Raw genomic sequence first — 192,953 nt, 5'->3', positions numbered from 1 at the left:
ATTCCGTTTCCGGCCCCCTGTTGGAGCGGGGTTTGTTTCGCGCCTTCCGGCGTGATCACTACTTTAGCGGATTTCCCCGGTGACTCCTAATCGGAGTCCGAGGCCTTCACAGTCCGAATTTCGGCACGCCGAAATCCATCCTGTTCAGGGGCCGTGCAGTGGTGATTGCCGCCGGTGCGGCTCGAGTGGCCGTCTCGGAACCGTCATGGCTCCGTGACAACTCGGAGAACACTACTCATGCCCCAGGGGCGTGTCAAACGGTCTGGACCAGCCCCTGCCCGGCCCCTGCCCGGCCCCTGCCCGGCCCCCGTTCACCCCCACCCGGCCCCCTCGTCCGGCCCCTCAGTCGAGGTCGCTGAGCCGCCCGCCGGCGTCCGGCTGGGCGTCCTCCACCCTGCGCAGCAGGCGGGTCAGCATCTCGCCGAGCCGGCCACGCTCCTCGCCGGAGAGGTCCTGGAGGAGTTCCTCCTCGAAGACCGTGGCCATGCGCATGGCCTCCAGCCACTTGCTGCGGCCTTCCTCCGTAATGCCGACGATGACGCGGACGCGGTTGTTCTCGTCGCGCTCCCGGGTCACCAGGCCCTCCGCGACCATGCGGTCGATGCGGTGGGTCATGGCGGCAGGGGTGAGGCCGAGCCGCTTGGCGAGGTCGCCGGGGCCCAGGCGGTAGGGGTCGCCAGCCAGGACGAGGGCCTTGAGGACCTCCCACTCGGCGTTGCTGATGCCGAGCTCGGCGGTCTGGCGGCCGTAGGCGACGTGCATCCGCCGGTTGAGGCGGCTGAGTGCCGAGACGACCTTCTCGACCTGGGGGTCGAGGTCCTGGAACTCGCGCTGGTAGGCGGCGATCTGTTCGTCGAGGCTCGGCTCGGAGGCGCCGGGGCCGGGGGTGTCAGCCATGCCCGGCAGTATGACACGAACTGATTCGCGCTAAAGCCCTTCGCCATGTACTCTTTAGCTTCGAACTTTACTGTTGAAGTCTTCAGACCTAGACAGTCCCGCCCCTCAACCTCGACCTAGGAAGGTGAGTGTGACCACCGCGATGGGCGCAGCTCTGCGCCGGATCCAGCTGGGGAACGCCCTGAGTGCGTTCGGCAACGGCTTCACCGTCCCGTTCCTGTTCATCTATGTGTCTCAGGTACGGGATCTCGGTGCGGGCACCGCAGGCATGGTGCTGATGACGTTCGCCGTGTCCGCGCTCGTCGTGCTGCCCTTCGTCGGTCGTGTGATCGACCGGCGGGGTCCGCTGCCTGTTGCCGTCGTCGGTACGGTCTCCGCCGCCGTCGGGTCGATGGGGATGGGGCTGGCGTCGAGCGAGTCGCTGGTCTTCGCCGCTGCCGCGGCGCTGGGTGCCGGTATCGCGGTGATCCAGCCGACGCTGGCCACGATGATCGTCTGGTGCTCGACGCCGACGACCCGGTCGCGCGCCTTCGCCATGCAGTTCTTCCTGAACAACCTCGGCCTCGGCCTCGGCGGTCTGCTCGGCGGGCAGCTCGTGGACACCTCGGATCCGGGCAGCTTCGTGCGGCTCTTCGCGATCGAGTCGGTGATGTTCCTGGTGCTGGGTGCCGCCGTGGCGACGGTGCGGCTGCCGCAGGCCCCCAAGGTCGAGGACGCGGTCCCGACGGACGAGGGCGCGAAGGGCGGCTGGCGGACGCTGCTGGGCGACCGGGCCATGGTGCAGCTGTGCGTTCTGGGCTTCGTGATGTTCTTCGCCTGCTACGGACAGTTCGAGTCGGGTCTGGCGGCCTTCGCGGTCGAGGTCACCCGGATCTCGCCGGCGACGCTGGGCATCGCGCTCGCCGCGAACACCGCGGCCATCGTGCTGGCGCAGTTCGTCGTCCTCAAGCTGGTCGAGGGGCACCGGCGCAGCCGGGTCATGGCGCTCGTGGGTGTCATCTGGACCGTTGCGTGGGTGGCCGCGGGGGTCTCGGGTCTCATTCCGGGGGCGCACGGTGTGGCGACCGCGCTGCTGATCTCCACGTACGCGCTCTTCGGTATCGGCGAGTCGATGCTGTCGCCGACGGTCGCCCCGCTGGTGGCGGACCTGGCGCCGGCGCGGCTGGTCGGTCAGTACAACTCGGCGTTCGCGCTCGTGAAGCAGCTCGCGCTGGCGGTCGGGCCGGCCGTGGGCGGCCTGATGGCCGGTGGCGGTCTGTACGTGGCGTACATCGTCATGGTGATCGCGTGCTCCCTGGGGATCACCGCCCTGGCCCTGCGGCTGGGCCGCCGGCTCACCCCGGCGCAGGACAACCCGCTGCTGGCGAAGGCACAGCGCCGCGCCAAGGCGGCGGAGGAGCGTACGGCGGTCCACGCCTGAGCACGCGCCTCCTAATAAGAGGCGCATATAAGAGGAGAGGGAGGGCGCCTGTGGCGCCCTCCCTCTCTTTCGTCATCCCTGCGTCACCCGTGCCCCGCCGGCAGGGCGAATTCGCACCAGACGGCCTTGCCGCCGCCCGGTGTGCGCCGTGAGCCCCAGGAGGAGGCGATCGTGGCGATGATCGAGATGCCGCGTCCCGCCTCGTCGGCGGGCTCGGCGCGGCGGCGCCGCGGGAGGTGGTCGTCGCCGTCGGTGACCTCGATGATCAGCCGGCGGTCGGTGCGGCGCAGGCGCAGCCGCATGGGGGGCGTGCCGTGCTGGAGGGAATTGGCGACGAGCTCGCTGGCGGCCAGGACGCCCAGGTCGCGCAGCTCGGTCGGGAAGCGCCAGCTGACGAGGACGCCGGAGGCGAAGGCGCGGGCGCGGGGTGCTGCTTCGATGCCGCCGAGGAGCTCCAGGGCGGCGTTGTGGAAGAGCTCGGCGTCGTGGCCGGTGCGGGCGGGGTGCTGGAGGACGAGGACGGCGACGTCGTCGTCGTGGTCGGCGGTCACGCCGAGGGCGCGGATCAGGCGGTCGCACATGACCTGGGGCGAGCCGGTGGCGCCGGCGAAGGCGCGCTCCAGGGCGGCGACGCCCTCGTCGATGTCCTCGGTGCGGCGCTCGACGAGGCCGTCGGTGTAGAGGACGGCGCTGGAGCCGGGGCCGAGGGGGATGGTGCCGGAGGTGTGCATCCAGCCGCCGGTGCCGAGGGGCGGGCCGGTGGGCTCGGCGGCGCGGCGGACGGTGCCGTCGGGGTCGCGGACGAGGATCGGGAGGTGGCCTGCGGAGGCGTAGACCAGGCGGCCCTCGTTGGGGTCGTGGACGGCGTAGATGCAGGTGGCGATCTGTGTGGCGTCGATTTCGCTGGCGAGGCCGTCGAGGAGCTGGAGGACCTCGTGGGGTGGCAGGTCGAGGCGGGCGTAGGCGCGGACGGCGGTGCGGAGCTGGCCCATGACGGCGGCGGCTCGCACTCCGCGGCCCATGACGTCGCCGATGACGAGGGCGGTGCGGCCGGCGCCGAGGGTGATGACGTCGTACCAGTCGCCGCCGACGGCGGTGTCCTTGCCGCCGGGCTGGTAGGTGGCGGCGACGCGCAGGTCGTCTGGTTGTTCGAGCTCTTGGGGGAGGAGGCTGCGCTGGAGGGTGACGGCGGCCTCGCGCTGGCGGCGCTCGCTGGCGCGCAGCCGTTCGGCGGCTTCGATCTGGTCGGTGACGTCCGCGGCGAAGACGAGGACGCCGGGCTGTTTGGCTTCGGTGGCGCCGACTTCGATCGGGGAGCAGGTGAAGGTGTAGTAGCCGCTGCGGGGGCGGGTGTCGGGCTCGGTGGCGGGGGCGGTGCTCTGGTGGGGGACGTCGGCCGCGGGGGCGGTGTCGCTCGCGGCGGGGGTGGTGCCCGGGGCGGCGGCGAGGTTCATCGCGGCGTTGACGTCGGCGGTGACGCGGCGGGACTTGACCGTGCGGGGCCTGCCGCTGCGCAGGACCTGGTCCATGAGGGGGAGCAGGCCGAGCTCGGTGAGCTCGGGGAGGGCTTCGCGGGCGGGGGCTCCGGGGCTGCGGGCTCCGAAGAGGGCGGCGTAGGCGTCGTTGACGTAGGCGATGCGGTGCTCGGGGCCGTAGACGACGGCGACGAGGGCCGGGACCTTGCCGAGCGTGTCGTGGACGGAGAGCCCGTCGAGGGTGGGGACGGGGCCGTCCGGTGCGGGGGCGGGGGCCGGGGCGGCCTCCGCCCGGGCGGCGGGCACGGAGCCGCCCGCCGCGGGCGCGGGCTGTGCGGGGGCGGCGGTGCGGTCCTTGCGGTCGGCGCGCGCCGCGGCGCGGCGCTGTGTGCCGGGGAGCCGGGCGCTCCAGCGGGTGAAGTTCACTGAGGATTACCTCGCGGAGTCGTTCCGGACCAGCTCGGCGACGGGGTGTGGCCGTTCCGCGTGCCCGGCGCGGGGCCGCGGTCGTCGGTGCGGGGGACTGCCCCCGGGGGAATGCAGCAAACGTCCGAATCCTCGTAATTGTTACTCTTCGCAGGTACGAGCCCACCCATGGTCACACGACCAGTGTGGCCGACCGGACTGACATCCGTCAGACGTCGGCCTCTCCGGGGGAGTTCCCGGCTCCGCCACAGGGGCCATGACCTGCTTCAACTCGCTTCCGGGTGACGTCCGGTGTCTGCGGCGAGTTCGAATTCGGCCCGGGGGTTTTCGAGCGAGCCGAGGGAGACGATCTCGCGTTTGAAGAGCCCGGTGAGGGTCCACTCGGCGAGGACGCGGGCCTTGCGGTTGAAGGTGGGGATCCGGCTGAGGTGGTAGGCGCGGTGCATGAACCAGGCGGGGTAGCCCTTGAGTTTCCTGCCGTAGACGTGGGCGACGCCCTTGTGGAGGCCCAGGGAGGCCACGGAGCCGACGTACTTGTGCCGGTAGTCCTTGAGCGGCTCGCCGCGCAGTGAGGCGAGGACGTTGTGGGCGAGGACCTTGGCCTGGCGGACGGCGTGCTGGGCGTTGGGGGCGCAGACGGTGGTGGCGGGGTCGTCCGCGGTGAGGTCGGGGACGGCTGCCGCGTCGCCGGCGCCCCAGGCGTGTTCGACGCCGTCCACGGTGAGGGCGGGGGTGCACTTGAGGCGGCCGCGGCCGTTGAGGGGGAGGTCGGTGGCGGCGAGGATCGGGTGGGCCTTGACCCCCGCGGTCCAGACGAGCGTTCGAGTGGGGAAGCGGGAGCCGTCGCTGAGGACGGCGATGCGGTCCGCGCAGGAGTCGAGGCGGGTGTCGAGGCGGACGTCGATGTTGCGGCCGCGCAGCTCGCGCAGGGCGTAGGCGCCCATCTCCTCGCCGACCTCGGGGAGGATGCGCCCGGTGGCCTCGACCAGGACGAACTTCAGGTCGTCGGGTTCGAGGTTGTGGTAGTACCGCGCGGCGTAGCGGGCCATGTCCTCCAGTTCGGCGAGGGCTTCCACGCCCGCGTAGCCGCCGCCGACGAAGACGAAGGTGAGGGCCGCGTCGCGGACGGCGGGGTCGCGGGTGGAGGAGGCGATGTCCATCTGTTCGAGGACGTGGTTGCGCAGGCCGATGGCCTCCTCGACGGTCTTGAAGCCGATGCCGTAGTCGGCGAGGCCGGGGACGGGCAGCGTGCGGGAGACGGAGCCGGGCGCGAGGATCAGCTCGTCGTAGCGGATCTGCACGGCGCCGGTGCCCTCCTCGCGGGAGGCGAGGGTGGTGACGGCGGCGGTGCGCTTGGCGTGGTCGACGGACCTCACCTCGCCGATGACGACCTGGCACTTGTCCAGGGTGCGGCGCAGCGGGACGACGACGTGGCGGGGGGAGATGGAGCCGGCCGCGGCCTCGGGGAGGAAGGGCTGGTAGGTCATGTACGGCTCGGGGTCGACCACGATGACGGTCGCCTCGCCGCGCTTGAGCTTCCGCTGCAGCCGCAGGGCGGTGTACATCCCGACGTAGCCGCCGCCGACCACCAGAATGCGCGCCGGTTCCTTCGCCAAGGCCACTCCTCAGTCCTCGAGCACAGCTCCCTCCCCATGACGCACCCCCGGCAGGAGTTTGTCCACAGGCCGTGCGAAATGTATGACCGGGCGGCGGAGCTGATCCCTCCATGGTGGCGCGCCGGTTCGAAGGACAGGTGCGCAGGTCAGGGTGGCTGCGGTGGGGTTGCGGGGTGGTGCAGAATCATTGTGGAGGGGGCATGTACTCCAATCGGGGGTGTCCGGTGCGGAACTACCCCTTCTTTCTTGACCTGGGCTCAACTATGTTCGTACTCCGTCGGGGTGTCAGAGACGTGCCCCGGCAGTCAGGGCGGGGAGTCTCCGGGGGGAGACGTCATAACCGGGGGAACACATATGCATATTCAGGGCTCTCATTGGTCCACCGCTGTCGCGCCGTCGGAAGCGGGCGGTGGCCGCAGCACGCCTCTGCGCGTGGACGCCCAGCGCAATCTCGAGCACGTTCTGCGTGCGGCCCGCGAGGTCTTCGGCGAGCTGGGCTACGGGGCGCCGATGGAGGACGTGGCGCGCCGCGCCCGCGTCGGCGTGGGGACGGTCTACCGCCGCTTCCCCAGCAAGGACGTCCTCGTCCGGCGGATAGCCGAGGAGGAGACCGCCCGGCTCACCGAGCAGGCCCGCACCGCGCTGGGCCAGGAGGACGAGCCGTGGTCGGCGCTGTCGCGCTTCCTGCGCACGTCGGTGGCGTCGGGCGCGGGGCGGCTGCTGCCGCCGCAGGTGCTGCGGGTCGGCGTCGACGGGGAATCCGAGGAGATCGAGGCGCGGGTGCCGCAGCAGCGGCAGCCGGGCGCCACCGGTGGCCAGCTGCATGAGCTGCGGCTGGTCGAGCAGCGGACGGCCGCTCCCGCCGAGCGGCACGACGCGGGTGCGGCGGCGCTGCTCGAGGTCGTCGGCCGGCTCGTGGAGCGGGCGCGGGCGGCGGGTCAGCTGCGTCCGGACGTGACCGTGGCCGATGTGCTGCTGGTGATAGCGACGGCCGCGCCGTCGCTGCCGGATGCGGTGCAGCAGGCGGCGGCGTCCTCGCGACTGCTGGACATCCTGCTGGAGGGGCTGCGGTCCCGGCCCGCCGAGTAGGCCGTTGCCTGCTGCGCAGGCCCTGCCTGTCGCGCAGGCCCTGCCTGTCGCGCAGGTCTTCTCTATGACGGGTGCGCCCGGTCCGGCTTTCCCAGCGGGCCGGGCGCATCCGGAAGTTCCTCCCCGTTCGGGTGACATCCAGTGCGCCATGCAGCCGAAGTCACCCCGGACGGGTGGTTGATGCCCATGCCGAGCTGGTGACGGGCGCCACTGTGCCACGCTTTCGCGATGTTCGGGATTGCCGGCATGTACAGGGGCCTGCGCTATGGGTGTTGACGGGCAGGAAGATCCGAGCGGGAGCGAGAAGGCGGACAGACCGTCCTTGCCCCGGCCCTCCGACGAGGGCGGTTCCGCACCGGCCGGGGAGCCGGTCGGCGGCACCGGTCCGAGCGTGCCGCGGCAGCGCAGGCGCAAGCACCGGCGGACGGACGCCGCCGCCGATGCGCCCCTGACCGACACCCAGCTGGTGGCCCGGATGCGAGCCGGCGAGAGCGATGCCTACGAGGAGCTCTACCGCCGCCACGCCCCCGCGGTGCGCCGCTATGCGCGCACCTGCTGCCGCGACAACCACACCGCCGACGACCTCACCAACGAGGTCTTCGCGAGCACCCTGCAGGCCGTACGGGGCGGGGCCGGGCCCGATTCGTCGGTGCGCGCCTATCTGATGACCACGGTGCGGCGGGTCGCGGCCACCTGGGGGAAGAGCGCCAAACGCGAGCAGCTGGTCGAGGACTTCGCCGAGTTCGCCTCGTCGGCGGCGCGGCTGCCTGCCACGGAGGACGGGGAGGGGCTCGGGCCGGGCGCGGACGTCCTGGCCATGCAGGAGGCCGAGCACTCCCTCGCCGTGCAGGCGTTCCGCAGTCTGCCGCCGCGGTGGCAGACGGTGCTGTGGCACACCACGGTCGAGGAGGAGTCGCCGAGCGAGGTCGCGCCGCTGCTGGGGCTGACGGCCAATGCGACGGCGGTGCTGGCGCACCGGGCACGCGAGGGCCTCAAGCAGGCGTACCTGCAGGCGCACGTGAGCACGTCGCTGACGGCCGGCGGTGACTGCGCGCGCTTTGCGGACCGGCTCGGGGCGTACGCGCGGGGCGGGCTGCGGATGCGGGCCGAGCGGGGGCTGCGCAAGCACCTGGAGGACTGCGCCCGGTGCCGTACGGCGGCCATGGAGGTCGCCGACGTCAATGAGCGGCTGCGGGCGCTGCTGCCGGTGGCGGTCATCGGCTGGTTCGCCGCCGGGTTCTCGGCCAAGGCTGCCGCGGGCTTCGGGGCCGGTGCGGCCGGGGCGGGGACGGCCGCGGGCGCGGGGGTGGCCGCTGCGAGCGGAGGTTCGGCAGGGGCGGGGGCCGGTGCCGGCTCGGGAGCGAGCGCGGGAACCGGGGCGAGTGCGGGATCCGGGGCCGGGGCGGGCTCCAGCGCGGGCGCCGGGGCGGGCGGGGCTTCCGGTGGCGCGTCCGGAGGCGGTTCCGGTGGGGCCGCCGCGGGCGAGGGACTGGGGGCGCCCGCGAAGCTGGCCGTCGTCGGCGGCGTGGTGGCCGCGGCGGGTGCCGCCGTCGCGTACGCCCTGATGGGGCACTCCCCCGCGCCGGACCGGGCGCCGCAGGCCGAGGTCAGCGCCGCCCCGGTGACGCCCGCGCCCAGCGTGACGCCGGAGCCGACGCCGTCACCGCGTCACTCCCCCAGTCCTGCGCCGACGCCCTCGGCGAAGCCGACACCGACGCCGAGGGCGAAGGCGCCCGCATCGCCGCAGGCCGTCCGCGTCACCCCCGTGCCCGCTCGTCCCGTCCACGTCGCTGCGCCGAAGCCGCGCCCGAAGCCCTCGCCGCCGCCTTCCGCGCCCCCCGTCCTCAGGCCGTCGCCCTCGCCGTCCCCGTCGCCCTCCCCCTCTCCCACGCCTTCGCCTCCTCCCCTGCCGCCCCGCATCTACCAGCTGAACCAGCTCGTCTACGCGGGCTTGGGCGACGGCACCGGGCCGGAGGTCCGGCTGGACGTGCGCAGCTGGCTGTGGCAGCGGTACGGCCTGCGGGTCGGCGGGGTCCCGTACGGGCACGGCGTGAGCGTGCACGCGCCCTCGGCCGTGACCGTCGACCTCAACCGGCCCTGCACGGCCTTCGACGCCCTCGTGGGCGTCGACGACATGTCCATGGGGCTGGGAGCCGCGCGGTTCTCCGTCTACGGCGACGGGGTGCCCCTGTGGCGGTCCGGCACGGTGCAGGGCGGGGAGGCGGCGGTGCCGGTGCACGTGCCGCTGTCGGGATACCGCAGCGTCCGGCTGGTGGTGCATCCCCGGCAGGGCATGGGGATGGTGGCGGTGTCGGACTGGGCTCGGTCGCGGATCTCCTGCGGGTAGAGCGCGGGGTGTGGGGTGTGGGAGGCGAGTGGCGGGGCGCAGGGGGCGGGTAACGGGAAGCGGGTGACGGGGGGTAGGTGACGGCGCCGTCCGCCGGAGGCGCCAGGCGTCCCGTCCGCCGGAGGCGGCGCCGGCTCCCTCACAGCCCCGGCCCCCGTGCCACCCCTCCCGCCACCGCCCGCTGGCGCGGTGCCGCCGAACCCGTCCAGCACGTGCCACGGCGGGCCAGCAGCCGCCGCAGCCACACCTCGGTGGAGACGAGCTCCGCGAGGCCGTCCAGGGGCAGCGCGCGGCCGTTCGCGGCCCCGTGCAGCGCCGCTCTGACTACCCGGGCCTCGACGAGCCCGGCGTCGGCAAGGAGCGGCGCGTCGAAGAGCTCCAGCAGGGGGCCCGCGGAGACTCGTAGCCCCGCCCGTACGGCGGCGGCGTGGGCCGCGTGCGAGGTGGCGCCCCAGCCGGGCGGGAGTTCGCGGACGCCCGCCCCGGCGAGGACGGCGCGCAGCACCGAGGCGCGCGCCCCCGGCTGGACCCGGAGCGCCTCGGGCAGGGCGCGGCAGGCCCGTACGACCTGGTTGTCGAGGAAGGGGGCGTGGAGGCGCTGGCTGCGGACCTCGGCGGCCTGTTCGAAGACGCGGTGGTCGGCGGCGTGCCGGGCGAGGGCGGCGGCGGCGCGGCGTTCGCCGGGGCGCTGTACGAGCCCTTGGGGCCGGACGGCAGCGGCCTGCAGCCGGACCGACACCTCGGCCAGGGCTTCACCCGTGAGCCAGCGGGCGGCCGGGCCGGGCCGGCACCAGGTGAGCGCGGCGAGGGAGGCGTCGACGGCCCCGCCCACTCCGGCGGGGAGGGCCGGTCCCGGCATGTCGTCGACGACGGGGAAGGCCGTGGCCCGTAGCTGCCCGGCGGCCGCCTCCAGGCCCTCCCGGTAGGACGTGCGGGCCAGCCGGCGGGCCGCCCGGTAGACGGTGAAGGGGATGAAGAGGGCCTGCGCGGAGGTCCTGTCGGCGCGGGCGAGCGCGGAGACGGGGCGCAGCAGGTGGCGCCGGCGGCGGTCCATCAGGAGGTCGGCCAGGCGCGCCGGGTGGGCGTCGAGCACTTGGCGGGCGCCGTGCCCGACGAGGTGGTCCGCGCCGCCCACGGCCAGCCGGTGCCGGTGGCGCTCGGCGGTGACGAGCGCGGGGCCCGGCTCGTCGGTCAGGGGTCCGCCGGCCAGGTCCGCGTAGGGCAGGGCCTCCTCGCCCGCGGCGACGACGATGTGCCGCAGCCGGGGGTTGGCCGCGATGGCGTGGGCCCGTTCGAGCTCGGCCTCCCGGACGCGGTTGTCGTCGGTGACGAGGTCGTTGAAGGTGACGGCGAGCAGCCGTTCGCCGCCGCCGGTGCCGTGGCCCAGGGGCGTGCCGGGCATCCCGGGCAGGCCCGCGGCGAGCAGCGCCAGGGTGGCGGAGGCGCTGCCGCCGGAGAGGTCGGCGCCGATGCCGGGGGCGGGGCCGCCGCGGGCGGCGCGGCGGTGGGCGGGGCCCATGCCGGGCACGGGGCCGGGGTCGAGGCCGCCGAGGCCGTGCTCGGGGGCGTGCCGGGGGGCGGCGAGGCGGGTCCGTACGGCCTCGACGAGCGCGCTTCTTATGCCTTCGACGGCCTTCTCGGGCTGGAGCTGGGGGGCGGAGACGGCCAGCGACGCCGTGGGTTCGTAGCCGGTGATGTCGCGCGTGCCGTCGCGCAGCACGAGGGCGTGCCCGGGCGGCACGCGCCGTACGCCCTTGTAGGGCGTGCCGTCGCCGAGGGCCTCCGGGGAGTCGGGGCAGGCGAGGAGGGCGGCGAGGTGGCCGATGTCGAGCTGGGCCTCGATGAGGTCGGCGAGGGGCAGGGCGGCGGTGGCGTAGGCGGTGCCGCCGGCCCAGGCGGTGTGGAAGACGGGGCGGGCGCCCGCCAGGTCGCCGACGACCGTGGTGCGGCGGCCCACCTGGGCGACGGCGGTGTAGCTGCCGGGCCAGGCCGTGAGGTGCCGCAGGGCGCCTCCGCGGGCGGCGACGAGCCCGACGCGCAGCTGCTCGTCGCCGGCGCCGCAGCGGCCGAGGACGGCGAGGCGGGTGAGGGGGTCCAGCTGGACGACGCGGACCTCGTCGGGGCGCCAGTCGCCCACGGCCCACAGGGGGGCCGGGTCGCCCCAGAGGAGCTGGGCGCCGACGGGGTGAACGGTGGGGCCTTCGAAGCCGTCGCGGCCTCCGTAGCCGGGGCCGTTGGGGGCGTGACCCACGCCGTTGCCGCCGTAGCCGACGCCACTGCGGGGGTAACCGGCTTCGCTGCCGCCGTAGTTGCCATAGCTGTCGTAGCTGCCGTAGTTGTCGTGCGACGGGGCACGTTGCTGCCCGGTCCCCGCGGTGGTGCTGCTCCACCCCACCACCCAGCGCATTCCGCCTCCACAGGCTGTGGACAACCGACGTGGACAACCGACCGAGCACCAGCTGGACGGCCATCAAGCGCTGCCATCCGCAGTCATCATGCACAGGAGGTCGCCGGTTGCCACAACGAGACCACCACGAAAGAGGCAACCCATTGGTCGCGCCTTTCACCCCAACTTGCTTGATTGCGGGGCGAAGTGGCACGCCGTCCGGCCCTGCGCACGCAACCGCCATGCTGTCACGCACGGAGGCGGGAGACGCCCCACGCGCGCGTGCGGCGCGCCAAGTGACTGCCGCGGGGCGGCGGTCGGGCGCTACGGGACCGCCTGCGGGGCTACCCGCGGGACCGCCTGCGGGGCCGCCTGCGGGGCCGTCTGCAGGCCCTGCGGGACGACTGCCGGGCGACGGCGAGGCGACTTCCGGTGGTGGCGAGGCGACTTCCGGGTGGCTGCCCGAGGGCAGGATCCGGCCAAACTCGGGGCAGCGGCTGCACGGGGGCGCACTCGCCCAGTGCTTCGACCCGCACGTCGCGGTCCGGGAGGCGGTCAGCCGCCTCCCGGACCGGTCCGCCGCCCGCGGGGAATGAGGCGGCGGCTTCCCCCAGCCCACTGGATCCAGGCAGCGGGCCAACCCACGCGACTCCCATGGAAGCGCTCCCGGGATGGCGCGGACAGAGCGCACGGCGGGCGCACAGCCACACACAACCGGAGCACGTGCCCCTCGATGCACGTCCGCACGGGCCAGAATCTCGCCATCCGGGACACCGCCTCTTAACGGTCGGGATGCGGGGAACTACGCTGGGTTTACGAATGCCCCGCGCCTATGCCGGGGCGGGCGTCGCGTCGTCGAGGGGTGCGCATGTCCAGGGAGCCACGCGGGCCGAACGAGAAGCTCGGCACCGTCCTCGCCCTCGCCGGGATCAGCAACGCCGGTCTCGCGCGCAGGGTCAACGACCTCGGTGCGCAGCGCGGATTGACGCTTCGCTATGACAAGACGTCCGTCGCGCGCTGGGTCTCCAAGGGCATGGTGCCTCAGGGAGCGGCGCCCCATCTGATCGCCGCGGCCATCGCCGGCAAGCTCGGCCGGCCGGTCCCGCTGCACGAGATCGGCCTTGCGGACGCGGATCCGGCCCCGGAGGTGGGGCTCTCCTTTCCGCGCGATGTCGGCCAGGCCGTGCGGTCCGCGACGGAGCTGTACAGGCTGGATCTCGCCGGTCGGCGGGGAGGCGGCGGCATCTGGCAGAGCCTGGCCGGATCCTTCTCCGTCAGCGCCTACGCCACGCCCGCCTCCAGGTGGCTGATAACCCCCGCCGACAGCTCCGTGGCACGCGAGGCCCACACGGCGGCCGGGGAGGCCGAGAGCGCGGGCGGCCCGGACGGGGCCATACCGCAGCGCGTGGGCCACAGTGACGTCAGCAAGCTGCGGGAGGCCGCGGAGGACGCGCGCCGCTGGGACTCCAAGTACGGCGGGGGCGACTGGCGTTCGTCGATGGTCCCCGAGTGCCTGCGGGTCGACGCGGCGCCCCTGCTGCTCGGTTCGTACAGCGACGAGGTGGGCCGTTCGCTGTTCGGCGCCACCGCGGAGCTGACCCGGCTGGCCGGGTGGATGGCCTTCGACACCGGCCAGCAGGAGGCCGCGCAGCGCTACTACATCCAGGCCCTGCGGCTCGCCCGCGCGGCCGCGGACGTGCCCCTGGGCGGCTACGTGCTGGCCTCGATGAGCCTGCAGGCCACCTACCGCGGCTTCGCCGACGAGGGCGTCGACCTGGCGCAGGCCGCCCTCGAGCGCAACCGCGGCCTGGCCACCGCCCGCACCATGAGCTTCTTCCGCCTCGTCGAGGCGCGGGCCCAGGCGAAGGCCGGGGACGCACCGGCGTGCGGTGCCGCGCTGAAGGCCGCCGAGGGGTGGCTGGAGCGGGCGCGCACGGGCGATCCGGACCCGTCGTGGCTGGACTTCTACAGCCACGAGCGGTTCGCGGCCGATGCCGCCGAGTGCTACCGCGACCTGCGCATGCCTCGGCAGGTGCAGCGCTTCACCGAGCAGGCGCTGGCCCGCCCGACGGAGGAGTTCGTCCGCTCGCACGGGCTGCGGCTCGTGGTGTCCGCGGTCGCCGAGCTGGAGTCCGGCAACCTGGACGCGGCCTGCGCGGCCGGCACGCGGGCCGTGGAGGTGGCGGGCCGGATCTCCTCGGCGCGCACGACGGAGTACGTCCGCGACCTGCTGCACCGGCTGGAGCCGTACGGGGACGAGCCGCGGGTGATGGAGCTGCGGGAGCGGGCGCGGCCGCTGCTGGTGTCGCTGGCGTGAGGGGTGTCGCCGGCGTGAGGGGCTCGCCGGCTTGAGCCGTACCGTCGCCGTGAACGTGCACGATCCGTAAGCGCGTGATCACTTCCTTGGGCTCCCCTGCCTGACCTGGGTTTCGACCGGTTGTCAGTGGCGCAGGTCATGATGGGGGGCGTGGGTGAGGCGCCGAGGGGAACCGGCTGCCCGGTCGCGGGCACGCCGGCAGGCGCGGGGAGGTGACGTGGTGAGGGCGTACGACTGCGATGTGCTGGTGGTCGGCGGCGGCATCGTGGGCTTGTCGACGGCCTTTGCGATCACGCGCGCCCGGCCGGGTACGCGCGTCGTGGTGCTGGAGAAGGAGCCGGGTCCGGCGCTCCACCAGACCGGGCGCAACAGCGGAGTGATCCACAGCGGGATCTACTACCGCCCGGGTTCGCTCAAGGCGCGGTTCGCCGTGCGGGGCGCGGCGGAGATGGTGGAGTTCTGCGCCGAGAACGGCCTGCCGCACGAGATCACCGGCAAGCTGATCGTGGCCACGGACCACGCGGAGCTGCCCCGCCTGCACGCCCTGGTCCAGCGCGGCCGGGAGAACGGCGTGCCGGTGCGCGAGCTGGGCCCCGCCCAGATGGGCGAGTACGAGCCGCACGTGCGCGGCGCGGGGGCCATCCACGTCGGTTCGACGGGCGTGTGCGACTACGGCGCGGTGGCGCGCTGCCTGGCCCGTCTGGCGGAGGAGGCGGGGGCCTCCGTGCGGTACGGGGCGCAGGTGCGGGTGATCGGGCGGCGTGGTGCGGCGGTCGCGGTGCGCACGGGGCTGGGCGAGGTGCTGCGCGCCCGCGCGCTGGTCAATTGCGCGGGGCTGCACAGCGACCGCGTGGCGCGGCTGGCGGGCGATGATCCCGGCGTGCGGATCGTCCCGTTCCGCGGGGAGTACTTCGAGCTGGCCCCGGGGCGTACGGATCTGGTGCGCGGCCTGGTCTATCCGGTGCCGGACCCGGCCTTCCCGTTCCTGGGCGTCCATCTCACGCGCGGCATCGACGGCACGGTCCACCTGGGGCCGAATGCGGTCCCGGCTCTCGCCCGCGAGGGGTACGGCCGCATGACGCTGCGTCCCGGCGAGCTCGCCGGGACGGTGGCCTGGCCCGGCTCCTGGCAGCTCGCCCGGCGCCACTGGCGGTACGGGGCGGGGGAGGTCCGTCGCTCGCTGTCCAAGCGCGCCTTCACGGAGGCGGCCCGCCGGCTGCTGCCGGAGGTGACGGCGGAGGATCTGATACCGGCCCCGTCGGGCGTACGGGCGCAGGCGGTGCTGCGGGACGGCACGCTCGTGGACGACTTCCTGTTCGCGGAGTCGCCGCGGATGGTGCACGTGCTGAACGCGCCGTCCCCGGCGGCGACGGCGGCGCTGCCGATCGGGCGGGAGGTGGCCAGGAGGGCGCTGCGGGCAATGGAAGCGTCCTGACTGCCTGACCTGCGGAAACTCAGAACCCGGGGCTGGTTTCCGTACGCCCGTAGAATCGAGGGACTGTGTCCGAGAACCACGCTTCCCCCTCAGCCCCCGTGACCGCCGACGAGCAGGCCGGTGCTCCGGCCGCAGAAGCAGCCGTCGCTTCTGCGTCTGCCGCTCCTGCGGCCGTCGCCCCTGCGTCCGCCGCTTCTGCGGTCACTGCGTCTGCGGTCACTGCGCAGTCCGCGCGCGGCCGTCGCGAGCCGATGTTCCCCGACGGTCCGGCGCCGGATCCGGCGGGCTCGCACCACGAGCGGCGCATCCGCTCGTTCCAGCCGCGCCGCAGCCGGGTCACGACCGGCCAGGGCGAGGCCCTGCGCCGCCTGTGGCCCAAGTGGGGCCTGGACATCGACGGCCTGAGCAAGCTGGATCTCGGTGAGCTCTTCGGCGACCCCGAGCTGCCCGTCGTGCTGGAGATCGGCTTCGGCATGGGCGAGGCCACGGCCAAGATGGCGGCGGCCGACCCGGGCACCGGCATCCTCGCCTGCGACGTGCACACCCCCGGGCAGGGCAATCTGCTCGGCCTCGCCGAGCGGAACGGCCTGACCAACGTCCGGGTCGCCAACGGCGACGCGATCATCCTGCTGCGCGAGATGCTCGTTCCGGACTCCCTCGCCGGCCTGCGCGTGTACTTCCCGGACCCGTGGCCCAAGAAGCGGCACCACAAGCGCCGGCTGATCCAGCCGGAGTTCCTGGCGCTGGCGGCCACGCGTCTGGCCCCGGGCGCCCTCCTGCACTGCGCGACGGACTGGGAGCCGTACGCGGAGCAGATGCTGGAGGTGCTCTCCGCGGCACCGGACTTCGAGAACACCCAGGCCGACGGCGGTTTCGCGCCGCGGCCGGAGTTCCGTCCGCTGACGCGCTTCGAGGGCCAGGGCCTGGACAAGGGGCACGTGGTCCACGACCTGCTGTTCCGCCGCAAGGCGCACTGACCACGGACGCGCTGACGCACTGACGCACTGACGCACGCCGGCAGGTGAGGTGGGGGGGCACCGGCCCCCGGAATACCGGGGCTGTCCCGAAATACCGGAGCCGTCCCGAATACCGGAGCCGTCCCGACGTCCCTTGGTTAGGGTCATCGGGTGCATGAGTCCCCACCCCACCAGCAGCCGACGGCCGGGCCGGTGCCCGCCTACGCGCAGCAGCCGAACTTCTCCGCGATGCCCGCCCCGGCGGGCTGGCGCTACAAGCCGCGCCGCGCCCTGTGGGACAACAAGGCGGTGCGCGCCGGCGCACTGATCCTGCTCCTGGCCCTGTGCGGCCTGGTCATCCTCGCCCTGGTGCGGGAGCAGACGGGCACCGAGGGTTTCCTGGTGGGGCTCGGCCTCGCCGTGCTGCCCGTGCCCCTGCTGGTGGCGGCGTTCCGCTGGATGGACCGGGTCGAGCCCAAGCCCTGGCGGAACCTGGTCTTCGCCTTCGCGTGGGGCGCCTGCGCGGCCACCCTGTTGGCCATCATCGCGAACGGTTACGCCACGGAGTGGCTGGTCAGCTCCGTCGACCTCGCGCAGCGCTCGGAGGCCGACAAGTGGGGGGCGACGTTCGTCGCGCCCGTGGTGGAGGAGACCGGCAAGGCGGCCGCGGTCCTCCTGCTCTTCCTCTTCCGTCGCCGGGACTTCAACAACACCGTCGACGGCGTCGTCATCGCGGGCATCACGGCCACGGGCTTCGCGTTCACCGAGAACATCCTCTACCTGGGCAACGCCTTCGCCACGGACCAGAGCTTCGGCGACGACGGGGTGCCGGCGGCCACGGCGGCGACGTTCTTCATGCGGGTCCTGATGTCGCCGTTCGCGCACCCGCTGTTCACCACGATGACGGGCCTGGGCTTCGGCATCGCGGCGGCCCTCGCCCCGCGCCGCAAGGTCACCCGCATCCTCATCCCGTTCGCGGGCCTGCTCACGGCGATGGTCCTGCACGCGCTCTGGAACGGCTCGGCCAGCCTGTCGCCCCTGGCCTTCCTCGCCGTCTACGCCCTGTTCATGGTCCCCGTCTTCGGCGTCCTGACCTGGCTCGCGATCTGGTCCCGCCAGAACGAGCTGCGCACCATCCGCACCTTCCTCCCGGCCTACCAGGCCGCGGGCTGGCTCACCCCGCCCGAGCCCCTCGCCCTCTCCTCGATGCGCGCCCGCGGCATAGCCCGCGACGTAGCCCGCCGCACCGGCGGCCCGGCAGCGGCCCGCACCGTCGCCGAGTACATCTCCTTCGCCACGTCCCTGGCCTTCCTCCGCCAACGAGCCCACAGGGGCACGGCGGGCCCGGACTTCACCGCCAGAGAACAGGAACTCCTCCACCACCTCTGGCACCGCAAACACATAGCCCAACCGGCCCTGACCCAGGCCTCGGCGACCATTCCGCGGCCGTTCGTGGCCCCGCCCCAGATGTGGCCACCGTCCACGCCGGGGCCGGGGTGGCCACAGTTTCCAGGTCAGCAGCGCTGAACATACCTAGGAGCGTGAAGAGTGTCTGAAAGCGAGATCGGTTCCGGTTCCACTCCTAGCCTTTCAGAGGTGCTTGCTTCTCTGCGGGCTAAATGGGAGTTGGGGAAACAGAACGGGTCGGACGACGCCCGTCGCCATCTCGAGGCGATTGGCCGCGTAGCTACCCAACGCAGCACGGCTGACAACACCAGGGTCGGGCTCGAGAACACCCTCTACGAGCTCCTTGCGGCCAACGGTGTCGCCCGGGAGGTGACAGCACTCCTTGCTGAATACTTTCCGAACGACCCATGGGAGCCACTCCTCCTCGCTGCAGGCCTGCTGGAGAAGCCCTTCGACGGCTTCGGCCATCCGCCCTATGTTCCCGTAGGGATGGGATTCCCTAACCGTCGAGCCCTACGCGCCGCTGGGGTTCACGCGCACCTGCAAGGCGGCATTTGGGGGAAGGCAAGCGAAGAGGCGAAGTCCATCGTCGTTTCGGGCGGGTACGAGGACGACGAAGACTACGGTGACGAAATTATCTACACCGGGCAGGGCGGCCAAGATCAGGCCACCAAGCGCCAGGTCAAAGACCAAGTCCTGACACTCGGAAACGCAGCACTCGTCAACAGTATTGCCACAGGCAGGCCGGTCCGTGTCATCCGCGGATCCAGCGGTGACCGAGACCACTCACCATCAGAGGGGCTGCGGTACGACGGGCTCTACCGCGTCGAGAAACACTGGTCGCAGCGTGGAACGTCCGGGTTCTTGGTGTGGAGATATCAGCTACGCGCTGTTGCCTCCACTGACTCCATCGACCGTAACGCGGCCACAAACGCGGCAAAGCTCTCCCGTTCGCCCCGGAAGATACCCGCTGCTGCGCCCACCCTTGGATCCCAGCCCACCGGGAATGACACCCCAGACCGCAAGAAGGGCGAAACGCAGCGCATCATCAGAAGCACTGCCGTCGCCAACTGGGTGAAGAAGATACACAACCACACGTGCCAGGTCTGTGGAACTCGCATCGAGACCCCCACGGGCGCCTATGCGGAGGCCGCCCACGTACGCCCACTCGGCCGTCCGCACAACGGACCAGACACAACCGATAACGTGCTGTGTCTCTGCCCGAATCACCACGTGGAATTCGACTTTGGGATGATAACCATCAATGCAGATGGCACTGTCCTTGAGCGCGGATCGCGGCAGCATGGCTACAAGTTGCGTCAGCACTCCGAACACCCCATAAACGCCGAGCACCTCAAGCACCACCGCGATCACCACGAGTCGCAGAAGGCCGCGGGGACGGACTAATCGTCGGTGAGCCGCGCCCCTTGCACCGCCCCTGCTTCGTAGCGTGTCTGCGCGCGGTCCAGGGCCGTGTCCGGGTCGGCGCCATGGGCTCTGAGCCAGTGGAGGAGGTCGACGATGAGCTCGGTCGCGGCCTCCTCGGACGCGGCTCGGTGAAGCGGAGAATGGGCCCTTCCCCAGGCAGGCCCCCGACCGTAGAGCGTGAGGACGGCCTCGGCACCGACCACTCGAGGATCCGCCGGATGGGCCTCCGTGGCGGGAAGGCCCGTAGCAAGCTCGCACCAGGACGCCTTCCCGTGATCTTGAGAAGCCACGCCCCAGCGAACGGCCAGCTTCTCGGCAAGGCTCCGGCCACGCCGCTGCTCCTGTGGAGCGAGTCGGTGCGGGCCGGGGTCTCGGACTTCGATCCGGACACACGCCCCCTCCAGGGAGACCGTCACCCATGTCGGCGTTCCCACGCCGACATGGGTGATCACGTTGGTGACCAACTCCGTCATGCATAGCTGAGCAGGGCCCACAAGGTCCGACAGTCCCCAGAGCTTCAAGGGGCTTTGGAGAGTCCGGCAGAGCTGGTCGACCCTCTCCGGAACCGCCAGGAACGGCACCTGCCAGAGCTCCACCGGCCTACAGCGCTTGATGTCCATGCCTGGTCGCACCCCTCCTAGCCCTTCTGAACGGCGCCAAACCGCCACTGCTGAGACGAGGATGGCACTGTGCAGATCCCGCCATGCAATATGCAGCGCAGGATTCCCTCCATCGGGTGATTGGCCAGGTTGGGAGCTTCGGCTGGACTGAACACCCCTCAGGTCTCAGGAGGTTGAAGTGACAGGATCGCCAACCGCTCGCCGTCGCCGACTGGCCATCGAGCTCAAGAAGCTGCGCGAGGATCACGGACTGACGTGCAACGAAGTAGGTGCGGCTCTGCACTGGAGTGGCTCGAAGGTCAACCGGCTGGAGACTGGCAGCGGGAGGGTGCAGCCATCCGACATCGACGCCTTGTGCCGCTTCTACGGCACCACCGACGAACTGCGCGAGTTCCTCATGCAGCTGGCCAAGGACTCCAAACTCCGAGGCTGGTGGCACGCTCACGGCGCAGCGGTTCCACCATGGTTCTCCGTGTACATCGGGCTGGAACAGGGTGCATCAAGCTTGCGCCAGTACCAGTGCGAGTTCGTGCCTGGGCTCATGCAGACGCCCGCCTACACAGCCGAGCTACATCGGGCGTCTTCCCAGCTTGAGAGGGAAGAGCTCGAGCGCCACGTGAATGTCCGCATGGAGCGCCAAGCGATCCTCCACCGCGCGAACCCGCCGGACCTCTGGGCCATCGTGCACGAGAGCGTGCTACGCCACATCGTGGGCGACAAGGACCTGATGCGTGCGCAACTCGAATATATGCTCGCTACAAGCCAGCTGAAGAACGTGACGCTGCAGGTTCTGCCCTTCGATGCAGGGTCCTACCCTGCGACGGGAGCGTTCACGATCCTTGGCTTCCCTGAGCAGGCCGATCCAGATGTCGTCTACCGAGACGGATTGACCGACGCGTTCTACCTGGAATCTCCCGACGACGTCGGCCAGTACGTGAAGGCCTTCGACAGCATGCGGGCCATCGCTGCGAGCCCGCCGCAGTCAGCCGCACTGATCAAGCGCGCCTTAGAGGAGTACTCCTGATGAGCAGAACGCCACCTGCCATAGGCACCCAGACAGGTTGGTTCAAGAGCAGCTACAGCAACGGCACGGGGGGCGAGTGCCTGGAGGCCGCCTTCACCGCCGACGGGACAGCAGTCATCCGTGATTCGAAGCAGCCGGTGGGGGCAGTCCTCGCCTTCTCTTACGCCGCCTGGGGTGGATTTGTCGTGGGTATAAGGGGCGGCAAGCTCGACTGAGCACCAACCTGCGACCCGAAGCTCGGGACACGGCGGCGGTCCACGCCCGCCAGCCGACGGCACCAGGAGGTTCATACCCCCGAGATTCGGGAGTCGGGATCCGAGCGGTCCATGTGAGGAATGGGCGGTGGGGCTTACCCACCCTCCCGCCCAGTTCGCGCGGGCGGGCGCGTAAGCACACGTGTTGACTTTGCGCAACCGAGTCGCCACGCCTCGCTGTCGGCGTGTAGCGTGCGCCACAACGAACAACCCCGGCACCGGTGCTACCAACACCAGGCCGGGGTTTAACCACCAAGATCACAGGACTGATCCCGTGGCTGTCGCCAACCTTATCGCTCCCCCCATGGCCGCGTCCGGATACGGCAAGCGGACCGCACCCGATCAAGCCCCGCGCGGCCGGGACGACTTCGCACACCTCCCCGCTCGCGAGGCGTCCATCGCCGCTCACATCGACCGGCTTCCCGACGGGGCCGCTGTCGACATCAAGACGCTCGCCAAGGAGCTCCCCGCCTACGGGCAGCAGGCCGTGGCCTCCGCTCTCAAGGCCCTCTCCGCGGCCGGTCACCTGCGTCGTTTCAGGGAGGTCGTCGGCGAGGGCCGTACGCAGTGGGTGTCCCGCTCGTACTTCTCCCGGACCGCGCGGGACGACGCCTGGTGGGAGGCCTACCTCGCCCGTACGTCCGGGCAGGGCGCACCTTCGTCGGCCTCTTCCTCGCCCCCTGAGCCAGGGCGTGAGAAGGCGCGAAACGAGTGCTCTCCCGCGTACATCGCCCTGGCCACGCTCGGCTGCTCCGACCCCCGCCTGACGCTCTCCGCGGCCGAGTGTTCCGCCCTCGAAGGCCTCGCCGCCGAGTGGTTCGCGCGCGGCGTCACGCCGCTGGAGTTCGCGCGGATCCTCACGACCGGGCTTCCTGACGTCATCCATTGCCCGGGGGCATTCACCCGCAAGAGGCTCATCGACAGGTTGCCGCCGGAGCCCTTCCAGGTCCCGTACGGGACGGCCCCGGCGCCCCACCGCGTCATGGAGTGCACCGGCTGCGGCGTCCCCGGCCGCCCCGAAGCCCTGTCCGGCGGCCTCTGTCGCCCCTGCCGCGGTGACGTACCGGACTCAGGCCCGTTGGGCGAGGTACAGGCTGCCGTCCGCAGTCATGTCTCCCAGTTGCGCGCTCTGGCACGGACACGGCGCTGACTAGCGGCTACGCATGACGGTGCCGGTGGCGGGTACGACAGGCCGACGCCTCCCTTCAGGCACCAGCCATCACCGCGGCCAGTAGGCGCCTGCTGGTGATCCAGTCAGTGCGGCCTTCAGCAACGGCTTGTCTCACGGTGTCGATCGCGGCTGGCTCGGGTTCGGAGGGGCGGGCCATGTGTGCCCGCATGAAGTGTTTGAAGAGCTGGGGCAGCTGTGCGGGTCGGGTCCCGCTCTTTTCCTTGAGGGAGAAGAGCGGGAGGAACCATGTCTCGAACTTCTGCTGGACCACGCCGCTGGCTCGGTATGCCGAGTACAGGGTCCGGAGGTCTGCAGTGTGGGTGTACGGGAGATGACCGTGGAGGGCGTACTGGAGCCGGGTGCCATGGTGTTCGCGGAAGTGCTGCCCGTACGCGGCGATGTGGTTGGCGGCGTTGCGGGTGATCGTCATGACGGCCTGGTCCGCTCGGAGCCTGTGCGCGGCGGCGAGGACGGTGGCGTGAACGCCCACGCGCGGATCCAGGACAAGGCCTGGCAGGCCGAAGGGCGCGAGGTCAACACCGTGTTCGCGGGTGCGGGAGATGATCAGGCGGCTGCTGACATTGCCAGCCGTGTTCTGCAGATGCCTGGGCCAAGCGCGACGGCAGGAGTGGATGTCGGCGCGGTCGAGGACGGGACGGCCCTCGGCAAGCTCTGCGACCAGGTGCACCGCGGCGTGGTCACGGGTGTCCGTACTGCCGCAGGCATTGCAGGCGTGGCCGCCCGGGCCGGTCATGTGGCCGCAGGCCCGGCAGGTGGGAACGGTCTCGCGACTGATCACCACAGTGCCGGCTCGGAGATTGTTCTCGATCATCGTCAAGGCCAGGTCAGCGACCTCGGTGTCGGTATCTGTCATGGTCCCGGCTGCGGGTGACAGCTCAGGTGTGTACTTGGCGGCTATGAGGTGGGCTTCGAACGCCGAACGGGAGATCCAATCGCCGTCCGTCTCGCGGTGACGTAGGTCGCCGGCCAGGGTGGCGGTGTTCCACAGGTGGGGCACGGGCGGTGAGGCGAGGATGGCGTTGAGGGCTGCGGCGAGGCGGATACCTACGGCCTTGCCGGGGTTGGTCTGGAAAGTGAAAGGCCCGTTCTGTACCGGGCCATTGAGAAACAGGGGGCGCACTGGCTGCTCCTGACGAGGTGGGAGGGTGGCTCCCGTCCTGTGGAGACCCTGACGGCGACCCCGACGGAGTCCCCTCCGGCCGGGGCCCGCCCCTATCCGGCAAGGTTCGCGACGTAGGAGCCGCTGACGGACCAGGGCGTGAGCTCGATGCCGAAGCCACCGCGTTCACCGTCCTGGGTGTGAACGAGCTTGCCGGTCAGGTGCACGGTGTCTCCCGAACGGAAGGCGCCGGTATAGGCGCCGAGGTACGAGCGCATGTGGGTGATCCTGCGGGCGAAGGAGCCGGGCTCGTCGACGGTGGAGCTGAGGATGGTCTTGACCTTGATCTCGTAGACCGCCGAAGTGGTCAGGCCCTCGGCGTGGTCGGTGATCTCCGCCAGGAGGGAGATCTCGCCGATTTCCTTCGAGGAGACCAGCGAGAACGTCTTGTCGCGGTCGGCACGGATGGGCTCGCAGTTGATGTGCGCCCCGGCGCTGGCGGTCAGGCCCTGGAGCTTCCGGCGCTCCTGCTTGATGAGGGCGTCGAATGAACTGCCCTCCATGTACTTCGCCCGTCGGAGGTAGAGCCGGGTGAGGTCCTCGCCGTCGTACGGTCTGATCAGCTCGGTCTGTTTGAACAGCTCTCGGGCTGCCTCGTAGCCCTCGGGGCCGTAGCAGACGAGGTCGATGTCGGATCGCTCGTTGTAGCAGCCGACCAGGAAGGATCCGGTGATTCCGATGAGTCCTTGGATGCCGTTGGATGCGACCCACTGGGTGATGGCGAGGAGATCCTTGCCCACAGGGATGCCGGCGACCGGGCCCGGTTCTTCCTGGATGGCGAGGAGCGCGTGACGGCAGGAGTAGTGGACGGCGATGTCGTCGCGAGGGATACCTGTGATGACGCAGCCGAGGGTGTCGGAGTAGACGTAGCACTCCGGGCGGCAGGCGAGGATCCCGAAAGACTTCGACACCACGCTGTTCTGCCGGTACGTCCGACCGAACAGATGCCGGTCGCCCTTGTCGTCGGGATGGTATTTCACATAGCCGAGATAGTGACTGCCCGGATGGCTGTCGCCGATGACCTTGAAGACGACCCCGTGGTGATCCATCAGATAGTCGCGATCACGGACGGCGGGTACTGGCCTACCGGTACCCGGCTGCGAACGCTGCCAGGGTGGGGAAGGTGTCGGTGTCGATGGTGCCGGACGACTCATACTGATCAAGTCCCATCACGAAGAGGGCTCGGCGGTACTGCCACTTGATGTGCTTGTCGTGCCGTGCAGGGTCGGTGGGCCGCATGAGGGCGAGGAAGAAGAAGCACTTGACGAGCAGGAAGTCGCCGAGATGCCCGCTCACCCGCTTCCCGATCAGAGCGGTCGTGACCTCGTCCAGGGCATCGGTGTAGGCGGCGCGCTCTTCGGGGCTGATGCTGTAGCCCTTGCCGCCTCCCTTGAAGGCCACGATGTCGAGTGCTGGGTAGACGTCGTAACCGAGCGGGATGACACCGTGATGCTGCCAGTCGATCACACCCTTCGCCAGGACGTTGGGAAGCCCGTAGTCCAGGTGTCCGCGGACCATGGGCAACGCCGCCATCCGGTCGAGTGCGCGTTTCACGGCTCGGTGCACCCGCGGTGTATCGAGGTCCGGGTTCTCCTCGAAGACGTCGGCGACGAAAGCGGCCCTTTCGAACCACGGTGTGGCGGGCAGAGGGTGGCTTGCCTGGGCCTGCAGGAGTCTGGAGGCGACGGCTGCCGCCGTACTGACCACCTGGTCGCCGAGCCCGCCGTCCCGCTGGGCGTGGGCGAGGGCCTCGTCATGGAGCGAGGCGGCGCCGAGGGATCGCTCGATGACGAAGTAGCCCTCGTTCCCGGATCCGCTGCCGACGATCTCCGGAACGGGATAACCAAGGCCGACGGCGAGCTGCTGGAACTCAATCTCCTTCCGCAGGTCCTCTCCCCCGGTCCGCTTGTAGAGCAGGCCGTCTGCCGACCTCCACACCGCGCCCTGCGTGGCCGTCCTGTCCTTCACGAACTTCCAGTCGGTCATTCATCCGTCCTTCCGAAGGGCCGAGGGTGCGCGGCGCATGCACATCTACCTCAGCTGATGCCCTTGCAGACCCGCCTCGGCGGGATGGGCCTCAACCCAGGACCGGGGCGGATGGTGCTGCAAACGCTAGGGACGGGGGAAGGCCGGCATCAACGAGATTGCAGGCGATTGCAAGGCGATCACTCTTCGAGGACGCTGATGGCAGCTGTGACCAGTGCCCGGGCCTCACTTCCGTGGACCGCCATCTTGGAGAGTTCGGCGAACGCCCGTGCGTATGTGATGACATCGCTCGGTTGTGTGACGGTGACCTTGGCTGTCAGCAGCTCCACGTGGACCCGTTGATCATCGAACATGGTGAACGTTTCCTGCCCCCACATACGCCGAGGTGCCGTGCGCGGGATGATCCCCAACGAGACGGACGGCAACGGCATGACGGACAGCAGGTAGCCGAGCTGGGCGGACATGGCCCGGACGCCGCCGTAGCGGTAGTAGAGAACGTCCTCTTCCATGAGCAGAGCGAAGCTGTGGCCGCCCTCCCGGATCACGTGGGAGCGCGCGACGCGTGCTGACGCGGCCTCGGCTGAATCGTCCGGAAGCTGGCGGAATTCAGCGATCGTGGCAAGCAGGGCGCGGGCGTACTCCTCGGTCTGGAGCACGCCGGGGATGACCCTGGAGGAGTAGACGCGGAAGTGTCGTGTCCGTTCATACAGAGGGACGTACGACTCCTGGAGTCTGCGCAGCCCCGTGCGCTGGAGGCGTCGCCACTGGACGTACATGGACTCGGCGGTATGGCTCGCGGCGATCAGATCGGCTGCCTGGTCTTCCGCACCACAGGCACGGCACCACGCCCGGATGTCGTCGTCCGAGGGCCCGGTCTTCGCGTTCTCCAACCGGGAGGACTTGGCCGGGTGCCAATCGCACCGGGCGGCCACGTCGCGGCCTGTCAGCCCCGCGTCCAGGCGCAGCTCCCGCAGGCGCGCTGCCAGCGCTTCACGGGCCGCTTGGGCACTGGACGACGGGGATGAGGACATGAGCTGTGGTCCGGCGGATCGCCGATCAGACCTTGAAGCTGTCGTGCGGGACGCCGCGCGCCCACACTGTCTCGAATGCCGAGGTGCAGAGCCGCACCACTGCGGCGTCCTCGGCCACTTCGGGGCCGGCGGATGCGCCGTCACCGGTGAAGTGGTTGAACCGCACTACCCGCTCGTCAAACAGCCAGAAGTCGTTACCGGGCAAGGCGATATCCGACGCCTGCCGCCTGGGCAGCCAGCGGACCTCTTCGCCAGCCTCGATGTTCAGCCCAGTTCCCGCATGCTCGAAACGAATGTACTCGGAGACAGGTTCCGAGACGATTCGGGCACGGCGTACCACCACGCCTCGTCCGACCGTTTCCCTTACAAGGTCCAGCCAAGCGCGGCGTCGGCCCGTCCGGTCGTGTCGGCTGCTGTCGTCCCCGGCCTTCCATGCCTCGAACTCTGCCACCTCCGGTGCGATCCCATACGCGTCCCGCATCTCCAGATGAACGGCCGAGTGCTGGCAGTCGGCGATCATTTCAGCGAAGCTCGGTACGCTCTGCGGCATCGCACGCCTTCCGGATGAGCGGCACCATGCGTGCCGGGATACGGATAACAGCCTCGGTCTCCGGGATATGGCCGACCGTGAGGCACTCCTTCTCGGTCGTCTCATCGGCCTTCCACCCCTGAAATACAAGGTCTGCCGTCCGGTCGTCTACCCACACCGTGGGGCACTCGTCGCCATCGGTGTTGGGATCCTTGCCGAAGAAGACTAGGGACATGATCGCCTCCGCTGTCCAGTGGATTGCGCACCGCTGCAAGACGATTGACCTCATCAGTGATCACGTCAAGAGGGCCCCCACAGCCCCCGCCCAACCGGTCCCTACCGAGGCTCATGGCTTAGACGGCGGCAGGCGGGTGCGCCACTGCGCCCGGTTGTGAAGTTAGCTTTGGGCGAGGTGGTCGTCCTTTGATACGGAGGTGTGGGATGGCTCAGGTTCCTACGGCTGTTGTTGCTGCCAGTGGGCTTGTCGGTGGGTACGGCGTTGCTCGGTGGACCAAGAAGCGGCCGCTCGGTGGGGCCGCGCTTGCCGTGGCCGGTGGGGTGGCTGCTCGGCAGTGGGCCGGGAAGGTCGGGGCGCCCAAGGCCGCGGCGCTGACCGGGCTGTACGTTGCCGCGTTCGCCGGGTCGCATCCGCTGGCCAAGAAGGTCGGGGCCTGGCCGGCCGTGTTCGGGGTCGCCGGGGCCGTGGCGCTGGCCTCTTGGGTGGCCGAGAGTCGGGCTTGATCAGCAGCAGGGCGTCGAGCGGTGCTCTTCCGCTCGACGCCCTGCTTTGGCCTGCCTTGGCCTGCCTTGGCCTGCCTTGGCCTGCCTTGGCCTGCTTAGGCCGACGCCTCCGTCAGGCGCTTCAGTTCCGCATCCGTCAGCTTTACGTCCGCCACCGCCAGCAGTGGCTTGAGCTGCTGGACCGTGCGGGCGCTGGCCAGCGGGGTCGCCACGGTGGGCTGGGCCGCGAGCCAGGCCAGGGCGATCGTGGCGAGCTCGGCCTCGTGGGCCGCTGCCACCTCGTCCAGGGCCGTCAGGACGCGGCGGCCGCGCTCCGTTTGCAGGTACTCCGCGGCGCCCTCCGCTCGGGCGCTGTCCACCGTCGTGCCCGGGCGGTACTTGCCCGTGAGGAAACCCTTGGCCAGGGCGAAGTACGGGACGGCCGCCAGGCCGTGCTTCTCCGCCACCGCCGCCAGGTCGCCCTCGTAGGTGTCGCGCGAGACCAGGTTGTAGTGGGGCTGGATCGCCACGTACTTCGCCAGGCCGGCCGTCTCCGAGAACTCCAGCGACTCCTGCAGGCGCTCCGGCGTGATGTTCGAGGCCGCGATCTCGCGGACCTTGCCCTCCTTCACCAGCGCGTCGAGCGCGGTGATGAACTCCTCCACCGGCACCGACGGGTCGTCGTAATGCGTGTAGTAGAGGTCGATGTAGTCGGTGCGGAGCCGGCGGAGGGACTCCTCCACACCCGCCTTGATCACCGATGCGCGCAGGCCCCGCGGCTCCGGGACGCCCGCGCCGACCTTCGTCGCGAGGACGATGTCGGCACGGTTGCCGCGCGAGGCGAACCAATTGCCGATGACGGTCTCCGACTCGCCGCCCTCGTTGCCCGGGACCCAGGCCGAGTAGACGTCGGCGGTGTCGATGAAATTGCCGCCCGCCGCCGCGTACGCGTCGAGGACGGCGAAGGATTCCGCCTCGTCCGCTGTCCACCCGAAGACATTGCCGCCGAGAGCCAACGGGTGGACGGAGAGATTGCCGATCTTCTTGTGAATGTCAGCCATGTACTCCTGCAGCGTCCTTGCGGCAGCCGGTATTCCGCTACGGCTGCAGGCCCCTGCTCCTCAGCCACCCCAGCGGGTCGATCGGCGCGCCCCCGCCCGGCCGCACCTCCAGGTGCAGGTGCGGGCCCGTGACGTTGCCCGTCGCACCGACACGGCCTATGACCTGGCCCGGCGCGACCTTCCCCGACGTGACGACCATCGACGACAGGTGGCAGAACCACAGCTCCGTACCGTCGTCGAGCCTCAGGACGATGCGGTAGCCGTACGCCCCCGCCCAGCCGGCCTGAACGATCTTGCCGCCGCCGACCGCCCTCACCGGCGTGCCGGTCGGGGCTGCGAAGTCCTCCCCCGTGTGGTTCGCGGACCACATGTTCCCCGCCTGACCGAAGCCGGCCGTCAGGGTGTACGAGGCGAGGGGGAGCTTGAACCCGCCGGAGGTGGAGTGGCGAGCCGCCGGGGCGGGAGCCTGGGCGGCCGGAGCCTGGCGGGCGGATCGCTGCTTCTTCGGTGCCTGCTGCTGCGCCGTGTGGTGCTTCGGTGCCTGCTGCTTCGACGTCTGCTGCCTCGGCGCCTGCTGCTTCGACGTCTGCTGCTTCGACGTCTGCTGCTGCGACGTCTGCTGCTGCTCCGGTGCCGCCGGCCGCCCCTGCTCCCGCCCCAGCTCCCGTTCCTGCTCCGCCTCCGCCTCCGCCTCCGCCGCCTTCCGCTCCGCCGCCTTCTTCTGCGTCTTCGCGGCCTGCTTCACCTGGGCCGCCTGCGCCTCGGCCACGGCCACGCCCTGCTGGTGGTCGGCCTGCTCCAGGATTCTCGCCCGGAGCACCTCACCCGCAGCCGCCGCGCTCTCGGCCATCTCCACGGCGGCCGATGCGCTTTCCTCGCCGGCGAATTCGGCGGCGGCGGAATCGACCGAGCCCGCCGCGCTCCCCGCGAAGAACGAGCCCACTCCCGGCAGCTGGGCCAGGTCGGGCATGGATATGGACGTCGCCGGGCGCTCCTGGGCGTGCGCCATGCCGCCCGCGCCGACCGCCGCGATGACGCCGACACCGAGGACCGCGCCGCTGCGGGCCATCGTGCCGCCGCGCTGCTTCACCACGCGGTGGCGGCCGCGGCCCGTGCCGAAGGCGTTGTAGACGGAGGGACGGTAGGAAGCGGGGGTGTACGGCGACTCGGGGTCGTACGCGGTCTCCGCCTCGTGCCTCAGCTCCGGCCGGGGCTCGGGCTCCGGCTCGTACGGAGGTACGTACGCCGGGACCAGCGGCGGATCGTACGCGGCGGGCTCGTACCCGGCAGAGTCGTACTCGGCAGGCTCGTACGCGGCAGGCTCGTTGGATGCCACGAAGGCACTCCTTTCCTTCCTTCTCGCCTACCGGGTTAGCTGACGGGTTCGGAGCAGGAAGGTCTCCTACGGGCCGCTGCGCGGCCCGATTCACCCCAGGGTGGTGGTTCCCCGGTTCCCAGAACTTGCCGGTGTATCAGGTGGTGCTGTGCCCGCGGGATTCGGCGAAGGCGCACGGCGCAGCGCCTCTTGCGGCGTTGCGACAACCGCGCTCCGTTATCGAACGTTAATAGACATGCCGGGTGGATTCCAAGCCGAACGCCCGAACCCACCGATGCCCTCGGGCACGTCTTCACAGGATGTGCGCCCACGGAACCTGTCGATACTTTCCACGAAATGCTGTTCGATCCGCTCGCCGCGCCGGATCGCCAACAGCGCCATGTCGTCGGCGGCCTGACCCCCCGAATGGCGCGCGACGTCCGCGACCAGGGCGTCCAGCAGCGCATCCGGGTTCTTGAACCGACAGCCCGTCAGCCCGGCCCTGGGGTCGTAGAACGTACCGCCGGCGTCCCTCGCCTCGGTCACCCCGTCCGTCATCAGCAGCAGCATCGACCCCGCGGGGAACTCCCGCTCCTCCGCCCGGTCCGGCCACACCCCCAGCTCGCCCAGGCCGAGGGGCAGCGCGGGGACGGCGGGGTCGGCCACGCCGATGCGGCCGTCCGCGTGCAGCAGGAGCGGGGAGGGGTGGCCGCGGTTCAGCAGGCGGAAGACGGGCTCCCCCGGCGGCAGCTCCGCCAGTACGGCCGTGGTGAAGCCCTCGGTCCGGTCCACGGCGTCGGCGCGCAGGTTCGCCCGCCGTGCGCCCTCCCGCTGGAGCGCGTGCTCCAGCCGCCCCGCGAGCCCCTCCAGCGTGGGCTCCTGCTCGGCCGCCTCCCGGAAGGCGCCGATCACCACGGCGACCGCCTCGACCGCACCCAGGCCCTTGCCGCGGACGTCGCCGACGATGACGCGTACGCCGTACGGGGTGTCCTGGACCGCGTACAGATCGCCGCCGATCCGGGCGTCGGCCTGGGCGGCGACGTAGCGCGCGGCCACGCGGAGGCCGCCGATCCGGGACGGGGGCACGGGCAGGACGGCGCGCTGGGCCGCCTCCGCGATGCCCCGGGCGGAGGCGAGCTGCTGATCGCTGCGACGGGCGATGCGGTTGATGCCGAGCGCGACGAGGGAGACGGCACCGATGGCCGCGATCTCGGCCAGCGCCTCACCGGTGTCGGACGGCCGGTGGTAGACCACGAGCCCGACCGCGACCGCCACGGCGGCCAGCGCGGCCGTGACCGTGGCGCGGAGGGTGTGGAGCGGCGCCGCGACGAGGGGCGCGGCGGAGAGGAAGGGGGCGCACGTGTAGTGCGCGGGCGCCCCGAGGCCGAAGAGTGCGGCGCCGACGATCAGAACGGCCGGGAGCCTGCGGACGGCCCGGCGTACGGCCCGGCGTGCCGTACGACGGAAGGCACGGCGCCCGATGACGCCGCCGGACACACCACCGGACACACCGCCCGACGCACCACCGGACACACCGCCCGACGCACCGCCCAACGCGCCACTGGACGCATCACTGGAGGTGCCACTGCCCGTGCCACCTTCAGCACCACCTTCAGCGCCACCGCCGGCACGGCGGGCAGAACGGCTCTCTCGCTTGCCCACCGCACTCTCTCCTGACCGGCAGCCCTGCACGTCAACGACCTCCCACCCTTCCGGGCGGGAGGTCGGCAGGCGAACGGTGCTGGGCCAACCGGGGAGGGAGGCCCTGGGAGAACGGCCCGGCAAGCAGGCCAGCGAACAGGCGGGCGAACAAGCCGACGAGCAGGCCGGCCGGGCCGGGGCCTCGTACAGGCCGCCGGCGAGCAGCCCGGGCGAGCGGGTTACGAGGAGCGGATTACGAGGAGCGGCGCTCCCGTGCGCCCCCGGTGCCCCGGCCGGCGCCGTTCCTGCCGGCACCCCGGCCGGAAGCCGCACCGGAAGCCGCACCGGAGGCCCGGCCGGCACCCCGGCCCGAACCACCGGCACCGTAGGACGCCGAAGACCCGGCGGACGACGAGGACGAGGACGACGCCCCGGAAGACATCTCCGTACGCACCCGGCCACGACCGCCACGCCCGCCGCGCGAGCCACGGGTGCCCCGGGAGCCGCGCGACCCGGCAGCAGCCGCAGCCCCGCCGGCGGACCCGGCGCTCGCGCCGCTCCCGCCGGACCGCTTCCGCGGCGTCGACTGGGCCGGCACTGGCGGCGCGATGACCACGGGCACGCCGCTGGGCTGCTGGGCACCGGTGATGCGGACGAGCTCCTCGTCCTCCGGGCCGACCGTCACGACGTTCGGGGAGATCTTGGCGGTGACCATCATGCGGCTCATCTCGCGCCGCTGCTCGGGCAGCACGAGCGTGACGACCGTGCCGGACTCGCCCGCGCGGGCCGTACGGCCGCCGCGGTGCAGGTAGTCCTTGTGGTCCATGGGCGGGTCGACGTTCACGACGAGGTCGAGGCCGTCGATGTGGATGCCGCGCGCGGCCACGTTCGTGGCGATCAGCGCGGTGACCTCCTGCGTGCGGAAGAGGTCCAGGGTGCGGTTGCGCTGCGGCTGGCTCTTGCCGCCGTGCAGGGCGGCGGCGCGCACGCCCTCGGACAGCAGCTTCTTCACCAGGCGGTCGGCACCGCGCTTGGTGTCCACGAACATGATCACGCGGCCGTCGCGGGCGGCGATCCGGGTGACCGTGTCCTTCTTGTCCGTCTCGGTGACGTGCAGCAGGTGGTGGTCCATCGTGACGACCGCGCCCACCGACGCGTCGACGGAGTGCGTCACCGGGTCGGAGAGGAAGCGGCGGACGAGCCGGTCGACGTTGCGGTCGAGGGTCGCGGAGAACAGCATCCGCTGCCCCTCGGGGTCGACCTGGTCCAGCAGCTTGGTGACCTGCGGCAGGAAGCCCATGTCGGCCATCTGGTCGGCCTCGTCCAGGACCGTGATCCGCACGTCGCCGAGCTTGCAGTCGCCTCGCTGGATCAGGTCCGCGAGCCGCCCGGGGGTGGCGACGAGCACCTCGGCGCCGCGCGCGAGCGTCTGGGCCTGCCGGCCGATGGACATACCGCCGACGACCGTGGCCGTCCGCAGGTTCACGGCGGTGGCGTACGGGGCGAGCGAGTCGGTGACCTGCTGCGCGAGCTCGCGGGTGGGGACGAGCACGAGGGCGAGCGGGCGGCCGGGCTCGGCGCGGCGGCCGGCCGTACGGGCCAGCATGGCCAGGCCGAACGCGAGGGTCTTGCCGGAGCCGGTGCGGCCGCGGCCGAGGACGTCACGGCCGGTGAGCGAGTTGGGCAGCGTCGCGGCCTGGATCGGGAACGGCTCGGTGACGCCCTCGCGGGTCAGCGTGGAGAGCAGGCCGGCCGGCATGTCCAGGTCGGCGAAGGACGCCACCGGCGGCAGCGCCGGGGTGGTGCTGACCGGGGTCTCGAAGTCGCCCTGGGGGGCGGCGGGCCTGCGGCGCGACGACTGGGCGCCGACGCGGCCGCCCTGCTGGGAGCTGCGGTTCTGCTGGGCACCACGGTTCTGCTGGGGTCCGCGGGGGCGGGCGGGGCGGGCGGAGCGAGTCATACGGGTGGGACCTTCCCTCAATGGGGGTGGCACGCCCGAAAGGGAGACTTCGCATCGCGAGACCGTCCGGAACGAGAACGGTCGGACGGCGGAAAAGCCTGGGCGCGCTGGTGCGGGACGACGGCCGGCACGCGGGCGCCGGCCGGCGCAGGGGCAGCAATGGGGCCCGCACCCCGAGGTGCGGGCCCCATTGCCTGGTGCTTCATTGCTTCATGCAGAGCCCGGGGCCGTCGTCAGACGGACCGGGCGGGCATCATCGTCAGGCAGCGACGATGTTCTCGGCCTGCAGGCCCTTCTGGCCCTGCGTGACGTCGAAGGAAACCTTCTGGCCCTCGAACAGCTCACGGAAGCCGTTGGAGGCGATGTTCGAGTAGTGGGCGAAGACGTCGGGGCCGCCGCCGTCCTGCTCGATGAAGCCGAAGCCCTTTTCCGAGTTGAACCACTTCACGGTGCCAGTAGCCATGTCTATCTCCTTAGTGGATGCAAATGGGCCCCACACCGGACAAAGACCGGCAAAAACAAAAATGCGCCCTCGGTTCACATAACCGTCAGGCGCACACGAGTTCATGGGTACCACAACTGAAACGTCAGTTAAGCGTAGCACACGTCGGCGGCCCCCGTTTCACCCGCCCGCCGACGGTGCGCAGCCCCGCGGCAGCCCGGTGCCGCTACAGCTCCCCCATCACAGCCCTACTACAGCCCGCTACGGCCCACTACAGCTCCACGCCCTGGGAACGGGCGTGGCGGTCCGCCGCCACCTCGGCCTCCGCCTCGTCCAGATAGACCTCGCAGACCAGGCGGCCGTCGGTGTTCATGTTGTGCTCCAGCTCCCACAGGCTGAGCTCGCCGCCGCCCTCCAGCAGGAAGGCGTGCTCGTAGAAGCGGCACCAGGTGGCGTCGCGCCCGGGGCCCCGGCGGCGCGGCTTGGTGATCAGCGCGATGTGGTGGCCGAGCGCCCCCTGGAGCAGCTCGCGCACCACCTCGCCGGGCCCGTCCTCGTTCTCCGCGCGCCGCAGCAGCCGCCGGGCGTGGTCGGGCGAGGCGTCGGAGACGTACTCCCGGCGGGGCTGCACCGGCCCCATGGCCAGCAGCAGCTCCTCCGCCAGCCAGGCCGGCAGCTCCTCGGTCTCGCTGCCGGGGCCGATGCCGCCGCCGATCCGGTCGTGCACGCGCCGCTCCGCCCGGTCGAGGACGCCCTCGTCCGCGTACAGCTCGTAGAGGAAGACGTCCTCCGGACCGGTGTTGTGCTCCAGCTCGAACAGAAGCAGGCTGCTGCCGTCCGCCAGGAGGAACACGTGGCGGTACGAATTGCAGCGGAGAGGCCGCCGGTCGTCATTGCGCTGGCGGTACGAGCGGAGCTCGGCCTGATGCATCAGCGCCGTCCGCAGCCGGCCGAGCATCCGCTCGTCGATCTCGAAGCCGTTCTGCGCCCGCCCCAGCAGCGCCTCCACGTGCTCGATGGGCGTGCTCTCGGCTCCCGCCGGGCCGCCCGGTCCCTGGCCGTGCTCTGTGCGCCCCCTGTGCGCCCTGTACGCCGGGCTCTGGTTCCCCCACTCTTCTCGCTCGCTTCCGCTGCCGTTCTCACCCGCTCGCGAGTTCTCCATGCCTCCGACCTCCCGGACCTCGCCGCGCCCACCCCGCGCACTTACCGTAGCGGCGCGAACACGGGACGGGGGCGGGGTTTCGGTGAACTGGGTGCGCAGAGGTCCGGGCACGCGGGGGGCGTCCAGCGGTGGCTCGGGGGGTGGGGCGTGCGCGTGCTGTGCGCCCCCCCTGGCCCGGCGGACGTCCGGCGGAGCCGGAACGCTACTCCGCGGGCTTCTCCTCCCCGGGCCGCGCCACGTCCACCGGCCGCGGCGTCACGATCGGGAACACCGGGTCCGGATAGGTCAGATAGCCGAGGACGGTGTCCGCCGCGGCCTGGTCGTCCACCTCGATGCCGTTCCCGACCGCCGCGTCGAAGTTCTTCTTGAAGTCGACGCCCTGCGTCAGCACCTCGTCGAGCACCGCGCGCGAGAGCGTGATGGTCGCCTGCGGCTTGCCCGCGAAGAGGTCCTCCCCGTCGACGTACACGAGCACGCCGTTGCGCAGGGTCGTGGTCGTGGTGCGCGGCCGGCCGGTTCCGTTGAACACCCAGCGCAGCACGATCGGCGACCGCTGCTCCGCGGCGGCCCGCGGCCCGTCCACGCTCTTGGCCATCGCCGAGAAGATCTGCTCCAGCGACATGCTCTTCACGAGGTCCGAAGCGCCGTGCGGCGTGGGCTTCTCCGGTCCGCTGCGGAGCTCCTTGGCGCCGGTGAGGTAGAAGTTGCGCCAGGTGCCGTTCTCCGCGCCGTAGCCCAGCTGGGTCATGGCATCGGCCTGCAGGGCCTTGGCCTCGGCCAGGACCCCGGCCGGGACGAGGGACGGATCCGCGGGGTCCGCGGAGGCGAAGATGACGTGGTTGAGCAGCTCCAGGACCCAGCGGTACTGCGGCTGCTCCGCCTCGTACGCCTGCCGCGCGGCCCGTACGACCTCCTGCGCGCCGCCCATCGCCCGTACGTACCGGGCGCCGGCCTCGACCGGGGGCAGCTCCCAGAGGTGGGCGGGATTGCCGTCGAACCAGCCCATGTAGCGCTGGTAGACCGCCTTGAGGTTGTGGCTGAGCGAGCCGTAGTAGCCCCGGTCGTACCAGTGGTCGCCCAGCCCTGGCGGCAGCTCCTTGAGCTTCTCCGCGATCTCTGTCCCGGTGTAGCCGTCATTGAGCAGGCGCAGGGTCTGGTCGTTGAGATAGCCGTACATGTCCCGCTGGTTCGCGAGGAATTCGAGGATGTTCTCCTTGCCCCAGCGCGGCCAGTGGTGGGAGGCGAATTCCACGTCGGTGTGCTCGCCGAAGGTCTGGATGGCCTGGGTGAGGTACTTCGACCACGCGTGGGCGTCCCGGACCTGGGCGCCGCGCAGGCTGAGGATGTTGTGCATGGTGTGCGTCGAATTCTCGGCCATGCACAGCGCGCGCAGCTCGGGGAAGTAGAAGTTCATCTCCGCCGGGGCCTCGGTGCCCGGGGTGAGCTGGCAGATGATCCGGACGCCGTCCACGTGCAGCCGGTACAGGCCCGGCCGCCAGGGGATGACGTCCTCGGGGCGCCACTTGTCCTCCGGGACGGGCTGGTGCTGCGGGCCGCCCACGTAGTCGGTCGGCGGGATGAGCGTGACCTCGCCGGTGGAGATCGTCAGCCCGAGGCCGGAGCCCACCTGCCCGTCGGGGCCCTTGTCCAGGCCGACCGCGTACATGTAGCCCGCGCGGCGGCTCATGGCCGGGCCCGCGTAGACGTTCTCGCTGACGGCGTGTTCCAGGAAGCCCTCGGGCGCGTAGACCTTCAGGTCGGGCGCGATGACGTCCCTGCTGTCGTTGAACAGGCCGCGGGAGCCGCCGAAGTGGTCGACGTGGCTGTGGGTGTAGATGACGGCGCTGACGGGCCGGTTGTCGTTGCAGGTCTCACGGTAGAGCCGCAGCGCGTGCTGCGCGGTCTCGTAACAGGCGAGCGGGTCGATGACGATGATGCCCCGGTCGCCCGTCACGATCGTCATGTTGGACAGGTCGTAGCCGCGGACCTGGTAGATGGCCCGGCCGTTCGAGGCGGTGACGTGGAACAGGCCGGCGACGGCGGTGAGCCGGCCCTGCCGCCACAGGCTCGCGTTGACGGACGGCGGCGGTACGTCCTCGCCGTCCTCGAGGAAGTCGTAGCCGGTGAAGTCCCACACGACGCGCTTGGTGTCGCGGGAGAGGATGACGGGAAGGTCGCGCGGCGGCGGGGCCAGCAGACCGCGCATGGCGTCGGCGAAGTCCCCGCTGCTGGGCAGGATGGTCTCGGTGATCCCGCGGTTCGCCTCCACGACGGCCGCGGACGGCTCGACGGGCCGGGTGGGCTCCTGCGACCGGGCGTTCTCAGGCATACGACGTTCCTCCTTGGGACATGCGGAAGCTCCGCGTGTGCGACGGAAGAGTGGTGCGTGTGGTGCCGTACGGGTGCAAGGTGCGACATCGACGCTATGAAGCGGTGGAACGTTGCACAAGGAACACGATCAAGCCAGGAAGACGGGCCCGGAACCGGGACGTAAGACGGACCGAAGACGGTCCGGAAGCCGCGCCGGAATGCGGAAGCGCCCCGCCCGGAAGAACCGGGCGGGGCGCTCGTCCGCAGGTCAGAGGGGTTTCCCTCGCCCGCATCGCGTAGGCCGTGTGGGACTCGAACCCACAACCAATGGATTAAAAGTCCACTGCTCTGCCAATTGAGCTAACGGCCCGCACCCCGCAGCATAGCCCGGCCGACCGCGTTATCCCGAGTCGTTATGGCCGATGCGTCGGACGGGAGTGCAGACGCAGCGGGGCCCGTACGCCACCGAAGTGCCGTACGGGCCCCAAATCACCTGCGGTTATCAGCCGTTGCGCTTCCAGCGCGGCTTGTCGTCGCGGCGGCCGAAGGAACCGGCGCCACCACGGTGGTCGTCGCGGCGGCCGTTCGGGCGGTCGTGGCCGCCGGCGCGGAAGCCGCCGCCGGAGGGACGGTCGTCACGACGGTCGCGGTTGAACGGACGGTCGCTGCCGCCGGAGCGGAAGCCGCCGCCGTGCGAGGGGCGGTCGTCGCGACGGAAGCCACCGGACGGACGGTCGTCGCGGCGGAAACCACCGGAGCGGTTGTCGTCACGACGGTCATCGCGGCGGTCGTCGCGGCGGAAGCCGCCCGACGGACGGTCGTCGCGACGGAAACCACCGGAGCGGTTGTCGTCACGGCGCTCGTCGCGGCGGAAACCACCGGACGGACGGTCGTCACGGCGGAAACCACCGGAGCGGTTGTCGTCACGGCGCTCGTCGCGGCGGAAACCGCCCGACGGACGGTCGTCACGGCGGAAACCACCGCGGTCGTCGTCACGACGGTCGTCACGGCGGAAACCACCGGACGGACGGTCATCGCGACGGAAACCACCGGAGCGGTTGTCGTCACGACGGTCGTCACGACGGAAACCACCGGAGCGGTTGTCGTCGCGGCGGTCGTCGCGGCGGAAGCCACCGCGGTCGTCGCGGCGCGGCGCGAAGTTGCCCCGCTCGTCGCGGCGCTCGTGCGCGGGCGCGGCCTGCGCCGGGACGGACGCCGCGGCAGCGGCCTCCTCCTCGGCCTTGGCCTCGGTGGCGGCGGCCTCGGCGGCAGCCGCGACGGCGGCCTCCGGGTCCTCGCCGCGCTCGCGGGCGGCGCGCGCCAGGAGGCGGTCGGCCTCCTCGCGCAGCTCGGTGGCGCGGCGCTGCGCGCGCTCCAGCTGGCGGGTCAGGTCGGCCAGGTCGCGCTCGGCCTGCTTGGCGGCGTTGGCCGCGGAGTCGGCCTGCACCTCGGTGAGGGAGCGGGCGCCGGTGATCTTGGCGACGTCCTCGTCGAAGGCGCCGGCACCGCCGACGATGTGGCGCGAGGCGTCGACGCCCGCGTCCTCCATCAGGCGGAAGATCTGCTTGCGCTGGTGCGGCAGGGCCAGGGAGACGACCGTGCCGGACTGGCCGGCGCGGGCCGTACGGCCGGAGCGGTGCAGGTAGTCCTTGTGGTCACCGGCGGGGTCGACGTTGAGGACCAGGTCGATGCCGTCGACGTGGATGCCGCGGGCGGCGACGTCGGTGGCGACCAGGCAGTTCACGTAGCCGGCCTTGAAGTCGTCGAGGACGCGGCTGCGGGCGCCCTGGGTCATGCCGCCGTGCAGGGCGTCGGCGCGGACGCCGGCGTCCAGCAGCTGCTCGGCGACGCGGTCGGCGCCCAGCTGGGTGCGGACGAAGATGATCGTGCGGCCCTTGCGGGCGGCGATGGCGGCGGTGACCGGCGCCTTGTCCTTCGGCTTCACGACGAGGACGTGGTGGGTCATGGTGGTGACGGCACCGGCGGAGGGGTCGACCTCGTGCGTGATCGGGTTGACCAGGTAGCGCTTGACGAGGGTGTCGATCTCGTTCTCCAGCGTGGCGGAGAACAGCAGGCGCTGGCCGCCGGCCGGCACCAGGTCGAGGATCTCGGTGACCTCGGGCAGGAAGCCCATGTCGGCCATCTGGTCGGCCTCGTCGAGAACGGCGACCTGGACCTTGTCGAGCGAGGCGGCGCCGCGGTTGATGATGTCGCGCAGACGGCCCGGGGTGGCGACGAGGATGTCGACGCCGCGCTCCAGGGCGTAGATCTGGTTGCCCATGGACGTACCGCCGCAGACGACCTTCATCTTCAGGCCGAGCACGTCGCCGTAGGGCTGGAGGGCGTCCGCGACCTGCATCGCGAGCTCGCGGGTCGGGGTGAGGATCAGGCCGCGGGGGCGCTTCTTCTCGGTGTGGCCGCCGGCCAGGGTGGACAGCAGCGGCAGACCGAAGGAGAGGGTCTTGCCGGAGCCGGTGCGGCCGCGGCCGAGGATGTCCTTGCCGGCCAGGGCGTCCGGGATGGTCGCGGCCTGGATCGGGAAGGGGGTCGTGACGCCGTTCTGCGCGAGCTTGCGGACGATCGCGTCGTCCAGGCCGAGGTCACCGAAGGTGATCGTCGGCTCGGCGGGCTCGGCGGCGGCGTCGGTGTCGACGGCCTCGGCGGCGGTGTCGGAGGAGGCGAGATCCGCGGTGGTCTCCGCGGTGACGGCGTCCGCCTCGGCGACGATCTCGTCGCTCGCGGGCATGACGGTCTGCTCAGTGGAAATGGACATGCGAAATGCGAAACCTTCCGGAGTTTCGGCACGCGCCCAAGCTCCGTGTCGGCTTCACAAATGACCGCCTCGATGCGGTCAGCCACGGCAAGGTAAGGAACGCGCCACACGGCGCGCTTCTGTTAGGCGCCGGGCAAATGGGATCAAACGATCTACCACCATACGCACTCACCACCGTCGGACGCAACCCGCTGCCCCCGTCCGGCGGCATGGCCTACGCCACAGGGCCCGCCGCCTGGGGGCCCGGCTGGGGCGACGGGGGCGCCGAGGAGGCGGGGGGCTGGGTGACGGGCGGCTGCGGTGTGGGGGTGGTCGACTGGGGCGCCGGCTGGGTGGGAGCGGGCGGGCGCCCGGGCGGCGGGGCCGTGCCGGCGCCGTTGCCCGGCTGCTTCGCCTTCTTGCCCGGCTTGCCGGTGTGGGCGTCCGGCGAGGCCCCGGCGGGCGAGGCCGAGGGCGTCGCCGTCGAGGACGGGCTGGCGGCGCTCTTCGCCGACGGGCTGCCGCTCGCCCCCCGCGCCGAGCGCGTGTCCGCCTGCCCCGGCCGCCCGCCCGGCAGCCGCACCCCGCCGTCCGGCTCCGGACCCGCCTCGCGCTGCTTGCCCGCACCCGGCGACGGAGCGGGCCGCTCCGGGTCGCTCACGCTCATGCACCCCCCAAGGGCCAGGGCCGCGACGGCGACGGCCGCGATCCGGGTGACGGCTGCGCGGGGCGAGGTGGGGGGCATCGGGGACCGCCTTAGGGCTACGGGTCGCATCGGCGACGCGTACGGGCCGCATCGGCAACGCATGAAACAGGCGTCCTGCCCAACTGGGACCGCCCCGCACAGGACACGCGCGGCACGCGGTCACCTGACCGGCTCTTTACCCGCTCACCCGCAGCCGGGCCCGTGCACTCGCCCGTAGCCGGGCCCGTGCGCTCACCCGTAGCCGGGCCCGTGCGCTCACCCATAGCCGGGCCCGTGCGCTCACCCGTAGCCGAGCGCGTGCAGCCGCTCGTCGTCGATGCCGAAGTGGTGGGCCACCTCGTGAACCACCGTCACCTCGGTCTCCTCCACCACTTCCTCCCTGGAGGAGCACAGCCGCAGCGTCGGCCCGCGGTAGATGGTGATCCGGTCCGGCAGGACACCCGCGTACCACTCGCCGCGCTCGGTCAGCGGCGTCCCTTCGTAGAGGCCGAGCAGCTCCGGGTCCTCCGCCGGGGGCTCGTCCTCGACGAACACCGCGACGTTGTCCATCAGCCGCGTCAGCTCCGGCGGGATCCGGTCCAGGGCCTCGGCGACCAGTTCCTCGAACTCCTCGCGCGTCATCTCCAGCACGCTCGCCATTGTCCGGCACGTCCTTCCGTACGGCCCCCGCGCCGCCCCTGTCCGCCCCGTCGCGCCGCCTGCGTCCACCCCTCGCGCCGCCTCCGGGAAACCGTTTTGGCGTTCCCCCTCTCCATCCCATATGCTTCTCACGTCCCCGAGGCGCTGCGAAGCGCCCAGGTGGGCCATCAGCCCTCATCGTCTAGTGGCCCAGGACGCCGCCCTTTCAAGGCGGTAGCACGGGTTCGAATCCCGTTGGGGGCACGCTGTACCGTGTGCGAGACTAGTGCTCGCACATAGCAAGGTCCTGTGGAGCAGTTTGGAGTGCTCGCCACCCTGTCAAGGTGGAGGCCGCGGGTTCAAATCCCGTCAGGACCGCTGCAAGCATCTCGGTGCTTGCGTGGCTGGGTAGCTCAGTTGGTACGAGCGTCCGCCTGAAAAGCGGAAGGTCGCCGGTTCGACCCCGGCCCCAGCCACAGTGAGCCCCTCGTCTTCGACGGGGGGCTCAGTGCTTTTCCGGGCCCGCCGGCTTCCGGAGCCGGAGCCCGCTGCCTCCCGGGGTGCGGAAGCTCCCCGGGGCGAGCCCTCCGGTGGCCCGCGGGGGCGCCACCGCGCCCCTAAATGGGTTCGCCGCTTCCCCGCGCGTGGTGCGATCCTGGACTTCGTATGTCTACGCAGCCTGCCGCCCCCGCCGCCTTCGCCGACCTCGCCGCCCGCCTGCCCGAGCTGACGCTGCGCGACGCGCAGCGCCTGGGCCGGCGGCTCGACGGGGCCCGCCGCATCCGCAAGCCCGAGGCCCGTGCGGCCGTCCTGGCCGAGATCACGGCAGAGGTCGATACGGCCGAGCTGCGCGTCGCCGGCCGCCGCGCCGCCGTGCCGGCCGTCACCTATCCCGAGCAGCTCCCCGTCAGCCAGAAGAAGGACGAGATCCTCGCGGCGATCCGCGACCACCAGGTCGTGATCGTGGCGGGCGAGACCGGCTCCGGCAAGACCACCCAGATCCCCAAGATCTGCATGGAGCTCGGCCGCGGTGTCCGGGGCCTGATCGGGCACACCCAGCCCCGCCGGATCGCCGCCCGCACGGTCGCGGAGCGCGTCGCGGAGGAGCTGCGCACCCCGCTGGGCGAGGCGGTCGGCTGGAAGGTCCGCTTCACCGACCAGGTCGGCGAGGACACGCTGGTCAAGCTGATGACGGACGGCATCCTGCTGGCCGAGATCCAGACGGACCGCGAGCTGCGCCAGTACGACACGATCATCATCGACGAGGCGCACGAGCGCAGCCTCAACATCGACTTCATCCTGGGCTACCTCGCCCAGCTGCTGCCGCGCCGCCCCGACCTCAAGGTCGTCATCACCTCGGCCACCATCGACCCCGAGCGCTTCTCGCGCCATTTCGGCGACGCGCCGATCATCGAGGTCAGCGGGCGCACGTATCCGGTGGAGGTGCGGTACCGGCCGCTGCTGGAGGAGAATTCCGGCGATTCCGACCGCGATCAGATCACGGCGATCTGCGACGCGGTGGAGGAGCTGCAGCGCGAGGGCGACGGCGACATATTGGTCTTCCTCTCCGGCGAGCGGGAGATCCGCGACACCGCGGACGCGCTGGAGAAGAAGAAGCTCAGGTTCACCGAGATCCTGCCGCTGTACGCCCGCCTCTCCCACGCCGAGCAGCACCGGGTCTTCCAGCGCCATACGGGCCGCCGGATCGTCCTCGCGACGAACGTCGCGGAGACGTCCCTGACGGTGCCCGGCATCCGCTACGTGATCGACCCCGGTTTCGCCCGGATCTCGCGCTACAGCCACCGCACCAAGGTCCAGCGGCTGCCGATCGAGGCGGTCTCCCAGGCCAGCGCCAACCAGCGCAAGGGCCGCTGCGGCCGTACGTCGGACGGCATCTGCATCCGGCTGTATTCCGAGGACGATTTCCTCGCCCGCCCGGAGTTCACGGACGCGGAGATCCTCCGTACGAACCTGGCCTCCGTCATTCTGCAGATGACCGCGGCCGGGCTCGGTGACATCGAGAAGTTCCCGTTCATCGACCCGCCGGACCGCCGCAACATCAAGGACGGCGTCGACCTGCTGGTCGAGCTGGGGGCGCTGGATCCGGCGCAGAAGGACCCGAAAAAGCGGCTCACGCAGCTGGGCCGCAAGCTCGCCCAGCTCCCGGTGGACCCGCGGCTGGCCCGCATGGTCCTGGAGGCCGACCGTAACGGCTGCGTCCGCGAGGTCATGGTCATCGCGGCCGCGCTGTCCATCCAGGATCCGCGCGAGCGGCCCTCGGAGAAGCAGGCGCAGGCCGATCAGCAGCACGCCCGCTTCAAGGACGAGACGAGCGACTTCCTCGCCTTCCTGAACCTGTGGCGCTATGTGCGCGAGCAGCAGAAGGCGCTGTCGTCGTCGGCGTTCCGGCGCATGTGCAAGTCGGAGTTCCTGAACTACCTGCGCATACGCGAATGGCAGGACATCTACTCGCAGCTGCGCACGGTCGCGAAGTCCATGGGCGTCCACATGGCCGAGGAGGACGCGGCCCCGGACCGGGTGCACCAGTCGCTGCTGGCCGGCCTGCTTTCGCACATCGGGCTGAAGGACACCGAGAAGAACGATTACCTGGGTGCCCGCAGCGCGAAGTTCGCGGTGTTCCCGGGCTCGGCGCTCTTCCGCAAGCAGCCGCGCTGGATCATGTCGGCGGAGCTGGTGGAGACCTCGCGGCTGTGGGCGCGGGTCAATGCCAAGGTGGAGCCGGAGTGGATCGAGCCGCTCGCCCAGCACCTGGTGAAGCGCAATTACAGCGAGCCGCACTGGGAGCAGAAGCAGGCGGCCGTCATGGCGTACGAGCGGGTGACGCTGTACGGCGTGCCGATCGTCGCCCAGCGGAAGGTCAATTACGGGCGGATCGACCCGGAGACCAGCCGCGAGCTGTTCATCCGCAACGCCCTGGTCGAGGGCGACTGGCGGACGCACCATCAGTTCTTCCAGGACAACCGCAAACTGCTCGGCGAGGTCGAGGAGCTGGAACACCGCGCCCGCCGCCGGGACATCCTGGTGGACGACGAGACGCTCTTCGACTTCTACGACCAGCGGCTGCCCGAACACATCGTCTCGGGCGCGCACTTCGACTCGTGGTGGAAGCACAAGCGGCGCGACGAGCCGGAGTTGCTGAACTTCGAGCAGTCGATGCTCATCAACGAGAACGCCGGGGCCGTCACCAAGGACGACTATCCGGATTCCTGGCGGCAGGGCCGGCTGAAGTTCAAGGTGACGTACCAGTTCGAGCCCGGGGCGGATGCGGACGGCGTGACCGTCCACGTTCCGCTGCAGGTGCTGAACCAGGTCTCGGCCGAGGGCTTCGACTGGCAGATCCCGGGGCTGCGCGAGGACCTGGTGACGGAGCTGATCCGTTCCCTGCCCAAGCCGATCCGCAGGAACTACGTGCCGGCGCCGAATTTCGCCAAGGCCTTCCTGGACCGTGCCGTGCCGCTGCAGGAGTCGCTGACGGTCACGCTGGCGCGCGAGCTGCACCGGATGACGGCGGTCCGGCTGGACCCGGGGGACTTCGACCTGGGCAAGGTCCCCGAGCACCTGAAGATCACCTTCCGGGTCGTCGACGAGCGGCGCCGCAAGATCGCCGAGGACAAGGACCTGGAGGCGCTGCGGCTGCGGCTCAAGCCGAAGACGCAGGCGGCGATCTCCAAGGCCTTCGAGCAGGCCGCAGGGGCCGCCAAGGCCGGCGGCACCGGCGGCGGCGCCCCGGAGCAGCGCTCGGGGCTCACGTCCTGGACGGTGGGCACGCTGCCGCGCACCTTCGAGACGCGGCGGGCCGGCCAGCCGGTCAAGGCGTACCCGGCGCTGGTGGACGAGGGGTCCTCGGTCGCGGTGCGGCTCTTCGACACCGAGCCGGAGCAGCGCGAGGCCATGTGGCGGGGCACCCGCCGGCTGATCCTGCTGAACCTGCCGTCCAACCCCGCGAAATTCGCGCAGGACAAGCTCGGCAACCAGCAGAAGCTCGCCCTGTCGCGCAATCCGCACGGCTCCGTCCAGGCGCTCTTCGAGGACTGCGTCTCGGGTGCGGCCGACAAGCTGATGGCGGCGCACGGCGGGCCCGTCTGGGACGAAGAATCCTTCCGCAAGCTCTTCGACGCGGTACGGGCGGACATCGTGGACGCCACGCTGGACGCCATCCGCAAGGTGCAGGAGGTGCTGGCCGCCTGGCAGGCGTGCGAGCGCCGGCTGAAGGCCACCACGAGCCTGACGCTCATGTCCTCCCTGTCGGACGTCAAGGAGCAGCTGGCGGGGCTCATCAAGCCCGGCTTCGTCACCGCCCACGGTGTGCGCAGGCTGCCGGACCTGCTGCGCTATCTCGTGGCGGTCGACCGGCGGCTGACCCAGCTGCCCTCCAACGCCGACCGGGACCGCGCCCGGATGGCGAAGGTGAAGGAGATGCAGGACGAGTACGCGTGGCTGCTGGAGCAGTTCCCCAAGGGACGCCCGGTGCCCCAGGAGGCGCTCGACATCCGCTGGATGATCGAGGAGCTCCGCGTGAGCTACTTCGCCCACGCCCTGGGGACGGCGCACCCGGTCTCGGACAAGCGGATCGTGAAGGCCATCGATCAGCTGGCGCCCTAGGGGGCGCAGGGGTGCGGGCGGGCCGCCCCCGCGGTGCGGGACCCGTTCGGGGGCCGCTTCCGTGATCGGGTTCGACCGCACCCCCTGACCTGCTGTAGAGTCTCTTTCGCAAGCCCGCGAGAGCGGCAAGCAAGCAAGGTCCTGTGGAGCAGTTTGGAGTGCTCGCCACCCTGTCAAGGTGGAGGCCGCGGGTTCAAATCCCGTCAGGACCGCATCGGTTGAAGGCCCGGATCCCTCAGGGATCCGGGCCTTCTCGCATTCGACCTTGACTGGGACACGTGCCAGGGGTACCCAGACAGTGGAGGTGCTGCGCTCCATGACGACAACCACCACCCGGACCCAGGCCAAGCGGACCGAGAACATCAGGCACGAGACGAGGGCGCTGCTGCGCGCCCATCTGTCCGCCGCCTCGGGCGCCTCGGGGTATCGCCATCTGACCCGTCACTGCGCCGTGTGCCACCGGCTGCTGCGGCTCGCCCAGGAGGCCGCGTCGGGGCCGGTGTCCGAGCCCAGGGGCGCCGGGGAGGCCGGGGCGGCTTCCGGGTGACCAACGGCGCCTGATCCGGCGGCAGTCGGCCGCAGGGCGGATGCGCGTGTTGCTCACCGGGCTCTTTACCGCAGCGGCACGATGAGTGACAAGCACGTCGCACTGTGATGGGAGTCACCGAAAGAGTTTCCCGACCGAGGGAACTTACCCCTGGCCTACAACGGGTCAATTTAATATGTGCAATTGCACTCCACCCGAAAGGGTGGGCCCGCGGGTCCGTACGGGTGCGTTGCCGGCTCACGCTGCCCACAGTCGGGCACGGTCGTCGAGGGCCGCTCGAGGCGGCGTGCGGGCATAAAAAGATCGCGCTGGACCCGGCGGAGTCCAGCGCGATCGACGACTCGCCCAAGTCGGTGGGCTGCGGACCTGTTGGGGCAGGTACCGGTCGCTTGTAGCCAGATGGTGCTTCAGGTGGAGCTAGCTGGGCGCAGGCCGGGTTGGGGGCCCCGGAAAACGCCCGGTGATGCGGTTGTTCAGGCCTCGCTGCGCTGCTGCGGAATGCCCGCCAGCAGGGCGCGGACCTCCGCTTCGCGGTAACGGCGGTGTCCTCCGAGCGTGCGGATGGACGTGAGCTTGCCAGCCTTGGCCCAACGGGTGACCGTCTTCGGGTCCACGCGGAACATCGTGGCAACCTCAGCCGGGGTCAGCAGCGGCTCGGCATCAGGGGTGCGAGCGGTCATGAGCGGCCTCCTCGGGAGAACCTGACGTGGAGTCGGTTCTTTCCTCTAAATTCTGCACCTTGACCCGCGTTGCCCGAAATGGCGGACGCGGGCCGAGTCGGTTATAGGACGAACGGCTTGTCCTCGGCACTACAACTACACCATCTGTCCAGCCACGTCGGCCAAACCGATGGAATTGCCCTCTCAGGTGTTCAACCTCGACGGAAGCCGATGGACCATGCCATAGCGGACAGTCACGCCACCGTGACGATCAGTCACAGCGGGATCAGGGGTCACCAGACCCGCCAAGGAGTGCAATACCGATCAATCCGCCCGTAGTTGGACGGAAGGAGCCCTTCCCGGACTCCTTGTCCTATTTTGCCACGCGGATGGGCGATGGGCGCAAGACCTGACGAAAGTGCGTTAGGTCACGGTTGCCGCAATGGCCCGGATCGGGACCTAGGTCCCGGGGCTTCTCGCACCAAGACTTCAATTGGCGTACTGCCGGTTGCGTACGGCGCTCCAGCGCTCCGTCAAGCGCTCGTACGCCCTCCCCGCGCGCACCCCATCCCCCGCGCGCAACGCCGCGAGCCCCTCCGCCGTGTCCCCGGCGGAATGATCCTCGGCGAGCTGCGCCTCGGGCACCATATGGACCAGACCGCCGTAGTCCAGCTCCACCAGGGAGCGCGGGTGGAACTCCTCGAGCCACCGCCCGACGTCCACCAGGCCGTCGATCAGCGGACCCTCGTCGATGGCGTCCTTGAGCGTGCGCAGCCCCCGGGCCACCCGCCGTCTGGCCTGCACCATCGGCGTGCGGTAGCGCAGGACGAGCCCGTCCCGGCCCGCCTGGCCGCCCCGGCCCGGCTCCCCCTCCCCCGCGTACTCGCCCGTCTTGCCGTACTCGCGCTCCTCGTCCGAGAAGAGCACGAACCAGCGCAGCGGCACCTGCCAGGTGGCCGTGCGGATCCACGGCCGGGCGTCGGGGTTGCGCTCCTGCCAGCGCTCGTAGTCCGCCTCCGCCTGCCGGCGCACCACCGGCGGCAGCGCCGCGTCCAGGACCGGCGCGGGCAGGGTCTCGGACAGCTCCCCCAGCGCCAGCCAGCCGCGCAGCCGGGTGCGCCAGGGGCAGACGCACAGCACCCCGTCCTGGACGGTCACGAAGGCCTCGCCGCTCTCGTGCACCGGAACCGGCACGGGCGGGGTGGGCAGGAGGTCGGCGAGCGAGCGCCGGAGCTCGTCCTGGGCGCAGGGGAGCGCCTCGCGCCGGGCGTAGCGCTCCCAGTGCGTGCGCTCCGGCTCCGGAAAGGCGCCCAGCGGCTCGTAAACCCGCAGGTACGCCGCGTACGGGACAGTCACCGACGAAGCCGAGCCCACACGTGCTCCCCTCAAACCGCAGGACACTGCAGGGAGTTGCCGAACCCTCCCCGTACCGTGCAAATCGTCCCATGGCACCGCTCCCCGGGAGAGTGATCCTCCGCACGGGACCGGCCGGTCGGGCCGACAGGTCTTACCCTCTTGCCAACCGGCCCTCCACCACCCCCGGAGGGCAACCTCCGCGACATATGGAGTCACCACAGTGACTGACGTACGTCCCTCCCCCAAGCACTCCGTGCAGGGGGGACCCCCGGAAGCCGACGGCGTGCTGCACACATTGTTCCGGTCCGATCAGGGCGGCCACGAGCAGGTTGTCCTCTGCCAGGACCGCGAGAGCGGCCTCAAGGCCGTGATCGCCATCCACTCCACCGCCCTGGGCAACGCCCTCGGCGGCACCCGGTTCTATCCGTACGCCTCCGAAGAGGCCGCGGTGCTGGACGCCCTCAACCTCTCCCGCGGCATGTCCTACAAGAACGCGCTGGCGGGCCTGGATCACGGCGGCGGAAAGGCCGTGATCATCGGCGATCCCAACCAGATCAAGACCGAACAGCTCCTGCTTGCCTACGGTCGCTTCGTGGCCTCCCTCGGCGGCCGCTACGTCACCGCCTGCGACGTCGGCACCTACGTCCAGGACATGGACGTGGTCGCCCGCGAGTGCCGCTGGACCACCGGCCGCTCCCCCGAGAACGGCGGCGCCGGCGACTCCTCGGTGCTCACCGCCTTCGGCGTCTTCCAGGGCATGCGCGCCGCCGCACAGACCCAGTGGGGCGAGCCGACGCTGCGCGGCCGCCGGGTCGGCGTCGCGGGCGTCGGGAAGGTCGGTCACCACCTGGTGGAGCACCTGGTCGAGGACGGCGCGGAGGTCGTGATCACCGACGTCCGGACGGAGGCCGTCGAGCGCATCCTGGCCCGCCACCCGCAGGTCACCGCGGTGACGGACGCCGGCGTCCTGGTCCGCACCCCGCTCGACGTCTACGCCCCCTGCGCCCTCGGCGGCGCCCTGGACGACGACACGGTGGCCGCCCTGACCGCGAGCGTGGTCTGCGGCGCGGCCAACAACCAGCTCGCCCACCCCGGCGTCGAGAAGGACCTCGCGGACCGCGGCATCCTCTATGCGCCCGACTATGTGGTGAACGCCGGCGGAGTGATCCAGGTCGCGGACGAACTGCACGGGTTTGATTTCGACCGCGCGAAGGCCAAGGCGAACCAGATTTTCGACACGACTCTGGCCATATTCGATCGGGCCAAGGCCGACGGCATTCCGCCCGCCGCCGCTGCCGACCGGCTGGCCGAGCAGCGCATGGCCGAGGCCCGGGCGGCCGCCGGGGCCTAGCTACCGACCGGTAGAACCGTCCGGTAAGGGCGCTTTGCGCACGACGGGTGACCGGTCGGCGGACACCGCGTGGCCGGCCGGGCGGGCCGAGCGCCCCTAGCGGTCCCTACAGCCCCGTCCGATGAGGTGGTGAGCGAGACATCTCTCACCACCCATCGGCGGGTCGGGGCACAAGACACGTTAAAATCGCAGCTGACCAGCGGGGACGGGGCTCCCCTAGGGTTGTGCTGCGTGGCACGTCATGCGGGCGACGTACCGTATGGCCGCGGAAGCAGGTACCGTTGAAGCCCTACAGGCCGGATCCCTCCACGGGGGTCCGCTCTGACTCATGAACGTGAACGCGTGTCAAGACTCTGGGGCCGTCGAGCCCCGTCATTGAGGGGGTCGAGCCATGGGGCGCGGCCGGGCCAAGGCCAAGCAGACAAAGGTCGCCCGCCAGCTGAAGTACAACAGCGGCGGGACCGACCTCTCACGTCTGGCCAATGAGCTGGGCGCATCGCCGACGAAGCAGCCGCCGAACAGCGAGCCGCTCGAAAAGGACGATGAGCTGGATGACGACCCGTACGCTCAGTACGCGAGTCGTTACAACGACGATGAGGACGAGGACGAGCAGGCTCCGTCCGACTCTCCTTACCGTCGCCGCGCTTGACGCTGTAACTCCCACTGACCCGGTTCGAGGCCTGACCTCGGACCGGGTTCTGTGCTGCCCGGATGCTGTGCGCCGTGCCGGTGCCGGCACACGGCTGATCCGTCTCCCGGGTGCGGGCCGCTGATGCGCACCCGTACCGCCTCAGCGGCACGGCTGCCCACCAGCGGCCGTTCGCCTCAGCTCGCGTAGTCACCGGTCAGGGCCACGGCCTCGGCCTGATCGCCGCGCTCGGTGATCGCACCCGCGACCCAGGCGTCCACGCCCCGGTCGGCGAGGACCGAAAGGGCGACGTCCACGGACTCCGGCGGCACGACCGCCATCATGCCGACGCCCATGTTCAGCGTCTTCTCCAGCTCCAGCCGCTCCACCCCGCCGAGCCGGCCCACGGTGTCGAACACCGCGCCCGGCGTCCAGGTCGCCCTGTCGACGGTGGCGTGGAGGTGGTCCGGGACGACCCGGGCCAGGTTGTTGGCGAGACCGCCGCCGGTGATGTGCGAGAAGGCGTGCACCTCGGCCGTGCGGGTGAGCGCCAGGCAGTCCAGCGAGTAGATCCGGGTGGGCTCCAGCAGCTCCTCGCCGAGGGTCCGGCCGAACTCCGGAACCTCACGGTCCAGCTCCCAGCCGGCCCGGTCGAAGAGCACATGGCGGACCAGTGAGTACCCGTTCGAGTGAAGTCCGGACGAGGCCATCGCGATGACGACGTCACCCGTACGGATGCGATCGGTGCCCAGCACCCGGTCGGCCTCGACCACACCGGTGCCCGCACCGGCCACGTCGAACTCGTCCGGCCCGAGCAGCCCGGGGTGCTCGGCGGTCTCGCCGCCGACCAGCGCGCAGCCCGCGAGCACACAGCCCTCGGCGATGCCCTTGACGATGGCGGCGACCCGCTCGGGGTAGACCTTGCCGACGCAGATGTAGTCGGTCATGAACAGCGGCTCGGCGCCGCAGACGACCAGGTCGTCCACGACCATGCCGACCAGGTCGTGGCCGATGGTGTCGTAGACGCCCATGCGGCGGGCGATGTCGACCTTCGTGCCGACTCCGTCGGTCGCGGAGGCCAGGAGGGGGCGCTCGTACCGCTTGAGCGCGCTGGCGTCGAAGAGCCCGGCGAAACCGCCGAGGCCGCCGACGACCTCCGGGCGGGTGGCCTTCTTGACCCACTTCTTCATCAGCTCGACGGCGTGATCGCCCGCTTCGATGTCGACGCCCGCGGCTGCGTAGCTGGCACCGGTGGTCTCAGACATGAGTTTGAGAACTTTCGTGTCGTTCGGTACTGCGGAGGCGTTTACGGACGACGGAGCGCATCGGCGGCATCCGTGCCACCGGCCAGCTCGGTCTCCAGGAGCTGCTTGCCGAGCAGCTCGGGGTCGGGGAGCGCCATGGGGTACTCGCCGTCGAAGCAGGCGCGGCAGAGGTTCGGCTTGGCGATGGTGGTCGCCTCGATCATGCCGTCGAGGGAGATGTACGCGAGGGAATCCGCGCCCAGCGACCGGCCGATCTCCTCGACGCTCATGCCATTGGCTATCAGCTCGGCGCGGGTGGCGAAATCGATGCCGAAAAAACACGGCCACTTCACCGGCGGGGAGGAAATCCGCACGTGCACCTCGGCGGCGCCCGCCTCGCGGAGCATCCGGACGAGTGCGCGCTGGGTATTGCCGCGGACGATGGAATCGTCGACGACAACCAGGCGCTTGCCCTTGATGACTTCCTTGAGCGGATTGAGCTTGAGCCGGATGCCGAGCTGGCGGATGGTCTGGCTCGGCTGGATGAAGGTCCGGCCGACGTAGGAATTCTTGACCAGGCCGGTGCCGTACGGAATGCCGCTGGCTTCCGCGTAACCGACGGCGGCGGGGGTGCCGGATTCCGGGGTCGGTATCACCAGGTCGGCGTCGACCGGGGCCTCGGCGGCGAGCCGGCGGCCCATTTCCACACGGGAAAGGTAGACATTCCGGCCCGCGATATCGGTGTCGGGACGGGCCAGGTACACGTACTCGAAGACGCAGCCCTTGGGGCGGGCCTCGGCGAAGCGGCTGGTGCGCACGCCGTGCTCGTCGATGGCGATGAGCTCGCCGGGCTCGATCTCGCGGACGAACGTGGCGCCGCAGATGTCCAGGGCGGCCGTCTCGGAGGCCACCACCCAGCCGCGCTCCAGGCGGCCGAGGACCAGCGGGCGGATGCCCTGCGGGTCACGGGCGGCGTAGAGCGTGTGCTCGTTCATGAAGACGAGGCAGAAGGCGCCCTTGACCTGGGGAAGGACCTTGGCGGCCGCCTCCTCGATGGTCAGCGGCTTGCCCTCGGCGTCGGTCTGGCCCGCGAGGAGGGCCGTGACCAGGTCGGTGTCGTTGGTCGCCGCGACCTGGGTGGCACGGCCGTTCTCCCGGGGGAGGGCCGCGACCATCTCGGCCAGCTCGGCCGTGTTGACCAGGTTGCCGTTGTGGCCCAGGGCGATCGAGCCGTGGGCGGTCGCCCGGAAGGTCGGCTGGGCGTTCTCCCACACCGAGGCTCCGGTGGTGGAGTAGCGGGCGTGACCGACCGCGATGTGGCCCTGGAGGGAGCCGAGGGAGGTTTCGTCGAAGACCTGGGAAACCAGTCCCATGTCCTTGAAGACGAGGATCTGGGAGCCGTTGCTCACTGCGATGCCCGCGGACTCCTGTCCACGGTGCTGCAGCGCATACAGCCCGAAATAGGTGAGTTTGGCGACCTCTTCACCCGGAGCCCAGACACCGAAGACGCCACATGCGTCCTGGGGGCCCTTCTCACCGGGGAGCAGGTCGTGGCTGAGTCGTCCGTCACCACGAGGCACACCTTGAGTCTATGGCAGGGAGGAGGTTCATCCGAACCGGGGACGACCGGTGATGCCTCACACCACGCACAGCCACTCGGCGCGCACAGCGAATCACCTTTCGGGGGTCTTTTGTTCATTCCACCAAAGGGAGTTGCGCGGAGATGTCCGCGCGTTCGCCGCTCGCGCTGACCACCGCGGCGTCCAGGGCGGTCGCCCAGTCCGTACGGCCGGTGGCCAGGCGCAGCCAGGTGAGCGGATCGGTCTCGACCACGTTGGGCGGGGTGCCGCGGGTGTGCCGGGGTCCCGCCACGCACTGGACGACCGCGAAGGGCGGGATGCGGACCTCCACGGAGCCGCCCGGGGCCTTGGTCGCGAGGGCGTCGGCGAGCAGGCGGGTGGCGTTGGCCAAAGCCTGGCGGTCGTAAGGGATCCCGGTCCCGAGCGCCGCGGCGAGATCGTCCGTGTGGACGGCCAGCTCCACGCAGCGGGTGACCAGGAAGTCGTCCAGGCGGACGGCGCCGGAGGGGGCGGCCAGGAGGCGGTCCGGGGGCGTGGCGGCCAGGGCGGCGAAACGGTCCGCCACGTCGTCCAGGAGGGGGATCGGGGCGGTGTCCGCAGCGCCTGCGCCGGCCTCGGCGCGGGCTGCCGTGATCACCCACTCCACGGCGGTGATCTCCCGTGCGGGCGGGGCGGGTTCCTCGATCAGCCGGGCCACGAGGCCCACGCCCAGGGCGATGTGGGCGATCAGCTCGCGGACCGTGCACTCCCCCAGCCGCGTCGGCAGGGCCAGTTGCGCCTCGTCCAGGCCCGCGGCCGTCTCCCGTACGTGGGCGAGCTGCGCCGTGACGGCGGCGCGCACCTTGGCGGGGTCGTAGCTGCGGGGGCGGGGCTTGCGCTGGGCGGGAGGCATGGCTCCGACCCTATTCGGCGCCGGTCTTCCCGGTCCGCGCCGTGCCGGTGTGCGCCTCTCCGGCGCCGGCCGGGAGCGATCCGAAGTCCCCGAGCCCGTGCTCGACCAGGGCGAATGCCCGCTCCGCCAGGGCGACGGCGCCGGGCAGGACCTCGTCCGCCGACTCGCCCGCGAACAGGCGCCGGTGGTTGTACTCGTGGACGGCGTAGCGGACGCTCATCAGCTGGGCCGCGACCACGGGAGCGAGCTCGGCGTCGGGCCCCTCCTCGGCGGCGGCCAGCTCCTCGGCCAGGAGCGTCTGGGCGCGGCGGGCGTACTCGTGGGCACGCACGAGAAGGGCCGGGGTCTCCTGGATCAGCCGGCGCACCTGCAGCACGTAGGGGTCGTCGCTCATGCCGACGGACGCTTCGTGGGCCTGGAGCGCGGCCATGAAGTCCCTGCGGAAGGCGGCGACGGCGGACTCGCCGGGGTGCCTGTCGCGCACGGCGCGGGCGGCGTCGCCGATGTGCTCCTGCATGGGGCCGAGGACCAGATCCTCCTTGGAGGACATGTAGTTGAAGACCGTCATCTTCGAGACTTCGGCGGCCAGGGCGACCTCGGCGACCGACACCTGGTCGTAACCGCGCTCCAGGAACAGCTTGGCGGCGGTCTTCCACAGCGTGCGCCGGGTCTGGATCTTCTTGCGCTCGCGCAGGCTCAGGCCTTCGGTCATGCCCCGACTGTACCAGGATGAAACTTTGACCAGGCCGACAAACTTACCCGATAGAAGAATTGACTCGGTACACACTTCCGGGGCATGGTGAGGGCGCGCCGCTTCCGTCGGCGTTCCACGACCGGCTCCGGAGGGGGAAGAAGGGTGCATTCATCCACGGCGACGGGGCGGTTGGCCCCGGAGCAAGGGCCTGCGGGAGGGGATGCGGCGGGGGCTGCGGGCGCCCCGGCGCCGGGCGGTCAGGCAGCCGGGCCTCGCATGACGGCGGGGCAGCGGAAGGTCGCCTTCGTCGTCTGCATGGCCACGATGCTCCTGGCCGTGCTCGACCAGAACATCGTCTCGGCCGTCACGGTCCCGATCGTGCGCGACCTCGACCCCGCACACGGCATCGACCGGGTCCCATGGCTGATCAGCGCCTTCGCCCTCGCCTCGACGGCCGTCCTGCCCCTCTACGGCAAGCTGTGCGACACCCACGGCGCACGCCGGGTGTTCCTGGGCGCCGTCGCCGCCTTCCTCGCGGGCTCGGTGCTGTGCGGCGCCGCGCAGTCCATGGAGCAGCTCATCGCCTTCCGCGCCGTCCAAGGCATCGGCGGCGGAGGGCTGATGAGCGTCACCATGGTCGTGATCGCCCAGCTCAAGGCGGGCGAGGCCGCGGATGGGAGCGCCGGCGGTCCCGGCGGTCCCGGCGGCCGCGGCAAGGGGAGCGGCGCCGGGACAGGCGGCATCGTGGCGGGCGCGGGCATGGCGCTCGGGCCCGTGCTGGGCGGCGTCCTCGCCGATCACGCCGACTGGCGCTGGGTGTTCTACGTGAACCTGCCCATCGGCATCGCCGTGATCGCCGCCGCGACCGCAGTCCTCAAGCTGCCCCACCACGCCTCGCGCCACCGGATCGACTTCCTCGGCGCCGGCCTCGCGGCGGCCTTCTCCACGGCCCTGCTGCTGGTCACCGAGTGGGGCGGCAAGGAGTACGCGTGGGGCTCCCCCACCGTCCTCGGGCTGATCGGGGCGAGCGTGCTGCTGCTCGGCCTGTTCCTCCGGCGGCAGGCCACAGCGGCCGAGCCCGTGCTGCCCCTGTCACTGTTCAAGATCCCTGTGCTGCGCACCTCGTTCGCGCTGCAGGCGCTCACCGGGATGGCCCTGATGGGGTCGCTCGTCTACGTGATCGTCTACCTGCAGCTCGTGCGCGGCATCGCCGCCACGGACGCGAGCCTGTTCCTGCTCCCCATGGCCGCAGGAATCTCCGCCACGGGCATCGTCACCGCAAAACTGGCGGCCCATGGCCGGCCGCAGAAGACGTTCGTGGTCACCGGAACGGCCGTCTCGGCCGCGGCGATGGGGCTGCTCGCGACGCTGGGAACCGACACCGGCCTGTGGGTCGTCGGCACGGCGCTGCTGCTCCTCGGCGTGGGGTTCGGCCAGCTGCTCGGCCAGCTGATCCAGCTCACGCAGGAACACGCACCCGCCGGCCAACTGGGCGTGGCCACCACGGCAATCCGCTTTTTCCAGGCCCTGGGCGGCGCGCTGGGCGCCTCCCTGTTCGGCACAGTGCTGGCCCGGGTGTACGAGGCGAAGGGCCCCGGCGGCTCGGCCGGCCGCATGGCCTCGCTCGGCGGCGAGGCCCACGCCCAGGCGATACGGGCCTTCACTTCCTCCGTCGACACGGTGTTCCTGTGTGCGGCCGGAGCGATGGCGGTGGCCCTGCTGCTGGCGGTGCGCCTGCGGGTCCGGTGACCGGAGTTCCGCGCGGCGCCCGTTGCCCGGCCGCCTTCCCCGGCGACCCGGCCCCGGCGCGCCTGTCCCCGGCGGCCGGGCCGCCGGGGACAGGCGCGGTGGGTTATGCGAGCAGCGCGGGGATCGTGGCCTCGTGGGCCTCGCGCAGCTCGGCCAGCGGAATGCTGAACTGGCCCTGGATGTCGATCTCTTCGCCGTCGACGACGCCGATGCGGGCCGCGGGAAGGCCCCGCGCGCCACACATGTCGGTGAAGCGGAGCTCCTCGCTGCGCGGGACCGCGACGACGGCACGGCCGGCGGACTCGGAGAAGAGGAAGACGAAGGGGTCCACGCCGTCGGGGACGACGATCCGGGCGCCCTTGCCGCCGCGCAGGCACGACTCGGCGAGGGCCTGGATCAGACCGCCGTCCGACAGGTCGTGCGCCGCGTCGACCATGCCGTCGCGGGAGGCCGAGATGAGGATCTCCGCCAGGAGCTTCTCCCGGCCCAGGTCCACGGCGGGCGGCAGCCCGCCGAGGTGGTCGTGGACGACCTGGGACCAGGCCGAACCGCCCAGCTCTTCCTTGGTGTCACCCAGCAGGTAGAGCAGGTGGCCCTCGTCCGAGAAGGCCATCGGCGTACGGCGGTTGACGTCGTCGATGACGCCGAGCACCGCGACCACGGGGGTCGGGTGGATGGCGGTCTCACCGGTCTGGTTGTAGAGCGAGACGTTGCCGCCGGTGACCGGGGTGCCCAGCTCCAGGCAGCCGTCGGCCAGACCGCGCGTGGCCTCCGCGAACTGCCACATGACCGCCGGGTCCTCGGGGGAGCCGAAGTTCAGGCAGTTGGAGATGGCCAGCGGGCGGGCGCCGGAGGCGGCCACGTTGCGGTAGGACTCCGCGAGCGCCAGCTGCGCACCCGCGTACGGGTCGAGCTTGGCGTAGCGGCCGTTGCCGTCCGTGGCGACGGCGACACCGAGGTCGGTGTCCTCGTCCACGCGGACCATGCCGGAGTCCTCCGGCTGCGCGAGGACGGTGTTGCCCTGCACGAACCGGTCGTACTGGTCGGTGATCCACGCCTTGGACGCCTGGTTCGGCGAGGAGATCACCTTCAGGACCTGCTCGCGCAGCTCCTCGGCGCTCTCCGGGCGGGCCAGCTTGCCGGCGTCGTCGGCCTGGAGGGCGTCCTGCCAGTCCGGGCGGGCGTACGGGCGCTCGTAGACCGGGCCCTCGTGGGCGACGGTGCGCGGCGGCACGTCCACGATCTGCTCGCCGTGCCAGAAGATCTCCAGCCGCTCGCCGTCGGTCACCTCACCGATGACGGTGGCGATGACGTCCCACTTCTCGCAGATCTCCAGGAAGCGGTCGACCTTGCCCGGCTCGACGATCGCGCACATGCGCTCCTGCGACTCGCTCATGAGGATCTCCTCGGGCGAGAGCGTCGCGTCGCGCAGGGGCACGCGGTCCAGCTCGACGCGCATGCCGCCGGAGCCGGCGCTGGCCAGCTCGCTGGTGGCGCAGGACAGGCCGGCGCCGCCGAGGTCCTGGATGCCGTCGACCAGGTCCTCGCGGAAGATCTCCAGGGTGCACTCGATGAGGAGCTTCTCCTGGAAGGGGTCGCCGACCTGGACGGCGGGGCGCTTCGCCGGCTTCGAGTCGTCGAACGTCTCGGAGGCCAGGACGGAGACGCCGCCGATGCCGTCGCCGCCGGTGCGGGCGCCGTAGAGGATGACCTTGTTGCCGGCGCCGGAGGCCTTGGCGAGGTGGATGTCCTCGTGCTTCATCACGCCGACGCACAGGGCGTTGACGAGCGGGTTGCCCTGGTAGCAGGCGTCGAAGACGACCTCGCCGCCGATGTTGGGCAGGCCCAGGCAGTTGCCGTAGCCGCCGATGCCCGCGACGACGCCCGGCAGGACGCGCTTGGTGTCGGGGTGGTCGGCGGCGCCGAAGCGCAGCGGGTCCATGACGGCGACCGGGCGGGCGCCCATCGCGAGGATGTCGCGGACGATGCCGCCCACGCCGGTGGCCGCGCCCTGGTAGGGCTCGATGTACGACGGGTGGTTGTGCGACTCGACCTTGAAGGTGACCGCGTAGCCCTGGCCGACGTCGACGACACCGGCGTTCTCACCGATGCCGACCAGCAGGGCGTCGTTCTCGGGGGCCTTCTCGCCGAACTGGCGCAGGTGCACCTTGCTGCTCTTGTAGGAGCAGTGCTCGGACCACATCACGGAGTACATGGCGAGCTCGGCGCCGGTGGGACGGCGGCCCAGGATCGTACGGATGCGCTCGTACTCGTCCTGCTTCAGGCCCAGCTCGGCCCAGGGCTGCTCGACGTCGGGCGTCTCGTCGGCGTGCTTGACGGTGTCGAGGGTCATGAGGCGTTGACCAGCTTCCTCAGGATCGAGGTGAAGAATCCGAGGCCGTCGGTGCGGCCGGTGCCGACCAGCGGTTCGACGGCGTGCTCGGGGTGCGGCATGAGGCCGACGACGTTGCCCGCCTCGTTGGTGATGCCGGCGATGTCGCGCAGCGAGCCGTTGGGGTTCCCGTCGAGGTAACGGAAGGCGACGCGGCCCTCCGCCTCGAGCTCGTCGAGGGTGTGCTCGTCGGCGACGTAGCGGCCGTCGATGTTCTTCAGCGGGATGGAGATCTCCTGGCCCGCCTCGTAGTCGGACGTCCAGGCCGTGTTCGCGTTCTCCACCCGCAGCTTCTGCTCGCGGCAGATGAAGTGCAGGTGGTTGTTGCGCAGCATCGCGCCGGGCAGCAGGTGGCTCTCGGTGAGGACCTGGAAGCCGTTGCAGATACCGAGGACAGGCATGCCGCCCTTGGCCTGCTCGATGACGGTTTCCATGACCGGCGAGAAGCGGGAGATGGCCCCCGCCCGCAGATAGTCGCCGTAGGAGAAACCGCCGGGCAGGACCACGGCGTCCACCTGCTTGAGGTCCTTGTCGCGGTGCCAGAGCGGCACGGGCTCGAGGCCGGCGATCCGGACGGCGCGCTGGGTGTCGCGGTCGTCGAGGGTGCCGGGGAAGGTGACGACTCCTACGCGTGCGGTCACGAGTCGACCCGCACGGTGAAGTTCTCGATCACGGTGTTGGCGAGAAACGTTTCCGCCATCTCGTGGATTCGGGCGAGGGCGGCGTCGTCGACCGGACCCTCCACCTCGAGTTCAAAGCGCTTGCCCTGACGGACGTCGGCGATCCCCTCGTAACCCAGGCGAGGCAGCGCGCGCTGCACCGCCTGGCCCTGCGGGTCGAGGATCTCCGGCTTGAGCATGACGTCGACTACGACGCGTGCCACTGGCACTCCCGGTGTGTGGTGCGTGAGCTGAAGCGGTACGGCCAGAGTACAGTCCCCAAAAATCTACGCGCATAGATATGGTGGGCGTCCTGTCACGTTTACGCATCGACACCCGGGACGCCCTGGAAAAATCCCGGGAAAAACGTACGGTCCTGATTGCGAAGGGGCACTCGGACCGAATTAACTGGGCTTCACTTTGCAATGCCCTTTGTTGTACAAATGAATAACCATTGACCCGGAACGGATCCGGAACATCCGGAACCTGTGCATCTCCGCAGTTCAACGCGGCGGTGCCCGCTGAAAGGACCGATATTCGTGGCACAGCGCGTAGTGGTCACACTCTCCGACGACATCGACGGCGGGGAAGCCGCGGAGACGGTTACCTTCGGCCTCGACGGCAAGTCGTACGAGATCGACCTCAACACTGCCAATGCGAAGAAACTGCGGGCGATCCTCACGCCTTACCTGGAGGCCGGCCGCAAGCAGTCCCGCTCCGGCAAGGTCTACCGCCGCACCTCCGTCGCCCCCGACCCGGCGGCGGTCCGCGCGTGGGCGCGCTCGAACGGCATGGACGTCCCGCCGCGCGGCCGGATCCCCAAGCGCGTGTACGAGGCCTTCAACTCCGCCGACTGAGCCGATTTGCCAAGCACCCCGGATGATCAGCTAGAGTCTGGATCACGCCGAGGGGCGCGGCCGGGAAACCGGACGAACCCCCAGGTCACGCGGGTGTAGCTCAGTAGTAGAGCGCCCTCTTTCCAAGAGGGAGGCGCAGTGTGCGATTCCTGTCACCCGCTCTGAACGTCCTCCGGCCACACGTGTGTGGCCCGGCGGGACGGATCATGCGGGTGTAGCTCAGTAGTAGAGCGCCCCCTTTCCAAGGGGGAGGCGCAGTGTGCGATTCCTGTCACCCGCTCTGATCGCTTACCGGTCCACATCCGTGGGCCGGACCGGCGATCCATGCGGGTGTAGCTCAGTAGTAGAGCGCCCTCTTTCCAAGAGGGAGGCGCAGTGTGCGATTCCTGTCACCCGCTCTCATCACGTTACCGACCACTCCGGTGGATCAGGTAGAGTGATGTCTCGCGCCGCCCGGTGAGAGCCGGTCGGAGGCATGCGGACGTAGCTCAGTTGGTAGAGCACCACCTTGCCAAGGTGGATGTCGCGAGTTCGAGTCTCGTCGTCCGCTCAGTGAACGAAGGCCCCGGTCATCACGACCGGGGCCTTCGTCGTGTTCCGGCGCACGGCTTCCGGCGCGCGGCGGCCGCCTTCCCCTCCCGGCGGCGCTGATGACATTCGTCATCCGAAGCCATGACAGGCCGCACTGCTCCCGGACCGGATCCGGCGGGAGGCTTGGATCATGGATATCGGGGACAGTGTGATCGACGTCTCGGGGCTGCGCCGCCGCTACGGCCCGGCCGGGGACAAGGGCTTCGAAGCGGTGCGGGACGTCTCGTTCACCGTGGGGCACGGCGAGTTGTTCGCCCTGCTGGGCACGAACGGTGCGGGCAAGACCTCCACGGTCGAGCTGCTGGAGGGCCTCGCGAAGCCGACCGCGGGCAAGGTGCGCGTGCTCGGCCACGATCCCTATGCGGAGCGCCGCGCCGTGCGCCCGCGGATCGGGGTCATGCTCCAGGAAGGCGGCTTCCCCTCCGACCTGACCGTCGCCGAGACGGTCCGGATGTGGGCCGGCTGCACCACCGGAGCCCGTCCCGTGACGGAGGCCCTGGAGCTCGTCGACCTCGTCGGTCGCCGGGACGTCCGCATCAAGCAGCTCTCCGGCGGGGAGCGGCGCCGCCTCGATCTCGCGCTCGCCCTCCTCGGCCGCCCCGAGGTCCTCTTCCTCGACGAGCCGACGACCGGTCTGGACCCCGAGGCCCGGCACAACACCTGGGAGCTGGTGCGCCGGCTGCGCGGCGAAGGCACGACCGTGCTGCTCACCACGCACTATCTGGAGGAGGCCGAAGCCCTCGCCGACCGCCTGGCGATCATGCGCGAAGGCCGGATCGTCACCTCCGGGACCCCGGAGGCCGTGATCGGCTCCTATCCCGCGCGGATCCGTTTCGCGATGCCCGTGGGCTGGTTCGTGGGCGACATGCCGCCGCTGGCCGAACTGGGCGTCATACGGCACGAGGAGGACCGCGGGCGCATAGAGCTGCAGACCCAGGAGCTGCAGCGGACGCTGACGGGTCTGCTTCTCTGGGCCCGGGACAAGGGCGTGGAGCTCGAAGGGCTCGACGCACGGGCCGCCTCGCTGGAGGAGGCGTTCCTGGCGATAGCCGGCGCGGGCACGGGTGAGCCCGTGGCAGCCGGTGGTGCCGGTCTCGGTGTGGATTCCGTTGCAGGGAGGAAAGCGTGATGGCGATGTCGACGTCGGTACCGCGGATGCTGTCGCTGGGCCGCGCCGAGCTCATCCTGCTCGGGCGGAACAAGATGGCGCTCTATGTGTCCCTGCTCATGCCGGTGCTCATGGTGTGGGTGATGCGGCGCGCGATCGGCGAGTTCGATCTCGGCAAGGCCGGGATGTCCGTCAACGAGGTCGCCCTGACGGGAGCCTTCGGCTACATCCTGCTGTTCGCCGTCTACCAGAACCTGGTCAGCGCCTATGTGACGCGCCGCGAGGAGCTCGTCCTCAAGCGGCTCCGCACCGGCGAGACCGGAGATGCGGAGATACTCACCGGCACCGCGCTCCCGTCCGTGGCCGTGGCGCTGGCGCAGTGCCTGCTGCTGGTCGTCGCGGGCGTGTTCTGGCTGGATCTGCGGGCGGTCGAGCGCCCCGATCTGATGGCGGCCGGGCTCCTGCTCGGCCTGGCGATGTCCATAGCCCTGGCCGCGGTGACCACGGCCTGGGCCAAGACGGTGGAGAGCGCCCAGCTGGTGACGTCCCCGCTGATGCTGATCTCCGTGATGGGCTCGGGGCTCATGGTGCCGCTGGAGGTCATGCCGGACACCATGGCGAGCATCTGCGAGCTGCTGCCGCTGACCCCGGTGGTCCAGCTGGTGCGCGGCGGCTGGCTGGGCGGGATGGACGCCCACGACGCCGTGGGAGCGATCATCACGGGCATCGCCTGGACGATAATCGCCGGGTACAGCACCCGGCGGTGGTTCCGCTGGGAGCCGCGGCGCTGACCGCGGAACGGCAAAGGGGGGCGTGAGGCTCATGGGCCTGTGGACGCGGGTGAAGGAGTGGCGGGGCCGTAGCAGGGTCGCCAAGGTCGACAGCTATATGCGGTGGACGCTCTACGCAATACCCGTCTTCCTCCCTGCGAGCGGCACGGCCGGTGTGTTCTCGGATTCCGGTCTCACCCGGCCGTGGATCCTGGCCCTGGGCGGGATCTTCACCCTCCAGGGCCTCCTGGGCATCTCCATATTCCGCCGCTCCTTCGACCACTATCTGTGGAAGAAGCCCGCCCCCTGGTGGCTGCTGGCCGCGCAAGGGCTGCTGTTCGTCGTGGCGATCGCCTGCATGGTGATCTCGTTCGGCGTCTACGGCAACGAGTACTCCTCCACGATCGGCCTGTTCCTGTGGAACGGCAGTCTGTCGCTCTTCGGCCCGTTCACCCTGCTGGTCCGCAAGGTCCGCAGGTTCGTGATCGCGTGCGTCTCCATAGCGCTGGTGCTGGGCCTCGGCGTCCTGGCGCTCGGCGCCGGCTGGCAGGCCGCGGCCTCACTGAGCGGGACGGTGCTCGGCGTCACCCTGTGCTGCCTGTACGTCGTGCGGCTGTCGGGCTGGATGCTGCACGTCATGTGGGAGCTGGAGAACGCGCGGGAAGCGCAGGCACGCCTGGCGGTGGCGGAGGAGCGGCTGCGCTTCGGCCGGGATCTCCACGACGTCCTGGGCAGGAACCTCGCGGTGATCGCGCTCAAGAGCGAGCTCGCCTGCCAGTTGGCTCGCCGGGGCTCGGACGCCGCCCTGACCCAGATGACCGAGGTCCAGCGCATCGCCCAGGAATCCCAGCGCGAGGTCCGCGAGGTCGTGCGGGGCTACCGCGAGGCCGATCTGCACACCGAGCTGGTGGGTGCGCGTGGCGTGCTCTCCGCGGCCGACATCGACTGCCGCATCGACGACACGGCGGGCAAGACCCTGCCTCCGCCGGTGCAGTCGGTCCTGGCCTGGGTGGTCCGGGAGGGCACCACCAATGTGCTGCGTCACTCGGACGCCCGGCGGTGTGCCGTGCGGCTGCGGGTCGTCGCGGACACGGAAGCCGTCCTGATCATGGAGAACAACGGGGTGCGGGAGCCGGACGGCGATCCCGGGTCCGGGAACGGCTCCGGGCTGGCGGGCCTGCGGGAGCGGCTCATGGTGCTGGGCGGCACGCTCACGTACGAGCACGCGGCCAATGCGACGTTCCGGCTGACGGCGCGGGTGCCGCTGTCCGGGGTGGGGGATGCGGAGGACGCAGCGGTCCCGGACCGGGCCCGGGCCGGGAATCCGGCCGGGGCTCCGGGAAGGGTTCAGGATGAGGTTCCGGTGAACGGGGGGACGGCATGAGCGTCAACATCACGCCGATCAGGGTCATGCTCGCGGATGACGAGCATTTGATCCGTGGTGCGGTGGCCGCGCTCCTGGGCCTGGAAGAGGATCTCCGGGTCGTCGCGGAGGCCGCATCGGGTCCGGAGGCGCTCGCGATGGCCCGGGCGCACCGGCCGGACGTCGCGGTGCTCGACCTGCAGATGCCGGGGGCCGACGGTGTGGCGGTCGCCACATCCCTGCGGGCCGAACTGCCCGCCTGCCGGACCATGATCGTGACCGGTCACGGCCGCCCCGGACATCTGAAGCGGGCGCTGGAAGTGGGTGTGCGGGGGTTCGTGCCGAAGACCGTCTCGGCGCAGAAGCTCGCCGAGATCATCCGGACGGTGCACGGCGGAAGCCGTTATGTGGACCCCGAGTTGGCTGCCGACGCGATCAGCGCGGGCGACTCCCCGCTGACCGGCAGGGAGGCCGAGCTGCTCGAACTGGCGGAGGGCGGGGCGCCCATCGCGGAGATCGCCCAGCGGGCTTCGCTGACGCCCGGGACGGTCCGCAATTACCTCTCGGCGGCGGTCGCGAAGCTGGGCGCGGAGAACCGTCACGCGGCCGCGCGCATCGCACGCGCTCAGGGTTGGCTATAGTGGTTCTCGCACCGCACGGGAACGCGCGGGGCAGGCGGACGTAGCTCAGTTGGTAGAGCACCACCTTGCCAAGGTGGATGTCGCGAGTTCGAGTCTCGTCGTCCGCTCCAGTACGAAGGCCCTGGTCATCATGACCGGGGCCTTCGGCGTTTCACCGGGCGGGCGTCCGGGCCGGCGGCTCTCCGGGCGGAGGCCCGGGCAGCGGGAAGCGCAGCCGGAAGAGGGCGCCGCCCGACGGGGCCTGCTCGGCGGTCAGCTCGGCGCCGTGGGCGCGGGCGATCTGGCGGGCCATGGCCAGGCCCAGTCCGGAGCCGGGCAGGGCGCGGGCCTGGCGCGAGCGGTAGAAGCGGTCGAAGACGTAGGGCAGGTCCTCGGCGGCGATCCCCGGGCCGTGGTCGCGCACCGTGAGGTCGAGTCCGGCGCCCGTACGGGCCAGGCGCACCTCGACCCGGCCGCCGGGCGGGCTGAACTTGGCGGCGTTGTCGAGCAGGTTGGACAGCAGCCGGGCGAGGCGGGCGGGGACGCCGGGGGCGGTCACGCCCTCCGGGCCCGCCAGGTCCGCGGTGAAGACCGTGCCCGGCCAGTGTCCGCGGGCGTCGGCCGTGCAGCGCTCCGCCAGCCGGTCCAGGCGGACTTCCTCGACGAACTGCTGCGGCTCCTCGTCGCGGGCCAGCTCGATGAGGTCGTTGACCAGGCCGGTGACCTCGCGGAGCTGGCGGCCCAGTGCGCCGGCGGCCCGCTCGCGCTGGGCCGGGGTGAGCCGTTCGGCGCGGGCGAGGAGCTCGGCGTTGGTGCGCAGCGCGGTCAGCGGGGTGCGCAGTTCGTGGGAGGCGTCGGCGACGAGGCGGCGCTGGGCGGCGACGGCCTCCTCCAGTTCGCCGAGCATGGTGTTGAAGCTCGTGGCGAGGCTGGTGATCTCGTCGTCGCGGCGGGCCTCGTAGGGGGCGAGCTCGATGCGGTGGGCCGGGTCGCGGGTGGCGGCGATGTGCTCGGCGGTCGCCGTGAGCCGGGTCACGGGGCGCAGGGACGTGCGGGAGGCGAAGTAGCCGAGGCCCGCGGCGAGGAGGACACCGCCGCCGCCGACGGCCGCCAGGAGCAGGCCCGCCTGCCGCACGCCCTTGTCGACGGTGTCGGAGCGGACGGCGACCTGCAGGGCGCGGTCGTCCTTGACGGGGGTGGTGAGCATCCGCATGGCGTGGCCGTCGAGCGTGATGTTGCTGTAGTGCTCGCCGAGGGTGCCTGCCGCGACGCGGCGGGTGGCCCCCGTCACGGGCAGCACGAGGCCGTCCTGGCGCGGGGCGGCCGGATCCGCGCGGACGGTCTGCGCGCAGGCAGGTGCGGCGAGCCAGGTGCACTCGCCGTACAGGACGCCGGCGGGCTCGGTGCGGCTCTGCTGGGCGATGAGGGTGGCCTGCTGCTTGAGCTGCAGATCGAGCTGGCGGACCAGTTCGTAGCGGATCACGACGTAGGCGGCGGCCAGGACGCCGAGAGCGACGAGGGCCACGGCCACGGACGTCACGAGGGCCAGCCGGGCACGCAGGGGCCTGCGGCCCAGGAGGCGCCTGCGCAGGCTCAGGGCCCTCACTGCTCCGCCAGCCGGTAGCCGATGCCGTGCACGGTGTGGACGAGCCGGGGGGCGCCGCCCGCCTCCAGCTTGCGCCGCAGGTAACCGATGTAGACGGCGAGGGAGTTCGAGTCCGGGCCGAAGTCCGTGCCCCAGACGCGCTCCTGGATCACCTCGCGGGGCAGCACCTGGCCCGGGTGCCGCAGCAGCACGTCGAGCAGGGCGAATTCGGTGCGGGTGAATTCGAGGGGGACGCCGTTGCGGTCGCCGGTGCGGGTGGCCGGGTCGACGGTGAGGTCGGCGAAGGACAGCACGTCGCCGTCGCTCTGCTCGGCCTGCTCCGTGGGGGCCGCGCGCCGCAGGAGGGCCCGGAGGCGGGCCAGGAGCTCGTCCAGGGCGAAGGGTTTGACGAGGTAGTCGTCCGCCCCCGCGTCCAGGCCCGCGACACGGTCGGAGACGGCGTCGCGGGCGGTGAGCACGAGGACGGGGGTGCGGTCGCCCAGGGCGCGCAGGCGGCGGCAGACCGCGAGGCCGTCGAGGACCGGCATGGCCAGGTCGAGGACGATGGCGCCGGGCGGCGCGGCGGCGACGGAGGAGAGCGCTTCCAGGCCGTCGGCCGCGGAGCGCACTTCGTAGCCCTCCATGCTCAGGGCGTCGACTACGGCTGCCCGTACGTCGGGGTCGTCGTCGACGACGAGAACGGCCGTCTCGGCCATGGCGCCTCCGGCGGGGTCGGCACGGGTGGGGTGCCCCCGCGGCCGGGGGTGCCCGTGGGGGTGCCCCCAGCTTGGCAGGGCTCTCTTAGAGGGCTCTTAGATCGGCACCGCCGGCTGCGCCGTCTGTGGCCGGTCGCCGTTGCGGCGGAGGAATGTGCCGGGCGCTGCCCGGCTGCCCCGGCGAGGGCTCCCGGCGGTTCGGCACCGCGGTCCGCCCCTCCGACCGAGGCCGGGTCCGCCGGGCACATGCACTCCGCCGCAATGGCGATCAGGCCCCGCCGGGGCGTCCGGCGGTGCCGGGGCCGTCTCCCCCGAGGTGCCGTCCCGGCGGCCCGGGGCCGTCAGTCCCCCCGGGCCGTCAGTCCCCCCCCCGGGGCCGTCACACCCACTTCGTGCCGGTGAGGCGTTCGTAGGCCTCCACGTACTTCGCGCTGGTGCGCTCCGCGACGTCCTGCGGGAGCTCCGGCGGGGGCAGCTCGCCGTCGCGGTCCCAGCCGGAGGCCGGGGACGTGAGCCAGTCGCGGACGTACTGCTTGTCGAAGGACGGCTGCGGCCGCCCCGGCTGCCACGCCTCGGCCGGCCAGAAGCGGGAGGAGTCCGGGGTGAGCACCTCGTCCGCGAGGACGAGCTCGTCGCCCGCGTAACCGAACTCGAACTTGGTGTCGGCGAGGATGATGCCCCGGTCGCGGGCGATGTCACGGGCCCGGCCGTAGACGGCGAGGGTCGTCTGCCGGAGCAGGGCGGCGGTCTCCGCGCCCACCTGCCGGGCCACTTCCTCGTACGAGACGTTCTCGTCGTGCTCGCCGACCGCGGCCTTCGTGGCGGGGGTGAAGATCGGGGAGGGCAGCTCGGAGCCGTCGGTGAGGCCCTCGGGGAGGGCGAGCCCGCACACGGTACGCGTCTGCCGGTACTCGGCGAGGCCGGAGCCGGTCAGGTAGCCGCGGGCCACGCACTCCACCGGCACCATGTCGAGCGCGCGGCAGATCATCGTGCGGCCCTCCCAGTCGGCGGGGGCGCCGACGGGCACGTCCGTGGAGATGACGTGGTTCGGGACCAGGTCGGTGAGCCGGTCGAACCACCACAGGGACAGCTGGGTGAGGATCCGCCCCTTGTCGGGGATCGGGGTGGGCAGCACCCAGTCGTAGGCCGACATGCGGTCGGTGGCGACCATGACCAGGTTGCCGTCCGGGTCACGGTAGAGGTCGCGAACCTTGCCGGTGTGCAGATGCACCAGCCCGGGCACCTCGATCGGCTCGGGCTTCTCTACGAATCCGGACACGCGTCCTCCTGGTGGTTTGTCCAAGCACCATGATTCTGCCGTACGTCCGTGCGCGCGCCCCGGTGAGGGTCAGCAGCGCTTGCAGATCCGGTCGAGGAGGTTGGCCGTGGCCCGCTGGATGCGGGCGTCGGTGTGGCCCGGCCGGTCCAGGGCGGGCGACCAGGCGAAGGTGCCCGCCGCGAAGACCAGGGCGCCGCTCGGAGCGCGGTAGAGGGACGTCTCCTGGTGGCGCTTGTTGCCCTCGCCGTCCAGGTACGGGGAGTGGGCCAGCAGGATGCGGCGGGTGTGCTCGGGCAGGGCCGTTCGGGGGTAGTAGCGGTCGGCCTCGCCGGCGACGAGGCCGGGCAGCTCGTCGCCCTCGCCGGCGCCGGTGGCGTCCCACAGCCAGTGGTCGGCGTTGCGGACGACCATGGGGGCGGGCTCGGGGACCCGGCCCGCGTACTGGATGCCCAGCAGCTGCTGCTCGGCGGGCGTGACGTCGCGCCAGAGCGCGGAACGGCCGGGGCCGCGGTGTTTTCGGCAGGTCATGAGGTGGTCGGGGCCGGCCGGCGAGGGGGCGAGCTCCACCTGCCAGTACATGGTGTTGGCGGAGAGGAAGACCAGGGACGTGCCGGAGTCGCGGGCCAGCTCGGCGGAGCGGCGCATGGCCGGGGACCAGTACTCGTCGTGGCCGGGGAAGACCAGGCCGCGGTAGCGGGAGGGGTCGACGCGGCCCGCGTGGAGATCGCGGGTGTCGGCGTAGGCGAGGTCGTAGCCGTAGCGCTCGGCCCAGCGGATGAAGTCGTAGGCGTGGCCGACGTGCAGCGGGAGGCCCGCGCCCGCGAAGGGGCGGTCGAAGGAGACGGTGGTCGCCGCGCCCTCCTCGCCCAGCAGCCGGCCGTGCTCGTCCCAGGCGTGGTAGAGGCTCGCGCCCGTGCGGCCGTCCTCGGGGTAGAGGTTGTAGGCCTGCCAGGTGATGTCGGGCAGGACGAGGAGGAGGTCCGCCGGGTGGGTGTCGCGGACGAGGAAGGGGATGTGGCTGCGGTAGCCGTCGGCGGTGGTCAGGACGGCCACGTAGGCGCCCAGGCTCCAGTAGCTGGGAATCTGCAGGCGCCAGGAGAGCCACCAGTGGTGGCAGGAGACCGTGCGGTCGACGGTGAGCGGCGCGGGCTGGACGATGCCGGACAGCCGCGGGCTGGTGGTGATCTTCGCGGCGCCGTCGCCCGCGTAGTGGCCGATGCGGTAGACGTCCACGCCGAACTGCTGCGGCGGGTCCACGGTGATGCGGAAATCTATGGCCTCGCCGGGGGCGACCGCGCTGTTGGAGGCGAAGCCCTTGATCTGGAGGTGGACGTCGTCGGCGGTGCGCGGGCCGCCGCTGCGGGGGGCGGGGATACGGGCCCCGCCGGATCTCTTCCCGCCCGAGCCGCCCCCGCCGCCGCCCCGCTCCGGGACGGGGTGCACGTACCAGGGGATGATCTGGCCCGTGTCGTCGAAATAGTGCTCGCTGCCGCGCAGCCAGGGCAGCGGGCCCTGGCCGAAGGGGTCGGACACGGCGTGTGCGAGTGCCCCCGACTCCCAGCGGCGGATCTGATCCATCCCCATGCGTGCTCCCTCCCCTACGTCCCCCGACGCCTGCCGATTTCCGTCTGTCCGGGCGTGGCTCACTGCGGTCACTGGCGCACAGCAGCCCCCAGCACATCACATAAAGCGCCCGTCTCGTCACTGCTCGTCGCGAAATTCCCCGGTAAGTGACAGGGCGCAGGATCACCGAACGTCACGGGGCTCACACCAGGCGGACGGGCTTCTCGGGGCGGACCCCGACCTCGCCGAGCCAGGCGCGCAGCGGCGCGTCGTCCCCGTCCTCGATCAGGCTGAGGACCGTGGGGGCCAGGCCGGGGCGGCGGGCGCCGCCGACCAGCAGGGCCGGGCCGTCCAGCCAGTCCAGGCCCGGGGCGGCGCCGGCGGTGTCCACGGCGGCGCAGCAGACCATGGCCGTGACGTGGTCGGCGAGCAGCTCGCGGCCGCTGCGGGGCGGCTGCAGCGGGAAGAGGGGCGCGAGGCCGTCCACCCAGGGGTCGGCCGCCGTGCCGTAGGCGCTCTGCTTCGCCGCGAGCTCCTCCTGGGCGGCCTCCCGGGCCACCTCGGCGCCGAGCCGGGCCCCCAGCTCCTCCGCGACGCCGTCGGCCGCGGGGCCGGCCAGCCGCTCCAGCACCCGGGCCACGGTGGGTGCGGCGGCCATGCCGGCCGGGGGAGCGGGGACGGGGGTGAGGGCCGGCACGGCGTCCAGGACGTCGAGGACGCGGTGGAGGCGGGCGGCCTCCAGCCGCCACTTGCGGTCCACGACCTCCTCCGGATACCGGCTCCAGGCCACCGGCGACCAGTCGGGGCCGGACTCGGCCGGGCCGCCGTGGAAGAGCCGTGCCGCCAGCAGGGAGGCGGCCTCGTCGATCGCGCCCGGCTCCTCCAGCAGATCGCAGGCCGGGCGCTCGCCCAGGCGGGAGGCGAAGCCTTCCGCGAGGCGGTCGCGGCGGGAGAGCTCGGTGAGCGCGGAGACGACGCCGGCGTCGAGCCGGGAGGGCCAGCGGCCCATCCGCCAGGCCGGCAGCGCGACCCTGTTCAGCAGCCGGTCCCAGCCGGCGTAGGCCAGGCCCACCTGCTCCTGGGCGACGATCCTCAGGCCGTAGTCCACGCTCTGGGCGCGCTCCGAGGCGGCCGCCGCGACCCCCCGCTCCATCTCGGCCGCGTGCGCCCGGCAGGAGCGCAGCAGCAGCCGGGCCGTACCGCCGATGAACGCCAGGGCGGGCCGGCCCGCCGCGACCGCCACGGCGGCGTCCAGCCCGCGGACGAAGCGGCGGGCGGCGGCTATGTCGGGGTGGGCCGCGGGGCCCGTGCCCGCGACGACCGGAGCCAGCAGGGCCCGCAGCTCGGCGACGCGCATCCACCACAGGAACGGCGAGCCGATCACCAGCACCGGCGCGGCCGTGGAGCGCCGCCCCGGACGGAACAGGGCGCGGCGGGCGCGCGGCGGGCCGTTCGCCGCGCAGTGCGCGGGGTGGGTGCGGTCCTCCAGCCAGCTGTCGCAGTCGGGGGTGAGGGCCATGGCCGACGGGACCGGGACCTCCAGGCGCTCGGCGAGATCACGGACCAGCCGGTAGAGGTCGGGCGCCTTCTCCTCGGGGATGGGGACCGTGGGGCTCAGGGCGGGCCTGGCCCGGGCGACCACGGCGGCGACGGCCGCCGTCAGGGCCAGGGCGAGGACCGCGGCGCCGAGGACCGCCCAGCGGGCGGTGGACCAGGCCCCGCCGCCCGGGATGCGGCCCATGGCGATGCCTGCAGCCAGCACGGTGGCGGCTGCCGCCGGCAGCAGGGCGACGGCCAGCGCGGCGCTGCGGATGCGCAGCACCGCGAGGGCTTGGGCGCGTGCGACCTGCACGCCTGCTTCCGGACCTGCCACGAGACCGATCACCCCCTGTTGCCAGTTTGTGCTCCGTCGGAACCTCGGACCGAGGAGTGCGACAGCGGACGCAACGCCGGGGGGCGTTGCTCTCCCCCCACTGTGGCACCGGCCTCTGACATCGCAATGCCGGTGGGCCAGTCGCCTGATGCTCGCCTGATGCCCGGCACCTCCGCCCGGCACTTCGCTTGCGCCGCACCCTAGTTGGGGGTGGGGCGCGCGTCAGCTAGTTGGCCAACCGGTCACCCGATGGAATGGCTTTGGTCAAAGCCGGGGACCTTGCCGGGCGGGCTCGACGTATAGGGGTGGCCTACCAGCCGGTACGGGGTAGTACCCCGCACCGGCGCGAGGAACACCTACGAACCCTCCGCCGCCCGCGCAGCGATGTCCGTGCGGTGGTGGGAGCCCGGGAGGTCGATGCGGGAGACCGCCTCGTACGCGCGCGTGCGGGCCGTTCCCAGGTCCGGGCCCGTGGCCGTCACCGACAGGACGCGGCCGCCCGCGCTGACCACGCGGCCCTCCGCGTCGTGGGCCGTGCCCGCGTGCAGGACGTAGGCGTCCTCGAGCTCCGCGGCCTCCGCCAGGCCCTCGATGACGTCACCCGTGCGCGGGGTGCCCGGGTAGTTGTGCGAGGCGACGACGACCGTGACGGCCGCGCCGTCGCTCCAGCGCAGCGGGGGCAGCGACGCCAGCGTGCCCGTGGCGGCGGCGTGCAGCAGCCCCGCCAGGGGCGTCTTCAGGCGGGCGAGGACGACCTGCGTCTCGGGGTCGCCGAAGCGGGCGTTGAACTCGATCACGCGGACGCCGCGCGAGGTGATCGCGAGACCGGCGTAGAGCAGGCCGGAGAAGGGCGTGCCGCGGCGGCGCAGCTCGTCGACGGTGGGCTGCAGGACCGTCTGCAGGACCTCGTCCACCAGCTTGGGGTCGGCCCAGGGCAGCGGCGAGTACGCGCCCATGCCGCCCGTGTTCGGCCCCTCGTCGCCGTCGAGGGCGCGCTTGAAGTCCTGGGCGGGCTGGAGGGGGACGACCGTCTCGCCGTCGGTGACGGCGAAGAGGGAGACCTCGGGGCCGTCCAGGAACTCCTCGATCACGACGCGGCCGCAGGCCAGCGCGTGTTCGCGGGCGGTGGCCAGGTCGCCGGTGACGACGACGCCCTTGCCGGCGGCCAGGCCGTCGTCCTTGACGACGTACGGCGCGCCGAAGGCGTCGAGCGCGGCGTCGATCTCCGCGGGCGTGGTGCAGACGTAGGCGCGGGCCGTGGGGACGCCGGCCGCGGCCATGACGTCCTTGGCGAACGCCTTGGAGCCCTCCAGCTCCGCGGCCTGCGCCGAGGGCCCGAAAACAGGAAAGCCCCGCTCGCGCAGGGCGTCCGCGACGCCCGCGACCAGCGGGGCTTCGGGGCCGACGACCACCAGGTCCGCGCCCAGGGACGCGGCGAGGCCGGCGACGGCCGTGCCGTCGAGGGCGTCCACCTGGTGCACCTCGGCGACCTCGGCGATCCCGGCATTGCCGGGGGCGCAGTGCAGCGCGGTGACGTCGGGATCGAGGGAGAGTGAGCGGCACAGGGCGTGTTCGCGGGCGCCGCCGCCGATGACGAGGACCTTCACACCGGTCACCCTATTGCCTCGTCGACTGATCGCTTTCCAGGGTCGGTATGACGACTCGCGGAAACGTCACTGCAGCGGCCCCGTACGGCCGCGGGACGGGCGGCGGACAGCGGGCCCACCCCGGCCACCCACTCTTTCGGGTGATGCCGAACCGCGGCTTATACCGGATTCGTCTGCGCTTACGGGCGGAAAAGCAGCGATCTTGTCTCCAAGACCGACCGTTCGGCGGTAGGAAGGGGGCTCGCGATCCGCATGCGGCAGAGGGAGTGCACGGGTGAGCCAGCCGGAGATGCAGCCCGAAGGGCTCCCCCGCGAGCAGAGTGGGAGGCACCGCGGCGACCTGCGCGGCCGCACCTTCCCGCTCGGCGACTGGGGGGAACCGGCGGAGCGTCTCGATGAGCTGTACCGCTGGGTGGAGAACGGTGCCCTGTACCTGGTCGACTGGTATCTGGCGGACCGGGCGTGGAAACGCCGGTGGGCGCGGGCGCTGCGCATCGGCGCCGCGGCCTGCGCGGTGGTGGGCTCGGCTCTGCCGCTGCTCCAGCTGACGAACGTCGTCCGCACCGGCTGCGCCTGGGGCTTCCTGGTGCTGCTCGGTTCGGTGGCCTGCGTGGCCTGTGACCGCTACTTCGGCCTGACGTCGGGCTGGATGCGGGCCGTGGCCACGGCGCAGGCCGTGCAGCGGCGGCTGGAGGCGCTGCAGTTCGACTGGGCGTCGGAGTGCGTCCGCGAGGTGCTCGGCCCGACCGAGGGCACGGCCAGCGAGGCGGCCGAGCGCTGTCTGAGCGTGCTGCGACGCTTCTCCGAGGACGTGTCCGAGCTCGTACGGGCGGAGACGGCCGACTGGATGGTGGAGTTCCGGGCGGGGCCGACGCCGCTGCTCACGCAGTCGCTGGTGTCGTGGGGCCCGCGGGGCGAGGGCGGCGGGCCGTTGCCGCGCTTCCCGCTGCCACCGGGGACCCGGCCGAACATGCCGCGGCAGCGGCCCCCGGAGTCCCCGCGCTGAAGTCCGGCCCCGCGCCGTACCCCCGGATCCACGCTGTACCCGGATCCACGCCGTACTCCGATCCGCGCGGCGCCCGGCCCCGCGCCGTACCCGGCTCCACGCCGCGCTTTGTCCCGTGGAGGCGTCCCGCACGACGCGGAGCCGGGTCCGTCTCAGCTGAAGACGATCATCGATCCCTGGCCCAGGCTGCGCGTCGCCGCGGCATGCAGCCCCAGCCAGACGTGCCGCTCCCGGGCGAAGGGGCTGTCGTCCTGCGGCCCGGGCGCAGCCCGCTCCTCCAGGCCCGTGGGCCGTTCCGGCGCGGCCGGTGGGGCGGGCGGGTTGGCGGGGTCGATGCCCAGCGCCGGCGCCACGGCGTGCAGTTCGCGCAGCAGACCCTGGCTGGAGCCCAAGGGGCCGCCGCCCTCCAGCAGTTCGTCGTTGCTCAGCGGGTGCGCGAAGTCCACCGGGACGTACGCGCCGGCGTGGTCGTAGTGCCACACCAGGTGGGACTGCTGCGCCGTCGTCTCGAACATCTCCAGCAACTGCTCGTAGTCCCCGCCCAGTTCGTCCACGGGAGTGACGGCGAGGCCGCACAGGTTCAGCAGGTGGGCGCGGCGCAGGAAGTGCAGCGCGTCGTAGTCGAAGCCCGCTACGGGCGCGACGTCCCCCGAGAGCCCCGGCATGTAGCCGAAGACGGGGACGGGCGGCAGTCCGGCCTCGCCGAGCGCCTTGTCGTACGCGGCGATCTCCTCGGCGAAGGGGTTGTCGGGGCTGTGGCACAGCACGTCGACGAGGGGGACCAGCCAGAGGTCACAGGCCACGTGAACTCACTCTCGTTCGCGACGATGCAACGGCTTCCGTGCGCACGGGCGCTCTGGCCGTCCGGGACCTGCCCGCTCACGCACACCCGCCGTCGATGCGATGGTCGAGCCAGCGTAGTGCCGCCGAGCCGGTTGTCATACCGGGCGGGAGGCCTCGATCAGCGCCAGGGAGTGCTGGTTGTACGCGGTGATGATGCGCTCGGCCTCGGCGGCGTTCTGCTGGGCCACGGCCTCGACCAGTTCGCCGTGGCCGTGCCACAGGCGCCCGCGGAGCGAGGGCATCCGGCGCAGCAGCGGGACGGTGAAGACCCAGCCCTGCACCCGGACCGTATTGAGGAAGTCGGATATGTACGGGTTCCCCACCATTGCGGAGAGTTCGCGCCAGAACCGGAGGTCGTAGCCGATGAGGATGTCCAGATCGCCCGCGGCGGCGGCCCGTGAAGCCTCCTCGGCCCGGCGCCGCACGGAGGCCAGCGCGGCGGGGGTGACGCTGCGCAGCGCGCGGTCGGGCGAGCGGCGGAAGATGCCCTCGACGATCAGGGAGCGGGCCTCGACCATGTCCCGGAAGTCGGCGTAGGTGAATTCGCGCACGCGGTAGCCCTTGTGCATCTCCACGCCGAGCAGGCCCTGCGCGCACAGGTCGAGCAGCGCCTCGCGCACGGGGGTGGCCGAGACGCCGTACTGCTCGGCGATCTCCTTGACCGTGAACTGACGACCGGCTGGAAGCCGCCCCGCTATGACCTCGTCGCGCAAGGCATCGGCGATCTGCTCGCGCAGCGTCGTGCGTCTGACAGCCTCGCTGCCCGGCATCGTTCTCCGTCTCCCCTTCCCTGGCCGCGCGCCATGTGCAGACGGCCCCGCAGAGGATATGCGAGGGCCGTCCCGGGCAATATGGCCGTGCGCACAGGAACGGGGCACGGTACCCCATGGGGTTCGTACCGTCACGAGTGGGCCGGGCGGACGGAGAAATCCCGGAGGGGACCCCGAGGGAGTTCCGGAGGGATCCCAGAGGCATCCAGGAGGGATCCCGGAAGGGGCTCCGGAAGGGATTCCGGAGCGGATTCCGTGGCTTTCCGGCCGCCTCAGACCGTGAAGCCGTCGGCGACCGTCAGCGCCTCGTCCAGGATCGCGAGCCCCTCCTTGGCCTCCTCCTCGGTGACGGTGCACGGCGGCACGACGTGGGTGCGGTTCATGTTCACGAACGGCCACAGGCCCGACTTCTTGCAGGCCGCGGCGAAGGCCCCCATGGGGGCGTTGGCCTCGCCGGCCGCGTTGTACGGCACCAGCGGCTCGCGCGTGGCCCGGTCCTTGACCAGCTCCACGGCCCAGAAGACGCCCATGCCGCGCACCTCGCCGACGCTCGGGTGGCGCTCGGCGAGCTCCCGCAGGCCGGGGCCGAGGACCTGCTCGCCGATGCGAGCGGCGTTCTCCACGATGCCCTCCTCGGCCATCGCGTTGATCGTCGCCACTGCGGAGGCGCAGGCGAGCGGGTGCCCGGAGTAGGTGAGCCCGCCGGGGTAGGGCCGCTCGTCGAAGGTCGCGGCGATCTCCGCGGAGATCGCGACGCCGCCCAGGGGCACGTAGCCGGAGTTGACGCCCTTGGCGAAGGTCAGCAGGTCGGGGGTGACGCCGAAGTGATCGGCGGCGAACCAGCGGCCCGTGCGCCCGAAGCCCGCCATGACCTCGTCGAGGACGAACACGATCCCGTAACGGTCGCAGATCTCGCGGACGCCCGCGAGGTAGCCGGGCGGCGGGACCATGATCCCGGCCGTGCCGGGCACGGTCTCCAGGACGATCGCGGCGACGGTGGCCGGGCCCTCGAAGACGATCGTGTTCTCCAGGTGGGCCAGGGCGCGCTCGCACTCCTGCTGCTCGCTGCCGGAGTGGAACGGCGAGCGGTAGAGGAACGGCGCCCAGAAGTGCACCACACCGGCCGAGGCGGTGTCGGAGGGCCAGCGGCGCGGGTCGCCGGTGAGGTTGATCGCGGCGGCGGTCGCCCCGTGGTACGAGCGGTAGGCGCTGAGCACCTTGGGCCGGCCGGTGTGCAGGCGGGCCATGCGGACGGCGTTCTCGACGGCCTCGGCACCGCCGTTGGTGAAGAAGATCTTGTCGAGGTCGCCGGGGGTGCGCTCGGCGACGAGGCGGGCGGCCTCGGAGCGCACGTCCACCGCGAAGCCCGGGGCGATCGTGCACATCCGCGCCGCCTGCTCCTGGATCGCGGCGACGACCTTGGGGTGCTGGTGGCCGATGTTGGTGTTGACCAGCTGGCAGGAGAAGTCCAGGTAGCGGTTGCCGTCGTAGTCCCAGAAGTAGGAGCCTTCGGCGCCCGCCACGGCCAGCGGGTCGATGAGGCCCTGCGCGGACCAGGAGTGGAAGACGTGCGCGCGGTCGGCGGCCTTGACTGCGGCGCCGGCTGCGGGGTCGGCGGTGGGATGCTGCGTGCTCACGGTCGTTACCTCGGATCGGTCCGGGAGGTGCCCCTGCGGTGGACAACGGCCAGCGTAGGCAGGGCCGGACCGGCCCGACACCGGCACTGTGTATGGCTCTTGCCACGCCCGGCGACACACTGCCGGGCGGCCCGCCGCTCCGCGACGGCGGTGCACCGGCGGCGCACCGGCGGGTCCGCCACGCCGCAACGACCAGGGAAATGCGCAAATTCCGCGAATGGTACGAGCCGCATGCTACGGTCACTTTCCGTTGCAGTTATGGACCCAGTCATATGCGCGCCTGAAGGTCTGCGACCTTCAGGCGCCGCTGTGTTTTACGGGCCTTCGGTCCGAAGGGCCTTACCGCGACGCGTAATTCCGCGGTGCCCGGGAATTCCGGCACCGCCGCCATCGAGGAGATCATCTTGGCTACCGGCATCGTGAAGTGGTTCAACTCGGAGAAGGGATTCGGGTTCATCGCCCAGGACGGGGGCGGCGCCGACGTCTTCGCCCACTACTCGAACATCGCAACTCAGGGCTTCCGGGAACTGCAGGAGGGCCAGAAGGTCACCTTCGACGTCACCCAGGGCCAGAAGGGCCCCCAGGCGGAGAACATCATTCCGGCCTGACGCACGCCCAGTCACCGCCCGGGCGCCGGGCGGTGCGGACCGGGGCCACGTACTTTCCGAGTGCGGGGTCCCGGTTCTTTGTGCTCCCGCTATTCTCCGCAAGGAAACACGGGGGACACGGAGGACCTGCGCATGGACAGCCTGAGGCCAGAGGATCCACGCACACTCGGCGCGTACCGGCTGCTCGGGCGGCTCGGCGCGGGCGGCATGGGCCGGGTCTACCTGGCCCGCTCCGACCGGGGCCGCACGGTCGCGGTCAAGCTCGTCCACCCCGAGCTCGCCGGCCAGGAGGAGTTCCGGCGGCGCTTCCGCCAGGAGGTGGACAGCGCCCGCCAGGTCGGCGGCGAGTGGACCGCCTCCGTCCTCGACGCGGACACCGAGGCGCAGACCCCCTGGGTCGCCACCGCCTACATCGCCGGGCCCTCCCTGCGCCAGGTCGTCGACCGGGACTTCGGGCCGCTGCCCGAGCGCTCCGTGCGCATCCTCGGCGCGGGCCTCGCGCGCGCCCTGCAGGCCGTCCACGCCGCCGGCATCGTCCACCGCGACCTCAAGCCGTCCAACGTGCTGATCACCCTCGACGGGCCCCGCGTCATCGACTTCGGCATCGCCCGCGCCCTGGAGACCGTCGCCGAAGGCGGCGGCCTCACCCGCACCGGCGCGACCGTCGGCTCCCCCGGCTTCATGTCGCCCGAGCAGGTGCGCGGCGGCCGGATCACGCCCGCCAGCGACGTCTTCTGCCTCGGCTCCGTGCTGGCCTACGCGGCCGCCGGCCGGATGCCCTTCGGTACGGCGGACAGCGGCGTCCACGCCCTCATGTTCCGGATCGCGGAGGAGGAGCCGGACCTGACCGGGGTGCCGGCCGCGCTGCGCCCGCTGATCACGTCGTTCCTCGCGAAGGACCCGCAGGAGCGGCCGACGCCCGCGCAGGTCCTGGAGGTCACCGGCGCCGAGGAGCTGCTCGGCGACCTGCGCTCTGCCGAACCCTGGCTGCCGGGCGGGCTCGTCGCCCAGCTCGGGCGGCACGCCGTCCAGTTGCTGGACGTGGAGGAGCCCGTACGGGCCCCGGAGCGCGAGGAGTCCGGCCACGCGCCCACGGCGATATCCCCGGCGGGGGCACCGGCCGCCCTGCCGCCCGTGCGGCAGGACCCGCCGACGATCACGGCGGGCAGCCCGCCGCCCCCGCCTTCGCAGCCCGCGCAGCCCCTGCCGGCGCCCGCGCCCTACGGCTATCCGCAGGCGCACCCGTACGGCCACGGCCACGCCCCCGGGCACGCCCCGGGCCCCTACGACTCGGGCACCTATGTCACCGGGCCCGTCCCCTACTACGGACCACCCGCGCCGCACCGCTCGCGCACACCCGTCATCCTCGCCGCCGTGGTGGCCGCCGGCCTGATCGCCGGAGGGGGCGTGGTCTTCCTCCTCAAGCAGCAGGACTCCGCCAAGGACAGCGCCGGCGGCAGCAGCCCCGCGCACTCCGCCGCCCCGGGCACGAGCGCACCGTCCGCCCCCGCCACGGGCGGCTCCACCCCCGCGCCCGCCACCAGCCCGGCCCCGGGCGACGACAGCACCGGCGCGGCAACCGGCCCCCAGGCGTTCCTGGGCACCTGGCAGTCCGGCTTCGGCAGCGGTGCGCGCACCAACAGCCGGACCATCACCATCGCGCGGGGCGCCATCGTCACCGTCACCATCCACGGCAGCGGCGTCCTCGACGACGGCACCTCCTACTCCTGCCAGTGGCGCACGACCGCGACCGGCGGCGGCACCGGCGGGGACCCCCTGCACCTCGGCCCGTCCAGCGTCGCCCGGGCCAACCCCGCCTCCGCCTGCCAGCCCGGCTCCGCCTCGGACCTGGTGCTGCTCCCGGACGGCAGGATGCGGCGCGACTTCGTCGACTCGGGCACGAAAGATGCGTCACTGGTCTACCGGAAGACCGGCTGATACCCGAAGATCGCCTGAACGCGGCGGCAGGCCCCTGAAAGGCCGGCGCCCCGGTGGCCGTGAGCCACCGGGGCGCCGTGCACGCGCGCGTGCTGCTTCCTTCGGGAAGCGGACGGTCTACGAAAGGAACGAGTTGATCTCGATCGTCTCGTCGCGGCCCGGGCCGACACCGATCGCGGAGATCGGCGCGCCCGACATCTCCTCGAGCGCCTTCACGTACGCCTGGGCGTTCTTCGGCAGCTCCGAGAAGGTCTTGGCCTTGGAGATGTCCTCGGTCCAGCCCGGCAGCATCTCGTAGATCGGCTTCGCGTGGTGGAAGTCGCTCTGGCTGTAGGGCAGCTCCTCGACGCGCTTGCCGTCGATCTCGTAGGCGACGCAGACCGGGATCTGCTCCCAGCCGGTGAGCACGTCGAGCTTGGTGAGGAAGAAGTCCGTCAGGCCGTTGACACGGGTGGCGTAGCGGGCGATGACCGCGTCGAACCAGCCGCAGCGGCGGTCACGGCCGGTGGTCACACCGCGCTCGCCGCCGATGGTGCGCAGCGCCTCGCCGTCCTTGTCGAACAGCTCGGTCGGGAACGGACCGGCGCCGACGCGCGTGGTGTAGGCCTTCAGGATGCCGATCACGCGGTTGATCTTCGTCGGGCCCACGCCCGCACCCGTGCAGGCGCCGCCCGCGGTCGGGTTGGAGGAGGTGACGAAGGGGTACGTGCCGTGGTCGACGTCGAGCAGCGTGCCCTGGCCGCCCTCGAAGAGGACGACCTTGCCCTCGTCGATGGCGTTGTTCAGGATCAGCGTCGTGTCGGCCACGTACGGCTTGATCTGCTCGGCGTAGGCCAGCAGCTCGTCGACGATCTTGGCGGCGTCGATCGCGCGGCGGTTGTAGAGCTTCGCCAGGATCTGGTTCTTGAAGTCGAGGGCAGCCTCGACCTTCTGCTCCAGGATCGACTCGTCGTAGAGGTCCTGGACGCGGATGCCCACGCGGTTGATCTTGTCCGCGTAGGTCGGGCCGATGCCGCGGCCGGTGGTGCCGATCTTCCGCTTGCCGAGGAAGCGTTCCGTCACCTTGTCGACCGTCGTGTGGTACGGCGTGATCAGGTGAGCGTTACCGCTGAGCAGCAGCTTGGACGTGTCGACGCCGCGCTCGTTCAGCCCGCTCAGCTCGGAGAGCAGGACCGCCGGGTCGACGACCACACCGTTGCCGATGACCGGGGTACACCCCGGCGAGAGGATCCCGGAAGGGAGGAGGTGCAGTGCGTATTTCTGGTCGCCGACGACCACCGTGTGGCCGGCGTTGTTGCCACCTTGGTAGCGCACCACATAGTCCACGGATCCACCGAGGAGGTCGGTGGCCTTTCCCTTGCCCTCGTCACCCCACTGAGCACCGAGCAGCACAAGTGCGGGCACAGGCGTACACCCCTTCCGGGCGGGGCATGTCCAACGTGCGTGGTGGTGTCACCCCGCTTGCTCAGGGCGTACACCACCGCTAGAGCCGTCGAACCGGTGCCCCGGATAGACGAAGCCCCTGGCGCAACAGCGACAGGGGCTCTTGCACCGAGAGATTACCGAATATTTCGCTCGGGGGACGAACAGAAAGACCCAGGGCCCCGGGTCGCGACCGGGGGCCCTGGGGTCGTGCCCCGGGAAAAACAGCACCTGAGGAAGGACCGAGGTGTCGGCTCCAGACCCCAGCGAGCAGGCTCTGCTCGTGGTCATCGACCCGGTCGCACGCCGCGTGGACGGCGAGTCCGTACGGATCGCGAGGGACGTGCTCCGCGGCGGCGCAGCGACCAAAATCTGTCTGCCGGACGGGCCCGAGGAGGTCGAGCGCGCCCTGGCCCGGCGCGGCAGGCGGCGGCCGGTCGTCATCGGCGACGACAGCGCCCTGCTGCACGTGGTGAACGTCCTGCAGCGCCGCCGCGAGCTGGCCGGCATACCGGTGTCCGTCGTCCCTGTGGGGCCCCTGCCGGCCGTCTCCCTGGCCAGGACGCTCGGGGTGCCCCTGGGGCCCGTCGCCGCCGCCCGGGCCGTCCTGGACGGCACTGAGCGGCTTCTGGACGTGCTGGTGGACGAGAGCGGGGGCGTGGTCCTCGGCGGGCTGTGGATCCCGGGCGGCTACGGACCCGGCGGCGGGACGGACGCGCCGGCCGGGCCGGCGGGGGCGACTGGGCCGAACGGGTCCGCGGAGGCGGGCGAGGGCGGCGCGACGGCCGTGGAGCCCGTGGACGCCACCCCCGGTCCGGGTTGCGCCACCGCGGAAAGCGTGGTCGGCGGAGGTGGCGAAGGTCACCAGCCGTGGTGGTCCCCCGCCGCGCGCACGGCCCGCTCCGCGCTCACCCTGCTGACCGGTCCGGCGGCCGCCGGCCGCGTCCCGCTGCCCGGCTGCACCCGGCTGCGGATCGAGGCCGACGGGGTGCTCGTCACCGACCTCGACCAGCCGGTCACCCGCGTCTGCCTGGAGGCCGCGGACGGCGGCCTGGCGGAACTCACCGTCCACACCCATGACGCCGACCGCCCCCGGCGTCAGCGCGCGCGCCGTGTCACGATCTCCGGCCCGGCCTTCCGCTACCGGGCGGACAACGCCCTCACGGGCCCGGTCCGCAGGCGGACGTGGACGGTGAACGCGGAGGGGTGGCGGCTGGTGCTGCCCCGGGGATAGGGCCGGCGCCGCCCCGGAAGGGCGGGACCGGCAGGGCGGGCCGGGCGGGCCGGGCGGCGGTCAGCCACCCGGCGTGACCAGGCCCGCCTCGTAGGCGAAGACCGCCGCCTGCGTGCGGTCGCGCAGGCCGAGCTTCACCAGGATGCGGCTGACGTGCGTCTTGACCGTCGACTCGGCGACGACGAGGTGCTCGGCGATCTCCGAGTTGGAGCGCCCCTGCGCGACCAGCACGAGCACCTCCGTCTCCCGCTCGGTCAGCTCCCCGACCCGCTCCTGCGTGGGCGGCTTGGGCGCGCCCAGCCGGGAGAACTCCTGGATGAGGCGCTTGGTGACCGTCGGCGCCAGCAGCGCCTCCCCCGCGGCCACCACCCGCACGCCGTCCGCGAGCTGCCGCGCCGAGGCGTCCTTGAGCAGGAAGCCGCTCGCCCCGGCCCGCAGCGCCTGGTAGACGTACTCGTCCAGGTCGAAGGTGGTCAGGACCAGCACCTTCGCGTCCGCGTCGGCGGCGATGATCTCCCGGGTGGCCTCCAGTCCGTTGAGGACCGGCATCCGGATGTCCATCAGGACGACGTCGGGGCGCAGAGTGGCGACCTTTTCCACAGCCTGCCTGCCGTCGACGGCCTCGCCGACGACCTCGATGTCCGGCATGGCGTTCAGCAGGACGGAGAAGCCCTCGCGGACCATCATCTGATCGTCCACGATCATCACGCGGATGGTCATGCGGCGGCCTCGCCCGCAGCGGTCTGCTCGCCCGGAGCGACCGGAAGGAAGACCGCGACCTCGTAGCCGCCCTCGGCCGTCGCCTCCGCGGTCATCCCGCCGCTGAGCATCGCGACGCGCTCGCGCATCCCGAGGACGCCGTGGCCGGCGCCGGGCGACGGCTTGGCCAGCCGGTTCGGCGCGCCGTTGACCACGCGCAGGCCCAGCCCGCCGAGGACGTAGCTGACCTCGACCCGCGCCTCGGCGCCCGGCGCGTGGCGCAGGACGTTGCTGAGCGCCTCCTGGACGATCCGGTACGCCGACAGCTCCACGCCCTGCGGCAGCGGCCGCACGGCGCCCGTCGTCACGTGCTCGACGGACAGGCCCGCGGAGCGGACGTTCTCGATCAGGCCCGGGAGCGCTTCGAGCGTGGGCTGCGGTGCCTCCGGGTCGGCGAACGCGTCGGGGTTCTCCGAGCGCACGACGCCGAGGACCCGGCGCAGCTCGGTCAGCGCCGCCACGGCGTTCTCCCGGATCGTCTGGAACGCGGCCGCGAGCTCGGGCGGGGTGTCCTGGACCCGGTACGGGGCGGCCTCGGCCTGGATGGCGACGACCGACATGTGGTGCGCCACGACGTCGTGCAGCTCCCGGGCGATGGTCGTGCGCTCCTCCAGCACGGTGCGGCGCGAGCGCTCGACCTCGGTGACGGCCACCTGGACGGCGACCTGCTGCTTGGTCTCGCGCAGGCCGCGGACCGCGGCGGCGGCGAAGAGCAGCACCCCGGAGAGCAGCATCATCTGGAACATTTCGCTGCTGAAGGAGTAGTAGTACGGGCGGAAGGCCTGCAGGAAGACCCCGATGAACACCCCCGCCGCCCCGGTCAGCAGCCACATCTCGGCCGCCACGCGGGGGCGGGTCCGCAGCGTGACGACCATCATCACGAAGAGGTGGCAGAAGAGCGTCGCCGGGCTCCGGTCGAACGCGCCGCCCAGCGTGCCGGCGAAGAGGAGGGCCCCGGCGGACAGCCACCAGGCACCGACCGGCCGGAAGAGCGTCATCAGCATCGGCACGCCGACGAGCACCGCCTCGACCATCCCGAACAGGCCGCTCTCGCGGGCGAACGTGGCGAGCATGACCAGGCCGGTGAAGGCCGCGAGAGCGGCGTGCGGAAGCCACCGGGTGTACCGGGCCGCCCGGCGGGGCAGCAGCCGGACCAGCCGGTGGTCCGCGGCGAGCGGCGGCAGCGGCCGGAAGGCGAAGGCGTCGTGGAAGAGGTCCTCGCGGAACCGGTCGAGGGCGCCCCTCACTATGCGCATCTCACTGCGCAGGCGGGGCTCATAGGTGTCGGTCACACCATCAACCGTAGGCAACGGCGATTCGTAGGACGTCCCCATGAATGGGGATCTCTCGGGGTCCTCCTTAAGACGGACGCCGTCCTGGAGGGGGACTACGGACCGGACTTCGGATCCCCCGCCCCCAGCGCCGCCAGCAGCGCGCCGCAGGCCGGTGTGCCCGGTGTCACGGCGCCGTAGTGGCCCACGCCCGGGAGGATCCGCAGGGTGACGTCCGCCCCGGGGTGCCGCATCGCCGCCGCGGCGTAGGACCGGGACAGGGCGACCGGGACGTCCGCGTCGGCGGTGCCGTGGAGGACCGTGACCGGGACGCGGGCAGGGCCCCGGAGGACCGGATCCGCCTCCGGGTGGTGCCCGCCGCCCAGGAAGTCGTCCACCGCGCCCCCGCTCAGCCGCAGCTCCCGCGCGCGGGCGAGGTCGGCGACCGGTGCCACGGCGACGACGGCGTCCACGCCGGGCGGCGGGACGTGCCCGCTGGCCGCGCACAGCGCGAGGTGCCCGCCCGCCGAGTGGCCGGCGAGCACGTGCCGGGAGCGCCGGCCGGGGCGCAGGCGGACGCCCACGGCGCGGATGACGTCGTCCAGGGTCTGCGGCCAGCCGCCGCCCCCGCCCGTGCCGACGCGGCGGTACTCGGCCAGGGCGACCTCCACGCCCCGCGCGGCCAGCTCCGCCGCGAGGGGCGCGAGGTGACGGCGGTCGTACGCCTCGCGCCAGAACCCGCCGTGCAGCAGGGTGACCCGTACGCCGGTGGGCGCGGCCGGCAGGTGGAAGTCGACCACCTGGCTGGGGTGGGGGCCGTAGGAGACGGTCTCGTCGGGCGGGACGTACGCCAGGCCGAACAGGGCGTCCTCTTCGGCCGTCACCGCCCCTGCATCCCTTCCAGGACCTCCCCCAGCACCCGCGCAGCCCGCTCGGCGTCCGCGAAGCGCGTGTACAGGGGCGTGAAGCCGAACCGGAGGACGTCCGGGCGGCGGAAGTCGCCGACGACACCGCGGCGGATCAGCTCCGCCATGACGTCACCGGCGCCCCCTGCGGGGCCCGCGGCGCAGCGCAGCGACACCTGGCTGCCCCGCTCCCCGTGCGCCTCCGGCGTCACGGACTCGACGCGGCCCCGCGGCACGTACGCCTCGACGCAGCGCAGGAAGAAGTCCGTGAGGGCGAGGCTCTTCGCGCGGACGGCCGCGAGATCCACGCCGTCCCAGACGTCGAGGGCGGCGTCGAGGGCGAGGAGGGAGAGGATCTCCGGCGTGCCGACGCGGCCGCGGGCGGCGCCGTCGGCGGGCGCGTAGGCGGGGTCCATGGCGAAGGGGTCGGCGTGGGAGTTCCAGCCGGGGAGCGGGGAGTCGAAACGGTCCTGCAGGGCGCGGCGCACGTAGAGGAAGGCGGGCGCGCCGGGGCCGCCGTTCAGGTACTTGTACGTGCAGCCGACCGCGAAGTCCGCCCCGGCGGCGTCGAGGTGGACGGGGAGCGCGCCCGCGCTGTGGCACAGGTCCCACACGGTGCGGGCGCCGGCCGCGCGGACCGCCGCGGTGACGGCGGGGAGGTCGTGGAGGCGGCCGGTGCGGTAGTCGACGTGGTTGACGAGGGCGACCGCGGTGCGGGGGCCGGCCTCGCGGGCCATGTCCGCGGCGTCGACGGCACGGATCCGGCAGCCGGTCATACGGGCGGCGGAGCGGGCGATGTAGCCGTCGGTGGGGAAGGTGGCGGCGTCGACGAGCACTTCGTCCCGCACCCCGGTGTCCGTCAGGCGGATCGCCGCCACCACGGCCTTGAAGACGTTGACGCTCGTGGAGTCACCGGCGACGACCTGGCCCGGGGCGGCCCCGATCAGGCCGCCGATGCGGTCACCGACGCGCTCCGGGGCCGTCCACCAGCCGGACTCCTCCCAGGAGCGGATGCGCAGCCGCCCCCACTCGCGCCCGACGACGTCGGAGAGCCGCCCGGCGACGCCGCGCGGCAGCGCGCCGAGCGAGTTCCCGTCGAGGTAGACGACGCCGTCGTCCAGGTCGAACCCGGCGCGCTTGGCGGCCAGTCCGTCGGCGGCGTCGAGCGCCGCGGCCTCCTTCGCCGGGACCGCCTCAGACACGGCTGCGCGCCGTCCACAGCTCGGGGAACACGTTCTTCGTGGCCCGCTTCTCCAGCCAGGCGACGCCCGGCGAGCCGCCGGTGCCCACCTTCGCGCCCATGGCTCTGCGCGTGGCCACCAAGTGGTCGTTGCGCCAGCGCCAGACGAGCTCCGCGACTTCCGTCAGCGCCTCCCCCAGCCGGCACTCCGGGCTGCTCTGGTCCCCGGCGTATATGCGCTCCCAGACCACCTCGACCGCCGGGTCGGCGGCGTACCGCTCGGAGACGTCGCGGCCGAGGACGGCCTCGGGTATCTCGTGGCCGCGGCGCGCGAGATGGCGCAGCACCTCGTCGTACAGGCTCGGTGCGTAGAGCGCCTTCTCCAGCTCGGCGTGGATCTGCGGCGCGCCCTGGTGCGGCACGAGCATGGCGGCGGACTTGTCTCCGAGGAGGAACTCCAGCCGCCGGTGCATGGCCGACTGGAAGCCGGAGGCGTCGCCCAGGGCCGAGCGGAAGGCGTTGAACTGGGCCGGGGTGAGGTGGGCCAGCGGCTCCCAGGAGGCGTTGAGCGACATCAGCTCGTACGTGGACCGCTTGAGGGCGGCCATCGCCACCGGCAGGTCGTCATCGCGCAGGGCCCGCGCGGCGGTCTCCCACTCGTGCACGATGACCGTGAACCAGAGCTCCATCACCTGGGTGGTGACGAGGAAGGCCATCTCCCCGGGGTCCTCGGAGAGGGGCTCCTGAAGATTGCTGAGCACCGAGGCCCGCACGTAGTCCTCGTACGGGGTGGTGCCGGTGAAGTGCAGGTTGGGTGCGGTGTCCTGTGGGTCGGAAGTCATCTCGTCTCCCCTGCCGTCGCTCCCGGGTTCGCCGGGCCACTGCGGCGATCATGCGGTCAGGGAAGCGGTCACGGCAAGGGCTGTGGATAACTCTCGTGGACCCCCGGGCACAAGCTGTGGACAGCCGGAACGCCCCGCGCGGTGCGGGGCGTTCCGGCTGTGGCGGTACAGCGCCGTGGCGGTGCGGCGCCGGTACCCGTGTCAGTGCCGGCGCGTCGGTCAGCCCAGGGTGTTGGCGGCCGTGGGCGAGCTGTCGCGGAGGAAGGTGGAGCAGCGCTCGTACTCCTCCTGCTCGCCGATCGCCTGCGCGGCGCGCGCGAGGGCGTGCAGCGCGCGCAGGAAGCCGCGGTTCGGCTCGTGCTCGAAGGGGACCGGGCCGTGGCCCTTCCAGCCGCTGCGGCGCAGCGCGTCGAGGCCGCGGTGGTAGCCGGTGCGGGCGTAGGCGTAGGACTCGACGACCCGGCCGGCCTCGAACGCCTCGTCGGCGAGCTGCGCCCACGCGAGCGAGGACGCCGGGTACTTCGCGGCGACCTCGGCGGGAGCCGCCCCGGAGGCCAGCAGCTCGCGCGGCTCCGGGTCGTCGGGCAGGTGGGTCGGGGGCGGTCCCCCGAGCAGGTTCTCGTGAATGGACATGGGCTCCAGTCTGCCCTTCCACTGCGCTTTGCGTTACCGGGCACCGGGGGCTTTTCGCGTTGCGGCCCGCCCGCTCACGCGTCCCCCGGGTCCAGGGGCGGCGAGGCCGTGCCGCAGTGATAGGTGGCCTCCGGGTGGCAGGGCGGTTCGCCGGTGGGCTTGGGGGCGCGCAGGCACGTGGAGCGGATCGTGAACCAGGCCAGGAGCGCGCCCAGCACCAGGGAGCCCGCGCACCAGTACATCGCCTTGCGGAAGGTGTCGCCGAACGCCTCGGGGTCGCGGTAGGCGTCCGGGCCCATGCCCACCAGCAGGGGCAGCGCCGCCACGGCGACCAGGCCCGCCGCGCGGGCGGCCGCATTGTTGATGCCGCTGGCCAGCCCGGCGCGGGCGACGTCCACGGAGGCCAGGACCGTCGCCGTGAGCGGGGCGACGAGCGCGGTCATGCCCAGGCCGAGGACCACGAGCGGGGGCAGGACGTCGGCCCAGTAGGAGGCGCCGCGGTCGACGCGGACCATGAGGACCATGCCGACGGCGCACAGCAGGGACCCGGCCGTGAGGGGCAGGCGCGGGCCGATGCGCTGGGCGATCTCCCCGGAGCGGGCCGACAGCAGCAGCATCAGCACCGTCGTGGGCAGCAGGGCCGTGCCCGCTTCGAGCGCCGACCAGCCCAGCACGACCTGCAACTGCAGCACGGAGAGGAAGAAGAAGCCGCTGAAGGCCGCGTACACGAACACCGTCACCGCGTTGATCGACGAGAACAGGCGGACGGAGAAGATCTCCAGCGGCAGCATGGGGTCGCGCCTGCGGGCCTCCACCCAGCAGAAGGCGGCGCCCAGCAGGACGCCCGCGACCGCGGGGCCGATCACCCAGGGCGAGGCGCCCTTGTCGGGGGCGGCGATGAGCGCGTACGTCACCGCGCCGAGGGAGAGTGCGCCCAGCGCCGCGCCGAGGACGTCGAAGCGCCCGCCCGCGTTCGGGTCGCGCGTCTCCGGCACGTACTTCACGGCCACGGGTACGCACACCGCCGCCAGCGGCAGGTTGATCAGGAACACCCAGCGCCAGCCCGGGCCGTCCACCAGCCAGCCGCCGACGAACGGGCCGATCGCGGAGGCCACGCCACCGAGCCCCGACCACGCGCCGACGGCCGCGGCTCGGTCCTCGGGGCGGAAGACGGCCTGGATGAGGGCGAGCGAGCCCGGGGTGAGCAGCGCGCCGCCGATGCCCTGCAGGGCGCGCGCGCCGATCAGCACCCCGGCGGTCGGGGCGATCCCGCACAGGAGCGAGGCCAGCGCGAACCACACCACGCCGACGACGAAGATCCGGCGTCGGCCGAAGCGGTCCCCCAGCGCGCCGCCCAGCAGGATCAGGCCGGCCAGGGTGAGCATGTAGGCGTTGACGGTCCACTGCAGGGCGCCCAGGTCCGCGTCGAGGTCCCGGCCGATGTGGGGCAGGGCGACGTTGACGACGGTGCTGTCGAGCATGGCCATGCCCGAGCCGAGGACGGCCGTCAGCAGTACCGCGCGCCCCGTGGCGGTGCCCAGGCGCACCGCGGGCCCGTCGTCCGCCGCGGGATCCCGGCCTGCCGCGGCGGCCTGCGCCGGGGGCGGGGGCGGCTCGGGGCCGGGGCCGGGCCCGCGCCCGGGTTCCGGTGCGGAGTCGCTCATGGCGCGATCATCCCCCGGCCGGACGCGCGCGGCCACGCGAAGGCCCGTGCAGCCCCGCGCAGGCTCGCGCATCCACGCGAAGGGCCCGGCCCCGCTCGGTGAGCGGGACCGGGCCCCTGGAAGCCGTACGGGCAGCCGTTGCTGCCGATACTGCCGTTACTTCAGCTTGGTGCCCGTGGCACGCAGGTCCGCGCACGCCTTGGTGACGCGCTCGGCCATGCTCGCCTCGGCCAGCTTGCCCCAGGTGCGCGGGTCGTAGGTCTTCTTGTCGCCGACCTCGCCGTCGACCTTCAGGACGCCGTCGTAGTTCTTGAACATGTGGGCCGCCACCGGACGGGTGAAGGCGTACTGGGTGTCGGTGTCGAGGTTCATCTTCACGACGCCGTTCTCCAGCGCGGTGCGGATCTCCTCCTCCGTGGAGCCGGAGCCGCCGTGGAAGACGAAGTCGAACGGGTCGGCCTTGCCGTGCTTGGCGGCGATGCCGTCCTGCAGGTCGCGGAGCAGCTCGGGGCGGAGCACGACGTTGCCCGGCTTGTAGACGCCGTGCACGTTGCCGAAGGAGGCGGCCAGCAGGTAGCGGCCCTTCTCGCCCAGGCCGAGCGCCTCGGCGGTGCGCTCCACGTCCGCGACGGTGGTGTAGAGGTCGTCGTTGATCTCGTGGGAGACGCCGTCCTCCTCGCCGCCGGTCGGGGTGATCTCGACCTCGAGGATGATCTTCGCCTTCACGGCCTCGGCGAGGAGCTCCTTCGCGATGGCGAGGTTCTCGTCGAGCTTCTCGGCGGAGCCGTCCCACATGTGGGACTGGAAGAGCGGGTTCTGACCGGCGGCGACGCGCTCCTGGGAGATCGCGAGCAGCGGGCGGACGTAGCCGTCCAGCTTGTCCTTCGGGCAGTGGTCGGTGTGCAGCGCGATGTTCACCGGGTACTTCTTGGCGACGACGTGCGCGAACTCGGCGAGCGCGACGGCGCCCGAGACCATGTCCTTGCTGTACTGACCGCCCAGGAACTCCGCACCACCGGTGGAGATCTGGATGATGCCGTCGCTCTCCGCCTCGGCGAAACCGCGCAGCGCGGCGTGGAGGGTCTGCGTCGAGGTGACGTTGATGGCCGGGTAGGCGAACTTGCCTGCCTTCGCCCGGTCGAGCATCTCGTTGTAGACCTCGGGGGTTGCGATGGGCATCTGTCCGCTCCTTGTGATGTGCGGGTACGGGCGTGATTCGGGGCCCTGACCTAGGGGGCGACGGTCATCGTCGCCCCCATACTCCCAGACTCCCCGGATTACTCCACATGAGGCTCACCACGCTCATATGAGCTTGGGCATGCGCAGGGGGTGCGGTTTCACGTGAAACCACACCCCCGGACCTGAACGCCGTAAGAAAACAGCAGGTCAGGACAGACCCAGGTCCTCCAGCGCATAGCCCGTCACATAGCGCAGGCCGGCGCCCTCGATCGCGGAAGCGGCCCCGCGGTCGACGATCGTCGCGACCGCGACGACCTCCGCGCCCGCCTCGCGCGCCGCCTCGACGGCGGTCAGCGGGGAGCCGCCGGTGGTCGAGGTGTCCTCGACCACCAGGACGCGGCGGCCCTTGACGTCCGGGCCCTCGATGCGGCGCTGCATGCCGTGGGCCTTCTGCGCCTTGCGGACGACGAAGGCGTCCAGCTTGCGGCCGCGCGCGGCGGCGGCGTGCAGCATCGACGTGGCCACCGGGTCGGCGCCCAGGGTGAGCCCGCCCACGGCGTCGAAGTCCAGGTCGGCCGTGGCGTCCAGCATGACCTGGCCGACCAGCGGCGCGGCCTCGGCGTCCAGGGTGATCCGGCGCAGGTCGATGTAGTAGTCGGCCTCCTTGCCGGAGGAGAGGGTCACCTTGCCGTGGACCACGGCCTTGTCCTTGATCTGCTGCAGCAGGGCGTCACGCGTGCTCATGCCCATGAGCTTAGGCCAGCGTCCGCCAGGTCCACGTCGTGGAGATCTCCAGCGGGTCGATCGGCGTGACGAGGCGGGGCAGGGTGTTCAGGCCGTTGGGCGGGCCGGACTGCGGCTCCACGCAGACGGCCGCCTCCTGCTCGTCGTAGACCACGACCCACTCGGTGCGGCTCGCCACCTTCAGCTCCAGGGCGCCGGGCCAGGTCAGGGTCACGTCGACGCCCTCGGGCATCCCGAAGCAGTCGTCCCAGGGGCCGGGGAGGGGGTCGATGCGGCGGCCGGTGGGGATGTGGTCGTCGCCGCGCTCCTCCTGCCAGCCGGGGGTGAAGTCGATCCGTACGTCCTCACCGGTGCCGAGGTTGCGCAGGAACCAGGGGTGCCAGCCGGCCTGCGCCGGGAAGGAGTCGCTCGCCGCCTCCACGCCCATGGTGAGGGTGACGGCGTCGGGGGCCAGCTCGACCAGCTGCGTGACCCGTCCGGGGTACGGCCAGGGGGCGGCGAGGTCGTAGGTGAAGGCTGCGGAGGAGTCGTCCGCCCGGGCCGTACGCCAGGCCGTGTCCCGGCCGGTGCCGTGGATGGCGTGCGGCGGGTGGTTGACGGGCATCTGGTGCCGCTCGCCGCCGTTGCGGAACTGCCCCAGCTCGATCCGGCCGCACCACGGCACCATGGGGAAGCAGCCGTACTTGTCGCCCTGGCGCAGGAGTTCGGTCCCGCCGATGCGGAGGCTGGTCAGGCGGCAGCCGTGTGCGGGGTCCACGGTGAGCTCGGCGTCGCCGGCCTTGAGCCGGACCGGCTGCCCCGGCCGCACGGGCTCGCTGAATCGTCCGGGCTGGTCACCGGTGTCGTCTGTGCGTACGTCATTCGTCACGGTTCCGACCCTATGGGCAACCGCCCCCGCGGGCATCCGCCGCCGCGGACATCCGGACCGGGCCGGGAGCAACCCTCCGCGGGCGCCCGACCGGCCGTCAGCAGCCTGCCGGCAGCGCGTGGTCGGCGGCCGCGGGCAGCCGCCGGCGGCCCGTCAGCGGCGGCGGCGCAGCACGCGGCCGACCACGACCGCTCCCGCCAGCGCCACGGCCGCGGCGGGGGCCGCCCACCGCAGGGCGGTCGCCGTCGCCGAGGCCGCCTCCGGTGCCGGGACGGGGGCGTAGCGGCCGCGCGGCGGCGCGTGGTCGACCTCCTCGGCGCTGCGGCCGATCATCGTGCGGCGGGCGTGCGCGGCCTCGGCCGGCGGCTCGTCGTCGTCCACGTCGTCCTCGTCGAGGTCGTCGTCGGCGAGGTCGTCCGCGAGGTCGTCCTCCGCCGACGGGTCGAGGGACGGCGGCGGGACGGCCGTGTCGAAGACGCTGCCGCCCTCCAGCCGGGGGCCGCCGCCGGCCGCCTCCTCGGCGTCCTCGCGCAGCTCCTCCACCAGGGCCGCGGCGAAACGGTCCAGCAGCCGCCGTGCGGTCGCCTCCGCGGTCTTCTCGTCGAACTCCGCCAGCCGGCCGCCGGTGGTCACCGTCGCGGCGCACGTCAGCCGCGCGCCGCCGGGCGCCTCCGCCAGCAGGCCGCGCAGCGTCAGCGCCACCGTGCCGGTGCCGCGCACCTCGGCGCCCTCGCCGGAGAGCTCGTACGCGCCCTCCCGCTCGGTCAGCCGCAGATGACCCCGGTAGGTGATGGTCGAGCCGCCTATGCGCAGCCGCAGCCGCCCGGCGACGGTCTCACCGGAGGCGTCGGCACTGTCCTGGTGCAGGCCGGGAACGCACCGGGCCACCCGCGCCGGGTCGGCGAGGACCCGGCGCACCGCCTCGACGGGGAACGGGACGAACACCTCATGCTCCATATCAAGCGAGCCTACCCACCGGGCCCCTCACCAGGGCCTCTCCGGACGGATTTTCGTGGAGACCGCCGTCCGGAGGGGCCGCGGCCGGAAGCCGCAGGCCCCTCCGGCACCCGGGTTCAGTCGCCGACCGTGAAGCGCTCGCCGATGTGGTTCGCCTCCTCGATCTCGTCGACGAGGGCCACCGCGTAGTCCTCGGCGGAGATCCGCGACGTGCCGTTCGCGCCCACGACGAGGTCGTCCAGGGCCGTGCGGTACGTGCCCGTGCGCTCGCCCGGCTCGATGAGGCCCGCGGGGCTGAGGTTGGTCCAGCGCACGTCGGTGACGGTGCGGTAGTAGTCCAGGGCGTCACCGTGCGCGTGCATGATCTGCAGCACGAACTCGGGCAGCCCCTCGGCGTCCCAGACCTGCTTGCCGTCCGGGGTGCGCAGCGAGCCCGCACCGCCGACCGCGATCAGCCTCGGCGCCTTGTCGCCGACCGCGCGCACACCGGCCACCAGCGACTTCGCCGCGGGCTCGATGGTCGCGAGGTGCCCGGGGCCGTCGCCGCCGCCGACCGCGCTGACGACGACGTCCTGCCCCTCGGCCACCGCCTGGACGGACGCGGGGTCGAGGACGTCACCGGTGGCGACCGTCAGGTTCTCGTGCTTCTCGGTGACCTTCGCGGGGTCGCGGACGACGGCCGTGACCTGGTGGCCGCGGTCGAGGGCCTCGCGCAGGACGCGGCTGCCGATGGTGCCGGTGGCGCCGAAGAGGGCGATCTTCGCCATGGGGTTCTTCTCCTCAGTAGTGCAGTGCAAGGTCTGCTGAAGTGGGGGGATCAGTGCTGCTCTGTGTGGGGGAAGGGAGCAGCGCTGGTGAAGTGGGGGGATCAGTGCTGGTCGAGAGCGCGGGTGAGCCCGCGGGCGCTGGTCGTCGGGCCGCCGAGCCGCCGCAGCCCACCGGGCGTGTGCAGCAGCAGCGTCGGGAAGGTGTCGACGCCCAGCCGCCGGACCTCCCGGAACTCCGCCTCCGCCGCGCGCCGCGTGGCCGGGTCGGCGAAGGCCGCGACGGCCGCGTCGGCGTCCACGCCGAGCCCGGACGCGACCGCCCGCACCGTCTCCGGGTCGGACAGGCCCCGCCCGTCCACGTACCAGGCGCGCTGCAGTGCACCCGCGAACTCCAGTGTCCGCTCGGGGGCCTGCTCGCGCAGCGCGGCGAGGGCCGTCGCAGCGGCGGCCGAGTCCAGGACGGCCGTGCCGTCGGCGAAGGCCTCGGCGTAGCCCGGGCCGAACACCGCCCCGGTCAGCTCCCCGATGCGAGCGTCCGCCTGGGGGATGTAGGGATATGCGGACACCGGCTGCGCCCGCGGGCCGGTGAACAGGCCGCCGCTGAGCACCGTCAGCTCGATGCGGTCGGCATTCGCCTCCGCGAATTCCCGGATGGTGGGGCCGAAGCCGTAGCACCAGCCGCAGTAGGCGTCGAAGGCGTACGTGAGCCGGTGCCGTGCGGTGTCTTTCTGCCGTGCCATGTCCGTCCCTGCGTTTCTCCCGGCCGCACCGCCTTGTGCGTGTGGCCCGCACTGTCTTGTGCGTTACGACCACGCTAAAGGCGTTTTTCGCCCATAAACAGGTAAGCTCGCGTCTCACCATGGTGAAAAAGCGACACGACGACATCATCGAGCTGGCTTACCAGGCCCCGCCCGGCACACCCGCCGGCGTCGAGGTGATGTCGGTGGCCGAGCTGCGCGCCCGCGCCCCCGAGGGCCTCCTGGGCACCCCGCAGCGCCTGGACTTCCACCAGATCGTCGCCGTCCGCTCGGGCGCGACCTCGCACACCGTGGACTTCACCGGCCACTGGCTGGAGGAGGGCTCGGTGCTGTGGGTGCGCCCCGGGCAGGTGCAGCAGTTCGGCGACCCGGAGCGGATCGAGGGCACGGTCGTCCTCGTCCAGCCCGGTTTCCTGCCGTCCGGCAGCCCCGTCGCGGCGGTGGCGGACGACCCCTTCCGGCCGGTGGTGTGGCAGCCGGTCGGCCAGGACCGCGAGGCCGTCTTCTGCGCCGTGGGCCACCTGGAGGCGGACTTCCGCACGGGCTCCGGCCTGCCCGCCGACGTGCACACCGACGTCCTGCGCCACCTGCTGTCCGTGCTGGTGCTGCGGCTCGCGCACCTGACGGCCCCCGCCGGCAGCAGGGTGCCCGCCCCGGGCGAGGCCTTCCTGCGCTTCCGGGCCGCGGTCGAGCGGGAGTTCGCCACCAGCCACCGGGTGGCCGACTACGCCCGGGCGCTCGGCTACTCCTCCCGGACCCTGTCGCGCGCGACGACGGCCGCGGCCGGTGTGGGCGCCAAGGAGTTCATCGACCGGCGGGTGATGCTGGAGGCCAAGCGGCTGCTCGCGCACAGCGGGCTGTCCGCGGCCCGGATCGCGGGCCGGGTCGGCTTCGACGACGCGGCGAACTTCTCCAAGTTCTTCCAGCACCGGGAGGGGTGTTCACCGGGCGCCTTCCGCAGCCGCATGCGCGGCCCCGCGGCCTCGTGACCCCTCGGCTTCGCAGGCCCCTCACTCCCCGTACCGCGGATGCATCAGCGTCGACGGCCGCAGCCCCGCCTCGCGGCTGCGCTCGGCCGACCGGCCGGCCGCCGCCAGGCCCTCGCGGTCGAGGGAGAGCAAAGGGGGCCGCGCAGGCGGGAGCTGCAGCGGCAGCGGCTCCCGGGCGGCGAGGAGGAAGCTCCAGTCCTCCTCCTTGGCGCTGCGGGCGGGGACGCGGTCCGGGCCGGCGGGGAAGCCGCCGCCCTCGACCCGGTAGGGCCTGCTGTACAGCCCGACCGAGCGGATCGTCGCATCGACCGTCCAGAAGACGCGGGGGCGGGAGCCGAGCGCGCCGGCATGGACCGCGAGCCGCCCGCCGGGGGCCAGCCACCGCTCCACCAGGCCGTAGAACTCCTGGGAGTAGAGCTTGGTACTGGGGGTGATACCGGGGTCGGGGAGGTCGGAGACGACCACGTCGAAGGGGGCCTCGCCGGGCGGGAGGGAGCGCAGCCACTCGAAGGCGTCGCCCGTGACGAGCCGCACCCGCGGATCGTCGTAGGCGGCGTGGTTGAGGGCGACGAGGCCGGGGTCGGTGCGGGCCAGGCGCAGCACGGTGGCGTCGACCTCCACGACGGTCACCGAGGCGACGTCCCCGTAGCGCAGCATCTCGCGGACGGCGAGGCCGTCGCCGCCGCCGAGGACGAGGACCCTGCGGTGCGGGCCGTGCATCGCGGGGTGGACGAGGGCTTCGTGGTACCGGAATTCGTCGTCGCCGCTGACCCTCAGGCGGCCGTCGAGGAAGAGGGAGAGCGGCTTGCCGCTCCTGCCGCCGCCGGTGAGGACGACCTCCTGGACCCCGGACCGGACGGCCACGCGGACGTCGCCGCCGTAGACGGCGTGGCGCGCGGCCCGCTCGAAGGGGCCGCTGAGGGCCGAGCAGGTGGCGAGGAGCGTGAGGACGAGGCCGTTGGCGGCGACGAGCGCCCAGCGGGTGCGGACGCTCAGGTCGCCGCGGAAGAGCCACAGGACGAGGGCGCCGCCGGCGACGGCGTTCACGCCACCGGTCAGCAGGGCGCCCGTCAGCTGCCCGAGCACGGGCAGGAGGAGGAAGGGGAAGGCCAGGCCGCCGACGAGGGCGCCCACGTAGTCGGCGGCGAAGAGGTCGGCCACGGCGCCGCCCGCGTCCTGGCGGCGGATGCGCTGGATGAGGGTCATCAGCAGGGGCACTTCGGCGCCGATGAGCACGCCGATGGCGAGGGAGAAGCCGACCAGGGCCGGCCGTGCCTGGCCGAACCAGGCGAAGCAGGCGTAGAGCGCCATGGCCGACAGGCCGCCTATGAGCGCCAGCGCGGCCTCGACCACGGCGAAGCCCAGGGCGGCGCGCCTGCGCAGGCGCTTGGCGAGCAGCGAGCCGATGCCCATCGCGAAGACCATGACGGACAGCACGACGGACGCCTGGGTGACGGAGTCGCCGATGAGATACGAGGCCAGCGCGACCAGCTCCAGCTCGTACACCAGCCCGCAGGCGGCGCAGACGAAGACGGTGGTCAGCACCACGAAGCGGCCGAGCCCGGCCGGTACGGGCAGCCGCGCCGGTACCGGGCGGTAGATCATGTTGCGAACGCTACGTTACGAAACGGCAACCCTTTGTCACCCACAAGGGTCTATTACGAGAGAGCCGCCGCCGTCCGTGCTCCCACTCTCGTCCGCGTCGCGACCAGCCGCCCCTCCTGGGGATAGGCGTGCCAGGTGCGCCAGCTGACCTGGCCGTCGCACCGCTGCGCGAGCAGCGCGGTGAAGGCGTGCGGGCTGCCCGGGAAGGTGCCCGCCAGGCCGTAGGGGTGTTCCGCGACCAGGGCGAGGAGCTCCTGCGCACGGCCCGCGAAGGAGCCCTGCGAGAGCGTTTCTATCCGGGCCGCGAACTCGTACTCCCAGGCCCCGATGCGCTTGGCGACCCCCAGCGGCAGCGGAGTGGCGCTGCCCGGCAGGCAGGCGACCGTCTCCGAGCAGACGCCGTCGCCCTCCTCCAGCAGGACCTGGTGGGAGGCGCCCAGCAGGCGCAGCTGGACCTGGGAGTCGGCGAGCTGCAGGTCGAGCACGGCCAGCGCCGGCAGGGGGTCCTTGCCCAGGCACCAGGCGAGGTCGGCGGCACGGGTGTCGGTGTAGGTGGTCTTGAGGGTGGTGAGCATGGGTCGGCTCCGCAAGCACGCAGTGGAGGGTGGGCCGGCCCGCCGGGGAGGACCAGAGTCTTCGGACGAGGACCAGAGTCTTCGAGTGCGCCGGCTCATGCCCACATATGAGCTGTTCCGTGGGTCCGGGGACAGTGATTACGGGATTCCCCGCAGCCTCCGGCGGAGCCTGCCGGGGAGTCGTCGTCCCGACACGTGTCCCTGAATGAGAGGGAATCATGAAATGAGCAGCGCCCACAGCGTTTTTACCCATCTCATCGTGCTTTCCATCCACGCGAGGGCCGAGCAGTTCAACTGTTCAGAATCTTTGCGGTCCGGCGGGCTCGGCAGAACCCGCCGGACGCATATGCGATCAAGCATGGGACGGCCGCAAATCCGCGGGCCGGGCAGGGTTCAGGCGGCGTTCACCAGCTTCTCCACGGCCGAAATCACCGAATCCTCACGCTTGCAGAACGAGAAACGCACGAGATAGGACGGCGCATCGGGGCGCAGATTGAAGGCGGCCGTGGGAATGGCCACCACCCCGGCGCGCGTCGGGAGTTCACGGCAGAATCGCACGCCGTCCGAGTACCCCCACGCGCGGATGTCCGCCTGGAGGAAATACCCCGCCTCCGCGCGATAGGGGCGCAATCCGGCGCTCGCCAGCCCCCGGCTCAGCAGGTCGCGGTTGCGCTGCAGAGTGCGCCGTAGCTCCGCCGCCCACTCCTCCACGCCGCCCAGCATCCGCGCGAGCGCCTCCTGGTAGGGCGTGCCGGAGGCGTACGTGAGGAACTGCTTGGCGGCGCCCACCGCCCGGACGAGCTCCGCCGGTCCGCACACCCAGCCGACCTTCCAGCCGGTCACGTTGAACGTCTTGCCCGCCGACGAGACGGTCAGCGTACGCTCGCGCATCCCCTCCAGCGCGGCGATCGTCGCGTGCCGCACTCCGTCGTAGACGAGGTGCTCGTACACCTCGTCCGTCACCACCGTCAGCCCGTGCTCGCGGCACAGGCCCGCGATGGTTCCGAGCTCCTCGGCGGTGAAGACCTTGCCCGTCGGATTGTGCGGGGAGTTGAGCATCAGCACCCGGGTGCGCGGGGTGACGGCGGCCCGCAGCGCGTCCGCGTCCAGCACGAAGGTGTCGCCCCGTTCGGCGAGCGGGACCCCGACGACCTTCGCGCCGGCGAAGCGGGCGACCGCCGGATAGGCGTCGTAGCAGGGGTCGAAGGCCAGCACCTCGTCGCCCGGGTCGCACAGCGCGAGCAGCGCCGCGGCGAGGGCCTCCGTCGCCCCCGTCGTCACCAGCACCTCGTCCTGCGGGTCGTACTCCAGCCCGTAGCGCCGGGACTGGTGCGCCGCGACCGCCTCGCGCAGCACGGGGAACCCGACGGCCGGCGGGTACTGGTTGCTGCCCGCCAGGACCGCCGCCGAGACGTCCTTCAGCAGACCGGGCGGGGACGGCAGCTCCGGCACGCCCTGGCCGAGGTTGACCGCCCCCGTGCGCCGCGCGAGCTCCGTCATCTCCGTGAAGACCGAGGTGCCGAGGCCCTGCACCCGTGCAGCCGGGCTCCAGTCCTTGTTCATGCGATCCCGCTTCCCTGTCGGTTCCTGAGCCGGCCTCACGATATGCAGGCGGGTGCGCGCGGGCACAGGGCACGCCACGGCTGCCCCACGTGCTCGCACCCGCCGCAGCACACGGTGCGGCGCGGACCGCGCAGACACTCCGCGGTGCCCGCCGAGCGGGTGGAAGGCGCACCGCTTACGGGCGCTCCCGCTCGCGCGCGCGAGACGGGCGCCGCAAGGTCGAGGTGCCGACAAGGCCCAGTCACAGGTGCCGCCGAGGCCCGGTCGCGGGTGCCGAGAAGGCCCAGAAGCCGAGGCCGAGAGGCCGAGGATGCCGGAGGTCCCCCCGTGTCAGCCGACACCGCCGTGCCCGTCCGGGCGCCGGAGCCGCGCCCCGCGTCCGGCAACGCCCGCGTCCGCCGTGCCGAGCGGGCGCGGGCCGCCCTGCGCAGGGCGGCGCCCGCCCTCGCGTTCTACGCGGCGGCCCGGCTGACCGGCATGGCGACCATGGCCGCCTGGGCCTGGTGGATCGGCCGCCACCCGCGCACGCTGCTCGGCCACTCCTGGGACGGCATCTGGTACGCCGGCATCGCCCGGCACGGCTACGGCCTGATCCTGCCCTCGCCCACGACCCGCGGCGTCGTCTTCAACGACCTCGCGTTCTTCCCGCTCTTCCCCGGCCTGGAGCGGGCCGTCTCCACCGTCACCCCGCTCAGCGTCGTCGGCGCCGGACTGTTCGTCGCCTGGCTGTCGGCCGGGCTCGCCGCCTGGGGCATCTACGCGCTCGGCGAGCGCCTGTACGGGCGCAGGACGGCGACGCTGCTCGTCGTGCTGTGGGGCCTGCTGCCGCACGCGATCGTGCAGTCCATGGCCTACACCGAGCCGCTGATGACCGCGTTCGCGGCGTGGGCGCTCTACGCGCTGGTCACCGGCCGGCCGCTGTGGGCCGGGGCGCTCTCCCTGCTCGCCGGGCTCTCCCGGCCCAACGGGATCGCGGTGGCCGCGGCCGTCGTCTGCGTCACCGCGCACACCCTGTGGCGGCAACCTGAGGCCCGCAGGAACGCGCGGGTGTGGGCGGGCGCCGCGCTCGCCCCGCTCGGCTGGACCGGCTACGTCGTCTGGGCCGGATACCGCTCCGGCGACGGCCTGTTCGGCTACTTCGAAGTGCAGCGGCTGTGGGGCTCGCGCTTCGACTTCGGGCGGGACGCGCTGCGGTTCGTCCGGCACCTGATCACCGGGCGGGACGCCATGGCGTACTACATGACCGTGGCCGTCATCGCCGTCGCGCTCGTCGCGCTGGCCCTGCTGCTCCTGGAGCCGCCGCGGCCGCACGCGGCGCTGCTGGTCTACACGGTCGTGCTCGTCGTCATCGCCGTCGGCGGATCGAGCTACTTCGCGTCCAAGCCGCGGTTCCTGCTGCCGGCGTTTCCCCTGCTGCTCCCGGCGGCCCTGGCCCTGACGCGCGCCCGGCGCCGCACCCTCCTGACGACGGTCACGGCCATGGCAGGGCTGTCGTTCTTCTACGGGACGTATCTGCTGACGGTGGCGCGGATGCCGATGTGAGGACGGCGGTGTCGCGGGCTACGGCCGGTGCGGCTCGGCCTGTCCGGCACGGCCGGTGCGGTACGGCCTGTCCGGCACGGCCGGTTCGGCACCGGCGGGCTGCGCCGCGGTGGCTTGCCGCCGTTGCGGCGGAACTTCCTGGCCGGCGCGGCAAGAGTGCGGCGCGACAGCGGCTCGACGGCACCGCCGGGCGCACCCCGATGGGGGTTGCGCACCGTCGCGGCGGGAGCTTTTTGCCTGACGGCAAGGAAAACCCCGCCGCAGCGGCGTTCAAGCACCGCGGCGCGGCCCGGCGGCGGTGCCGGGCCGCCGTCAGCCGCAGAACCCTCCGGCGTGGGGCGCCGCAAGAACCGCGGGCCCCCGCCGGGAGGCGGTCACGCGGACGTGGGGTGCGGCGGCTCGTCGTCCGGCTTGTCGTCGCCCGACTCGGCGTCCGCCTCCAGGCCCAGCTGCTCGACGAGCCACTTGTCGAACTCGATGGACGCCCGGACCCAGCTGACCGTGCTGGAGACGAAGTGCTCCAGGGACACGCCGACGCCGATCAGCATCTGCGCCTCACCGATCAGGCGGACGGTGCCGTCGTCGTTGGTGTGGGTGTAGACCTTCGGCCACAGCGTGCGGCGGTTCCAGTCGTCGATGGCCTCCAGCAGGCGGGCCTTCTCGTCGATGGCGTGCGGGCGGTCGTAGAACGTCCGCACGGAGAAGACCTGCTGCTCCTCCTCGCCGCGGAACATGAAGTACGTGCGGAACTGCTCCCACGGGGCGGCGAGGTCACCCTCGTCGTCCACGACGTACTTCAGCTCCATCTGGTCGAGGAGCTGCTTGACCAGGTCCTGGTCGGGGATGACGGGGCCGGTCGGGCCCGCCTCAGGCTGCGGTTCGGGCTGTCCCCCGAAATTCGGGATCGAGGACGGGTCGATGCTCACCGTGTTATTCCCTTCGTACGGTCTCACGCCATCCTCCCCCATCCCGGGCGGGGGCTGGCAACCCCCGCCCGAACGGATGTCACGGCGTCTTCTCGAGCTCCTCCGCCCCCACCGGGACCACCGTCAGCCCGTCACCGTCCGCGGCGACGCCGACCCGCACCGTGTCCCCGTCGCGGATCTCCCCGCCGAGGATGGCCTTGGCGAGCCGGTCGCCGATGGCCGTCTGGACCAGGCGGCGCAGCGGCCGGGCGCCGTAGGCGAGGTCGGGCGCGGCGCCGTCCGGGGCGGACGGGTCGTGGCCGAGGGTGGCGAGCCAGCGCATGGCCGCGGGCGTGACGTCGAGCGTGAGCCGGCGGTCGGCGAGGCGGCGCTGCAGGTGGCCGATCTGGAGGGCGGCGATGCGCTCCAGTTGCTCCACGCCGAGGGGGTGGAAGACCACCAGGTCGTCGAGGCGGTTGAGGAACTCGGGCCGGAAGGAGGCCCGCACGGTATCGAGGACCTTCTCCCGTTTCTGGTCCTCCTTGAGCAGGGGGTCCATCAGATAGGTGGAACCCAGGTTGGAGGTGAGGATGAGGATGGTGTTGCGGAAGTCGACGGTGCGGCCCTGGCCGTCGGTGAGGCGGCCGTCGTCGAGGACCTGCAGGAGGATGTCGAAGACCTCGTGGTGGGCCTTCTCGACCTCGTCCAGCAGGACGACGGAGTAGGGGCGGCGGCGCACGGCCTCCGTGAGCTGGCCGCCCTCCTCGTAGCCGACGTAGCCGGGGGGCGCGCCGACCAGACGGGCGACCGAGTGCTTCTCGCTGTACTCGCTCATGTCGATGCGGACCATGGCCCGCTCGTCGTCGAAGAGGAAGTCGGCGAGGGCCTTGGCCAGCTCGGTCTTGCCGACTCCGGTGGGGCCGAGGAAGAGGAACGAGCCGGTCGGCCGGTCGGGGTCGGCGATGCCGGCGCGCGAGCGGCGCACCGCGTCGGAGACGGCCTGGACGGCCTCGGTCTGGCCGATGAGCCGCTTGCCCAGCTCCTCCTCCATGCGCAGCAGCTTCTGCGTCTCGCCCTCCAGCAGGCGGCCGGCGGGGATGCCGGTCCAGGAGGCGACGACGTCGGCGATGTCGTCCGGGCCGACCTCCTCCTTGACCATGAGGTCCTTCGCGCCGGCCTCCTGCTCGGCCTCCGCCTCGGCCTTCGCCGCCGCCTCCAGCTCGCGCTCCAGGCCGGGGATCTCCCCGTAGAGCAGCTTGGAGGCGGTGTCGAAGTCGCCGTCGCGCTGGGCGCGCTCGGCCTGGCCGCGCAGCTCGTCCAGGCGCTCCTTGAGCTCGCCCACCCGGTTGAGGGACTGCTTCTCGCGCTCCCAGCGGGCGGTCAGGCCGCGCAGCTCCTCCTCCTTGTCGGCGAGGTCGCGGCGCAGCTTCTCCAGGCGCTGCTTGCTGGCCTCGTCCGACTCCTTGGACAGGGCGAGCTCCTCCATCTTCAGCCGGTCCACGGCGCGCTGGAGCTCGTCGATCTCGACGGGCGAGGAGTCGATCTCCATGCGCAGGCGGGAGGCGGCCTCGTCGACGAGGTCGATGGCCTTGTCGGGCAGGAAGCGGGAGGTGATGTAGCGGTCGGAGAGGGTGGCGGCGGCGACGAGGGCGGAGTCGGCGATCTGGACCTTGTGGTGGGCCTCGTAGCGGCCCTTCAGCCCGCGCAGGATCGCGATCGAGTCCTCGACGGAGGGCTCGGCCACCAGCACCTGCTGGAAGCGGCGCTCCAGGGCGGGGTCCTTCTCGATCCGCTCGCGGTACTCGTCCAGGGTCGTGGCGCCGACCATGCGCAGCTCGCCGCGGGCCAGCATGGGCTTGAGCATGTTGCCCGCGTCCATGGCGGAGTCGCCGCCGGCGCCGGCCCCCACGACGGTGTGCAGCTCGTCGATGAAGGTGATGATCTGGCCCTCGCTGGCCTTGATCTCGGCCAGGACGGTCTTCAGCCGCTCCTCGAACTCGCCGCGGTACTTCGCGCCCGCGACCATCGCGCCCAGGTCGAGGGAGACCAGGCGCTTGTTGCGCAGCGACTCGGGGACGTCGCCCTTCACTATCCGCTGCGCGAGGCCCTCGACGACGGCGGTCTTGCCGACGCCCGGCTCGCCGATGAGGACGGGATTGTTCTTGGTCCGCCGCGACAGGACCTGCACGACGCGCCGGATCTCGGTGTCCCGCCCGATGACGGGGTCGAGCCGGCCCTCGCGGGCCGCCGCGGTCAGATCCGCACCGAACTTCTCCAGGGCCTTGTACGTGCCCTCCGGATCGGCAGTGGTCACTCGCTGCCCGCCCCTCGCGGTCTCGAACGCGTCCAGCAGACGCCGTGCGGAGGCGCCCTGCTGTTCCAGCAGCTCGCCGGTGCGGCCGCCCTTGGCGGCGAGGCCGATCAGCAGGTGCTCGGTGGAAATGTAGGTGTCGCCCAGCTCGCGGGCGCGCTGCGACGCGTCGGCGATGACGGCGAGCAGCTCGCGGTCGGGCTGCGGCGGCGCGACGGTCGCACCCCGCACGCTCGGCTCCGCGGCCAGCTGCCGCTCGGCGCCCGACCGCAGCGCGGCGGCATCGGCCTCGACGGCGGCCAGCAGGTCCATGATGTTCTCGTTGTCCTGGCCCGCCAGCAGCGCCAGCAGCAGGTGCGCGGGCGTCATATCGGCATGCCCGGCCGACACGGCCCGCTCACTGGCCCCGCTCAGCGCCTCCCGGCTCCTGTTGGTCAGCTCGGCATCCACGACGGTGCGCTCCTCCTTCGTCTCGGTGGCCTGTCCCGGTGGCCTTGCCTCGGCAGCCGGCCATCCTGCCTAGGGCAACGTACGATAAGTTGAGCCTATTCCACTCAACCTTCACCGCGCCAGCGGCCCCCGGCACGGGCCACCCGAATCCGGCCGGGTGGGGGCCTTCGCGGGCCACTACCCATGGTCCGCCGGAGGGGAGCGACGCGCCGCTCCAGGACTACGCTTCCCCGCATGGCCCACGATCTGCGCAACCTCGACGCCGCCTATGTCGACTTCTGGCGGGAGCGGCACATCTGCACCCTCACCACCACGCGCCCCGACGGCAGCCCGCACCTCGTGCCCGTCGGCGTGACCTTCGACCACGAGGCCGGGATCGCGCGGGTGATCACCAACAAGAACAGCCGCAAGGTCGGCAACATCCTCGCCGCCGGGCCCGACGGCGCGCGGGTCGCGGTGTGCCAGATCGGCGAGCGGAAGTGGGCCACGCTGGAGGGGCGCGCGGTCGTCCGTACGGAGGCCGACGCCATCGCCGACGCCGTCAACCGCTACGCCGAGCGGTACGGGCGGATGCCCTCCCCCAACCCCGACCGCGTTCTCGTCGAGATCACCGTCACCAAGGCGCTGGGACTGGTGGGGCCCGGCGGTGCGTGACCGGGGAGGCCGGTGGCTTCGGTAGTGTCGCTGACACGGCCGGACAGTGGCACATACCGTGTCAACATGTCTCAGTTCACCGTGCAGTTGAGCGTCAACGGCGCGGCGTCCGAAGTCTGGGCCCTGCTCACGGACGACGCGTTCCTCGAAGACCTGTACCGGAACCGGCTGAACTACGTGAAATGGGCCGTCGACGAACGACACGACGCCCCCGAAGGGGACCTGATACGCACGGTCACCCTGATACCTCCCATGAACGCCCCCGCGCCGGTGCGGAAGCTCCTCGGCCCGGGCTTCTCGGAGACCGAGGACAGTCGCTACGACCGGCAGCGGCTCACCTGGACGTGGCGCAGGACCCCGTCGACCCTGGCCGACAAGATCAAGGAGGAGGGGCGGGTACGGGTCGAGGAAGCACCGGACGGCGGCAGCCGCGTCGTCGCGGAGACGACCATCGAGTGCAACGTCTTCGGCGTCGGCGGCATCATGGAGTCGACGGCCGAGAAGCACAGCCGCAATGACTGGCAGAAGCTCGGCGAAGCGCTCAACCGGCGTCTGGACAAGGGCAGGAGCTGAGCGCGGGCTTGTCCGGTGCCTCCCCTGCCGCTGAGGGCGGGGAGGCACCGGGGTGCCGCCGCTGTCCCCCGGTTCAGGGGCGCCGCACCTCGTACTGGAAGCACCCGTACTCCAGCGCCCGTACGTGCACCAGCGCCACCTCCGGATCGGCGAACGCCTCCTCGAAGGCCCGCTCGAAGCCGGGCTCGGCGTCCTCGGGGATCTCGAAGAGGCGGCCGCCGACGATGTGCCCCTCGGCGTTGTAGCGGCGGATCGTACGCAGCGCCCCCGGCCGCGCGAAGGGCTGGCGCGCGGCCTCCTGCGGACCTCCGCACTCCTCGGCGTGGATGAACACCGGCCCCGCCTCGTCGTAGGCCCCGGGCGCGGCGCCCGTCGCCGCGGCCCAGCGGCGCAGCGGCGCGTAGGAGACGAGCGCGACCCGCTCGCCCGGCTCGATGGGCCGCAGGCAGCAGCGCAGCGGGCTGCCCACGCACTCCGGGGGAACGCCGTCCTCGCGTGCGGTGTACGGCTGCAGCGGCCGCCCGGCGTCGTCGACGGCCCGGAGCTCGTCGAGTGCGGCGGCGGGGATGGGGAGGGGGTGAAAGCGGTCATGCGCCCAGCGTCCGCGGGCCGCGCCGGCGCTGCTGGCGGAATTCGGCCGCGGAGCTCACGGCGCGGCGTCAGGGGGCGTCAAGGAGCGTCAAGGGGCGTTAAAACGGCACAACTGACTGCATCTCCCGGGCGATCCCGCCCCGATCGCCGCATACGCTCCATACGTGGACGTCAACGAATACCGGATCGTCGTCAGCAAGGCCCAGTGGGTGGGGATGTCCCTCATGACCCTCTGCGGCGTCCTCTGCCTGCTCTGGGTGACCTTCGGCCTCGGCTGGGCGCACTATCTGGGCCACTGGGACGGCAGCGTCCGTCAGGGCAGCGTCGCCAACTACCCGAGCCCGGACCTCATGCTCGCCTTCGGGATCCTGATGCTCGGTCTCACCCCCTTCTCCGCCCTCGCCTTCATCTGGCGCACCTGGACCACACCGGACGGCATCCGCACCCGCGGCATCTTCCGCCGCCGCTTCATCCCCTGGCAGGACATCGCTTCCATCGACGTCACCAAGCACGGCGGCTACAGCCCGCACTCCTACTACCACCTGCAGGTCCGGCTCCACAGCGGCCGGCGACTGTGCCTCCCCGGCCTCCAGGACCGCTTCGAGGACACCCTCACCGCACCGCGCACCGAAATCGTCACCCGCTGGAAGGCCGCGCACCTCGCCGGCGACTGGCAGGAGGCCTCATGACCGCCCCCTTCCCCCGCACCGTCCGGGCCCTCGGCACGGAGCAGCTCCTGCTCCTGGAGGAGGAAGCCGCCGCGCTCCGCTTCAACCGGCGGCTCACCGTCGAGTGGGTACGCGAACACGCCGCGGCCTCGGCGACGCACTACCTGTTCCCCCTGTTCGTCCACGAGCTCCGGCACCGGCCCGAGGTGTCGCCCCAGTGGCGGTGCCACCTGCTGCTCACCGTCGTGACCGGGGAGGAGATCGTGAGCCTGCTCGACGTCCGGCCGGCGTCGTTCCAGGCCCTACCGGAGTCCCTGGACCCCGCGACCAAGACGGACGTCCGCCGCCGCATGCAAGGCGCCCGCACGCAGATCGCGTATGAGAGTGCGGAGTGAGCCCGGAGGGGTCGTCATGACCGTTCCGGGGTCGTCGGACTTGGGGCCGGAAATCCACCGGCCCGGGCCGTAGGACGGCGGATAAGTGGCCCGGGGTGGCGGCCGGCTTCCCGCCGGCCGCAAGCCGGCCCCGCCCCGGATCACGCCGCACTCGCAAATGTGATCGAGCGATCCGCGCCGTCGTCGACTTGGCGCTATCCGGACCTGTACGCCCGACGGGCGCACCGCGATGGTGGGACCGTTCGCCCTGACGTTGCGTCAGGTGTGCTCACACCGTGAGAGAGGAAGTCCCGCACATGCCTCTGATCCCGGTACGTCCTGGCATTTACAAGATCCACGCCCACATCATCGGCCCGACCTCTCTGGTGACGGCCACCGAGCACGCCCTCAAGCACGGCGCGCCCGTCATCACCGACCGCATGAACCCGCTCCCGATCGAGCAGGACTGGATCATCGAGCCCGTCGAGCCCATCCCCGGGTCGCCGTACGTGATCCACCTCGCCCATCACGAGGCGGCCGGCCTCGTGGTCCCGGAGGGGAAGCTCTACGTCAACTCCGTCCCGCGCGGCGAATGGGAGAAGTTCGTCTTCGAGCGGGTCATCGGCGGGGTCAAGATCCTGTCGGAGAAGCAGCAGCACGCCTGGCGCTCCGGCCACCGTGGTGCGCAGATCACGCTCGTCGAGCCGAAGCCGGAGTTCCAGGAGACCTTCACCCTGGAGTTCGTCAGCCCGCTCAACGAGGAGTAGGACGGATACGCGCGGGGCGGCCGGGCCTGTCCGCCCGGCCGCCCTGTCGCCCTGTCGCCCGTCGCTCACCCGCACGCCGCGATGATCTCTTCCATGTCCTCCACCGCCGCGTGGACGCCCTCCGTCAGCATCACGCCCGCCGGGTTCAGCATGATCTCGTCGACGCCGCTGCTGCGGTACTCGGCCAGGCGGGCCGCTATCTCCTGCGGGGTGCCGGTGACGACCACGGAGTGGTCCAGGAGGGCCGTGGCCGTCGCCGTTGCAAAGGCGTCCGCCGGGTCGGACGGGCCGATGGGGACGCCCGCGCGGCGGAGCATGTCGGCGTAGTGCGGGCCCTTGAGGTGTTCGCCGGCTCCGGCGAGGGCCGTGCGGCGCAGGTCGCGGCCGGGGCGGGCCACCGCGACGTGCACGGCCGTGGCGACGCGGGGGCGCGCCGGGCGGCCCGCGGCGTCGGCGCCCTCCTGCAGCGCCGGGACGAGGACGTCCCGTACGTACGCGGGCGGCGTCATCCAGGTGATCGCGACGTCGGCGACCTCCCCGGCCGTGCGGGCCATGCCCGGCCGCAGCACGCCCGCCCCGACCTCCACCGGCTCGTGGTCCAGCGGCAGCAACCGCGCGCCGAGGTGGTGGTACGGCCCGTCGTGGTCGACGGCCTCGCCGTCCAGCAGGGCCCGTACGGAGGTGAGGTAGTCACGGACGGCCGTGCGGGGGCTCTTGTACGGGCTGCCGGTCAGCGCGGCCACGAAGTCGGGGGTGCCGATGCCGAACCCGGCCACCACCGGCCGCCCGGTGAGCAGCGCCAGCGAACGGGCCTGGTGCGCCGCCTCGTAGGGGTGGCGCAGCGGCATCACGCCGACGCTCGTCCCGACGGAGACGTCGCCGTACCCGGCTCCGGCGAGGTACGCCAGCACCTGGTGCGGCTCGGCCTTGAAGGACTGGCACAGCCACAGGCGCCGGGCGCCGGAGCGCCGCACGAGCGCGGCGAAGGGGGCGACCAGCTCCGGGTGGTCCGGCTGGAGGGGGTAGAGGACCGCCGGGGGCGTGTTCCGGTCCGGGGCCGGGTCCGGGCTCGTGCTCACCGGGTCGTTCCTTCCTGGTCGTCGTCGATCGTGGCCGTCAGGGTGCGGGAAGGCTGCAGGAAGCCGGCCGCCGCTTCCGCCACTTGGGAACGGGTCACCGCGCCCAGCACCTCCGCGTACGCCGGCAGCCAGTCCACGTCCATGCCCCTCGCCGCGAACCCGGCGAGGGCGCTCGCCTCCTCGGCGCGCGTCGCGAGGGCGAAGCGGGTGAACCCGGCGGCGTAGCGGCGGACGCGCTCGGTCTCGCGGGGCGTGGGGCCGTCGTCGGCGAGTTCGCGCAGGACGTCCGTGACCTCGGCCGCCATGCGGTCCGCCGTGCCCGGCGCGCCCGCGCACTCGATCTCCAGCCAGCTGCCCGCCGCGTTCTCGCGGAGGTCGGCGGAGACGGCGTAGGCCAGCGCGTGCCGCTCGCGCAGCCGCTGCGTGAGCCGGGAGGAGGAGTGGCCGCCGAGGACGAGCCGGGCGAGGTGGAGCGCGGCGTGGCCGGGGTCGGTGGACGGCACGGCCGGGCCCGCCGTCAGGAGGAGGGCCTGTCCGACGCCGGGGTGGTGCAGGGCCAGCCGGCCGGGCGTGGGTTCCGCGCGCCGGAAGGGCGGCAGGGTCAGGCCGGACGGGCCGCCGGTCCACGGGCCGAGGTGCTCGGTGACCAGTTGCAGGACGTGGCCTGGGGCCGCGCCCGTCATCACCAGGAGCACCGATCCCGCCGGGACCACGGCGCGCCGGTGCAGGGCGTACAGCTCGTCCGTCGTCACCGGCGACGGGGGCGCGGGCTCGGCGGCCAGCGGGTGCGGGCCGAAGGCGTGGGTCAGGACGGCGCGGCGCAGGGCGGTGCGCGGGCCGGCCGGGCGCGGGGCCGGAGCGGCGGCCGGGCCGGCGGACGGGCCGGCGGACGGGCCGGCGGACGGGCCGGCGGACGGGGGCAGGTCGCGGTAGGCCGGGCGGACGAGGAGGTCTCCCAGGAGTTCCAGCGTCCCCTCCAGCCCTTCGGACAGCACGCTCGCCGACAGCAGCAGCTGCTCCACGGTGACGACCGTGGACAGTTCCGCGCCGAGGTCCGCCGTCCGGTCGGCGACGGCCTGCCGGTCGCGGGTCGCGCTGCCGGTGCCCAGGCGGGCGGCGAGGAGCTCGCGTACGGACGCCTCGCGCGGGTCCGTCAGGGCGTACGGGACGACGAGCCGGATCTCGGCCAGAGGCGCGCCGGGGGCCTCGACGACGACCACTTGCAGGCCGTTGCCGAGCACGGTGCGGGCCGAGGGCCGCTTCACTGGGTGCCTCCTGTCACTGGGTGTCTCCTACGAGTTCGGTCACGCCGTACGGTGCGGTGAGGAGCCTTCGGGCGGCGGCAGCCACGTCCGCCGGAGTCACGCGGGCCAGCTGCCCCGGCAGCGCGTCCGGACCGTTGTCTCCGGAGAACAGCAAGGCGGACCGGCCGTGGGCGACCGCCCGGGCCGTGAGGGAGTCCGCGGCGCGGTGGCAGTTCACCAGCAACGCGTTGACGGCGCGCCGGTGTTCGGCGTCGGAGGGAGGGGTGTCCGCCGTCTCCCGCAGAGCCTCCTGCCACGCGTCCGCCGCTTCACCGACGCCGGTTCCGGGCGACCGCCCCAGCAGGACCATGGCCAGGTCGGGCGCGGCCGTCGCGAGCCACTGCCCGTAGTAGCCGCAGTGGATGCTCGCAGCCGTGAGCCGGCGCCGGGCGTCCGCGCGTACGGCTCGGGCGAGCCGTCCACGCCCCATCAGCTCGGCCAGCACCACGTGCGCGAGGTAGGCGTGCCGCTCACGCACCGCGTCCGGGAGGGCGTAGGCGAGGGCGACGCCGGAGACGGCGTACGGGATGGCGCCCGCGGCCGCCGGTGCCGCGGTGGGTGTCACGCTCTTCCGGGCAGGCCCCGCAGGCGCCGTAGGCATCGCAGGCACCGCCCCGAACAGCTCTCCCACCCGCTCCGCGACCCGCGCGGCGTCCACGTCCCCCACGACCGTCAGCGCCATCGCCCCGGCCGTGTAGTGCGCGCGGTGGAAGGCGAGGGCCTCGGCGGCCGTGGCGTTGCGGAGTTCGGCGACCGTGCCGTAGGCGTCGCGGCTGCCGGGGTGGAGCGAGGCGTACGCGGTGTCCCACAGCCGGCCGCCGCCGACCGCGCCCCGGATCTCCTCGCCGATGATCTCCGTCTCGGTGCGGACGGCGGCGTCGGACGGGGCGAACTCCAGCAGGCGGCGCGCCTCGCCCTCCAGGATGCCGGGGAGGGCGTCCGCCGGGGCGACGGTGTGGAAGACGGTGTGGTCGCGGTGGGTCTCCGCGTTACACATGCCGCCTGCGCCCTCGACGCGGCCGACGTGGCCGTCCGGATCGCCGTCCGGACCGCCATCCGGACCGGCGTCCGTTCCCCGGGGGAACATCAGGTGCTCCACGAGATGGGCGGTGCCGTGGCGGCCCGCGGGATCGTGGTCGCCGCCCGCGGCGACGGTGAGGGCGACGGCGACGAGCCCGCGGCCGGGCCCGGGGTCGGGCTCGACGGTGAGGTGCAGGCCGTTGTCCAGCCGGCGGGTGAGGGCGGCGGGGCGCACAGCGGGCTGGCCCTCGACCACCCGGCCCCCGGCAGGCGTACCCTCAACCGCCCGGTCCACAGCGGGCAGGCCCTCGACCGCCCGGCTCACAGCGGCCGGTAGACGGAGACGACCATCTTCCGGCTGTCGCCGCCGTCGAAGGGCTGCTTCTGCCAGCCCGCGTAGCGGTCCGCGAGCTCCAGCCGGGCGAGGCCCGCCAGCAGGTCCAGCTCGCTGGGCCACAGGTACCGCATGACCGTGGTCGCGGACTTGGGCGCCTCCCCGTCGAGGAAGAGGGTGTTCTGCATCATCATGTTCTGCGAGGCGGGCAGCACGCCGACGGACTCGATCATGGCGCCGCGGGTGCCGATCGGGTACGTGTTCACCTCGTTCTTCTTCTGCACGTGATAGTCGCTCGGGTCGAACGTCTCGATCACCACGTGCCCGCCCGGCGCGGTGTGCCGGGCGACGGCGTGGATGAGGGCGATCTGCTCGGCCGGGGTGACGGCGCAGCACAGGGCGTTGAACGGGGCGAGCACGACGTCGAAGGTGCGGCCGAGGTCGAGCGTGGCGAAGTCGCCGAGCACGGGGGTGACGCGCCCCTCGGGGTCCTTCTCGGCGAGGCGGGCGAGCATGCCCTCGGAGGCGTCGACGCCGTGGACGGCGAAGCCCTTGCCGGCGAGCGGGAGCGCCACCCGGCCCGTGCCGACGCCGAGTTCGAGGACGCTCGCGCCGGGCCCGGTGAGGGTGAGCAGGAAGTCGCCGATGTCCTCCAGGTCGGGGGTGCCCGGGTAGATGTCGTCGTAGACCTCGGCGAGGGCGTCGCTGTAGGCGGCGGTGATGGCGACGGCGAAGCCGCTCATGCCGGCCTCTGCGTCGTCGACCACTGCGGCGTCGTCGACCACTGCGGCGTCATCGGTCACTGCGATGTCATCGATCACTGCGGTGTCGGTGGTCATGTCGGCTCAGCTCCCGGAGACGTGGTGGGCGGAGGAGGGCGAGGTCAGGTTGCGGTCGGGCCGCCACGGGTCGATGCCCGCCTCGAGGAAGGACCGCACGATGTGGTCCTCGCGGGTCCCGGCGGCCGCGTCCCGGCTCAGGGCGTGGTCGATGAGGGCGGTGGCCAGGGCGAAGGCCCGGTGCTGGCCGAAGCTCATGCCGTCCTGGCCGGGGCGCGGGTCCTCGGGGTCCCAGGACGCGGCCACGCCCGGTGCGAGCCGCTCGGTGAAGACGGAGGTCTCCGCGCCCTTCCCGGGGAGCGACGCCACGGCGCGGACGACGGCCTGCTCGCCGGGTACGTGGTCGCCGTGCAGGTAGACGACGATGCCGTCGCGGCGCGGGTAGTCCTGCGGGTCGGAGAGGACCTTGGCGTGGTAGCGGGCCTCCGCCCGCTCCAGGGCGGTCAGGGCGGCGCCCCACAGGACGACGGCGCCGTCCGCGTCGGCCGCGTGCAGGAAGATCCGGCGCACGGCGCCCGTGGGGCGGGGCAGCGCCCGCGAGCCCATGACGTAGAAGAAGCCGGGGGAGAGCGCGGGCCGGGCAGCTTCCAGGGAGAGTTCGACGGTCTGTCCCGGCTCGGGGGTGCCGGGGGTCAGCAGCCGGTCGGCGGGGACGCGGGCGGTGACCTCGGGGAGGCGGACGATCAGCTGGTCGCCGGAGGTGTCCCCCTCCGTGTCCCCGCGGAGGACCTCGATCAGCAGGCCGCGGGCGGGCGTGCGGTCGTGGGGGACGGCGGCGGCCAGGCGGCGCTCCAGGGCGGGGTCGCGCAGGCTCCGCCGCGGCGGCGTGTCCGTGTCGCGCGCCTTGCCGTCGCGGCCCGCGTGCAGCTCCTCGTAGAGCGCGTTGGTGAGGCGTCCTCGCAGGTCGCGCGGGCTGTCGGCGGAGAGGGTGCGCCCGGCGACGGTGGCCTGGCAGCCGTCGTCCCGGACCGAGACGGTCCCGAGGGCGGCGGCGAGCCCGGGGGTGAGGCCCCGCGCCGGGACGGTGGGGGTGTCGGTGGTGAGGGTCATCGGGGGCTCCCGGAGGGCTGGGTGAATCCGAGGGTGGCGACGGCGCCCGCCGGGTTGAGCAGCAGCGTCCGGCCGATGCCCGCGGCGGCGCGGGCGACCGGGTTGAGGGTCGCGTGCAGCTCGGCCGTGGCGAGCAGCCGGTCGAACATGTGCCAGCCCGCGAAGGCCGCGGCCCGCTCGGCGAGCCCGGGGTCGGGGGTGTGCTGTTCGAGGTAGCCCTGCCAGAAGGCGGTGATCCGGGGGGTGAAGCGGCGCAGGCTCGCCGCGCCGCGCTCGATGATCTCGGCGTGGTCGAGGCCGAACCCGGCGGCGGGGCCGTCCTGTCCGGCGCCCGGGGCGAACACCTGGTAGGTGGCGTGGAAGAGCCACTCGCCGGCGAAGGCGCCGACGTCGCGGGCCGGGTCGGCGAGCCGGAACTCCTCCCAGTCGCAGAGGTAGAGCGTTCCGTCGTGCCGCAGGAACTGGTCGAAGCGCAGGTCGCAGTGGGTGGGGGCGTGCGGGGCGGAGCGTTCGGCGGCGCGCAGGGCGTGCAGCGCGGCGATGACCTCGGCGTCGTCCTGCACCAGCCGCCAGGCGGCGATCTGGCCCATGCTGCGCTCCTGCACGGCGTACCACGGCAGGGCTTCCAGCCAGGGCATGGGCGGGAGCGGCGCCTCCTCGGTGTCGATGGCGGGGGCGTCCGCATCCCCGTCGGCCGCGGCTTCGGGCGTGGCGGGGACGGCGGGGACGGCGGGGAGCGCGTGCAGTGCCCCCACGGCCCGCCCCGCCTCGCGGCAGAGCTCCTCGTCGAACTCGTCGTCGAGGGCGAGCTCGGAGCCCGAGCGGGCGCCGGGCAGCAGCCGGTAGACGCCGACGGCGGCCGTACGGTCCGAGCCGAGGTGGCCGGGCGTGCGCAGCGGCGAGCCGGCCGGCAGGCGCCGGGCGAGGCCTTCGAAGGCCAGGGCGCGCTCCAGCTGGGGGCTCCCGCCCTCGGGGGTACGGGCCACGGTCTTCACGAACACCTGGTGTCCGCCGCTGGTGCGGCCGGCCCAGTTGTCGTTGCGGCCGCCGAAGGAGGCGAGGCCCTCGGTGGCGAGGCTGCCGAGGCCGAGCCGTTCGAGCAGGGCGTTCACCTCGGGGGACGCGTCGAGGTCGGTGGGCTGGAACCGCTGCAGCGTGGGCTGTTCGGCCGTGTCGGACGTGGTGGCCGTGTCGGACGTGGTGGCCGTAGCGGACGTGGTGGTGGTCATGACGTTCCTCCGGGGACCGCCCGGCGGCCCTCCTCATCGATCAGCTCGGCAGTGAAGGCGATGTAGTCGTGCAGTTCGTCGCTCCAGTCGCAGTAGGAGGCGAAGTCCTGCATGTGGGTGACGACGCGCAGAACGGCGGCGCGGGCGACGGCCGCCGGGTCCGGGCCATCCGGGCCATCCGGGCCATCCGGGCCGCCCAAACCGCCCAAACCGTCCAGGCCGCCCGAGCCGCCCAGGCCGTAGCCGGCCAGCAGCACCTGCCGCAGGTCGGGCCCGCCAGGGATGTCCGACGGACCAGGGGTGTCCGACGCACCGGCGGGGGCCCCTGACGGACCCGGCGCCCCGTACCGCCCCGCGGACCAGGCGAGTTCGGCGAGGTCGCCGAGCAGCCAGCCGAGGTCGAGCGCGGGGCTCGCGGCGGCGAGGTCCTCCCCGGTGAGCAGCGCGGTCCGGCCCCGGTGCAGGGGCGGTATGAGCGCTCCGAGGGAGGCCCCGCCGTGGATCAGCGAGGGGACCGGCGGCGCGACCGCCTCCTCCCACCACGCGCGGACCCGCTCCATCCGGGCGGAGCCCCACGCGGCGAGGGTCTCCTCGCGCAGCCGCGCGGCGCCGGGCAGGAGCCCGTCCGCGCCGTCGGCCCACGCGCGCATCCGCCGCAGGGCCTCCGGCGGTCCCGGCGGGAGGCCGGGCGGCAGGGGCGTGCCGTGCAGCGCGCGCAGGGAACGGCCCGCGGCGGCGAGGGCGTGCGCCGCCAACTGCCGGGCGCCCGGGCGCGGGTCGGCCAGCCACGTGACCGCGGAGACCGCACCCCGCGCACGGTGGAGCAGGCCGTCACCGAAGGGGACGGGGGTGACGAGCAGCGCGGCGCCGGGCAGGCCGGACAGGTCGGGTACGGCCGTCGCCGCGGGTGCGGCGAGCGGGCCGGGGCGCAGCGCGCCCGGCCGGTGCCACCACACGAAGCCGCCGTGCGCCGAGCGGTGCACACGGGTGTGCTGGAGGCCGGTGACGTATTCGCCCACGAGCTCGCGGGCGTCGTCCGGAGGGGTCACGGCTGCGGCTCCGTCTGCCCCTGCGGCTCCTGCTCCCGTTCCCGCTCCCGTTCCCGCTGCTCCGACTTCGCCTTGTACGCGGCGCAGAGCCTGAACAGCTCCGGCATGGGCGCCGCGCCCCCGTCGTCCCGCTCGCCCGTGGTGGCGCTCTCCGCGGGGACGGTCGGGGCGACGACGACGCCGGGGCGGGCGCGCAGCGCCGCCAGATGGCCCTGGACCACCGGGCTGTGCTGAGCGGCCGGCGGGAGCGCGGGGGCCACTCCCACCACGGCCCGGGTGGTCTGGAGGGCCAGCAGCACGGGGGTGTCGGCGAGCCCCAGCGCGTACCGGCTCAGGAAGTGCACCGTGGCGGGGTGCACGAGGACGAGGTCGGCCCAGGCGGCGAGTTCGACGTGCGGCGCCTTGCCGGGCGGTGCGCTGTCCCAGTCGTCGGTGAAGACCTCCTGGCGGGACAGGGCCGCAATGGCGTCGGGCGAGACGAAGCGGCGGGCGGAGCGGGTCAGTACGACCCGTTTCTCCAGCGCCGGAAAGGAATCCTGCAGCCAGTTGATCCAGAAGGGCAGGAAGGAGACGCTGAGCGCTCCCGTGCCCACCACGAGGACGCGCCGGAATCCGGCGTCGGGAATTTCCATGGCACGGCCTCCTTCGGTAGGCCTAGAGGCGAAACGACGTTCCGGGGGCCGGGGCCGGGGGCCGGCCGGTGCGGTGCACGCGGCCGGCCGGCCCCCGCGGCTCACGGAGTGATCAGCACTTGCTCTCGATCGTGCGGGCGGTGAAGGAACCGATCGCCGCGGCGCACTGCTGCGAGGAGCGGGCGGTGATCAGGCCGGCGCGGATCGCCCACGGGATGGTGGGGCTGAACGCGGGGGCGGCGTCCTTGCCGTCGTACAGGCCCAGCTCCTCGGCGGAGGTGTAGGCGGTGTAGCCGTCGAACAGGTCCTTCTCGGTGACGTTCTGCATGATGAATGTCTCCACATTCTCAAGGTGGTTTCCGGGAGCGGGAGTTGGTGCCTTCCGACCCGGTGTCCGCTGCGGACAGGTAGATATTCACCCGGGTCGGCGAACCCCCGCTATTGCCACTAGCGGCCATGCCGCAAAAGGCATTGCCCGACCCGGCATTGCCCGACGCGGCATCGCCCCCAACGGCATTGCCCCGCAAGGCATTGCCGCACCCGGCAATGCCGCAACCGCCAATTTCGCGCGCCCGCGTAAGAGAGCTAGAACTACGAGGGTGAAATCACCTGAAGCGCACGACACCACGACCGCCCCGCGGCCTCCGCTGCGGGCCCTGCTCGCGTACGCGCGCCCGCACCGCCGCGTCCTCGCGCTGGTGCTGCTGCTGACTTTGGGGGGCAGTGCCGCCGGGCTCGCCCAGCCCATGGTCATCGAGGACGCGCTGACCGCGCTCATGACCGGCGGCAGCCTGCGCAACACCCTGCTGCTGCTGTTCGGGCTGCTCGCCGTCTCGATCGGGCTCACCTGGGCCCAGTCCTGGCTGAGCGAGCGGACGGCGGAGCGGGTGGTCCTGCACGTACGCCGCGGCCTGATCACCCGTCTGATCCGGCTGCGCACCGCCGAGCTGGACCGCGTGGAGCCCGGCGGCCTGACGACCCGCGTCACCTCCGACAGCACGCTGGTGCAGCACGCCGCGACCAACGGGCTGATCCAGCTCGTGGACGGCGGCATCCACCTGCTGGCCACCATCGTCCTGATGGGCATCACCAGCCTGCCGCTGCTCGGCATCACCTCGGGCGTGCTCATCGTGGCGGGCGCCGCCGTGGGCGTGGTCATGCCGCGGATCCGCCGGGTGACCACACGCTCCCAGGAGTCGGTGGGCGACATCGGCGCCGCCCTCGACCGCGCCCTGGGCGCCGCCCGCACCGTGAAGGCCAACGGCGGGGAGGCGACGGAGACCGCGCGTGCCGTGGCCGCCGCCGAGGACGCCTACCGCGCCGGCCTGGTCGGCGCCCGCTACCAGGCCATCATCGCGGTGCTCACCGGCATGGTCGTCCAGGCCTCCTTCCTGGCCGTGATCGGCTTCGGCGGCGCCCTGGTCGCCACCGGGACGCTCGACCTGGCCGCGCTGATCGCCTTCCTGCTCTACCTGTTCAACCTCGGCGGGCCGATCCTCTCCCTCGTCGGCGGCACCACCTCGCTGCAGCAGGGCCTCGGCGCCCTGGCCCGCATCGAGGAGGTCGCGCAGATGGAGACCGAGGACGACGTCGACACCGTGCCGGCCCGCCCCACGGGCCCGCCGCCCCGCGTCGTCCTCGACGGCGTCACCTTCGCCTACCCGGGCCGGACGCCCGTCCTGGACGGCGTCGGCTTCACCGCCCCGGCCGGCAAGGTCACCGCCGTCATAGGCCCCTCGGGCACCGGCAAGACCACGGTGTTCTCGCTGCTCCAGCGCTTCTACGACGTGGACGGCGGCCGGATCCTGCTCGGCGACACCGACATCGCCACGCTCAGCCGGGCCGAGGTGCGCCGCCGCATCGCCTACGTCGAGCAGGACGCGCCCATGCTCGCCGGCACGATCCGCGAGAACCTGCTGTACGCGGCGCCCGACGCCACGGAGGAGCAGATCGCGGAGGTCCTGCGGCAGACCCTGCTCGACACGTACGTGGCGGGGCTGCCCGACGGGCTGGACACCGCCGTCGGCACCCGCGGCACCGCCCTCTCCGGCGGGCAGCGGCAGCGGCTGGCCATCGCCCGCGCCCTGCTGCGCCGCCCGCAGGTGCTGCTGCTCGACGAGGTCACCGCGCACCTCGACGGGCTGAGCGAGACGGCGCTGCGGCAGACCGTGGAGAAGGCCGCGGAGCACTGCACGGTGCTGCTCATCGCGCACCGGCTCTCCACGGTCACGTCCGCGGACCGGCTCGTCCTTCTGGAGGGCGGCCGGGTGCGTGACCATGGACGGCACGAGGAACTACTTGACCGGGACGAGCTCTACCGGGACCTGGCCGCCACTCAGCTCGCCGTCTCGCACTGACCCGTACCGCCCGCACGACCGTCAGTACTGACCACACTGAAGGAGTACCCCCCACATGACGCACGCGACCGGCGGCGAGCCCGCCGCCTCCGAGGACGAGGCCCTCGCCAAGGCCGTGGTCCTCACCAAGGACGAGGCGCCCGTCGAGGACGAGGCTCCCACCGGCCCCGTCCAGGACGACCTCTTCGGCGAGATCACCGTGCTGCTGAACGACGAGGAGGGCTGGGTGGAGGTCCTGGGCGACGCCATACCCCCGGCCGCGCTGGACCGCGCCGCCGAGGCGGAGACCGACGCCCACGTCCCCATCGGCACCCGCAAGGGCGAGCACCTGACCATGACCGTCGACGGCGACGCCGTCCGTCTCGCGCCGGGCAAGGGCAAGCTGTCGCGCCGCTCCTACGCCGTGGACGTCACGCGCGACGGCATCACGTACCGCCTGGTCCCGGACTCGATCGCCGGCAGCCGGCTGCTGAAGGACGGGAAGCACATCGGCGACTTCTCCTCCGACGGCGACGGCCGGGTGCTGGCCGAGTGGAAGGAGGGGGCGGACGTCTCCCCCGCCGACGCCTCCGTCGGCTACGCGCTCGCCGCGGCGTTCGGCACCGGCGGACAGCCGATGTGGATGATGGCCATCGAGGCCGCCGCCGAACTGATCCCGGGGTGAGCGCCACGCCCGGACCGTCACGAAGGCCCCGCCGGAGAGTCTCCGACGGGGCCTGTCTGTCCCGGTGTCGAGCTACGCAGCCACCCTGCCGCCCGTGCTGCACAGGCTCCTGATGTCCTCCGCGTAGACGTGCGACACGATCGCCGCCTCGAACCTGGACCGCAGGTCGAGCTTGCGCACGATGTTCGCGGTGTGGGCCCGTACGGTCCGCTCCGCAATCCCCAGCCGCCGTGCGAGGCGCCTGTTCTGTTCCCCCGAGGCCAGCAGGAGCAGGACCTCCACCTCGCGGTCCGTGAGCGTGGTGAAGTCGTGCTGTCCCTCGGCAATCGCTGATCTCATCCGGATTCCCCTCGTCGGTCTCAGCCTTCCGGCACGCTCCAGCCTGCCAAGGCGACACGGGCCCGGACCCGGTCTTCGGAGGCAGCTTCCTGCAACCCCCGCTACAGCTTGCTGCGTCGTCACGGAGGGAATCGTCGTGGCCAGCGGCTTTACCGTTGCATTACGCTTTGGGCGATGTACCGGCGGTTACGCACCACCGCGCTCGCGACTGACCACGCGGGCCGACCGCCGGCCAATCGCACACGGGGGAACCATGAGCAAGTCAGGCATGGGCATGGGCCTGTTGGGGCTCAGCACGGCAGAAGAGGGTATATACCGGCACTTTCTGCGTAATCCCGGCACTGCTGCCGAGGACATCCATCTGAGGATCCACGCACCGAAGGACACCGTCCGCACCGCCCTGGACCGGCTGCACGGGCTCGGCCTGCTGCGCCGCGCCGGCGACGGGGCCGTCACCCCGGCCGACCCGGAGGTCGCCGTGGACCGCCTCACCGATCTGCGGCTCCGCGAGCTCCACCACGAGCTGCAACAGGTCACCCAGGCCCGCCATCTGGTCGCGGAGCTGCGCGTGGAGCAGGGGCTGCGCACCCCCGCCCCCAAGGGCGTCGAGCGCATGGAGGACCTGTCCCAGATCCGCAACCGCATCGACGACCTGGCCTTCTTCGCCCGCGAGGAGATCCTGTCCGTCGAGCCCCACACCGCGCTCACCCAGGAGAACATCGACCACGCCCGGCCGCTCGACACGCGCTGCCTGCGCCGCGGCGTACGGATCCGCAACGTCGTGCTCAAGGAGGCGCTCGACCACCCGCCGACCGTCGCCTACCTGCGCGAACTCACCGCGCAGGGCGCCCGGATCCGCGTCGCCTGCGACATCTCCGAGCGGATCCTCGTCTACGACCGGCACACCGCGCTGGTGCCCGCCGACCCCGACGACACCTCGCGCGGCGCCCTGATCGCCCAGGAGACGGGCCTGGTCGCCAACATCCTGGCGCTGTTCGAGAAGATCTGGGACCAGGCCACCGACCTCGCCGCGCTGATCGAGGAACCGGCCGAAGGGGCCGCCGGGCTCTCCGCCGTGGAACAGCGGGTCCTGGAGTCGATGTGCCGCGTCGGCAAGGACGAGATCGGCGCCCGTGACCTGGGCATCTCCGTCCGCACCTACCGCCGCCACGTCGCGGACCTGCTGCGCGTCCTCGACGCCTCCAGCCGGGCGCACGCAGCGCTGCTGGCGCGGGAGCGCGGCTGGATCTAGCGGCGCGGATCCGGGGCCCGGGTCCGGCGGGCCCGGTTCTAGCGGACCGCCCGCCACCCCCGCAGCCCGCCGGCGTCGAGCACACCGGTCAGCCACTGCGCCACGGCGCCGGGGCCTGCGCCGGCGGCGGGCCGCACCCTCAGCAGGATCCCGTCCTCCTGAAGCCGCCAGTCGCAGTCCCAGCCCGCGGGCAGCGCTCCCACGAGCCTGATCACGGCCGTCTCCGGGGGCGCGGCGGTGGGTGCCGCGCGCGCCACCACCGCTTCCGTGAATTCCGTCCTCGCCACGCCATCTCCTCCGATTCGCTTCTCATTTGCGTACACGGCGAAGCCCCGGCCTGCCGCATTGCAGACCGGGGCTCCGAAGCCGACTTCCTTGTCACTGCCACCCGTTGACACGATGACAGACCGGCAGACGGTCGACGACCTTGGCCGGTATCCCGCACAGGCCCTGCAGGCCCTGCAAACCGTGCAGACCCTGCAGACCGTGGACCGCCCGCACGTCCGCCGGAGCGGACGCGGCAGCCGCCGTGCCCGGCAGCGCGAAGACCATCAGGGACACCCCGGGAACGAGGACTGCAGCGGCCTTCTTGGCGAGATTTCCGGTCTTCACGTTTCCCCCAACGTCGTTGTTCCGTGGGGAAGACTCTGCCAGCGGAGCCGGAGCGTCCGGTGGGGAAAAGCTGTCAGGTTGCTGCAGGGGACACACAGCTTTATGCCAGCGCCCGGCATGCGAAAGGGCCGGGTGAGCGACGTGCTCACCCGGCCCTTTCGTACGGCGTTCCCTGCTGCGTTCCCAGCCGGTTTCCCCGCTGCGTGCGCCCCTACTGGTCGCGCTTCGGGCGCCACACCACCAGCGCGCTCGTCTGCTGGACGTCCTGGTACGGGACCAGGTCGCGGCGGTACGAGGCGTGGACCGCGGCCTCCGCCTGCTGCCGGGCCACGGCGGCCCCCTCGACGACGCCCTGCAGCTCGGCGACGCGCGCCTTGAGCGCGGCCACCTGGTTCTCCAGCTCGATGATGCGCTTGATGCCGGCGAGGTTGATGCCCTCGTCCTGGCTCAGCTGCTGCACCTGCCGCAGCTGTTCGATGTCCCGCGCGGAGTAGCGCCGGCCGCGCCCCGCGGCGCGGTCGGGTGAGACCAGGCCGAGCCGGTCGTACTGCCGGAGGGTCTGCGGGTGCAGGCCCGACAGTTGCGCGGCGACCGAGATGACGTAGACCGGCGACTCGTCGGTCAGCTCGTACGGATTGCGCCGTCGGCCGGTCCCATCCATGGGGTCACGCTCCCTTCGCGGCCTGGAAGAGCTCTGCCCGCGGATCCTGGTCCGCGGTGGCCTCACGGTAGGTCTGCAGGGCTTCCCGGGCCTTGTCGCCGAGATCCTTGGGCACGGTCACCTCCACTGTGACCAGCAGGTCGCCGCGGGTGCCGTCCTTGCGCACCGCGCCCTTGCCCCGGGCGCGCATGGTGCGGCCGTTGGGCGTGCCGGGCGGCAGCTTGAGGGTGACCGGGGGGCCGCCGAGGGTGGGCACCTTGATCTCGCCGCCGAGGACCGCCTCCGGGAAGGTGACGGGCACGGTGACGGTGAGGTTGTCGTCCTTGCGGCCGAAGACGGGGTGGGCGCCGACGTGCACGACGACGTAGAGGTCGCCGTTGGGCCCGCCGCGCTCGCCCGGGGCACCCTTGCCGCGCAGCCGGATCCGCTGGCCGTCGGAGACTCCGGCGGGGATGCGGACCTGCATGGTGCGGGAGGACTTGGCGCGACCGCTGCCGTGGCAGACGTCGCAGGGGTTCTCCGGGATGAGGCCGCGGCCCTTGCAGTCGGGGCACGGGTCGGTCATGGAGAAGCCGCCGCCGGAGCCGTGCGACACCTGGCCGGTGCCGACGCAGGTCGGGCAGACGCGAGGCGTACCGTTTTTGTCGCCGGTGCCGGAGCAGGCCTTGCAGGCGGCCGAGGAGGACATGCGCAGGGGCACGGTGGCCCCGTCGACCGCCTCGGTGAAGTTCAGGGACACCTCGGACTCGATGTCCTGGCCGCGGCGCGGCTGGGTGCGCGTGCCGCCGCGGTTGAACAGGCCGCCGAAGACGTCGCCGAGGCCGCCGCCGAAGCCGCCGGTGCCGCCGCCGCCCTGGGCGCCTCCGAAGAGGTCGCCCAGGTCGAAGTTGAAGGAGCCGCCGCCCGCGCCGCCCGGCCCCGGGCGGAAGCCGCCGTTGGCGAAGAGGGCGCGGGCGTCGTCGTACTCCTTGCGCCGCTTGGGGTCGGCCAGGACGTCGTTCGCCTCGGAGATCTCCTTGAAGCGCTCCTCGGCCTTGGCGTCGCCCTTGTTGGCGTCCGGGTGGTACTCGCGGGCGAGCTTCCGGTACGCCTTCTTGATCTCGGCCTCGGTGGCGTCCTTGGGCACACCGAGGACCTTGTAGTAGTCCTTCTCCAGGAAGTCCTTCGTGCTCATCCTCGGTGTCCCTCCTTCCGTTCCCTGCGGTGATTCATCGGGTCAGCGTCAGCCCTTGTCCGGGCCACCGCTCTCCTCTTCGGAGCCGGAACCGGCGTCCTCGCCCTCGCCCTTGGCGCCCTGGGCGCCCGGCTGGGGCTCGGCGACGGCGACCCGCGCGGGGCGGATCGTGCGCTCGCCGATGCGATACCCCGGCTGCAGAATCTGCACGCACGTGGTCTCGGTCACGTCGGGCGCGTAGCTGTGCATCAGCGCCTCGTGCACCAGCGGGTCGAAGGGCTCGCCCTCCTTGCCGAACTGCTGCAGCCCCATCTTGGCGACGATCGTCTCCAGGGACTCGGCGACGGACTTGAAGCCGCCGACGAGCTCGCCGTGGTCACGGGCGCGGCCGATGTCGTCGAGCGTGGGCAGGAGCTCGGACAGGAGGTTCGCGACGGCGATCTCCTTGACCGTGACCCGGTCCCGCTCGACCCGGCGGCGGTAGTTCTGGTACTCCGCCTGGAGGCGCTGGAGGTCCGCGGTGCGCTCGTTGAGCGCGGCCTGGGCCTGGTCCAGCTGGGCCTTCAGACCCACCTCCACCAGCTCTTCGCCGGAGGGGGCAGAGCCCGGGCCCGCCTTGTCGGCGGACCCGGCGCCCTGCGCCGCTTCCTCGGAGTCGGCGGCGTCGGAGGGGCCTTCAGGCTTCTCGTCAAAGCCCGGGGTCTCCTCCGTCACGCCGCACCGCCCTTCGGCTTGTCCTCGTCCACGATCTCGGCGTCGACGACGTCGTCCTCGGCCTTGGCGTGGCCGGCACCGGCGCCCGCGCCCTCGGCGCCGGCGGCACCCTGGGCGGCCTGGGCGTCGGCGTACATGGCCTGGCCCAGCTTCTGGGAGACGGCGGCGACCTTCTCCGTGGCGGTGCGGATCTCGGCCGTGTCCTCGCCCTTGAGCTTCTCCTTCAGCTCGGTGAGGGCGGTCTCGACCTCGGTCTTCACGTCCGCCGGGACCTTGTCCTCGTTGTCCTTGAGGAACTTCTCGGTCTGGTAGACGAGCTGCTCGCCCTGGTTGCGGGACTCGGCGGCCTCACGGCGCGCGTGGTCCTCCTCGGCGTACTTCTCGGCCTCTTCGCGCATCCGGTTGACCTCGTCCTTCGGCAGCGAGGAGCCACCGGTGACGGTCATCTTCTGCTCCTTGCCCGTGCCGAGGTCCTTCGCGGTCACGTGCATGATGCCGTTGGCGTCGATGTCGAAGGCGACCTCGATCTGCGGGACCCCGCGCGGGGCCGGCGGCAGGCCGGTCAGCTCGAACATGCCGAGCTTCTTGTTGTACGCCGCGATCTCGCGCTCGCCCTGGTAGACCTGGATCTGCACGGACGGCTGGTTGTCCTCGGCCGTCGTGAAGATCTCGGACCGCTTGGTCGGGATCGTGGTGTTGCGCTCGATGAGCTTGGTCATGATGCCGCCCTTGGTCTCGATGCCGAGGGACAGCGGGGTCACGTCGAGGAGCAGGACGTCCTTGACCTCACCCTTGAGGACACCGGCCTGCAGGGCGGCGCCGATGGCGACGACCTCGTCCGGGTTGACGCCCTTGTTGGCCTCGTTGCCGCCGGTCAGCTCCTTGACGAGCTCGGCGACGGCGGGCATGCGGGTGGAGCCGCCGACGAGGACCACGTGGTCGATCTCGGAGAGGGCGATGCCCGCGTCCTTGATGACGTTGTGGAACGGGGTCTTGCAGCGCTCCAGCAGGTCCGCGGTGAGCTGCTGGAACTGGGCGCGCGTGAGCTTCTCGTCCAGGTGCAGCGGGCCCTCGGCGGAGGCCGTGATGTAGGGCAGGTTGATCGTGGTCTCGGTGGACGAGGACAGCTCGATCTTGGCCTTCTCGGCGGCCTCGCGGAGGCGCTGGAGGGCCATCTTGTCCTTGGACAGGTCCACGCCGTGACCGTTGGCGAACTGCTTGACCAGGTAGTCGACGACGCGCTGGTCCCAGTCGTCACCACCGAGGTGGTTGTCGCCGTTGGTGGCCTTGACCTCGACGACGCCGTCGCCGATCTCGAGCAGCGAGACGTCGAAGGTGCCGCCACCGAGGTCGAAGACGAGAATGGTCTGGTCGTCCTTGTCGAGACCGTAGGCCAGGGCGGCCGCGGTGGGCTCGTTGACGATGCGCAGGACGTTCAGGCCCGCGATCTCGCCGGCCTCCTTGGTGGCCTGGCGCTCGGAGTCGTTGAAGTACGCCGGGACGGTGATGACCGCGTCCGTGACCTTCTCGCCCAGGTACGCCTCGGCGTCCCGCTTCAGCTTCTGCAGGATGAAGGCGCTCATCTGCTGCGGGTTGAAGTCCTTGCCGTCCAGGTTGATCTTCCAGTCAGTGCCCATGTGGCGCTTGACGGAGCGGATCGTCCGGTCGACGTTGGTGACAGCCTGGCGCTTGGCGACCTCGCCGACGAGCACCTCGCCGTTCTTCGCGAAGGCGACGACGGACGGCGTGGTCCTGGCGCCCTCGGCGTTGGTGATGACGGTGGGCTCACCGCCTTCGAGAACACTGACGACGGAGTTCGTCGTACCCAGGTCGATGCCGACCGCACGTGCCATGTCGATTCCTCCAGCTGACTTGAGTGGAACAGGCTCAAGCGTGCAACACGGATCCGTCCCTGTCAACGGAGCTGAGTCGGGTGGACTCAAGTCTTATGCGGGCCTTATACGCAGAGTGGCCGTGCGCACCCGCAACCGGGGGCGCGCGGGGAGCACACGCAGGGCGCGCCGGGAGAGGCCCGCTGCGGTTCGCCGAGCCCGGTGCGGAAAGGGGGGCGCGTTCACGTTGCGGATGGTTCTAGCCTGCGATTCTCGGGGGAGGGGGACCGCAGATGTGGGACCAGTTCCAGCAGTGGGGCGTGGGAGCAGGGCTCTTCGTCCTCGGCGTCATCGCCGCCGTGGCCAAGAGCTGGCTGGGCGCGAAGCTGAAGGCTTTCGCCGAATTCCTGTACGGCAGGCTCGCGGGCAGCCCGATGCTCCGCCGCACCGCCCTGGCGCGCTACATCCGCGCCGTGCACGACCGGCACGACAAGTTCGCGGTCTCCTTCCAGGCCGACGACGACCTCAAGCTGCCGATGGAGTCCGTCTACGTCCCCCTGCGCTTCGCCGCCCCCAGCGGCGCCACGGCGGGGGCGGCCGGGGTCTCGGGCGGCGGCGGCCGCAGACCCGGCGGGCCGGCCGCCACGCTGCGGCAGGGCCGGCACTCCGTGGTCCTCGGCGTGCCGGGCGCCGGCAAGACGATGCTCCTGCGGCACGAGATCCTCGTGTGGGCCCGGCAGCGGCTGCGCCCCGCCCGGCGCCCCGGCAAGCAGCCACGCGTCGACCTCGGCGACATCGGCGGCATCCCGGTCCTGCTGGAGCTGCACCGGCTCAACAACAACCTCGACTGGTCGCTCGAGGAGCACATCGTCGACCACTTCAAGCGCCACAACTTCCCCAGCGCGCACAACTGGGTCAGGCGCGCCCTGCGGGAGGGCCACCTCACGCTCTACTTCGACGGGCTCGACGAGGTCACCAGCGCCCACCGTGACGCCGCGGTCGAGAAGATCAGGGAGTTCGCCCAGGTCCACGCGTCCTGCCGGATCGTGGTCACCTGCCGCGTCGCGGTGTACGAGGCGCAGTTCGCCGAGCAGTTCCACCAGACCCTGCGGGTCGAGGACTTCGACGAGCACCTGATACGCCGCTTCCTGGGCGGCTGGCCCTGGCCCGAGGGCACCGCGACCGAGACGGTGGAGCAGCTGATGGCGGCCCTGCGGGACACCCCGCAGCTGATGCCCCTGGCGCGCAACCCGCTGCTGCTGACGATGATCGCCTACCTCTACAGCTACGTGTACGCGGGCACCGACCAGGTCCTGCCGCACACCCGGGCCGACTTCTACAAGCAGGTCGTCGACAACCTGCTGATCGACCAGCGCCGCCGCCCCACCTTCGCCCACCCGCTGAAGAAGGCCGTCCTGCACCACCTGGCACTGGCCGCCCAGGACACCCCCGCGGCCAACCACGACCGGCTCGCCCTGCCCGAGCAGAGCGTGCTGGAGACCGTGCGGTCCGTCCTGAAGGCCAAGGGCAGGCCGACCGAGCTCGACAAGGACGTCCTCAAGGAGATCGTCGACCGCAGCGGCCTCCTGCTGGCCGTGGACAACGGCGAGCGCTACCAGTTCGCCCACCTCACCCTCCAGGAGTACCTGGCGGCCGGCCTGCTCGCCGGCGACCCCCTGGGCCTGCTGCGCCGCTACGGCAAGGACCCGCACACCTGGCGGGAGACGGTGCGGCTGTGGTGCGGGGTGGAGGAGCGCGACTGCACCGAGGTCATCCGGACCGTCTACGCCCAGGACCCCCTGCTGGCGTTCCAGTGCCTCGCCGACGCGCACATGGTGGACGACACCCTGGCCGACGAGATCATCGGCCACTTCCGCGACCGGCTCGGCAGCGAGTCCAGCAGCGACCAGGCGGTCATCGCGGCGTTCGGCCTCGTGGCCGCGGACCGCCGCCCGCGCGGCGTCCAGGTCTTCGACTTCCTGCGGCAGACCGCCCACAGCGACGACCGCGCCCGCGCGACCGCGGCCTGCCACGCCCTGGCGGCGACGCACCTCCCCCGGGCGGCGGACGTCCTGGCGGGCGGCATCCCGTGGTACGCCGCGGGGCCCGCCATCACCGCCATGGGCGACATCGCCGTACCGGTGCTGAAGCGCCTGGCGGCACAGGGCCAGCCGCAGGCGCTCGAGGCCCTGTGGGCCATCCGCACGCCGCGTGCGGCGCTCGCCCTGAACACCCTGCTGTGGGCGGACGCGAGCAGCCAGATGACCTCCCTGTGCGCCGCCTACCTCGGCGAGCTGCTGTCCGTTCCCGAGATCGAGGCGGAGCTGCGCACCGCACCGGTGCCGGCGGCCCCCTACGACTGCCTGACCTGGGTGTGGCGCCCGTTCTCCCACGGCCCCGGGGACGCCCTCGTCGCCATCGCCGGGCGCATCGCCGCCGTCTTCGTCCGGGACCCGATGCTGCCGCTCCCCCTGCCGGAGCCGCTCCCCCCGGACCCGCGCATCGTCGCGGCCCTGAGCCTCGTCCAGTACACGGCGGACGGCCCCCGCGAGGTCCTGACGCACGCCCCCCGGGTCGAGAAGGAGCTGGTCCGGGAGCTGCAGCGGGTCCTCGGGGCGCGGGGCAGCATCCGGTACGTCTTCACCCAGGACAGCGCCTCGGTCTACCGCCGCCAGCTCGCCCTCCACCTGGAGACCCACTACCTGCGCCCCGGCACGCCCGACATGGACAGCCGGGACCAGGACGCCCTGCTCACCACCACCCTGGCCGTGCTCCGCGAGGCGGGTCTGAACGCGCTGCGGATGCGGTTCCTGAGCGCCCTGCCCCGGAAGCTGCGGCTGCGGGCGGCGATCTGCCTGGCCCTGGCCGACTTCGCCGACCAGCGGAGCTGGGACACCCTGCCGGAGCGCCCCCTGAACACGGCCTACCGCTACGTCCGCAGCTGGCACTACCGGCTGATCGTGCTGCTGTGCATCGCCACGTCGGGGGTCGCCGTCTGGGGCGCCATGGCGCACACCACGAACTCCTGGCAGTGGGCGAACCTCGTGCCCGAGGCGGCCATCGTCCAGATCGTCCTCGGCTGGTCGTACCTCCTGCGGAACGGCGTCGTCCGGGAGACGGGCCTGTGGGTCAACCGGGGCCTGCTGAGCCGGCGGACGATCACGCGCGGCGGCGGCCGCCTCTGGAACCTCCGGACCTACGGCCTGCTCGTCTGCGTCCCCGCCTACTTCCTCGACGTGACGGCGGTGCACTGGGGGCTCCTCGGCGCGATCGGCCTCGCGCTGGCCACCACCGCGGCCTGCACGGCCCTGCACCTGCGCGCCCGCTGCATCGAGCGGGACGTCCGCCTGCGGACGCATCCGGTCCGCCGCCTGGTGCTGCCCGAGCTCCACTGAGGGTGCCCTGAGCGACACAGATCACCGGCGATGCGGCTATATCGCGCGCGGGAGAGTGAGTAGTCTCGTACGGACTGGATAAGTTACTAGACAGTAATCCCGCTCTCGCAGGTTCGAGGAGCCGTTCCCATGCAACTCGCCGCGATCATCGTGTCGCTGGTCCTAATCGCGGTCGGCGTAGCGCTGTTCGGCCGTGCCATCCTGCAGATCTACCGCTTCATGCGGCTCGGCCAGCCCGTCCCCGCGGGCAGCCGGACCGGCGAGCCCGTGCAGCGCACCGTCACCGTGGCCAAGGAGTTCCTGGGCCACACCCGGATGAACCGCTGGGGCATCGTCGGCGTGGCGCACTGGTTCGTGGCGGTGGGCTTCTTCTCGCTGCTGCTGACGATCGTCAACGCCATAGGGCAGCTGTTCAAGGCCGACTGGATCCTGCCGGTCATCGGCGACTGGGCCCCGTACAACGTCTTCGTCGAGTTCCTCGGCACGATGACCGCGCTGGGCATCCTGACCCTGATCGTCATCCGGCAGCTGAACCGGCCGGGCAAGCCGGGCCGCAAGTCCCGCTTCGCCGGCTCCAACACCGGCCAGGCGTACTTCGTCGAGGCCGTCATCCTCATCGTCGGCGTCTGCATCTTCATGCTGCACGCCCTCGAAGGCGCCCAGCACCACGTGGACGGCTACGAGGCCTCGTTCTTCATCTCGTACCCGGTCGTGTCGTGGCTGGAGGGGATGGACGTCTCCACGCTCCAGAACCTCACCTACTTCTTCGCGGGCCTGAAGATCGCGACGTCCTTCATCTGGATGATCACGGTCGCCCTGAAGACCGACATGGGTGTGGCCTGGCACCGCTTCCTCGCCTTCCCGAACATCTGGTTCAAGCGCGAGGACTCCGGCGACGTGGCGCTCGGCGCCCTGCAGCCGATGACGAGCGCCGGCAAGCCGATCGACTTCGAGGACCCGGGCGAGGACGACGTCTTCGGCGTCTCCAAGGTCGAGGAGTTCTCCTGGAAGGGCCTCCTCGACTTCTCCACCTGCACCGAGTGCGGCCGCTGCCAGTCGCAGTGCCCCGCCTGGAACACCGGCAAGCCGCTGTCCCCGAAGCTGCTGATCATGGCGCTGCGCGACCACGCGCACGCCAAGGCGCCGTACCTGCTCGCGGGCGGTGGCAAGGACGCCGAGGGCAACGAGAAGGCGACCGAGGAGCAGCTGAAGGACGTCCCGGCGGCGGCCCTGGCCGAGGCCGAGCGCCCGCTGATCGGCACGCTCGAGGAGAACGGCGTCATCGACCCGGACGTGCTGTGGTCCTGCACCACCTGCGGCGCCTGCGTCGAGCAGTGCCCGGTCGACATCGAGCACGTCGACCACATCGTCGACATGCGCCGCTACCAGGTGATGATCGAGAGCTCCTTCCCGTCCGAGGCGGGCACGATGCTCAAGAACCTGGAGAAGAAGGGCAACCCCTGGGGCCTGGCGAAGAAGCAGCGCCTGCAGTGGACCAAGGAGGTCGACTTCGAGGTCCCGGTCGTCGGCAAGGACATCGAGGACCTCACCGAGGTCGACTACCTCTACTGGGTCGGCTGCGCCGGCGCCCTGGAGGACCGCGCCAAGAAGACCACGAAGGCCTTCGCGGAGCTGCTGCACATGGCGGGCGTGAAGTTCGCCATCATGGGCGGCGACGAGGCCTGCACCGGTGACTCCGCCCGCCGTCTGGGCAACGAGTTCCTCTTCCAGCAGCTCGGCCAGCAGAACGTCGAGATGCTGAACATGGCGTTCGGCGAGGACCCGGAGGAGGGCGTCAAGGTCGAGAAGGCGAAGAAGAAGATCGTCGCGACCTGCCCGCACTGCTTCAACACCATCGCCAACGAGTACCCGCAGCTCGGCGGCGAGTACGAGGTCATCCACCACACGCAGCTGCTGCAGCACCTGATCGACGAGGGCAAGCTGGTCCCGGTCACGCCCGTCGAGGGCCTGATCACGTACCACGACCCCTGCTACCTGGGCCGTCACAACAAGGTCTACACGCCCCCGCGCGAGATCATGGACAAGGTCCCGGGCCTGCGCCAGCAGGAGATGCACCGTCACAAGGAGCGCGGCTTCTGCTGCGGCGCCGGCGGCGCGCGCATGTGGATGGAGGAGCGGATCGGCAAGCGCATCAACAACGAGCGCGTCGACGAGGCCCTCTCCCTCAACCCGGACATCGTCTCCACCGCCTGCCCCTTCTGCCTCGTCATGCTGACCGACTCGGTCAACGGCAAGAAGAACGACGGCAAGGCCAAGGAGTCCATCCAGGTCGTGGACGTCGCCCAGCTCCTGCTGGAGTCGGTCAAGACGCCCGCGGCGCCGGAGGAGGACGGCAACGGCGACGAGGGCAACGGCGGCGACGGCGAGCCGGCCGGCGCTCCGAAGCCGGACCCGGAGCCGGTGAAGTAGGCGCTCTCGAAGCAGGCCCCTCCGCAAGGACGCACGGCCGGTACCCGCGACGGTCCGCGGGCACCGGCCGCTGCCTTTTCATGATCCACTTGATGGCGGGGGACACAGAGGAACACCGAGGAACACCGACCGGAAGTGAATCAGGGGGGAGCGCGTGTCATGCAGAACGCGCTGACGCAGGCCGTACGCGCGAGTGCGGTCCTGACCTACGCCGCCGTCGTCGCGGCATGCGTCTGGGCAGCGGGCATCGACTACCAGCCCGCACCGCACACCGGGGTCCTCATCTGCGTGTGGGCGGCGGCGGCCGCGTGGGTCCAGCGGGCCGTGCTGCTGTGGGTGCGGCGCTGGGACGGGCTGCGCAAGGAGCGCGCGGAGGTCAAGGCCGTCCTGGAGAAGGAGACGGGCCGGCGGGCGGCACGCCGCGTCCAGCAGAGCCGCTTCCGGCCGGTGCCGGACTCCTTCGCCTCCACGGCCCTGTCCAAGGCCCGGCAGCTGGCCGTCTCGGCCCTCGCCCTCGTGGCCTCCCTGACCGCCCTCAGCCTGCACGGCATGCCCGGCTCCGACAGCCGGCAGACCGCCATCCAGCACGCCGGGGCCGAGGTCGCCGTCGCGACCGTCGTGCAGGCGCGTCTCCTGGAGAAGGAGTACGACGACGACAATCCCGAACTCGTCCGGGGGTACGTGTACGAGCTGACGGTGACGGTCCCGGGCAGCACGGCGAAGCTCGCCACCGGCAGGACGACCTACCACGACCCCGTCCGCGAGGGCGGCCTGCTCACGGCCCTCTGGGCACCGGACGACCCCTCGCTCGGCGCGTACCTGGGCGGGGAGGAGAAGTTGCGGCGGCTGGCGGCCGGAAAATGGCAGCCGAACCTGGAGGGCAGCATCGTCAACGCGATCGCCCTGATCGTCGGGCTGTGCCTGCTCCCCTTCGTGCTGCTCTTCTCCCTGGCGGTCGGGGGCCCCTCCCTGCGTGCGCTCCCGTGGTCACCGGGCATGCAGTCGGTGCACGCCGCCGTCGCGGTGCTGGCGGCCTACGGATGCACGCCGGCGCTGCGCGGGGAGGACCCCTCGGGCACCGCGCAAGCCCTCCTGCAGGCGGGCGGCTGGGTCCTCCTCGGTGGCATGATCTTCTCGCCGGTCTACGCGGTGGTGAAGCGGCGGTGAAGAGCGGCTGAGGCCGCGGAGGCGGCAGGTGCGGCGGGGGCTGCGGGTACGGCGGGGAGCGGCAGGTACGGCGGGCGCGGGAGGTGCGGCCGTGACGGCGAGCGCCTCACCAACCCCCGATATTTCCCTTAGGGGATGTCACAGCTCGGCCGCAATGGCGGGCCCGTTCTCCCGGGCCCGTCTCGGCACTCTCAGGGAGCGGGTACGTTCGAAGCGTGGCTGGATTCAGGATGGGACGCGGACAGGGCTCGAACGACCCCGGCCCCGCGCAGCAAGGACAGCGCCCGGGACAGTACCGGGCCCCGCACGGCGGCCAGGGCGGCTACGCCGGCGGCAGTGGCGCGGGCGGCGGCGGCCAGTGGCAGCAGCAGCCCCCGCCGTACGGCGAGCCGGAGTACTTCGGCGCCGGCGGCGGCCCGCAGGGGCACGGCCACGGCCCGGGCCCGGGCCACCAGCCGTACGGCCAGGGCGGCTACGGCCACGGGGGCCAGGGAAGCCAGGAACAGGACCCGTACTACGGGCAGGGCCACGGCCCCGGTGGCGACGACCCCGGCCACACCCGGCAGTTCAGCATCGGCGAGGGCCCCGACGCCTACGGCGGCGGCCAGGACCCGTACGGCCAGGGCGGCTACGGCGGCCAGGACCCGTACGGCGGCCAGGATCCCTACGCCGGGCACGACCCGTACAACAACGCCCCCGCACCGCCCCCGGGCCCGCGCCTGCCCTGGAAGCAGCTGCTGACGGGCATAGTGATGCGCCCGTCCGCCACCTTCTGGCAGATGCGCGACCACGCCGTGTGGATCCCGGCCCTGATCGTCACGTTCGTCTACGGCCTGCTCGCCGTCTTCGGCTTCGACAAGGCCCGCGAGGACGTCCTCAACGCCTCGCTCGCCAACAGCCTGCCGTCGGTCCTGATCACCGGCGTGGTCATGGTGCTCGCCGGCCTGCTGCTGGGCGCGGTCACCCACACGCTGGCCCGGCAGCTCGGCGGCGACGGCATGTGGCAGCCGACGGTCGGCCTGTCGATGCTGATCATGGCGATCACGGACGCGCCGCGCCTGCTCTTCGCCATGTTCCTCGGCGGCGACAACCTGGTGGTGCAGGTGCTGGGCTGGGCGACGTGGCTGCTCGCGGGCTACCTGTTCACGTCCATGGTCAGCAAATCGCACGACATCCCGTGGCCGCGGGCGCTGGGGGCGTCGGCGATCCAGCTGATCGCGCTGCTGTCGATCGTGAAGCTGGGCACGCTCTGATCACTTGCAAGCAAAAGCTGAGGCCCTTGTCCCCGCCGCGACGGCGGGGACAAGGGCCTCAGCTTTTGCTTGCTTCGCTTGCTGCGCCTGCTGCGATCAGGCGTCGAGGACCTGGCCCTCACGACGCACGACCGGCGGCTCGACGGACCACGGGAAGTTGATCCAGTCCTCGGTGCGCTTCCAGACGTACTCGCACTTCACAAGGCTGTGGGACTTCTCGTAGATCACTGCGGAGCGGACCTCGGCCACGTGGTCCTTGCAGAAGTCGTGCACCAGCTTGAGGGTCTTGCCGGTGTCCGCGACGTCGTCGGCGATCAGAACCTTCTTGTTCGTGAAGTCGATCTTGTCCGGGACGGGGGAGAGCATGACCGGCATCTCCATCGTCTCGCCGACGCCCGAATAGAACTCCACGTTCACCAGGTGGATGTTCTTGCAGTCCAGCGCGTAGGCGAGACCGCCCGCGACGAAGACGCCGCCACGCGCGATGGACAGGATGATGTCCGGCTCGTAGCCGTCGTCCGCGATGGTCTGCGCCAGCTCACGGATGGCCTCCCCGAAGATCGGGTAGGTCAGGTTCTCGCGGATCTCACTCACTGTTGCTCTTCGCCTTTTGCTCTGCTGCTCAGACCTGGGTGCGGTGGAAATTCTGGAAGGACCGCGAGGGCGTGGGCCCACGCTGTCCCTGGTAGCGGGAACCGTGCTTCGCGGACCCGTAAGGATGCTCGACGGGCGAGGTCAGGCGGAACATGCACAGCTGCCCGATCTTCATCCCCGGCCACAGCTTGATCGGCAGCGTGGCCATGTTCGACAGCTCCAGCGTCACGTGACCGGAGAAGCCGGGGTCGATGAAGCCGGCCGTCGAGTGCGTCAGCAGGCCGAGCCGGCCGAGGCTGGACTTGCCCTCCAGTCGCGAGGCGATGTCGCCGGGGAGCGTGATGACCTCGTACGTCGAGGCGAGCACGAACTCACCGGGGTGCAGGATGAACGCCTCGTCGCCCTCCGGCACCACCTCGCGGGTGAGGTCCGCCTGCTCGACCGCGGGGTCGATGTGCGGGTACCGGTGGTTCTCGAACACCCGGAAGTAGCGGTCGAGCCGCACGTCGATGCTCGACGGCTGCACCATCGATTCGTCGAACGGGTCGATCCGCACGCGGCCTGCGTCGATCTCGGTCCGGATGTCCTTGTCTGAGAGAAGCACGGGTCGAGGATACGCGGAGAAGACGGACAACGCGGGCCCGGTCCGAGCGGACCGGGCCCGCGCCGCTTGATCACCGTCCGCCCGGCGCCCGCTCAGCGCTTCTGCAGGGCCACCGGAACGGAATGCCGCAGCCGGGCGCAGCGCGGGCAGCGCAGCAGCCGCCCCGGGCCGATCCGGTCGGGTCCGAGGTGCTGCATCGGGAACGAAGCGGTGCTGAAGACGTGCCCTTCGGCACAACGAACGACGGTGCGCTCCATAGAGCTCCCTTTCCCCATTCACGTGAAAGACAAAAGCCACATTAGGGGATGTACGGGACTCGCTCCTACGCGGCACTCCCGGCAGTCCCCCACCGGCTCCCGCCGCCCCACGGTACGCCCCAACTCCCGGCCCCCACGCACGCATCCCCACCGGCCCCACACTCTCCACACACAGCACGAAGGCCCGCACGGTGAGTGCACCGGGGGCCTTCGATGGGGTAGAGTGTGCGAAGATGAGGCGCCCCTGAAACAGGCGCCCTCGCGGGTGTAGTTTAATGGTAGAACATGAGCTTCCCAAGCTCAGAGCGCGAGTTCGATTCTCGTCACCCGCTCCAAAGACGTAATTGTCATCAAAGGAAGGCCCAGGTCAACGACCTGGGCCTTGTTTGTTTACCCTGGGCCGCCGGATGCGGCGGCCAAGTCTGACGGAACGGAGCGTGCGGTGACGGCGGGGGAAGCGAACGGCGACGAGCTGATAGGCAAGGTCCTCGGCGGCCGTTACCGGGTGACCGCGACGATCGGGCGCGGCGGCATGGGAGTGGTCGCCCGGGCGGTGGACGAACTGCTCAACCGGGAGGTCGCCGTCAAGGTCCTGCGGGCCTTCACCGACGCCGCCGAGGCCGAACTGCTCGACCTGCGGACCCGGATGCAGCGGGAGGCGCAGGCCGCCGCCCGCATCCGGCACGGCGGCGTGGTCACCGTGCACGATGTGACCGAGGAGCAGGGCCTGCCGGTCATCGTCATGGAGCTCGTCGACGGGCCCTCGCTCGACGACGTGCTGGAGAAGCGCGGCGCGCTGGAGCCGCACGAGGCCGCGGCGATCGGCGCCAAGCTGATGGACGCGCTCGACGCCGCGCACCGGGCCGGCGTGCTGCACCGGGACGTCAAGCCGGCGAACGTGCTGCTGGAGCACGGCGAGCGAAGCGAGATGGGGGTCCCCCCGGCCGGAGGCTGGGGGAGGGTCGTGCTCACCGACTTCGGCATCGCCAGCATGGAGGCCGCCGGCGACGAGGCCATGGCCAAGCTGACCCAGAGCGGCCAGATCATCGGCTCCCTCGACTACCTGCCGCCGGAGCGCGCGCAGGGCCGGGAGCCGGGCCCCGCGTCGGACATCTGGTCGCTGGGCATGACGCTGTACGCGGCCGTGGAGGGCACGTCGCCGTTCCGCCGGACGTCCGTGTGGTCCACGCTCTCGGCGATCGTCACCGAGCCGCTGCCGGAGCCCCGGCGGGCGGGGGCGCTCACGCCCGTGCTGCAGGCGCTGATGGCGAAGGAGCCGGAGCACCGGCCGACCGCGGACCAGGCGCGCGAGATGCTGGAGCGGGTCGCGGCGGGCACGACGCCGAGCACGGCAAACGCGGCGAACACGGCGAACACGGCGGGCCTCATGCCGCAGGCGCCGGCGCCGGCCCCCTCCCCCGCGCAGGCCGTTGCCCCGGCGCCGCCGCCGGGATTCGGCGCCGCGCCGTCGTTCACGGGACCTTTCCAGCAGCCTTCGCCGCAGGCTGCGCCGGGGACTTCGCCGCAGTCTCCTCCGCCGCCCTCGCCGCAGCCGTTCCCCCAGTCCCCGTACGCCGGCTATCCGGCGCCGGGCCCGCTGCACACACAGCCCCCGCAGTCTCCACACTCTCCGCAGCCCCCGCACCTTCCGCAGCCCGGCGCCGGCGCACCGGCCGCGGGTCACGCCCCCGCCGCGGGTCACTCCTCCGTCGCGGGTCATGCCGCGCCCACTCCCCCTGCCGGTCCCGGCCGCGCCGCAGCCGGCCGCGGACGGCGCCGCAGCCGGACCCTGATCGCGGCGGCAGCCGCCCTCGTCGTGCTCGCGGGAGGCGGCGTCACGTACGCCCTGACCGGCAACGGCGGCAAGAAGAACGACGAGCCCCCGGCAGCGGCGCCGGCGGCGGCCGGATCGCCGTCGGCCGGCGAGCAGCCGAACGAGGGCGGCGTGGCCACCGGTCTGCACTCCCCGGGCGCCTCGCCGTCCGCGAGCCCTTCCAAGAAGCCGTCCGGCTCACCCTCGCCGTCGTCGGCCTCGCCGTCGGCCAAGCCCAGCGCCTCCTCGGCCAAGCCCAGCAGTTCGGTGCCGACGACCTGCAGCGGCTGGAGCCACCACGACCCGAAGCCGGGCACGTACGGATACGTGTCCGGCGATCGCCACGTCCTCAACGGGCCCTACAAGGTCTGCGGCTCCGTGTCCCCGGTCAAGAGCGGCACGAAGGTCTGGTTCCACTGCTCCGTCGAGAACTCGTACGGCCACAAGTGGATTTACCTCCGCATCGAGGGGACGAAGACGGCGGGCTGGATGTCCGCCGACACCATCATCCGGCAGAGCGGGCAGACGGTCCGCTGCTAGCGCGCTGCCCGGCGTGAAATTCCGATAAGTTGCCGTGCCAAGCGATCAACGGTCTTCTTACGTCAGACCCCGATGCGGAGTACGACATGAGCACTTATCCGGGCGGCACCGCCGGACCGGCCGGCTGGGCGGCCTCGGCGGCCTCCGGCCCCAACGGCTCCTATCGGAACCAAACCCTGAAGTACCAGCAGGTCGAGCTGAGCTTCGACGAGTCGGTCACGCTCCGGACGGTCTTCGGCCTCTGGGCGACCGCGGCCTTCGCCTCGATCCTGGTGACCTTGACCGTCTCGCTGTTCGTCCTGCTGACGAACGACTGGGACCTGGACGCCGCCGAAACCGGCCTCAACGTAGGCGGAACGCTGGGATTCATCATCTTCTGGGTGATCCTGCTCTTCTCCTCCTTCACCGAACCCGTCTCGGAGTGGCGGACCCTGCTGGAGGACAAGGCGCAGGCCTCCCCCTCCGCCTACGCGGCGATCTACGGCGCGCTGTCCCACCGCCGTATCCCGGTGACGGCCGTGCCGTCCCGGATCCGCAGCGACATCCTGCAGCCGGAGGTGGTCAGCAACCGACTGGTCGTCAGCAGCGGCCGGTACGTCGCCTATATCTCCGTCTTCGAGTACGGCACCAGCCTCTACCTCGGCTGGACGATGTGGCGCATCCGCCCCGGCGCGGTGATCATCGGTACGTACTTCAAGGACCTCGTCGGCGGGTTCTTCGGCCGCACCGGTGACGTCAACCAGATGCTCCGTACCGAGCGGCCGCGTGCCATGCGGGAAGCCGTGCACTCGGCGGTCCGGGAAGGCGTGGAGATCGCGGTCCAGGGCATCGAGGTGCCCATCGCCTCGACCTTCGGGCAGGACCTCCCGATCATGACCGCGCCCGGCCAGGGTCCCGCCGGCCCGCCGGCTCCGCCCGCGCCGCCGGTCATGCCCGTCGCGCCCGCCGCGCCCCCGGTGCAGCCCGTGCCGCAGCCCGTACCGCCGCACCCCGCGCCGCCGGCTCCGCCCGCGCCGGGCGGAGCCGCTTCCCCGTGGACCAGCTGAGCAGCATGAACCAGCAGAGCGACAGGACGCCCCCGCCGGGCGTCCTGACCGTCGGCAACGGCACGTCGGTGTGGGCCTGGGCGGCCGTCCGTATCGAGGCCGCCGCCGACCTCACCGAGACCAGGGAGTACGCCGAACTCCCCGAGGAAGAGCGCCGGATCAAGGCGGTCACCGCAGAGGCGGCCTGGCTGGCGGGCCAGTGGGACACCCGCCATGACGCGCGCATCGAGCTGCGGTACCTGACGGACCCGGCCGAGCGGCGCATCTCGTGCGCGCTGCTGGCCCGGGTACGCGGGGACGACCCGCACGATCCGGCCGCGGCGCAGGAGTCCGCGGTCGCGGCGGCCATCGCGCTCCGCGACCGGCTGGCACAGCTGCCGCACCACGTGCACGCCGCCCCGGTCGGGGACGCGGCCGAAGTGGCGCGGTGGCTCACGCCGTTCACCCCCGACCCGGCCGGCCTCGCCGAGATCCGCAAGCGCTACCGGACGGGCCTGCCCAACCGGCCCGACGCGGGCGTGCAGTACTACCTCGCCCCGCAGCCGTTCACCGCCGCGGCGCCGCCGTGGGACGCGCTGTGGCAGGCGCTCGCGGCACACCCGTACCCGCTCATGCTGACGGTCGGCCTCGAACCGTACCGCGTGCCCGACGACCTCGGCCCGATGCTGCACCAGATCGCCACCCACTACGGGCGGCTGGGGACGCCGGGACAGCTGCCGGAGGGCCTGTGGGGCCCGGCGACCCAGCTCGCCCCGGACAACTTCGCCGTGGACGCCGCGAAGGTGTACGCGGACGCCGCGCGCCGCTACACCGACCGCGCCTTCCGCATCCGCATCGCGCTCGCCTCCCCGAACCCGCTCCCCGAGTCCCTCGCCGAACTGGTCGGCGCCACGGTCTCCCCGCAGGAACGGCCCGGCCAGGGCACCGCACTGACCGAGACCTTCACCGGCCCGGCCCACGTCGCCGTACGGCCGGCGCCGCCGGAACTGGCGGCGGCGTGGACCGGCATCACGACGCTGGAACACGCCCGCTGGGGCGGCGACCAGCGCTGGCAGCTGCCCGAACCGCTGTCGCCGCCGCTGCGTCTGCTCTCCGAGCTGGTCGACGCGCGGGAGGCGGGTGCGGCGCTGCGGCTTCCCCTCGCCGTGCACGGGCACATGACGGGCTTCCCCGTACGCAGGCCCGACATGGCCCTGGAAACCGACTACCGGCCGCGAGGACCCGCCATCGAACTCGGCCGGCAGCTGGTGCACGGCGCGCCGGCCGGGCCGCTCGGCGTGGAGCTGGGTTCCCTCTCGCGGCACGCGCTGTTCGTCGGGACGACCGGCTCGGGCAAGACCAACACGACCCTGGCCTTCTGCCAGCAGCTCTGGCGGGACCACAAGGTGCCGTTCCTCGTGCTGGAGCCGGTCAACTCCGAGCTCGACGACTACCGCTGGCTCGCCACCCGCCCCGGCTTCGAGGACCTCCTCGTCCTCACCGTCGGCGACGAGAACACGGCGCCGTTCCGGCTCAACCCCTTCGAGGTGCCGCACGGGGTCCGGATCAGCACCCACACCGCCGGGCTGCTCGCCTGCTTCGACGCGGCGTTCGGCCTCTGGGACCCCCTGCCGGCCATCTACAACAAGGCCCTGCGCAACACGTACGCGCGGAAGGGCATCGTCCCCACCGACGTCTCCACGCCCGCCCACGACGGGGCGTGGCCCACCCTCCGCGACTTCATCGCCGAGATGCGCAAGGAGTGCGACCAGCTCGGGTACTCCGGCGAGGTCAAGGACAACATCGTCGCCGCGTCCAGGCTGCGGGCCGAGTCCCTCGCGGAGGGCGCCTGCGGCAGCACGCTGGACTGCGCGCGCTCGTACCCCGTCGAGGAGCTCCTCAACCGCCCGGTCGTCATCGAGCTGGCCGGCGTCGGCGACAACGAGAAGGAACAGTCCCTCGTCACCGCGCTGATCCTGCAGACCATGACGGAGCACTACAAGGCGACCCGGCGGGGGGACGGCCTCTCCCACGTCACCGTCATCGAGGAGGCCCACCGGCTGCTCGGGCGCCCCGTCGCCTCCGGCGGGGACGGCAAGGAGGGCAACGCGCAGGCCCGCGCGGCGCAGGCCTTCGCCAACACGCTCGCCGAGAACCGCAAGTACGGGGAAGGCCTGGTGATCGTCGAGCAGGTCCCCGAGAAGCTCATCGAGGACGCGTACAAGAACACCAACCTGAAGGTCATGCACCGCCTGCCGTCCGCCACGGACCGGGAGCTGATCGGCGGCACGATGCGGTTCTCCCCCGACCAGGAACGGTTCGCGTCGTCCCTGGAACCGTTCCAGGCCTTCGCCCACCACGACGGCATCGACCGGCCGGCCCTCATCCGGGTCCCGAACGTACGCGCCGAGGCGGCCGCGGAGACCGGGGTCGCGCGGGCGTCGCTCGCCGGCAACGCGGAACTGGCCGACCGCTTCCGCGCCTTCGCCGCGGCGACACCGGGCGTCGACGCGGCGCTCGCCCCCTTCGCCGACTGCGAGGGCTGCCGGCACCGCTGCGCGTTCCGCTCGCGGGCGGCGACCGCGGTGTGGCCGGAGCACGGCACCGAGCTGAAGAAGCGCGTCGCCGACTATCCGAAGACCTCGGCCGCCCAGGCCGAGTGGTGGTCCCGTACGGCGGACTGGGTCGCGGAAATCGCCGACGCCGTCGCCCCGCCGGGCGCGGCGGCGGACGCGGTCGACGACTACCGCGCCTGCGTCTTCATCCACGTCGCCCAGGCGGCGTGGAAGAGGAAGACGCTGCCGTGGGTGCGTTTGTATCGCAGCAATGCGGGGGGTGGGGCTGGTGCTGGGGCTAGTGCTAGTGCTGGTGCTGGTGCCGGTGCCGGGGCTGGTGCCGGGGCTGGTGCCGGCGCGAGAACCGAGTCATGAGCGACCGCCCCACCGAGAGAGAAGAGCGCCCCGAGCAACCGTCGGCCCCGGAATCCGGGGCCGACGAGGCCCCGGAACCCACGGAGGCGCAGGACGCGCCCGAACCGTCCGCGTCTGAGCAGGCAGACTCGGCAGAGTCGGCAGGGCAGGCGGAGCAGGCAGAGCGACCTGAGCAGTCGCCCGAATCGGGCGACGCCTCCGACGGGAGCGGGGGTTCCGACGGGAGCGAGGCGTCCGACGCCGCGCCGGAGCCGACGGAGGCAGCGGAACCGGAGGAGCCGGAGCAGGCCGAGGAGCCGGAGAAGGCAGCGGACGCGGAGGCGGCGGAAGAGCCGGAGGAGTCAGAGGAGCCTGAGGTCCCCGAGAATTCGGAGGATCCGAAGGACACGGAAGGCGCCGAAGACGCGGAGGATCCGGAGGACACAGAGGAGCCCGAGGACTCCGAGGACGAGAAGGAGGACGAGGAGGACGAGGGCGAGGGCGAGGGCGAGGGCGAGGAGGAGCCTGAGGACGAGGACAAGCCTGAGGACCCGGAGGACGCCGAGGACCCCGAGGACGCTGAAGACCCCGAGGGCCCCGACGAGTCCGCGGAAGACGCCCCGGAGCCTGCGGATGTCCTCGACAAGGACGAGGCGCCCGAGCCGGCAGAACCAGCTGAGGCGGCCGAAGCGGCTGATCCGGCCGCGTCGTCGGAAGGCTCGCGGAACACACCCGAGTCCCCGGAAGCCGCCCCGGAGCCAGCCGGCGTCACGGAGGCCGGCCCGGGGTCGGGAGCAGCGGAAAGGACCCCGCGCGCCGAGACCCCGGACGACCCTGACGCAGCCCCCGAACCTGCCGAGCCTCAGGACACCCACGCGAGGCGTGCGCCGGAAAGCCAACAGGAGCCGGACACCGAGGCACCTCCGGGCTCGGAGCCCGAGGCGCCCTCAGCGACCGAATCCCCGGACAGCCCGGAGGAAGCCCCCGATCCGACCACTGGCTCAGAGGCCCCCAAGGACGACGCCCCCGCGGACCCGGAACAGGGCGGACAGCCATCCGGCGGCCGCCGCCCGCGTGACGTGCCGGACGACCTGGCCCCAGCGGACGGGGCGCTGGACGCCTTCGACGGGTTCGATCCCGGCCCCGAGGCCGACGACACATGGATCAGGCTGCGCTCCGGAAACAACCGGCGGATGTCCGTAACCTCGAACGAGGGCGACGGCGCCGCAGGCGCTGGATAGTGGCGCCCCCGCCCCCGCCGGCGACGGCGACTGATGACTGATGACTGATTGCGAGCAGGGGCCCGGGTCGGTGACCCGGGCCCCTGCTCGCATTGCTGCACGCGCGTCACTGATGTGCCGCGACCTTCTTCGGCGAAGGAGCCGGGGAAGCCGACGGGGCCGAGGGAGCCGTTGCGGCATCGGCCTCCGGGCGGCGGTCCCTGGGGATGAGGGCCAGGACCAGGCCCAGGGCCAGCAGGAAGCCGCTCACCACGTAGACCGTCTGCATGGCCTGGGCCATGCCCTCCAGGAAGGGGTGGGCCAGGCGGGCGTCGGCGTGGGCGAGGAAGGAGCTGTCGTCCAGGGAGACGGCGCCGTTGCGGCCGGCGAGCAGGGTCTGGTTGGCGGGCTGGGACGTCACGGACGGGTCGGCGAGGGCCGCCTTGAAGCCCGGGTCGGAGGCGGCGTCGGCGTAGGCGTCGGAGATCCGGCCGCCCACCGAGCCGAAGAAGAGCGAGAAGAAGACGCTGATGCCGACGGTGCCGCCGATGGAGCGGAAGAAGGCGAAGGAACCGACGCCGGCGCCCATGTACTGCGGTTCCAGGCCCCGCTGGATGGCGACCAGCATGACCTGCCAGCACACGCCGATGCCGATGCCCATGACGGCGGCGGCGACCGCGGCCTGCCACAGGGCGGTGTCGGCGCCGAGCGTCGCGAACCAGAACGTGCCGGCCATGATGAGCACGATGCCGGTGAGCATGGCGCCCTTGAAACGGCCCGTACGCGTGACGTAGGCGCTGCACAGCCGCCCGGCGACGATGATGCCGAAGGTCTGCGGGAGCATCATCAGGCCCGCCTGGGTCGGCGAGAGGCCCTTGACGATCTGGAGGTAGAGCGGGAGGACGGCGAGCGAGCCGAAGACGGCGGCGCCGACGATCGTGTTGACGGCGTTGTAGAGGGTGAAGACGGGGCTGCGGAACATGGGGGTGGGGAGCAGGGCGGCACCACCGGCCCGCCGCTGTGCCATCACGAACAGCACGAGCCCCACGGCTCCCACGCCGAACAGTCCCAGCGTGCCGGCCGAGCCCCAGCCCCACTTCGGCCCTTCCTCGACGGCGAAGAGCACGGGCACCAGGAAGAGGACGAGCGTGATGACCCCGGCGATGTCCGGCTTGTCCTTGGAGCGGTCGTTCTGGACGCGCACCTGGCTGAGGACGATCAGGACGGTGGCGATGCCGATCGGCACGTTGATGAAGAAGGCCCAGCGCCAGCCGGCGGCACCGGCGAAGCTGTCCAGCCCGGCGAAGAACCCGCCGACGACCGGTCCGACCACGGCCGAGACGCCGAAGACGGCACCGAACCAGGCCTGGTAGCGGCTGCGTTCGGCCGGCGGCAGCAGGTCGGCCAGGATGGCGAACGCGAGGCTCATCAGGCCGCCCGCACCGAGCCCCTGGATGCCCCGGAAGACCGACAGCATCACCATGGACTGGGCGAGCCCGCACAGCACCGAGCCGACGACGAAGACCGCCACGGCGATGACGTAGAGCGGCCGGCGTCCGTAGATGTCGGAGAGCTTGCCGTAGAGGGCCGTGGTGATCACTGAGGTGATCATGTACGAGGTGTTGGCCCAGGCCTGCTGCGAGAGGCCGTTGAGGTCGTCGGCGATGGTGCGCAGCGCCGCGGAGATGATGGTCTGGTCGAGCGCCGACATGAACAGGCCGAGCATCAGGCCGGCCATGACCAGTCTCATACGGCGCCGGTCGATCACCGGGGCGCCCGGGGAACCCGGAGCAGCAGCTGTGTCCGTCATCGTCGTTCCATCCATCCCTTGGCGTGAGGCGATGACTCAAGGATGGAATCTCAAGCAAGCTTGAGGTCAAGACGAACGATCAGCTCTCTTTCCCTGCGTCTCCTGCGTCTCCTTCCTCGCCTTCCCCTCCTTCTTCCTCCTGGTCCTCGTACGGGGCCTCCTCCATCAGCCGCTCGGCGATGTCGTCCACCCAGGCCTCGGCCCAGCGCAGCAGCTCGGCGCGGTCGGTGTCGTCGAGCCCGTAGGCCGCGAACTCGGAGTCGGCGATCCATTCGGCGCCGGCGAGCCGGGCCTGGAGGTCGGTGAGGTCGAAGGCGGCGGCGCCCGTGCCGGCGTGCCGGCGGCCGAGTTCCTCCAGCTCGACGTGCGACCGGTCGGCCGAAGCGGCCCGCACGTCGACGAGGTCCCGGGCGAGCCCGAGGTCCGCGAGGTCGCGCACGGCCATGCCGACCACGTCCTCGACGGCGGGCACGGGCCCGTACGGACCGAGCACCGGCGGCCGCCACAGGGTCTCCTTGCGCAGGGCGACGGCGCAGTGCTCACCGGTCTCGGCGTCGGTGACGACGAGCCGGGCCTCGTCGAGCGGTTCGGCCTGCCAGCCGCGCTCCCGCAACCCGTTGCAGAGGCCGGAGACGAGCTCGGCCACGGCGTCCGGGGCCTCGGTGACCAGCTCCAGGCCGGTGTCCCTGCGGACGGCCCCCGGTTCGAGGAGACCGTGCGCCTCCCGGGCGTAGGAACCACTGAGGACGAGCGGATACGCGGAACCCGCCGCCATCACGTCCGGCAGCAGACGCCGGTGCAGTCCGTGCGGACCGCTTTCGTACGAGCCGGGCGGCGGTGTGGGCGGCAGCATGATCGCGATTATTCCGGAAGGACGCCTTCGACCAGGTCGGATACGCGCTGCAGCTCCGGCTGGATCTCGTCGGCCTCGGCCCGGTCGACGGCGGCGAGCCGCCACCACACGGCACGCGCGTTGCGCAGGACGCGGCGGGTCTCGTCGGCGGGGGCCTGGGCGTTGTGGCGGCGCTCGGCCGTCCGCAGATGCAGCCGCATGATCGCGGCCCAGTCCTCCTGCAGCAGCAGCGCGAGCCAGGCCCGCGTCCCCAGCACGCCGACGGTGTGCGGGTGCAACGGCCCGAACTCCTTGTCGAGCACCCCTTCCAGCTCCCGCGCGGCGAGCGCTGCCCCGACCAGATCCCCGCGCAACTCGGCAGCGACGATCCGCCCGAAGCGCTCGGTGTGGTGCGGGGGGAGGGAGGTGGACCAGCCGGGGGCGGGCGCGGGCGCGGGCGCGGGGGCCGGCGGGGCGGGCACCGCGGGAGGGGCCTGGAGGGGCGGGGGTACGGGTGCGGGCACCGGCGCCACAGGAGCCGGAGCAGGCACAGGAGCCGGCGCCGGGACCGGCGCAGGCGGCGTCGGGACCGGCGCAGGCGGCGGCGTCGGGTGCGGCCCCGGCATCGGCGTCACCGCCCCGTCGTGGTCGACGATCAGCGGCCAGACCGAGCCGTCGGGCTCCTTGGCGATGATGCGTATGGGGTGGCCGCGCTGAGCAGCCCGCACCCGTATGTCCGCGAGCGCGGACGTACGCCCGTCCTGTCCGGGCAACGGCTCGACCGGTTCCCCCTCGATCGTCGCTTCACCCGCTGCGCCGATCACGATGGTGTAGACGGGAGTCAGGGGGACCGAGTCGAGGTCCGTCACAACAGGCATGGTCAATCCTTACGTACCGCCGCCGTCAGCAGGCCAACGGGGCCGCGGCGCGCATATGCCGCGGTCCCGGGGTAATGATGACCCGGATCACCCGCCATTGGGGTAGTAGGGGGGCGACCAGCCCAGATAGATCGCGCCCCACTTGGACTCGATGTCGGTCGCGGGGACGATCGAAATCTCGCCCGGGGTCACGATGTCATTGGACGCGACCTTTCCGTCGCCGACGTAGATGGCGACGTGACCGGCCCGGTGATGGGTGTCCCAGAACATGAGCGCCCCGGGCGGCGGGTTGCGGTCCTTGTCGTGGCGCATGTCCTTCGGCATCACGTCCGTGTAGTGGTCGATGGCGTAGTTCGTGCCGGAGAAGTTCCAGCCGTAGGCGATCGACGTGAAGGCAAGGCACTTCTGGTACCAGTCCGGGCGGCGGCTGTCGGCTTCCCTCTTGGCCCACGCGATCGCGTCCTCCGTCGAGCGGCGGTTCTTCACGTTGGCGGGCCAGTTCGCCTTGCCGTCGTGGAAGGGCTCGCCGGGCTTGCCGGGGGTGTTGCTGCCGCCCGACGTGTTGCAGCTGTCCGGGCTCTTCTTGCCGGGCTTCTTGTCGCCCTTGTCGCCGCCGTTCGAGCCGCTGTCGCCACGGTTGTTCCTGCCGCCCGACTGGCCGGGGTGGTTCTCCCCCGACCGCTCGAGGTCGATGCCCGCCTCCTTCGCGATGCTCCGCGCCTGGGCCTCCTTGGGCCCGTAGGCGTCGGGGAAGCCGGAGCGCTGCACCTTCTGGGCGGCGTCGTTGAGCGACATGTTCTCCCAGGCGACGTCGACCAGCCCCGGCGGGTCGCCGCTGTCGCCGCCGAAGAGGAACATGTGAGACGAGTATTTGGGGTCCAGGATCTGCGCCCTGGTACCCCAGCCGGACGACGGTCGCTGCTGGAAGATGCCGAGGGAGTCCCTGTCGCCGTAGTCGATGTTCGACAACTGCGACTCCGCGAGCCCCGTCATCAGGGCGATGAGCGTGGCCCGGCCCGGCAGCTTCCCGTCCTTGGCGACCTGGTCGATGATCTTCGCGTTCGCGACCTGCTCCTCGCGCAGCTTCTTGCTCGCGCCGCCCGAGGTGTCACCGGTCTGCCCGTTGCCGGACGGGCCGTCGTTGCCGGGCGATCCGGGCTTGGAGCAGCCGGCGGCGACGGCCGAGGGGCCGCCGCCGATTCCGGCCAGCATCCCCACGATCAGCAGGAGCCCCATGAGCATGCCCATCGCGGGGAGCCCGAGCTTGAAGGCGAGCCCCTTGCGCAGCCCGCCCGAGGCCAGGGCGAGGGCCTGACGTGAAACCACTCGCTCAGACCCCCAGGACCCGGGCCACGCGCCAGCCGTCGGAGGTGAGCATGATCTCCGTCAGGTACACCCGCGTCTCGGTGTACTTCCGGTAGCCCTGGACCGTGAGGTCGACGCTGACCTTGCGCCAGACGCGCACCGGCGTGTCCGCCTGCTTGCGCACGCGGTCGTCGTCGGCGGGGCCGACCGTCACCTTGTCCACCTTCGAGACACCGCCGTTGGAGACGAGCTCGGCCCACGCCTTGTCGTCGAACTGCTTCAGGTTCACCACCAGCGCGTCGGTCATCCACGGCGCGGCCCGGTCGACGGAAGCGGTGTGCGTCTTGTCGACCAGGGGGTTGCGCGTGAGGTAGGCGCGGGCCCAGCCTTCGGCCGACTTCTCCGGCTTGCTGAGGTCGGCCTTCACGGACGGCGAGGGCTGCGGCGCTCGAGGCGCGGCGGGGGCCGAGGACGCCGCCGTGTCCGGCGCGTCCATGGTCCGGTTCTTGGCGGTGTCCCCCGCGTGCCCCACCGTCGACGGCGCGCCCGTGCGGTCCGGCCACCAGTGCGTCACTGCCGCACCGATGGCGAGGATGCAGACCATCACCAGGATCGCCCCGCCCGCCGTGATCGGCTCACGGCGGCGCTCGTCCGCCAAGCGGCGCTTGTACTCCTCACGCTGCTCCTGCCGGTACGCCTTGCGGGCCTTCCGGCGGACGCGTCGCTTGCCGACCTTCTCGATCTCCTCGGGGTAGTCGTATTCCGCCTTGAGCAGCTCCCGCCACTCGGAGGACGGGCGCTCGTTCTGTTTCTTGCTCACCTGTCCTCCTCCTTACCGACGGCCGCGGGGTGCAGGAGGCCGCACTGAGGTGCGCCGCCTCGGCTGAGATGCGCCCTGGCCGGCAGCGGATGCCCCGTTGCGGGCCGCCGCCTTGCGGGCTTCCGCCACGCGTCGCTGCGCTCCACCGCTGCCCGCCTTGGGGGCGTTCCGGAACCCGCCGTCGCCACCTCCGGCCTCACCGCGTGCGGCAGAGGCCTGACTGCGTGCGGCAGAGGTCGCGGCGCGTGCTGCCCGGGCAGGGATGCCCTTCTTGTCATCGGGCCGGCGTTCGTCTCGGCCTGTCCGGGCCTGGGCAGCTGCCGAAACGCTCTGCAACTCGCCCACACGGAGCGAGCGGCTGTTCAACTCGCCCGGACGGCCCGAGCGGCTGACCCGCAGGGGCGCGGAGCTGCCCGTCTTCGCCGCGCGACTGGCGGCAGTTACCTGAGCGGACGTGTTGGGCCCGCCCGGGTCACCACCGCTGACGTATTTCGCCCGCCTCGGGGAGCCCTTCGCGACGCCCACAGCGTCCATGTCGGCGTTTCTGTCACTGAGCTGCTTGACGGCTTGCGCCATCCGGAAGGGCCGCTGGATGAAGCGTTCGTCGGCAGCGCCAGCGGCCTTCTTGCCCGCCCAGGCGAGGCCTGCTCCGGTCTTCTTGGTACCCCACGAGGCCCCCTTGCCGACCCCCTTGCCCGTGAACTTGCCAGCCCCCCAGGCGGCGCCTCCGACGCCCTTCGCGACTGCGCCACTGGCTCGCTGGGCGAGCCGCATGGCACCGGCGTTGAAGGACGAATTGGTCGCGCCGGTCACGCCGACGATGCTCTCCATGATCCCGCGGAACTTGAACGCCACGATCGCGGAGGTGATGCTCACACCCGCCGAGGCGAACCAGCCGTAGGAACCGACCAGAGACACGCTCGCCGTGTTCAGAACGAGCACGCATCCCAGCACCATCGTGCTGACGAACGACTGCAGCGTGAACCCGAGGAGGGTGTCGAACCAGCGGACGCCCCACTGGCGCGGCCTGCCGGGAATGACCCACAGGCACGCGAAGACGACGCCGGCCAGCAGCAGCATCAACGCACCGATCAGCGATGCGAGGGAGGCGAAGGCCAGCGCCACGGCGAGGATGGCGAACAGCCCCGCACAGACGGCCGAGGCCATGGTGACCATGACGCGGGCGTGGCCCATGTGGCCCTGACGGTACTTGACCGCCTCGTCACCGACATTGCCCGAGCTGACGTTGGACTTCAGCCATTCCTCGCGCTTGTCGTCGTCCGCCGGCAGGTCCAGCAGGTCCTTGCCGTGCTCCTTGCAGACGTTCATGTTGCCGAACTCGGCGACACACCAGGGAGTGACGACATAGGACCGCCAGATCGCGTCGGCGGACTTGCGCAGCATGTTGTCCTGCTGGTTCCCGCCGTACGTCGGCTTGTCGCCGATGTCGATGGGCTCCTTGCTCTCGTCCCCCATGCCGGCCGACGCGGCTTGCATGGCCGTGTTGCTGCCGATGGTGCGGATGGAGTCGATGCCCTCGATCCACACCTTGGGCGTGGTCAGCAAGGAGATGGACAGGATCGCTGTCGCCGCCACCCAGCCCAATTGGCTGATGGACGAGCCGTTTCTTCGATGGTTCGCGTACGCGATCAGCGCGCCGACGGCCATCGCCGAAGGGAGCAAGGTCGTCGACACCGTGCCCGCCGCTCCCGAGATGGCGTGCGCGATGGAGTCCTCGAGTTTGTCGATGGACGTGAACTTGAACGTCCATTGCACGACGACGATCGCCGCCAGGGCCAGCACGACGGTCAGACCCATGAAGATGACGGCGACGAACTGGAGCGCCCAGTCCCCGAACTCGTCCCAGCCCAGCTGGACGTCGAGGTCGTAGAGCATGGGGTTGCCGTACTGCTCGTACAGCGTGCCGGCACCGGAATACGAGGACTTCGGTGCCGGGAGGAGCGCACCGATACCGGCCGGCTTGTACTTGTCGAACTTGTCGTCGGCCGCGGCCGCGGACGCCGTCACCATCAGGGTGGTGACGGCGCCCACGAGCGGGACGGCCAGATTACGGAGCCGCGGAATCCTCAATGCGACCTCATCAGGGCGCTGAACACCGGGCTGGAGTGCTTCATCTCCGAGTCGTAGACGTCTTCGTCCTGGTCCACCAGCCAGGTTCCCTTGACCTTCACCATGCGCAGGGCGGTCCGTTGATAACTGGTGCGTCCGCCCGGCTTGGACTCCTCGGTGACCATGACGCCGGTACCGGCCGGGTGGTCGCCGATCGGCGGCACGTCGACCGGGTCGCCCGTGACGCTGAAGGAGGCCTCTTCCACTGTTCTACGGACGTCGCCGTCCAGCGGCTTGAGGAATTTCACGCAAGCCTCGTGCGACGAGCCGCGCAGGCTCCTGCCCTGCTCCGTCATCATTCGGCAGGACACGTCACCGTCGTGAAGGGACGTCGCCTTCTGATAGGCGACCGCCACCTCCAGCATCTTCGCCCGGTCCTTCTTCGCCGCCTCCCGGTACTCCTGCGCCTGCCGCTCCGCGGCCGACCCCGGCTTCTCGCCGGGCTTGTCGCCCTCCTTGCCCTTGGAGGACGACGAGCACCCCGCGATCACCAGTACCGCCGCAGCCGTCGTCGCGGCCACCGCCGCTACCCGCCCCTTCACGCGTTCGCCTCCTGGTATTCGGGCTTGCTCATGGACACCGGGCTCTCGCCCGTACCGCTGCCGCTGTCCGCCTTCGGCGTCGTGTTGAGCAGCTGGAGCATCTCCACCGAGGGCACGTCGAACTGGACCGTCGCGCTGCTGAACCGGCGGTCGCGCATGATGCAGTGCCCGTGCCGGATCTCCTGCGTCACGTCGACGCCGATGGCCTGGATCAGCTGGCGCGTGTGGGGGCCCTTCGGCAGGTCGAGCAGGGCCGCCATGGCGTCCTGCTGTTCGCCCGTCGTCAGCTGGAAGCCGAAGACCGTCGTCATCTGCTCGACGAGACCCGTGAGGCTCGCCAGCGACTCCGGGTCCTGGGTGTCGACGACGAGCGCGGTGTGCAGCGCTCGGCCGACTCGGGCGATGTACTGGAGGAACGAGCTGCCCTCGCGCGTGGCCGTGAGGACGTGCACCTCGGGCACGGCGACGACCTTGCGCAGACCGCGCAGGTCCTTACGGCCGGCCATGCTGATGCCGTAGGCGAGCAGCGAGTGGACGAGCGCCACCGACAGGCGCTGGTGGACGGACCAGTCGTCGCGGGCGTCGTCGGGCGACGGCAGGGTGATGCCGGGGACCTGGACGACCCAGATGCCGGGCGACGGGGTGATCAGCGACGACCCCACGGGCTTGCCCATGAAGGGTGCGCCCAGGCCCGTCAGCGACAGCTCGTAGAGCGCGTCGCCCGTCTCGCGCGTCAGCTCGTCGGGCGACTGCCGCAGCCGCTCGATGACCTTCCACGTCGCCGGGTCGCCCTCGGCGATGCACTCGTTGACGGCGCTCTGGATCGGCGTCTCCGCGCCGCGCATGCGCAGGTGCTGCGGCAGCGCGATGCCCAGCTGCGCCGGGACCTCGGTCTGGGCGCGCTCGGCGCTCTCGCCGCTGAGCAGGGTGAAGAGGTCGGCGACGCCCGCGAACTGCGAGCCCGTCTCGATCAGGTGGGCGTTGAGCCCGTAGCGCTGGCCGGCCGAGACCAGGCCGCCCATGTCGCCCTTGAAGTCCAGGGCCAGCACGAAGGAGCCGCGGAAGCCGGAGTCCAGCAGGGACAGCATCATCGCGGTCGTCTTGCCGCGGCCGCTTCGGCCGATGAAGGCCGTGGTCGTCGCGTCACCACGCTCGGAGCCGCCGGTGAGGTCGTTGCGGACGACACCCGGGGTCGAGCCGGTCAGGTAGCCGATCACCGGGCCGGTGTCGTCACCGACCGAGGCGCCGCCCCAGAACCAGGAGCCGGCGAAGGCGCCGACCGTACGGGTGTGCATCAGGTCCGGCACGCGCAGCATGTCGCCGGGCTGGGCCTCCAGCCACAGCTCGCGCTGCTCCTCGGCCGCGACGCTGACCTCGATGCCGACACCGCCGTAGAAGCCGATGACGGCGTCGCAGCGGCTGCGCAGGTCCTCGAGCGAAACGTCACTGCTGACGATCAGGCGCGGATGGTCCTCCAGCAGCGTGACGTCCTCGCGCTTCATGTCGCGCGAGAGGGACGTCATCGTCTCCTCGGTCTCCTCGATCTCCTGCGCGGTCTCACCGGCGGAGTGCTTGGCGGCGCTCTGCCGCTGTTCCTTCGCCAGGCGGCGGATCTCGTCGATCTGCTTGAGGGCGTCGCGCTTGTGGAGGACCTTGAAGCGGACGGACGGCTCGGGGTTGACCGGCAGGGCCGAGATGTCCCCGACCTCGTCGTCGTCCATGAGCTCGGGAACGTACGTGATCTCCGCGACGGATCTCAGCCACTCGCCCGGCCCCGGCGACTCCATCTCCTCCGGGAAGCCGTCCATCGTGAGGACCGCGCTCCAGCCGACCGTCTCCCCGCGCTGGTCCAGGATCCGGACGTGATCGGGGTAGGGCAGCACGCGGCCGCGCGTGAGCTGGGCGAGCTTGGCGCCCGAGATCATGCCCTGCTCGTCGGGGGCAGGCAGCGGAGTGCCGCGGCGCTGCTCGCGGGCGATCATCCAGGCCAGCAACTCCACCGTGGCCGGCTGCGCCTTCCACGGCGTCGTCTCCAGCTGGCGGCCGAGGCGCCGGGTGAGGGCGTCGAGCCTGGCGAGCTCCTTCTGCGACACCGAGGTCGAGCCGATGCCCAGCGCGTCCTGGACGCCCCGGCTGCCGCGCGCCTTGGCCTGGTTGGCCCGCTCGGATATCCGTACGCCGAGCAGGAGCATGCGCGTGGGGAGCTCCAGCTCCTCCAGGCGGCTGACGCGCAGGTCGGCCCAGGCTCCGTAGTTGCCCGCCGAGAACAGGGTCTCCGCCTCGGTCCGGTAGTCCTCGGCGTTCAGCGGGGACCAGAGGATCTTCAGGTGGCAGTCGTAGCCGGCCAGGGTACGGGCCAGGGCACTGCTCGCCTGGTCCTGCTCGGCGTCCCGGGCCGCCTCCGACATCAGGTCGGTGTTGGAGCTTCCCAGCAGGTACCACGCCTCGGCGTGGGTCTCCGTGATGACCAGCCCGTCCGCCAGCCCCACGTAGCGGGGCGGCGGGGCCGAGCGGTCTCCGTCGACGCCGAGAAAGCGGGCGATGCCCTTCATGATCTTCATCGCGTACCTTTACGTACCTTTCCGGCCTTTGCGGCCGCCGCCCGGTGCGCCCGGTGCCTTCTGGGACGAGTGGTTGCGCGACCTCGCGCGGTAGACGTGGTCCGGCCCGTACAGCCGGGGACGGACGTCGAGCGTCACGGCACGGCCGGACATCCGCTTGGGCTCCTCGTTGCCCAGGAGGCCCTCCAGCGCGCCCATGCCGGGGAGGGCCAGGACGTCCTCGGACTTCTCTCCCAGGCGCGCCCGCAGCGGGAGCCACTCGGACCGGTCGGCCGCCCGGCGCCCGCCGTTGATGACCGGGCGGTGACCTACCGTCAGGTACCGGATGGTCAGGGCCCACTGGGTCAGGTTCCAGCGCCGCTCATTGCGCCGCGACCGCTGGGATCCGTAGAACGTGATGAGGGCCGGGGGCGCGAAGTAGAGGGTGAAGAAGATCTGCGAGGGCCAGCCGAAGATCAGGAAGAGCCCGCCCATCCAGACCGCGTAGACGACGGCACCCGTGACGAGGACCCGTCGTGACGGGCCCTCGCCGAGGTCCAGACCGAGCAGCTCGTGCTGCCGGGTCTCCAGGTCGAAGTGGCGGGTGAAGGTGTGCCCAACCCTCATGCGCCCGCCACTTTGGTCCAGATCGCCGTGAGCATGCCCTTGGTGCTGTCCGACGCGTAGACGAAACCGGCCACGACGACGCCCGCCATGAAGTGCGCGAGCAGCTCGCCCCACTCGCGCTTCGCGTAGTGGCCGATCGCCCGGACCGCCAGCACGATCAGGAAGATGTTTCCGGCAACGGCGATGACCCAGGACTTGAGTTCCTCACCATTGGACAGCGCGATTTCCATCGTTTCCCCTAGCTTGAGATAAGACGTGCGATAAGGCGTGAAATAAGAACGGAGGGATCCGGGCACCGGCGCCGGACGGGGTGCCGGAACAGGTCAGGGATTCGGGACGGGTCAGGGATTCGGCACGGTCACGAGGACATCCCGCCGTGGATCTCCGCGACCTGCCAGCGCTCGGCTTTCGCCGAGGCGACCCGGGTCAGCTTCACCCGGTACGTCTGCTCGAGTTCGGCGCCGCCGATCTGCCACGTGACGGTGGCGATGCCGGTACGGTCGCCTCCGCTGCCTTCCTCGACCGACCAGCTGCGCAGCGAGCCGAGGGTCACCCCCGGCGGCAGGGCCGCCACGGAGGCACCGGGCGCGGCGACGGACTCGGCCTCGCCCGTGCCGTACTTGGTGAAGAACTCCTCGACCACGCTGCGGGTCTTCTCGCTGAAGTCGTTGTCGGCGGTCTTCACGGTGAGCGCGGGAACGGTGGGGCCGCTCTGCGGCACGCCCACCATGCCGGGCTGGCCGGTGACGACGATCCGGCCGGACGTGTAGATGACGGGGATGTCCAGACCCAGCCAGCGGGGGCCGGTGACCTGGCGGGGGTCGTTGGTCCTGTCGCCCGGCTTCGGGTCGTCCTTCTTCGGGTCGTCCTTCTTGTCCTTGGACTTGTCCTTGTCCGCCGACTTGCTCTTGTCGTCGGAGGCGGGACCGTTCACCAGGACGTCGACCCGCACCCGGGCCCGCTTGTCCTTCTCCTCGGAGACGGGACCGGGCTGGGCCACCAGGACCTCCTGCTTGCCCTTGGTGTTCCAGCCCGCCGTGGGATCCATCCCCTTGGCCAGATCATGCGTGAGCGCTTCGGCGCGGGCCTTCGGGTCGGCCTCGTCCCAGGTCAGGTAGGAGCGCGCGAAGCGGGCGGCGACGGCCTGGGCCTCCTGCACGGGGTAGGTCGGTCCGTTGCTGACCTGGACCGGGCCGTCCTTATGGGGCTCCGGCGCCCAGAACCAGGAGCGGATGCCGGTGATCGCGGCCAGCGCGACGACGGCCCAGAGCGCGCCGCGGCCGACCTTGACCAGGAACTGGGCGCCGCTCTTCTCGTCCTCGATCTGCCAGGGGACGTCGCGCTCCTGCTTGCCCTGCGCACCACCGGCGGACGCGGCCTGCTGCTGGGCGCGGGCCGACTCGGGCGTCTGCGCCTGGAGGCGGGCGGCGGCGTCGGTCCACTGCTGGAGGGCCGCGGGGGGCGGGGTCGCCGGGGCGGCCGACTGCTGCTGCGGAGCAGCCGGGGACGCTGCAGCCTGCCGGCCCGGTGCACCGGCCGGCGGGGTCGCCGCAGTCTTGTCGCTCTTATCGCTCCGCGGCTCCGGCAGATTCAGAATCCGCCGCATGACCGTCTTGAACGTGCTCAACCCTGGTGACCCTTCCCCCGTGCTAGGCCTGAGTGGCTGGACAGTACTTGGCCTATTTCTGATCGTCAAACAGCTTGATTTGAACAGAAGCTGTTGGGATCTGAACAACTATGGAACGGTGACCGCACCCCGAATTCCCGACATTGCGGGCGGTTCGGGGTGAGAGGTCATCCGCTACGTGGCCCACCTCACCTGACCAGGGGGCCGCGGCTCTGCGACTGGGACGGCACCGGGTCGATTCGGGGTGCCGCCGTCTTTTGCCGGGGTTCTTCCGCGGTCTGCTTTGTAGCCAACCTGTTGCGCAGGCCCTGGGTTTCTCCCAGCCCGGGTCCGTCGAGTCCGAGGGCCGCACGCTCGGCCATGGCCTTGGCCTCGGCTTTGGCCTGGGCCTTGACGACGTTCTCGGCGAGCTTCTCCGCTTCCTTCTGCCGGATCAGCTCCACGTGCTCCCGGGGAACATCGGGATCGAGCTTGGCCCAGATCTTCTGCTCGCCGATCCTCTCCTGGCCGGGCGGGACCTTGACGTTCTTGTACCGCTCGTTCTGCAGGTGATTGGCGGCGTCCAGGTAGGACTTCGCCAGCCTCTTGTCGCCCGCCGCGAGCTCCTTGATCTCGTTACCGCGGGAGATCTCGTAGAGCTCGTGATTCTCCATCTTGGCTTTGAAGCTGTCCGGAGTGTGGAACTGCAGCTCGAACTTCTCTTCCGACTGCGTGTGCTGCCAGGTGGTATTCACACCCTTGTACACCGGGTCCTGCCAGGTGTTCTTCTCGGCAGTGGGCTCGTACCCGGACTCACGGAGCCGTTCGTACGTCTGCTCCACGCCTTCGGTGTAGGAATCCGGCTCGAAGGTCAGGGTGTACCGATTGAGGTCGTTGACCTTACGCGCCGTCTTCTCGACCGGAATATCCTGCTCTTCGAGCGCGGTCGCGGCCTTACGCCGGAACGAGTCCACGTCCTTGAGGGAATATTCCAGGCCTTCGAGCTTGCCGCCGTGCGACTGCGCCGTCTCCTCCTGGACGCCCTTCATCATGGCGTCCATGCGGTCCCGCGCGGCAGCAGCCCGCTCCCACCGCTCGGTGACGACACGATTCTGTTCCGGGCTGAGCGTGTAGCCCTCGCCCTCCCAGGCCCCCGTTTGACCGCTCACAGCTCAGTGGCCCCCGTCACTCCGTGAATCTCCTGCAGCAGCTCCTCGGCCCGCTCCGCGCTCACTGCCTCCAGATGGGGAGGGTTGGAAGTGCGCAGGTCACGGGAGTCGGCGACCGCACTCGTGGGGCCCCAGATCCCCTTCGACCCGCGGTAGGACTCGTCCAGCTCCTGCTCCGGGCTGCTCCGGCGCCGGACGACCGTGGTGGGCGGCTCGCCTTCCTGCCAGTCCTGCTCGTCGGCATAGAGCGCCCAGTAGTGCACCCAGCCCTGCCGGTCGGCCTCCAGCGCGGCGGCCCGCTCCACCGTCACGGGATGCAGCTCGTCGACCGGCGGGTGCGTCCTGACGGTGCTGTCCTTGAGGTCGTGCCACTGCCAGTCCAGAAGCGACAGGTACTCCCACTGCTCGCCGGCGCGGCGCCACAACCCGTCCGGGCGTTCCACGGTGTACCCGGCGGGCACCTCGGCGAAGTATTCGTACTGCTCACTCATCACTTGCTTCCCTTCGCAGGAATATCGCTGTACCGCCGGCTCTGAACGACCTTCGCCGCGTCCTCGTCGGACTCGGCCGTGTTCTCCGGTTCCTCGCCCAGGGGCCGGAGCCGGCTGGAGCGGTACAGATCGTAGAGAAGGTGGTTCTCCGTCTTCACCCGGTAACTGTCGGGCGTGTGGAAGGCGATCTCGAACTTCGCCGTGCCGTCGGGCCGTTGCCACACCGCGCGGAATCCCTTGTGGACGGGATCCTCCCAGGTGTTCTGCTCCGAACCGGGGACGATGACGTAGCCGCGCTCGTGCAGCAGGGCGTACGTGTGGCGGACGCCTTCGGTGTACGACTTCACGTCGAAGACCAGGGTGTAGCGGTTGAGGTCCTGGACCTTGCGGACGACCGTTTCCAGGGGGACGCGGTCGTCCAGTTCCATGGCGGCCTTGCGGCGGAAGGCCTTGAGGCCCTTCAGGCGGTGCAGTTTGCCTTCCAGTTTCGCGCCGTGGGAGTCCGCCAGGGCCTGCTGGACGCCTTCCATCACCGCGTCCAGGCCCTTGTGGGCCGCCCTCGCCGCCTCCCAGCGGGCCGTCACCACGCCGTTCTGTTCGGCCGTGAGTTCCAGGCGGCGGCCCGGCTCCGTGGCGTCGTCCTTCCAGGCCGCGACGGCCTTGTTCGTCGTCACAGCTCCGTCGCTCCCTTCGCGCCGTGCAGTTCGGTCAGCATTCGCTCCGCCTTCGCCGCGTCGATCTCCACCAGGTGCGGCGGGTTCGAGGGGCGGGCGTCGAAGAAGTCGTGGACGGCCTGCGTCGGGCCCCACTCGTTCCAGGTCTTGTACGCCTCGTCGTAGATGCGCTCCGGGCTGCGGCGCCGGCGCACCACCGACACCGGCGGCTCCCCGGCCCGGTACGCGGTCTCGTCCGCGTACCGCGCCCAGTAGCGGACCCAGCCCTGCCGGTCCGCCTGCAGCTCCCCGGCGCGGTCGGCCGTCACGGGGTGGCGCGCAGCCTCCGGCGGCGGGATCCGGACGGCGGTCTCCGCCGCCTTGTGCCACTGCCAGTCCAGCAGCGACAGGTACTCCCAGTCCTCGTCGCGGCCCGCCGCGCACCGCCACAGGCTCGACGGGCGCTCCGCCGGATGGTCCGGTGCCGTCTTCACGAAGTAGTCGTACTTCGCCTGCTCCAGGCGGCGCCTCTCCGCCTCCGCCTCCGCCATGCGCTTCTTCAGCGCCGTCCCGTCCGTCGGCCGGCCCGGGCGGTCCGGGGAGTGGTCGTCCTCGCACTCGCTGAACATGTAGTGCTGCCGGATGCGCTCGATCGTCGGCCACAGCCACATCTGGTGCCAGTACGCGAGGTCGCTGCCCTCGCGCGACGGGTCGGCGTCGGCCTCCGTGGCTGCGCGCCAGGACGCGTGCAGAGCGGCCAGTTCCTCCGTGACGCCGCCGTGCAGCGGCCAGCACGGCCAGATGCGCAGGTGCAGCTGCGGCGCGTAGTGCCGGCCGAGCCAGTCCAGCCAGTCGGAGAGGCGGCGCCAGTCGTCCTCTGTGGCGCGCAGTGACCACGGGAGATGGTCGTCACCGGGCGCGGCCGACGGCGAGGGCGCGGCCGCCGTCGCCGCCTCCACCGCGTGCAGCCGGTCGATGACCTCCCCCACGACCTCCGTGACCTCGGCCTGGTTCGCCTTGATCCCCGTCGCGAAGTTCTTGACCGCCGCCTCGAACTGGGTGCGCCACTCCCGGAGGGTCTCCACCTCCTCGCGGAGGGCCTTCAGTTCTTCCCGCAGCTGCTCTTCCACGTCTTCCCGCTCCTCTTACGCGCCCGTTCCCGCGCTCTCCAGCGGCGGCGGCCCGATCCGCGACGCCCTCGTCGCGTGCTCGCCCGCCCGCAGCGCCGCCCCGTCCCGTCGCTGGTCCCACGGCAGTAGCTCGGCGATGACGCCCGGCGCGCCGCGGAAGAGCAGGAGCGCCCGGCCGTGCGGCAGCTGGCGGATCTCCTCGGGGCGGAGGATGCGGCGTTCGCGCTCGACCTCGTTGGTGCCGTAGCCGAAGAGGCGCTGGGTGTCGCGCGACTTCGAGAGTTCGACGAGCTCGGCCTCGCCGACCAGCTCGGAGAAGCGGCGCAGCGCCTCGACGTCCTTCAGGCCGCCCATGACGAGGGTGGCCGCCGCGTTGTCGAGGAGCGTGTCGGCCTCGTGCTGTCCCCACCGGAGCACGGCCTGGGCCAGGGACTGCAGGGCGTAGACGATGTGGATGCCGTAGCCGCGGGCGTCGGAGGCCAGCGACGGCAGCTTCGGCAGCGGGGCCACGTTGGCGACCTCGTCCAGGACGAGGCGCAGGAACGGGTCCAGCCGGCCCGAGGGCAGCCGCGGCGCCCGGCGCTTTGCCGCGTCGACGACCTCGCCCAGCAGCATCGTCGTCAGCGGCGAGACGTTCGTCGAGGCGTTGGAGTCGCTGATGAGGACCAGAGTGTCGCGGGAGGCGACGAACGCGTCCGGGTCGAAGGTCGGCACGCCCGGCTGCGGGGTGACGCAGCGCAGCACCTTGCGCAGGGCGAGAGGTTCGATCTGGGCGGCGAGGGTCTGCCGCGTCGAGGCGACGGTCTCGTCGGCGCCGGTCGACACGGAGCGCAGCAGGACGTCCCAGCCGGGTTCGGCGTTGGGGTGGTCGGTGAGGATGGCCCGCGGTTCGCTGGCCTTCTCCAGGTTGGTGGCCCAGCGCATGACGTGCTCGATGGTCTTGCCTTCGAGGGCCGCGGCGTGGAGGAGCCTCGTCAGCGCGGACGACGCCGTCTGCTGGAAGAAGCTGCCGTTGCTGGAGGAGCTGTCGTCCGCGCCCATGCCGACGGAGAACGACAGGGCGCGCGACGTGGCGGTCTCGCCCTCCTGGCACCCGGCCACCGGGTCCCAGACCATCTTGTGCGGCCAGCCGACGGTGTCGAGCGGGTCGAAGACCCACACCCGGCCCATGCGCGAGCGCGGTTCGGCGATGACGTCGAGGACGTCGGCTCGGGTGGAGGTGACGACGAGCGGGCCCGGCGCGTCCAGGCACGCGGGGATGACCACGTTGCGCGACTTGCCGCCGCCGGAGGGGGCGATGACCGCGACCGAGTCCTCCGGCGTGGCCACCAGCGGCTGTCCGGTGCGGACCTGCGTGCCGAGCATCCACCCGACCTCGTGCAGCTCCGCACGCGCGGCGGCCTTGGGGTCGAACTTGCCGTCCTTGCCGGTGAACGACGTCGCACGCGTCATCTTGGCGGCCTTGCGGGCGCGCTTCTCGCCGAGCATGTCGCGGGCCTCGGTCGCGGAGGCGAGACCCTCGCCGCCCGCGCCCCGGACACGGCGCTCCCGGGCCCGTACGGTCAGCATGACGATCGCGATCGGACCGAGGAGGAAGGCCAGCCAGACCGCGACGGTGACATCGGCCGACGCCGGCACGATGCCGTCGCCCAGGCCGGTCAGCGGTTCGTGCGCCGCGAGGGCACCCGCCGTGGCCAGGACGTTCGACAGGGCCATGTTCTCGGCCGTGGCCCAGACGGCCAGGTGCCAGCTGACGACGACGGCGACGAGCACCGCCGATGCCTTGACGAGGGCGATCTCACCCTTGGGTCCGCCGCTCTCGTACTTGCGTCCCACTTTGCGCGCCGCTGCCACGCCGTGGACCCCCGTCCCTTGCTTGATGTGATCTCTTCAGATCGCTGCGACGTTAACACCTCTGTGCGACAGGTCAGGCGTTCGAGGCGGGGGGTGGGGGAGTACGCAGCGAAGGTGTTACGCAAGGGGGCCGAGGAGGGCTCAGAGGTCCCCGAGGGTGCAGGGGTTCCCGAGGTGCAGGGGTCGCCGAGGTACAGGGGTCGCCGAGGTACAGGGGTCGCCGAGGTCGCCGACCGGTTACGCCGCAGCGCGGTGCGCGCGCCAGACCGGGCTGTCCACGTAGTGGTTGTCGTAGCGCTCGGCCGACTCCTTGATCTCCTCGACGCTCGCCTCGCCCCGGGCCACGCGGTCCAGCAGGCGGTAGTAGTCGAAGCGGCCCATGCCCGGCGTGAAGACGACCAGGGCGTCGGCGGAGCGGCCGGCCGCCGGGGCGAAGGCGTGGGGCATGCCGGGCGGCACGGCGAGGAAGTCGTTCTTCTCCAGCGTCACGACGGTCTCCCCCGTCAGCACCTCCAGCGCGCCGTCGAGGACGAAGAAGAACTCGGTGGCACGAGTGTGGAAGTGGGCCGGGGCGCCGGCCGTGCCCTCGGCGAGCGTGGCGCGGTTGCTGGTGAACGCACCGCCGGTGGTGTCCGAGTCCGCGAGGAGGGTGATCAGGGAGCCGGGGGCGTCGCTGAGGACGGTGGCCTCGGCGGCGCGGACGAGGACGGGGGCGGTGGCGGGGCTCTGGGACTCGGACACGGGGGGCTCCTCTGAAGTGCGGTGATGCGGTGCGTCGTTCGTTCTGAAGATCAATCTACGGGGCCGAGTGTCCAGGGCTGTGGTGCACTTTGCGCGCGAAATCGTGGGCCAATCGAGGGAGGCCGCCGGCCTCCGCCTCCGCCCCGCGCCGGCCCGCGGCGCCCGCCCGTGCGGGCACGCGGCCCCCGCCCGTGCTGGCTGTGGCGCCCGCCCACGCAGGGCCGTACCCCCGCCCTCGCCCGCACCGCCAATTCGCAATGACCACCGGCACTTTATGGAACCGCTCCGTCACCTGACGGAGTGAGAAAACCTCGCTTCACCTGCCACCCAGTTTTGCCGAGAATTGTTCACGGACGTGCCATGAACTCCCGGGTATGGAGGTTTCGATGGAAGGAAAAGTCGCTCTCGTCACCGGGGCGGCAGGCGGAATAGGAGAATCGGTCGTCCGCACGCTGGCAGAGAAGGGAGTCGCCGTAGCGGCGGTCGACAAGGACGAGGTCCGGCTGCGGGCCTGCGTCGAAAAGCTCACCGCGGACGGCCTGCTGGTGGAGGCATTCCCCGGGGACGTCACCTCCAGCCCGGAAGTGGAGGCGGTCGTCGACGCGGTCGAGCGCCGCCTCGGACCGCTGGACTACCTGGTCAACGCGGCCGGCGTGCTCCGGCTCTCCGAAGCGCGCCGGCTGACGGACGAGGACTGGAAGTTCACCTTCGCCGTCAATACCAGCGGCGTCTTCTTCGTCTCCCGCGCCGTCGTCAACCGCATGGTGCCGCGCGGCCGGGGAGCGGTGGTGACGGTCGCCTCGAACGCGGCCGGCACGGCGCGGGTGGAGATGGCGGCCTATTCGGCGTCCAAGGCCGCGGCCACGATGTTCACCAAGTGCATGGGACTGGAGGTCGCCAAACACGGGATCCGCTGCAATCTGGTGGCGCCCGGCTCGACCGAGACACCGATGCTCAGTGATATGTGGAAGGACGGGGACGCGGCCCGCAAGGCGTCGATCGAAGGCGTCGCGAGTTCGTACCGCGTGGGAATTCCGCTACGGAAACTGGCCCGCCCGGAGAATGTCGCCCAGGCGGTGGTGTTCCTGCTGTCCGACGCGGCGTCCCACATCACGATGCACGACCTGACGGTGGACGGGGGTGCGGCGCTGGGTGTCTGAACGGCACGCCCTCGAACCTTCGAGCGCCGTGCGGGCGGTTCGCCCGTACGGCGCTCGACTCGTATGTACGGCTCCTGAAAAACCGTGCCCGGATCCGGCCCCGGATCCGGCCCCGGGCACGGCAATGCGCACGCGCACGCAGACACGTCTGCCGCGACGGCCGATCGCCGTCGCGGCAGAAGAAGGCGGACGGGCCCCGGCGCTAGACGCCCCCGCTCCGGGCAGCCCCCACCACAGCCTCCGGCGGCACCTCACTGTGGACGGTTTCCGCACCGGCAGATGCAGAACCACCCCCGCTCCGCGCACCCCGCGCCCCGCGAGGCGACCGCAGCAGCACCGCCGACACCACCGCACTGGCCGCGAATGCCGCCGCCGCGATCAGCAGCGCGAAGGCGTACCCGGAGCTCGTCGCCGAGCCGATGCCCTCCCCCGCGTCCCGCAAGCTGCTCGCGTGGGCCGTGGCCAGGGAGACGAGGACGGCCAGGCCGACCGTGGGGCCGACCTCCATCGCCGTGTTGACGACGCCGCCGGCGAGCCCGGAGCGCTCGTCCTCGACGTCCTCCACCGCGACGACGGTCGACCCGGAGAAGACACACGCGATGCCCACGGGGAAGACGATGAGGCCGGCGAGCAGCGTGCCCGCGTAGGCGCTGTCCGCGCCCAGCTGCCCGATCAGCACCAGCCCGGCGGCCGAGACGAGCAGCCCGCCCACCGTGACCGCACGGCCCCCGAAGCGCCCGATCAGCCGCCCGGCCAGCATCCCGGTGACGACCTGCGCCGCGCTGAAGGGCAGGAAGGCCGCGGACGTCAGCAGCGGGGAGGCGTTGCGCACCTCCTGGAAGTACAGGGACAGCAGGAAGAAGATCGTCGACATTCCGGCCGAGCCGATGAAGACGGCCCACAGGGCCGTGGCCCGGTGCCGCCGCGCCAGGAACCCCAGGGGCACCAGCGGGTGCGACACCCGCAGCTCGACCGCCACGAACGCGGCGAGCAGCAGCACCCCGGCCGTGATCGGCCCCCACACGACGCCCGCGCCCCAAGGCCGCTCGCCCGCCTCCACGAGCCCGTAGCTCATGACGGTCAGCCCGGCCGTGACCAGCACCGCGCCCGGCACGTCCAGCCGCACCCGCACCGGATCCGGCCCCGCGGGCAGCACCCGCCGCGCCGCGGCCACGGCGAGCAGCGACACCGCCACGGGCACCACGAACGACCACCGCCACGACACCCACGTCGAGACCGTCCCGGACAGCAGCATCCCCGCCGTCGCCCCGAAGCCGGCCAGCCCGCCCCACACCGCGAGCGCCCGCGCGTGCCGGGCCTCTTCGGGGTAGAGGGAGCGGACGAGGGACATGGCGGCGGGTGCCGCGAGCGCCGCCCCGACGCCCTGCACGAAGCGGCCACCGAGGAGGAAGGCGAAGCCGGGGCCGAGCCCCGCGGCCGCGGAGGCCAGCCCGAAGACGGCGGCCCCGGCCACCAGCGCCCGGCGCCGCCCCATGAGATCCGCCAGCCGCCCGCCCAGCATCAGCAGGCCGCTGAACGACAGCCCGTACGCGGCGCTGACCAGCGTCAGCTGCGCACCGGACAACCCGAGGTCGTGCTGGATCGCCGGCAGTGCCGGCGACAGCATCGTGATGGCCAGGATCAGAACGACCTGCACGGCGCCCAGCAGGGCGAAACCGCGTCCGGTGCGCGCGACCGCGCCCGGAGCCGGTGCGTAACCGGAGGACATGGCTTCCCTCTTTCCGTCTTTCCGTGCTCTCTCTACGGCTTCTACGGCTTCTACGGCTTGCCCTGGATGTCGTTCGCTCGCCTGCCCGCACACACCTCCGTACGTACCTCCGTACGAAGGAGGGGAGGCCTCACCCCCGCCCCGGCAGCCTCACCGACTGCTCGTGCCGGAACACGTCCCTCGGGTCCCACCGCGCCTTGACCGCCTGCAGCCTGCGGTAGCTCCCCTTGAAGTACAGCTCGTGCCACGGCACTCCGGACCCGTTCCACCGCGCCGTGTTCAGGTCGGCGTCCGCGTAGTTGACGAAGCAGCCGTCCGTCACGTCCCCCGGTCCGGGCACGCCCCCGGACGCCGCGTAGACGTCCTGGTAGAACTCGCGGATCCAGGTCAGGTGCCGCTCGTCGTCCGCGGCGTCCTGCCAGAAGGTGATGTAGTGCAGCTTCATGACGGAGTCCCGCTGCGGCACCGCCGTCTCCGCCGGGCCGACCGCGTTCACCCGGCCCCCGTACGCGCTGATCATGACCACGGACATGGGCCCGGAGAAGTCGTCGCGGGTCAGGTGCCGGTAGAAGGCCTTGAGCTGGTCCTCCGGGAACCCCTTCCGCATGTACGCGGACTTGGCCTTGAACCGGGTCGTGGTGTCGGGCGCGGTGAAGCCCGGCCAGGACGTGGTGGCGTGCAGCCAGGAGATCGTCCGCCGGTCGTCCACCCGGTGGCGGACGCCCACGCCCTGCGAGACGGCGGCCAGGAAGGCGTCCAGGAGCCCGGACGCGTCCGGCACGGACGCGTCGATCTGCGTCGTCATGGAGAACGACCCGGCGGACTTGTGCGTCGGCTTCAGCTGGCTGAACAGGCTCGCGTACGGGGAGCCGGGCGCGCTGTTGCGCTCGCACCACCGGCCGTAGTTCCGCAGGATCGTGGTGAACGCCGCCTCGGTCATCCCCTCCCACGGCCAGGTGACCGTGGAGACGTGCACCTCGGACGGCGGCTGCGGCAGCAGCCCGGCCGGGTCCGCCCCGCCGGCCCCCGGCGACCGCATCAAGTACCGCGTGACCACTCCGAGCGCGCCTCCGCCCGCGCCCGTGTGCGCCCACAGCAGCTCACGGTTGGGGTCGTTCTCCTCCCGCGTGGCGACCACCTTCCGGGCGGTGCCGTTCGCGTCGACGACGACGGCCTCGATCCCGTACAGGTGGTCCACGACGAGACCGTGCAGCCGGGACAGCGCGCCGTAGCCGCCGCCCACGATGTGCCCGCCCGCGCCCACCGAGGGGCAGGTGCCGCCGGGCACGGTCACGCCCCAGCCCCGGTACAGGGCGCGGTAGGCGTCCCCCAGGCGGGCGCCGGGCTCGATGAAGAAGGCGCGCCGGCCGGCGTCGTAACCGATGCGGTCCATGGAGCCCGTGTCGATGACGAGCCGTACGTCGTCCGTGGTCACGAAGTTCTCGTAGCAGTGGCCTCCGCTGCGCACGGCGGGCTTCCGGCCGGTGTCGACGGCCTCCTGGACGGCCGCGAGCACGTGGTCGGCCGACCCGACGAGGCGTACGGCGTCGGGCGTGCCGACCCAGCGGCGGTTGGCGCCCCAGACCAGGTCGGCGTAGCGCCGGTCGGAGGGCCGGACGGTCACCGGCCCGAAGCCGGCCGCCTCGGCGCCCGCGCCGGTGCCGGGACCGCTGCCGGTGCCGGTGCCGGTTCCCTCGGCCAGGGCCGTCGCCGCCGGGCCGCCCAGCGCCGCCGCCGCACCCACGGCGGCGGCACCGGCGACGACCTGGCGGCGGGAGTACGCCCTGGTGCCGTGCTCACGCATCGCCGGCCCCCTGCAGGGCGGTGGCGTTGCGCCGCAGCACCGCCGTCATGGCGTCGAGGGTCGCGGCGAAGTCGGAGTCGAGTTCGTGGAGGTAGGAGTTCTCGCGCAGCACGGCCGAGGACGGAGCCTCGGTCAGGGTGATGCTGAGGGTGAGGGTGAGGTCGCCGTCCTCGTCCTCGCCCACCTGGTTGGTGATCACCGCGAGGTCGGAGGAGTCCGCGTGCCGGAAGGTGATGCGGCCGGCGGCCTCGTCCGGCGTGACGCGCTGGACGAGCAGCCGCGAGCCGCGCCGGGCCTCGCGCAGGAACCCGTCCTCGTAGCGCTCCAGGACCCGGCACTCGGTGATGGCGGGCACGTAGCCGACGGGGTTCTCCGCCTTGTGCAGCAGGACGCGCCACAGCTGCTCGCGCGTGGTGCCCGGGGTTCCGGTGATAACGCCGGCGTCTGCAGTGTCCACGGTGTCCGCGGCGGTGTCGACCTTGCGGGTCCACGAAAGCGTAATCATGCGTTCTCCTGCGGGCGGCGGGGGCAGCGGGGGGCGGCGGGCAACAGGGAAGGGAAAAGGGGCTCGGCGTAAAGCCGGTCAGTGGGAGTCTTCGCCGCATTCCGGAGCCCGGTCAAAGCCCTTCCCGCTACTGCGTCAGGTGCCGCGGACCGCCCCCGACCGCGCCCTTTCCACCTGACGAAGTGCGCCGCGCGCATATTCGCCCGGCGCCCGACTCCCCTGATGCTGGAGGCAGTTGACACGACCCCCACCGGCATCCGACCCGGCATCCGGCCCGGCAGTCGCAGAAACAGGAGAGACGCGATGTCCAAGCGATTCACAGGCAAAGTTGTCCTGGTCACCGGGGGCGGCGAGGGCATCGGCCGCGCTGCCGCCTTTGCGTTCGCACGTGAGGGAGCCGAGGTCGTGGTCGCCGGCCGGCACCCGGAAATGCTGCACGACACCGTTGAGGAGATCAAGGCACTCGGCGGCAGCGCCAGTTGCGGAATTGCCGACGTGACCCACCACGGCGAGGACGGCGGGACGTCCGACGCGGAGGCGATCGTGGCCGCCGTCGTCGAACGGCACGGCCGGCTGGACGTCGCCTTCAACAATGTCACCGAACTCGGCCCGAACCAGCCGGTGGCGGAGATCTGCGAAAGCGTCTGGGGCGAAACCCTGGCCGCCAATCTGACCGGCGTGTGGCTCTCCATGAAGCACGAGATCGCGCACATGGAGCGCAACGGCGGCGGCGTGATCGTGAATACGGCCAGCAACATCGGCAGCCAGGGCATGCTGCCGGGCCTGGGCGCGTACGCCGCGTCGAAGGCCGCGGTGAGCACCCTCACCCAGACCGCCGCCCGCGAATACATCGGCAAGGGCATCCGGATCAATGCCATCAGCCCGTGCCCGCTGGGCCGCGGCGCCAAGGTGGAGGAGATCGCCGACACCGTGCTGTGGCTCGCCTCCGACGAGGCGTCCTACGTCGTCGGCCACGACCTGGTCCTGGACCGCAAGACCGCCGCCTGACCGCCGGCCGACCGCCGTTCGGCTGCTGCCTGACCACCGTCTGACGGCTCCGAGAGCCCCCGCGTCACCGAGAGGACTGCGAGAGACGACATGGCCAACATCCTTATCGCCGGGGGCGGCATCGGCGGTCTCGCGGCCGCCGTGTCCGTGGCCCGCCAGGGGCACCGGGCGACCGTGCTGGAGCGCAGCGACGTCTTCGGCGAGGTCGGCGCCGGCATCCAGCTCGGCCCCAACGCCTTCCACGCCCTCGACCGCCTCGGCGTGGGCGCCGAGGTCCGCGCGCGGGCGGTGCTCATCGACGAGCTGCAGTTCATGGACGGCACGACGGGCGAGCGCATCACCCGCATGCCGCTCACCGGCGCCTACCGGGAGCGCTTCGGCAACCCGTACGCCGTCGTGCACCGCGGCGACCTCTACCAGGCGCTGCTCGACGCCTGCCGCGCCCACCCCGCCGTCACCCTCCTCGGCGGCCACTACGTGGTGCGCTACGAGCAGGACGCGACGGGCGTCACCGCCGTCACCTGCACCGGGCGCTCCTTCCGCGGCGACGTGCTGATCGGCGCCGACGGGATCCGCTCGGCCGTGCGCCGGCAGCTCGTCGGCGACGGCGAGCCGCGGGTGTCGGGCCACACCATCTACCGCTCGGTGATCCCCATGGAGCAGGTGCCCCAGGAGCTGCGCTGGAACAGCGTGACGCTGTGGGCCGGGCCCAAGTGGCACTTCGTGCACTACCCCATCGCGGGCGGCAAGTGCCTCAACCTGGCGGCCACCCGGGACGACGCGGCCACCGATCCGGTGGCGGGGCTGCAGGTGCCGGCCGAGGACGTGATCGCCGAGTTCCCCGAGCTGGGCCACGCCGCGCGGCGGCTGCTGGAGCTCGGCCAGGGCTGGCGGGCGTGGGTGCTGTGCGACCGCGACCCGGTGGCGGACTGGACGGACGGCCGCGTGACGCTCCTGGGCGACGCCGCGCACCCCATGCTGCAGTACGCCGCGCAGGGCGCGTGCATGGCGCTGGAGGACGCGGTGCTCCTCGGCGAGCTGCTGCAGGGCGCGGAGCCGGGCGAGGCCTCCCTCGGGCGGCGGCTGGAGAAGTACAACGCGGCGCGCTGCGAGCGGACCTCGCGCACGCAACTGGTGGCCCGGGAGATGGGCAGGCAGCTGTACCACCCGGCGGGGGACGCGGCCCGCGCGCGCAACCGGATGCTCTGCTCCCTCACCACGGACGAGATGTACGACAAGGTCGACTGGCTGCACGCGGGCGTGCGCTGACGGCGCGGGCCGGGCACACGCAACGGACGCCCCCGGGGTAACCGGGGGCGTCCGTCGCGTGGGGGACTGCGATCCGGGCTGGACGGATCAGTGATGGATCAGTGGCCGTGGTGCCCGTCGTCGTGGTGACCGTAGCCGTGGTGGCCGTTGTCGTGGTGGCCGTAGCCGTGACCGCCGTAGCCGTGGTGGTCGTGACGGTCGTGGTCGTGACGGTCCCAGTCGTCGTGACGACCCTCGTGGCGGTGGTGGCCGCCGTGGTGGCGCTCGCTGTTCCAGGAGCCGTTGCCCGAGATGATCGGGATCTCGTCCAGGATGTGCGACAGCGGGTCGTCCCCGTCGCTGATCGTGGAGTTCTCCGTGCAGGACTGCTGCTGCTGCGAGGAGAGGATCGGGATGTCCTGGAGACCGATGTTGATCAGGGCGAGCAGCGACTGGGCGCCGAGCTTGCCGATGCCGATGCACGGCTTGTTCAGCGAGCCGTTGATCAGCCCCATCTGCGGGCTCATGTAGCCGCCCGTCCAGGTGTTTCCGTACATCTGGCCCGCACCGTTGGCGTTCGCAACGTCCTGACCGTCGCCGACGGCCATCGCGGGGGTCGCCGACACGCCGGCCGCGGAAGCCACGAGGGCGGTCGTGGCCACTACTTTCTTGATCACGCTTGATTCCTCGTTCTGGCTCGACGAATTGCGGGAGCTCTCTGCCTAACTCGGGAATTTCCGTGAGGTTATTACCCGGCCCGCCCCTTCACCCCATCGGCCCAGCGAGCTGCGTCACTACCGGAGAATCCGGGAAAGGGAAAGCCCCCTGCAGCGGGGCCCGCACACCCGCCGCAGGGGACTCATGCACCGGTGGCTCAGTGACCGCCGTGGCCGAAGCCGTTGTGACCGTTGTGACCGAAGCCGTTGTGGTCGCCGTGACCGCCGTGGCCGTGGCCACCGCCGCTCTTGTTTCCGGAACCGTTGCCCGAGATGATCGGGATCTCCGACAGGATGTGCGACAGCGGGTCGTCCCCGTCGCTGATCGTGGAGTTGTCGGTGCACTGCTGCTGCTGCTGCGACGTGAGGATCGGCACGTCCTGGACACCGATGTTGATGAGCGCCAGCACCGACTGGATACCGAGCTTGCCGATGCCCAGGCAGGGCTTGTTCAGCGTGCCCTGGATCAGGCTCATCTGCGGGCTTTCCTTGCCGCCGGTGTGCGTGTTGCCGTAACCGGTCTTCGCGGCGTTGCCGTTGGCGACGTCCTGGTCGTTCCCGATAGCCATCGCGGGGCCGGAGATGGTGCCGACCGCGGACACCGCGAGGGCGGTCGTGGCAATTACCTTCTTGAGCACGTCCTAAGCCTTTCGATCGTGTAGCGCCCCCACTGGGAAAGCGTTCTGAATAACTCCGGCCTTATACAGAGGTTCCGGGGTTTCACTCATTCGAGCCAGTGGGGTCGCCGCACGCAGGAAAGCCGGAAGAATTACTGCCCGACAAACGAAAAGGCGGCGTGCGGTCATACCGGTGGGGCCGGAGCGGGCCCGTCAGAAGGCGGCGTCGACGGGCCGCGCCGCCGCGGCCCCGGCGTCCGGCTCCGCCCCGGGTCCCGCCACGGGCGCCGCTCCCGGGCCCGCTTCCGGCCCCGCAGCCATCATCGGCTCCATCGCCGTCTCCATCGCCTCGTACAGCGCCTGCTCGCTCTGCACGCCCAGCAGGATCTGCCCGTCGCCGATCCTGAACACCGGTGGCGTCGGGACGCCGTGGCGTCGCAGCCGGTGCAACTCGCCGCGCAATTCCTCGGCTTCCTCCGAGCCTTTCGCCAACGCACCTGCGCCGCCCGGCCCGAGGTCCACCCCGCACTCCTCGGCGATCTCCCGCAGGGTCTCCTCGCCGGCGATGTGCAGGCCGTCGGTGAAGTGTGCACGGAACAGCCGTTCGACGACGGGCTCGGCCAGGCCCTGCTCCGCGGCGCGGCCGATGAGCAGGTGGGCACGGAAGCTGCCGGTGGCGACGGCGCGGTCGTAGCGCAGTTCCAGCCCGTCGCGGGCGGCCTGCCAGGTGAAGATCTCGGCCTGGGTCGCGGCGTACGGGCCGAGCATCCGCTCCAGCACGGGCATCAGGGGCTGCGGGCTGTCGGAGGCGGCCGGGGCGATCTCGTAGGGACGGAAGGTGATCGTGACGCCGGCGCCCCGGGTGCGCATCCGGTCGGCGGCGCGGACCAGCCGCGTGTAGCCGATGTAGGAGTGGACGCAGATCACGTCCAGGACCATGTCCGCCTTCACCGTCACCGTTCGGATCCCCCCTCCGATGCCCGCCGACCACACACTTGCCGGTCGGTTGGCTAGTTAGGGAGAACGTAAGACGCGCCCTGTGGGCCGTCAAGCACGTATGTCAAGGAATGGGTGGCGATGCACACCTCACGGGGTGTCCGGGGAACGATGCTGACGCGGCCCATGTCGGCCGCCTCTATGGCCACTTGGCCACCACGCGACCATCCTGACCACGACAATGTACGTATTGCGTGTCGGTGGTGTCGCGGTCGGCCGCTGCACCCTCCGCCGGGGGCTCTTTCTGCGGCATGATCTCCACTCCCCCTGGCGCGTGCGGAGGCGGACCGGCACGTCCACTTGCTTGCAGGCGCGGTCAGTTGGGATCGGCAGGAAGGAAGGCTGTCGGCTAACCGGGCGTCAAGTAGGTTCGGCTGGGGGGCGACAGGTTCACGACAACGGCAGGAGAGACCCATGGGCAGCACCCCTCAGGCGCGCAGGAGCGACACCCGGGAGCGCATCCAGAAAACGGCCCTGGACCTCTTCGTCTCGCGTGGTTACGAGAAGACGTCGCTACGGGAGATCGCCGAGGAGCTCGGCGTCACGAAGGCGGCGCTGTACTACCACTTCAAGACGAAGGAGGACATCCTCGGCGCGATCTCCCGGGATCTGGGCAGGCCGGTCGACGAACTCATCGCCTGGGCCGAGGAGCAGCCGGCCACGATGGAGACCAAGCGGGAGCTGCTGCGGCGCTACAGCGTGGCCCTCGGGGCCGCGATGCCGATCTACCACATCCTGCAGGAGAACCAGGCGACGCTGCGGGACCTGGCGATCGGCCAGGAGCTGCGCGACCGGGTCACCTCGATCTCGCGGCTGATGCACGCGGGCGACCTGGCGTTCGACTGCCACGCGCGCGTGGCGAGCGCGGTGATGACGGTCCACTTCGGCGCCTTCACGCCCGACGCCCTGGGCGGCACGCGCGAGCAACGCCGCGAGGCGCTCCTGGACGTCGCCCTGGAAACACTGGCGGGGGTCCGTTCCCCAACCCCCGAAACGGTCCCCGCCTCCAGCGGCTGACACTCCCGGGGCAGCAGTCCCGGCACCGGCCTGTCCGGGCCGAACCCTCCGCCGCAACGGCGCGCAGCCGAGACGGCGCACCCCGGCGGTGCCAGGCCGGCCCCGGCCGCCGCTCCGGCGCCGCGTGCCGCACCCGCACAAACCCTCCGCCGCAACGGCGCTCAACCAACACGACGTATCCCGGCGGTGCCAAGCCAAGCCCGGGCATGGCTCGGACGGCACCGCCGGACGGCGCCGCCGCCGCGGCGGGCGACGTGTCCTAAGCCGCCCCCACCGGCTCCAGCGCGGCAAGCGCCCTCGCTCCGCGGCCCGGGGCCATGTCCAGCCGGGCCAGGACCGCCGGCACGGCGACGGAGGGCATCAGGTGTTCGTAGAGGACGATCGCGCGCCGCTCCAGGTCCGCGCGGTCGGACAGCGACTGCGACAGCGCGTTGATCCCCCCGAACGCCCCGACGATCAGTTCGGCGACCTCCCACGGCACGACGTCCGGTAAGACCTCCCCCCGCTCCTTGCCCTCCACCAGGAGCCGGGTGTGCAGCTCGGTCCACCCCGTGAAGGGCCCGCTGCGGTGGAGCGCGGGCGAGCCGTGCTCCATCGTCAGCCGTACGCTCCCGCGCAGCACGGGGTCCACGAGCAGCTGGTGCGAGAAGACCATGCCGAGGTCGACGAGCCGCTGCATCCGGCAGCCCCCGGGCAGGTCCAGCAGCGCGGACGTCGCCTCGGCCTGGGCGTCGATGACGGCGTGCGCGAGGTCCTCCTTCGAGGGGAAGTGGAAGTACAGCGCCCCCTTGGTCACCTCCGCCCGCGCCAGGATCTCGTTGATCGTGGCGGCGTCGTAGCCCCGTTCGTCGAACACCACCGCGGCCGCTTCCAGGATGTTCTGTCGAGTCCTGATCGCACGGTCCTGCTTGGCCACGGCACGCCTCCGGGTCGATGGGGCCGCGCACCGCTGCGCGCGGTGCGGGGCTGGGCATCCAGCGGCCGCAGCCGGTACCGGGAGCGCCCGCGGCGTCGAGCGTATGCAGCACACCGGCGTCAAGGGAGGAGAGCGAACAAGCCAACGTGCGCCTCCACCATGTGCCTCCCGTCCAGCGTGTATCTATGGACGGAGCGAGGGAGCCGAGCCGAGCCAGCGGAGGGAGCGCGCCGGCGATGAGTCTCACCGGAACCGCCTTCTTCGCCGCGCTGGCCGCGGCGACTGTCTGCACCGTGCTGGCCACGCTGTTGCTCTGGGCACGCATCCCGGGCCCCGCCCCCGTCCGCTGGGCCTCGCGCGTCGTGCTCATCGGGCTCTGCCAGGCCACCGCCATCTGCGTCGTCGCCGCCTGGATCAACACCAGCTACGGCCTCTACGCCTCCTGGGACGACCTGCTGGGGCGCACCGGCGGCGGCCCCGTAGCGATGCCGGGCCCGCCGCCCGAGCGCGCCCGCTTCCTGCGCGGCGACGCGGGGATGCGGCAGACGTACGTCCGGGGGCCGCACTCGGCGCTGTCGGGCCAGGTGATGGTGTGGACACCCCCTCAGTACGACGACCCGCGCTTCCGCCGCTCCTCCTTTCCGGTGGTGATGCTGCTGCACGGCGTGCCCGGCTCTCCGCAGTCGTGGCTGGAGCAGGGCCACATGCCGGGGGACTACGCGAAGCTGCTGCAGTCGGGGGCGAGCCGCCCGTTCATCCTGGCCGTGCCGGTCATCGATCCCGGCGGGATGGACACGGACTGCTCCGACATCCCCGGGCACAAGGTCGCCACCTGGCTCTCCCGGGACGTGCCGGACCTGATCCGGCATCACTTCCGCACCGCGAAGGATCCCCGCTCGTGGGGCCTGCTCGGCATCTCGACCGGCGGCTACTGCGCGGCGAAGCTGCCCCTGCAGTACCCGAAGGTCTTCGGGGCGGGCGCCGCCCTGGACCCCGATCCGCTCACGGGCGCGCAGGGCGCGCTGCCCGACCCCGGGCTGCGCGAGCGCAACAGCCCGACGTGGCTGGTGGCGCACACCGACCACGCCGGCGTCGGGCTGTTCCTGGCGACGTCGCGGCAGGACCGCGCGAGCCCGCCCTGGCTCATCGAGCAGTTCCGGCAGGCGGCGCTCGGCAGCGGCGTGCGGCTGCGGACCATGGTGGCTCCGGCCGGCGGGCACAACTACCACACCTGGATCTCCATGTACCCGGCCGCGTTCTCCTGGCTGAGCGAGGAGCTGAGCGGTCCGGAACAGTCGGAGCAGGCCGACCGGACGGCCGGACAGATGGACGACCACATGGACGACCGCACGGACGACCGCACGGACGACCGCACGGACGACCGCACGGACAACCGCACGGACAACCGCACGGACGACCGTAAAGACAACCGCACAGCCGACCGGCGCTAGTTGTTCACATCCTGCGGAAACGTCATTTGCTTGCCCATCCACTCCAGCGTCGGCCCGACCTCACGCCGCCACGTCGTGAAGTTGTGGCTCCCCGACGGAAGAATGATCTTCGCCGCCGTCATCGGCTCCTTGACGGCCTTGAGGAACTTCTCCGTCTCCTTGAAGTTCTTCTCGCCTTCCTTGCTGCTGGTGACGAGCACCGAGACGCGCGGGACCGGCAGGTTCTTCAGCCGCCAGATCAGATCGTGCTCGCGCTTGTTCTTCTCGCCCTCCTCGCCGTCACCGAAGAGGTTTCCCGTGGTCAGATCGTTCTTGATCTTGTAGTCGGCCGAGAGGGCGCCCGCCACCGGATACGTTCCGGGCTGCCGCATGGCGAGTTCCAGCGCGCACGTGCCGCCCGAGGAGTAGCCCATGACGCCCCACGCGCTGGCTTCGTGGCCGACGCGGTAGGCGCTCTTCAGGGCCTCGGGCAGGTCCTTGGTGAAGTAGGTCTCCGCCTGCGGGCCGCCGGGGACGTCCACGCACTCGGTGTCGCGCGGCGGCGCGATCGTCGGCCGGACCATCACGATCACGGTCGGCTGCATCCGGCGCTCGGTGATCAGCTCGCTCGCCGTCTTCGGCACCCGCAGGAAGTGGGAGAGGTTCGTGATGCCGCCGGGGTAGCCGCTGATGGCAATGATCACGGGGAAGCGCTGCCGCTTGTACTGCTCCTGGAAGTACTGCGGCGGCAGGTAGACGAACGCCGGCTCCACGACGCCCGCGCGGCGGGCGACGAGCCGCACCGACTCCACCGCGCCGACCTTCTCCTTCGGCCCCTGCGGGATGTCGGTCCTGTCGATGCCCTCCGTGCCGGTGTGCTTCACGAGCCCGCCCTTGCCCGCGTCGACCGCCGCGGCGTTCGGGCCACCGCCGCTCTCGACGCCCTGGGTGACCTGCCCCGGCGCCCGGTCGTACTTGCCGATCAGCTCGCTCCACGAGCCGTAGAAGCTGTTCTCGGCGTTCACCGCGAGCAGCACCGAGGACATGATCGTCAACTGAGTGACCAGGATCGCGCCGAGCCGTCCGAGCAGGGGCAGTACGCCGCGCCCGGAGAGCCGCGGCCAGAGCCAGAGGGTGAGACCCACACACACCACGGCGACGAACACCACCGTGTACAAGAGCGACCTGCTGGTCAGGCCCATGCGTCTCTCAACCCCCTGCCCCTGTGGTGGGTACTTGTGTTCGGTAAAGCGATACTCACCGATGAAGAGGCCGGAATGGGTGGACAGGGTTGCCCTGGACCGATTTCTTACCCTGCTCTTGTCCCGCCCGTGGCCTGTCCGCCCCCTGCCGTTACCGTCCCGGAAACCGTGCGCGCCGGCGGCGGGTGGGTACGGGTTCAGCTGGGCAAGAAGGGCGCATGGGTGACGTCTTCCTTCGCAGGCTGAGCCGCTGGCAGGCCGACCAGTACCGCGACCAGCTCGCGGATCTGCACGTCACGGCGTACGCACGACCGCACGTCGGCCACGGGGGCCCGGCCGGGGGGCCCGGGAGCGAGCCGCGCGTGGAGCCCTTCCACAGCCGCGACCGCTTCCGCGAGCGGCTCGCCGAGCACTCCGCGCGGCCGGGCTTCGACCTGGTGGTCGCGGACGCCGGCGGCCCGGTGGGCTGCGCGTACGGCTATCCGCTCGCGCGCGACAGCGCCCGGTGGCAGGGCTTCCTCGGCCCCGTCCCCGACGAGCTGGAGGAGCAGACGGCCGCCGGCCGGGTCTTCGCCGTCGCCGAGCTCGTGGTCGCGCCCCGCCACCGCCGCCAGGGCATCGGCCGGCGGCTGCACGACCGGCTGCTGTCCGGCAGCGGCGCGGCGCTCGCGGCGCTGGTCATGGGCCCCGCGGACGCGCACGCCCCGGAGGCGGAGGCCGCCCGCCGCGCGTGGGGCTGGCAGCGGGCGGGGCAGGTGCGCCCGCCCGCGGCGGGGGACGTGGGGGACGCCCTGGAGGTCTTCGTCCGGCCGCTGCGCCGCTGACCCGGAGGTTCATGCTCCGAGTGGCGTGAAAACGCTGTCCGCGCCGTCCGTTCCTGACGCGGCGTGAACTCCCGTGGCCCCAAGTGGGCGTAGGACCCGTCCCCCGTGCGTGGGGCGGCCGGGAGTGCCTCGCGAGGGTCTGAGCATGCGGGGAATAGGGGGGCGGCTAGCCTTACGTCACCGTCCCCCCGGGGGACGTATACCCGCAACACGGACATTTCATAGCTCCCGAGACACGTGAAGGACTACTCCACATGGGCATTCGGAGTCTGCTGCGGAACGCGTTCGGCCGGTCCAGGACAGCGGCGGCCGAACGAGACGACGCGAGCCTGCCCCAGCAGAGCGCGCCGCCTTCCGTGCCCGCGCCCTCGCAGGAGCCCGAGCCACGGGCCGCCTCCGGCGAGGCGCGCACGGAGTCCCGTGACCCATCCCTTACGGAATCCCGCCCCGATCCGGTTGTGGCCCGCCCGCGGGTCTCCGCGGAGACGCCCGAGGCGGCAGCCGCCACCGGCGAGCCGGAGACCACCGAGCCGGCGGCCGTTGGGTCCGCCGGGTCGAAGGCCACCGAGCCCCCGCCCGCGCCGGTACCGCCCCAGCAGGCCGACGACGGATCCCGGACCACCGGCCTGACCGGCGACCCGATCGCCGAACCGGCGGCCGTCGAACCGACGCCCGCCGAGCCCCACCGCGTACCCGTGCCGCCGCAGCAGGGCAACGACGGAGCCCAGATCGCCGCCCCGGCCGCCGAACCGACGCCCGCCGAGCCCCTCCCCGCGCCCGTGCCGCCGCAGCAGGGTGGCGGCGGAGGCCGGACCGACGGGCCGGTCGGCGAGCCGGACGGGGGCACGATCCCCGACCCCGGTCCGCTGGAGCCGCACGTGCCGCCGCGGCCCGGCCCCACCCCCGGTCCGCGCCCGGGCCCGGGACCGATGCCGCCGGAGCCCAGCCCGGAGCCCGAGCCGCAGCCCACGCCGGTGCCCACGCCCAAGCCCATCCCCGAGCCGGAGCCCGTCCCGCCGGTCGACCCCGAGCCGGTGCCCGAGCCGGCCCCCGGCCCGGACCCGGTCCGCAAGCCGGAGCCCGCGCCGGGCCCGGTGCCGGAGCCCGCCCCGGCCTTCCCGCCGCGCGACGAAGCCCCGGCGGAAACCGTCTCCGCACAGGCAGCCTCCGCACAGGCGGCCTCCGCACCGACCGTCCCTGCGCAGGCCGCCCCGGCACAGGCCGTTCCCGCGCAGACCGTGCCCGCCCAGGGCACCCCTGCGCAGAGCCCCGCCATCAGCCTGACGAAGGTGGAGAAGTCCGCTCCCGGACTGGTGAGCCTCTACAAGGCCGCCGGCGTCTCCCTGGAGAAGCAGGGCCTGACCGGGCAGCGCGCGGCCGTCTACCTCGTCCTCGACCGCTCCGGCTCGATGCGCGAGTTCTACAAGAACGGCACGGTGCAGCACCTCGCCGAGCAGGCCCTCGGCCTGTCCGCCAACCTGGACGACGACGGCACGGTCCCGGTCGTCTTCTTCTCGACGGACGTCGACGGCGTGGCCGAGATCGACCTCGGCAACTACGAGGGACGCATCGGGGAACTGCACTCCTCCATGGGCCACATGGGCCGCACCAACTACCACTGGGCGATGGAGGCGGTGATCGAGCACTACAGGAAGTCCGGCTCGACCGCCCCCGCGTTCGTCATCTTCCAGACGGACGGCGGCCCGTACAGCAAGCCGGCCGCGGAACGCGCCCTGTGCGAGAGCGCGAACCTGCCGATCTTCTGGCAGTTCGTCGCCTTCGGCGACCCGGAGGGCAAGGGCTTCGACTTCCTCCGCAAGCTGGACGACCTCCCCGTGCCGGAGAAGCGCGTCGTCGACAACGCGGGCTTCTTCCACGCGGGCCGCGACCCGAAGTCGCTGACGGCCGCCCAGCTCTACGCGGAGCTGATGGTGGAGTTCCCGGACTGGCTGAAGGAGGCCCGGGCGGCGGGCATCGTCAAGGACTGACCTTGCGGTGAGCGGACGGAGGGCCCGGGGCGGAACACCGCCCCGGGCCCTCCGTCTACCGCCCCGGCTCCGGTATCTCCACCGTCACCCGCAGCCCCCCGCCCCGGTTCGGCACGGCCCAGGCCCGCCCCCCGTGCGCGCGGGCGATCGACTGGACGATGGACAGGCCCAGGCCCGTGCCGCCGGAGAGCCGTTCCTTGCCGCGCCCCCGCCGGAACGGCTCGAAGAGGGCCGGGATGTCCGCCGCGGCCACGACCGGGCCGGTGTTGCGCACCACCAGCCGGCCCGGCTCGACCAGCACGTCCACGTCGCCGCCGCGGTGGTTGTACTCCACCGCGTTCCGCAGCAGGTTCCCGGCCAGCTGCCCCAGCAGCACCCGGTTGCCCCGCAGGGGCGCCCGCTCGCTGCGCACGGACAGCCGCACCCCGGCCCGCTCCGCACGGCCCGCGACGGCGCCGGTCTCCTCCGCGACGACGTCGGCCAGGTCGAGCGGGTCGCGGCGCTCCAGGCCGCGGTCGCTGCGGGCGAGCAGGAGCAGGCCGTCGATGAGGCGTTCGGAGCGGCGGTTGGCCTCCAGCAGCGTCGTCCGCACGTGGGCCAGTTCGTCCGGGGACGGATCCCCGTCCAGCCCCACCTGGATCGCCGTGCGCTGGACGGCCAGCGGCGTGCGCAGCTCGTGCGAGGCGTTGGAGATGAAGCGGCGCTGGCTCTCGAAGGCGCCCTGGACGGGGCGCAGGCAGCGGCCCGCCGTCCACCACCCCACGCCGACCGCCAGCAGCGCCGTCACGAGCAGGGCCGCGGCCGACCACATGACCATCTGCTGGGAGGCGGCGGCGCTGACGTCGCCGGAGATCCGGTACGCCGTCCACGTGTTCACCGTCTCCCCGGGCCGGACGAGCTCGACCGGCACGGCCTGCCGCGCGATCGTCGTCGCCCGCTCCCGGGTGCCGGCGCGCGAGAGCAGGTTCACGGTGAGCAGGAGGGCCCCGCCGAGCACGAGGAAAATCCCGCCGAAGGCGACGGCGATGCGCGTACGGGCCGTGAGGAACGGCCGCCTCACCGGTTTCACAGCGCGTACCCCACGCCCTGCACCGTGCGGATCAGCGCCGGCTCCCCGAGCTTGCCGCGCAGCTTGCTCATGGCCACGCGCACCGCGCCCGTGAACGGGTCGGCGTGGGCGTCCCACGCGCGCTCCAGCAGCTCCTCCGCGCTGACGACCGCCCCGTCCGCCTCCAGCAGCAGCTGCAGGATGGCGAACTCCTTGGGCGAGAGGTCCAGGTCCCGGCCTTCGCGGTCGGCGGTCCGCCGCACCGTGTCGAGCCGCAGCCCGGCCTTCTCCAGCAGCGGCGGCGCCGGCCGGGCGCTGCGCCGCCGCAGCGCGCGCACCCGCGAGATCAGCTCGGGGAATTCGAACGGCTTGGGCAGGTAGTCGTCGGCGCCCAGGTCCAGCCCCGCCACCCGGTCCTCCATCGAGCCGGCGGCGGTGAGCATCAGGATGCGGGTGCGGGAGCCGTCGGCGACGAGGTGCCGGGCGACGTCGTCGCCGTGGACGCGCGGCAGGTCGCGGTCGAGGACCACGACGTCGTAGTCGTGGAGGGAGAGGTAGGCGATGGCGGCGTCACCGCTGTAGACGGTGTCCACGGCGAAGCCGGCCCGGCGCAGGCCCGTGGCGATCAGCTCGGCCAGTATCTCTTCGTCCTCGGCGACCAGTACCCGCATGTCCTCGTCCGTCTCCTTCGGCAACGCATCCCCTCCCAGGATGCGGTGTACAGGAGGACATGTTTCGCAAACCTCTCCATTGACCGGATAGCGGTGACATGAACGCGCCGTTCGCGCCCCGGGGGATGCCTCCGCGCGCCCCTGGAGCGCGGTTACGGTCCGCCGATCGAACAACTACGGTTGGTAATCGCAGGATCACTCTTCGGATACAGCGCATCGGCACAGGAATACAGGAGCACACACATGGCCGTTCCCGGCGAAGCCGTCCCCAGCGAGGAAGGCGAGGTGAAGACGTCCCACGCGGGCACGTTCGCCTCCCTGCAGGACGCCGTCGACTTCGTCACCCTCCCGCCCGGAGAAGGCAGCGGCGAAGCCGGCTTCTCCTACCGGGCGGACGGCCAGGTCGACGTCGTCTACTTCCACTGAGGCTTCCGTCAGGGCACCGAGGCCTCCGTCGAGGCACCGAGGCTTCCCTTGAGGCTTCCTTCAAGAGGGAGGGGAACCGGGTGGCGGGAGGGGCAGCCCCCGCCACCCGGTCACAACGCCCGGGCAAGATCCCGGCAAGGTCCCGGGCAAGGCCGTTCGCTCGGCAGCCGTTCGCTCAGCCCCACAGCCCCAGCAGGAACGGATACGCGTCGAGGATCTTCCCCGGCCCGTGGACCACCTCGCGGAAGGTGAAGACGAGGTACTGATCGCCCTTGACCGCGAAGAAGTGCATCTCGTCGCCCACGGCCGCCGAGGCGATGGCATCGGGCCTGCACGGCTCGGGCAGGTGGTCCAGCCGCACCGGCCGCACGTCGCGCCGGTCCGCGCCCCGCTTCCCGGCCGCCGGCCCCCGCGGCACGTCGATCAGCGCCGCCGCGCCCTTCTCCCCGAACACCAGGTGGTACCGGCCGTCCGGCGTCCCCTGCACCGCCGCCCTGACCGCCCCGCCGATCACCGGCTCCAGCTGCTCGCGCGGGTAGAAGAAGTCGGTGCTGCGCAGGCTCTCGCCGCTCCCCCGGCCCGAGAACTCGACGGCCAGGTCTCCCTTGACGCCCACGTACCGGTGCTCGCTCCACCCCGGCGCCCGCGTCACGAAGTCGAAGCCGCCGTGGAACTCCTTCGGCAGGTGCGGGAACTGCTCGCTGATCTTCCGCGGCCCGCCCTCCACCCGGTTGCGCTGCGAGAAGCGGACGACCTCGTCGCCGCGGAAGCCGTCGAAGACGATGTACGGCGTGGTGCTCCCCGGCACCCACTTCGAGACCGTGCCGAAGATCCCGCCGGACGCCTCCAGCGAGGCCTTGAGCGCACTGGTGAGCGTCACCAGGATCCCGAGCGAACTCGGCTCCACGACCGTCCCCGCCAGCGCGTGGAAGAGCTTCGCCTCCCCGCGCGGCTCCACGGCCTCGAAGCTCCAGACCTTGTTCTCCTCGTCCCCCGCCCGCTGCTCGACGACGGCACCGGCGGCCGCCGAGTGGCCGCGGACGTTCAGCCCCAGCCCGCTGTGGACGTTGACGATCCGGCAACCGCCGCCGCCGTTCCGGATCTCCCAGGTCTGGCTCCGGTACGCCGGGTCGTTCTCCTCCAGGTGCCGCTGCTCGGCCGGCGCACCCGGGTCCTTGCGGCAGTGCCGCACCTGCAGATAGCGCCCGCTGTGCTGGTTCTGCAGCCGGTGGACGTGCTCGCCGCCCTGCCCGGGCTCCAGGCGCCACGCCTGGCTCGCGCGCCGCGGCCAGTCGTGGAGCGGCTCCTGGACGATGTCGGCGGCGTCGTGCCTGCTGAGTCCCCGGACCGTCAGGTACAGCCCGGTCTTCTCGTTCCTGACCAGGTACGTGGTGGTGGCGTGGACGCTCATGAACCCTCCTGGGTACGGAGCGGACGTCGGAACGTGCGGTCAGGCCGCCCACCCTAGGGGCGGGGAGGGAGGGTGCCCAGGGCAGCCCCGGCCAGTTCCTGGCGGGCGGCGAGCTCCGCCCTGACGGCGGCGAGCTCCTTCGCGTTCCGGTCGATCTCCTGCCGCTGGTACGCCGCGTCGACCGCGAACCAGACGCCCACCACGTTGTGTTCCTCCTTGCACCGCGCGTCGGCCGCCGCCGTCTCCCGCTCCTCCGCGGACGGCTCGGGCGTGCGCCAGGCCGCGTCGGCCCCGGCCTCGAGCGGATCGGCGTACGAAGGGAAGCCGCGCTCCTTCATGCAGGACGCCCACCGGGCGAAGACGCGCACCACGCGCGGGTCGCGCTGCGAGCGCTCGAAGCTCCCGGCGTTGATCCGGTCGGCGACCGGCGCGTCTCCCCCGGCCTCGGCGTTGTCCGCCCGCAGCGCGGAACGCGCCTCGCCCGTACAGCCGCCCGGCGGCACCCGGTGCCCGTTGACCCGCTGTCCGCCCTTCGCGGCGCCGCTGCCGGGCTTCACCTTCGGGTCGTCCGTACCGGTGAGGACGATGCTCGCCTCGGCGGAGAGGGGCGGCGACGCGGGCGGCGGAGGCGGGGTGCGCGGACTGCCGGGCGGCGCGAAGCCGTAACGGGCGGCGGCGGAGGGATCGGTGATGCCGTAGCGGTACTGCGTACGGGTCTTCGGCCGGAAGGGGGTTGCGGGGGCGGCCGGTCGGTAGGTGACCCCGAAACGGCGCATGCAGCGCTCCACGAGGGTGCGCTGTGCGGAATCCAGGCGGTCGGCCTGGTCATGGGTGAGGAGGTAGGGGTCGATGGGGAGGGAGTGGGAAGCGGCGGACGTCATCTCGGGGAACGCGCCCGGCTGCGGCACCTTGTCGCCGGACGAGGAGCCGGAACACCCCGCGACCGCGAGGAAGACGCCCACGAGGGCGACAGTGAAGGCGCCCCGCCCGTGACGACGGGCGGGGCTCCCTTTGCGCGACGGCAGCTCGATCACCCGAACTTGCCGGACGCGTTGTTGTTCCGCAGCGAGGGAATGAGATTCGCCTGTCCGCCGGCCGCGATGCGCTGGTGCGTCCCGGTGTAGTTCGGGCTGTAGTAGATCGTGATGGCGTTGTTGAAGTCCCAGTTGTCGACCGACGCCGCGTTGTTCCGCACGACCAGGCCCGAACCGGAGCCGCCGCGCGTCGACGTGCTCGTCACGAAGCGGTTGTTCGCGTAGTTCGCGTCGTTGTTGTACTGCTTGTAGATCGCACCTGTGTAGTTCTGGTGGTAGAACAGGCACGCGTAGCCGGACGAGCAGGCCGCCGCGAACTGATCCGTCGACGCGGAGGCCGGCGAGGTGGCCAGAAGGCCCGAACCCGCGGTGGCGACGGCAATCGCCCCGGCCACTGCCAGACGTTTGAATCTCATACGAAAGCCCTCCTGTTTCGCTCGTTTGCAGGAAGCGTTTCGGTTTCGTGCGCCATCCTGTCCCGCGGGCGGAGCGAAAGACAGCGCCTTCGATCCTCATCGAAACTCGCAGCTCGAATTCACGAGCGCGGAACCCGTACGCGTACGGACGTGCAGCGCGCTCGTTCCGTGCGGCATGGTCCTCAGCAGGCCCGCGTCCCGCAGGGCCGACAGGTGATGGCTGACCGTCGGAGCCGAGACGCCCACGCGGCGGGCGAGCTCCCCCGAGGTGCAGGCCGTCCCGGCGGCGATGAGGATCCCCGCGCGGGTCGCGCCCATGAGGCGCGCCAGCGCCTTGTCCCCTGCCGGGTCCGATTGCGGCTGGGCCGCCGGGTGCACGAGGACCGGCGGTGCGTCCGGGTCCTCGGGCAGGTGCCCCACGCCGTGACAGAAGTGCGACGGCTGGAGCAGCAGCCCGCGGCCGCGGAGGGTGTAGTCCCTGTCCACGACGCTGCGGACGTGCAGGGTCGGCGGCGCCCATCGCATGGTGGGCACGTAGCTGCGGAGCAGCCCGTTGACCCCGCCGTCGAGCAGGGCCCGGATCCGCAGGGCCCGGTCGCCGTCCACGCTGGACCGCACGTCCTCCCAGTACGGATCGACGGCGACCTCCCGGTACGCCTCGCGCGGCCGCGGGTGCGGCAGCCGTGAGAGGACGTCGCGGCGCCAGTCCGCGTAGCGCGGCGGCACGACCCGTCTTCGTAAATGCCGCAGGCTCAGCACCAGTTCCCACGCGGCGTCCGGCGCGGTGGCGACGCGGGTGTTGAGCAGGTCGGTGTCCGTGAAGTGAATTCGCAGCACCGCGGCAGAGTGTCAAGGGTGGCGCGGGCGCACCAGGCGAAATGTGGCTGAGGTGCACTTTGGCCGACTTCGGCGCGCCGCGCGCGGGACATGAACGGGTTACCCGAATACCGATGGCTCCCGTTACGGATGACATACCCTCTGGCCAGAGATTCCGTACATCACTGCCCGTATCCATTCCGTAACACGTCACGCTGCGCCCCCGTGGGCATCCATACGGCGTGAGTAATGAAAATCCCCCACGGGCCGTCTACCGCTTCGGCACCTGGACCCTCACCCCCGACCGCGAGCCCGACGCCGAGCCCATCACCTACGCGATGCAGTGCGCCGTCTGCGAGGAGAGGTCCGACCCCGTCGAGGACCTCACCGCCGCCCAGACGTGGACCTTCCGGCACGCCGGGCGGAACCCCTCCCACCACACCTACCGGGAGGTGATCACCCGGCCCTGGCGCGCCTGGATGGCCTGAAGAAACGGCGCGCGGTCGCACCCGGTCGCTCGGATACGCTAAAGGCCTCCATATACCGCCCGCGACCAGGGAGCAGCCGAAATGGCTCGACACCTCATCACCAGCGCCCTTCCGTATATCAACGGGATCAAGCACCTGGGCAACATGGTGGGGTCCATGCTCCCGGCGGACGTGTACGCCCGGTACCTCCGCCAGACCGGCCGCGAGACGCTGTTCATCTGTGCCACCGACGAGCACGGGACCCCGGCCGAGCTGGGCGCCAAGGAGCTCGGCCTGCCGGTCGCCGACTTCTGCGCTCAGCAGCACGACGCGCAGAAGGCGGTCTACGACGGCTTCGCGCTGTCCTTCGACTACTTCGGCCGCAGCTCGTCGCCGGAGAACCACGAGATCACCCAGCACTTCGCGCGGCAGCTGCAGAAGAACGGGTTCATCGAGGAGCGCTCGATCCGCCAGGTCTACTCCCTGGCGGACGGCCGCTTCCTCCCCGACCGCTACATCGTGGGCACCTGCCCGCACTGCGGCTACGACAAGGCCCGCGGCGACCAGTGCGAGAACTGCACGCGCGTCCTGGACCCGACGGACCTGATCGACGCCCGCTCGGCGATCAGCGGCAGCAGCGAGCTGGAGGTCCGCGAGACCAAGCACCTCTTCCTCCTCCAGTCGAAGCTCCAGGGCGAGGTCGAGGCGTGGATCGACGAGCACGGCAAGGACTGGCCGGTCCTGGCGTCCTCGATCGCCCGCAAGTGGCTGACCGAGGGGCTGAACGACCGCGCCATCACCCGTGACCTGGACTGGGGCGTGCCGGTCCCGGCGGACACGTGGCCGGAGCTGGCGGCCGAGGGCAAGGTCTTCTACGTCTGGTTCGACGCCCCGGTCGAGTACATCGGCGCGACGAAGGAGTGGGCGGGCCAGGACCCGGAGAACCGGGACTGGAAGTCCTGGTGGTACGAGGCGACGGACGTCCGCTACACCCAGTTCATGGGCAAGGACAACGTCCCCTTCCACACGGTGATGTTCCCGGCCACCCAGCTGGGCACCCGGGAGCCGTGGAAGAAGGTCGACTACGTCAAGGCCTTCAACTGGCTCAACTACTACGGCGGCAAGTTCTCCACGTCCCAGAAGCGCGGCGTCTTCACGCACGACGCACTGGCGCTGCTGCCCGCCGACTACTGGCGCTACTTCATGATGGCCAACGCCCCCGAGTCGGACGACACGTCGTTCACGTGGGAGCTGTTCTCGGCCACCGTGAACAAGGACCTCGCCGACGTCCTCGGCAACTTCGTCAACCGCGTCCTGTCCTTCTCCAAGAAGCGCTTCGGCGAGACGGTCCCGGCCGGCTCCGAGGCGGGCGAGGCCGAGACGAACCTGGGCCGCGAGATCGCCCAGCTGCTCCAGGAGTACGAGGAGCACATGGAGGCCATGCAGTTCCGCAAGGCCGCCCAGGCCCTGCGCGCACTGTGGAGCGCGGGCAACTCGTACCTGGAGACGAAGGCCCCCTGGCTGGAGATCAAGACCGACCCGGAGGCCGCGGCGCTGACGCTGCGCACGGCGATGAACCTGATCCACCTGTACGCGGTGATCTCCGAGCCGTTCATCCCGCAGTCGGCGTCGGCCCTGCGCTTCGCGTTCGACCTGGCCGACGACACGCGGACGTGGGTCACGGCGGACGAGGCCCGCTCGCTGTCCTTCATCCCGGCCGGTACGCCGTTCAGCGTCCCGCCGGTGCTCTTCGCGAAGATCACCGAGGACGACCTGGAGGCCTACCGCGAGCGCTTCGGCGGCGGCGAGGAGCCGGCGGCCTAGTCACCCCACCGACCAGCAGCGGAGGGCCCGGAACCGAGGAGGTTCCGGGCCCTCCGTGCGTGCCGTTGATGGAACGGTAATCGTCCGTTGAGACCGGCGGACCAGGCTGGGGGCCACACCGCACGGGGGAAGCCGGGAAGACGAGGAAGAGCAGTGTTCAAGAAGCCGATCACCATCAGCGTGCACGCCACCGACGAGCTGGCGCGGGCCCGGTTCGCCCGGGAGATGCGGGCCGTACTGCCCGAGGTGCAGGTGGTGCGGCGGGGCGAGGACGGGGAAGTCGACTTCGTCCTCATGGGGGCCGACGACCCGGCCGCGGCGGCCACCCTGCGGCGGCTGACGCGCACGGGCGAGGCGCCGGTGGTGCTGGTCGCCGACGAGCTCGGGGAGAGCGAGCTGATGGCCGTCGCGGAGTACGGCGTGCACTCCGTGCTATGGCGGCCGGCGATCACGCGACGGCAGCTGTCGCGGGCCGTGCACAGCGCTGCGGGATGCTGCCCGAAGCTGCCCATGGTGACCGCGCTCATGTGACACTGCCGTCATGGTGACGACAGAGCGGGCCATCCCACCCCTGACGGCCGATGAGCGCACCACACTGGAGAGTTGGCTGGACTTCCAGCGCGCCACCCTCGCGCGCAAGGTGGACGGTCTGACCGACGAGCAAGCGCGGGAGCCCGCGGCGCCGCCGTCCGCGCTGAGCCTGCTGGGCCTCGTGCAGCACATGGGCGAGGTGGAGCGGCAGTGGTTCCGCAGAGTGCTCCAGCGCGAGGCGGCGCCGCCGCTGTACGGGCCGGGTGCGGGCGCCGAGGCGAGAACCGCCGAGGACCTGGGCGACGCCAATGCGGGCCTCGCCGTCGCGCCGGACGCGAGCCTCGCGGGGGCCGTGACCGTGTGGCAGGAGGAGATCGCCCGGGCCCGGGCCGCCTACGCGCCCCTGTCGCTCAACGCCGTGGGGGCGGTGCAGGGCCGGGAGGTGTCCCTGCGGTGGATCTTCCTCCACATGATCGAGGAGTACGCGCGGCACAACGGGCACGCGGACCTGCTGCGCGAGCGGACGGACGGGGAGACCGGCTACTGAGCCGCTGAGCCGCTGAGCCGCCGGCGGAACGACGGAACGCCCGAGCCCCCGCGCCGAGGAGACGGCGCGGGGGCTCGGTGACGTACGGACGTACCGGAGGACTACTTGACGACCGGCTTGCGGATCGACAGGTGGAGCTCCTTCAGGCGGGCCTCGTCGACCTCGCTCGGGGCACCCATCAGCAGGTCCTGCGCGTTGCCGTTGAGCGGGAAGGCGATGGTCTCGCGGATGTTCGGCTCGTCGGCCAGGAGCATCACGATGCGGTCGACGCCCGGGGCGATGCCGCCGTGCGGCGGGGCGCCGAACTTGAAGGCGCGCAGCATGCCGCCGAACTCCTTCTCGACCTCCTCCTTGCTGTAACCGGCGATCTCGAACGCCTTGTACATGACGTCGGGCTCGTGGTTGCGGATGGCGCCGGAGGACAGCTCGGTGCCGTTGCAGACGATGTCGTACTGCCAGGCCAGGATGTCCAGCGGGTCCATCGTGTTCAGCGCCTCCAGGCCGCCCTGCGGCATGGAGAAGGGGTTGTGCGAGAACTCGATCTGACCGGTGTCCTCGTTCTTCTCGAACATCGGGAAGTCGACGATCCAGCAGAAGCGGAAGACGTTCTCCTCGAACTGGCCGGCGCGCTTGGCGGCCTCGACGCGCACGGCGCCCATGATCTTGGAGACCTCGTCGAACTCGCCCGCGCCGAAGAAGATCGCGTGGCCGGGCTCCAGGCCGAGGCGCTCGACGAGGGCCTTGACGTTCTCCTCGGTGAGGAACTTCGCGATCGGGCCGGTGAGGGCGTTCCCCTCGCCGACGCGGACCCAGGCAAGGCCCTTCGCGCCCTGCTCGACCGCGTAGTCGCCGAGGCCGTCGAAGAACTTGCGCGGCTGGTCGCCGGTGGCCGGGACGGCCAGCGCGCGGACGTGCTTGCCGGCGAAGGCCTTGAACTCCGAGCCCTCGAAGACGTCGGAGACGTCGGTGAGCTCCAGCTTGGCGCGCAGGTCCGGCTTGTCGGAGCCGTACTTGAGCATGGCCTCGCGGAAGGGGATCCGCGGGAAGGGCGAGGTGACGTGGCGGCCGTTGCCGAACTCCTCGAAGAGGTCGGTCATGACCTTCTCGATGACCTGGAAGACGTCCTCCTGCTCGACGAAGGACATCTCCACGTCGAGCTGGTAGAACTCGCCCGGCGAGCGGTCGGCGCGGGCGTCCTCGTCGCGGAAGCACGGCGCGATCTGGAAGTAGCGGTCGAAGCCGGCGATCATCAGCAGCTGCTTGAACTGCTGCGGGGCCTGCGGCAGGGCGTAGAACTTGCCGGCGTGCAGACGGGACGGCACCAGGAAGTCGCGCGCGCCCTCGGGGGAGGTGGCGGACAGGATCGGGGTGGCCAGCTCGTTGAAGCCGAGGTTGGTCATCTTCTCGCGGATGGAGGAGATGACGGCCGAGCGCAGCATGATGTTGCTGTGCATGCGCTCGCGGCGCAGGTCGAGGAAGCGGTACTCGAGGCGGCGCTCCTCGTTCACCCCGTCCTCGGCGTTGATGGTGAAGGGCAGCGGCTCGGCGGCGCCCAGGACCTCGACGGCGGTGACCTCGACCTCGATCTCACCGGTGGGGAGCTCGGGGTTGACGTTGTCGGCACCGCGGCTGACGACCTTGCCGTCGATGCGGACGACCGTCTCCTTGGTGAGGTGGCTCAGGGCCTCGTTGGCGGGGGTGCCGGGACGGGCCACGAGCTGCACCAGGCCGTGGTGGTCGCGGAGGTCGATGAAGAGGATGCCGCCCAGGTCGCGCCGATTGTGCAGCCAGCCACTCAGTCGCACGTCGGTGTCGACGTCAGCCGCACGGAGCTCGCCGCAGGTGTGGGACCGGTACCGATGCATCGTTCATCCAAGTCGTGATCGAGGGCGTGGGCTAGCGTGCCTACGGCACAGGGCTCGTACCTGCGGCACAGGGCTAGCGTGCATACAACACGGGAGCAAGGGTACTGCGCGCTTGTGAAGATCCGCCCACCGTACCTTCGGTGGTACCCATTGCGTAGACCTGCATAAAGTGGGGCAATGCGCACCGAGGACGTACTGGCCGCCACCGCGACCGGCCTGTGGCACTGGGACGACGCCACGCGCATCGCCACCTTCGACGCCGAGGCCGCCCGGCTGCTGGGGCTCCCGGCCACCCGTACGGAGCTGACGGACACCGCCACCAGGGCCCGCTTCCACGCGGTGGACTGGGTGGAGTTCCAGGGCATCATCAGCCTGGCCGTGGCGGAGGGCATCCTCGTCGAGGCGCGGCTGCGGGTCGTGGACGACGAGGGACGGGTCCTGCGGACGGTGCGCACCCGGAGCCGTCCGCAGTTGCGGGCCGCGGTGGCCGGGCGGATGGATTTCGTCCTGGTCGGCACGGTGCAGGAGGTGCCGGAGCCGCAGTCGGGGTCGGCGGCGCGGACGACCGTCACGGGCGACTGGCGGCGCAACCGGGAGGCGTTCCTGCTGGACGCCGGGCGTGCGCTCGCGGAGGCCCGCTCCACCGCCGAGGTGCTGCGGGTGGCCGCGGGGCTGTCGATGCCGGGCTTCGAGCCGTCGGGGCTCGCGGTCTTCAGCGGGGA

General features: G+C 71.8%; 166 protein-coding genes, 11 tRNA genes, 1 pseudogene and 1 riboswitch (1 of these 179 cut by a window edge). Of the genes and pseudogenes, 67 read left to right on the top strand and 111 right to left on the bottom strand.

The genetic code is table 11. From position 1 onward, the window contains the following. Nucleotides 1-342: 342 nt before the first annotated feature. Nucleotides 343-897, bottom strand: a complete 555-nt coding sequence (locus ACFPP6_RS23510) for a MarR family winged helix-turn-helix transcriptional regulator (protein ID WP_336013710.1) — start codon at nucleotides 895-897, stop codon at nucleotides 343-345. A gap of 142 nt (nucleotides 898-1,039) precedes the next feature. Here ACFPP6_RS23510 and ACFPP6_RS23505 point away from each other — a divergent pair, with 142 nt between their 5' ends. Further along, nucleotides 1,040-2,317 carry an MFS transporter gene (locus ACFPP6_RS23505; RefSeq protein ID WP_382045686.1) on the top strand — a complete coding sequence of 426 codons (1,278 nt, stop codon included), beginning with the start codon at nucleotides 1,040-1,042 and terminating at the stop codon, nucleotides 2,315-2,317. A gap of 83 nt (nucleotides 2,318-2,400) precedes the next feature. Here the strand turns inward: ACFPP6_RS23505 and ACFPP6_RS23500 are convergent, their stop codons facing one another. Beyond that, the gene (locus ACFPP6_RS23500) at nucleotides 2,401-4,218 is read right to left on the bottom strand and encodes an ATP-binding SpoIIE family protein phosphatase (protein WP_382045661.1); all 1,818 of its coding nucleotides are present in this window, start codon (nucleotides 4,216-4,218) and stop codon (nucleotides 2,401-2,403) included. Nucleotides 4,219-4,484: 266 nt separating this feature from the next. After that, nucleotides 4,485-5,783 carry an NAD(P)/FAD-dependent oxidoreductase gene (locus ACFPP6_RS23495; protein ID WP_382045683.1) on the bottom strand — a complete coding sequence of 433 codons (1,299 nt, stop codon included), beginning with the start codon at nucleotides 5,781-5,783 and terminating at the stop codon, nucleotides 4,485-4,487. A 405-nt stretch (nucleotides 5,784-6,188) separates the two neighbouring features. On the opposite strand from ACFPP6_RS23495, the gene ACFPP6_RS23490 reads away from it, so the two are divergent. Further along, nucleotides 6,189-6,923, top strand: coding sequence for a TetR/AcrR family transcriptional regulator (locus ACFPP6_RS23490; RefSeq protein ID WP_382045658.1), 735 nt, complete (start codon nucleotides 6,189-6,191; stop codon nucleotides 6,921-6,923). A 265-nt stretch (nucleotides 6,924-7,188) separates the two neighbouring features. Next, nucleotides 7,189-9,270 (top strand): sigma-70 family RNA polymerase sigma factor, encoded by a 2,082-nt coding sequence (locus ACFPP6_RS23485; protein WP_382045656.1) that lies wholly within the window; start codon nucleotides 7,189-7,191, stop codon nucleotides 9,268-9,270. 139 nt (nucleotides 9,271-9,409) lie between these two features. Here ACFPP6_RS23485 and ACFPP6_RS23480 read toward each other — a convergent pair whose 3' ends face one another. Further along, entirely contained in the window at nucleotides 9,410-11,677 is a 2,268-nt protein-coding gene (locus ACFPP6_RS23480) for an asparagine synthase-related protein (RefSeq protein WP_382045653.1), read from the bottom strand. Between the two features lie 847 nt (nucleotides 11,678-12,524). On the opposite strand from ACFPP6_RS23480, the gene ACFPP6_RS23475 reads away from it, so the two are divergent. The 5 genes from ACFPP6_RS23475 (at nucleotide 12,525) to ACFPP6_RS23455 (ending at nucleotide 19,178) form a co-directional block, all read left to right on the top strand. Then, nucleotides 12,525-13,973, top strand: a complete 1,449-nt coding sequence (locus ACFPP6_RS23475; RefSeq protein WP_382045650.1) for an MFS transporter — start codon at nucleotides 12,525-12,527, stop codon at nucleotides 13,971-13,973. Between the two features lie 220 nt (nucleotides 13,974-14,193). Then, complete coding sequence (gene lhgO, locus ACFPP6_RS23470) at nucleotides 14,194-15,408, top strand: L-2-hydroxyglutarate oxidase (RefSeq protein ID WP_382045681.1); 1,215 nt, start codon at nucleotides 14,194-14,196, stop codon at nucleotides 15,406-15,408. Nucleotides 15,409-15,473: 65 nt separating this feature from the next. Continuing rightward, complete coding sequence (gene trmB, locus ACFPP6_RS23465) at nucleotides 15,474-16,385, top strand: tRNA (guanosine(46)-N7)-methyltransferase TrmB (protein WP_382045647.1); 912 nt, start codon at nucleotides 15,474-15,476, stop codon at nucleotides 16,383-16,385. 150 nt (nucleotides 16,386-16,535) lie between these two features. Further along, a complete protein-coding gene (locus ACFPP6_RS23460) occupies nucleotides 16,536-17,891 on the top strand; it encodes a PrsW family intramembrane metalloprotease (RefSeq protein WP_382045645.1) in 1,356 nt (451 codons plus the stop codon). 21 nt (nucleotides 17,892-17,912) lie between these two features. Next, nucleotides 17,913-19,178: a YDG/SRA domain-containing protein gene (locus ACFPP6_RS23455; RefSeq protein ID WP_382045642.1), complete on the top strand. Its 1,266-nt coding sequence runs from the start codon at nucleotides 17,913-17,915 to the stop codon at nucleotides 19,176-19,178. Here the strand turns inward: ACFPP6_RS23455 and ACFPP6_RS23450 are convergent. Next, the gene (locus ACFPP6_RS23450) at nucleotides 19,175-19,819 is read right to left on the bottom strand and encodes an ATP-binding protein (RefSeq protein WP_382045639.1); all 645 of its coding nucleotides are present in this window, start codon (nucleotides 19,817-19,819) and stop codon (nucleotides 19,175-19,177) included. The genes ACFPP6_RS23455 and ACFPP6_RS23450 overlap by 4 nt on opposite strands. Before the next feature lie 178 nt (nucleotides 19,820-19,997). Between ACFPP6_RS23450 and ACFPP6_RS23445 the strand changes: the two genes are divergently transcribed. The 3 genes from ACFPP6_RS23445 to ACFPP6_RS23435 all read left to right on the top strand — a co-directional run bounded on the left by ACFPP6_RS23445 (nucleotide 19,998) and on the right by ACFPP6_RS23435 (nucleotide 22,247). Next, nucleotides 19,998-20,843, top strand: a complete 846-nt coding sequence (locus ACFPP6_RS23445) for a helix-turn-helix domain-containing protein (protein WP_382045636.1) — start codon at nucleotides 19,998-20,000, stop codon at nucleotides 20,841-20,843. Next, on the top strand, nucleotides 20,843-21,058 hold the full coding sequence (locus ACFPP6_RS23440; RefSeq protein ID WP_382045633.1) for a DUF397 domain-containing protein: 216 nt from the start codon (nucleotides 20,843-20,845) through the stop codon (nucleotides 21,056-21,058). The genes ACFPP6_RS23445 and ACFPP6_RS23440 overlap by 1 nt, the downstream gene beginning before the upstream one ends. Nucleotides 21,059-21,401: 343 nt before the next feature. Continuing rightward, a complete protein-coding gene (locus ACFPP6_RS23435; protein WP_382045631.1) occupies nucleotides 21,402-22,247 on the top strand; it encodes a hypothetical protein in 846 nt (281 codons plus the stop codon). Nucleotides 22,248-22,302: 55 nt separating this feature from the next. Here ACFPP6_RS23435 and ACFPP6_RS23430 read toward each other — a convergent pair whose 3' ends face one another. From ACFPP6_RS23430 to ACFPP6_RS23405, 6 genes are all read right to left on the bottom strand, one after another. Then, nucleotides 22,303-23,409: a hypothetical protein gene (locus tag ACFPP6_RS23430; protein WP_382045630.1), complete on the bottom strand. Its 1,107-nt coding sequence runs from the start codon at nucleotides 23,407-23,409 to the stop codon at nucleotides 22,303-22,305. Between the two features lie 92 nt (nucleotides 23,410-23,501). Then, nucleotides 23,502-24,497, bottom strand: a complete 996-nt coding sequence (locus ACFPP6_RS23425; protein ID WP_382045628.1) for a nucleotidyltransferase domain-containing protein — start codon at nucleotides 24,495-24,497, stop codon at nucleotides 23,502-23,504. Between the two features lie 34 nt (nucleotides 24,498-24,531). Beyond that, the gene (locus ACFPP6_RS23420) at nucleotides 24,532-25,434 is read right to left on the bottom strand and encodes a phosphotransferase (protein ID WP_382045625.1); all 903 of its coding nucleotides are present in this window, start codon (nucleotides 25,432-25,434) and stop codon (nucleotides 24,532-24,534) included. Nucleotides 25,435-25,613: 179 nt separating this feature from the next. Beyond that, entirely contained in the window at nucleotides 25,614-26,465 is an 852-nt protein-coding gene (locus ACFPP6_RS23415; protein ID WP_382045622.1) for a helix-turn-helix domain-containing protein, read from the bottom strand. A 25-nt stretch (nucleotides 26,466-26,490) separates the two neighbouring features. After that, nucleotides 26,491-27,015 carry a DUF6879 family protein gene (locus ACFPP6_RS23410; protein ID WP_382045619.1) on the bottom strand — a complete coding sequence of 175 codons (525 nt, stop codon included), beginning with the start codon at nucleotides 27,013-27,015 and terminating at the stop codon, nucleotides 26,491-26,493. Beyond that, on the bottom strand, nucleotides 26,987-27,229 hold the full coding sequence (locus tag ACFPP6_RS23405; protein WP_382045616.1) for a hypothetical protein: 243 nt from the start codon (nucleotides 27,227-27,229) through the stop codon (nucleotides 26,987-26,989). The genes ACFPP6_RS23410 and ACFPP6_RS23405 overlap by 29 nt, the downstream gene beginning before the upstream one ends. A 206-nt stretch (nucleotides 27,230-27,435) precedes the next feature. Here ACFPP6_RS23405 and ACFPP6_RS23400 point away from each other — a divergent pair, with 206 nt between their 5' ends. Beyond that, nucleotides 27,436-27,735 (top strand): hypothetical protein, encoded by a 300-nt coding sequence (locus ACFPP6_RS23400; RefSeq protein ID WP_382045613.1) that lies wholly within the window; start codon nucleotides 27,436-27,438, stop codon nucleotides 27,733-27,735. 95 nt (nucleotides 27,736-27,830) lie between these two features. Here ACFPP6_RS23400 and ACFPP6_RS23395 read toward each other — a convergent pair whose 3' ends face one another. The 11 genes from ACFPP6_RS23395 to ACFPP6_RS23345 form a co-directional block, all read right to left on the bottom strand. Continuing rightward, nucleotides 27,831-28,775 (bottom strand): aldo/keto reductase, encoded by a 945-nt coding sequence (locus ACFPP6_RS23395; RefSeq protein WP_382045610.1) that lies wholly within the window; start codon nucleotides 28,773-28,775, stop codon nucleotides 27,831-27,833. 37 nt (nucleotides 28,776-28,812) lie between these two features. Next, nucleotides 28,813-30,111 carry a M23 family metallopeptidase gene (locus tag ACFPP6_RS23390; RefSeq protein ID WP_382045607.1) on the bottom strand — a complete coding sequence of 433 codons (1,299 nt, stop codon included), beginning with the start codon at nucleotides 30,109-30,111 and terminating at the stop codon, nucleotides 28,813-28,815. A 9-nt stretch (nucleotides 30,112-30,120) separates the two neighbouring features. Further along, nucleotides 30,121-30,252, bottom strand: a riboswitch (cyclic di-AMP (ydaO/yuaA leader). A gap of 75 nt (nucleotides 30,253-30,327) precedes the next feature. Further along, nucleotides 30,328-31,587: a PP2C family protein-serine/threonine phosphatase gene (locus tag ACFPP6_RS23385; RefSeq protein WP_382045678.1), complete on the bottom strand. Its 1,260-nt coding sequence runs from the start codon at nucleotides 31,585-31,587 to the stop codon at nucleotides 30,328-30,330. A gap of 397 nt (nucleotides 31,588-31,984) precedes the next feature. After that, on the bottom strand, nucleotides 31,985-33,691 hold the full coding sequence (locus ACFPP6_RS23380; RefSeq protein ID WP_382045605.1) for a DEAD/DEAH box helicase: 1,707 nt from the start codon (nucleotides 33,689-33,691) through the stop codon (nucleotides 31,985-31,987). Nucleotides 33,692-33,950: 259 nt separating this feature from the next. After that, on the bottom strand, nucleotides 33,951-34,154 hold the full coding sequence (locus ACFPP6_RS23375) for a cold-shock protein (RefSeq protein WP_030367061.1): 204 nt from the start codon (nucleotides 34,152-34,154) through the stop codon (nucleotides 33,951-33,953). A gap of 250 nt (nucleotides 34,155-34,404) precedes the next feature. Then, nucleotides 34,405-35,295 carry a DUF6227 family protein gene (locus ACFPP6_RS23370; protein ID WP_382045602.1) on the bottom strand — a complete coding sequence of 297 codons (891 nt, stop codon included), beginning with the start codon at nucleotides 35,293-35,295 and terminating at the stop codon, nucleotides 34,405-34,407. A gap of 202 nt (nucleotides 35,296-35,497) precedes the next feature. Next, the gene (locus ACFPP6_RS23365) at nucleotides 35,498-37,624 is read right to left on the bottom strand and encodes an alkyl/aryl-sulfatase (protein ID WP_382045599.1); all 2,127 of its coding nucleotides are present in this window, start codon (nucleotides 37,622-37,624) and stop codon (nucleotides 35,498-35,500) included. A 278-nt stretch (nucleotides 37,625-37,902) separates the two neighbouring features. After that, nucleotides 37,903-37,975, bottom strand: a tRNA-Lys gene (locus ACFPP6_RS23360). 132 nt (nucleotides 37,976-38,107) lie between these two features. Further along, nucleotides 38,108-40,378, bottom strand: coding sequence for a DEAD/DEAH box helicase (locus ACFPP6_RS23355; RefSeq protein ID WP_382045597.1), 2,271 nt, complete (start codon nucleotides 40,376-40,378; stop codon nucleotides 38,108-38,110). Nucleotides 40,379-40,592: 214 nt separating this feature from the next. Continuing rightward, a complete protein-coding gene (locus ACFPP6_RS23350) occupies nucleotides 40,593-41,102 on the bottom strand; it encodes a hypothetical protein (protein WP_382045594.1) in 510 nt (169 codons plus the stop codon). A gap of 240 nt (nucleotides 41,103-41,342) precedes the next feature. After that, nucleotides 41,343-41,693, bottom strand: a complete 351-nt coding sequence (locus ACFPP6_RS23345) for a metallopeptidase family protein (protein WP_058047578.1) — start codon at nucleotides 41,691-41,693, stop codon at nucleotides 41,343-41,345. A 179-nt stretch (nucleotides 41,694-41,872) separates the two neighbouring features. On the opposite strand from ACFPP6_RS23345, the gene ACFPP6_RS23340 reads away from it, so the two are divergent. The 6 genes from ACFPP6_RS23340 to ACFPP6_RS23315 all read left to right on the top strand — a co-directional run bounded on the left by ACFPP6_RS23340 (nucleotide 41,873) and on the right by ACFPP6_RS23315 (nucleotide 46,851). After that, nucleotides 41,873-41,945, top strand: a tRNA-Glu gene (locus tag ACFPP6_RS23340). Between the two features lie 39 nt (nucleotides 41,946-41,984). Then, nucleotides 41,985-42,059, top strand: a tRNA-Asp gene (locus tag ACFPP6_RS23335). Between the two features lie 24 nt (nucleotides 42,060-42,083). Next, a tRNA-Phe gene (locus ACFPP6_RS23330) sits at nucleotides 42,084-42,157 on the top strand. A gap of 190 nt (nucleotides 42,158-42,347) precedes the next feature. Then, nucleotides 42,348-46,304 carry an ATP-dependent RNA helicase HrpA gene (gene hrpA / locus ACFPP6_RS23325; RefSeq protein ID WP_382045590.1) on the top strand — a complete coding sequence of 1,319 codons (3,957 nt, stop codon included), beginning with the start codon at nucleotides 42,348-42,350 and terminating at the stop codon, nucleotides 46,302-46,304. A gap of 137 nt (nucleotides 46,305-46,441) precedes the next feature. After that, nucleotides 46,442-46,516, top strand: a tRNA-Asp gene (locus ACFPP6_RS23320). Nucleotides 46,517-46,620: 104 nt separating this feature from the next. After that, a complete protein-coding gene (locus ACFPP6_RS23315) occupies nucleotides 46,621-46,851 on the top strand; it encodes a DUF6274 family protein (protein ID WP_382045587.1) in 231 nt (76 codons plus the stop codon). Between the two features lie 473 nt (nucleotides 46,852-47,324). Here ACFPP6_RS23315 and bldC read toward each other — a convergent pair whose 3' ends face one another. Continuing rightward, entirely contained in the window at nucleotides 47,325-47,531 is a 207-nt protein-coding gene (gene bldC / locus ACFPP6_RS23310) for a developmental transcriptional regulator BldC (protein ID WP_003949541.1), read from the bottom strand. A 468-nt stretch (nucleotides 47,532-47,999) separates the two neighbouring features. Then, nucleotides 48,000-48,884: a DUF8083 family protein gene (locus tag ACFPP6_RS23305; protein WP_382045584.1), complete on the bottom strand. Its 885-nt coding sequence runs from the start codon at nucleotides 48,882-48,884 to the stop codon at nucleotides 48,000-48,002. Nucleotides 48,885-49,086: 202 nt separating this feature from the next. Here ACFPP6_RS23305 and ACFPP6_RS23300 point away from each other — a divergent pair, with 202 nt between their 5' ends. Together ACFPP6_RS23300 and ACFPP6_RS23295 are read left to right on the top strand one after the other, a co-directional pair. After that, a complete protein-coding gene (locus tag ACFPP6_RS23300; RefSeq protein ID WP_382045581.1) occupies nucleotides 49,087-50,217 on the top strand; it encodes a Leu/Phe/Val dehydrogenase in 1,131 nt (376 codons plus the stop codon). A 391-nt stretch (nucleotides 50,218-50,608) separates the two neighbouring features. After that, nucleotides 50,609-50,866 carry a DUF3073 domain-containing protein gene (locus tag ACFPP6_RS23295; RefSeq protein ID WP_058047541.1) on the top strand — a complete coding sequence of 86 codons (258 nt, stop codon included), beginning with the start codon at nucleotides 50,609-50,611 and terminating at the stop codon, nucleotides 50,864-50,866. A gap of 176 nt (nucleotides 50,867-51,042) precedes the next feature. Here ACFPP6_RS23295 and purM read toward each other — a convergent pair whose 3' ends face one another. The 4 genes from purM to ACFPP6_RS23275 all read right to left on the bottom strand — a co-directional run bounded on the left by purM (nucleotide 51,043) and on the right by ACFPP6_RS23275 (nucleotide 55,273). Beyond that, the gene (gene purM, locus ACFPP6_RS23290; RefSeq protein WP_382045578.1) at nucleotides 51,043-52,110 is read right to left on the bottom strand and encodes a phosphoribosylformylglycinamidine cyclo-ligase; all 1,068 of its coding nucleotides are present in this window, start codon (nucleotides 52,108-52,110) and stop codon (nucleotides 51,043-51,045) included. Between the two features lie 41 nt (nucleotides 52,111-52,151). Next, nucleotides 52,152-53,669: an amidophosphoribosyltransferase gene (gene purF / locus ACFPP6_RS23285; RefSeq protein WP_336007178.1), complete on the bottom strand. Its 1,518-nt coding sequence runs from the start codon at nucleotides 53,667-53,669 to the stop codon at nucleotides 52,152-52,154. A gap of 115 nt (nucleotides 53,670-53,784) precedes the next feature. Continuing rightward, nucleotides 53,785-54,561: a maleylpyruvate isomerase family mycothiol-dependent enzyme gene (locus tag ACFPP6_RS23280; RefSeq protein ID WP_382045575.1), complete on the bottom strand. Its 777-nt coding sequence runs from the start codon at nucleotides 54,559-54,561 to the stop codon at nucleotides 53,785-53,787. A gap of 10 nt (nucleotides 54,562-54,571) precedes the next feature. Next, a complete protein-coding gene (locus ACFPP6_RS23275; protein WP_382045572.1) occupies nucleotides 54,572-55,273 on the bottom strand; it encodes a TetR/AcrR family transcriptional regulator in 702 nt (233 codons plus the stop codon). A 258-nt stretch (nucleotides 55,274-55,531) separates the two neighbouring features. On the opposite strand from ACFPP6_RS23275, the gene ACFPP6_RS23270 reads away from it, so the two are divergent. Beyond that, entirely contained in the window at nucleotides 55,532-57,004 is a 1,473-nt protein-coding gene (locus tag ACFPP6_RS23270) for an MFS transporter (RefSeq protein ID WP_382045569.1), read from the top strand. Between the two features lie 103 nt (nucleotides 57,005-57,107). Here ACFPP6_RS23270 and purL read toward each other — a convergent pair whose 3' ends face one another. From purL to purS, 3 genes are read right to left on the bottom strand one after another with little or no spacing between them, the layout of a single operon-like run. Further along, nucleotides 57,108-59,357 (bottom strand): phosphoribosylformylglycinamidine synthase subunit PurL, encoded by a 2,250-nt coding sequence (gene purL, locus ACFPP6_RS23265; protein WP_382045566.1) that lies wholly within the window; start codon nucleotides 59,355-59,357, stop codon nucleotides 57,108-57,110. Then, nucleotides 59,354-60,037 (bottom strand): phosphoribosylformylglycinamidine synthase subunit PurQ, encoded by a 684-nt coding sequence (purQ, locus tag ACFPP6_RS23260; protein ID WP_382045564.1) that lies wholly within the window; start codon nucleotides 60,035-60,037, stop codon nucleotides 59,354-59,356. Before purQ ends, purL begins: the two co-directional genes overlap by 4 nt. Further along, nucleotides 60,034-60,279: a phosphoribosylformylglycinamidine synthase subunit PurS gene (gene purS, locus ACFPP6_RS23255; RefSeq protein WP_058047533.1), complete on the bottom strand. Its 246-nt coding sequence runs from the start codon at nucleotides 60,277-60,279 to the stop codon at nucleotides 60,034-60,036. The genes purQ and purS overlap by 4 nt, the downstream gene beginning before the upstream one ends. 315 nt (nucleotides 60,280-60,594) lie before the next feature. Here purS and ACFPP6_RS23250 point away from each other — a divergent pair, with 315 nt between their 5' ends. The 10 genes from ACFPP6_RS23250 (at nucleotide 60,595) to ACFPP6_RS23205 (ending at nucleotide 65,495) form a co-directional block, all read left to right on the top strand. Further along, the gene (locus ACFPP6_RS23250) at nucleotides 60,595-60,912 is read left to right on the top strand and encodes a histone-like nucleoid-structuring protein Lsr2 (RefSeq protein WP_058047532.1); all 318 of its coding nucleotides are present in this window, start codon (nucleotides 60,595-60,597) and stop codon (nucleotides 60,910-60,912) included. Nucleotides 60,913-61,001: 89 nt separating this feature from the next. Then, a tRNA-Gly gene (locus ACFPP6_RS23245) sits at nucleotides 61,002-61,073 on the top strand. Between the two features lie 47 nt (nucleotides 61,074-61,120). Next, a tRNA-Gly gene (locus tag ACFPP6_RS23240) sits at nucleotides 61,121-61,192 on the top strand. Nucleotides 61,193-61,238: 46 nt separating this feature from the next. Further along, nucleotides 61,239-61,310, top strand: a tRNA-Gly gene (locus ACFPP6_RS23235). 79 nt (nucleotides 61,311-61,389) lie between these two features. Then, a tRNA-Gly gene (locus ACFPP6_RS23230) sits at nucleotides 61,390-61,462 on the top strand. Nucleotides 61,463-61,633: 171 nt separating this feature from the next. Beyond that, complete coding sequence (locus ACFPP6_RS23225) at nucleotides 61,634-62,632, top strand: ABC transporter ATP-binding protein (protein WP_382045561.1); 999 nt, start codon at nucleotides 61,634-61,636, stop codon at nucleotides 62,630-62,632. Beyond that, complete coding sequence (locus ACFPP6_RS23220; RefSeq protein WP_382045560.1) at nucleotides 62,632-63,402, top strand: ABC transporter permease; 771 nt, start codon at nucleotides 62,632-62,634, stop codon at nucleotides 63,400-63,402. Before ACFPP6_RS23225 ends, ACFPP6_RS23220 begins: the two co-directional genes overlap by 1 nt. 31 nt (nucleotides 63,403-63,433) lie before the next feature. Beyond that, nucleotides 63,434-64,765 carry a sensor histidine kinase gene (locus ACFPP6_RS23215; RefSeq protein ID WP_382045557.1) on the top strand — a complete coding sequence of 444 codons (1,332 nt, stop codon included), beginning with the start codon at nucleotides 63,434-63,436 and terminating at the stop codon, nucleotides 64,763-64,765. After that, nucleotides 64,762-65,385: a response regulator transcription factor gene (locus tag ACFPP6_RS23210; RefSeq protein WP_382045554.1), complete on the top strand. Its 624-nt coding sequence runs from the start codon at nucleotides 64,762-64,764 to the stop codon at nucleotides 65,383-65,385. Before ACFPP6_RS23215 ends, ACFPP6_RS23210 begins: the two co-directional genes overlap by 4 nt. Before the next feature lie 34 nt (nucleotides 65,386-65,419). After that, nucleotides 65,420-65,495: transfer RNA gene (locus tag ACFPP6_RS23205), tRNA-Gly, on the top strand. Nucleotides 65,496-65,536: 41 nt separating this feature from the next. Here ACFPP6_RS23205 and ACFPP6_RS23200 read toward each other — a convergent pair. The 6 genes from ACFPP6_RS23200 to purD all read right to left on the bottom strand — a co-directional run bounded on the left by ACFPP6_RS23200 (nucleotide 65,537) and on the right by purD (nucleotide 73,987). Then, a complete protein-coding gene (locus ACFPP6_RS23200; protein ID WP_382045676.1) occupies nucleotides 65,537-66,961 on the bottom strand; it encodes a HAMP domain-containing sensor histidine kinase in 1,425 nt (474 codons plus the stop codon). A 5-nt stretch (nucleotides 66,962-66,966) separates the two neighbouring features. After that, on the bottom strand, nucleotides 66,967-67,665 hold the full coding sequence (locus ACFPP6_RS23195; RefSeq protein ID WP_382045551.1) for a response regulator transcription factor: 699 nt from the start codon (nucleotides 67,663-67,665) through the stop codon (nucleotides 66,967-66,969). Between the two features lie 379 nt (nucleotides 67,666-68,044). Beyond that, on the bottom strand, nucleotides 68,045-68,944 hold the full coding sequence (locus tag ACFPP6_RS23190; protein WP_382045549.1) for a phosphoribosylaminoimidazolesuccinocarboxamide synthase: 900 nt from the start codon (nucleotides 68,942-68,944) through the stop codon (nucleotides 68,045-68,047). A gap of 69 nt (nucleotides 68,945-69,013) precedes the next feature. After that, on the bottom strand, nucleotides 69,014-70,528 hold the full coding sequence (locus tag ACFPP6_RS23185; protein WP_382045546.1) for a N,N-dimethylformamidase beta subunit family domain-containing protein: 1,515 nt from the start codon (nucleotides 70,526-70,528) through the stop codon (nucleotides 69,014-69,016). Between the two features lie 181 nt (nucleotides 70,529-70,709). Next, nucleotides 70,710-72,392, bottom strand: coding sequence for a hypothetical protein (locus ACFPP6_RS23180; protein ID WP_382045543.1), 1,683 nt, complete (start codon nucleotides 72,390-72,392; stop codon nucleotides 70,710-70,712). A 344-nt stretch (nucleotides 72,393-72,736) separates the two neighbouring features. Further along, nucleotides 72,737-73,987, bottom strand: a complete 1,251-nt coding sequence (purD, locus tag ACFPP6_RS23175; RefSeq protein ID WP_382045673.1) for a phosphoribosylamine--glycine ligase — start codon at nucleotides 73,985-73,987, stop codon at nucleotides 72,737-72,739. A gap of 274 nt (nucleotides 73,988-74,261) precedes the next feature. On the opposite strand from purD, the gene ACFPP6_RS23170 reads away from it, so the two are divergent. After that, nucleotides 74,262-74,993 (top strand): SLATT domain-containing protein, encoded by a 732-nt coding sequence (locus ACFPP6_RS23170; protein ID WP_030367034.1) that lies wholly within the window; start codon nucleotides 74,262-74,264, stop codon nucleotides 74,991-74,993. A gap of 152 nt (nucleotides 74,994-75,145) precedes the next feature. Here the strand turns inward: ACFPP6_RS23170 and ACFPP6_RS23165 are convergent, their stop codons facing one another. The 3 genes from ACFPP6_RS23165 to ACFPP6_RS23155 form a co-directional block, all read right to left on the bottom strand. Beyond that, nucleotides 75,146-75,796 carry a hypothetical protein gene (locus tag ACFPP6_RS23165; RefSeq protein WP_382045540.1) on the bottom strand — a complete coding sequence of 217 codons (651 nt, stop codon included), beginning with the start codon at nucleotides 75,794-75,796 and terminating at the stop codon, nucleotides 75,146-75,148. A gap of 135 nt (nucleotides 75,797-75,931) precedes the next feature. Then, nucleotides 75,932-76,606 (bottom strand): GntR family transcriptional regulator, encoded by a 675-nt coding sequence (locus tag ACFPP6_RS23160; RefSeq protein WP_382045537.1) that lies wholly within the window; start codon nucleotides 76,604-76,606, stop codon nucleotides 75,932-75,934. 272 nt (nucleotides 76,607-76,878) lie between these two features. Further along, the gene (locus ACFPP6_RS23155) at nucleotides 76,879-78,243 is read right to left on the bottom strand and encodes an aspartate aminotransferase family protein (protein WP_382045535.1); all 1,365 of its coding nucleotides are present in this window, start codon (nucleotides 78,241-78,243) and stop codon (nucleotides 76,879-76,881) included. Between the two features lie 404 nt (nucleotides 78,244-78,647). On the opposite strand from ACFPP6_RS23155, the gene ACFPP6_RS23150 reads away from it, so the two are divergent. Together ACFPP6_RS23150 and ACFPP6_RS23145 are read left to right on the top strand one after the other, a co-directional pair. After that, on the top strand, nucleotides 78,648-78,851 hold the full coding sequence (locus ACFPP6_RS23150) for a cold-shock protein (protein WP_030367030.1): 204 nt from the start codon (nucleotides 78,648-78,650) through the stop codon (nucleotides 78,849-78,851). A gap of 132 nt (nucleotides 78,852-78,983) precedes the next feature. Continuing rightward, nucleotides 78,984-80,789 carry a protein kinase domain-containing protein gene (locus ACFPP6_RS23145; protein ID WP_382045533.1) on the top strand — a complete coding sequence of 602 codons (1,806 nt, stop codon included), beginning with the start codon at nucleotides 78,984-78,986 and terminating at the stop codon, nucleotides 80,787-80,789. A 117-nt stretch (nucleotides 80,790-80,906) separates the two neighbouring features. Here ACFPP6_RS23145 and ACFPP6_RS23140 read toward each other — a convergent pair whose 3' ends face one another. Then, on the bottom strand, nucleotides 80,907-82,193 hold the full coding sequence (locus tag ACFPP6_RS23140) for an adenylosuccinate synthase (RefSeq protein WP_336008934.1): 1,287 nt from the start codon (nucleotides 82,191-82,193) through the stop codon (nucleotides 80,907-80,909). Nucleotides 82,194-82,458: 265 nt separating this feature from the next. On the opposite strand from ACFPP6_RS23140, the gene ACFPP6_RS23135 reads away from it, so the two are divergent. Further along, on the top strand, nucleotides 82,459-83,445 hold the full coding sequence (locus ACFPP6_RS23135; RefSeq protein WP_382045530.1) for a diacylglycerol kinase family protein: 987 nt from the start codon (nucleotides 82,459-82,461) through the stop codon (nucleotides 83,443-83,445). Nucleotides 83,446-83,505: 60 nt separating this feature from the next. Here the strand turns inward: ACFPP6_RS23135 and ACFPP6_RS23130 are convergent, their stop codons facing one another. From ACFPP6_RS23130 to ACFPP6_RS23070, 13 genes are all read right to left on the bottom strand, one after another. Beyond that, nucleotides 83,506-84,165 (bottom strand): response regulator, encoded by a 660-nt coding sequence (locus ACFPP6_RS23130; RefSeq protein ID WP_058047518.1) that lies wholly within the window; start codon nucleotides 84,163-84,165, stop codon nucleotides 83,506-83,508. Beyond that, nucleotides 84,162-85,496 carry a sensor histidine kinase gene (locus ACFPP6_RS23125; protein ID WP_382045527.1) on the bottom strand — a complete coding sequence of 445 codons (1,335 nt, stop codon included), beginning with the start codon at nucleotides 85,494-85,496 and terminating at the stop codon, nucleotides 84,162-84,164. Before ACFPP6_RS23125 ends, ACFPP6_RS23130 begins: the two co-directional genes overlap by 4 nt. Before the next feature lie 95 nt (nucleotides 85,497-85,591). After that, a complete protein-coding gene (locus ACFPP6_RS23120; RefSeq protein ID WP_382045525.1) occupies nucleotides 85,592-86,359 on the bottom strand; it encodes an alpha/beta hydrolase in 768 nt (255 codons plus the stop codon). Next, on the bottom strand, nucleotides 86,356-87,582 hold the full coding sequence (gene kynU, locus ACFPP6_RS23115; RefSeq protein ID WP_382045522.1) for a kynureninase: 1,227 nt from the start codon (nucleotides 87,580-87,582) through the stop codon (nucleotides 86,356-86,358). Before kynU ends, ACFPP6_RS23120 begins: the two co-directional genes overlap by 4 nt. Beyond that, the gene (locus ACFPP6_RS23110; RefSeq protein ID WP_382045519.1) at nucleotides 87,575-88,402 is read right to left on the bottom strand and encodes a tryptophan 2,3-dioxygenase family protein; all 828 of its coding nucleotides are present in this window, start codon (nucleotides 88,400-88,402) and stop codon (nucleotides 87,575-87,577) included. Before ACFPP6_RS23110 ends, kynU begins: the two co-directional genes overlap by 8 nt. A gap of 219 nt (nucleotides 88,403-88,621) precedes the next feature. Then, nucleotides 88,622-89,035 carry a DUF3151 domain-containing protein gene (locus tag ACFPP6_RS23105; protein ID WP_058047513.1) on the bottom strand — a complete coding sequence of 138 codons (414 nt, stop codon included), beginning with the start codon at nucleotides 89,033-89,035 and terminating at the stop codon, nucleotides 88,622-88,624. Nucleotides 89,036-89,109: 74 nt separating this feature from the next. Next, nucleotides 89,110-90,699 carry an MFS transporter gene (locus tag ACFPP6_RS23100; RefSeq protein ID WP_382045516.1) on the bottom strand — a complete coding sequence of 530 codons (1,590 nt, stop codon included), beginning with the start codon at nucleotides 90,697-90,699 and terminating at the stop codon, nucleotides 89,110-89,112. Nucleotides 90,700-90,855: 156 nt separating this feature from the next. Then, nucleotides 90,856-91,878: a class II fructose-bisphosphate aldolase gene (gene fbaA, locus ACFPP6_RS23095; RefSeq protein WP_382045513.1), complete on the bottom strand. Its 1,023-nt coding sequence runs from the start codon at nucleotides 91,876-91,878 to the stop codon at nucleotides 90,856-90,858. Between the two features lie 207 nt (nucleotides 91,879-92,085). Continuing rightward, nucleotides 92,086-92,628 carry an orotate phosphoribosyltransferase gene (pyrE, locus tag ACFPP6_RS23090; RefSeq protein ID WP_382045510.1) on the bottom strand — a complete coding sequence of 181 codons (543 nt, stop codon included), beginning with the start codon at nucleotides 92,626-92,628 and terminating at the stop codon, nucleotides 92,086-92,088. A gap of 4 nt (nucleotides 92,629-92,632) precedes the next feature. Then, the gene (locus ACFPP6_RS23085) at nucleotides 92,633-93,430 is read right to left on the bottom strand and encodes an aldose epimerase family protein (protein WP_382045670.1); all 798 of its coding nucleotides are present in this window, start codon (nucleotides 93,428-93,430) and stop codon (nucleotides 92,633-92,635) included. A gap of 213 nt (nucleotides 93,431-93,643) precedes the next feature. Further along, on the bottom strand, nucleotides 93,644-94,447 hold the full coding sequence (locus ACFPP6_RS23080) for an SRPBCC domain-containing protein (protein ID WP_382045507.1): 804 nt from the start codon (nucleotides 94,445-94,447) through the stop codon (nucleotides 93,644-93,646). Between the two features lie 116 nt (nucleotides 94,448-94,563). After that, nucleotides 94,564-95,214: an NAD(P)-dependent oxidoreductase gene (locus ACFPP6_RS23075; RefSeq protein ID WP_382045505.1), complete on the bottom strand. Its 651-nt coding sequence runs from the start codon at nucleotides 95,212-95,214 to the stop codon at nucleotides 94,564-94,566. Nucleotides 95,215-95,315: 101 nt separating this feature from the next. After that, a complete protein-coding gene (locus ACFPP6_RS23070) occupies nucleotides 95,316-95,954 on the bottom strand; it encodes a DsbA family protein (protein WP_382045502.1) in 639 nt (212 codons plus the stop codon). A gap of 119 nt (nucleotides 95,955-96,073) precedes the next feature. On the opposite strand from ACFPP6_RS23070, the gene ACFPP6_RS23065 reads away from it, so the two are divergent. Beyond that, entirely contained in the window at nucleotides 96,074-96,961 is an 888-nt protein-coding gene (locus tag ACFPP6_RS23065) for a helix-turn-helix domain-containing protein (RefSeq protein ID WP_382045499.1), read from the top strand. 21 nt (nucleotides 96,962-96,982) lie between these two features. Here ACFPP6_RS23065 and ACFPP6_RS23060 read toward each other — a convergent pair whose 3' ends face one another. The 3 genes from ACFPP6_RS23060 to ACFPP6_RS23050 form a co-directional block, all read right to left on the bottom strand. Then, a complete protein-coding gene (locus ACFPP6_RS23060; protein ID WP_382045496.1) occupies nucleotides 96,983-98,566 on the bottom strand; it encodes a polyamine aminopropyltransferase in 1,584 nt (527 codons plus the stop codon). Between the two features lie 53 nt (nucleotides 98,567-98,619). Further along, nucleotides 98,620-99,141, bottom strand: a complete 522-nt coding sequence (locus ACFPP6_RS23055; RefSeq protein ID WP_179081546.1) for a DUF2617 family protein — start codon at nucleotides 99,139-99,141, stop codon at nucleotides 98,620-98,622. Nucleotides 99,142-99,534: 393 nt separating this feature from the next. Further along, on the bottom strand, nucleotides 99,535-100,704 hold the full coding sequence (locus tag ACFPP6_RS23050) for an aminotransferase class I/II-fold pyridoxal phosphate-dependent enzyme (RefSeq protein WP_382045493.1): 1,170 nt from the start codon (nucleotides 100,702-100,704) through the stop codon (nucleotides 99,535-99,537). Nucleotides 100,705-101,031: 327 nt separating this feature from the next. Between ACFPP6_RS23050 and ACFPP6_RS23045 the strand changes: the two genes are divergently transcribed. Continuing rightward, a complete protein-coding gene (locus tag ACFPP6_RS23045) occupies nucleotides 101,032-102,246 on the top strand; it encodes a hypothetical protein (protein WP_382045491.1) in 1,215 nt (404 codons plus the stop codon). 374 nt (nucleotides 102,247-102,620) lie between these two features. Here ACFPP6_RS23045 and ACFPP6_RS23040 read toward each other — a convergent pair whose 3' ends face one another. After that, complete coding sequence (locus tag ACFPP6_RS23040) at nucleotides 102,621-103,172, bottom strand: YbjN domain-containing protein (RefSeq protein WP_311766123.1); 552 nt, start codon at nucleotides 103,170-103,172, stop codon at nucleotides 102,621-102,623. A gap of 79 nt (nucleotides 103,173-103,251) precedes the next feature. After that, nucleotides 103,252-105,912: an ATP-dependent chaperone ClpB gene (gene clpB / locus ACFPP6_RS23035; protein ID WP_382045488.1), complete on the bottom strand. Its 2,661-nt coding sequence runs from the start codon at nucleotides 105,910-105,912 to the stop codon at nucleotides 103,252-103,254. 234 nt (nucleotides 105,913-106,146) lie between these two features. On the opposite strand from clpB, the gene ACFPP6_RS23030 reads away from it, so the two are divergent. Both ACFPP6_RS23030 and ACFPP6_RS23025 read left to right on the top strand, forming a co-directional pair. Further along, nucleotides 106,147-106,566, top strand: a complete 420-nt coding sequence (locus ACFPP6_RS23030) for a pyridoxamine 5'-phosphate oxidase family protein (RefSeq protein WP_382045486.1) — start codon at nucleotides 106,147-106,149, stop codon at nucleotides 106,564-106,566. A 66-nt stretch (nucleotides 106,567-106,632) separates the two neighbouring features. Then, a complete protein-coding gene (locus ACFPP6_RS23025) occupies nucleotides 106,633-107,139 on the top strand; it encodes a DUF2505 domain-containing protein (RefSeq protein ID WP_382045484.1) in 507 nt (168 codons plus the stop codon). Between the two features lie 73 nt (nucleotides 107,140-107,212). On the opposite strand, the gene ACFPP6_RS23020 is transcribed toward ACFPP6_RS23025, so the two are convergent. Beyond that, entirely contained in the window at nucleotides 107,213-107,707 is a 495-nt protein-coding gene (locus ACFPP6_RS23020; protein ID WP_382045668.1) for a DUF1203 domain-containing protein, read from the bottom strand. A 187-nt stretch (nucleotides 107,708-107,894) separates the two neighbouring features. Between ACFPP6_RS23020 and ACFPP6_RS23015 the strand changes: the two genes are divergently transcribed. From ACFPP6_RS23015 to ACFPP6_RS23005, 3 genes are all read left to right on the top strand, one after another. Then, the gene (locus tag ACFPP6_RS23015) at nucleotides 107,895-108,419 is read left to right on the top strand and encodes a PH domain-containing protein (protein WP_382045481.1); all 525 of its coding nucleotides are present in this window, start codon (nucleotides 107,895-107,897) and stop codon (nucleotides 108,417-108,419) included. Continuing rightward, on the top strand, nucleotides 108,416-108,793 hold the full coding sequence (locus ACFPP6_RS23010; protein WP_382045479.1) for a hypothetical protein: 378 nt from the start codon (nucleotides 108,416-108,418) through the stop codon (nucleotides 108,791-108,793). Before ACFPP6_RS23015 ends, ACFPP6_RS23010 begins: the two co-directional genes overlap by 4 nt. A gap of 296 nt (nucleotides 108,794-109,089) precedes the next feature. Next, nucleotides 109,090-109,539, top strand: coding sequence for a hypothetical protein (locus ACFPP6_RS23005; protein ID WP_382045476.1), 450 nt, complete (start codon nucleotides 109,090-109,092; stop codon nucleotides 109,537-109,539). 65 nt (nucleotides 109,540-109,604) lie between these two features. On the opposite strand, the gene lxmJ is transcribed toward ACFPP6_RS23005, so the two are convergent. The 9 genes from lxmJ to lxmA form a co-directional block, all read right to left on the bottom strand. Next, nucleotides 109,605-110,618, bottom strand: coding sequence for a F420-dependent peptide dehydroalanine reductase LxmJ (gene lxmJ, locus ACFPP6_RS23000; protein WP_382045473.1), 1,014 nt, complete (start codon nucleotides 110,616-110,618; stop codon nucleotides 109,605-109,607). Then, nucleotides 110,615-111,883 carry a M16 family metallopeptidase gene (locus ACFPP6_RS22995; RefSeq protein ID WP_382045470.1) on the bottom strand — a complete coding sequence of 423 codons (1,269 nt, stop codon included), beginning with the start codon at nucleotides 111,881-111,883 and terminating at the stop codon, nucleotides 110,615-110,617. The genes lxmJ and ACFPP6_RS22995 overlap by 4 nt, the downstream gene beginning before the upstream one ends. A 13-nt stretch (nucleotides 111,884-111,896) precedes the next feature. After that, nucleotides 111,897-113,198 (bottom strand): M16 family metallopeptidase, encoded by a 1,302-nt coding sequence (locus ACFPP6_RS22990; RefSeq protein WP_382045467.1) that lies wholly within the window; start codon nucleotides 113,196-113,198, stop codon nucleotides 111,897-111,899. A 65-nt stretch (nucleotides 113,199-113,263) separates the two neighbouring features. After that, nucleotides 113,264-114,115: a class I SAM-dependent methyltransferase gene (locus ACFPP6_RS22985; protein ID WP_382045465.1), complete on the bottom strand. Its 852-nt coding sequence runs from the start codon at nucleotides 114,113-114,115 to the stop codon at nucleotides 113,264-113,266. 6 nt (nucleotides 114,116-114,121) lie between these two features. Continuing rightward, nucleotides 114,122-115,165: a T3SS effector HopA1 family protein gene (locus ACFPP6_RS22980; RefSeq protein ID WP_382045462.1), complete on the bottom strand. Its 1,044-nt coding sequence runs from the start codon at nucleotides 115,163-115,165 to the stop codon at nucleotides 114,122-114,124. Continuing rightward, a complete protein-coding gene (gene lxmK, locus ACFPP6_RS22975; protein WP_382045458.1) occupies nucleotides 115,162-116,394 on the bottom strand; it encodes a class V lanthionine synthetase subunit LxmK in 1,233 nt (410 codons plus the stop codon). The genes ACFPP6_RS22980 and lxmK overlap by 4 nt, the downstream gene beginning before the upstream one ends. Further along, complete coding sequence (locus ACFPP6_RS22970; protein ID WP_382045456.1) at nucleotides 116,391-117,443, bottom strand: hypothetical protein; 1,053 nt, start codon at nucleotides 117,441-117,443, stop codon at nucleotides 116,391-116,393. Before ACFPP6_RS22970 ends, lxmK begins: the two co-directional genes overlap by 4 nt. Then, complete coding sequence (gene lxmD, locus ACFPP6_RS22965) at nucleotides 117,440-118,075, bottom strand: peptide terminal cysteine decarboxylase LxmD (protein ID WP_382045454.1); 636 nt, start codon at nucleotides 118,073-118,075, stop codon at nucleotides 117,440-117,442. Before lxmD ends, ACFPP6_RS22970 begins: the two co-directional genes overlap by 4 nt. Before the next feature lie 112 nt (nucleotides 118,076-118,187). After that, a complete protein-coding gene (lxmA, locus tag ACFPP6_RS22960; RefSeq protein ID WP_179084717.1) occupies nucleotides 118,188-118,403 on the bottom strand; it encodes a lexapeptide family class V lantibiotic in 216 nt (71 codons plus the stop codon). A 271-nt stretch (nucleotides 118,404-118,674) separates the two neighbouring features. On the opposite strand from lxmA, the gene ACFPP6_RS22955 reads away from it, so the two are divergent. Both ACFPP6_RS22955 and ACFPP6_RS22950 read left to right on the top strand, forming a co-directional pair. Further along, a complete protein-coding gene (locus ACFPP6_RS22955; protein ID WP_382045451.1) occupies nucleotides 118,675-120,432 on the top strand; it encodes an ABC transporter ATP-binding protein in 1,758 nt (585 codons plus the stop codon). A gap of 55 nt (nucleotides 120,433-120,487) precedes the next feature. Further along, complete coding sequence (locus ACFPP6_RS22950; protein WP_382045448.1) at nucleotides 120,488-121,096, top strand: hypothetical protein; 609 nt, start codon at nucleotides 120,488-120,490, stop codon at nucleotides 121,094-121,096. A gap of 72 nt (nucleotides 121,097-121,168) precedes the next feature. Here the strand turns inward: ACFPP6_RS22950 and ACFPP6_RS22945 are convergent, their stop codons facing one another. Continuing rightward, the gene (locus ACFPP6_RS22945; RefSeq protein ID WP_058047485.1) at nucleotides 121,169-121,435 is read right to left on the bottom strand and encodes a helix-turn-helix domain-containing protein; all 267 of its coding nucleotides are present in this window, start codon (nucleotides 121,433-121,435) and stop codon (nucleotides 121,169-121,171) included. A 253-nt stretch (nucleotides 121,436-121,688) separates the two neighbouring features. Between ACFPP6_RS22945 and ACFPP6_RS22940 the strand changes: the two genes are divergently transcribed. Beyond that, nucleotides 121,689-122,687, top strand: a complete 999-nt coding sequence (locus tag ACFPP6_RS22940; protein WP_382045445.1) for a helix-turn-helix transcriptional regulator — start codon at nucleotides 121,689-121,691, stop codon at nucleotides 122,685-122,687. 38 nt (nucleotides 122,688-122,725) lie between these two features. On the opposite strand, the gene ACFPP6_RS22935 is transcribed toward ACFPP6_RS22940, so the two are convergent. From ACFPP6_RS22935 to dnaK, 6 genes are all read right to left on the bottom strand, one after another. Continuing rightward, nucleotides 122,726-122,974, bottom strand: a complete 249-nt coding sequence (locus tag ACFPP6_RS22935) for a hypothetical protein (RefSeq protein WP_382045442.1) — start codon at nucleotides 122,972-122,974, stop codon at nucleotides 122,726-122,728. Nucleotides 122,975-123,065: 91 nt separating this feature from the next. Then, the gene (locus ACFPP6_RS22930) at nucleotides 123,066-123,299 is read right to left on the bottom strand and encodes a hypothetical protein (protein WP_382045439.1); all 234 of its coding nucleotides are present in this window, start codon (nucleotides 123,297-123,299) and stop codon (nucleotides 123,066-123,068) included. Nucleotides 123,300-123,510: 211 nt separating this feature from the next. Further along, nucleotides 123,511-123,960 (bottom strand): heat shock protein transcriptional repressor HspR, encoded by a 450-nt coding sequence (locus ACFPP6_RS22925; RefSeq protein ID WP_382045436.1) that lies wholly within the window; start codon nucleotides 123,958-123,960, stop codon nucleotides 123,511-123,513. A gap of 4 nt (nucleotides 123,961-123,964) precedes the next feature. Beyond that, nucleotides 123,965-125,134 carry a molecular chaperone DnaJ gene (dnaJ, locus tag ACFPP6_RS22920; protein ID WP_382045433.1) on the bottom strand — a complete coding sequence of 390 codons (1,170 nt, stop codon included), beginning with the start codon at nucleotides 125,132-125,134 and terminating at the stop codon, nucleotides 123,965-123,967. A 48-nt stretch (nucleotides 125,135-125,182) separates the two neighbouring features. After that, entirely contained in the window at nucleotides 125,183-125,848 is a 666-nt protein-coding gene (gene grpE / locus ACFPP6_RS22915) for a nucleotide exchange factor GrpE (protein WP_382045430.1), read from the bottom strand. Beyond that, the gene (gene dnaK, locus ACFPP6_RS22910; protein ID WP_058047478.1) at nucleotides 125,845-127,701 is read right to left on the bottom strand and encodes a molecular chaperone DnaK; all 1,857 of its coding nucleotides are present in this window, start codon (nucleotides 127,699-127,701) and stop codon (nucleotides 125,845-125,847) included. Before dnaK ends, grpE begins: the two co-directional genes overlap by 4 nt. A 272-nt stretch (nucleotides 127,702-127,973) precedes the next feature. Between dnaK and ACFPP6_RS22905 the strand changes: the two genes are divergently transcribed. The 4 genes from ACFPP6_RS22905 to ACFPP6_RS22890 all read left to right on the top strand — a co-directional run bounded on the left by ACFPP6_RS22905 (nucleotide 127,974) and on the right by ACFPP6_RS22890 (nucleotide 135,925). Continuing rightward, nucleotides 127,974-131,075, top strand: a complete 3,102-nt coding sequence (locus ACFPP6_RS22905; protein WP_382045426.1) for an NACHT domain-containing protein — start codon at nucleotides 127,974-127,976, stop codon at nucleotides 131,073-131,075. A gap of 129 nt (nucleotides 131,076-131,204) precedes the next feature. After that, on the top strand, nucleotides 131,205-133,505 hold the full coding sequence (locus ACFPP6_RS22900) for a (Fe-S)-binding protein (protein ID WP_382045423.1): 2,301 nt from the start codon (nucleotides 131,205-131,207) through the stop codon (nucleotides 133,503-133,505). 159 nt (nucleotides 133,506-133,664) lie between these two features. Beyond that, nucleotides 133,665-134,672 (top strand): hypothetical protein, encoded by a 1,008-nt coding sequence (locus ACFPP6_RS22895; RefSeq protein ID WP_382045420.1) that lies wholly within the window; start codon nucleotides 133,665-133,667, stop codon nucleotides 134,670-134,672. Between the two features lie 230 nt (nucleotides 134,673-134,902). Further along, complete coding sequence (locus tag ACFPP6_RS22890) at nucleotides 134,903-135,925, top strand: Yip1 family protein (RefSeq protein ID WP_382045417.1); 1,023 nt, start codon at nucleotides 134,903-134,905, stop codon at nucleotides 135,923-135,925. A 96-nt stretch (nucleotides 135,926-136,021) separates the two neighbouring features. Here the strand turns inward: ACFPP6_RS22890 and ACFPP6_RS22885 are convergent, their stop codons facing one another. From ACFPP6_RS22885 to ACFPP6_RS22875, 3 genes are all read right to left on the bottom strand, one after another. Beyond that, nucleotides 136,022-136,519, bottom strand: a complete 498-nt coding sequence (locus ACFPP6_RS22885) for a phosphoribosyltransferase (protein ID WP_179081575.1) — start codon at nucleotides 136,517-136,519, stop codon at nucleotides 136,022-136,024. A gap of 28 nt (nucleotides 136,520-136,547) precedes the next feature. Further along, nucleotides 136,548-137,123: a dCTP deaminase gene (gene dcd, locus ACFPP6_RS22880; protein WP_058047472.1), complete on the bottom strand. Its 576-nt coding sequence runs from the start codon at nucleotides 137,121-137,123 to the stop codon at nucleotides 136,548-136,550. A 92-nt stretch (nucleotides 137,124-137,215) separates the two neighbouring features. Continuing rightward, nucleotides 137,216-137,380, bottom strand: coding sequence for a hypothetical protein (locus ACFPP6_RS22875; protein WP_173864874.1), 165 nt, complete (start codon nucleotides 137,378-137,380; stop codon nucleotides 137,216-137,218). Between the two features lie 261 nt (nucleotides 137,381-137,641). Between ACFPP6_RS22875 and ACFPP6_RS22870 the strand changes: the two genes are divergently transcribed. From ACFPP6_RS22870 to ACFPP6_RS22850, 5 genes are all read left to right on the top strand, one after another. Beyond that, nucleotides 137,642-137,715 (top strand) — tRNA-Gly (locus ACFPP6_RS22870). A gap of 107 nt (nucleotides 137,716-137,822) precedes the next feature. Then, entirely contained in the window at nucleotides 137,823-139,733 is a 1,911-nt protein-coding gene (locus tag ACFPP6_RS22865; RefSeq protein ID WP_382045412.1) for a serine/threonine-protein kinase, read from the top strand. Between the two features lie 86 nt (nucleotides 139,734-139,819). Further along, a complete protein-coding gene (locus ACFPP6_RS22860) occupies nucleotides 139,820-140,779 on the top strand; it encodes a hypothetical protein (RefSeq protein WP_382045409.1) in 960 nt (319 codons plus the stop codon). Further along, nucleotides 140,767-143,688 carry an ATP-binding protein gene (locus tag ACFPP6_RS22855; protein WP_382045406.1) on the top strand — a complete coding sequence of 974 codons (2,922 nt, stop codon included), beginning with the start codon at nucleotides 140,767-140,769 and terminating at the stop codon, nucleotides 143,686-143,688. The genes ACFPP6_RS22860 and ACFPP6_RS22855 overlap by 13 nt, the downstream gene beginning before the upstream one ends. Beyond that, nucleotides 143,685-144,908: a hypothetical protein gene (locus ACFPP6_RS22850; RefSeq protein WP_382045403.1), complete on the top strand. Its 1,224-nt coding sequence runs from the start codon at nucleotides 143,685-143,687 to the stop codon at nucleotides 144,906-144,908. Before ACFPP6_RS22855 ends, ACFPP6_RS22850 begins: the two co-directional genes overlap by 4 nt. A 106-nt stretch (nucleotides 144,909-145,014) precedes the next feature. Here ACFPP6_RS22850 and ACFPP6_RS22845 read toward each other — a convergent pair whose 3' ends face one another. The 17 genes from ACFPP6_RS22845 to ACFPP6_RS22765 all read right to left on the bottom strand — a co-directional run bounded on the left by ACFPP6_RS22845 (nucleotide 145,015) and on the right by ACFPP6_RS22765 (nucleotide 164,015). Then, complete coding sequence (locus ACFPP6_RS22845; protein ID WP_382045400.1) at nucleotides 145,015-146,697, bottom strand: MDR family MFS transporter; 1,683 nt, start codon at nucleotides 146,695-146,697, stop codon at nucleotides 145,015-145,017. Between the two features lie 79 nt (nucleotides 146,698-146,776). Next, nucleotides 146,777-147,550, bottom strand: coding sequence for a hypothetical protein (locus ACFPP6_RS22840; protein WP_382045398.1), 774 nt, complete (start codon nucleotides 147,548-147,550; stop codon nucleotides 146,777-146,779). An 8-nt stretch (nucleotides 147,551-147,558) separates the two neighbouring features. Beyond that, on the bottom strand, nucleotides 147,559-148,407 hold the full coding sequence (locus ACFPP6_RS22835) for a hypothetical protein (protein ID WP_382045395.1): 849 nt from the start codon (nucleotides 148,405-148,407) through the stop codon (nucleotides 147,559-147,561). An 87-nt stretch (nucleotides 148,408-148,494) separates the two neighbouring features. Next, nucleotides 148,495-149,733 carry an NlpC/P60 family protein gene (locus ACFPP6_RS22830; protein ID WP_382045392.1) on the bottom strand — a complete coding sequence of 413 codons (1,239 nt, stop codon included), beginning with the start codon at nucleotides 149,731-149,733 and terminating at the stop codon, nucleotides 148,495-148,497. A gap of 4 nt (nucleotides 149,734-149,737) precedes the next feature. Beyond that, the gene (locus tag ACFPP6_RS22825) at nucleotides 149,738-150,532 is read right to left on the bottom strand and encodes a hypothetical protein (RefSeq protein ID WP_382045390.1); all 795 of its coding nucleotides are present in this window, start codon (nucleotides 150,530-150,532) and stop codon (nucleotides 149,738-149,740) included. Nucleotides 150,533-150,544: 12 nt separating this feature from the next. Further along, entirely contained in the window at nucleotides 150,545-152,584 is a 2,040-nt protein-coding gene (locus ACFPP6_RS22820) for a hypothetical protein (protein WP_382045387.1), read from the bottom strand. 35 nt (nucleotides 152,585-152,619) lie between these two features. Then, a complete protein-coding gene (locus ACFPP6_RS22815; protein WP_382045384.1) occupies nucleotides 152,620-153,204 on the bottom strand; it encodes a hypothetical protein in 585 nt (194 codons plus the stop codon). Then, nucleotides 153,201-155,765, bottom strand: a complete 2,565-nt coding sequence (locus ACFPP6_RS22810) for an ATP-binding protein (RefSeq protein WP_382045381.1) — start codon at nucleotides 155,763-155,765, stop codon at nucleotides 153,201-153,203. The genes ACFPP6_RS22815 and ACFPP6_RS22810 overlap by 4 nt, the downstream gene beginning before the upstream one ends. A gap of 9 nt (nucleotides 155,766-155,774) precedes the next feature. Further along, nucleotides 155,775-156,371 carry a hypothetical protein gene (locus tag ACFPP6_RS22805; RefSeq protein ID WP_382045378.1) on the bottom strand — a complete coding sequence of 199 codons (597 nt, stop codon included), beginning with the start codon at nucleotides 156,369-156,371 and terminating at the stop codon, nucleotides 155,775-155,777. Continuing rightward, the gene (locus tag ACFPP6_RS22800; protein WP_179081590.1) at nucleotides 156,368-156,601 is read right to left on the bottom strand and encodes a hypothetical protein; all 234 of its coding nucleotides are present in this window, start codon (nucleotides 156,599-156,601) and stop codon (nucleotides 156,368-156,370) included. The genes ACFPP6_RS22805 and ACFPP6_RS22800 overlap by 4 nt, the downstream gene beginning before the upstream one ends. Nucleotides 156,602-156,729: 128 nt before the next feature. Further along, nucleotides 156,730-157,998: a conjugal transfer protein gene (locus ACFPP6_RS22795; protein WP_382045375.1), complete on the bottom strand. Its 1,269-nt coding sequence runs from the start codon at nucleotides 157,996-157,998 to the stop codon at nucleotides 156,730-156,732. Between the two features lie 188 nt (nucleotides 157,999-158,186). After that, nucleotides 158,187-159,146: a hypothetical protein gene (locus ACFPP6_RS22790; RefSeq protein WP_382045373.1), complete on the bottom strand. Its 960-nt coding sequence runs from the start codon at nucleotides 159,144-159,146 to the stop codon at nucleotides 158,187-158,189. Beyond that, on the bottom strand, nucleotides 159,143-159,637 hold the full coding sequence (locus ACFPP6_RS22785) for a hypothetical protein (protein ID WP_382045370.1): 495 nt from the start codon (nucleotides 159,635-159,637) through the stop codon (nucleotides 159,143-159,145). Before ACFPP6_RS22785 ends, ACFPP6_RS22790 begins: the two co-directional genes overlap by 4 nt. Further along, the gene (locus ACFPP6_RS22780) at nucleotides 159,637-160,311 is read right to left on the bottom strand and encodes a hypothetical protein (RefSeq protein ID WP_382045367.1); all 675 of its coding nucleotides are present in this window, start codon (nucleotides 160,309-160,311) and stop codon (nucleotides 159,637-159,639) included. Before ACFPP6_RS22780 ends, ACFPP6_RS22785 begins: the two co-directional genes overlap by 1 nt. Then, a complete protein-coding gene (locus tag ACFPP6_RS22775) occupies nucleotides 160,308-161,420 on the bottom strand; it encodes a hypothetical protein (RefSeq protein ID WP_382045365.1) in 1,113 nt (370 codons plus the stop codon). The genes ACFPP6_RS22780 and ACFPP6_RS22775 overlap by 4 nt, the downstream gene beginning before the upstream one ends. A 15-nt stretch (nucleotides 161,421-161,435) precedes the next feature. Then, a complete protein-coding gene (locus ACFPP6_RS22770) occupies nucleotides 161,436-163,256 on the bottom strand; it encodes a type IV secretory system conjugative DNA transfer family protein (protein WP_382045362.1) in 1,821 nt (606 codons plus the stop codon). A gap of 255 nt (nucleotides 163,257-163,511) precedes the next feature. Then, nucleotides 163,512-164,015, bottom strand: a complete 504-nt coding sequence (locus tag ACFPP6_RS22765; protein ID WP_058047451.1) for a cupin domain-containing protein — start codon at nucleotides 164,013-164,015, stop codon at nucleotides 163,512-163,514. A 386-nt stretch (nucleotides 164,016-164,401) separates the two neighbouring features. On the opposite strand from ACFPP6_RS22765, the gene ACFPP6_RS22760 reads away from it, so the two are divergent. Beyond that, nucleotides 164,402-165,175: a 2,3-dihydro-2,3-dihydroxybenzoate dehydrogenase gene (locus ACFPP6_RS22760; protein WP_058047450.1), complete on the top strand. Its 774-nt coding sequence runs from the start codon at nucleotides 164,402-164,404 to the stop codon at nucleotides 165,173-165,175. 202 nt (nucleotides 165,176-165,377) lie between these two features. Here the strand turns inward: ACFPP6_RS22760 and ACFPP6_RS22755 are convergent, their stop codons facing one another. The 3 genes from ACFPP6_RS22755 to ACFPP6_RS22745 all read right to left on the bottom strand — a co-directional run bounded on the left by ACFPP6_RS22755 (nucleotide 165,378) and on the right by ACFPP6_RS22745 (nucleotide 169,213). After that, nucleotides 165,378-166,904: an MFS transporter gene (locus tag ACFPP6_RS22755; protein WP_382045357.1), complete on the bottom strand. Its 1,527-nt coding sequence runs from the start codon at nucleotides 166,902-166,904 to the stop codon at nucleotides 165,378-165,380. Nucleotides 166,905-167,034: 130 nt separating this feature from the next. Continuing rightward, nucleotides 167,035-168,708: an FAD-binding oxidoreductase gene (locus ACFPP6_RS22750; RefSeq protein ID WP_382045355.1), complete on the bottom strand. Its 1,674-nt coding sequence runs from the start codon at nucleotides 168,706-168,708 to the stop codon at nucleotides 167,035-167,037. Beyond that, nucleotides 168,701-169,213: an AtaL-like protein gene (locus tag ACFPP6_RS22745; protein WP_382045352.1), complete on the bottom strand. Its 513-nt coding sequence runs from the start codon at nucleotides 169,211-169,213 to the stop codon at nucleotides 168,701-168,703. The genes ACFPP6_RS22750 and ACFPP6_RS22745 overlap by 8 nt, the downstream gene beginning before the upstream one ends. Nucleotides 169,214-169,516: 303 nt before the next feature. On the opposite strand from ACFPP6_RS22745, the gene ACFPP6_RS22740 reads away from it, so the two are divergent. Next, nucleotides 169,517-170,221, top strand: coding sequence for an SDR family NAD(P)-dependent oxidoreductase (locus ACFPP6_RS22740; RefSeq protein WP_382045349.1), 705 nt, complete (start codon nucleotides 169,517-169,519; stop codon nucleotides 170,219-170,221). Between the two features lie 90 nt (nucleotides 170,222-170,311). Next, entirely contained in the window at nucleotides 170,312-171,490 is a 1,179-nt protein-coding gene (locus ACFPP6_RS22735; protein WP_382045347.1) for a 3-hydroxybenzoate 6-monooxygenase, read from the top strand. Nucleotides 171,491-171,588: 98 nt separating this feature from the next. Here the strand turns inward: ACFPP6_RS22735 and ACFPP6_RS22730 are convergent, their stop codons facing one another. From ACFPP6_RS22730 to ACFPP6_RS22720, 3 genes and pseudogenes are all read right to left on the bottom strand, one after another. Further along, entirely contained in the window at nucleotides 171,589-172,146 is a 558-nt protein-coding gene (locus ACFPP6_RS22730) for a rodlin (RefSeq protein ID WP_382045344.1), read from the bottom strand. Between the two features lie 290 nt (nucleotides 172,147-172,436). Continuing rightward, nucleotides 172,437-172,823, bottom strand: a pseudogene (locus tag ACFPP6_RS22725) (rodlin); the annotation flags it as partial. 192 nt (nucleotides 172,824-173,015) lie between these two features. Continuing rightward, nucleotides 173,016-173,759 carry a DsbA family oxidoreductase gene (locus ACFPP6_RS22720; RefSeq protein ID WP_382045341.1) on the bottom strand — a complete coding sequence of 248 codons (744 nt, stop codon included), beginning with the start codon at nucleotides 173,757-173,759 and terminating at the stop codon, nucleotides 173,016-173,018. Between the two features lie 453 nt (nucleotides 173,760-174,212). Between ACFPP6_RS22720 and ACFPP6_RS22715 the strand changes: the two genes are divergently transcribed. After that, nucleotides 174,213-174,815, top strand: coding sequence for a TetR/AcrR family transcriptional regulator (locus ACFPP6_RS22715; protein ID WP_382045339.1), 603 nt, complete (start codon nucleotides 174,213-174,215; stop codon nucleotides 174,813-174,815). A gap of 259 nt (nucleotides 174,816-175,074) precedes the next feature. Here the strand turns inward: ACFPP6_RS22715 and ACFPP6_RS22710 are convergent, their stop codons facing one another. After that, on the bottom strand, nucleotides 175,075-175,731 hold the full coding sequence (locus ACFPP6_RS22710; RefSeq protein WP_336013502.1) for a ScbR family autoregulator-binding transcription factor: 657 nt from the start codon (nucleotides 175,729-175,731) through the stop codon (nucleotides 175,075-175,077). 236 nt (nucleotides 175,732-175,967) lie between these two features. On the opposite strand from ACFPP6_RS22710, the gene ACFPP6_RS22705 reads away from it, so the two are divergent. Further along, entirely contained in the window at nucleotides 175,968-177,182 is a 1,215-nt protein-coding gene (locus tag ACFPP6_RS22705) for an alpha/beta hydrolase (RefSeq protein ID WP_382045336.1), read from the top strand. Here ACFPP6_RS22705 and ACFPP6_RS22700 read toward each other — a convergent pair. Continuing rightward, on the bottom strand, nucleotides 177,179-178,363 hold the full coding sequence (locus ACFPP6_RS22700) for an alpha/beta hydrolase (RefSeq protein WP_382045333.1): 1,185 nt from the start codon (nucleotides 178,361-178,363) through the stop codon (nucleotides 177,179-177,181). The two genes, ACFPP6_RS22705 and ACFPP6_RS22700, sit on opposite strands and share 4 nt — an antisense overlap. Before the next feature lie 218 nt (nucleotides 178,364-178,581). Here ACFPP6_RS22700 and ACFPP6_RS22695 point away from each other — a divergent pair, with 218 nt between their 5' ends. Then, nucleotides 178,582-179,187 carry a GNAT family N-acetyltransferase gene (locus tag ACFPP6_RS22695; protein WP_382045331.1) on the top strand — a complete coding sequence of 202 codons (606 nt, stop codon included), beginning with the start codon at nucleotides 178,582-178,584 and terminating at the stop codon, nucleotides 179,185-179,187. A gap of 254 nt (nucleotides 179,188-179,441) precedes the next feature. Next, complete coding sequence (locus ACFPP6_RS22690; RefSeq protein WP_382045328.1) at nucleotides 179,442-181,175, top strand: vWA domain-containing protein; 1,734 nt, start codon at nucleotides 179,442-179,444, stop codon at nucleotides 181,173-181,175. A gap of 55 nt (nucleotides 181,176-181,230) precedes the next feature. Here the strand turns inward: ACFPP6_RS22690 and ACFPP6_RS22685 are convergent, their stop codons facing one another. After that, complete coding sequence (locus ACFPP6_RS22685) at nucleotides 181,231-182,244, bottom strand: sensor histidine kinase (RefSeq protein WP_382045325.1); 1,014 nt, start codon at nucleotides 182,242-182,244, stop codon at nucleotides 181,231-181,233. Then, nucleotides 182,241-182,894: a response regulator transcription factor gene (locus ACFPP6_RS22680; protein WP_382045665.1), complete on the bottom strand. Its 654-nt coding sequence runs from the start codon at nucleotides 182,892-182,894 to the stop codon at nucleotides 182,241-182,243. Before ACFPP6_RS22680 ends, ACFPP6_RS22685 begins: the two co-directional genes overlap by 4 nt. A gap of 243 nt (nucleotides 182,895-183,137) precedes the next feature. On the opposite strand from ACFPP6_RS22680, the gene ACFPP6_RS22675 reads away from it, so the two are divergent. Further along, on the top strand, nucleotides 183,138-183,320 hold the full coding sequence (locus ACFPP6_RS22675; RefSeq protein WP_058047439.1) for a hypothetical protein: 183 nt from the start codon (nucleotides 183,138-183,140) through the stop codon (nucleotides 183,318-183,320). A 175-nt stretch (nucleotides 183,321-183,495) separates the two neighbouring features. Here ACFPP6_RS22675 and ACFPP6_RS22670 read toward each other — a convergent pair whose 3' ends face one another. The 4 genes from ACFPP6_RS22670 to ACFPP6_RS22655 all read right to left on the bottom strand — a co-directional run bounded on the left by ACFPP6_RS22670 (nucleotide 183,496) and on the right by ACFPP6_RS22655 (nucleotide 187,018). Further along, a complete protein-coding gene (locus ACFPP6_RS22670; RefSeq protein ID WP_382045323.1) occupies nucleotides 183,496-184,731 on the bottom strand; it encodes an RICIN domain-containing protein in 1,236 nt (411 codons plus the stop codon). Between the two features lie 53 nt (nucleotides 184,732-184,784). Beyond that, nucleotides 184,785-185,693 carry a hypothetical protein gene (locus ACFPP6_RS22665; RefSeq protein ID WP_382045320.1) on the bottom strand — a complete coding sequence of 303 codons (909 nt, stop codon included), beginning with the start codon at nucleotides 185,691-185,693 and terminating at the stop codon, nucleotides 184,785-184,787. A 68-nt stretch (nucleotides 185,694-185,761) separates the two neighbouring features. Beyond that, nucleotides 185,762-186,181, bottom strand: coding sequence for a peptidase inhibitor family I36 protein (locus ACFPP6_RS22660; RefSeq protein WP_382045317.1), 420 nt, complete (start codon nucleotides 186,179-186,181; stop codon nucleotides 185,762-185,764). Nucleotides 186,182-186,277: 96 nt separating this feature from the next. Continuing rightward, entirely contained in the window at nucleotides 186,278-187,018 is a 741-nt protein-coding gene (locus tag ACFPP6_RS22655) for an ArsR/SmtB family transcription factor (RefSeq protein WP_382045314.1), read from the bottom strand. A 221-nt stretch (nucleotides 187,019-187,239) separates the two neighbouring features. On the opposite strand from ACFPP6_RS22655, the gene ACFPP6_RS22650 reads away from it, so the two are divergent. The 4 genes from ACFPP6_RS22650 (at nucleotide 187,240) to ACFPP6_RS22635 (ending at nucleotide 190,366) form a co-directional block, all read left to right on the top strand. Beyond that, nucleotides 187,240-187,485 carry a DUF7848 domain-containing protein gene (locus tag ACFPP6_RS22650; protein WP_382045312.1) on the top strand — a complete coding sequence of 82 codons (246 nt, stop codon included), beginning with the start codon at nucleotides 187,240-187,242 and terminating at the stop codon, nucleotides 187,483-187,485. A gap of 81 nt (nucleotides 187,486-187,566) precedes the next feature. Then, nucleotides 187,567-189,288, top strand: coding sequence for a methionine--tRNA ligase (metG, locus tag ACFPP6_RS22645; protein WP_382045310.1), 1,722 nt, complete (start codon nucleotides 187,567-187,569; stop codon nucleotides 189,286-189,288). A gap of 153 nt (nucleotides 189,289-189,441) precedes the next feature. Continuing rightward, nucleotides 189,442-189,819: a DNA-binding response regulator gene (locus ACFPP6_RS22640; protein WP_382045307.1), complete on the top strand. Its 378-nt coding sequence runs from the start codon at nucleotides 189,442-189,444 to the stop codon at nucleotides 189,817-189,819. A gap of 10 nt (nucleotides 189,820-189,829) precedes the next feature. After that, nucleotides 189,830-190,366: a DinB family protein gene (locus ACFPP6_RS22635; protein ID WP_382045305.1), complete on the top strand. Its 537-nt coding sequence runs from the start codon at nucleotides 189,830-189,832 to the stop codon at nucleotides 190,364-190,366. Between the two features lie 101 nt (nucleotides 190,367-190,467). On the opposite strand, the gene aspS is transcribed toward ACFPP6_RS22635, so the two are convergent. Continuing rightward, entirely contained in the window at nucleotides 190,468-192,231 is a 1,764-nt protein-coding gene (aspS, locus tag ACFPP6_RS22630; RefSeq protein WP_382045302.1) for an aspartate--tRNA ligase, read from the bottom strand. Between the two features lie 177 nt (nucleotides 192,232-192,408). Here aspS and ACFPP6_RS22625 point away from each other — a divergent pair, with 177 nt between their 5' ends. Further along, nucleotides 192,409-192,953, top strand: the 5' portion of a protein-coding gene (locus ACFPP6_RS22625) for an ATP-binding SpoIIE family protein phosphatase (RefSeq protein WP_382045299.1). Its footprint extends 1,627 nt past the window's final position; 545 of the gene's 2,172 nt are visible here — the first part of the coding sequence; the start codon lies at nucleotides 192,409-192,411; its stop codon lies beyond the right edge, outside the window.

The organism is Streptomyces aureoversilis (assembly GCF_042657885.1).
In the GTDB taxonomy this organism is placed as follows: domain Bacteria; phylum Actinomycetota; class Actinomycetes; order Streptomycetales; family Streptomycetaceae; genus Streptomyces; species Streptomyces aureoversilis.
The sequence above is the reverse complement of the archived record's forward strand: the minus strand, read 5'-3'. Positions and strand labels throughout refer to the sequence as shown.

Bases quoted from the DNA above. Each gene is read 5' to 3' on its own strand.
- ACFPP6_RS23510 (WP_336013710.1), bottom strand. From the start codon at position 897: ATGGCTGACACCCCCGGCCCCGGCGCCTCCGAGCCGAGCCTCGACGAA.
- ACFPP6_RS23505 (WP_382045686.1), top strand. From the start codon at position 1,040: ATGGGCGCAGCTCTGCGCCGGATCCAGCTGGGGAACGCCCTGAGTGCG.
- ACFPP6_RS23495 (WP_382045683.1), bottom strand. From the start codon at position 5,783: ATGTACACCGCCCTGCGGCTGCAGCGGAAGCTCAAGCGCGGCGAGGCG.
- ACFPP6_RS23490 (WP_382045658.1), top strand. From the start codon at position 6,189: ATGCATATTCAGGGCTCTCATTGGTCCACCGCTGTCGCGCCGTCGGAA.
- ACFPP6_RS23485 (WP_382045656.1), top strand. From the start codon at position 7,189: ATGGGTGTTGACGGGCAGGAAGATCCGAGCGGGAGCGAGAAGGCGGAC.
- ACFPP6_RS23480 (WP_382045653.1), bottom strand. From the start codon at position 11,677: ATGCGCTGGGTGGTGGGGTGGAGCAGCACCACCGCGGGGACCGGGCAG.
- ACFPP6_RS23475 (WP_382045650.1), top strand. From the start codon at position 12,525: ATGTCCAGGGAGCCACGCGGGCCGAACGAGAAGCTCGGCACCGTCCTC.
- ACFPP6_RS23450 (WP_382045639.1), bottom strand. From the start codon at position 19,819: ATGGACATCAAGCGCTGTAGGCCGGTGGAGCTCTGGCAGGTGCCGTTC.
- ACFPP6_RS23440 (WP_382045633.1), top strand. From the start codon at position 20,843: ATGAGCAGAACGCCACCTGCCATAGGCACCCAGACAGGTTGGTTCAAG.
- ACFPP6_RS23435 (WP_382045631.1), top strand. From the start codon at position 21,402: ATGGCCGCGTCCGGATACGGCAAGCGGACCGCACCCGATCAAGCCCCG.
- ACFPP6_RS23425 (WP_382045628.1), bottom strand. From the start codon at position 24,497: ATGGATCACCACGGGGTCGTCTTCAAGGTCATCGGCGACAGCCATCCG.
- ACFPP6_RS23420 (WP_382045625.1), bottom strand. From the start codon at position 25,434: ATGACCGACTGGAAGTTCGTGAAGGACAGGACGGCCACGCAGGGCGCG.
- ACFPP6_RS23415 (WP_382045622.1), bottom strand. From the start codon at position 26,465: ATGTCCTCATCCCCGTCGTCCAGTGCCCAAGCGGCCCGTGAAGCGCTG.
- ACFPP6_RS23410 (WP_382045619.1), bottom strand. From the start codon at position 27,015: ATGCCGCAGAGCGTACCGAGCTTCGCTGAAATGATCGCCGACTGCCAG.
- ACFPP6_RS23405 (WP_382045616.1), bottom strand. From the start codon at position 27,229: ATGTCCCTAGTCTTCTTCGGCAAGGATCCCAACACCGATGGCGACGAG.
- ACFPP6_RS23400 (WP_382045613.1), top strand. From the start codon at position 27,436: ATGGCTCAGGTTCCTACGGCTGTTGTTGCTGCCAGTGGGCTTGTCGGT.
- ACFPP6_RS23395 (WP_382045610.1), bottom strand. From the start codon at position 28,775: ATGGCTGACATTCACAAGAAGATCGGCAATCTCTCCGTCCACCCGTTG.
- ACFPP6_RS23380 (WP_382045605.1), bottom strand. From the start codon at position 33,691: ATGACTCGCTCCGCCCGCCCCGCCCGCCCCCGCGGACCCCAGCAGAAC.
- ACFPP6_RS23375 (WP_030367061.1), bottom strand. From the start codon at position 34,154: ATGGCTACTGGCACCGTGAAGTGGTTCAACTCGGAAAAGGGCTTCGGC.
- ACFPP6_RS23370 (WP_382045602.1), bottom strand. From the start codon at position 35,295: ATGGAGAACTCGCGAGCGGGTGAGAACGGCAGCGGAAGCGAGCGAGAA.
- ACFPP6_RS23365 (WP_382045599.1), bottom strand. From the start codon at position 37,624: ATGCCTGAGAACGCCCGGTCGCAGGAGCCCACCCGGCCCGTCGAGCCG.
- ACFPP6_RS23355 (WP_382045597.1), bottom strand. From the start codon at position 40,378: ATGTCCATTTCCACTGAGCAGACCGTCATGCCCGCGAGCGACGAGATC.
- ACFPP6_RS23350 (WP_382045594.1), bottom strand. From the start codon at position 41,102: ATGCCCCCCACCTCGCCCCGCGCAGCCGTCACCCGGATCGCGGCCGTC.
- hrpA (WP_382045590.1), top strand. From the start codon at position 42,348: ATGTCTACGCAGCCTGCCGCCCCCGCCGCCTTCGCCGACCTCGCCGCC.
- ACFPP6_RS23315 (WP_382045587.1), top strand. From the start codon at position 46,621: ATGACGACAACCACCACCCGGACCCAGGCCAAGCGGACCGAGAACATC.
- bldC (WP_003949541.1), bottom strand. From the start codon at position 47,531: ATGACCGCTCGCACCCCTGATGCCGAGCCGCTGCTGACCCCGGCTGAG.
- ACFPP6_RS23295 (WP_058047541.1), top strand. From the start codon at position 50,609: ATGGGGCGCGGCCGGGCCAAGGCCAAGCAGACAAAGGTCGCCCGCCAG.
- purM (WP_382045578.1), bottom strand. From the start codon at position 52,110: ATGTCTGAGACCACCGGTGCCAGCTACGCAGCCGCGGGCGTCGACATC.
- ACFPP6_RS23280 (WP_382045575.1), bottom strand. From the start codon at position 54,561: ATGCCTCCCGCCCAGCGCAAGCCCCGCCCCCGCAGCTACGACCCCGCC.
- ACFPP6_RS23275 (WP_382045572.1), bottom strand. From the start codon at position 55,273: ATGACCGAAGGCCTGAGCCTGCGCGAGCGCAAGAAGATCCAGACCCGG.
- ACFPP6_RS23270 (WP_382045569.1), top strand. From the start codon at position 55,532: ATGACGGCGGGGCAGCGGAAGGTCGCCTTCGTCGTCTGCATGGCCACG.
- purL (WP_382045566.1), bottom strand. From the start codon at position 59,357: ATGACCCTCGACACCGTCAAGCACGCCGACGAGACGCCCGACGTCGAG.
- ACFPP6_RS23225 (WP_382045561.1), top strand. From the start codon at position 61,634: ATGGATATCGGGGACAGTGTGATCGACGTCTCGGGGCTGCGCCGCCGC.
- ACFPP6_RS23220 (WP_382045560.1), top strand. From the start codon at position 62,632: ATGGCGATGTCGACGTCGGTACCGCGGATGCTGTCGCTGGGCCGCGCC.
- ACFPP6_RS23215 (WP_382045557.1), top strand. From the start codon at position 63,434: ATGGGCCTGTGGACGCGGGTGAAGGAGTGGCGGGGCCGTAGCAGGGTC.
- ACFPP6_RS23210 (WP_382045554.1), top strand. From the start codon at position 64,762: ATGAGCGTCAACATCACGCCGATCAGGGTCATGCTCGCGGATGACGAG.
- ACFPP6_RS23195 (WP_382045551.1), bottom strand. From the start codon at position 67,665: ATGGCCGAGACGGCCGTTCTCGTCGTCGACGACGACCCCGACGTACGG.
- ACFPP6_RS23185 (WP_382045546.1), bottom strand. From the start codon at position 70,528: ATGGGGATGGATCAGATCCGCCGCTGGGAGTCGGGGGCACTCGCACAC.
- ACFPP6_RS23160 (WP_382045537.1), bottom strand. From the start codon at position 76,606: ATGCCGGGCAGCGAGGCTGTCAGACGCACGACGCTGCGCGAGCAGATC.
- ACFPP6_RS23145 (WP_382045533.1), top strand. From the start codon at position 78,984: ATGGACAGCCTGAGGCCAGAGGATCCACGCACACTCGGCGCGTACCGG.
- ACFPP6_RS23130 (WP_058047518.1), bottom strand. From the start codon at position 84,165: ATGACCATCCGCGTGATGATCGTGGACGATCAGATGATGGTCCGCGAG.
- ACFPP6_RS23110 (WP_382045519.1), bottom strand. From the start codon at position 88,402: ATGACTTCCGACCCACAGGACACCGCACCCAACCTGCACTTCACCGGC.
- ACFPP6_RS23105 (WP_058047513.1), bottom strand. From the start codon at position 89,035: ATGTCCATTCACGAGAACCTGCTCGGGGGACCGCCCCCGACCCACCTG.
- ACFPP6_RS23100 (WP_382045516.1), bottom strand. From the start codon at position 90,699: ATGAGCGACTCCGCACCGGAACCCGGGCGCGGGCCCGGCCCCGGCCCC.
- fbaA (WP_382045513.1), bottom strand. From the start codon at position 91,878: ATGCCCATCGCAACCCCCGAGGTCTACAACGAGATGCTCGACCGGGCG.
- pyrE (WP_382045510.1), bottom strand. From the start codon at position 92,628: ATGGGCATGAGCACGCGTGACGCCCTGCTGCAGCAGATCAAGGACAAG.
- ACFPP6_RS23080 (WP_382045507.1), bottom strand. From the start codon at position 94,447: ATGGAGCATGAGGTGTTCGTCCCGTTCCCCGTCGAGGCGGTGCGCCGG.
- ACFPP6_RS23075 (WP_382045505.1), bottom strand. From the start codon at position 95,214: ATGGCGAAGATCGCCCTCTTCGGCGCCACCGGCACCATCGGCAGCCGC.
- ACFPP6_RS23070 (WP_382045502.1), bottom strand. From the start codon at position 95,954: ATGGCACGGCAGAAAGACACCGCACGGCACCGGCTCACGTACGCCTTC.
- ACFPP6_RS23065 (WP_382045499.1), top strand. From the start codon at position 96,074: ATGGTGAAAAAGCGACACGACGACATCATCGAGCTGGCTTACCAGGCC.
- ACFPP6_RS23060 (WP_382045496.1), bottom strand. From the start codon at position 98,566: ATGATCTACCGCCCGGTACCGGCGCGGCTGCCCGTACCGGCCGGGCTC.
- ACFPP6_RS23055 (WP_179081546.1), bottom strand. From the start codon at position 99,141: ATGCTCACCACCCTCAAGACCACCTACACCGACACCCGTGCCGCCGAC.
- ACFPP6_RS23050 (WP_382045493.1), bottom strand. From the start codon at position 100,704: ATGAACAAGGACTGGAGCCCGGCTGCACGGGTGCAGGGCCTCGGCACC.
- ACFPP6_RS23030 (WP_382045486.1), top strand. From the start codon at position 106,147: ATGGCCCACGATCTGCGCAACCTCGACGCCGCCTATGTCGACTTCTGG.
- ACFPP6_RS23025 (WP_382045484.1), top strand. From the start codon at position 106,633: ATGTCTCAGTTCACCGTGCAGTTGAGCGTCAACGGCGCGGCGTCCGAA.
- ACFPP6_RS23010 (WP_382045479.1), top strand. From the start codon at position 108,416: ATGACCGCCCCCTTCCCCCGCACCGTCCGGGCCCTCGGCACGGAGCAG.
- ACFPP6_RS23005 (WP_382045476.1), top strand. From the start codon at position 109,090: ATGCCTCTGATCCCGGTACGTCCTGGCATTTACAAGATCCACGCCCAC.
- ACFPP6_RS22985 (WP_382045465.1), bottom strand. From the start codon at position 114,115: ATGACCACCGACACCGCAGTGATCGATGACATCGCAGTGACCGATGAC.
- ACFPP6_RS22980 (WP_382045462.1), bottom strand. From the start codon at position 115,165: ATGACCCTCACCACCGACACCCCCACCGTCCCGGCGCGGGGCCTCACC.
- lxmK (WP_382045458.1), bottom strand. From the start codon at position 116,394: ATGACCACCACCACGTCCGCTACGGCCACCACGTCCGACACGGCCACC.
- lxmD (WP_382045454.1), bottom strand. From the start codon at position 118,075: ATGGAAATTCCCGACGCCGGATTCCGGCGCGTCCTCGTGGTGGGCACG.
- lxmA (WP_179084717.1), bottom strand. From the start codon at position 118,403: ATGCAGAACGTCACCGAGAAGGACCTGTTCGACGGCTACACCGCCTAC.
- ACFPP6_RS22950 (WP_382045448.1), top strand. From the start codon at position 120,488: ATGACGCACGCGACCGGCGGCGAGCCCGCCGCCTCCGAGGACGAGGCC.
- ACFPP6_RS22945 (WP_058047485.1), bottom strand. From the start codon at position 121,435: ATGAGATCAGCGATTGCCGAGGGACAGCACGACTTCACCACGCTCACG.
- ACFPP6_RS22940 (WP_382045445.1), top strand. From the start codon at position 121,689: ATGAGCAAGTCAGGCATGGGCATGGGCCTGTTGGGGCTCAGCACGGCA.
- ACFPP6_RS22925 (WP_382045436.1), bottom strand. From the start codon at position 123,960: ATGGATGGGACCGGCCGACGGCGCAATCCGTACGAGCTGACCGACGAG.
- dnaJ (WP_382045433.1), bottom strand. From the start codon at position 125,134: ATGAGCACGAAGGACTTCCTGGAGAAGGACTACTACAAGGTCCTCGGT.
- dnaK (WP_058047478.1), bottom strand. From the start codon at position 127,701: ATGGCACGTGCGGTCGGCATCGACCTGGGTACGACGAACTCCGTCGTC.
- ACFPP6_RS22905 (WP_382045426.1), top strand. From the start codon at position 127,974: ATGTGGGACCAGTTCCAGCAGTGGGGCGTGGGAGCAGGGCTCTTCGTC.
- ACFPP6_RS22900 (WP_382045423.1), top strand. From the start codon at position 131,205: ATGCAACTCGCCGCGATCATCGTGTCGCTGGTCCTAATCGCGGTCGGC.
- ACFPP6_RS22895 (WP_382045420.1), top strand. From the start codon at position 133,665: ATGCAGAACGCGCTGACGCAGGCCGTACGCGCGAGTGCGGTCCTGACC.
- ACFPP6_RS22890 (WP_382045417.1), top strand. From the start codon at position 134,903: ATGGGACGCGGACAGGGCTCGAACGACCCCGGCCCCGCGCAGCAAGGA.
- ACFPP6_RS22875 (WP_173864874.1), bottom strand. From the start codon at position 137,380: ATGGAGCGCACCGTCGTTCGTTGTGCCGAAGGGCACGTCTTCAGCACC.
- ACFPP6_RS22860 (WP_382045409.1), top strand. From the start codon at position 139,820: ATGAGCACTTATCCGGGCGGCACCGCCGGACCGGCCGGCTGGGCGGCC.
- ACFPP6_RS22850 (WP_382045403.1), top strand. From the start codon at position 143,685: ATGAGCGACCGCCCCACCGAGAGAGAAGAGCGCCCCGAGCAACCGTCG.
- ACFPP6_RS22845 (WP_382045400.1), bottom strand. From the start codon at position 146,697: ATGACGGACACAGCTGCTGCTCCGGGTTCCCCGGGCGCCCCGGTGATC.
- ACFPP6_RS22840 (WP_382045398.1), bottom strand. From the start codon at position 147,550: ATGCTGCCGCCCACACCGCCGCCCGGCTCGTACGAAAGCGGTCCGCAC.
- ACFPP6_RS22835 (WP_382045395.1), bottom strand. From the start codon at position 148,407: ATGCCTGTTGTGACGGACCTCGACTCGGTCCCCCTGACTCCCGTCTAC.
- ACFPP6_RS22810 (WP_382045381.1), bottom strand. From the start codon at position 155,765: ATGAAGATCATGAAGGGCATCGCCCGCTTTCTCGGCGTCGACGGAGAC.
- ACFPP6_RS22805 (WP_382045378.1), bottom strand. From the start codon at position 156,371: ATGAGGGTTGGGCACACCTTCACCCGCCACTTCGACCTGGAGACCCGG.
- ACFPP6_RS22800 (WP_179081590.1), bottom strand. From the start codon at position 156,601: ATGGAAATCGCGCTGTCCAATGGTGAGGAACTCAAGTCCTGGGTCATC.
- ACFPP6_RS22785 (WP_382045370.1), bottom strand. From the start codon at position 159,637: ATGAGTGAGCAGTACGAATACTTCGCCGAGGTGCCCGCCGGGTACACC.
- ACFPP6_RS22760 (WP_058047450.1), top strand. From the start codon at position 164,402: ATGGAAGGAAAAGTCGCTCTCGTCACCGGGGCGGCAGGCGGAATAGGA.
- ACFPP6_RS22755 (WP_382045357.1), bottom strand. From the start codon at position 166,904: ATGTCCTCCGGTTACGCACCGGCTCCGGGCGCGGTCGCGCGCACCGGA.
- ACFPP6_RS22750 (WP_382045355.1), bottom strand. From the start codon at position 168,708: ATGCGTGAGCACGGCACCAGGGCGTACTCCCGCCGCCAGGTCGTCGCC.
- ACFPP6_RS22745 (WP_382045352.1), bottom strand. From the start codon at position 169,213: ATGATTACGCTTTCGTGGACCCGCAAGGTCGACACCGCCGCGGACACC.
- ACFPP6_RS22740 (WP_382045349.1), top strand. From the start codon at position 169,517: ATGTCCAAGCGATTCACAGGCAAAGTTGTCCTGGTCACCGGGGGCGGC.
- ACFPP6_RS22735 (WP_382045347.1), top strand. From the start codon at position 170,312: ATGGCCAACATCCTTATCGCCGGGGGCGGCATCGGCGGTCTCGCGGCC.
- ACFPP6_RS22715 (WP_382045339.1), top strand. From the start codon at position 174,213: ATGGGCAGCACCCCTCAGGCGCGCAGGAGCGACACCCGGGAGCGCATC.
- ACFPP6_RS22705 (WP_382045336.1), top strand. From the start codon at position 175,968: ATGAGTCTCACCGGAACCGCCTTCTTCGCCGCGCTGGCCGCGGCGACT.
- ACFPP6_RS22700 (WP_382045333.1), bottom strand. From the start codon at position 178,363: ATGGGCCTGACCAGCAGGTCGCTCTTGTACACGGTGGTGTTCGTCGCC.
- ACFPP6_RS22695 (WP_382045331.1), top strand. From the start codon at position 178,582: ATGGGTGACGTCTTCCTTCGCAGGCTGAGCCGCTGGCAGGCCGACCAG.
- ACFPP6_RS22690 (WP_382045328.1), top strand. From the start codon at position 179,442: ATGGGCATTCGGAGTCTGCTGCGGAACGCGTTCGGCCGGTCCAGGACA.
- ACFPP6_RS22680 (WP_382045665.1), bottom strand. From the start codon at position 182,894: ATGCGGGTACTGGTCGCCGAGGACGAAGAGATACTGGCCGAGCTGATC.
- ACFPP6_RS22675 (WP_058047439.1), top strand. From the start codon at position 183,138: ATGGCCGTTCCCGGCGAAGCCGTCCCCAGCGAGGAAGGCGAGGTGAAG.
- ACFPP6_RS22670 (WP_382045323.1), bottom strand. From the start codon at position 184,731: ATGAGCGTCCACGCCACCACCACGTACCTGGTCAGGAACGAGAAGACC.
- ACFPP6_RS22660 (WP_382045317.1), bottom strand. From the start codon at position 186,181: ATGAGATTCAAACGTCTGGCAGTGGCCGGGGCGATTGCCGTCGCCACC.
- metG (WP_382045310.1), top strand. From the start codon at position 187,567: ATGGCTCGACACCTCATCACCAGCGCCCTTCCGTATATCAACGGGATC.
- ACFPP6_RS22635 (WP_382045305.1), top strand. From the start codon at position 189,830: ATGGTGACGACAGAGCGGGCCATCCCACCCCTGACGGCCGATGAGCGC.
- aspS (WP_382045302.1), bottom strand. From the start codon at position 192,231: ATGCATCGGTACCGGTCCCACACCTGCGGCGAGCTCCGTGCGGCTGAC.